Genomic DNA, 228,241 nt, shown 5'->3' with positions numbered 1-228,241 from the left:
ACTGGACAGCCCGTTCGCCGACATCGCCAACATCGGCGGTCCGAAAGCCGGCACCATCACCGCTGCCTGCTTCCTGTCGCGCTTCACCAAAAACCTGAACTGGGCGCACCTGGACATCGCGGGCACCGCCTGGACCAGCGGCGGCAAGGACAAGGGCGCCACCGGCCGTCCGGTTCCGCTGCTGACCCAGTACCTGCTGGACCGCGCCAAAGCCTGAAACCGATGACTGGGAGCGGCGCCTCTCTTGAGGGGCGCCTCTCGCAGCTCAGGAACCGCAATGACCAAAGTCGACTTTTATATTCTGCCCAGCGCCGATCCTTCGGCTCGCCTGGACTTTGCCTGCAAGCTCACCGATAAAGCCTGGCGCATGGGCCATAGCATCTATCTGCATTGCAGCGATGCCGCCCAGCGTGATGATCTCGATGCGCGACTGTGGGCGTTCAAGGGCGAAACCTTCGTGCCTCACGGCCCAGCTGAAAGCGAACCGGAAGGACTGATCGTGTTGGGACTGGGCGAGGACTGTGGCCAGCACACAGACTTGCTGGTCAACCTCGACCTGAAAGTCCCGGTTTTCGCCAACCAATTCGCCCGGGTGGCGGAGGTGGTGGTGGAAGATCCGGCGATCCGCACTGCGGCGCGGGAGAGTTTCCGTTTCTACCGCGAACAGGGCTATCCTCTGCAAGACCACCGTTTACAGCGACTCTGAGTACGCCGATGGACACTCCAAAACCGCTGCAAAAACCCGCGCACCTGCTGGATGACCTCGAGTCGATCCGCCAGTTGCTCGGCGATGACAACCTGCAACCGCCACTGCTGACCGACACGGTCGATGATGGCGAACAGGAACAGATTCCGATGTTGTTCGATTCGGTCGACAACGCACCGCAAGCCGTCGAAGCTGCACCCGCGCCGACGCCAGCCGCGCAGCCTGCCGCTGTGCCTGTGGATAAAGGCCCCGACGCCCTGCTGCACCTGGACAGCGAACTGCGTGCCGCCGCGCAACTGATCATGCAAGACGTGATCGACGATTTCGCGCCGCACATCGAAACCGAAATCAAACGTCGCCTCGAGGCGCGGATGGAACGGCTTCTCGGCCAGTACGAATAATTCCCCGATCTCCTGTGGGAGCTGGCCTGCCAGCGATAGCATCACCGCGCCTTTCCTGAAAAACCGCGGCGCCTGCATCGCTGGCAGGCCAGCTCCCACATTTAAGTCTCCACCCGGCCCGCCCCGCTCGCCCTGCGCCCCATGCCCCGCTATACTTCCCGGCTTTTCCTGAATAAATGCCAATAGGGTCCCGCCGCGCATGGATAAGACCTACCAGCCGCACGCCATTGAAACTTCCTGGTACAACACCTGGGAGTCCGAGAACTACTTCGCCCCGCAAGGCGCGGGCGACTCCTACACCATCATGATCCCGCCGCCGAACGTCACCGGCAGCCTGCACATGGGTCACGGTTTCAACAACGCGATCATGGATGCCCTGATCCGTTTCCGCCGCATGCAGGGTCGCAACACCCTGTGGCAGCCGGGCACCGACCACGCCGGTATCGCCACGCAGATGCTGGTGGAGCGTCAACTCGAAGCCCAGGGCCAGAACCGCCACGATCTGGGCCGCGAAAAATTCCTCGAGAAAGTCTGGGAGTGGAAGGATCAGTCCGGCGGCAACATCAGCCGTCAGATCCGTCGTCTCGGCTCGTCCGTGGACTGGAGCCGCGAGCGCTTCACCATGGATGACGGCCTCTCGGAAGCCGTTAAAGAAGCCTTCGTGCGCCTGCACGAAGACGGTCTGATCTATCGCGGCAAGCGTCTGGTCAACTGGGACACCAAGCTGCACACGGCGATTTCCGACCTCGAAGTGGAAAACCACGACGAGAAAGGTTTCCTGTGGAACCTGAAGTACCCGCTGGCCGACGGCGCGAAAACCGCTGAAGGCAACAATTTCCTGATCGTCGCGACCACCCGTCCGGAAACCATGCTCGGCGACTCCGCCGTCGCGGTGAACCCGAACGACGAGCGCTACAAAGCCCTGATCGGCAAGTTTGTCGAGCTGCCGCTGGTCGGCCGCCGCATCCCGATCATCGCCGACGATTACTGCGATCCTGAATTCGGCACCGGCTGCGTGAAAATCACCCCGGCCCACGATTTCAACGACTACGAAGTCGGCAAGCGCCACAACCTGCCGCTGCTGAACATCTTCGACAAGAACGCCAACGTGCTGCCGGCAGCGCAGGTGTTCAACCTCGACGGCACGCTGAACGACAGCATCGACGGCAAGATTCCGGCCGAGTACGCCGGTCTCGAGCGTTTCGAAGCGCGCAAGCAGATCGTGGCTGCGTTCGACGCCGCCGGCCTGCTGGTCAGCGTCGACGATCACAACCTGAAAGTGCCGAAAGGCGACCGCTCCGGCACCGTCATCGAGCCGTGGCTGACCGACCAGTGGTACGTGTCCACCAAGCCGCTGGCCGAGCCTGCGATTGCTGCCGTTGAAGACGGCCGCATCCAGTTCGTGCCGAAGCAGTACGAAAACATGTACTTCTCGTGGATGCGCGACATCCAGGACTGGTGCATCAGCCGTCAGCTGTGGTGGGGCCACCGGATTCCGGCCTGGTACGACGAGTCGGGCAAAGTCTACGTCGGCCGCGACGAAGCCGAAGTGCGCGCCAAGCACAACCTCGGTCCGGACGTTGCGCTGCAACAGGACAACGACGTTCTCGACACCTGGTTCAGTTCGGGCCTGTGGACGTTCTCCACCCTGGGCTGGCCGGAAAAGACCGAGTTCCTGAAGAAATTCCATTCCACCGACGTGCTGGTGACGGGCTTCGACATCATTTTCTTCTGGGTCGCCCGGATGATCATGCTGACCATGCACCTGATCAAGAACGAGGACGGCACGCCGCAGGTTCCGTTCAAGACCGTTTATGTGCACGGTCTGGTACGTGATGGTCAGGGCCAGAAGATGTCCAAGTCCAAGGGCAACGTCCTGGACCCGCTGGACATCATCGACGGTATCGAGCTCGAAACCCTGGTGCAGAAACGCACTTCCGGTCTGATGCAGCCGAAACTGGCGAAGAAGATCGAGAAGCAGACCCGCGACGAGTTCGCCGACGGCATCGCCAGCTACGGCACCGACGCCCTGCGCTTCACCTTCTGCTCGCTGGCGTCCACCGGTCGCGACATCAAGTTCGACATGGGCCGCGTCGAAGGCTATCGCAACTTCTGCAACAAGATCTGGAACGCCGCGCGTTATGTTCTGGACAAGGGCGAAGACTGCGGCCAGAACGGCGAAGCCTACGAGCTGTCGCTGGCGGATCGCTGGATCATCTCGCAACTGCAACGCACCGAAGCCGAAGTGACCCGTCAACTGGATCAGTTCCGTTTCGACCTGGCGGCGCAAGCGCTGTACGAGTTCATCTGGAACCAGTACTGCGACTGGTACCTGGAACTGTCCAAGCCTGTGCTGTGGGACGAAAACGCGCCGGTCGAGCGCCAGCGCGGCACTCGCCGCACACTGGTTCGCGTACTGGAAGTGGCGCTGCGTCTGGCGCATCCGTTCATGCCGTTCATCACTGAAGAAATCTGGCAGCGCATCGCGCCGCTGGCCGGCATTCAGGGCAAGACGATCATGCTGCAAGCGTGGCCGGTGGCCAACGAAGAGCGCATCGATCCGGCGGCCGAAGACGACATCGAATGGCTCAAGGGCCTGATGCTCGGCACGCGCAACATCCGTGGCGAAATGAACATCGGCCCGGGCAAACCGCTGCCGATCTACCTGAAAAACGTCACCGCTGAAGACCAGCGCCGCCTGACCGAGAACGAAGCACTGCTGAAGAAGCTGGCGCGTCTGGAATCGATCACCGTACTGGCCGCCGGCGAAGAAGCACCGCTGTCCGCCACCGCGCTGGTTGGCGAGATGGAAGTGCTGGTGCCGATGGCCGGCCTGATCGACAAGAACGCCGAGCTGGCGCGTCTGGACAAGGAAATCCTGCGTCTGCAGGGCGAAGTCCAGCGGGTTGGCGGCAAGCTGTCCAACGCCGGTTTCGTTGACAAGGCCCCGGCCGAAGTCATCGAGAAGGAACGCGCCAAACTGGCCGAAGCCGAACAGGCTCTGGCCAAGCTGGCCGAGCAGCACGCGCGGATTGCCAGCCTGTAACGGCAAATCGCACTGAAAAAGGGAGGCCCGCAACGGCCTCCCTTTTTTGTGCCCGGCACTTTTCCGGCCAACAACTCGGCTCCCTGTGGGACAATGGCCGCCACTTTCAGCCCTACCCGAATCGACCACGCCCATGAACGCCCCACGTACACCGAAACCTGCGCGCAAGAAGCCTGACTCCGCCACCCCGGCCAAGCCCGTGGAACCGCGTAAAGAAGCCAGCCTGCACCCGCGCAACCGCCATCAGGGTCGTTACGACTTCCCGGCGCTGATCAAGACCACGCCGGAACTGGCGAAGTTCGTGATCACCAACCCGTACGGCAAGGAAAGCATCGACTTCGCCAGTCCCGATGCGGTGCGTGTGTTCAACCGGGCGCTGCTCAAATCGTTCTACGGCATCCAGCATTGGGACATCCCGGCCGATTATCTGTGCCCGCCGGTGCCGGGCCGCGCCGACTACATCCACTTCCTGGCTGACCTGCTGGCCAGCAACAACGACGGTGTGGTTCCGCGCGGCGCCATCGTCAATGTGCTGGATATCGGCATGGGCGCCAACTGCGTGTATCCGCTGATCGGCAACAGCGAATATCGCTGGCACTTCCTCGGCTCGGAGATCGATCCGACCGCCGTGGCCGCGGCCAGGGCCATCGTCCAGTCCAACGACCTGAACAAGGTCATCCAGCTGCGCCAGCAGGAGAACCGCAAGCACATCCTGATCGGCCTGCTGGAGCCTGGCGAGCGCTTTGACCTGACCATGTGCAACCCGCCGTTCCACGCGTCGATGGAAGAAGCCACCAAGGGCAGCGAGCGTAAGTGGCGAGCCCTCGGCAAGGCCGATCCGAAACGCAAACTTCCGGTGCTGAATTTCGGCGGGCAATCGGCCGAACTGTGGTGTGAAGGCGGCGAAGCGCGTTTCGTGACGCAACTGATCGCCGAAAGTGCGAACTTTGCACACAAGGTGTTGTGGTTCAGCACCCTGGTCTCGAAAGCCTCGAACCTGCCTGCCATCGAAACCGCGCTGAAAAAGGCCGGTGCACTGGAAAGCCAGGTGGTGGAAATGTCCCAGGGGCAGAAGCAGAGCCGCTTCGTCGCCTGGACCTTCCAGACCAAGTCCGAACAGCAGATCTGGCGGCGCGAACGCTGGGTTCGCAAGTAATACACTTCAACCGGGGCGGCGCTTGATCGCAAGCAGCCGCCGCTACTGCTGAAACACAAACAGCAGGCACAAAAAAACCGTGCCCGGATCACTCCGGTGCACGGTTTTTTTTATCGCTGCGTCTTACTTGTTCACAGCGTCGGTCAGGCCTTTGGCCACAACCAGCTTGATCACTTTCTTGGCAGGGATTTCGATGGCAGCGCCAGTCGATGGGTTACGGCCAGTGCGGGCAGGACGCTCGGTCACTTTCAGCTTGCCGATACCTGGCAAAGTGATTTCGGCACCGTTTTCCAGCTGATCGGCAACGATTTGGCCCAGTTGGTCCAGAGCGGCACGCGCGGTGGTTTTCGGCGCGTCGATAGCTTCAGCGATGTCGGCGATCAGTTGGTCTTTAGTAAGAGCCATGTAGTGTTCCTTCCCTATCAAATTCATATGGATTGCAGAGTGCAGTGTCAGCCATCGAGCCCGATCTTCTGGATCTGGCACCCTCGGCGATAACCACGACGAGTCGGGGTTATAGATGCCGAAATCAAGGTTTGGTTCGACCTGACAAAAGCTGAATGCATGCTTGTCGCGGTGACTTCGCACAAGACCGGGCAAAACTAGCACAGAGACAAGGAAATATCCGCCTCTAGCTAGCCAAATGGTCAGGTTTATTGCGCTAAATCGGTAAATAAATGCATAAGGGCCGTCGGGTGACCCGGATTTGCCCTTCACCCCGCGCCAAATCCAGTGGTTGCGGTACACTGGGCGCTTTTTCGGGGGAGCCCGCCCTCCTCCCTTCCACCAGCCGAGAAGCCTATGCCGATCCGTCATTGCATCGTCCATTTGATCGACAAAAAACCCGACGGCACACCCGCAGTCCTGCACGCCCGTGACTCCGAACTGGCTGAGTCCGCAGCCATCGAGAACATGCTCGCCGATCTCAACGAGAGCTATAACGCCAAACAGGGCAAAGCCTGGGGGTTGTTCCATCCGGAGTCCGGCGCGTTCCCGTTCAGCGGCTGGCTGAAGGAATACATGGAAGGCGGCAAGGACTTCACCGCGTTCAGCAAGGTCGCGGTCGAGCACCTGCAGAAACTGATGGAAGAATCGAACCTGTCGGTCGGCGGCCACGTGTTGTTCGCCCACTATCAGCAAGGCATGACCGATTACCTGGCCATCGCCCTGCTGCACCACAGCGAAGGCGTGGCGGTGACCGATCAACTGGACGTGACGCCGTCGCGCCACCTCGACCTCGGTCAACTGCACCTGGCGGCGCGGATCAACGTTTCCGAGTGGCAGAACAACAAGCAGTCCAAGCAGTACATCTCGTTCATCAAAGGCAAGAACGGCAAGAAGGTCTCGGAGTACTTCCGCGACTTCATCGGCTGCCAGGAAGGGGTCGACGGCCCGGGCGAGACCCGCACCCTGCTCAAGGCCTTCAGCGACTTCGTCGAGAGCGAAGACCTGCCGGAAGATTCCGCCCGCGAGAAGACCAAGACCCTGGTCGACTACGCCAGCAGCCAGGCCAAGCTCGGCGAGCCCATGGGCCTGGAAGAACTGTCTGAGCTGATCGACGAAGAACGTCCGAAGGCCTTCTACGATCACATCCGCAACAAGGACTACGGCCTGTCGCCGGAGATTCCGGCGGATAAACGCACGCTCAACCAGTTCCGCCGCTTCACCGGTCGCGCCGAAGGCCTGTCGATCAGCTTCGAAGCGCACCTGCTGGGCTCGAAGATCGAATACGACGAAGAAGCCGGGACGCTGGTCATCAAAGGCCTGCCGACCTCGCTCACCGATCAGTTGAAGCGTCGCAACTGATGCTCGGCAATGTGCTGAAAAAGGTTCTGCTGGTTCTGCTGGTGGTCGTGGTCTATCAGAACTGGGGCAAGATCGAGCGGGTGTTCAACCCGTCGCAGATGGCGTCCGAGCAGGTCCGCGCCAACGCCAAGGTCGTGCTGTACGTCACGGACTGGTGCGGCTACTGCAAGCAGACCAAGCGCTTTCTCGATCAGAAAGGCATTCCGTTCAAGGAATTCGATATCGAGAAGGATGCCGAAGCACGCAAGGCGTACGAAGCGCTGGGCGGTCGCGGGATTCCGCTGATCGACGTCAATGGCACGTTGATTCGCGGGTTTGATCCGGACGAGATTCTCGCTGCACTGAAATGAACGAGGGAGCCAATCGGCTCCCTCAGTTGTTTCAGCGTTTCTCGATTCGGAAACCGAAACGCGGGAAGTGCACATGCACCAACCCGCCACGTTCGTCTTCACGGCGCAGGATCAGCTCCTCGCGACCGGCAAACACCAACTCACCTGCAACCGGATCAACGCCGTAGTCTGTCGCTGCGATCAGCACCTGCTGACCTGCCACGAACCCATTCGGATCAGTGAATTCCTCGTCCGGCAACGCCGCTGGGGTCGAACCGCGCGCGATCTCCAGTGCTTCCTCCGAACTCATCTCGCTGGCCGCGCCATGGCCAAAACCGAGCACACGCCCCAGCCACGCCGACACCGCCGGATAAGCATCTACCAAAGGCGCCGTCACGTGCGTGGCCTTGAGGAACCACAGCGGATGGGCCATGGCGAAGTCGGCAATCGACGGTTCACCGAACAGGAAGTCACCGTCTTCACGCTGCAGCTGTTGCTCCAGACGCGCCATGAGGGTCGGCCAATTGTGCTTGGCCTGCTCGGCTGACAGCCTGGTCGCGCTGCCACCGCTGAACAGTCCGGCCCGATCTGCGAGGAACGCCTTGATCGCTTCCGGCGGCAACTTGCCGAAACGCACTGCCACCGATTCCGGCTGGAACACCAGGCTCACCGCGTGCTGGAACACCACCGAATCGGCCCAGGCGGCGAAACTGGCGGCGATCATTTCCTGACCTTCCGGGAAAAACGAAGGCTGGGCTTTTTCCTGCTCGAGGCGACGGGCGATCAGCGCGGTGTCGCAATAGATGTCGGCACCGATCTGCAGCACCGGAGTCTTGCGATAGCCACCGGTCAGGGCGGTCAGATCCGGTTTAGGCATCACCGGCGAGATGTGCACCGAGCGCCAGGACAAGCCCTTGAAACCCAACAGCAACCGGGCCTTTTCGGCGAATGGAGAGGTCGGGTAATGATGCAGAATCAACTCGGACATGCTCGGCTCCGCCGCACAGAAAGTGAGCCAGCAGCTTAGCGCGCAATTCGTTCGCAGCCTACGGATCCGGCTGATGGGAACTGATCAGTCAGGTTGATAATGGGCGCAAAGCCGAATAATCTTCGTCCACGCTAGTGTGTCCATTGAGATGCAGTAAACCCGGCCGCAAACCGGCGTTTACAGAATAAACCGCCCCGCAAAGGCGGTTTTTTTTCGCCTGTCGTTTGCCTGAGGCAGCGCCTTCGACATGCAGGGACTTCTACCGCCTGCCCCCGATCAATCAGGCCGATAAGACGCCACCAGACATTCCTTCGCACTCTTCCTGAGCTTCTTGATCAACCGCTCCTGACGCAACGCATCACCCTTGTCGCGACAACGCTCGGTGTAGACCAGCGCCATCGCCGGGCTTGAGAGAAAGAATCGCGCCCCTTTGCCACTCTGATGCTTGGCGAAGCGGCGCACGGGATCATCGCTGATCCCGCAGTACAGCGAACCGTTGGCGGCGCGTACGAGGTAGACGAACCAGGACTTGCTCACTGGAACGTCGGCATCGAGAGGATTTTCGCTGAGGCTGGTCACGGGACAATTCAGGCGTAAGGAAAACAGGCCGCGATCTTATCAGCGACTCGCCTGAAATGCCTTCAGCCCTTTCAGCGCCTGGGCGCGGACGGCGTTGCGCACCAGCGGCGTCCAGCCAAGGAGCAGGCCCTTGAAGCCCAGCGCCTGCCGCGACCAGCGCCACAGGTCGAAGTGATCGTGGTGTTCGCAGATCTTGCCGTCACGGAAGACGAAACGTGCCTGGATGTCGTTGATCACGATGTTGCCGGTCTGGCTGAACAGGTACGTCGCTACCCAGTGGGCGCCGCCGCTGCGCTCGTCGGCGCGAACGTTGTCGAAAGTCAGGGAGAAGTCCTTGGCGCGAGTGGTGAGCATGCGCCACATGTCGCCGGCATCGCGGCCGCGCAGTTCGCCGAAGGCCGGGTCGCTGAACACCACGTCGTCGGTGTAGCAGGCGGCCATGGCCTCGGCGTCGAGGCGCTGGAAAGCCTGGTAGAAACGGGTGATCAGGGCGCTGTGGGCTTCTTCACTCATGGGCAATCTCCAGGAAAGGTACAGATTGCCAGCACGATAATCCGCAAACGCCCGAAACACTATCGGCATTCGCATTCCGAATACCGACAGTGTGTGCGTATCAGACCTTTTCGCTTGCCACCTGCACGTACAACGCACGTCCAGCACCGAGGCCGGCGAGGATTGCCCCGGCACCGACGATGCCGAAGATCCAGCCCACGGCGTTCCAGCCACCGGTCCAGTCATGCACTACGCCGACCGCGAACGGCCCCATGGACGCGAGGGTGTAGCCGAAGCCCTGGGACATGCTCGACAGGTTCGCCGCGACATGGGAATCCCGCGAGCGAAGCACGATCAGGGTCAGCGCCAGGCTGAACGTACCGCCCTGCCCCAGGCCCAGCAGGATCGCCCAGCCCCACAGGCCTTCGATCGGCGCGTAGAGGCAACCGAACAGGCCGCCGAGGGTCAGCGCCATCACCACCACGATCGCCAGCCGCTGATCCTTGCCGCGCGTGGCCAGCCACGGTGCCGCCAGGGAGCTGGCGAGCTGGATGATTACCGAACCGGACAGCACCAGGCCGGCCTGGGTCGGCGTCAGCCCGCGACCGATAAGGATCGACGGCAACCAGCCGAACACGATGTAAGCCAGCGACGATTGCAGGCCCATGTACAAGGTCACCTGCCAGGCCAGCGGATCACGCAGCAGACCGCGCACTCGATACGCGACATTGTGCGCGCCGTGCTTCTGGCCGATTTGCGGCAGCCAGAACACTGCCGCCACCAGCGCCGGAATCACCCAGAAACCCAGGCCCATGGCCCAGCTGTGATCGAAGTGCTCGCTCAACGGCACGCTGGAGCCCGCTGCCATCGCCGCGCCCAGGCACAGCGCCATGGTGTAGACGCCGGTCATGGTGCCGGCATGCTTGGCGAAGTCACGCTTGACGATGCCCGGCAGCAACACACCGATGATGCCGATGCTCGCGCCGCCCAGCACGCTGCCGGCGAACAGACCGATTTCACCGAAGTTGCTGCGCAGGATGATGCCGCCGGCCAGTGTCAGAAGAATCCCCAAGACCACCCGCTCGGCACCGAAACGCCGCGCGAGTATCGGGGCCAGCGGAGCGAACAGACCGAGGCAGAGCACCGGCAACGTCGTCAGCAAACCTGCCTGAGCAGCTGACAAACCAAGGCTTTTCGACACATCACTGAGCAGCGGCGCCATGCTCGACAGCGCCGGGCGCAAGTTCAACGCCACCAGAATCAGCCCCAGTAGCAACAGCCACGGGCGCCGTACCAGCGGATGGCTTTGCTGCACCTGCTCGTCATCGGCTTCGGCATCGATCAACAACTCTTCGAGCTCGGCCTTGCGAACGGGTGCTGTGGAGACTTCTGGGCGGGACATGGTTTTCTCGGTTTCAAGGTTCATTGATCAACTGCCTCGACAGGGCTTTGGCCCGCTCCGGATCGCGCTGCTCGACGGCCTCAAGCAAGGCGACGTGCAAATCGAAGACTTCCTGTCGACGGGGGACGATGTTCAGGGTCTGACGCAATTGCGCGCCGACGATGCTGGAAAAATAGCGATACAGCTCGCTGAGGGTCGGGTTGTGCGCGGCGTCCACCAGACGGCGGTGAAACACCAGGTCGCAACGGATGTAGCTGTCGAGGTCGCCGTGATAGTGGCTGCCGGCGACACCCAGCGCCTCGCGCAACGCGACGAGGTCTTCATCGGTCCGGCGCAACGCCGCCAGGCCGATGGCCTCGACTTCAAGGATGTGCCGGGTTTCCCGGGCCTGATCCAGCGAGCACTTGGACAGCGCCTTGAGCGTGTCCATCGGATCGACCACCGCCCGCAGGTAACTGCCGTCACCCTGGCGGATCTCGATCAATCCGGAAAACGCCAGCACCCGCATCGCCTCGCGCACGGTGTTGCGGCTGATGCCGAGCTCGGCACACAACTCGGGCTCGGTCGGCAAACGCTGCCCGACCTGCCACGTGCCGTCGGTGATGCGCTGGCGCAATTGATCCAGGGCCTGATCGACCAGGGATCGCTTAATGAGTGGAGAAATGTCTGACATAGGATTCGCCCTTTCATCCAATCATGGGATGAATTTTCTGACATGTTAGTCAGCTCCGTGTAGGACGGCAACCACTTGGGGTCAGAGAGGGGCAAATGGAGCGGGATTTTCGATTAGTCAAAATTACCCTTTAAGGGTAATTTCAGGGACAGTTTTTTGGTTTCTTATGGAAAAGAACACACCCCATTACGACTTGGCGGTGATCAAGGCGGATGTTAGGCGACTCGGTTGGAAAGCATTCACGCACACGGCGAGAAAGACTGGGACAGCACTTGAACTGAGTCTCGCAGAAATGCAGGAAATCGTTCTCAGACTGCAGCGCGGCATGTTGTACAAATCGATGACGACTTATGACGACCATCGTATCTGGCAAGACGTCTATCACATCCAATCACATGGTTTGGAGATTTACATCAAGGTGTCCTATCACTACGACAGGCGCCCACCCGTGATCTCCTTCAAGGAGAACAATTCATGAACACGCAGCAGTGTTTCAGTTGCGGCGCCCCGGAAGGCATGGTGCATTTCAAAGGTAGAGGCGAAACCTTGAGCGCCAAGGGAATGGAGCGTCGCATCGACGACTTGTCGGGCTGGGAGTGCCAGAAGTGCGGCGAGGTCGAATTGGATGACGAGTGCGGGCAGCGCTATTCGGATGCATGCGATGAACTCGTTCTCGCCTGTAGAAAAATGATAGGTAACGAAATGAAAAGGATCCGCCGCAAACTGCATCTGACGCAAAAGGAAACGGTGCAATTGCTTTCTGGAGGCGGTCACAACGCATTTTCACGATACGAACGCGGCGAGGTACTTCCGCCGAAAGCATTGATGCTGCTCATGCGTTTGCTGGATCGCTATCCACACTTGCTTGCCGACGCGAGAAACCTGGCCGAAGGGGCTGATTTGAGAGGGGCTTTCAAGTTCACCGAGCACAAAGAACAAGAAGCCCTCACCGCCTCCTGACCCACAAAAAACAAACCCGGCACAAGGCCGGGTTTATTTTATTCATCAGATCTCAATGCAGGATCTGACTCAGGAACAGCTTCGTACGATCATTCTGTGGATTGTCGAAGAAGTCGTTCGGTGCCGCCTGTTCAACGATTTCGCCTTTGTCCATGAAGATCACGCGGTTGGCCACGGTGCGGGCGAAGCCCATTTCGTGCGTCACGCAGAGCATGGTCATGCCGTCTTCGGCCAGGCCGATCATGGTGTCGAGTACTTCTTTCACCATCTCCGGGTCGAGTGCCGAGGTCGGTTCGTCGAACAGCATGATTTTCGGTTTCATGCACAACGCGCGGGCGATCGCCACACGCTGCTGCTGGCCGCCGGAAAGTTGCCCCGGGTACTTGTGCGCCTGCTCCGGAATGCGTACGCGTTCCAGGTAATGCATGGCGATTTCCTCGGCCTTGCGCTTGGGCATCTTGCGCACCCACATCGGCGCCAGGGTGCAGTTCTGCAGGATGGTCAGGTGCGGGAACAGGTTGAAGTGCTGGAACACCATGCCGACTTCACGGCGGATCGCTTCGATCTGCTTGAGGTCGTTGGTCAGCTCCACGCCATCGACCACGATACGGCCCTGCTGGTGCTCTTCCAGACGGTTGAGGCAGCGGATGGTGGTGGACTTGCCGGAACCCGACGGGCCGCACAGCACGATACGCTCGCCCTGACGCACGTTGAGGTTGATGTCTTTCAGCACGTGGAACTGGCCGTACCACTTGTTCACGCCCTGCATCTGAATGATGCCTTCAGGGCCCACTGGCTTTTTGATTGCTTCGCTCATCGAAAAAACTCCTAACGCTTGTGGCCAGTGTCGAGCTTGCGTTCCAGGTGCATGGAATAGCGCGACATACCAAAACAGAAAATCCAGAACACCAGGGCGGCGAACACGTAGCCTTCGGTGGCCATGCCCAGCCATTTCGGATCGGCAGCGGCTTGCTTGACGCTGTTGAGCAGGTCAAAGAGGCCGATGATGATCACAAGGCTGGTGTCCTTGAACAGCGCGATGAAGGTGTTGACGATGCCGGGAATCACCAGCTTCAGGGCTTGCGGCAGAATCACCAGGCCCATGGCGCGCCAGTAACCGAGGCCCATCGCGGCCGCGGCTTCGTACTGGCCCTTGGGGATCGCTTGCAGACCGCCGCGCACCACCTCGGCGACGTACGCCGACTGGAACAGGATCACGCCGATCAGCGCCCGCAGCAGCTTGTCGAAGTTCATGCCTTCAGGCAGGAACAGCGGCAGCATCACCGAGGACATGAACAGCACCGTGATCAACGGCACGCCGCGCCAGAACTCGATGAAGGTCACACAGACCACACGGATCGCCGGCATGTTCGAGCGTCGACCCAGCGCCAGGACAATCCCCAGCGGCAACGCACCGGCGATGCCGACAGTGGCGATCACCAGGGTCAGCATCAGACCGCCCCACTGGCTGGTCGCCACGGTGTCGAGGCCGAAGACGCCGCCATGCAGCAGGCACCAGGCAACGATCGGGTAGACCACCAGGAAGCTCAGGCCGTACACCGCCTTGTGCGCCACGCGCTTGATGAACAGCGGTGCCACGCCGATGACCGCCAGCCACACGGTCAGGTCCACGCGCCAGCGCAGTTCCGGCGGGTAGTAGCCGTACATGAACTGGCCGAAACGCTGCTGGATGAAGACCCAGCAGGCGCCGTCCTTGGTGCAGTCGGCGCGGGTGGTGCCGACCCAGTTGGCATCGATGATCGCCCAGCTGAGGATCGGCGGAATCACCAGGTAGATCAGATAGAACGCGAACAGGGTCAGCAGGGTGTTGAGCCAGCTGGAGAACATGTTCGCGCGGATCCACGCCATCGGGCCGAAGACCTTGGCCGGCGGTGGCATGTCGGGTTTGAAAGTATGAGTACTCATGCGCTATTCCTTACCGCTCGATCAGCGCGATGCGCTTGTTGTACCAGTTCATCAGCAGGGAAATGCTGATGCTGATCGCCAGGTACACGCTCATGGTGATGGCAATGACTTCGATCGCCTGACCGGTCTGGTTCAGCACGGTGCCGGCGAACAGCGAAACCATTTCCGGATAACCGATACCGGCCGCCAGCGAGGAGTTCTTCGCCAGGTTCAGGTATTGGCTGGTCAGCGGCGGGATGATGACCCGCAGCGCTTGCGGAATGATCACCTTGCGCAGGGTCGGGCCGTTGCGCAGGCCGAGCGAATGCGCCGCCTCGGTCTGGCCGTGGCTGACCGACTTGATGCCCGAACGCACGATCTCGGCGATGAACGCCGCGGTGTACACCGTCAGCGCCAGGGTCAAGGCCAGCAGTTCCGGAATCAGCACCCAGCCACCGACGAAGTTGAAGCCTTGCAGCTTCGGCATTTCCCAGTGCACGGGCGCACCGAAGATCAGCGCGCACACCGCCGGAATCACCAGGAACAGCGCCAGACCGGCCCAGAACTTGTGGAACGGCTCGCCAGTGGCTTCAAAGCGCTTGTTGGCCCAACGGCTCATCAGCACGATGGCGACGATGGCCACCACGATGCTGACCACGAATGCCCAGAAACCGTCGGCCATCAACGCAGCCGGCATGTTCAGGCCACGGCTGCTGACGAAGAAGGTATCGCCGAAGTTGTGGCTGTTGCGCGGCCCCGGCATGGTCAGGAACACCGCGAAGTACCAGAACAGGATCTGCAGCAGTGGCGGAATGTTACGGAAAACCTCCACGTACACCGTTGCCAGTTTGGCGATGATCCAGTTCTTCGACAGGCGCGCCACGCCGACGATGAAGCCGAGGATCGTGGCCAGGATCACACCGATGAAAGTCACCAGCAGCGTGTTGAGCAGGCCGATGACAAACACCCGGGCATAACTGTCCGCTTCGGTGTAGGAGATCAGGTGTTGAGCGATGCCGAACCCGGCACTGCGCTCGAGAAAGTCGAACCCCGAAGTGATACCCCGGTGTTGCAGGTTGGTCTGGGTGTTATCGAACAGATACCAGCCCAGGGAGACCACCGCCACGATGGTGATGATCTGAAATACCCACGCACGCACTCGTGGATCGCTGAGGCTGAGCCTCTGCTTTGGTGCGCCGATTGAATTTTGCATGAAGTGCCCCGGAAATAATGGAACAGAACGTCACCCGGCAGTTGGCCTGCCGGGTGACAGAACCATCAGCGCACTGGTGGTGCGTATTGAATGCCGCCGTTGTTCCACAGCGCGTTCAGGCCGCGGTCGATTTCCAGCGGAGTGCTCTTGCCGAGGTTTTTCTCGAAGATTTCGCCGTAGTTGCCGACTTGCTTGACGATCTGTACGACCCAGTCCTTCGGCAGTTTCAGGTCTTTGCCGTATTCGCCGTCTGCGCCGAGCATACGAGCGACATCCGGGTTCTTGGTCGCTTTGGCTTCAGCTTCGACGTTCTTCGAAGAGATGCCTGCTTCTTCGGTGTTCAGCAGCGCGTAGCCAACCCAACGCACGATGGCCAGCCACTCGTCGTCGCCGTTACGCACGACCGGGCCCAGAGGCTCCTTGGAAATGGTTTCCGGCAGAACCACGTAGTCCTTCGGCGAAGCCAGCTTGCTGCGCTGGGCGAACAGCTGGGACTTGTCGGAGGTCAGCACGTCGCAACGACCGGATTCCAGCGACTTGGCGCTCTCATCGGAGGTGTCGAAAGTGATCGGGGTGTATTTCAGACCGTTGCCGCGGAAGTAGTCGGAAACGTTCAGCTCGGTGGTGGTACCGGCCTGGATGCAGATGGTTGCACCGTCCAGCTCTTTGGCACTCTTCACGCCCAGCTTGTTGTTTACCAGGAAGCCGATGCCGTCGTAGTAGGTAATGAAGCCCGGGAATTTCAGACCCATGCCCGCGTCACGGGAGCTGGTCATGGTGGTGTTACGCGACAGGATGTCGATCTCGCCGGACTGCAGAGCGGTGAAACGCTCCTTGGCGTTCAACTGACTGAACTTGACCTTGGTCGCGTCGCCGAACACGGCAGCGGCCACGGCGCGGCAGACGTCAGCATCGATACCCACGATCTTGCCGGTGGAATCCGGAACCGAGAAGCCTGGCAAGCCATCGCTGACGCCGCACTGCACGAATCCTTTCTTCTTCACTGCATCCAGGGTTGCACCCGCCTGAGCGAACCCGCTGACACCCAGTACTGCAGCAGCAGTCACGATCGCCAGAGTGGATTTCAACATCTTCATTCAAACCTCCAGTTTTGCTCTTGTTGTGTCGGAGCTTGAGTCCAGTCGCACCCTTTTGAGGCGTTGTTGACCCGTGTTGGCTTTTTTTGGGGTCAACCGACGCAGGACCTTCGCTATGAGTCTAGTAGGAGACAATCCACATCATGGACAACTCACTTCTCACCAGTCGGCCGAACGGGCGGTAGCCCTTTCACGTTCGCTAAGCCCGTTGCGGCCATTGGCGAACATCCATCACCGGATTCTTTGCTATCCCGTCGCCAGGCGTTCACTGATAGTGTTACCGCCAGGCGCGAGATCGATTGCACGACTACCTCATAGCAAAGCCCGTACCACACCGGCAGCTGAAGCGATTGAGTGACAGGTCAATAGCAAAACTTGCAGCCTTGCGACATCTTCTTAACGGATCAACCGGGCGCGCACGCAAATCACGCACTCAATGAGAGCGCCCGCACATAATTGGAGCAGCCATGACCGAGCCCTTGATTCTTCAGCCTGTTAAGCCCGCAGACGCCTGCGTGATCTGGCTGCACGGCCTCGGCGCCGACCGCTACGACTTTCTGCCGGTGGCCGAAGCGCTTCAGGAAAGCCTGCTGAGCACGCGTTTCGTCCTGCCCCAGGCGCCGACCCGTCCGGTGACGATAAATGGCGGATATGCCATGCCGAGCTGGTACGACATCAAAGCCATGAGCCCGGCCCGGGCGATCGACCGCGACGAGCTGGAAGCGTCCGCCGACCGCATCATCGAATTGATAGAAGAACAGCGAAGCAGCGGAATAGACGCTTCGCGGATTTTCCTCGCCGGCTTTTCCCAAGGCGGCGCCGTGGTCTATCACACCGCGTTTCTGAAATGGCAGGGGCCGTTGGGCGGGGTGCTGGCATTATCGACATACGCGCCGACCTTCAGCGATGAACTGGAGTTGTCCGCCAGCCAGCAGCGGATTCCGGTGCTGTCGCTGCACGGCCAGTTCGACAACGTGGTGCAGAACTCGATGGGACGCACGGCTTATGAGTATCTCAAGGCCCATGGTGTCACCGTGACATGGCAGGAATACCCAATGGAGCACGAAGTGTTACCCGAAGAAATTCGCGACATCGGCACATGGTTGAGCGAACGCCTGCGCTGACAATTCCGACAAGGGTCGCCCTTTGATCATCCCACTACGCCGCGCCCGTTTCTTGCATTACACTGGCCGGCGTACATTCCTTAACCAATTGATGAGATGACCGTGCTCAAAGCACTCAAGAAAATGTTCGGTAAAAGCGAGGCTGAGCAGCTCGCGCCAGTCCCCACTGCGCCGTCGCACGCCCCCGGTCATCGCAGCGATGCCAGCCAGGCCGACCGCCAGACGCCCGCCACGACGTCGCAACGCGAACCAAAACCCGCTCCAGCTGCCGTGCCCGCCACCGAGCCGGCCCGCAGCGAAGCACCGAAACCGGCCAGACCACGTCGCGAACCCAAGCCCAAGGCGCCGGTGATTCCCTGGAAACTCGAAGACTTCGTCGTCGAGCCACAGGAAGGCAAGACCCGTTTCCACGATTTCAAACTCTCCCCGGAACTGATGCACGCCATTCAGGATCTGGGTTTCCCGTATTGCACGCCGATCCAGGCCCAGGTGCTGGGTTATACCCTCGCCGGCAAAGACGCCATCGGCCGCGCCCAGACCGGCACCGGCAAGACCGCCGCGTTCCTGATCTCGATCATCACCCAGCTGTTGCAGACCCCGCCGCCGAAAGAGCGCTACATGGGCGAGCCACGGGCGCTGATCATCGCGCCGACCCGCGAGCTGGTGGTGCAGATCGCCAAGGACGCCGCCGACCTGACCAAGTACACCGGCCTCAACGTCATGACGTTCGTCGGCGGCATGGACTTCGACAAGCAGCTCAAGCACCTCGAAGCGCGCCATTGCGACATCCTCGTCGCAACCCCGGGCCGCCTGCTCGACTTCAACCAGCGCGGTGACGTGCATCTGGACATGGTTGAAGTGATGGTGCTGGACGAAGCCGACCGCATGCTCGACATGGGCTTCATCCCTCAGGTCCGTCAGATCATTCGCCAGACCCCGCCGAAAAGCGAACGCCAGACCCTGCTGTTCTCCGCGACCTTCACCGATGACGTGATGAACCTCGCCAAGCAGTGGACCACCGATCCTGCGATCGTCGAAATCGAAGTCACCAACGTGGCCAACGAAAACGTCGAGCAGCACATCTACGCGGTGGCCGGTGCCGACAAATACAAACTGCTCTTCAACCTGGTCAACGACAACGGCTGGGAGCGTGTGATCGTGTTCGCCAACCGCAAGGACGAAGTTCGCCGCATCGAAGAACGCCTGGTGCGTGACGGCATCAACGCCGCGCAGTTGTCCGGCGACGTGCCGCAGCACAAGCGGATCAAGACGCTCGAAGGCTTCCGCGAAGGCAAGATCCGGGTGCTGGTCGCCACCGACGTGGCCGGTCGCGGTATCCACATCGACGGCATCAGCCACGTGATCAACTTCACCCTGCCGGAAGTCCCGGACGACTACGTGCACCGCATCGGCCGTACCGGTCGCGCTGGCGCCGACGGCGTGTCGATCAGCTTCGCCGGTGAAGACGACTCCTATCAGTTGCCGTCCATCGAAGAAAAACTCGGTCGCAAGATCAGCTGTGAAACACCGCCGACGCATCTATTGCGGGCGGTTGAGCGCAAGCGTCCACAGTAAGCGACGCCATAAAGAGAAGCGCAGCCGGCAACGGACTGCGCTTTTTTTTCGCCCGGATATTGTTCAACAAAACTAAAAGTCCATAATAGACAAATTAGTTTAAATAACAGTCTCCGGAGTCCGACATGTCCAGTACGCCTTACGTGATCGACCAAACCCAAGCCCGCGAGCTGTTGGCCCGGATCGATGTGCCGCAGATCCTGCGCAAGCTGTTCCGTGATCTGGCGGCCGGGCATGCAGTGCAACCGGCGCAGCAACTGGTGGAATTCCCTCAGGGTGCCGGGGACTTCATCAACTATCTGGGCGTGCTGGCGGAAGACGGCGTGTACGGGGTCAAGACCTCGCCGTACATCGTTCGCGAACAAGGCCCGCTGGTGACGGCGTGGACACTGCTGATGTCGATGCAGACCGGCCAGCCGTTGCTGCTCTGCGATGCCGGCGAACTGACCACCGCCCGCACCGCTGCGACCACCGCCGTGGCGGTCGATGCCCTCGCCCCGTTGAAGGCCGCGCGTCTGGCAATCGTCGGCAGCGGCAAGGTCGCCCAGGCGCACCTGCATTACGTCAAAACGTTGCGCGACTGGCAGAGCATCAGTGTGTACTCGCCCACCTTGAGCGAAGACCCGGCAACCGCCCGCCAACTGCAAGCCCTCGATCCACGGGTGAACATCGCCGACAGCCGCGAAACCGCCATCGCCGAAGCCGACGTGATCATGCTCTGCACCTCGTCCGCCGGCCCCGTGATCGACCCGGCAACCTTGAGCAAACCGGCGCTGATCACCTCGATCAGCACCAACGCACCGCGCGCCCACGAAGTGCCCCCACAAAGCCTCAACGACATGCAGGTGTTCTGCGACTATCGTCTGACCACCCCGGGCTCGGCCGGCGAGATGCTGATCGCCAGCGAACGACATGGCTGGGACAACAACGCGATCATCGGTGACCTGGCGGATCTGCTCAGCGAAAAAGTGCAGCGCCCCGATTACAACCGTCACGTGTTTTTCCGCTCCATCGGTCTGGGCCTGGAAGACATCGCCCTGGCCAACGCCGTCTATCAATTGCAGCGCTGACACCGGAGATTTTCATGAGTCATGCAGATTTCATCATCATCGGCGGCGGGATTGCCGGCGCGTCCACCGGTTTCTGGCTGTCGCAGCACGGCAAGGTCGTGGTGCTGGAGCGCGAGTCGCACCCGGCCTATCACTCCACCGGGCGTTCGGCTGCACTGTTCACCGCCGCTTACGGCACTCCGCAAGTCCGGGCGCTGACCCAGGCCAGCCGCGAATTCTTCGACCATCCGCCCAGCGGTTTCTGCGAACACCCGCTGCTCACCCCGCGTGGCGAAATGACCGTCGACTTCACCGGTGACGCCGCCGAGCTGAACAATCAATACCTCAGCGCCAAGGCCACGGTGCCGGAGATGCAACTGCTCAGCGCGGATGAAGCGTGCGCCCGATTGCCGATCCTGCGCCGGGAGAAAGTCCATGGCGCGATCTACGACCCCACCGCCAGCGACATCGATACAGATGCCCTGCATCAGGGCTATCTGCGCGGTATCCGTCGCAACAACGGCCAGGTGCAGACCGATTGCGAAGTGCTCGGACTGAGTCGCGACGCCGACGGCATCTGGCACGTGCAGACCAACGGCCAGACCTTCAGCGCGCCCATCGTGATCAACGCGGCAGGCGCCTGGGCCGACAGGATCGGGACCCTGGCCGGCGCCCGGCCGCTGGGCCTGCAACCGAAACGCCGTGCGGCGTTCATCTTCGCCGGCCCTGAAGGCGTCGACATCCACCACTGGCCGATGCTGGTCAGTCTCGACGAATCGTTCTATATGAAGCCCGACGCCGGGATGTTCCTCGGCTCACCGGCCAACGCCGACCCGGTCGAACCCCACGACGTGCAGCCGGAAGAACTGGACATCGCCATGGGTATTTACCAGATCGAGGAAGCGACGACCCTGACCATCCGCCGCCCGACCCGCACCTGGGCCGGCCTGCGCAGTTTCGTCGCCGACGGCGATTTGCTGTCCGGGTTCGATCCGCAGGTGCCGGGGCTGTTCTGGGTCGCGGCCCAGGGCGGCTACGGCATCCAGACTTCGCCGGCGATGGGCCAGGCCAGTGCCGCGCTGGTACGTGGCGAACCGTTGCCCGACCATCTCAAGCAATTCGGCCTGACCGCCGCCATGCTTGCCCCTGCCCGCCTGGCCTGACCGTCCGCCCGGATGACGCGCCCGACGGATTGCGGCACACTCGCAACGCCCCCGGATCACGGGGGCGTTGACGTTGCCTGGAGCTCCACAGCTATGACCGCCCCCGAACACACGCCCGAGCTGCATGACGCCGCGCTGGACAACTACCACGCCATCGCCGACGCCATTGCCACGCTGTTCTTTCCCCACGCCGAAGTGGTGTTGCATGACCTGCGCACGCAGAAGGTCGACTACATCGCCAACAACCTGTCGAAACGGGTGATCGGCGATGAATCGTCGCTGGAAGACATGCTCAGCGACGACGTCAGCGAACGGAACATCGGCCCGTACGAAAAGCTCAATTGGGACGGTCAGAAGATACGAAGCCTGAGCACCGTGCTGCGCGACAGCGAAGGTCATCCGCTGGCGGTGCTGTGCATCAATCTGAATATTTCGCTGTTCGAGAACGCCAAGGCTGCGCTGGACCTGTTCCTCTCGCCGAGCAAACTGATCCCGCAACCGGACTCGCTGTTCCGCGATGACTGGCAGGAGCGCATCAACACTTTCCTGCACGCCTGGCTACGCGAGCGGCAACTGAGCCTGAACCTGCTGACCCGCGATCACAAACGCGAACTGGTGCTGGCGCTGCACGCCGAAGGGGCGTTCAAGGGCAAGAGCGCCTCGAACTATGTGGCCAATGTGCTGAACATGGGACGGGCGACGGTGTACAAGCATTTGAAGGAATTGAAGGGCTGAAACCGTGCAGCCTGCAAAGGCTGCACGGTCTTCAGACTCAGTCGCCGTAGATGTCCGACTTGAAGTACTTCTCGGAAATCTTCTGATATTCGCCACTGGCGCGAATACCGTCGATAGCAGTGTTCAACTGACTGACCAGTTCGGCGTTGCCCTTGCGCACCGCGATCCCGGCGCCCTCGCCCACATACTTCGGATCCTTCAACTCAGGCCCGACGAAGGCGTAACCCTTGCCGCGCGGCATCGACAGGAAGTCGGTCAGCGGGATGGTGTCGGCGAAGATCGCATCGAGACGCCCGGCCGCCAGGTCCATGTAGATTTCTTCGTTGTTGCCGTAACGCTTGACGTTGATGCCCTTGGGCTCGAACACCTCGGTCGCGTAACGGTCGGTGGTGGTCGCACGCTGCACGCCGACGGTCTTGCCCTTGAGGCTGGCGTACTGGTCATCGACGCTCGCGCCGTCCTTCATCACCAGCCGCGAAGAGGTGAAATAGTACTTGTGGGTGAAGTCCACCGACTTCTTGCGGTCTTCGTTGATGGTCATGGACGACAGCGCCATGTCGATTTTCTTCACTTTCAGGGAAGGAATCAGACCGTCGAACTCGCCCTCGACCCACACGCACTTGACCTGCATCTGCGCGCACAGGGCATTGCCGATGTCGTAGTCGAAACCGACGATTTCACCTTTGTCGGTCTTCGAGGCGAAGGGCGGGTACGCTGCTTCGATACCGATGCGCAGGGTTTTCTCGGCGGCGAACGCACTGCTGCACGCCAACAGGCTCAGTGCCAGACCGGTGATGAGGGGGAATTTCTTCATGTTCGTTCTCTCGCGGGTTGTTGTTGGTTTGGCAAGACAGAAGAAAAAGCTGAAACGGGGAAAGACCTTTTTTGTACTTGTAAATCCATACTGGACTTTTACGTACAAACCGTCAATTGGGCGAGACCGATCATTTCTGGCCGATGGTCGGGGAGGTGAACTTGAGGGAATTGGTGATTCGGATGGCCTCTTCGCGAGCAAGCTCGCTCCCACAAGGATCATCAAAAACCTGTGGGAGCGAGTTTGCTCGCGAAGACTGACTTTAAGTCGACAGAGGAATTACTGCTTCCAGCGATCCGCCGCCGCATGATCGCTGTCACGGCCTTCGACCCAGCGCGGGCCGTCGCTGGTGTTTTCTTTCTTCCAGAAGGGTGCGCGGGTTTTCAGGTAATCCATGACGAAGGCGCAGGCGTCGAACGCTGCCTGGCGGTGTGCACTGGCGGCGGCGACGAACACGATCGGCTCGCCCGGTTCCAGCGCGCCGATTCGGTGCAGCACTTCCAGTTTCAACAGCGGCCAGCGCTCCTCGGCCTCCACGGCAATCTTGCCGAGGGCCTTTTCGGTCATTCCCGGATAGTGTTCGAGGAACATCCCGGCGACATCGAGGCCATCGTTGAAGTCACGCACGTAGCCGACAAAACTCACCACCGCGCCGACGCCGACATTGGCCGCGTGCATCGCGTTGACTTCAGCGCCCGGATCGAACGGTTCGCACTGCACCCGAATGCGCATGTCTCAGCCTCCGGTCACGGTAGGAAAAAACGCCACTTCGTCGCCATCGACCACCGGTTCGTCGAGCTGGCAGAGGTCTTCGTTGCGCGCGCACATCAGGTTTTGCTCGCTGAGCACATCGGCGCCCTCACGCTGCGCCAGCAACGCACGAACGTCATCGACGGTGGCGAAATCACCCTCGACCTTCACCGAGTCCACGCCCAGTGCCTCGCGGTAGCGGGCAAAAAACTTCACGGTCAGGTTCATGGCTGCTCCGCCTGGAAATGCCCGCTCTTGCCGCCAACCTTTTCCAGCAGACGCACGCTTTCGATGGTCATGCCACGGTCCACGGCCTTGCACATGTCGTAGATGGTCAGGGCGGCGACGCTGGCGGCGGTCAGCGCTTCCATCTCGACGCCGGTCTGCCCGGACAATTTGCAGCGAGCCACGATACGCACCGCGTCATCGCCTTCGGCACTGAGTTCGACCTTGACGCCGGTCAGCATCAGCGGATGACACAGGGGAATCAGGTCACTGGTTTTCTTCGCCGCCTGAATGCCGGCAATGCGCGCCACGGCGAACACATCGCCCTTGGGATGGCCACCGCTGACGATCATCTGCAGGGTGTCGGGAAGCATGCGCACCAGCGCTTGGGCCGTCGCTTCACGGAACGTCACGGCTTTTTCGGTGACGTCGACCATGTTGGCGCGACCTTGGGAATCGAGATGAGTCAGCACGGGATTACTCCTGATCAGGAGCGCCGATTGTAAACCTGGGGGTCAGAATTGCGCACATAAAAAACCGGGCGACTTTGCAGTCGCCCGGTTCGGTTTGACGGTTACAGATGCGATTCGGCGTATTCGGCCAGGATCGAGCGAGGCACCCCTTGCAGGGTGATGTGCACACCGTTGGGGAAATCCTTGAAGCGTTCGGTCAAGTAGGTCAGCCCGGAGCTGGTCGCGGACAGGTAAGGGGTGTCGATCTGTGCCAGGTTGCCCAGGCACACCACTTTGGAACCGGCGCCGGCCCGGGTGATGATGGTTTTCATCTGGTGCGGCGTGAGGTTCTGGCATTCGTCGATCAGGATCAGGCTCTGCTGGAAGCTGCGGCCGCGAATGTAGTTGAGCGATTTGAACTGCAACGGCACTTTGCTGAGGATGTAGTCGACGCTGCCATGGGTGTTTTCATCATCCATGTGCAAGGCTTCGAGGTTGTCGGTGATGGCGCCCAGCCAAGGCTCCATTTTTTCCGCTTCGGTACCTGGCAGGAAGCCGATTTCCTGGTCCAGGCCCTGCACGCTGCGGGTGGCGATGATGCGGCGATAACGCTTGCTGACCATGGTCTGCTCGATCGCAGCGGCCAGCGCCAGAATGGTTTTACCCGAACCGGCGGCGCCGGACAGGTTGACCAGGTGAATGTCCGGATCCAGCAGCGCATACAGCGCCAGGCTCTGGTAGATGTCCCGTGGCTTGAGGCCCCAGGCTTCCTGGTGCAGCAGCGGTTCCTGATGCAGGTCGAGGATCAGCAGCTTGTCCTCTTCGATCTCCTTGATCCAGCCGACGAAGCCCTGCTCATCAATGATGAACTCGTTGATGTGCACGGCGGGCAGGTTGTCGATCAGCTGTACCTGATGCCAGGTGCGGCCGTGGTCCTGACGGGTTTCGACCTTGCTCACGCGGTCCCAGAAGGAGCCGGTCATGTTGTGATAGCCGTTGGGCAGCAGGGACACGTCGTCGACCAGTTGGTCGGTGCTGTAGTCCTCGGCGTCGATCCCGCAGGCGCGCGCCTTGAGGCGCATGTTGATGTCTTTGGTGACCAGCACCACCGGTTTTTTCGGGTCGCGGGTGTGCAGATCGATCAGCTGGTTGATGATTTTGTTGTCGTTCAGATGCTCGGGCAGAATCAGGTTCGATTCGGCCTGCTTGCTCATCAGAATCGACAGCAAGCCCTTCGGGCCGCCCTTGCCGCGCTGGATCGGCACGCCCTGTTCGACGTCATCGGGTGAAGCATCGCCCAGGGTCTTGTCGATCAGCCGGATAGCCTGACGGCATTCGGCGGCCACGCTGTGATGCCCGCTCTTGAGCTTGTCCAGCTCTTCAAGCACGGTCATCGGGATCGCGACGTGGTGTTCTTCGAAATTCAGCAGGGCGTTTGGATCGTGAATCAGTACGTTGGTATCGAGTACATAAAGGATTGGCTGGTTGGAGGAAGGGCTACGTCCGTGATCATCCATACTCGGTCACCTTTGTGGGAGCCATTCGACGCAATACCTCGGCGGTGCTGCGCCTCGAAGTGACTGCCGAATCCACCTGCACAGCTTTTGTCGGGATAGCAGGTGAACCGCACACAAAATGGGTCTTGGAAGACGCCACCTGTGTTGCAGGTTTCGGCGGTCTGACTTCGTAATACTCCAAAACCCGTGACAGAAAAAAGCACTTTGACGCTTTTTTGAAGTTTATTTTGCAAAGTGACGAAAAGCCCTTGGCGGACTGCCCTGCCCCCGTTAGAGTCGGAAGTCCGCCTGCATCGAATTTTGCAAAAAATTCACCCCAAGCCCAATGTTTCCGGGCTCTTGCCGTTTTTCAGCGAAACGCGTCCTGACAGTCTTCCCAGCCGATGCCGCTTTGCGCGGTTTGCGTGATCAGCCACGGCAACGCGGTCTTCACCGCATCCTGCTTCATGTTGAAATTGATCACCCCGTGCCGCCACAGCAGCATCAGGGTCAGCACCCGCTGCGCGCTCGGAGCGCCCTTGAGCTTGCCGGCGCCGTCCTGGGCATCGATGTCCCACAGCGCCACTTGCAGGCCCTGACTGTTGAAGAAACCCCGGGCATCGCTGCGACGTTGGCCTTCCGGCGGACGGAACAGCGGCACGTAGTTTTCCGGCAGTTTGTTCTTGACCAGATCGGCACTGCGCCGCACCGAATCCTGCCAGTCCTGCCAGTGGCTGTGGGAGCGGAACTCCCAGCCCTGCACGCCGACGCACTGTTGCGAAAACGCCGCTTGCAGACTGCTGACGGAACGGTCGGCCAGCCGCGCCTGAACATCCTTGCCCAACATGAAGAAGGTACCGCTCAGGTTCGACTTGCGCAGGTACTCGGTAAGCCAGTCGGTGTTGTCCGGTTGCAGGTTGGCGGCGCTGTCGAAACTCAACAGAAACAAGCGGTCGTGCATGTCGTCGCCGTTGCGCTCGTAGTCTCCGAAATGATCGAGTTCGCTGGTGGTCTGCGGCGAGAGCGCAGCCTTGCGCATCAGCTCATCGAGGTATTGCAGGTGGAAGATCCGGCTCGGTTCGGCCCACTTGGTGTAATAGCTTTCGTCGCTGACCACGAATTTGGCGGCCTGCTCGCGCAGGGTCGGCAGGTCTTCGACGAGGAAGCAGAAGGAGGCGTCCTGATCGCAGCTTTGCTGGGCGAAGTTGTAATTGGCCAGCAGACGCTGCCACAGGCGCTCGCGCAGGCTGTTGATTGCATCCAGATTGACCGTACGCAGCCCCAGACGCTGGGCCAGCGCCGCTTCGTCCAGCGCTTCGGTGCCGAGCAGGCCTCGGGCGAACATCAGGATTTCCGCCCGCGAGGCGACGTCGAACAGGGTCGGATTGTCGAGTTTTTCCGGCCAGGTGCTGCGATCCAGCGTCGCGATATCGCCCGGCGCCGCAACGGCACCGACGCTCAACAGCCACGCGGTGAAAAAAAGAACAATGCGCAAAGGGTGTCTCCATAACAAAACCCGCGCCGCACTATAGCCGATCCGACTGGTAAACCGCCGATCACCTATGGACGTGATAGCTGGAGTCATCCGCCCCAACCCCCTAGAATCGCCCCCACGATTAAAGGAGACGACTTCATGCTGATGGTGATTTCCCCCGCCAAGACCCTCGATTACGAAACACCGCCGGCGACCCAGCGCTTCACCCAGCCGCAATACCTCGACCACTCCCAGGAACTGATCCAGCAACTGCGCGAGCTGAGCCCGGCGCAGATCAGCGAACTGATGCACGTGTCCGACAAGATCGGCGGCCTCAACGCCGCGCGTTTCGGCAGCTGGACACCAGCGTTCACGCCGGAAAACGCCAAGCAGGCACTGCTGGCTTTCAAGGGCGACGTCTACACCGGACTCGACGCCCAGAGCTTCAGCGAAGCCGATTTCGATTACGCGCAACAGCACTTGCGCATGCTCTCCGGCCTCTACGGCCTGCTGCGTCCGCTCGACCTGATGCAGCCGTATCGCCTGGAAATGGGCACCAAACTGGCCAACGCCCGAGGCAAGGACTTGTACGCCTTCTGGGGCACGCGCATCAGCGAATGGCTGAACGAAGCGCTGGCCGACCAGGGCGATGACGTGCTGCTGAACCTGGCGTCCAACGAATACTTCTCGGCGGTCAAACGCACGGCCCTGAACGCGCGGATCATCAATACCGAGTTCAAGGACCTGAAGAACGGCCAGTACAAGATCATCAGCTTCTACGCCAAGAAAGCCCGGGGCCTGATGAGCCGCTTCGTGATCCAGGAACGCATCAACGACCCGGCGACCCTCAAGCAGTTCGATGTGCAGGGTTATCGCTACAGCGCCGAGCAATCGAAACCGGATAATCTGGTGTTTCTACGCGATCACGCCCCCGAATAAAGCATGCCTAATGCACGACTCTTTATATGAAGAGTCGTGCAGCTCGCACGATGTCAAAAAACCCTCGCCATATTTCGCCATTTTACTGGCGCCAGAAAAACCTCCCTGTCTTTTCTAAGATTAGTTTCACTCGACACTGATCATTTTTTTCAGTAGTGGCACCTAAATTTTTTCACAGTAGTGGCACAAAACTATCTAACGTGATTTTTCGCCTGTTATTAAAGGTCGAAAACGAAATTGCTATCAAATTGATACTGGTGCCATCTCCGACAATATTTCAAGAAATTTCAGATTTCGCGATGAGCGGACAGGAACTTCGTCCGAATGCATAGCTCATACCACCGGTAACGATTCTCGCCGAGTTTGTACGAGATAACTTACGCGGAGCAGATAGCCATGTAACCAAGTTGTCACAGCAACTTGCCTAGATGACTAACTAGTCTCAAATCAGACGATGGACAGGAGATACGCACCATTAATATCCCCTACAAAGGCCATGGCCGCGCCCTTATAAACGTGCTCGCCTGAGCACCCAACCGCTTGATTTACGGGACTTTAATCCTGACATCGAGCGCGCAAGACGATTGCACAAGAGTCTTCTCCAAAGAAGATCGGCTGCATAACAGGGCACGTCATAACAACAAGGCCTGGTTACGCACATCTTGAGTGCACTTATTTAGACACTCGAAACTTAGTATGCCTGCACACGGCATTGTGGCGCCTGTATGCCGCACTTTCGAGTGCACTAATGAACGCTGAACACCATTAACTCCGGCCCTCTAAGGCCTGATATATACAGAGGTAATTGCGATGCGCATCAGCATATTTGGTTTGGGTTACGTTGGCGCAGTATGTGCCGGTTGCCTGTCTGCTCGGGGCCATGACGTGGTTGGCGTCGATGTTGCCAAAGACAAGATCGACATGATCAACGCTGGCAAATCTCCCATTGTCGAACCGGGCCTGGGCGAGTTGCTGGCACAAGGTATCCAGACCGGTCGTCTGCGCGGCACGACCAACTTCGCCGAAGCGATTCGCGACACCGACCTGTCGATGATCTGCGTCGGCACGCCGAGCAAGAAGAACGGCGACCTGGAACTGAACTACATCGAAGCGGTGTGCCGCGAGATCGGTTTTGTCCTGCGTGAAAAGTCCACCCGCCACACCATCGTCGTGCGCAGCACCGTTCTGCCGGGCACCGTGGCAAACGTTGTCATCCCGATCCTCGAAGACTGCTCCGGCAAAAAAGCCGGCGTTGATTTCGGTGTCGCCGTGAACCCTGAGTTCCTGCGTGAATCCACCGCGATCGCCGACTACGACCTGCCACCGATGACCGTCATCGGCGAGTTCGACAAGGCGTCGGGCGACGTTCTGCAATCGCTGTACGAAGAACTCGACGCACCGATCATCCGCAAGGACATCGCCGTCGCCGAGATGATCAAGTACACCTGCAACGTCTGGCACGCGACCAAAGTGACCTTCGCCAACGAGATCGGCAACATCGCCAAAGCGGTGGGCGTCGATGGCCGCGAAGTGATGGACGTGGTCTGCCAGGACAAAACCCTCAACCTGTCCCAGTACTACATGCGCCCAGGCTTCGCTTTCGGCGGCTCGTGCCTACCCAAAGATGTGCGCGCCCTGACCTACCGCGCCGGCTCCCTGGACGTCGAAGCGCCGCTGCTCAACTCGCTGATGCGCAGCAACGAATCGCAAGTGCAGAACGCCTTCGACATCGTTGAAAGCCACGACAAACGCAAAGTCGCCCTGCTCGGCCTGAGCTTCAAGGCCGGCACCGACGACCTGCGCGAGAGTCCGCTGGTGGAACTGGCCGAGATGCTGATCGGCAAGGGTTACGACCTGAGCATCTACGACAGCAACGTCCAGTACGCCCGTGTCCACGGCGCGAACAAGGACTACATCGAGTCGAAGATCCCGCACGTGTCGTCCCTGCTCAACGCGGACTTCGATTCGGTGATCGACAACTCCGACGTGATCATCCTCGGCAACCGCGACGAGAAGTTCCGCGCGCTGGCCCAGCAGGCCCCGCACGGCAAGCAGGTCATCGACCTGGTCGGCTTCATGGCCAAGGCCACCGATGCCGGCACCCGCACCGAAGGCATCTGCTGGTAACGCAGCAGCAAGCCCCGAGTTTCAAGCCGCACGCCGTGAATCGGCGGGCGGTTTGAAGCCCCCATCACCTTCGGATGACGGTCATGTCCAAGCTCAAACATTTTTTTCTGCAATCCGCCGGCTGGCTTTTGTTTCTGAGCCTGCTGATGGGCCTGGCCCTGATGCTGCCCACGTCCACGTTCGACTCCGAGTCGAAGGACTTCATTTTCCTGATTGGCGCCGTGGGTATCTGGCGCTACTCGATGGGTGCCACGCACTTCGTGCGCGGCATGATTTTTCTCTACATCGTTTACCCGCACCTGCGCCGCAAGGTTCGCAAGCTGGGTAAAGCGGCGGATCCGTCGCATGTGTTTCTGATGGTCACCAGTTTTCGCATCGACGCGTTGACCACCGCGCAGGTCTACAGCTCGGTGATCCGCGAAGCCATCGACTGCGAACTGCCGACCACCGTGGTCTGCTCCATCGTCGAAATGTCCGATGAGCTGCTGGTCAAGGCGCTGTGGGCGCGGATGAATCCGCCGGAACGCGTGAAGCTCGACTTCGTGCGTATTCCCGGCACCGGCAAGCGCGATGGCCTGGCGTTTGGTTTCCGCGCGATCTCCCGTCACCTGCCGGACGACCGCGCCGTGGTGGCCGTGATCGACGGCGACACCGTGCTCGGCGAAGGCACCGTGCGCAAGACCGTGCCGTGGTTCCAGCTGTTCGGCAACGTCGGCGGCCTGACCACCAACGAGTTCTGCGAAGTGCGCGGCGGCTACATCATGAGCGAATGGCACAAGCTGCGTTTCGCCCAGCGCCACATCAACATGTGTTCGATGGCCCTGTCCAAGCGCGTGCTGACCATGACCGGGCGCATGTCGGTGTTCCGCGCCACCGTGGTCACCAACCCGGAATTCATCGCCGACGTCGAAAGCGACTCGCTGCAACACTGGCGTCTGGGCCGTTTCAAGTTCCTGACCGGCGACGACAAGTCGAGCTGGTTCAGCCTGATGCGCCTGGGCTACGACACCTTCTACGTGCCGGACGCGGCGATCAACACCGTTGAGCACCCGCCGGAAAAGAGCTTCATCAAGGCCAGCCGCAAACTGATGTTCCGCTGGTACGGCAACAACCTGCGGCAGAACTCCCGGGCGCTGGGCCTGGGCGTGAAACGCCTCGGCGCCTTCACCTCGGTGGTGCTGTTCGACCAGCGCGTTTCGATGTGGACATCCTTGCTCGGCCTGACCGTGGCAATCATCGCCAGCTTCAAGTACGGCACCGCGTTCATCCTGGTTTACCTGCTGTGGATCGGCATCACCCGTCTGATTCTGACGCTGCTGCTGTCGTGCTCGGGCCACCGGATCGGACCGGCCTACCCTGCGATTCTCTATTACAACCAGATTGTCGGCGCGCTGGTGAAGATCTACGTGTTCTTCCGCCTCGACCAACAATCCTGGACCCGACAACCCACTTCCCTGACCCGTGATCTCGCCAGCTTTCAACGTTGGTTCAACACCTGGTCGTCTCGGACCATGACCTTCTCCGCCGGCAGCATTTTCGTCGCCGTGCTGCTGATGATGGTCTGACCCGCCCCCTCTTGAATTAACAAGGAAATCGCCCCTATGAATACCGCCGTCAACGTCAACGTAGTGCATGAATCCGAAGCCCAGCGTCAGCACGCCCGGGTCAAAATCCCGGCCAAGCTGCGGTTCTTCGGCCCAGACCGGACGCCAGTCGATGCGCGGGTCATCGACCTGTCTGCCGGTGGCCTGGCGTTCAATGCCGGTCAACTGCCGCTGACCGTCGGCGAGGTGTACAAGGCGCGTCTGCAATTCGTCATCGACAACCTCGGCCTGGCCATGGACGTGGAGCTGCAGGTGCGCTCCTTCGACCGCCAGACCGGCCGTGCCGGGTGCCAGTTCCAGAACCTCGAACCGCAGGACATTTCGACCCTGCGCCACCTGATCACTTCGCACCTGGCCGGTGACATCGTCAGCATCGGCGAAGTGCTGGCAACCCTGCAGCGCGACAACTTCACCAAGGCGCGCAAGGTCAAGGACGGCGGCCACGGCATGACCCCGTTCGGTCGCCTGAAAGCCGTGACCTTCAGCGCCGGTGTGTTCGCGGTCGGCCTGGTGGCGGCGGGGTTCATTTTCAAATCGGTGTACAGCATGTACTTCGTCAGCCATGCGCAGGCCGGTCTGGTCAGCGTGCCGGGCATGAACATCACCATGCCGCGCGACGGCACCGTGCAGAGCCTGGTGAAGTCCGACGGCGTTGCCGCCAAGGGCGCACCGCTGGCGACGTTCAGCACCAGCATGCTCGACGTACTCAAGGGCCATCTGGAAGAAGATCAACTGTCTCCGGCCAAGGTTGAAGAACTGTTCGGCAAGCAAATGACCGGCACCCTGACCTCGCCGTGCGACTGCACCGTGGCCCAGCAACTGGTGGCTGACGGTCAGTACGCGAGCAAAGGTGACGTGATCTTCTCGCTGGTACCGCGCAACACCCAGGCCACCGTCGATGCGCGCTTCTCCTATCGCCAGTTCGGCGACGTGCGTCCGGGCACTCCGGTGAGCTTCCAGATCGCCGGCGAAGACAAGACCCGCACCGGCAAGATCGTCAGCAGCACCAGCCTGAAAAGCGCCGACCTGTCCTCCGACATCCGCGTGCAGATCCAGCCTGACGAACCGCTGGACAGCCGCTTCGCCGGCCGCCCGGTGGAAGTGAACAGCGACCGTGGTCCGAACCTGAACTGGCTGATCGACAAAGCCATGGCTGCCGGTCTTTAAGTCGAGGACATGCCCGTGACGAGCCCTATCAGAATCCTGCCGGTCCCGCTGACGCTGGCCATGGCAATCGCCCTGGCCGGTTGCGCCGGCCTGCCCGACCAGCGTCTGGCCAACGAAGCGCTCAAGCGCGGTGACACCGCGACCGCCGCGCAGAACTACCGTGCGCTGGCCGACCTGGGTTACAGCGAAGCCCAGGTGGGCCTCGCCGATATCCAGGTCGACAGCCGCGACCCGGAACAAATGAAACAGGCCGAAGCCACCTACCGCGCAGCCGCCAGTGTTTCGCCGCGTGCCCAGGCCCGACTCGGTCGTCTGCTGGTGGCCAAGCCCGGCTCCACCGAGGCCGAGCATCAGGAAGCCGAAAGCCTGCTGAAGAAAGCCGCCGCCAGTGGCGAAGGCAACACGCTGATCCCGCTCGCGATGCTGTACCTGCAATACCCGCACAGCTTCCCGAACATCAACGCTCAGCAGCAGATCGATCAGTGGCGCAAATCCGGTTACCCGGAAGCCGGTCTCGCCCAGGTGCTGCTGTATCGCACCCAGGGCACTTACGACCAGCACCTGGATGACGTGGAAAAGATCTGCAAGGCCGCGCTCAACACCACCGACATCTGCTACGTCGAGCTGGCCACGGTCTATCAGAAACGGGGCGCGCCGGAGCAACAGGCGGAGCTGATCAAACAACTGCAGGCCGGTTACAGCCGCGGCACCGTCAGCGCTCAGCGCGTGGATTCGGTGGCCCGTGTGCTGGCCGATTCGACCTTGGGCAAGACCGACGAAAAAACCGCGCAGTCGCTGCTCGAACCGATCGCGCCGGGCTACCCGGCGTCGTGGGTCACCCTCGCGCAGCTGCTGTATGACTTCCCGGAACTGGGCGACACCGACCAGATGATGAAGTACCTGGACAACGGTCGCGCCGCCGACCAGCCGCGCGCCGAACTGTTGCTGGGCAAGCTCTACTACGAAGGCAAACTGGTTCCGGCCGACGCAAAAGTCGCCGAGGAACATTTCCAGAAAGCCGTCGGCCGCGAAGTCGCCGCCGATTACTACCTCGGCCAGATCTACCGCCGTGGCTACCTGGGCAAAGTCTATCCGCAGAAGGCCCTCGACCATCTGCTGACCGCTGCGCGCAACGGCCAGAACAGCGCCGACTTCGCCATCGCCCAGCTGTTTTCCCAAGGCAAGGGCACCAAGCCCGACCCGCTCAACGCCTACGTGTTCAGCCAGTTGGCAAAAGCCCAAAACACTCCGCAAGCCGATGAGCTGGCGACCACCCTCGCCGCGCAACTGCCGCCCGAGCGCCTGGCCGAAGCCCAGCGCCTGCTGCAACAGGAACAGGCGACCCGTGGCGCCCTGAGCCAGAACACGCTGCAACTGCACGCCCTGCAAGAAGAAGACGGCGAGGAAAAATTATGAAATTGAATCCCTTTGTGAAGGCCGGCATTGGCCTCACGTTCGCGCTGATCTGGTCTTGCCCGACCCTGGCCGCGATGACTGAATCGAAGAACTTCGGCCTCGAAGTGAAAATCACCGGCCAGTCCGAAGACGACCGCGACCTCGGCACCGCCAGCGGCGGCGACGTCAACGGCGTCGGCCTCGACCTGCGTCCGTGGGTCTATGGCGAAAGCGGCGCGTGGAGTGCCTACGCCATGGGCCAGGCCGTGACCTCGACCGACATCATCGAGACTGACACCCTGCAGCAGTCCGACAGCGAAGGCACCCAGACCACCGACAACGGCGACCGCAAGACCAAGAAAAACTACCTGGCGATGCGCGAGTTCTGGGTCGGCTACAGCGGCCTGACGCCCTACCCCGGCGAGATCCTCAAGTTCGGTCGCCAGCGCCTGCGCAACGACGACGGCCAGTGGCGCGACACCAACATCGAAGCCCTGAACTGGACCTTCGACACCACCCTGCTGCGGGCCAACGCCGGTGTCGCCGAACGCTTCAGCGAATACCGCACCGACCTCAAGGAGCTGGCGCCGAAAGACAAGGATCGCCTGCACGCCTACGCCGATGCCGCTTACCAGTGGACACCGGGCAACTGGGTCGGCATTCGCGGTCACCACACCCATGACGACGGCAAGCTCGACTATCCGGAGCCGGGCGTGGCCGGCGATTCGCTGGACAAGAAAGAAAACGGCGACATCAGCTGGCTCGGCCTGACCGCCGACAGCGACGCCTACAACTGGCGCAACACCAACACCGTCAACTACTGGGGCAGCATCACCGGCATGAGCGGCGACCGCGACACGGTCAACGCCCTCAACGCCGACGGCACCCGCCCGGCGCAGGCCAAGCGCAGCGACAACGTCGACGGCTGGGCCACCGACATCGGTGTGCGTCTGCGCCTCGACCCGCAATGGCAGGTCGGTGCGGCGTACGCCCGTGCCAGCGCCGATTACGAACAGAATGGCCTGGAAAGCAACCGCTCGAACTACACCGGTACTCGCTCCCGCGTTCACCGTTTCGGCGAAGCGTTCCGTGGCGAAATGAACAACATGCAGACCGCCACCCTGTTCGGTTCGTGGATGCTCAACGACCAGTACGACGCCAGCCTGATCTACCACAAGTTCTGGCGCGTGGACGGCAACAAGCCGGTGGGCAGCAACGGCATCAACGCCGTGGAAAACAACACCGACGACGTCACTGGCGCGATCCTCTCCAGCACCTCGCTGCCACTGCAGGACGGCAACAAGGATCTGGGCCAGGAAATGGATCTGGTGGTCACCAAGTACTTCAAGCAAGGCTTGCTGCCGGCGGCGCTGAGCCAGTCGATCGACGAGCCTTCGGCGCTGGTGCGTTTCCGTGGCGGCGTGTTCAAGCCGGGTGATGCCTATGGCAGCCAGGTCGATTCGTACATGCACCGCGCGTTCATCGACGTGATCTGGCGCTTCTGATGCTGACCGCCAAGGGAGTGCCCGACATGAACAGTGCCCGCAAAGGCTCACTCAGCCTGCTGGCCGGCGCGATGCTGCTGGCCTCGGCTGGCGCCTTCGCCAACGTGGAACCGGCCAAGCCTGTGACCACCGCGAAGGAGCTGCAACAGGCCAAGACCTACACCGTCAGCAGCGCGCCGACCGAAGCGCTGGAACTGGCCAAGCCGAAATTGCCCGACCTCTCCGGCTACACCGCCGAAGCCGCCGCCGCGAAAATCGTGCGCAGCAAACCGGGCAAGATCAGCGTACGCCGGATGATGCAGGAAGACGCCCTGAAGGACTTCATCGGCGGCGACAACAAGATGGCCGAATGGGTGGTGCGTCAGCACGGCATCCCGCAGGCGATCTTCGTCGACGACGGCTACATGAACCTGAAAGAGCTGGCGCAGAAACTGCCCAAGCAGTACTTCAGCGAAACCTCGCCGGGCGTGTATCTGGCCAAATTGCCGATCGTGGTCGGCCGTAAAGGCATACTCGAAATCGACGGTCAGACCCAGGAATTGCGTCTGTCCCAGGAGGCCGGTTCGTTCCTGGTCAACGACGGCCAGCTGTTCGTGCGTGACACCAAGGTCACTGGCTGGCGCGAGAAGGAAAACGGCCCGGCAACCTTCCGTTCGCCGAAGGAATTCCGCCCGTTCCTGCTGGCCTGGGGCGGGACCGAGACCTACATCGTCAACAGCAAGATGGCCAGCTTCGGCTACGCCAACAGTAAGTCCTACGGCGTGAGTATTTCCCAATACACGCCGAACATGGCCAAGGTGCTCAAGCGTCCCGAGCCGACTGGCTGGATCGTCGGCTCCGAGTTCTCGGACATGTGGTACGGCTTCTACTGCTACGAGACCCGCGACTTTGTGGTCAAGGGCAACACCTACAAGGACAACATCGTCTACGGCATCGACCCGCACGACCGTTCCCACGGTCTGATCATTGCCGAGAACACGGTGTACGGCACGAAGAAGAAGCACGGGATCATCATTTCCCGTGAGGTCAACGACAGCTTCATCTTCAACAACAAAAGCTACGACAACCACCTCTCGGGGCTGGTGATCGACCGTAACAGCGTCAACAACATCATTGCCTACAACGAGATCTACAAGAACCACACCGACGGCATCACCCTCTACGAGTCCGCCGACAACCTGCTGTGGGGCAACAAGGTCATCAGCAACAAGCGCCACGGCATCCGCATTCGTAACAGCGTGAACATCCGCCTCTACGAAAACGTCGCCATGGCCAACGGCCTGACCGGCGTCTACGGGCACATCAAGGACCTGACCGACACCGACCGTGACATCAAGCTCGACCCGTTCGACGCCCAGGTCTCGCTGATCGTGGTCGGCGGTGAACTGGCGGCCAACGGCAGCGGCCCGCTGTCGATCGATTCGCCACTGAGTGTCGAGCTGTATCGCGTGTCGATGCTGGCGCCGACCAAATCCAGCGGCATCAGCTTCAACGGCATCCTCGGCGAGCGCCAGGATGAAATTCTCGACCTGCTGGTGCGCCAGCAGAAAGCCGTGCTGATCGACCCTGTCGAACGCCAGACCGAAATGCGGGACTGAGGACAATTTTATGCACCCACACTTGATCAAGTTACTCAGCCTGTCGGCCCTGACCGTGGGCATTCTGGCGGCCAGCAACGGCGCTCGCGCGGACGAAGTCCAGCCGCCGAAATTCACCGCCGAGCCTTGCTGCAGCCTCTGCCCGGCCGCCCACGACGCGAAGAACTACACCACCCGCTATCAGCAGAACTTCACCACCCTGGTGCAGGCGCAGGGCGACTGGTTGTTCCGGACCCAGGAAGACTTGCGCACCGAGTTCAACACCACCCCGGCCGGCTACAAACGCCTGCAACAGCTGCACGACGCGTTCAAGGCCAAAGGCGTCGAACTGGTGATCGTCTACCAGCCGACCCGTGGTCTGGTGAACCGCAACAAGCTCAACCCGGCGGAAAAAGCCGCGTTCGATTACGAGAAAGCGCTGGGCAACTACAAGACCATGCTCGGCCGTTTCGCGAAGATGGGTTACGTGGTACCGGACCTGTCGCCGCTGACCAACGAATCGCTGCCGGACACCCTGCCCGCCCACGACTTCTACTTCCGTGGCGACCAGCACTGGACGCCTTACGGTGCGCAGCGCACGGCAAAAATCGTCGCCGAGAAGGTCAAGCAGATCCCGGCCTTCGCCGACATTCCCAAGCGTGAGTTCGAAACCAAACGCTCCGGGCGCATGGGCAAGACCGGCACCCTGCACAACATGGCCGGGCAACTGTGCGGCACCAGTTACGCGATCCAGTACATGGACCAGTTCACCACCGAGCCGAAAGGCGAGGCCGGTGACGGCGACCTGTTCGGTGATTCCGGCAATCCGCAAATCACCCTTGTGGGTACTTCGCACAGTGGCAAGAACTACAACTTCGCCGGCTTCCTTGAAGAAGCCATCGGCGCCGACATTCTCAACGTTGCCTTCCCGGGCGGCGGTCTGGAAGGTTCGATGTTGCAGTACCTGGGCAGCGACGAATTCCAGAAGACGCCACCGAAGATTCTCATCTGGGAATTCTCGCCGCTGTACCGCCTCGACCAGGAAACCATCTATCGCCAGATGATGTCCCTGCTCGACAACGGCTGCGAAGGCAAAGACGCGCAAATGTCCGCGAGCACCACGCTCAAGCCGGGCAGCAAACAAGAACTGCTGGTCAACAGCAAGAACCTGAACCTGCAGAACAGCAGCCATCAGGTCGACATCCGCTTCGCCGACACCTCGGTGAAAACCCTGCAAGCCACCCTCTGGTACATGAACGGTCGCCACGAGGACATCAAGATCGAGAAACCGGAAACCTCCGACACCGACGGTCGTTTCGCCTTTGAACTGCGCACGGACGAAGACTGGGCCTCGCAAAACCTGCTGGCGGTCGAAGTCCAGGGCCCGGAAGCGGGCACCGCGCCACAGAAAGTCGAAGCGAAAATCTGCAAACGCAACGTATTCCCGGGCGCTGGGCCACAAACCGCTCAGGTCGGGCAATGAGGTCTGCTATGCGAAATCCGAAACTGAAAACTCTTCTGGCGCCGACGCTGCTCGGGCTGGCGATCTTCGCCGGCACCGCGCAGGCCGCCGCGCCGCTGCGTCCTCCTCAGGGCTACTTTGCGCCTGTGGATAAATTCAAGACCGGAGACAAGAGCGAAGGCTGCGATGCGATGCCGACGCCCTACACCGGCCCGCTGCAATTTCGCAGCAAGTACGAAGGCTCGGACAAGGCCCGCGCGACGCTGAACGTGCAGTCGGAAAAAGCCTTTCGCGATACCACCAAAGACATCACCACCCTGGAGCGCGGCACCGCCAAGCGGGTGATGCAGTTCATGCGCGACGGTCGTCCGGAACAGCTCGACTGCACGCTGAATTGGTTGACCGCGTGGGCCAAGGCCGATGCGCTGATGTCGAAAGACTTCAACCACACCGGCAAGTCGATGCGCAAATGGGCGCTGGGCAGCATGGCCTCTTCGTACATTCGCCTGAAGTTCTCCGACTCCCATCCGCTGGCCCAGCACCAGCAGGAAGCGCAGTTGATCGAGGCCTGGTTCAGCAAGATGGCCGATCAGGTGGTCAGCGACTGGGACAACCTGCCGCTGGAAAAAACCAACAATCACTCGTACTGGGCAGCCTGGTCGGTGATGGCGACATCGGTCGCCACCAACCGTCGCGACCTGTTCGATTGGGCGGTCAAGGAATACAAGGTCGGGGTCAATCAGGTCGATGCCGACGGTTACCTGCCGAACGAACTCAAGCGCCAGCAACGCGCCCTCGCCTATCACAACTACGCCCTGCCGCCGCTGGCGATGATCGCCAGTTTCGCCCAGGTCAACGGTGTGGATCTGCGTCAGGAAAACAACGGTGCGCTGAAGCGTCTGGGTGACCGGGTGCTGGCCGGGGTGAAAGATCCCGAGGACTTCGAGAAGAAGAATGGCAAGGAACAGGACATGACCGATTTGAAAGAGGACATGAAATTCGCCTGGCTCGAACCGTTCTGCACCCTCTACACCTGTTCGCCGGATGTGATCGAGAAGAAGCACGGGATGCAGCCGTTCAAGACCTTCCGCCTGGGTGGCGACCTGACCAAGGTCTACGACCCGTCCCATGAAAAGGGCAACAAAGGTTCCTGACACTGACCGCTGATCGTTCCCACGCTCTGCGTGGGAATGCAGCCCGGGACGCTCCGCGTCCCATGCCGAAGCGGACGCAGAGCGTCCATTGAGGCATTCCCACGCAGACGGTTCGACGCCTCGACGTGGGAACGATCGTAGCTCTCCAGTTTTCAGCGGGGGGTTTGGGGGGGCTTTGGCCCTTGACTGTTGGTTCAAACATGGAGAGATCGGGATGGTATTTTCATCCAACGTGTTCCTGTTTCTGTTCTTGCCGATCTTTCTCGGCTTGTACTACCTGAGCGGGCAACGCTATCGCAACCTGCTGCTGCTGATCGCCAGCTACGTGTTCTACGCGTGGTGGCGGGTGGACTTCCTGGCGCTGTTCGCCGGCGTCACCCTGTGGAACTACTGGATCGGCCTGAAAGTCGGCGCCGCCGGCGTGCGCACCAAACCGGCCCAGCGCTGGCTGCTGCTCGGCGTGGCGGTGGATTTGTGCATCCTCGGCTACTTCAAGTACGCCAACTTCGGCGTCGACAGCATCAACGCGATGATGACGTCGGTCGGTCTGGAGCCGTTCATCCTGACCCACGTGCTGCTGCCGATCGGTATCTCGTTCTACATCTTCGAGTCGATCAGCTACATCATCGACGTCTACCGCGGCGACACCCCGGCCACCCGCAACCTGATCGACTTCGCAGCGTTCGTGGCGATCTTCCCGCACCTGATCGCCGGTCCCGTGCTGCGTTTCCGTGACCTGGCCGACCAGTTCAACAACCGCACACACACCCTCGACAAGTTCTCCGAGGGCTGCACGCGGTTCATGCAGGGTTTCATCAAGAAGGTCTTCATCGCCGACACCCTCGCCGTGGTCGCCGACCATTGCTTCGCCCTGCAAAACCCGACCACGGGCGATGCCTGGCTTGGCGCGCTGGCCTACACCGCGCAGCTGTATTTCGACTTCTCCGGTTACAGCGACATGGCCATCGGCCTGGGCCTGATGATGGGTTTCCGCTTCATGGAAAACTTCAAGCAGCCGTACATCAGCCAGTCGATCACCGAGTTCTGGCGCCGCTGGCACATCAGCCTGTCGACCTGGCTGCGTGACTACCTCTACATCACCCTCGGCGGCAACCGCAAAGGCACGCTGATGACCTATCGCAACCTGTTTCTGACCATGCTGCTCGGTGGTCTGTGGCACGGCGCGAACATCACCTACATCGTCTGGGGTGCATGGCACGGCATGTGGCTGGCGATTGAAAAAGCGCTGGGCCTCAACACTTCGCCGCGCAGCCTCAACCCGATCCGCTGGGCGCTGACCTTTCTGCTGGTGGTGATGGGCTGGGTAATCTTCCGCGCAGAAAACCTGCATGTCGCCGGCCGCATGTACGGCGCGATGTTCAGCTTCGGCGACTGGTCGCTGTCGGAACTCAATCAGGCCAGCCTCACCGGCCTGCAAGTCGCGACCCTCGTTGTGGCTTACGTGACCCTGGCGTTCTTCGGCCTGCGTGATCTGTACACCAATCAGCCGCCTGCCAAGAGCAAACCTGAAGTCAACGTTGAGGCCAACGGCCCTGCCACCGCGACCCCGGGAATGATCAAAGCTGCGCCCGGCGAAAACCCGGCGAGCATCCACGAGCCTGGCTACACCGTCGGCGTCGACGCCCAGGTGCAACCGGCGTACTGGACGGCGGACTGGTCGCGCTACGCAATGCGCGCCGTGATCCTGCTGCTGTTCATCGCCTCGATTCTCAAACTCTCGGCGCAAAGCTTCTCGCCGTTCCTTTACTTCCAGTTCTGAGGGATCTGACATGACCCGCTCATTACGCATCTTCTACATCGCGCTGTTTCTGGTGACCCTGCTGGTGCTCGGTCTGTGGTCGGTGCGCAGCTTCTTCGGCTTCAGCACCAACGCCGACGCGACGGTGCTCAACGGCCGCTGGACCAAAGCCGTGGAAACCCACTACGACGACGAATTCCCGATCAAGCGTCTGGGCACCAATCTCTGGGCCGCGCTGGATTTCAAACTGTTCAACGAAGGTCGTCCGGGCGTGGTGCTCGGTCGCGATCAGTGGTTGTACAGCGATGAGGAATTCAACCCGATCGTCAACGAAGAGCTGAACCTGCAAGGCAACTACGCGCTGGTCGAAGGCGTGCGCCAGACCCTGAAAGAGAAAGGCGTGAAACTGGTGATGGCGATCGTGCCGGCCAAGGTTCGCCTGTACCCGGAACACCTGGGTGAAGTGAAACCGGCGAGCATTCACGCCAACCTCTATCAGGACTTCCACGCTCGCGTCGCGGCGGACAAGATCCTTGCCCCCGACCTGCTCGGCCCACTGCAAGCCGCCAAGCAGAACGGTCAGCAAGTGTTCCTGCGCACCGACACCCACTGGACCCCGGAAGGCGCGGAAATCGCCGCCAACACCCTGGCCAAGACCATCGCTGACAAGTTCCCGCTCAGCGGCGAGCCGCAGCGTTTCGTCACCACGCCTGCCGAGAAGGTCACGCACAAGGGCGACCTGCGTCTGTTCCTGCCGCTGGATCCGCTGTTCGAAAACCTGATGCCGGCTCAAGAGCCGCTGCAAAAACGCAACACCGTGGCCGCCGCCGAGCAGCCTGCCGGTGACGACGCGCTGTTCGCCAACAGCGAAGTGCCGGTCGCGCTGATCGGCACCAGCTACAGCGCCAACCCCAACTGGAACTTCGTCGGTGCGCTCAAGCAAGCGCTGCACAGCGACGTCGTCAGCTACGCAGAAGACGGCCACGGCCCGATCCTGCCGATGCTCAGCTACCTGAAAAGCGACGACTTCAAGAACAGCCCGCCACAGGTGCTGATCTGGGAGTTTCCTGAACGATATCTGCCTGTGAACAACGAAATCGGCGACGCCGACCCGCAGTGGGTCGCAGAGCTTAAACAAGCCGGCGCGCGCCAACAAAACGTAGCAATCAACACTAAATCCGAGACGCCCGATCGGGCGCAAAACTGAAAGAGAGGTACACCATGACTTTCACTACTACTCCTCGTCGTCTCGCAAAACGCTTCGCACTCGTGGCTGGTCTGAGCGTGCTGTCGGTCCAGGCCTTCGCCGGTGGCGACGCTGCGCTGTACGGCCCGACTGCACCGAAAGGCTCGACCTTCGTGCGCGTCTACAACGCCAGCAACGCTGAAGTCAGCGCCACCGTCGGCAGCACCAATCTGAGCGACGTCGCGCCACTGGCCAGCAGCGACTTCAGCTTCATGCCGGGCGGCGACTACAGCGCCAAGGTCGGCAGCCAGACCCTGCCGGTAAAACTCGCTGGTGACCACTACTACACCCTGGTCAACAACGCTTCCGGCGCGCCGCAACTGATCGAAGAACCACCGTTCAAGAACAAGCAGAAATCCCTGGTGCGCGTGCAGAACCTCAGCGACAAACCGCTGACCCTGAAGACCGCCGACGGCAAGACCGACGTGGTGCCGAACGTGGCCGCCAAGGGCCGTGGCGAGCGTGAAATCAACCCGGTGAAAGTCAGCCTCGCGCTGTATGAAGGCGACAAGAAAGTCGGCGACGTGAAACCGGTCGCCCTGGAGCGCGGTGAGGCAGCAGTGCTGTACGTCACCGGCAATGGCAGCAACCTGTCGCCAGTCTGGGTGAAACGCCCGGTGTCGACTCGCTAAGCACATGAAACCGGGCAGCCGTCGCTGCCCGGCACGGAACAACAACAAGAGTGAAACGACACAACGTTCGTGGCTCTGACCCAATCGATTTTATGGAGTAAACAATATGATTCCGGTGATCTTGTCAGGTGGTAGCGGCTCACGTCTTTGGCCGCTTTCGCGCAAGCAGTTTCCCAAGCAGTTCCTCGCCCTGACCGGCGAACACACGCTGTTCCAGCAAACCCTCGAGCGTCTGGTGTTCGAAGGCATGGACACCCCGATCGTGGTCTGCAACAAGGATCACCGCTTCATCGTCAACGAACAGCTGAGCAACCGGAACCTCGAATGCCAGCGCATCCTGATGGAACCGTTCGGCCGCAACACCGCGCCGGCTGTGGCGCTGACCGCGATGATGCTGGTCAATGAAGGTCGTGACGAACTGATGCTGGTGCTGCCGGCGGACCACGTTCTCGAAGACCAGAAAGCCCTGCAACGTGCGCTGGCCCTGGCCACCGTCGCCGCCGAAAACGGCGAGATGGTGCTGTTCGGCGTGCCGGCCACCAAACCGGAAACCGGTTACGGCTACATCAAGTCCACCGGCGATTCGCTGCTGCCGGAAGGCGTCAGCCGTGTCTCGCACTTCGTCGAAAAACCCGACGTCAAACGCGCCACCGAATACGTCGAGTCCGGCGGTTACTACTGGAACAGCGGCATGTTCCTGTTCCGCGCCAGCCGCTTCCTCGAAGAGCTGAAAAAGCATGATCCGGACATCTACGACACCTGCCTGCTGACCCTCGAGCGCAGCGCTCAGGACAACGACACCATCACCTTCGACGAAGCCACCTTCGCCTGCTGCCCGGACAACTCCATCGACTACTCGGTGATGGAAAAAACCCAGCGCGCCTGCGTGGTGCCGCTGACTGCCGGCTGGAGCGATGTCGGTTGCTGGTCGTCGCTGTGGGAAGTCAACGAGAAGGACGCCAACGGCAACGTCAGCAAGGGCGATGTGGTGATCCAGGACAGCAAGAACTGCATGATCCACGGCAACGGCAAACTGGTTTCGGTGATCGGTCTGGAAAACATCGTGGTGGTCGAAACCAAGGACGCCATGATGATCGCCCACAAGGACAAGGTCCAAGGCGTCAAGCAGATGGTCAACACCCTCAACGAGCAGGGCCGCAGCGAAACCCAGAACCATCTTGAGGTCTACCGTCCGTGGGGCTCCTACGATTCGGTGGACATGGGCGGTCGCTTCCAGGTCAAGCACATCACGGTCAAGCCGGGCGCGTGCCTGTCGCTGCAGATGCACCACCACCGCGCCGAACACTGGATCGTGGTCAGCGGCACTGCCGAAGTGACCTGCGATGAAAACGTGTTCCTGCTCTGCGAGAACCAGTCGACCTACATCCCGATTGCCTCGGTGCATCGCCTGCGCAACCCGGGCAAGATCCCGCTGGAAATCATCGAAGTGCAATCGGGCTCGTACCTGGGCGAAGACGATATCGAGCGCTTCGAGGACATCTACGGTCGCTCCACCCCGATCGAACGCGGCGTGTCGGTGAAAACCATCGCGCAGTAAGCGTTCCGTAAAACAAGAAGCCCCCGTCCAGCCCGCTGCGTCCCCTATCCGCAGCGGGTTGGGCGGGGGCTTTTTTTTTCGCCAACCGCCTCCAGGCTTAGGTAGGATGAACCTTCCCTGCCCACGAGGTTTCGCGACATGTTCATCGGCGTCTTGCTGGTCATCACCTGGCTGATCCTGCTGTTGCGCTACCCGGCCAAGGCCTTGCCGGTGTCCATGGCCGCCGCCGTCGGCCTCGGGTTGGTGGCGATGTGGGTGGTGTGGCTGGACAACCGCGAGGTCAAGCAACTGGCGCGCCTGGAATTGCGCATCGTCTATGCCCCCGAACACTGCCCCGCCGACCGCCCGCTGCTGCTCAAGATGAACAACGGCAACGACGTGCCACTGACCGAACTGCGCTGGCGCATCGCGGCGTACGCACCGGGCGACACCGTGAATCTGGCCGACAATCAATACGCCGCCCCACGCTATCGCGGCCCCGGCGAATTGCAGCCCGGCGGCAACTGGGAAGACTGCCTGCCGATGCCGCCGTTGCGCCCCGGTTATCGCCCGCAAACCCTGGAGTTTCGCGCAGAGCGATTGCAGGGTAGTTTCTCCGACTGATCCCCTCTCCCACTCTTTTGCACAAGGAATGCGCCATGCCCGTTGCGTTGATTACCGGTTGTTCCAGCGGCATCGGCCGCGCCCTCGCCGATGCATTCAAAGGCGCCGGCTACGAGGTCTGGGCCAGTGCGCGCAAGGCTGAAGATGTCGCGGCACTCTCCGCGGCCGGGTTCACGGCGGTGCAGCTCGACGTCAATGACAATGCAGCGCTGGAACAACTCGCCGAGCGGATCAACCTGCAACACGGCGGCCTCGACGTGCTGATCAACAATGCCGGATATGGCGCCATGGGGCCGCTGCTCGACGGCGGTGTTCCGGCCATGCAGCGCCAGTTCGAAACCAACGTGTTTTCGATTGTCGGCGTGACCCGTGCGCTGTTCCCGGTGCTGCGTCGGGCCAAGGGAATAGTGGTGAATGTCGGCAGCGTCTCCGGGGTGCTGGTCACGCCATTTGCCGGCGCCTATTGCGCATCGAAAGCGGCGGTGCACGCGTTGAGCGATGCGTTGCGCATGGAACTGGCGCCGTTCGGGATTCGCGTGCTGGAAGTGCAGCCGGGGGCGATTCAGTCAAGCTTCGCCAAGAATGCCGGGCATGAGGCCGAGCAATTGATCAACGAACAATCACCGTGGTTTCCGTTGCGCGAAGGTATTCGGGCACGGGCCAAGGCTTCGCAGGACAAACCAACGCCGGCCAGCGAATTTGCCGCCGAGTTGCTCAAGGCTGTGCAGCAGAGCAAACCGCCACGGCTGATCCGCATCGGCAATGGCAGCCGGGCGTTGCCGTTGCTGGCGACGTTGTTGCCGAAAGGATTGCTGGAGTCGACGTTGATGAAGCGCTTCGGCTTGCGTGGAAAACTTTGATTACAAGCTGTGAAATTGCCAATTCGGTCGATCCACGTAGAATGCCCCGCACTTGAAGCGTCCGACGCTTCAAGTGAACCCGCTAGCGCATGGAGTCGCCGGGGCAAGCTTCCAAGCAAGGGATTTGCTGAACTTTTATTTCCCCTCTCTCGATTGTTCCCGCCCGGAGCGATCGCTGCTTTGTAGAACTGCCTGACGCGAGCCCTGCTCACACGCTTCAATTCAGATCAGGAAACACCTTTTGAAAGTCTTCAACGTACTGCCACTGGCACTGTTCACTTTGCTGGCAGGCTGCGCATCTCAAGCCCCTTCTCTAAATGACACGCTGCCCAAACTGACCTTGCAAAGCGTATTGCCGACCGTCACTGCCAACGAGCACTGCAACGCACAGATCGACAGCGACATTGTGTATGGCATCGGCTACCAGTTGTACGAGGAAGGAGAGTTCAAGGACGCCAAAACCTGCATGGTCATGGCAGCCCCGAAACACACGCGCGCATTTTGCTACCTGTCGATGATTGCCCGTTATGACGAAACCATGACCGTCGATCAACGTAACACCGAAGCCTTCAACTACATGGCTTACGCGGCGATGCAGAATGACTGGTGCGCGGAATACGGTATGTATGAAAGCTACAAATACGGCAAGGTCGGAGCCAAACAAGACACTGCACTCGCCACTCGCTGGCTGGAACGCTCCTCGCTGCACGGCTATGCCGAATCCCAGCAGATATTGATCGAACAATACACAGAGCAGGACAACCTGAGCGCCGCCTACGCCTGGACCAGAATCATGGCCAAGACCGAAGACGCCACGGCTGGCGATGACCTGAAAGCGAGGATGACCGCTGCACAAATCGCTGAGGGCGACAAGCTCTACAGCGAACTCCTCACACAGGTCACCAGCAAGAAAACTCTGCGAGATGAAGCGCGTGAAGAAGATGTCGGCCGTTATTCCGCCGATATCTATCAGCACTATCCGGATACCTTCAAAGGTCTGTCGTCAGCAGAGCGTTACGCCTACGTGAAGCAAACCATGCTTACCGCTATCGAGCAGCCGTTCACCCAAAGTCGTGGGGATGTGATGAGCTACATCGTGATCAATCGCGCCGCGCTGCTGAAAAAACCTGATGCGAATATCGCGAATGACCAGCGCATTGTCTCCCTCATGGAAGATGAAGAGTTATCGGTCGACGAAACCATCGAGTCCGGCCTGCTGGTGGTCAGCAAGTTCTACAAATAAAGCGTCACTTGCACTATGCGGTTAACAGCGCTGGGGCCTCTGGCGAAATAGACTGCGTCGATGCTTTCAATGACAGGCCTGCTCCCACAAGGATTCTTCGCAATGGCAGAGATTCTCTTTGGGAGTGGGCTTGTCCGCGAAGAGAGCAAAACGGCCAATACAAAATCTCAGCCCCAGCCCTTCATGAAATCAATGAACGCCCGCACCTTCAGCGGCAGGTGCCGGGTGTCCGGGTACAGCGCGTAAACCCCTTGCTGCGCGAAGCAGTAATCCGGCAGCAAACGCTGTAATCGTCCGGCGTCGAGATCTTCCTGAATCAGCCACTGCGGCAGAATCGCCACGCCTTGTCCGGTCAATGCAAAGGCACGCAGGGTCGCCGAGTTGTCGGCAACGATGGCGGTGGTTCCCGGTTTTGGCTGGTAGATATGCTCGGTGCCGGCGGGGTCGCTGACCGTCATTTCCGGCACTCGCCCATGCCCCAGCGTCGGCATCGACTCCAGCACCGCCAGCGTATCGACCGGCACAAATCGCTCGACCAGCCCCGGCGCCGCCACTGCAAACACCTCGAACGTCGACAGCTGCACCGCCCGCAGATTGGAGTCGTGCATTCGGCCCAAGCGGATCGCCATGTCAAAGCGTTCGGAGATCAGATCGGCATGGGTCGAGGACGTGGACAAGTGAATGTTCAGTTGCGGCTGCTGTTTTCGGAACACTTCCAGCGCTGGCACCACTTGAGCCAGCGCAAACTCCACGGTCGTTGTGATCCGCAGGGTACCCTTGAGCTGCGAGTGCTCCGAACGTGCTTCCTCGATGGCCAGCCGTGCTTCGTCCAGCGTGCGCAGGCAGCGCCGATAAAAACGTTCGCCGGCATCGGTCAGGGCCAGTTGCCGGGTGTTGCGGGTGAGCAAGGTGACGCCCAACTCTTCCTCAAGACGTTTGAGGTTGAAGCTCACCACCGCCCGCGTTTGTCCCAGCGTATCGGCGGCGGCGGTCAGCGAGCCGGCCTCGACCACGGCTTTGAAGGTATCGAATCGATCCAGGCTGACCATGTTCGCAGCGCTCCCTGTCAAAATAATTTTGACAAACTAGCAGCCAAACCAGCGTATTTCTATTGCGGCCAGCGCCCTACCCTGCACGCCTCATCACAGGGAAGCTGCCATGGCCTATCGCTCGAAAGTCGCGCTGGTGTATCTGTTGGGGTTCGCCCTCGACCTGCTGAACATGTTCGCCGCGAGCATTGCCTACCCGAACATTGCCGCGCAGTTGCAGGCCTCGGTGACGCAACTGGCGTGGATTACCAACGCCTACATGCTCGGGCTGACGCTGATCATTCCGATGAGCGTGTGGCTGGCTGCACGGGTGGGCGAGCGGCGGCTGATCCTCGGTTCGCTGCTGGTGTTCGGGATCGCCTCCGGGCTTATCGCTCAGGCGGCTTCGATTGAAAGCCTGATCGGCTGGCGACTGCTGCAAGGGCTGGGTGGCGGGTTACTGCTGCCGGTCGGTCAGGCCTTGGCCTATCGGGAGTTTCCGGCGACACAACGCGCGCACTTCACCGGTGTGGTTTTGCTGGTGGCGCTGATGGTGCCGGCCCTGTCGCCGGCGGCTGGAGGCTTGATCGTTGAGGCATTGTCGTGGCGCTGGATTTTCCTTCTGAACATGCCGGTGGCGCTTTTCGCTTTCGGCCTGGGCCTGCTCTGGTTGAAAGCGGATCAGGCAGCGAGTGAGCGCCCGACACTGGACGCCCGCGGCCTGCTGCTGGCGGTGGCAGCGCTGAGTCTGTTGCTGATGGCCGTCAGTCTGGCGAGTGCCCCCGCAACCCGACATCTCGCGGGCGGTGTCCTGCTGCTCAGCGTCATCACCTTGTGGATCTACCTGCGCGATGGCTGGAACAAACCGGGTGCAATCCTTGATCTTCAACTGATCAAGAACCCGTCATTGCGCCTGGCGATGCTGATCTATCTGTTCGTGCCCGGCATCTTTACCGGCACCAACATGATTGCCGTGTTGTACCTGCACGATCTCGGTTTCGGCGCAGCACAGACCGGGGCGCTGATGCTGGCCTGGGCGGCGGCCTCGGGCGTGGCGATCATGCTGGGTAAACGCAGCTTCAACCGGATCGGTCCCAAGCCGTTGCTGATTGTCGGCATGCTGCTGCAATGCCTCGGCATCGTCGTGCTGATGCAGATCGATCAACCCGCCAGCGGCCCGTTGATCCTCGCCTATGCCCTGATGGGACTGGGCGGCAGTCTGTGCAGTGTCACCGCGCAGACTCTGGCATTTGTCGGCATCACGCCGGAGAAAATGGGCCACTCCAGCGCTCTGTGGAATATCAACCGCCAGCTCGGCTTCTGCCTCGGCGCGGCACTGCTCAGTTCATTGCTTGGCGCCTTGGGAGCCAGCGGATTCAAATACTGCTTTCTCGCCGCTGCACTGCTCACGCTGTTGCCGATAGCCGCCGTGCTGCGTTTCGACTCGACAAAAGTGCTCGCCCTTCTGCGCTCACCTCACCTTCAGGAAAAATCCACATGACTGACTACACCGACTATTTTGACGAAGTGATCCGGGCCCATGAGGCCATCGAGCGATGGTTTGCCGTGGAGGAAGAAGAGACCGCACTGGAGCGATTGCTGACGCGGTTTTCGCCACGGTTTTCCATGGTAACGCCGCTGGGGCGCGTGCTGGATTTCGAGGCCTTGCGTGCGTTGTTTCAAATGGCGGGCGGGAAGAAGAAGGGATTCAGGATCGAGCTCGACGAGCTTCAAGGGATCGCATTGCATGAAGGCGGCGCGACGGTGAGTTACCGCGAACAGCAGACCGATGCGAGCGGATTGCACACGGATCGACGTTCAACCGTGGTGTTTGAAAAAAACGAATCCGGACGGGTGATCTGGCGGCATCTGCACGAGACGTTTTGCCAGGGCTGACACCGTCCGGTTTTGGCGAGGGAGCCTGCTCCCTCGCCAACGGATTACTCGACAGCGTCCTGCTTCACAACAACGGTGCAGGTAATCCCCGCTGCCAGCAATACACCTTCAGGCACTTCATCGATGTGTATCCGCACCGGCACTCGCTGGGCCAGCCGCACCCAGTTGAAGGTCGGGTTCACATCGGCAATCAGCTCGCGGCTTTCCGGGTTGTCGCGGTCGTAGATGCCGCGGGAAATGCTCTCCACGTGGCCCTTCAGAACTTCGCCGCTCATCAGTTGCATGTCGGCTTTATCGCCGACACGAACGTGGGGCAGTTTGGTTTCTTCGAAGAAGCCGTAGACCCAGAACGAGTTCATGTCGACCACGGCCATTTTCGCTTCGCCGATGCGCGCGTAATCGCCGCGATGGACGTTGAGGTTGGTCACGTAGCCGTCCACCGCCGCCCGCACTTCGGTACGTTTGAGGTTGAGTTCGGCGGCTTCCAGTTGCGCCTGGGCCTGTTGGTAATCGGCCAGTGCGGAGTCGGCGATGTTGCTGGCGTCGTCGCGGTTTTCCTTGGAGATCACCAATGCGTCCATGTCGGCGCGGCGATGGGCGTTGACCCTGCGCATCTCCCACGTGGCCTTGCGCGAAGCCACCAGCGACTGCGCCTGTTTCACCGCGAGGCGATAGTGCTCGGGGTCGATCTGCATCAGCAGATCACCTTTTTTTACCAACTGGTTGTCGCGCACCGGCACATCCACCACTTCACCGGTGACGTCGGCCGCAACGTTGATGATGTCGGCGCGCACCCGGCCGTCGCGGGTCCACGGGGTGTTCATGTAGTGCTCCCACAACGTGCGGCCGATCCACAACGCCAGGGCCAGCACCAGCAGGGTCGCGAGCAGGCTGAAAAACTTTTTCATCGGGACAATTCTCAGACTCAACGGTAGACGGTCAGCGCCATCGCGCCGAACAGACAGGTAAACAGGCTCAGGCGCAGCAGCGCCGGGTGCCAGAAGAAGCGGTACAGATCGAACCCTGAAAGGAACCGGTCCAGCGCCCAGGCCAGTGCCGCAGCGACGAAAAACATCAGGGTCATGGTCGGCATGTACACGCCGTGGAAGGCGATTTCACGAGGCATGGGCAAGTCCTTCGGGCTTGGCGATGGCGTAGGCAGCAAGGGGCGATTGCGGGTCGAGCAGCGAGGTGCGGATGAAGTGCAGGTAACTTTTCACCCGCCGCAGCGCCGAGGTATCGAAGTGCGGGGCGAACGGCTCGTCAGTGGCGGCGACACGGCTGATCGCGTGATCGACCGCGACCAGGGCGCGTTCCAGATTGCTCGAATTCGGTTGCAGGAACAGCCGCACCAGCGAGCGCCCCATGACCCGGATCGCCTGACGCCATGGCTGGGATTCGGCATACGCCGGATGCACCGGCAGGATCGCCTGCTCCTTGCGCAACTCGATGATCGCGTGGCCGACTTCCAGCACCACGAACATCCAGCGCAGCAGGTTTTTCTGCACCAGCGGCTGACCGGCCGCCAGACCGTATGCCTGGTGCATCAAGTCGCGGGTACGGCTTTCGAAGCTTGATGCCAGGCCCTTGAGCTTGCCGCTGATCGCGTACACCACTTGCCCGCGCAGGTCCTGCTCGAGGCGCTGCCACAACCAGCGACTGTTCGGCGGCAGAATGATCGCGCCCGCTGCCGCGCAGACCAGCATGCCCATGACCATGGCGATGTAGTCGTTGATGAAGGTGTAGGGGTTGTAGATCGTCAGGTTGTCCGGCACCGAACCGGTGCTGAAAAAGATCAGCAGACCGAGGCCGACACCGGCGTATTGCGGCCGCGAAGCGAGGAACGATCCAAGCACGATCACCGGCGCGAGCATCACGCACAGCAGCGGAAAACCGTCGATCCACGGGAAGATGAAAAACATTTCGACGAAGCCGATCAACGCCCCGAGGAACGTGCCGCAGGCCATCTGGAAGGCCATGCGTTTCGGGTTCGGTGTCGCCGCCGACAGGCCAACAGTGGCGGCAGCGATCAGGGTCATGGTGGCGCCGCTCGGCCACGCGGTGGCGACCCAATAACTGCCGAGCACGACCAGAATGAATGCGGCACGAATCCCCGAAGCTGCCGCCGCCCACCAACTGGTCTGCGGGGTGAACGGCTCGTCCCAGCGCTCGCGTTCGTGGCTGTGATCGGCCAGCGAAGCATGGGTCTGTGCATAACTGTGCAAGTCATCGACGAAGCGATAGAGCAACTCGTATGCGGTGTGGAAATCCAATTGTTCGGCGTCGCTCGGCTCGCTCTCCTGGAAGATCGCCCGCAGGCTGCGCACCCGCGCCGGCAAGCCTTCCTTGTACGCCGCGAGCGCCAGCACCAGACGCGCCGCATCCGGACTGGTCAGGGCGCGTCCGCTGAAACCGTCGAGCACTTCGGCCAGATCCTGCAGGCCCGGTTTGATTGCGGCTTCCACATGGTCGGCGCCGTTGCGACGCAGGCGTTCGAGCAACTGGTGCAAGGCGTTGAAACGGGTGGTGATGCCCATGAACTCGCTGTTCAGGCGACTGAGCCGACCGTTGCGCCGACGCATGTGTGGGTCTTCGAACACGGTCACACTGCGCAGCCCTTCCAGCCCCACCGCTTCGGCGATGAAGCGTACGTTGCTGGCCTCGAACGACTCCGGCTTGCTGCGCCCGCGCAGGCCATCGGTGACGAACAACGCGAACACACCGAAGCGCTGATACAAGGCGTTGCGCATCGCGGCGCTGGCGGTTTGCGGCAGGATCGCGGCGCTGACCAGGGTCGAGCAGAGAATCCCCAGCGAGATCTCCAGCACCCGCCACACCGCCGCCATGAACGCACCGTCAGGATGTGCGAGCGCCGGCAGGCCGACCATCGCGGCGGTGTACCCGGCCAGCACAAAACCGTAGGCGCGGAAGTTGCGGCAACGGGCGGCGCCGGCCGAGCAGATACCGACCCAGATCGCCAGCGAACCGAGGAACAGTTCGGTGTTCTGGGCGAACAATGAAATCAGCGTAACCATCATCGCCGACCCGGCCAGGGTGCCTAGGAAGCGATAGAAACTCTTGGCGAACACCTGGCCGCTCTGTGGCTGCATGACGATGAACACGGTGATCATCGCCGTGCGCGGTTGCGGCAGTTCCAGGCGCATTGCCAGCCACAGGGTCAGGAACGCGGCGATCAACACCTTGAAGATGTAGACCCAGGTCACGCCGTCGCTGCGCGCCCAGTCGAAGAAACCCCGGCGCCAATCCAGGGAGTAGAGCCAGCGCAAAGGTGCGGGCAAGGGAGTCATTAAGGCTTGCTCAGTGGTCGAGGGCTTGAAGAAGGGCCGGGGTTTTCGGTGCAGCGATCTGTTCGGCAGTCGGCACGTCTTTACCCGCACCAAGTCCGCCACCCAATGCCGTCACCAGTTCCGCATGGGCACTCAAGCGCGCCGCCTGCACCTGCTGCTCGACCTGCTGCTGCTTGAACAGCAGAGTCTGGGCGTTGAGCACGTTGAGGTAATCGGTGAGGCCGCGCTGGTAGGCAATCATCGCGATGTCATAAGTCTTCTGCGCGGTAGCCACCGACTCGGCGGCGAACGTCTGCTGCTTGTCCATCGACTCGCGGCGGATCAACTGATCCGAGATGTTCTTCAGCGCATTGACTAGGGTCTGGTTGTAATGCGCGACGGCGATGTCGTAACCCGCCGAGGCTTCACCGAGTTCGGCACGCAGCCGCCCGCCGTCGAAGATCGGCAGCGAGATCGCCGGCCCGACGTTGTAGTTGAGCTTCTTGCCGGTCAGAAACTCCAGCGCCCCGCCGCCGGTGGCCATGTAGCCGAGGCTGCCAACCAGATCGACGTTGGGGTAGAAACCGGCATGCGCGACCTCAATCCCGCGCGCCTGCGCCGCCACTTGCCAGCGACTGGCGACCACGTCCGGACGCTGGCCGAGCAGTTCGGCGGGCAATGCCGACGGCAGTTTGAGTGCCGCGCCGAGGGACAGGGTCGGTCGCTGCAATTGCGCACCAGCGCCCGGGCCTTTGCCGGCCAATGCAGCGATCTGGTTGCGGCTCAGGGCGATCTCTTCATCCAGCGCATCCAGTTGCCGATGGGTTTCCGGCAATGGAGTTTCAGCCTGGCTGACCTCGAAGTGCGTACCGATCCCGCCGTTCAGACGTTTCTGCGCCAGTTCGAGAATCTGCTGTTGCTGCTTGAGCGTCGCCGCGACGATGTCGCGCTGGGCGTAGTGCAGCGACAACTCGATGTAGGCGCGCACGATGTTGTTCTGCAATTCGAGCTGCGCCTGACGCGCCTCGGCAGCGCTCATGTGCGCCAGATCGACGGCCCGCTCGGTGCTGTTGCTTTCACGACCCCAGAGGTCGAGGGCGTAACTGAAACCCAGCGCGGCGTTGTTGTCCCAGGTGGTGCTGTTGGCCAGCTCACCGGGGCCGTAGAACTGGTCGGTCGGCCAGTTGTGGCGCTTGAGGGTCGACTCGCCATTGATCTGCAACGACTCGGCGGCTTCGGCGACACCGGCCATGGACCGGGCCTGACGCACTCGCGCGGCAGCCATGGCCATGGTCGGGCTGCCTTGCACGGCAAGGTCGATCCAATGATTGAGTTGCGGGTCGCCGTAGGCTTGCCACCATTGGGCGGTGGGCCAGTTTGCGTCACGGGCGGCGTGGGCGATGGCCTCGTCGGTGGCCAGTTCATTGGCCTCCAGAGCCTTGCCCTGCGGGGCAATCCCTCCGGTTCCGATGCAGCCGCCAAGACCTAACGAAAAAGCCAGAACACTGAGCGGCAAAAGCGCTCTGTTGATGCGACGCGGCACTGCTGCGAATTCCTGAGGTGGGAGATGTTTCGAGGTGGGCGCAATTCTAGGGGGGCGCCATTACGGCGATAAGCTGGGAATCCTGTGAATCTTTGTTACCGTTAACGAGATAATCCCTTGGTCGGGGGTCTCAGCCCCTGAAACTTCGTGTCACAATTTGCCATCTCCCTTGAGAGCACCCCATGGACACTTTGCAAAACATGCGCGCCTTCAGTTGTGTGGCCGAAGCCGGCAGCTTCACCGCCGCCGCCGTGCAGCTCGACACCACCACCGCCAACGTCTCGCGCGCGGTCTCCAACCTTGAGGCCCACCTGCAAACCCGCTTGCTCAACCGCACGACCCGGCGCATCGCCCTCACCGAAGCCGGCAAGCGCTACCTGCTGCGCTGCGAGCAGATCCTCGCCTACGTCGAAGAGGCCGAAGCCGAAGCCAGCGAGGCCCACGCCCGCCCGGCCGGACAGTTGAAAGTGCACACCATGACCGGCATCGGCCAGCACTTCGTGATCGACGCCATCGCCCGCTATCGCAAGACCCACCCGGACGTGACCTTCGACCTGACCATGGCCAATCGCGTGCCGGACCTGCTCGACGAAGGCTACGACGTGTCCATCGTCCTCGCCCGCGAACTGCCGGACTCGGGCTTCGTCTCGCAACGCCTGGGCATCACCTACAGCATCGTCTGCGCCTCCCCGGCCTACGTAAAAGCCAACGGCTGCGCACAAAAACCCAGCGACCTGCTGAACCACGCCTGCCTGCGCCTGGTGAGCCCGGTGATCCCCCTGGAAAAATGGGCCTTCGACGGCCCTGACGGCCAGGAAATGGTCACCATCAACAGCTCCCCCTTCCTGGTGAACTCCGCCGACGCGATGAAAAGCGCGATCACCAGCGGGATGGGTGTGGGCGTGTTGCCGGTGTACGCCGCGATTGAAGGCCTGCGCAACGGCTCGCTGGTACGGGTCATGCCCAACTACCGCTCGCAGGAACTGAACCTGTACGCGATCTACCCGTCGCGGCAGTATCTGGATGCGAAGATCAAGACCTGGGTTGAATACCTGCGTGGGTCGTTGCCGGAGATATTGGCGGGGCATCAGGCGGAACTGGCGGCTTATGAGATGAGTGGGAGCCTGGCGGGGGTGCGGGTGGCGAATTGAATTTGGCGTGAAGCGAGTGCTGGATTGCGTCGAAGTACAACGTCATCCAACACACGCCAAGCCGCTCTGACTGAACGGACTTGCCAGCGAATGCCATCGTCACTGGCAGCTCGAATTGGGACGCAGAGCGTCCCGGGCTGCATTCCCACGCAGAGCGTGGGAACGATCAAAAGCAGCCGTTTTTTTGCTGTTCGCTGTCCGCTCCCCACCACTCAACACAATGAGCGTTAGCTCGAGTACCGCTCTTGACGTGCCGGCCCCATCGGAAGGCTGAGTGGAGGGATTCATCCGGGGGTGGGAGCGCAGCGACCGTGCGGCGCAGCCGCATGCATCGAGAGGAGGTGCAGCGAAGCAAACCGTAGGCGATGCCCCCGGATGAATCCCGGAACGAAGGAACACCGAGCCAAAGCGAGGTGCCGAACGCCGGGGCCCAGCGTTTTGGTTACTTTTGGGCGTCTGCAAAAGTGACTCGCTGTAAGAGCGAAACCGCCAGCCGCAACACTCGAAAAAACGGATATACACCCAAACCCCAAAAGCCTGGTCGGCCCAGAGGCCGCCAAGACAACCCCAAACAGAAAATGTTAGCTTGCTTGGCATACACCAGCCGCCAAGCCCGAGCCAAATGCCAATGAAAAAAACAGTCCTGGCCTTCAGCCGCATCACCCCCCCCATGATCGAACGCCTGCAACAGGACTTCGACGTCATCGTCCCCAACCCGAAAAACGGCGACATCAACGCCCAGTTCAACGAAGCCCTGCCCCACGCCCACGGCCTGATCGGCGTCGGTCGCAAACTCGGCAAGGCCCAACTGGAAAACGCCGCAAAACTTGAAGTCGTCTCCAGCGTCTCCGTCGGCTACGACAACTACGACCTCGCCTACTTCAACGAACGCGGGATCATGCTCACCAACACCCCGGACGTCCTCACCGAAGGCACCGCTGACCTGGCCTTCGCCCTCATCATGAGCAGCGCCCGCCGCGTCGCCGAACTGGACGCCTGGACCAAGGCCGGCCAATGGCAGGCCAGCGTCGGCGCACCACTGTTCGGTTGCGACGTACACGGCAAGACCCTGGGCATCGTCGGCATGGGCAACATCGGCGCCGCCGTCGCCCGTCGCGGACGCTTGGGCTTCAACATGCCGATTATCTACAGCGGCAACAGCCGCAAGACCGCACTGGAACAGGAACTCGGCGCGCAATTTCGCAGCCTTGACCAACTGCTGGCCGAAGCCGACTTCGTCTGCCTGGTGGTACCGCTCAGCGAAAAGACCCGCCACTTGATCAGCCATCGCGAACTGGCGCTGATGAAGCCCGAAGCGATTCTGGTAAACATCTCCCGTGGCCCGGTGGTCGACGAACCGGCCTTGATCGAAGCGTTGCAGAACAACCGGATTCGCGGTGCCGGCCTCGACGTCTACGAAAAGGAGCCGCTGGCCGAATCGCCGCTGTTCCAGCTGAAAAACGCAGTGACCTTGCCGCACATCGGCTCGGCGACGAATGAAACCCGTGAAGCCATGGCCAACCGCGCACTGGCCAATTTGCGCAGCGCCCTGCTCGGCGATCGCCCGCAGGATCTGGTCAATCCACAAGTTTGGCGCGGATAAAAAATTACGGGCAAGTGCTGAAATGCACTTGCCCGTTAGTTACGCCATACACAAATTGAAATTGAACAGCAAACCCATTCAAACAACAGCATTATAAGCTCTCCCTGGCTGCCGAATTATCGACAAACGCTATGGAGAGCTTAAATCTTGAACATACTGACGACCGACAAAATCATACGTTACAGCAAAGTTATATTAATGGCTTACATCAGTTTCTTTGGCGTGCTGGTGATGATCCATAACTTCACCGACTATGACTCCAACTACACTTACGTTGCTCACATCCTGAGCATGGACACGACCACCAGCAGTGAAAGCATCAAGTATCGAGCCATTGATTCGCCAATGATTCACCACCGTATCTACTGGTTCATCATCACGATGGAAGTCACCTATACGGTGCTATGCCTGATAGGCACCTATCAGCTATATCGAAATATCAACGCCTCGGCAGAGTTATTTCACGAGGCAAAAAGTTTCTCGATCATGGGAATACTGGCAGCGATATTCATCTACTACGTCTGTCTGCAAACTGTAGGTGTGGAATGGTTTGACATGGACACCTCTCAATCCTGGAATGCCAAGGACTGGTCACGGCATATTGTTGACTTCATATTCCCGGTGATGATCTACATCACATTGAAAGTCGAGCGCTGAAGTTCAGCGCTCGTTTATCTCACGCCAACTTTCCTTGTACCGGCGGCACTAGCGCCTTCGGTTTACGAAACACCAGCACATTGCCCAGCATCACCAGCACCAGCCCCGCCAACGCCGGCGCTGTCCATTGATAGCCTTCGGCAAAGGCCGAAACGTTCAGCGCCACCACCGGGAACAGCACTGTGCAATAAGCCGCGCGCTCCGGCCCCATGCGGCCGACCAGCGTCAGGTACGCGGTGAAGCCGATCACCGACCCCGGAATCACCAGATACAGCAGCGCGCCGATGTAGCGTGACGTCCATTCCATCTCGAACGGAATACCTTTGACCAGACACCACACCGACAGCATCGCCGCACCGTAAGCCATGCCCCACGCATTGGTGGTCAGCGGCTTGAGGCCGGCCTTCTGTTGCAGGCTCGAGAGCATGTTGCCCGCCGAGAAACACAGGGTGCCGCAGAGTGCCAGGCCAAGGCCGAGCAGGGTTTGCGGAGTGGCGTGATGCCCGGCCAGCTCCGGCCAGAACAACAGGCCCAGGCCAGACAGCCCCAGCGCCCCGCCCATCAGCACATTGCGCGCGATGCGTTGGCCAAAGAACACCCGCGCATTCAGCGCGTTCCACAAGGTTGCGGTGGAAAACACCACCGCCACCAGACCGCTGGGAATCCATTGGCTGGCGGTCAGGAAACACATGAAGTTGACGCAAAACAGGCACAAACCCTGCGCCACGCAGATCAAATGCCCGCGCCGGTTCATCGGTTGCAGGCGACGGCTGAGCAGCAACAACGCAAACAACACCAGCGCGGCGAGACCGAAGCGATAGACGATCGACACCGGAATCGCCACCACACCCAATTGCCATTTAAGGGCGATCCAGGTGGTGCCCCAGATCAGCACGGTCAACAAATACAACGACAGGTTCATGGCAGACACTCCTCGATTGGTTTTCAGTGTCCGCCTGCGCCCTCGCCCCTCGCTTGCATAAACTTGCGCTTTTGTCGGCGCGCAGGCTGGCAGCACGAAATCTACGGAGTAGGATGCAAGGCGTTGAAGAGAACCGACCATGGCCGCCATCGATACCCTGCAAGTCTTTCAAGCCCTCAACAATTCGCCCAATGCACGCCTTGTGCACAGCGCCGAGTTGGGTGACGGCTTGTCTGCAGCTTTGTGGACCAATCACCACGACGCCCAGGAATACGAAGCGCCGAGCCATCACACCCTCTCCTGCTACATCGCCGGCGGCACCGGCACCTTCCGCCGTGGCGAACCCGGCCACAAGGGCGGCCCGGACAAGTTGTGCATCCTGCCGGCCGACCACGAATCAGGTTGGGTCATCAACGGTGATATTCGCCTGGCTCACTTGTATTTCAGCGCTGAACAATTTGCTCTGGGGTGCGTGACGCTGCTGGATCGCGAGCCCCGGGAAATGCAGCTGCGCGAGCAGACTTTTCTCGAAGATCCACAACAGGCCCGACGGTTTCGCCAGTTGCTGACCTTGAACTGGGACGAACCCGGTGAGCGTTTGCTGACCAGCAGCCTGGCTCACGAATTGATCAGTCATACCTTGCTGAGCCAGGTTGGCGTGCGACAGGGCCTGCGTCTCAAGGGTGGACTGGCGCCGCATCAACGCCGGCAACTGGTGGAATTCATCGACAGCCAACTGGCCGAGCCGATCAGCCTCGGGCAACTGGCCGGGTTGTGTGCGTTGTCGGAATACCACTTTGCGCGGATGTTTCGGGTGAGCTTCGGCTTGCCGCCACATCAGTACGTGCTGGCGCGGCGTTTGAGCCGGGCGCGGGAGTTGTTGCGCGGGACAGCGTTGCCGTTGGGCGAGATTGCCCTGGCGTGCGGTTTTGCCAGTGCCAGCCACTTCACCAACCGCTTTCGCCAGGTGCTGGGTGGAACGCCCGGCGAATATCGCCAGGCGTTTTTGCGCTGATCAGAACTCCAGCGTGCTCGACAGTGAAATTTGCCGCGAATCGCCCATCGACACGAAGAAGCGGCTCGCCGCCGAGGTGTAGTAAGTGCGGTCGAACAGGTTCTTCACGTTGAGCTGGAACTTGACCTTCTGCCCTTCAACCTTGGTGTCGTAAGTGGCAAACGCATCGGCCACGGTGTAGCTCGGCAGATCGAAATCATTCACCGCGTTGCCCGCTCGTTCGCCGACATACCGCGCGCCGGCGCCGACCCGAAGTTGATCGCCGCCGATCAAGCTGCCGAAATCGTAGACCGCCGACAGCGAGCCGGTGTTCTTCGCCACGTTTTGCAGTTTGTTGCCTTTGTAGTCCGGATCTTCCGTGACCTCGGCGTCGGTGTAGGCGTAGCTGCCGATCATGCTCCAGCGGTCGCTGAGCTGGCCGGTCAGATCGACTTCCAGACCACGGGAACGCACTTCGCCGGCGGCGCTGTAGATCGTGGTCGGGCCTTCGGCGTTGGCCACCAGCACGTTGCGTTTCTTGATGTCGAACAGGGCGATGTTGCCGGTAACACGCCCCGGAATGTCGAGGCGTGCGCCCAGCTCCCAGGACTTGGCTTCTTCCGGCGCGATGCTGCCGTCGAGCACGGTGCTGCTGCCGCTGAGCGGGGCGATGGTCGAGTTGGGTTTGAACGATTCGGTGTAGCTGCCGTAGAACGACAACGCGTCGGTGTAGCGATACACAAGACCTGCGCGCGGTACCCACTTCTGGCCGTTGCTGTCGGTGTTGGCCTTGAACGGCACGCCTTTGCCGGCGTACTGGTCGTACTCCTGGAAGCGCCCGCCGGCCACCAGAATCCACTGGTCATTGAGGTGGATCGAGTCCTGCAGGAACACCGAATCGCTGCGCAGTTCGTCGGTCTGCGCACTGTCCGCCGGGCTGACGGTGGTGCCTTCGACTTCGCGGCCGTAGACCGGGTTGACGTAGCTGAAGGTGCTCAGGCTTTTCTGGCGGATCAGGTCGGCGCGGTAGATCTTGCGGTACTCGTCGTCGACGCCGAACACCAGATCATGCTGCATGCCCAGCACGTTGACCTTGCCTTCGAGGCTGGCGGTGGTGAAACGGTCGGTGCTGATCGCGCCCTGGGTGCCGTCCATGCTGCGGGTCAGGGTGCCTTTTTTGGTGTCGATCGCGGTTACGCGGACCTGGCTGGCATCGTAGGTTTCGCGGTTCCAGCTGTAGCCGAAATGGGCTTTCCAGTCATCGTTGAGTTCGTGGTCGGCCTCGAAGTGATAGAGATCCGAGCGCCCTTCCATGTCGTTGAATTTCTCGTCGAGACGCTCGTTGCGCGAGATGTCCAGCGGATGGTTGGTGCGAGGATCGATCAGGGTTCCACGATCGAATGGGGTCAGGAATTCGCGGTGCTCGTAAGCGAACAGCAGCTTGGTGCGCTCGCCATACCAGGCCAGCGACGGCGCGATCAGGGTTTCGCGATGAGTGCCGAAATTGCGCCAGTAATCTTCGTCTTCATGGTCCAGCACCATGCGATACGCGAGGCCGGAATCCCCCAGCGCACCGGTGCTGTCGAACGAACCGCCGCTGCCATTCTTGCCGTCGCCGTAGGTCGAGCCGCGCAGGGTCAGCGCGTTGTACTGGGTCAGCTCAGGCTTCTTGCTGACCATGTTGACCACGCCGCCCGGGTCCTGAATCCCGTAGAGCAGCGAGGCCGGGCCCTTGAGCACTTCGACGCGATCCACGGTGGCGTTCATGCCACGGCCCTGCACTACCGGCATGCCGTCGCGCATGATCGAGCCGTTGCGGTTGTCGCCGAAGCCGCGGGTCATCACCGAATCCTGGGTGCTGCCCAAGGTGTTGCCCTGGGTGATACCGCTGACGTTGGCCAGCGCATCATCGAGATTACGCGGTGCCTGATCGCGAATGACCTGGGCCGGAATCACGTTGACGGTCTGGGGAATTTCCTGAAGTGAAGCGGAAGAGCGCATCACCGAACTGGTTTCCGGTGGCTGGTAACTCATCGGCTGGTTGACCACCGAAGTGATGGTGGTCGCGCCGAGGTTCAGAGCGCCTGCAGTCGGTTGCGGTTCTAGCGCCAGGGTGTGGCTGTCGGTGCGGCGGAAGGTCAGGCCGGAGCCGGTGAGCAGACGTTGCAGCGCTTGCTCGGCACTCATCTGGCCGTTGATCGCAGGTGCGGTCAGGCCGTAAGGCGCTTCATCGGTGTAGACCACGCTCTGCCCGGTGACGCGGCTGAAGTCGCTCAGGGCCTGAGGCAACGGCTTGGCGGCCAGGGAAAAACTGAACTGCTTTTGTGGCTGACTGCTGACGGATTCAGCGGCCAGCGCCACGCTCATCGGCAACAGGGCCAATGCCGAAAAACTCAAGGCCGAAACGCCTAACCACTGTTTGACCGAACCCGATTTTGCCCTGGACTTCATTGCTCATGACCTGTGTAGAACCGCAACGGATGCGAATGACTCGCAGTTTCAGTCACTACACGGATGGCGTCCGGGTTTACCTCACCACAAAGTTGAAAATATTTTCGTTGTCGCTGCCGACGCCTTCGCTAGCAAGCTCGCTCCCACCTTGGAATGCACTACCTGTGGGAGCGAGCTTGCTCGCGAAAGGGCCAGTGAGGTCAGCGAAGAATTATCAGATGTCCTAGCACCTGATGCTGCTCGAATCCCAACACCCCTTGCAGCGAATTCAGAACCGCTTGCGGATCCTTGCTCGGAAAGCTGCCGCTGACCTTGCGCGCACCCAGTTCGTCGTTGAGCAACACGATCCGTCCCGGGTAATAACGCCGCAGATCCTGCACCACATCGGCCAGTGTCGACTTGTAGTAAGTCAGCCAGCCCTGGCGCCACGCCAGTTGCGCTTCGCCGTCCACGGCGTGGAATTTTTCCGCAGTGCCTGCGCCGTACGCCACTTGCTGGCCGGCGGTGAGAATCTGCTGCTCGGCATCACGCGCCGCCGTCACACCAACGCGCCCTGACAGCACAGTGACTTGTGCGCCATAGGGTTGCAGGCGCACTTCGAACTGAGTGCCCAACACTCGCGCCTGGCCTTTCTCGGCCTCGACCACAAAGGGATCGCCCGTGTGAGTCACGCTGAAAAATCCTGCGCCGCGACGCAATTGCACATGCCGCTCGCCGTGACTGAAATCCACGGCGATGGCGCTGTCGGCGTCCAGCGTAACCTGAGATTGATCGGCGAGTGTCACGGTGCGGATCTCGCCCGGTGCCGACACGTAATCAGCGCCCAGATCATCGATCCAGCGCTGCGGCTGCCAACCGCTGCCGAGGCTGATCATCAACAGCAGAGAGGCCGCCATGGCCAGCGCGCCGGCACAACGCCGGATCTGTGGACGACGCGGCCGGTCCATCGCATTGAGCAATCCCTGCAACGCCAGCGCGTCTTCATCGGCCAGAGTACGCGCCGGCCCTTCGCTCAATTCCCACACCACTTGCGCCTGGGCGTAGGCCTCGGCGTGGGCCGGGTCAGCGTGCAGCCATTGACTGAACGTCAGTTGATCACCGGTGCTCGGGCGGTCGTGCAGCAGGCTCAGCCAGGCGAAAGCGGCCTGTTCCTGAGCGGGCGTCGGGATGACGCGGTCGGTGTTGTTCACGGTGCTTTCCCTGGCAGGCGTGGCGCGGGTTCGCGCAGGCTGGCCTTGCAGGCCTCGAGGGCGCGCATCATATGTTTTTCCACGGCGCTTTGGGACAGGCCCATGGCTTTGGCGATCTCGGCGTACTTGCGCCCGTGGATGCGATTGAGCAAAAAGATCTGCCGTGTTCGCTCGGGCAGCGCGCGCAACGCCGCTTCGACATGGCGCAAATCGTTGCCCGCTTCGAGCGCCGCCTGCGGTTCGCTGGCGCTGCTGTCCGGCTCGTCCGGTTGCCAGCCTTCGTTGACCCGCACCCGCGCGCCTTCGCTGCGCAAATGATCGATGGCGATATTGCCGGCACAGCGCAACAGATAAGTGCTGAGTTCTTCGACCTGCACCAGCGGCCGACGCCAGAATCGCAGAAACAGATCCTGCACCAGATCCGCCGCCGTCGCCCGGCAACCGACGCGCCGGCTCACCAGCGCTTCCATCTGCGAACGCTGGGACAGGAACACCTGGAGAAAATGCGCACGGGCGCCATGGGGTTCGCCGTCGCGATGCTCGGGAGGATGGCCGATCAACATGTCAGTTCAAGGCCCACGCAGCGACCGGACTGGCGAGCAGGCTCAGTCCGGCCAGGGTCAATGCCAGGCGTGGGCGATAGGGCAACAGCAGAACCAGAGTCAGCGCGCTGAGCATCAACACCGCGCACCAGTCGACCAGACCAAAACTCCAGCCCTTCATGGAAACCGCCGCCCAGAGCGACAGCCCCAGCAACAGCCAGCCTGCGAGTTTCAGACCTTGCCGACGGCGGGCCGAAGGTTTGTGGCCCAGCAGCTCTTCGTGATGCCGAGGCATCGCCAGGCACAGCGCGGTGAAAGAGGAATAGCAGAGCAATAGCGCCAAGAGCATTCAGTTCGCCCCTTGCTCAAGGGTGATCGGCCGGGCCTTTTCGCGGGCTGGTTTTTTCACGCTGACGGCGCGTCCGGCGCGCTGCATTTTCCGGGCGGCCCAGGCGAGGAAGAGGCCGCTGCCCAGACACGTCAAGTCGAAACCGGCCAGGGCCCAGTCACCTTCGGGCACTGTCACACCGAGGTGATACGGGGAGGTCAAACCGTTAAGAAGCGGCACTGCGACAAACAGTGCGGCGCCCAGCGACAGCTGTTCGACCCAGGCCTTGCGCCCCGGCCGCAACATCGCGTGCACCACGCTCAAGCCCCAGGTGATAAAGAACGCGTTCACTTCCCAGTCGTCACGCCCGGCCAGACTGACCGGCAGCAGACGATTGGCCCAGAAGAACACGGCGACCGCCGCCACCAGCCCGGCCATGCTGGCAATGTTCAACACTTCAACCAGCCGCAATTCGAAAGGCATCACACCGGTCTTGGCATGTTTGAGCTGACGTTTGCCGAGCCAGATCACCAGTCCGGTGCCGATCATCGCCGTGCCCGCCAGACCGCAGATGAAATACAGCCAACGCAACACCGGCCCGGCAAAGTGGCCCATGTGCAAACCGTAAAAACTACCGGCAACCGCCATCGCGATTGGCTGATCAGGCGTGGTGCCGATGACTTGTCCGCTGACACCGCTGAAGATCAGGGCGCTACCGGAATCATTCACCACACGGTCGGAGCCCGCGCGGGACATCACCACCGCAGCGTTGGCATCACCCGGATTGTTCACGCTGATACGCCCGACGCGCCCGCCCGACCATTGCTCGCTGGCCGCCAGCAACAGGGGCGCCAGCTGTGCCAGCGTCGCCGGTTGATTGGCCCGTTCAGGAATGCTGGTTTCGGGAAATACCTCGTCGTAAAACGCCCGGACGTTGTTGCCGTACGAAGCCAGAATGCTCGCCGGCATCACCATCGACATGAAAATCACCAGGCTGCTGTAGGTGATCATCAGATGAAACGGCAGCACCAGCACGCCCACCGCGTTGTGCCCGTCGAGCCACGAACGCTGGCCCTTGCGCGGGCGGAAGGTGAAGAAGTCCTTGAAGATTTTCTTGTGGGTGATGATCCCGGTGATCAGCGCGACGAACATCACCATCGCGGCGATGGTCGAGAGCCAGCGGCCCCATGGATAAGGCATTTGCAGCTGGAAGTGGAAACGGTAGAAGAACTCGCCGCCCATGCTTTCCCGGGGCTGCACTTCAGCGCCGGTCTGCGCGTCGAGGGTCTTGCGGGTGAATGCGCCGCGTTCGCCGGGCTTGGCTGGCGTCTGCTGCCAGCCCACGCTCAGACCGGGATCGCGGGCGTCGGGCAGGCCAATGATCCAGCGCGAAGCGTCGGGGGCATTTTGTTGCAGATACTGCTGGGCCAGCGTCAGGCTTTTTTCGGCATTCAATGGGTGCGCGTGGATTTCCGGCTGCATCCAGTGAGTGGTTTCATCCTTGAAATAGGCCAGGGTTCCGGTCAGAAAAATCGCGAACAACAGCCAGCCGAAAACCAGCCCGGTCCACGTATGCAGCCAGGCCATCGCCTGCCGGAAACCCTCTTTCATGCGAGCCCCAGACCGCGCGCAGCGCCGGAAACGGTCGCCAGGATCACGCTCGGCACCAGCAGACCGACCCACGCCGACCACGCCGTGCGACAGGCGAAACACCAGAGCACCGCCACCAGATAGACCAGAAACGAAACGGTCATGCCGGTCACCACCGCCTCGGCGCGGTTCAGCGGCAGCCACAGGGTCAGCGTGACACTGGCCAAAGCCGCGACCAGATAGCCACCAAACACCGCCGCGAGCACCCGCGAAGTGACGGCCAGACGATAGGACATGGGAAGAGCGGCGAGTTTGGCTTTCATGTTTCGACCCTGAAACGGTTAACGCCCGGCCAACACGCCGAACGACAGGCGAGCAATATTAATGATAAATATTCTCATACGCAAAAGAGTCTGATTGCCGGGCATCACTGACAGCCCTACAATGCGAACCATTCTTGTTCTCTAACGCATCCCGCATGCGCCCGGAGTGATGCCGTTGTCGTCCGCCCATCCTGTCGAATCGCTGTATCAGGCCCACCACAGCTGGCTCACCGGCTGGCTGCGGCGCAAACTCGGCTGCCCGGACAGCGCCGCCGATCTGGCTCAGGACACCTTCATCCGGGTGCTGACCGCCCGCGAGCCGCCGGTGATCATCGAGCCGCGCGCATTCCTCACCACCCTGGCCAAGCGTGTGCTGTTCAATCATTACCGCCGCCAGGATCTGGAGCGCGCCTACCTCGACACCCTCGCGCAGATGCCGGAAATGGTCGCGCCTTCGGAAGAAGAAAAAGCCATCATCCTGCAAACCCTGATGGAGCTGGATCAGTTGCTCGACGGACTGCCGCGCGCCGTCAAACGCGCCTTTCTGCTAGCGCAGGTCGATGGCCTGACCTATCCGCAGATCGCCGCCGAACTGGGCATTTCCGTGGCGACGGTCAAACGACATCTGAATAAAGCGGCGATGCGCTGCTACTTCGCCCTGTGAATCCGCCGATGGATTTTTCCGCGCAGGTCGCCGAACAGGCGGTGCACTGGTTGCTGGAAATGCAGCAAGGCCCGTTGAACCCGCGCCAGCAACAAGCCTGGCAACAATGGATCGACGCTCACAGCGAACACCGCCGCGCGTGGGAGCATATTCAGCGGGTCAATTCACGGTTGCGTGGTTTGTCGTCGCCACTGGCTCACGCCGCGTTGAATGCGCCGAAGTCCGGCAGCCGTCGTCAGGCACTGAAGCTGTTGCTGATTCTCGGCGCCGGCTCAGCGGTCACCTGGGGGATGCGCGAGCACAATCCATTGCCGTCGTTGCTGGCCGATTACCGCAGTCCGGTTGGTCAACGCCGCAAGATCTCGCTTGGCGCCGGCGGCCAGTTGCAGCTCAACACCGCGAGTGCGGCGGATGTCCGGGGCGACGGCTTGATCCGTCTGCTCGAAGGCGAAATGCTGCTCACCGCCACTCAATCTTTCGAAGTGCAAACCGCGCAAGGCCTGCTGAAAACCCAGGGCGCTCGAATAAACGTGCGTCAGTTTGCCGACCGCACGCAGATCGCACTGTTTGAGGGCCGGGTCGAATTGAACGCACAAGGTCGCGCGCCGATGCTGCTGCCGGTCGCCCGACAACTGAGTTTCAGCACCACCTCCATCATTGACGCCAAACCACTGGACGCCAACAGCGGCGCCTGGGCCGACGGCATGCTGGTTGCCGCGCACATGCGCCTGGGCGACTTCCTCGACGAACTCGGTCGCTACCGTAGCGGGCAGCTCAATTGCGATGCGAAAGTCGCTGACTTGCTGATCTCCGGGACTTACCCACTGGACGACAGCGAGCGGATTCTCGATCTGCTGGAGATCAGCCTGCCGGTGAAAGTGAAGCGTTTTACTCGCTACTGGGTGACGGTCGAAGCCAGAGCCTGATCGCTCCCACGCTCTGCGTGGGAACTCAACCCGGTCGCTCCGCGCCCCTGTAAAAAATAAATGAGCCGTTTTTCAGATCTGGCGTGACAGAGAAGGAAAGCCCCCTTGATTCAACCTTCTCAGGACCGTCCTCCATGCACCCCACCCGCCTCACGCCGCTGGCCCGAACCCTGCGCAACCTTGTCCTCGGCGCCAGCCTGAGCTTCAGCGCCCTGCCCCTTGCGCAGGCTGCCGACACCAAGGCTTATCACATCGCCCCGTCGTCGCTGGAAAACGCCCTCAACCAGTTCGGCCGCGAAGCCGGTGTGCTGATTTCGTTCGGCTCGCAGGTTACCAGTGGTGTGCAAAGCCGTGGCCTCGAAGGCAGCTACACGGCGGAACAAGGTTTGAATGCGCTGCTCGAAGGCACCGGTCTGCAAGCCCGCGCCGAGGGCGGCAATGCCTTCAGCCTGCAACCGTCGAACGACAGCGCACTGGAGCTGGACACCTCGAAAGTGGTCGGCGACTGGCTGGGTGAGGCCGCACAGGTCAACGTCTTCGAACATCCCGGTGCCCGTGACGTGATCCGCCGCGAAGAATTCGAACGCCAGGGCGCGACCCAGGCTCGCGATGTGCTCAATCGCATTCCCGGCGTCAACGCCCCGGAAAACAACGGCACCGGCAGCCACGACATGGCGCTGAACTTCGGTATTCGCGGTCTCAATCCGCGCCTGGCCGCACGTTCGACCGTGTTGATGGACGGCATTCCGGTGCCGTTCGCGCCATACGGTCAGCCGCAGTTGTCGTTCGCGCCGATCAGCATGGGCAACATGGATGCGGTGGACGTGGTGCGCGGTGGCGGCGCCGTGCGTTACGGCCCGCAGAACGTCGGCGGCGTGGTGAACTTCGTGACCCGGGCGATTCCGGACGAGCCGACCGTGAAAGGCGGTTTCCAGACCGAAACCAGTCCATCGTCGAGCCACGACGGCTTCAAGACCAGCGCCAACCTGCTGGCCGGCGGCACCAATGCCAATGGTCTGGGCGGCGCGTTGCTGTATTCCGGCACTCGCGGTGGCGACTGGCGCGAACACAGCGACACGGAAATCGACGACCTGATCCTCAAGGGCAAATACCAGCTCGACGACGCCAACAGCTTCAACGCCATGGCGCAATATTACGAAGGCAAGGCCGACATGCCTGGCGGTCTGAATGTCGCCGATTACGATGCCGATCCGTATCAGTCGACCCGGCCGAAAGACCAGTTCTGGGGCCGCCGCACGATGTTCAATTTCGGCTATCGCTATCAGGAAGATCGCCGCGAGTTCACCGCCAACACCTTTTTCACCAAGACCCTGCGCAGCGGCTATCTGGATCAGGGCACCTTCCTCTCGCTGTCGCCGCGCGAATACTGGGTTCGCGGTCTGGAAACCCGCTTCGCCCAGGGCTTTGACCTTGGCGCCACCAGCCATGAAGTCGGCGTCGGCTATCGCTACATCAACGAGGCCGGCCACGAACTGCGCTATCGCACGCCGATCAGCAGCAACGAGTACCCGACCACCAACAGCCGCAATGACCGTGACACGCGCGGCGGCACCGAAGCCAATGCGCTCTTCGTCGATGACCGCATCGACATCGGCAAGTGGACGATCACTCCGGGCGTGCGCTACGAAATGATCGAGTCGCAACAGACCAACAACCTGACCAACGTCAAATACAAGGGCGACTACAACACCGCGCTGCCGGCGTTGAACGTGCTGTATCACCTGACCGACAGCTGGAACCTGTACGCCAACACCGAAGGCTCCTTCGGCAGCGTGCAATACAGCCAAATGCCCAACCGCGTCAGCAGCGGCGAAGTGAAACCGGAGAAGGCCCGCACCTGGGAAGTCGGCACCCGTTACGACAACGGTGCGCTGCGAGCGGAGATCGGCGCGTTCCTGATCAACTTCGACAACCAGTATGAAAGCAACCAGACCAATGATTCGGTGATCGCCCGTGGCGAAACCCGCCATCAGGGCATCGAGACCAGCGTCAACTACGCCCTCGACGACTTGAGCCCGGCGCTGGCCGGCTTCGACGTCTACGCCACTTACGCTTATGTTGACGCGACCATCCGCGAAGACGGGCCGAACAAGGGCAATCGTGTGCCGTTCTCGTCGAAACACAAGGGCACGATCGGCGTCGGTTACACCGAAGGGCCGTGGAAATTGAATCTGGACAGCAGCTTCCAGAGCGACCAGTTCGCCGACAACGCCAACACCTCGAAAGAAAGCGCCGACGGCAGCACCGGCAAGATCCCCGGCTACATGCTGTTCAGCAGCCGCGCCGGTTATGACTTCGGCCCGCAACTGTCGGACCTGAACGTCGCGGTGGGCGTGAAGAACATCTTCAACACCCAGTACTTCACCCGTTCGTTCGATGACAACAACAAGGGCAAGTATGTCGGTGAGCCGCGCACGGTGTACGTGCAGACCTCCGTAGCTTTCTGATCCCTGCTGAAAACAGAAAGGGCCTGCAATTGCAGGCCCTTTCTCATTGGGTGGCTTGGAAAATCAGCGCATCAACTGTTGATCGCTGCCTGCTCGTTCTCGTCAAACTCTTCCGCCAATAGCTTGTCATTGGCTTTGCTTGTGAATGGCACCACAGCGGCTCGCGGTTTGCCGCGCAGTTTGCCAAACAGGTGCTCCAGCGCGTGCTCCAGTTTTTCGGCTGCACCATCGATCGCCTGTTCCAGCGAATCGGCTTTGTGGGTGACGGAAATCGGTTGATGGCCTTTCGGCCGCGCTTCCAGTTGGCAGCGCAAGTCATGGGGACCCGGCTTTTCACCGTTCTCGTCGCTCAGATGGACTTCGACACGGGTCAGGTCTTCCTCATAACGGTCGAGCGTGCTCTCAATTGTGGTGCGTACCCACTCCTCCAGTCGTTTGCTGCTTTGAATATGGTTGTCGCTGTTGACTTGGATTTGCATAGTTCATCCCTTATTTCAGCTAGCTCGCAAGAGGCCTGGAACAGGATTTCGTGACCTCTTGATTACAACAATCGGCCCGCCGGACGAACATTTCAACCCCTTAAAAAAGATAAATATTCATACGCAAAAAAAGCCGGACAACCGAGTAAAGCGCTGGTAAGGTCGGGAGTTGGGTCGCCCCGCCACCCCGAAAAATCTGCTCACAATTGGCCATCACCCAACGGGTGCAGGCTGCGGAAAATCCCCGCTTCTTCCACCAGCCAGTCATGCACCGCCCGCACACCCGGATGGCTCAACGCCCCCGGCGCGTAGAGCAATACATAGCGCTTGTGATTGGGCACCGAAATCCCGAACGGCACGATCAACGTCCCCCGCTCCAGCTCGTCGTTGAGCAACGTGCGCCGGGCAATCGCCACGCCCATGCCAGCAATCGCCGCTTCGATGGTCAGGTGGTTGCGATTGAACGTGTGCCCACGCCGGACATCGGCACCCTCGAAACCGATGGCATTCAGATAAAACTCCCACTCCGCGTATTCATAACTGCCGCGCCAGGCGGTGATGTCGTGCAACAGCGGGAAATGCACCAGATCCGCCGGCCCGTGCAGCGGTGGCCGTCCACGCAGTAGTCCCGGCGCGCACACCGGGAAAATCTGCTCGTCGAGCAAGGCTGTGGATAACAATCCCGGATAACTGCCGTCGTTCAGGTCGATGGCCAAGTCGAAATCCCCTTCATGCAACGGCACGCTGCTGTCCTCGGCCACCAGCCGCAGCTGGATGTCCGGGTAACGCTGTTGCAGGCGCGGCAGGCGCGGGGTCAGCCACTTGCTGAGGAACGACGGAATCGATCGCACCCGCAGAATCCCGCTGATCATCCCCGCATCCAGGCGACGCAGTTCCGCGTCGATGCTGCCGTAAGCCTCGTTGACGGTGATCGCCAGTCGCTGTCCTTCCGCACTCAGCTCCACACCCCGCGCGCGACGGTGAAACAGGCGAAACCCCAGCCGCTCTTCCAGTTGTCGGATTTGCTGACTCACCGCTCCCGGCGTGATGTGCAGTTCTTCGGCACAACGGGTGAATGACAGGTGCCGCGCGGCACAGGAAAACACCTGCAGCCAGACGTAAGTCTGGGCATGCAATTGACGACTCATGGTTTAGTCCTGCTAAAGGCTTACTTAGGAAGTTTCGTTAGTCACGTCGAAGCGAGCTAGGCAGTATCGCCGACATTGCGCTTGCCCTACAAAAAATGGCAGCGATTCCTACTCCATTGCTTGTAAGGGTTTAGCATGGCTATCAGTGTTTTCGATCTATTCAAAGTCGGCATCGGCCCGTCCAGTTCCCATACCGTCGGCCCGATGCGCGCCGCCGCGACCTTCGCCCAGGCCCTGATCGACCAGCATTTGCTGAACGATGTGCAGCGGGTAGAAATCCGTTTGTACGGCTCGCTTTCGGCCACCGGCGTGGGCCATGCCACTGACCGTGCGACGGTCATGGGCTTGATGGGCGAATGGCCGGACAGCATCGATCCGTCGACCATCGAGCCACGCATCCAGCAACTGCACGAGACCGGCCAACTGTCCTTGGCCGGTGAACGTTCGATTGCCTTCAACTGGCAGCACGATCTCCTGCTGCTGGACGAGAGCCTGCCCTACCACCCCAACGCCATGTCGCTGACAGCCTTCGGTGCATCCGGCCAACTGTTCGAGCAAACGTACTACTCCGTCGGCGGCGGTTTCATCATCGAAGCGGCCGAAGCCGAATCCGGCCTAGCGCCGGCCGGCGACGTCGAGTTGCATTACGAATTCTCCAGCGCCGTCGAACTGCTGGCGCTGTGCAAGCAGCACAACCTGCGGGTTTCCGAACTGATGATGGCCAACGAACGGGCCTGGCGCAGCGACGCCGAGATCCGCAAGGGCCTGCTGCACATCTGGTCGGTGATGCGCGAATGCGTCGAGCAAGGCCTGCGTCACGAAGGCATCCTGCCTGGCGGTCTGAATGTTCCGCGTCGTGCGGCGAAATTGCACCGCAGCCTGCTGGAAATCGGCAAGCCGAACGTCATCAGTTCGACCCTGTCGGCGATGGAATGGGTCAACCTGTTCGCCCTCGCCGTCAACGAAGAAAACGCCGCCGGCGGGCGCATGGTGACCGCGCCGACCAACGGTGCCGCCGGGATCATTCCGGCCGTCCTGCACTACTACATGAAATTCAATCCGGACGCGTCCGACGATGACGTTGTCGCGTTCTTCCTGGGTGCGGCAGCGGTCGGCATCCTGTGCAAGAAAAACGCATCGATCTCCGGTGCCGAAGTCGGCTGCCAGGGCGAAGTCGGTTCGGCCTGTGCGATGGCTGCTGCGGGTCTGGCCGATGTGCTGGGTGCCACCCCGGAGCAACTGGAAAACGCCGCCGAAATCGGCTTGGAACACAACCTCGGCCTGACCTGCGACCCGGTCGGCGGGCTCGTGCAGGTGCCGTGCATCGAGCGCAACGCCATCGCCGCCGTGAAGGCAATCAACGCCACGCAAATGGCCCTGCGCGGCGACGGCAAACACTTCATTTCCCTGGACCGGGTGATCCGCACCATGCGCGATACCGGCGCCGACATGCATGACAAATACAAAGAGACTTCACGGGGCGGCCTGGCCGTGAGCTGGGTGGAGTGCTGAGGAGCGCTCCCTGACCGCCCGTAACACGTGAGCCCGAGCAAGAATAATAACGAGGCAAAAACGATGACCGATGTACGCACACCTGCTGCCGAAAATCCCGCTGTAGACCGCACACGCAATAACGAAATCGCCCACAAGGGCTGGAGCAAATTCGACACCACCTGGATGCTCGGCCTGTATGGCACCGCCATCGGCGCCGGCACTTTGTTCCTGCCGATCAACGCCGGTGTCGGCGGCTTCTGGCCGTTGCTGATCCTGGCGTTGCTGGCGTTCCCGATGACCTTCTTCGCGCACCGGGGCCTGACCCGTTTCGTGCTGTCGGGCCGTTCCGGTGACATCACCGAAGTGGTGGAAGAACACTTCGGCATCGGCGCCGGCAAGCTGATCACGCTGCTGTATTTCTTCGCGATCTTCCCGATCCTGCTGGTTTACAGCGTGGCGCTGACCAACACCCTCAGCAGCTTCCTCGAACACCAGCTGCACATCGCCCCGCCGCCACGTGCGGTGCTGTCGCTGGCGCTGATCCTCGGCTTGATGGCCATCGTCCGCTGTGGTCAGAGCGTGATCGTCAAAGCCATGAGCGTGCTGGTGTATCCGTTCGTCGCCGCGCTGCTGTTGCTCGGCATCAGCCTGATTCCGAACTGGAACGGCGCATTCTTCGCCAGTGCTCAAGAACCGATGGAAATGTCGGTGTTCCTCAAGACCCTGTGGCTGGCGATCCCGGTGATGGTGTTCTCGTTCAACCATTCGCCGATCATTTCCGCCTTCGCGGTTGAGCAGAAACAGCGCTATGGCGAGCAGGCCGAACGCAAGAGCAGCGGCATCCTCGCCATGGCCCATGGAATGATGGTGGTGACGGTGATGTTCTTCTGCTTCAGCTGCGTGCTGGCGCTGTCGCCGGCAGATCTGGCAGCGGCGAAGGCGCAGAACATTTCGATCCTGTCGTACCTCGCCAACCACTTCCAGACCCCGGTCATCGCTTACGCCGCGCCGCTGATTGCGCTGGTGGCGATCACCAAATCCTTCCTCGGCCACTACATCGGCGCCAGCGAAGGCTTTCAGGGCATGATCGTCAAAAGCCTGCGCAGCCGTGGCCGAGTGATGTCGGCGAGCTGGCTGAACCGTGCGACCGCGCTGTTCATGATCCTCAGCTGCTGGGCCGTGGCGACCTTCAACCCGAGCATCCTCGGCATGATCGAAACCCTCGGCGGGCCGGTGATTGCCTGTCTTTTGTTCCTGATGCCAATGTACGCGATCCGCCGGGTGCCAGCCTTGCGCCAGTATTCAGGCCAAGTGTCGAACGTGTTCGTGGTACTGATCGGCCTGATTGCACTGTCAGCGATCATCTACTCGGTTCTGCCCTGAAACGGGCCGCAAACGAAGAAGGCGAGCCATGGGCTCGCCTTCTTTTTGGCCGGATTCATTGTTCGACAATATTCCCGGCATGTCCCTTGCTACATCGCTGAAGGAGACAGGACCACGGAAAGGCCGATGGTCAGGTTTGGCGAACCAACCCGATCAAGGCCGGTCAACAACTGCACGTTCAATCAGGCGGTGACGCATCATGGACAATCCTTTTCAGATCATTACCGATGCCTTCGCGCCGGACTATCAGATCAACCTGAGCATTCAGGGGCTCGACGGCAGCATCATGCTGACCCTCTCCAATGGCGGCCGGATCGTCGCCAAACGGATGATCAGCGCCGAACAGCGCAACGATCCCAAGCGCCTGAAGCGCCTGGTTCAGAGCATTCAATTTGGCATCGCCATCGAGCAGGGCCACAGCGCCATGGCGATCCTCGACGCCATGACCCGCGGCGACGGAATCACTCCGCCACCGCGTCAGGCCAAACATCAGCCACGGCCAACTGCCGGCCTTTAAAGTTCGCCCTTCTCCACTTCAGGATGTTCACTGGAACCCGTGCCGATCTTGCGGTGCGGGTTCTCGATTTTCACCGAAGGGAATTGCGACGAGGCGTAACGCACCACCAGGATCGAGAACGCCAGCAGCAGAATCCCGCCGCACAGGTAGATGATGCCCATGTCCGGTGGATTGTGGTGCGAGACGTTGGAGATCAGCAGGCGCGTCAGTGCCGTGATCGCCACGTAGATCAGGAAGCGTACCGGCATGTGGTTGGTCTTGAAATAAATCCCGACCATCGCCCCCAGTTCCAGATAGATGAACAGCAACAGAATGTCATCGATCTTGATGTGCCCTTCCTCGAGCATCCCGAGAAATTCCATCACCGCCGCCCACGCGGTCACCGCACCAATGGCGAACAGCGCCAGGTAGTGGAAGGTCTCGACGAACAGGTTGCCCAGGGACTCGGCCAGTTGATGCACGTTTTGCCGCAGTTTCTCGGCCCAGTTGATTTTCACGATGAAGGTTCCTTAGCCCGGTTCGAGCGGATGTTGCTTGCTGGACGTGACGGTTATTGCGCACGTACGCAGATGCATGCAGAAAAGAGGCCACGCCATCATGGCGAGTCGCCGCGAAACCCGCGCCGTGGCGTTTGGTCGCACCGGTGCGTAACCGTCAGGCTGACAAAATCCGAATCCGGTCTACATTGAAAAGCCACTACCCAAAGCGCAGGGATTCGCTTATCCTTTTCGCTGTATATAGATACAGTAGTCGCAAAGACAACTTAATGTGAAGGCATGTGAGGTGGTGAATGGCCGTCGAAGTGGTATACCGCAGCAGCCGAGATCTGGAGCGCTTGTTCATGGATAAAGCCGAAGCTGACCGTCATGACAAAATGCTCGAACTGGCCGAACTGTTGGCCGAGGTGCTGGAAAAAGCCGTTCCTTCGTTGAGCGAGCAGCAAGTGGAAGAAGTCGGGATCTTCATGGCGAAGAACCGCGATGTGTTCGCCCGGGCGTTCAAGAGCCAGCCTGACGCATTGTCGGAGCTGATCAACGCACCAGCGGCACCGGTTGTGGCAACCGAGCCAGCAGACTTGGCTGAACCGGTAGAAGCGCCAGCCAAACCTGCCAAAGCGGCGAAGGCTGCAAAGTAAGCGACACTTGAATTGAAGTCTCTGAATTGAATAGTCCCTGAGTTGAAAGACTCAGGGGCTTTTTCATGCCCGGACAAACTTCAGCGGTACAACACCTTCTCCGCCAGCTCATCCGCCACCCGCGCGGGTGATCGTTTTTCCGCCTGTGCGTGGGCGAAGACTTCTGTCAGGCGCGAACTGATCTTCGACAGGTGCGCAGTGATGGTCGTCAGTTCTTCGCCCCGATGCTTGAGGGAAACGTAGATCAGCCCGCCGGCATTGATCACGTAATCCGGCGCATACAGGATGCCGCGCCGTTCCAGTTGATCGGCGACGTCCAGGTGCGTCAGCTGATTGTTGGCCGAGCCCGCCACCGCCGAGCAGCGCAACTGGGTGACCGTGTGGCTGTTGAGCACACCGCCCAAACCGCACGGCGCGAGAATGTCGCACGGCGTGCTGAGCAATGCGTCGTTGGCGATCGGATGGGCGTTGAGTTGTTCCATCGCCAGTTGCACCTTGCCGTGGTCGATGTCGCTGACCAGCAGTTCGGCGCCGGCGGCGTGCAACTGTTCGGCCAAGGCATAACCAACATTGCCCAACCCCTGAATCGCCACGCGCAAGCCTTCGAGATTGTCGCTGCCCAGCCGCGCCATGGCCGTGGCGCGAATTCCGGTGAACACGCCCATCGCCGCATGCGGCGCCGGGTCGCCGGCGGAGGTGGTGCTGGTGACATGCTGGGTCTGCTGGGCGATGCAATCCATGTCCGCCACCGAAGTGCCGCTGTCGATGGCAGTGATGTAGCGCCCGTCGAGCTGATCGATGCAACGGCCGAAGGCTTCGAACAGCGCGCCACGATTTTCCACATGGGCCGGCCGCACGATCACGGCGACACCGCCGCCTTGGGCGAGGCCGGCCAGCGCGGCCTTGTAGCTCATGCCCTGGGCCAGGCGTATGGCGTCCTCGACTGCGGATTCGTCGTTCGGGTAGGCAAGATAACGACACCCGCCCAGGGCTGGCCCCAGGCGACTGTTATGGATGGCAATGACCGCCTTCAATCCGGACACCGGATCAACGCTAAGGTGCAGCGATTCCAGGCGAGTGCTTTGCATGAGAGCGAACATCGGCAGGCTCCCGAATCACTTCTGGTAGACGCCAGTATAGGCTTGCGCCTGAAAATTGCTGAAGCGCGCCGGAATAAGCGCCGCCACCGATCGGAGGGTTGTGGCATAACCCGGTGGCAGAGCGGCCCGGTACTGGACGAATGACAAAGACGGGGCTAAAACGAGGCATGCCCCGGAGATTTAGATGAGTCCGCGCCAACGTTTCTTCGATTGTCTGCACCGTTCACCGCCCGCGCTGTTCGAAGCCGCGTTGTGGATGGCCGCCGAACACGACAAACAAGCCGATCCCGAAGCGCTGTTGCAGGAATTCAAGGAACTGCAGCAGCGGGTCAGCTATGGCTTGCCGTTGCTGCCGGTCAGCGAGCTGGCGCAACCGCTGCTGCGGCGCATGACCGATCTGGGGTTTGCCCAGGATGATTTCGTACCGCTGCGCCCGCAGGCCGCGATGGTGCACAAAGTCATGCAGACCAAACGCGGTCAGCCGCTGGCGCTGGCACTGATCGCTCTGGAACTGGCCCGTGGCCTGGAGATTCCACTGGTGGGCGTGAACTTCCCCGGGCATTTCCTGCTGAAGGTTCCCGGGGCCGATCACCTGCTCGATCCGTGCGGCGGACGGCGTCTGTATCCGAACGATTGCCGCGAACTGCTGCATCGCCAGTACGGCCATCAGATGAAACTCAACGCCGACCATCTGCTGACTGCCGAACCGGTGCAGATGCTTCAGCGTCTGTCACGCAACCTGCGCCAGCTGCACCTGACCCACGACGACTTCATCGCGGCGCTGATCGATGCCGAGCGCGTGCTCGAACTGGGCAACGCCAGCGCCGCCGACTATCTGGCCCGGGCCAGTCTGTACCAGCGCCTCGATTGCCCGAACGCCGAGCGTTTCGACCTGGAGCACGCGCTACTGCTCAGTGACGACCCGATTCAGCGACTTCGCCTGACGGAACGGTTGGGGCATCTGCCGCCGAACTCGGTTGTCCACTGATCCCTTGTGGGAGCGAGCTTGCTCGCGAATCAGGCGACACGGTCGATCAGTCAAACCGCGTTATCGTTCTTCGCGAGCAAGCTCGCTCCCACAGGATTTTGCGCAAGCTGCGAAGGCGAACGCACCTGAATGATCAGCAACGCCGCAATCACCGCCGGAATCGCGCAGAAGAAGAAAATCTGCTCCACCGGAATGTGCATCGCCAGCAACAGGCTGCCGAACAGCGGCCCGAGAATCGAGCCGAACCGCCCTACTCCCAATGCCCAGCCGGTGCCGGTGGCGCGCACGTGGGCCGGATAGAAATTGCTGGCGAACGCATTGAGCGTCAGTTGCCCGCCGATGATGCAGAACCCCGCCGCAAACACACAGGCCACCAGATAGCGCGGGTTGTCGTGATTCAGGCCCAGCAGGATCGTGCATACCGCAGCACCAGCCAGCACGCCGGACAACAGTCGCACCTTGCTTTTCAACCGATCAGCGAACCACGCCATACAGATCGCCCCCAGCGTGCCGGCGAACAGGAACATCGACGTCACCAGGTTCGCTTCATTGAGTTTCAGGCCACTTTCCAGCAGCAGCGACGGCAGCCAGCTGATCATGAAATACAGCAGGATCAGGCTGACGAAAAACGTCGCCCAGATCAGCAAAGTCGGACGTGCGTAACCGTTGCGGAACAACTCCACCACGGTCAGTTTGCTGCCCTGCTCGCGCTCGTTCTGCTCGACCGATGCGGGCGGTGGCTGCCAGTCCGGCAGCATCCGCGCGGTGACTTTGCGCAGGCGTGCATAGGGCGGCGCGTCACGCAGCAGGCGTGGCAAGGATTCCGGAAGCATCCACCAGAGAAACGGAAACAGCAGCAACGGCGTGACACCGCCAGCGAGGAACACCGCTTGCCAGCCGAACCGATCGATAAAGCCGGCCGCCACAAAACCACCCGCCGCACCGCCGAACGAGAAGCCGCAGGCCGCCAGCGTCACCATCAGCGTGCGCAGGCGTGGCGGTGAATATTCCGACATCAACGCCATGGCACTGGGCATCGCGCCGCCCATGCCGATGCCGCAGATGAAGCGCGCGATCATCAGGGTATTCAGGGTATCGGCGAACACCATCAGCACGGTGAGGCTGGCGTAGATCAGCACGCAGGCGAGCAGAATCCGCCGTACGCCGAAACGGTCGGCCAGCGGCGTCACAGCGAGCGAGCCCAGCGTCAGCCCGAGCAGGTTGGCGCTGAACACCGGGCCGAACGCCGATTTCTCCAGGCCCCAGTCCTGCGCCAGCGCCGGCACCACGTATCCGAGCACCTGGGCGTCATAGCCGTCGGTGACCAGCAGCAAGGCGAGAAGAATCAGGAGCAACCACTGAAAGCGGGACACAGGACGGGCGTCGAGTGCCGCCCGAAAGCTGGCAATCTGGTTGTGCATCGCAAGGTACCTGTTTTGTTTTTATGATTTTTTGCGGGTAACCGGAACGGCTCCCGTGCGCTGCACGGAAGCCATCAAATGCTATTTCGGAGTGTCCGGCTGATTCGCCGGATGCGCCGCAATGAACGCCGGATGTTCAGCAGCCAACGCAGCCACCCGACGAATCCGTGGAAACGCCTCCAGCGAAACGTTGAACCGCTGGGCCGCGTACAACTGTGGAATCAGGTACACGTCCGCCACACACGGCCACTCGCCGAAACAGAAACCGCTGTCGCCGATCAACTGCTCCACCGTCGCCAGCCCCTGACTGATCCAGTGACCGATCCACTCGTTGACCTGCGGCTCGTCATGCCCCAACCCGCGCAAGCGATTGAGCACGCTGACGTTGTGCAACGGATGCACGTCGCAGCCGATCACCGCCGCCACGCCGCGCACCTGTGCACGGGCAACGAGGTCTTCGGGCAGCAACGGCACCTGTGGATAACGTTCCTCCAGGTACTCGATGATCGCCGGCGACTGAATCAGTAACTTGCCTTCGTCCGTACGCAGCGCCGGCACCCGGCCCTGAGGATTGATCGCCAGATACGCCGGTTGCCGATGCTCGCCGCCGGGCGGTGCGATCAGGTTGACCGGCAGCGCCTGATAGTCGAGACCCTTGAGTGCCAGCGCGATCCGCACCCGGTACGACGAGGTGGAGCGGTAATAGGTATAGAGATCCATGAGCCGCTCCTGTCAGCGCGCCGCCAGCACGGTGCCACGGCATTCGCCGAAGCCGATCGAGGCAAAACCTTCGCGGGCGCAGCGGGCGCGCAGGATGATTTCGTCGCCGTCTTCAAGGAATTTGCGCACTTCGCCGGACGCCAGTTCGATCGGCTTTTTGCCACCCTCGGTGATTTCCAGCAGGCTGCCGAACTGGCCGTTTTCAGGGCCGGACAAGGTGCCCGAACCGAACAGGTCACCGGCCTGCAACTGGCAGCCGTTGACGCTGTGGTGCGCAACCATTTGCGCAACGGTCCAGTACATGTAGCGGGTGTTGCTCAGGGTCAGACGATGGGCCGGCAGGTTCTGCTCGCGCATTTTCTCGGTGAGCAGCAGCACTTCGAGCTCGATGTCGAAACCACCGCCATCCTGATCCCGCTTGTCGAGCAGGTACGGCAGCGGCTGCGGATCACCTTGCGGACGCGCCGGTTGCGCAGTGCGGAATGGCGCCAGCGCTTCGGCAGTCACCACCCATGGCGAAACACTGGTGATGAAGCTCTTGGACAGGAACGGACCGAGCGGCTGGTATTCCCAGGCCTGGATGTCACGGGCCGACCAGTCGTTGAGCAGGCAGAAACCGGCGATGTGTTCAGCGGCGTCACCGATGGCGATCGGCTCTCCCATCTCGTTGCCCTGACCGATCCAGATCCCCAGTTCCAGCTCATAGTCCAGCCGTGCGCACGGGCCGAAGGTCGGCTCGGTCGCACCGGCTGGCAAGGTCTGGCCTTTCGGGCGGCGCACGTCGGTGCCGGAGGCGCGCACGGTGGAGGCACGACCGTGGTAGCCGATCGGCACGTGTTTGTAGTTCGGCAGCAGCGGGTTGTCCGGGCGGAACAGTTTGCCAACGTTCTGCGCGTGCTCGATGCCGACGTAGAAGTCGGTGTAATCGCTGATGCGCGCCGGCAGGTGCAGCTGGCAATCGGCGGCCAGTGGCAGCAGTTTCGCGCCTTGGGCTTCGATGTTGCCGCGGTGAGTACTGCCTTCGCTGAACAGTTCCAGCAGACGTTCACGCAAGGCAACGCGGGCGTCGCGGCCGAGTTCGAAGAACGCGTTCAACTGACCGCCGCGCATGGCTTCGACCGCACCGCGCGCAACGCCGTCGAACAGCCCGGCCTCCAGCGCCACTTGCAGATCGAAGATGTGCTCGCCAATCGCCACGCCTGCGCGTGGTGCCGAGCCTTCGACGCTGAACACGCCCAGTGGCAGGTTCTGCAGCGGGAATTCGGTGTGGCCGTTGGCCGAAGCGACCCAACTGCGGGTGATGGAATTCTGAGTCATGGATTATCTCCGGGTCGGGTCGAACGTGGCGGGCAGCGTGGCCCAGCAGGCGTCGTAAGTGGATTGCAGTTGCGGGCAGTCGAGGGCAAAGCGGCTTGGGCGCAGCACCTGGCTGGTCTCGAACATGAAGGCCATGGTGTTGTCGATCTTCGCCGGTTTGAGGTCCGCGTTGATGGCTTTGGTGCAGGTCTCGCCGTCCGGGCCGTGGGCGCTCATGCAGCTGTGCAGCGATGCACCGCCGGGCACGAAACCTTCAGCCTTGGCGTCGTATTCGCCCTGGATCAGGCCCATGAATTCGTTCATCAGGTTGCGGTGGAACCACGGCGGACGGAAGGTGTTCTCCGCCACCATCCAGCGCGGCGGGAAGATCACGAAGTCGAGGTTGGCCAGACCGTGGACGCTGGTCGGCGAGGTCAGCACGGTGAAGATCGACGGATCCGGGTGATCGAAACTGACGGTGCCGATGGTATTGAAGCGGCGCAGGTCATATTTGTACGGCACGTTGTTGCCGTGCCAGGCGACCACGTTCAGCGGCGAGTGATTGAGTTCGGTGCCCCACAACTGGCCGAGGAATTTCTGCACCAGGGTGGTCGGTTGTTGAAGGTTTTCGTAGGCGGCGACCGGGGTCAGGAAGTCCCGCGGATTGGCCAGACCGTTGCTGCCGATCGGCCCCAGATCCGGCAGACGCAATGGCGCGCCATGGTTCTCGGCGACGTAACCGCGCGCTTGCGGATCGAGCAGTTCGACACGGAATTTCAAACCCCGTGGCAACACGGCGATTTCCAGCGGCGCCACTTCCAGCACACCCAGTTCGGTGGCGATGCGCAGGCGCCCGAGTTGCGGCACCAACAGCAGCTCGCCGTCGGCGTTGAAGAAAACGCGCTCCATCGAACGGTTGGCGCAGTAGTGATAGATGCTGATGCCGGCCGGTTTTTCGGCGGCGGAGTTGGCCGCCATGCTCACCAGACCATCGATGAAATCGGTCGGTTCGGCCGGGATCTCCAGCGGGTTCCAGCGCAGGCGATTGGGGGTCACTTCACCCAACGGGCCGCCCGCCAGTTGCCGCTCCAGTTTGGCGAATGCCGGGTGATTGGCCGACGGCTGGATCCGGTACATCCACGTACGCCGCGCTTCACTGCGGGTCATGGTGAACGCGGTGCCGGAGAACAGTTCGGTGTACAGACCGTAAGGGGCTTTCTGCGGGGAGTTCTGGCCAACGGGCAGTGCGCCGGGCAGTGCTTCGGAGCTGAATTCGTTACCGAAACCGGACTGGTAAGCCAAGGCTGAATCGAGGTTCATGGAGCCTCCTGAACAGGGAGTCGGCATGGCCGGACGCTCTGGATCAGAGGTCTTGGCACGCCGGGGTTATTTTTATCGTAATTCAATTACGCATAACGTAATTTGCTCGCTATCCAGCGTCAAGCTATAAAGACGCCCATTCGTTCCGGGACACGGCAGCACCATGGAAAAAACCAGCGACAGCAACGGCAAACAGAAAGTCCGCTCCGCCGAAGTCGGCACCGACATCCTCAAGGCCCTGGCCGAGTTGTCGCCGTCCACTTCGCTGTCGCGTCTGGCCGAACATGTGCAGATGCCGGCGAGCAAGGTTCACCGTTATCTGCAGGCCTTGATCGCCAGCGGTTTTGCCGAACAGAACACCGCCACCAATCACTACGGTCTCGGCCGTGAAGCGCTGCGCGTGGGCCTGGCCGCTCTCAACAGTATGGACGTGCTGAAAGTCGCCGCCCTGCCGCTGGCCGAACTGCGCGACGAACTCAACGAAACCTGTTTCCTCGCGGTGTGGGGCAATCAGGGCGCAACCGTGGTGCACATCGAACCTGCGGTGCGCGCAGTGACGGTGGTGACGCAACTGGGTTCGGTATTGCCGCTGCTCAGTTCCTCCACCGGTCTGGTCTTCGGCGCGTACCTGCCGCATCGGGAAACCGACGAATTGCGCGAACAGGAAATCGCCGTCGGCGGCCATCCGCTGGCAGACGAAAAAGCCTATGCGGCGTTGTGCGAACAGATCCGCGAACGCGGTCTGCATCATGTTCACGGCTTGCTGATGCCCGGCGTCGATGCCTTGTCGGCACCGGTGTTCAACGCCCTCGGGCAGGTCGCGGCGGTGTTGACCATCGTCGGCCCGACCTCGCTGTTCCACGCCGACGAAAACGGCCCGGCGGCGCAGCGGTTATTGGCTGCGACGCGGGCCGTGAGTTGGCGGATGGGGTTTGACGCCCGCTAGTCAGATCACTTCAATCGGTTACACCAACAGAGTCTGGCTATCACTGGCCGACTCTTCCTTCAGTATCTCTTCGAGCAGCTCCTGAAAACGCTCGTAGCCAAGGGTCTGGCCCGTAGCCGAAGCGACCAGGCCGACGACGGTGTTGGCGTCACCCAGAAGCTGGATCAGGGTTTTCTGAGCCTTGGTCGCTTCTTTCCCTCCGGGAACCAGAGAGGCCAGGTCCAGCAACGCATCCTTGAAATGATTGAACGCTGTAGCCCGATCTCCGTACTTGTAAGCCTGGGCGCCCTCGAGAACATTCCTGGTGATCTGCACCGCCGAAAGCGCCAGCCCCACCGGTGGAATAACCATGCTGACCACCGTTGCAGCCAGAACTGCCGTGTCATAAACCAGTTTCCCGATGATTTCACCAAGGCTGGTCGTTTGTGCGTCCACATCGGAAATAATGCGTTCTACACGGGCGTTGTAACTCGCCCGCAACGACTGCACACGGCTGTTCATCTCAAGCACAGGCGGACTTTCGGAGATGTTCTTGAACTCGATGTTATTAACGAAAGTCCCGATGATCGGCTGCTCGATGTATTTGACCCGTTCATAGAAATACTGGCCGAGAGCGTTTTCCTTGATCGACGCAAAGAGCTGATTCATCGGGCGGTAATGGATACCATCGGGTGCGTTGGGCGTGTAGAGAATCTCGGTGATTTTTCCGCCCTCTACCAATCTGAAAACGTAGACGCCTTCAATCAGGCAACGCTTCAAATGCAGTTTGAACACCGCACTGTATTGCACGTTGGTTACGGTTTCTCCATAAGGAGGAAACGATGGATCCGAGGCCTTGTCCAGCCCTGCGATCAAACGATTCAACTGTTCAGCCAACCCAGGGGACATCTCGCCGGAAAACTGGCTGGACAATACCGCCCGGTACATCTCGGCTTGCTGCGCTCTGAAATGTATTTCCCGCTTAAGCTCATAGTCAGGATGTTTAGTGTTCAGATAAACCGAACGCAACATGGCAATGTACTTCTCCCCCGGGCGCAATGTCCGGGACCAGCTTGCCAATTGACGAATATCAAGATTGTGCAGCGTTGGATGACCTGCACTCACGCGAAAGCGCGGATAAATACCTGGCAGCTTGCCCTCCACTTCACGCACAGTGAACGGCGTCTCTTTGATAATGATCCGCGACAACGAAATTTCTTCACCCTGCTCCAGCTCGACAATAATCTCATCCGGATTGACTACGACGATTTCCCCGGATGCTTTCAGCAGGTCTTCTATTTTATTTTTTATGAGATCACGGCAAAAAGTCTCATAGGGAACGATGCCGGCTTCGCGAGCGTTGACGGTATAGAGGGCTTTCAACTCAGTGTTCAATCGAGCGTAACGCTGACGAAGATCGGCAGACGAGTTTCGATAGCCAACCGGCTGGACAAGACTCTCCTGGGCCAGGTCCCAGGACACTTGATAGAAAACCGCCTCTGCAAGAATCCCTTCGGGTGCCTCGGGCCACTCGTAGAAGTTTGCGCCTTTCCAGGCACTCGGAAGTTGCTGAAGCTGTTTCGCATACTTCGTCAATGCGCCCCTCTCTTGAGGATGCGCCTGGGACGTCAGATAGCTCACGCCCTCGTCAGTCCTGACCCAGCCGGCCACCTGAAACTCGAGCTCGCGAATATTGGGGAACGCGTACCAGTCCCGCCCGCCAGGCGAGCCCGGGGCGTACAAGGCGCAGAAGCCGTAGGGGTTGCTCTTTTGTCGGAAAGCGATCAGGTCCCGGAAACCATAACGGTACCCCGTCAATACGAACGCCGATGCCGAAATGCTGCGATCACCCTGCAGGAAGCGCTCGACCATCTGCATGCTCGACTGATTGAGGTGTCCCTGCAAAGTCGCCGAGAACGCGCTGAACGCGATGCGGGCTCCCAAGGCTCCCAACAATGCGATTTGCACGCCGTAATCATCAAAGGACTTTCGAAGCGATTCGAAGTAATCCGATCGGATATCGACCCCGGACAACCAGTTTTCCACGCGTGCTTGAGTCAAGCCTGAAGGAATCTGACCTTCGAACTTCATTTCAGACCGGTTGTTCTGATCATGCAGACCGAACAATGCCAGCTCCAGTAACGAACGCTTATCCTCTTGAACCAGCGTGCGACCAGCCATTTGAATGCTGAAGCGGGAAACGACGCTGATACTTTCCGGATCAATTCGAGCACCCAATGCGCTGTTCGTCCATTCCTGAACACGTGCGGATGCATAGGTCTTCAAGGATGCCGACTTGCCCAGCAGTTGCCTGAGCTCCGCTTCCTGGCCAGCCATTTGCTGCATCAGGTATTCATACTTCTGTTGATTGTACGAGCTGGTGCCAGCGAGCCATTGCGGACGAAAGCCGAGGGTATCTTTTAAATCGTTCATTGCGAGTTCCTTGCAGCATCAACAACTAAATGACACAACGCCATTTATTCAATGCAACAAAGCTAACGCTCAACAACCCCGACTAAAACAAGCGACCCGTTACTTCACATTTTGAATATTTAATAATTATCTCCGAGAAGAAACCGAACAAATAAATCATTGTCCCGCTGTAACGCCGCTATACATCCAGACCCAGTATCTTTGCACTGGCCACTGCTTGCGTTCTGCGCTCGACACCCAACTTTCCATGTATACGCCTGGCATGAGTCTTTACCGTATGTAAGGAAATAAACAGCTGATCTGCAATCTGTTGATTGGAATACCCTTTGGCAATCAGTCTCAAAACTTCCAGTTCTCGCTGACTGAGCAATGCGCCACCGCTCGAACTGACTGCACAAGGTGTCTCGGCAACCCCGTCAATCAGCTCGGGACGGCGCATTTTCAGTTCATGCAGTGCCTGATGCAGACCATGCAGGCTGGCCATTTCACAACCCGCCTGCAAATGAGATCTGGCCAACAATTCGTCACCCAGCGCGAACGCGACCTCGGCCAATGCCAGGTGGAGGTCGGTTTCCAGAGAAAGCATTCTGCAGTGCCGGGCAGTTTCCAGAAGCTGCTGGAGGCGCACGATCGGGTTGCGAGCCTTGTGTAATTCAACCTCGGCCAGGATCAGCAAGTACTCGACACGCGGAATCAGCTCCAGCGTCGCAGGTGGAGCCTGCAATGCACCGGGTCCCTGATAGTGTCGCAGCAGGCGGGTCATCGCCTCGCAAACCAGTTCGTTACGTCCTTGCTGCAGCCAGAAAAGGCTGCTGGCCTGCAACAAGGCACCGCGATAGACCGTGTCCGGAATCTGCCGCAGTTGCATCAGCCGCTCGGCATCACGCAGGCACACGAAAGCCTGTTCGTAGTCCGCCTGGTTGGCGGCCAATTGCGCCAGTCCGATGAAGCCATACAGCACGCGCTTGTCATGATTGCGTTTGCAGTCCTCCAGGCCGGCCTGGAAAAACCCTGCGGCGCGGGCGTCCAACCCCTGACTCAAAGCCAGCCGCCCTCGGCGTAACGCGATTCTTCCCATCAACGGTGTCGGCCGGTTCGATTGCTTGCCAAGCAAATCATGGACATTGGCCAGGAGGCTTTCAGCCCGGGACGCTGTGCCGCGCTGCTCCAGCAATTGCGCATGATCGAGCTCAAGCAGTGCCTCGAACACCAGCGAACCTTGCGCGCGTGCCAGACACAGCGCCTGGCGGTTACAGGCGTGCGCTACGTCGAGTTCGCCCCTTAAAAGTGCTTGCTGGGTCAAACCGGACAAACACATTGCCCGAGCGATCCAGCTGTCCGCATCCAGTACTTCCAATGCTTGAGAGAAGTGCACTTGGGCAGCCCCCATCCGCCCCTCGAGATGCGCGAGCCAACCGCTCAACGCCTGCCAGCGTGCAATCAGCTGACACTCACCCTGTGCAGAGGATTGCGGCAGGAAACACGAAAGACGCGCAATACATTGCGCCGCCTGTTCAAAGCGACCGGCAAACAGCAACGCCGCCGTCATCAGTCCGACCAGCTGTGGCGAACTCATTGTCAGCTCACCGCCGCGGATTTCATGCAGCCGTAACAACAGCACCACCGTTTGCTCTTCGAACAGATGCTCGAAGCTGAAGTGCTGCAACAGACTGATGGCCGCCTCATGTTCTTCGGCCAGGAGAGCCTGTTCAAAAGCCGAGCGCCAGTCATTCGCGGCAGCGAACCACTGGCATGCCCGACGATGCCAGGAACGCCCCGATGGCCACTGCTCTTCGCGAATGACGTGCGACAGTGACGGGCAAACCTGCAGCCAGTCGGCCGAATCGTTCCAGGGCTCGATAAAGCAGCCGAGTACTTGCAGCGTGCGCAAGTACTGGGCGCCCTCTCCGGCACCGAACAGGTGTTCACAGAGCTCGGCATTGAACCGCGGCAAATGCGCCAGCACACGCCAGGCCTCGGCGAGTTCCGGGCTAAGACCACTGAAGAGTTCGTGTTGCAGGTAGTCCAGCAAGGTGTCCATGCGTTGCTGCGGCAAGGTCTTTTGCGACCAGTCGCATTTTTGCATCAACAGCATCCGCACCCCGGCGCACCAGCCGCCGCTGCGCTGGAAGATGCGCCCCGCCACGCTGTCGGCCTGGGCGGGAGGCAAGTGTCGCAACGCTTGTGCGATTTCGTCCCGGGTCAGCGCCAACGCCGCCCCTTCACATTCGTACAGGGCATCATCCAGCAACAAGCGGGGCCAGTTGCAGGACGGGCGACGCCGCGTGCCGATCCACCACGTCAGGGTCGGACTGCTGACCGCCAGCATCCGGTCGAGAAAGGCATCCAGCGCTGGCTCCGGATATCGGCAGTAGTCATCAATCAGCACCCAGGTTGTCGAAGTACGCCGCGCCAGTTCATACAGCAGTGATGTCTCGTCTGCGCCTGTCAGTCCCATGGTGAGCGCGAGCCGTTCGCAAAATTCGCCAACACTCAAGGACGAGCCCGCCAGCGGCAACCAACACAGCGTGCAATTGACGGGCGCCTGAAGCAGGCATTCGGTGAGCAGCGCGGTCTTGCCGCTGCCGGCCGGTGCGCAGACCAGTTTGACCCGCGCCGCAGACTCGAGCAGAGCACCGCAAAGACGCGGACGCGCAAGGTGATGGGAAGACAGTCTCGGGAGAAAACCCGCTCGATCCGGAGCGTGGGTCATGGCGGTCATCGGGTACGCCTTTTTATCGTTGTACGCTCACCCTAGCCCTCTCCCCGGCGCTTGTTGACGAGTATTCAGTACGCTGATTGGCGCCCATAAAAAAGGCGACCGTACGGTCGCCTTTTGCCTTGCCCATGTATCGAAACCCTTACCTTACGCCCTCGGCGCGCAGGGCCGACGGGGTGTAGTCGGCGGCCTTGGCTTCGAAGCCGAATTCGAAGCTGTGCTTCTCTTCGTTCTTCATCCCAAGGGCAATGTAGCGGCCGGCGATGATGTCGTAGAGCGCTTCGAGGGTGTAGGCCTGGGCCTGGTGATCGTAGTAGTACTGCGCGTGCCCTTCGGCCACTCGCCACAGTTGCCCGCGACCGTCGTAATGATCGGCCAGCGCCACTTGCCAGCTGTCCTCGTCGATGTACATGTGGCGCTTGGCGTAGATGTGCCGCTCGTTCGGTTTCACCGTGCCGACCACTTCCCAGACCCGGTGCAGTTCATAGCGAGTCAGGTCCTGGTTGATGTGCCCGGCCTTGACGATGTCGTCGTACTTGAGGCTCGGCGAATCGAGTTTGTAGCTGTTGTACGGAATGTACATTTCCTTCTTGCCGATCAGTTTCCAGTCGTAGCGGTCCGGCGCGCCGGAGAACATATCGAAGTTGTCCGAGGTGCGCAGGCCGTCGGCAGCGGTGCCCGGCCCGTCATAGGCGACCTGCGGCGCACGACGTACCCGGCGCTGGCCGGCGTTGTAGATCCACGCCAGACGCGGTTCCTTCACCTGATCGAGGGTCTCGTGCACCAGCAGCACGTTACCGGCCAGACGTGCTGGGGCGGTCACCGACTGTTTGAAGAAGGTCAGGACGTTGGCGGCTTTTTCCGGATCGAGATCCTTCATCAGTTGCGGCACGGCGATCTCTTCTTCGAAGCGGATCGGCGTGTAGCTGCCGTTGGTTTGCGGCGTCACCTGCGTGATGATCCGCCGCAGGTTGCCGCCGTGATAACGGGTGATGTGGTTCCACAACACCTCGACCCCGTTCTTGGGAATCGGGAAGGCGTAGTAGCGATTGCCGGTGAAATTGGCCAAACCGTTACCATCGTTGATCGTGGTGACGTTGAGCGCACTGCGCTTGGCCGACTCGTAGATTTCCGGCGGCACGGCTACGGTGCGATGGGTCGGGTAGACCGGGATCTTGTAGGTCTCTGGGTAGCGCTTGAACATCGCGACCTGACCGTCGGACAACTTGTCCTTGTACTTGTCGACGTTGGCGGCGGTGATGGTGAACAGCGGTTTTTCGCTGGCGAACGGGTCAGCCAGGAAGCCCTTGCTGTCGACCGCACCGGCGTTCTTCGGGATACCGCCGGTCCAGGCCGGAATCGAGCCGTCGGCATTGCCGGCCTTCTCGGCGCCCAGCGGCGTCAGGCTGGTGCCGAGCTTGTTGGCTTCGTCCGGCGACACCGCCGCGATCACATTGGCGGCCAGCAGGCTCAGGGCCAGGACACCGCATTGCAGAATCATCTTGCGCATTGCATTCATCCTTCTCGGGCAGATCAGAAGTTCACACCGAAGCTCAGGGCCACGAAGTCACGGTCTTCGAGGGTGTTGTAGTCACCACCGAAAAAATCGGTGTAACTCAGGCTCGCGGTATAGGTGTTGCGGTAGTCGGCATCGACCCCGACGCTGACGGCCTTGGCGCCTTCGTTGAACAGACCGTTGGGGCCATAACCGGCGACGTCGTGGGACCAGGACAGGTTGGGCTTGAGGTTGATCCCGCCGATCACGTTGGCGTAATCGAGGATCGCCCGGGCGCGGTAACCCCAGGATGTGGAAGTGACGAAACCGTCGGTGTCACCGCCGAAACCATACTGGCCGTAGACCGAGTCACGGCCATAACGCAGTTTGCTGCGCGACTCCAGTCCGCCGACCCGAACCACCGCTGCTTCACCCACCAGAGTCAAACGTTGAGCGCCCCAGACCTGATCGAAAAAGTGCGTCAGCGTGCTCTGGATCTGCGTCACTTCCTTGCGCCGGTAGCCCTTGTTGTCAGCACCCGGCGAGGTGACCAGCGGCGACGCGGCACCGCCGGCAATCGGATTGAGCAGGGCCAGAGTCAAGTCGTTGGTGTTGACCTGCACCGGCGCGTTGGGCCGGTAGCTGATCTCGCCGGTCCACGCGGTGCCGGTCGGCAGTGTGGTGGAGAAACTCGCGCCATACAGGCGGATGTCTTCCGGGTATTCGAGGTAATACTGGCCGCGCCCGAGCATCACGCTTTGCGCCAGCCCCGAACCGCTGCCGGGCGCCAGCCGGTTGGCGATCCCGACCATGCCCGGCAGCGCCGCGAGGGTCGACAGGCCGGCGGTGCTGGTGCCGACGGTCGGCGTGCGGCTGTGGTAATTCATGAAGTAGAGGCCGTACTCGGTGTCATCGCCGAGCCAGCGCAACGCCGTGCCCCATTGCCCGGAATCCCGTGCATCACGGTCGCCGCCACGGGGCACGATCACGCCTTCGCGGGTCACCTGGATCGGCTGACCAAAGGCTGCCGTCAGCGGCGCCAACGGGGCGATCGCCGGGCTGCCGACGGTGTAGCCGTTGTTGCAACCGTCCGCCGCCACATCGACACCGAAGAAGGTGCCGCAGTTGTCGAGGACGGTCTGATCCCATTCCAGTTGATAGAAGCCCTCGACCGTCAGTTGGTCGGTGAGCCCCTGAGAGGCGAACAGCATGTTCACCGGAATCAGCCCTTCCTTGATCTCCGCACCTGGCCGGCGGAACGCCGAGACGTCGATCGGGTTGATGCTGTTGATCGAGTTACCGATGAAGGTGCTTTCGCCCCAGCTCACCACCTGCTTGCCGGCGCGCACGGTGCCCGGCAGATCGGCGATGGAATAGTTGTGGTAGACGAACGCATCGAGAATCTGCGCGCCGGAAGACTTCGCGCCCTCCTTGCGGCCCTTGTCGCTGATCTGTTTGAACTCGCGGTCTTCGTCCTTGAGTTCGAAGTCGTACCAGTACTTGCCGCGCACGAACACACCGGTGTCGCCGTACTTCAGTTCGAGGTCATGGATGCCCTTGAAGATCTTGGAAAAGGTCTCGCCCTTCTTGAAGTTCAAACGCCCGTCATCACCGGTGGAAGACTGGCCGGTCCCGCCGTTGACCGTACCCACCAGCGACTTGTCGGCATCGCGCATGCCCCAGCTCGCACCCACCGACAGCGACGAATCGAAGGTGCCTTCGATTTCCCCGATATTGAAAGCGACCGCGTGCGCCTGGGCACAGCAACCCAAGGCCACCGCAGCGGCGAGCGCCTGCGGCGTGAAGATGGCGCGCATTGTTGTTTTTGTCATGCGTCTTCCCCGGTGAGTGACAGAAGGCCCCACCCTACTGCCGCCACACGGGGACGATAAGCGCACCAAGGAGGTATTCACGCTGTCGCTCGAAAGGATGAATCCCCGCCTGCGACAAGGCTTTGCGCCTGCCATGAACAGGCTGGATGCACCACTATCAACACAACGGATAATGACGACCGCGGTGCGCGCAACTGTTACATGCCCCGTAACAGTGCATGTCCGGAATAGGTATTTTTCCCTGAGGCGCCAGCCCTTATTCTGAGCGGGCTTTCACGGCAGACCGCCAGCAAGCACGAAGTCCGCGACCGAGTCGTCGGCAATGATTTCTGATAGATCGAAGCGTTTTTCGATCCATCGCCCCGGTGTTCACTGACGTTGATTTGTAGCTCCTTGATCCAACGTCTTACCTTGGCCGCTGCGTTTGCAGCGGCCTTTTTTATGGGCGATGTTTTGGCTGGAAGTCAGCGGCAGAGGCTCTCGAGGTGAGCACTCAAAGGGGAAAGCAGGACTCGGACAAGTCCTGCCGAAGATGGAATCAGAGCGAATACTTCTGCAGATTCCCCATCATTTCCTTCAGCGCCTCTATGTTGTCCTTCGGATGCGCCGCGCCTTCGAAATCACAGATCTGCTGCCAGTGCGCCGCGACGTCTTCCGGGGAAAACCCGACGCGAGGATCGAACCCGGCGCCCAGGCTGCGCTCCCAGCGTACCTTGCCCATCCAGCCGCCGCCGACTTCGAACAGGCCCGAGGTTTCCTGGCATTGTTCGCTGGCCAGGTACACCACCAGCGGGCTGACCAGTTCCGGTTTGAGTTGTTCGAACACTTGCGGCGGGATCAGGCCTTCGGTCATGCGGGTGCCGCCGGTGGGGGCGATGGCGTTGACCAGGATGTTGTTCTTGCGACCTTCGATGGCCAGGGTGCGGGTCAGGCCGTAGAGACCGAGTTTGGCCATGCCGTAGTTGGACTGGCCGAAGTTGCCGTAGATGCCCGAGGTCGATGCGGTGAAGATCACTCGCCCGTAGTTTTGTTCACGCATGTGCGGCCACGCGGCGCGGGTCACCTTGTAGGCGCCTTCGACGTGGACGCGATAGACCAGATCCCAGTCGGCGTCTTCCATTTTGTGGAAGGTCTTGTCGCGCAGGATACCGGCGTTGTTGACCACCACATCGACGCGGCCGAACACATCGAGCGCGTTCTGCACCAGTTTGTCGCCGTCGGTGACGGAATCATGGTTGGCCTCGGCGATGCCGCCGGCCTCACGGATTTCCGCTACCACGCGATCAGCGGCCGAAGCGTTGGCGCCTTCGCCCTGGGTCGAGCCGCCGAGGTCGTTGACCAGCACTTTGGCGCCCTGTTTGGCGAACAGCAAAGCGTGAGCGCGTCCCAGGCCACCACCGGCTCCGGTGACGATCACGACTTTATCTTCGAAACGCACAGACTCATTCATCGGGGCAACTCCAGCAGGCCTGAGGGACAGTGTCCCTGAGTGTCAGGCACGACGCGTTCGGTCACAACGAACACGGCTGGGGCTGAATGGTGCGCGATAAGGCTGAGGGATGATGAAAACGTGCCGAGGCGCCAGGCGCCTGCGGCACGAATTCAGGAACACGCCACCTTGCGCGGCGGCAACACGAAGTGATCGCGAAATTCGAGGTAGTGCTTGAGCACCTGCACCGGCGCTTCGGTTTGCGGGTAGTGTCCGATGCCCGGCAACAGCACGGTGTCAGCGTCGGGAATCAGCTCGCGATAACGCTCGACCATGTGCGCGCCGGAAATCGGATCGACTTCGCCATCGATCACCCGCAGCGGCACCTCGCCGCGCTGCATCGCCGCGACCCAGCGATCACGCTGAACCCGGCGCTCGGGAATGTAGTGAATCAGCTTGTGCATGACCCGCGGCCCGCGATTGCATTCGATCAGGCTCCAGAAATCATCCATTTCGCTTTCACTGGGCCGGGTGTCCGGGCCGAAAATCTGATGGAAACTTTTCACCAGCGCATCGCGAGTAAACGCCCGGCCAATCATCCAGCCCAACGGGCTGAGCAGCAGTTTTTGCGTCAGCAGCGGCCGATGGGTTTCCGGGAACAGACCACCGTTGAGGAACACGCAACTGGCGACCTCGATCCGGTCTTCGTAATGCCGGGCCAGCAGTTCCTGGGCAACACTGTCGCCGTAGTCGTGGGCCAGAACGTGCACCGGTTGTTCGACCTGCAGATGCGCCAGCAAGGCTTGTTGCAGATCGGCCTGCTCCAGCAGGCTGTAGGTGTGATTCAGGGGTTTGGCCGAGTCGCCGAAGCCGAGCATGTCGCAGGCAATCACCCGGTAGCGCTGGGACAGCGGCTGCCACAGGTAATGCCAGTCCCAACTGGCCGTTGGGAAACCATGGATCAGCAGCAGCGGTTCGCCCTGCCCTGCCGTCCAGTAGCGGATCGGCTGACCACGGAAGACAAACGTCTGGCTGCGTTTGCGCCAGGCACTCAGAGGGATCTCGGCGAGAGGCATTAGAGTTTATACCCCGGGTCTTGTTTATCGAGTTTGCGCAGCAGCGCCGGCCAGGCCAGCGCGCCACCCATGCCTTGAGCACTTTTGGTGACGCCGGCGATCATCGCCTTGGCGCCTGCCAGAATCTGCGGTTCGATGGCGATCAGTTCGGCACCGCCGGTCTGCGCCATGACCTGGATGTCGCAGGCGCGCTGGAAGGTGAACATCATCAGGAACGTGTCGGCGATGGTGCCGCCACAGGTCAGCAGACCGTGGTTGTGCAGCATCAGGAAATTAGTGTCGCCCAGGTCTGCCTGCAATCGCGCTTTCTCTTCATGATTCAGGGCCACACCTTCATAAGCGTGAAAGGCCAGGCTCGACAGCACAAATAGCGATTGCTGACTGATCGGCAACACGCCCTGCTTCTGCGCCGATACCGCGACACCGGAAGCGGTGTGGGTGTGCAGCACGCAGGCCACGTCGTGCCGCACTTCGTGCACGGCGCTGTGGATGGTGTAGCCGGCGGGATTGATTTCGTATGGGCTGTCCATGAGTTTGTTGCCTGCCTGGTCGACCTTCACCAGGCTCGAGGCGGTGATCTCATGGAACATCAGGCCGAACGGGTTGATCAGGAAATCTTCGGTGCCGGGCACCTTGGCGGAAATGTGGGTGAAGATCAGATCGTCCCAGCCATGCAGCGCGACCAGACGATAACAGGCAGCCAGATCGACCCGGGTCTGCCATTCCGCGGCACTGACCTGGTCTTTGACGTTCACGGATGAAGGGACGGGGGCTACGCTCACTGTATGCACCTCTGCGTTCTTATTGTTTTTGCGTGTGTCAGCAGTCTAGTCAGCCCCGGACGGTCGCGTAGTTGCATTGGCAGCCAGCTTGATGACTGAACGAGTCAGCTACGCAAACAGCTTGGATCCATGTCAAAGCAACGACGCCAACAAAGGTGCGGCGAACAGATTGAGCAGCCCCGTCAGCACCATCACCAGCCCCGCGACCGAGCCTTCTTCACCGCCCACTTCATGGGCCCGGCTGACCCCGGCCCCGTGCGCACCGACGCCGAACAATGCACCGCGCGCCAGGGCGCTGCGCAACGGCAGCCACTTGAGCAGCACACCGCCGAGCATCGCGCCGAACACACCGGTGAACATCACGAACACCGCTGTCAGCTCAGGCACGCCACCGAGGTCCTGCGCCAGCGGCATGGCGAACGGCGTGGTGATCGAGCGCGGCACCAGCGACAGCGTCACCGAACTGTCCAGCGCCAGTGCTTTCGCGAGGCCGAACGAAGTGGCGATCGACGCGGCGCTGCCAGCCAGCATGCCCAGCAGCAACGCCGACCAATGCCGCACCAGCAATCGCCGCTGTTGCCAGATCGGCACCGCAAACGCCACGGTGACCGGCCCGAGCACCAGCATCAGCCAATGGGTGTTGCTGGAATATTCGGCGTAAGCGGTGTGCAGCGGCACGGCAAGCGCCAGCAGCAACGCGGGGACCAGAATCAGCGGCGACAACACGTAGCGCCCGGTCCGGCGATACAACCAGCGACTGAACAGATAGGCCAGCAGCGTGAACGCCAGCCAGAACATCGGCATCAGCTCAAGCTTCATGGGACCGCCTCAGGCGCACGGCCAGCTCCACAGTGAACGCGGTCACCAGCATCACCATCAGCGTACTGGCGGCGATCACCAACAAGATCCGCCAGCCGTCATCGCGCAGCAATGCGCCGTAATCCAGCAGGCTCATCAGCGCAGGAATGAAGAACAGCAGCATCTCGGCCATCAACAAGCCTGCGCCCATTTGCAGCGCCGCCGGTTTGACCCAGCCGAACGCAAAACCCAGCAGCAACAGCGCCATGCCGATCACGCCGCCGGGAATCGGCCAGGCCAGCCACGCTGCGATCTGGCAGCCGAGCAGGTAGAGAGCGAGCAGCACGGCCAGTTCGGCCAGCAGGCGGGAGAGGTATTTAAGGGTCGAGGCTTTCATCGGGGGCTCCTTTCAGGTGCCTATTTTACGAACCCGACTGCCATCTCCGAAGCGAATTGTTAGACTCAAAGCCATTCCAATCTGGAATCAGGCTATGGAATTCAAACAGCTCAAAAGCTTCGTCGAAGTCATGCATCAGGGCGGCTTCACCCAAGCGGCGAAAACCCTGCACATCAGTCAGTCCGCCGTGAGCAAGCAGATCGCCCAGCTCGAACAGAGCCTCGGCACGCCTTTGCTCGAACGGCTGGGTTCGCAGATACGCCTGACCGCCGCCGGCAGCGTGGTGCTGCAACGGGCCGAAGGCATGCTGCGGTTGCGCAATGAATTGCTCAGCGAACTGGATGACCTCAGCCATCTGGCACGCGGCGAGTTACGTCTCGGGCTGCCATTGCTCGGTAGCGATGCGTTGTTTGCCGGGCTGTTCGCCGAATACCGCCGGCGTTATCCGAACATCAGCGTGCAGTTGCTTGAAGGCGGCAGTCGCAATATCGAACAGGCGGTGCTCAGCGGGGAGCTGGAGTTGGGCGGCAGTCTGCTGCCGAAAGATCCGCAGTTCGACTTTCAGCCGTTCTGCGATGAACCACTCGATGCGCTGCTACCGGTGGATCATCCATTGGCGGCAAAATCTGAAATCGGTCTGGAAGAGTTGGCCGAGACACCGTTTCTTTTGTATCAGCGCAGTTTCGTGCTCAACGATCGTTTGCTTCAGGCCTGCCAGCAGATGGGTTTCACCCCGAAGGAAGGCGGGCGCAGCGGGCAGGCGGATTTTCTCGCGGCACTGGTCGCCGCCGGGCAAGGCGTGGTGTTGCTGCCCAGCGTGGTGGCGCGCGGACTGGTGCGGCCAGGCGTAGTACGCCTGGCCCTGAACGCGCCGGATTACTTGCGCTGGGATATCGCTTTCATCTGGCGCCGGGGTGCCTATCTGTCGAAGGCTGCACAGGCCTGGCTGGCGCTGCTGCGTGAGCGCGGGATCAGCCCTTGAGGATGGCGATCAACTGCTCCAGCCAAGGCTCGGCGTCGGTTTCCGGGGTAACGCTTTCGCTGGCGTCGATACGCAGCATGTCCTGCACTTCTTGCACACCCAGTTCGCCGAACAACTCGCGCAATTGCTCGCCGCCGCCGCAGAACGTGTCGCCGTAACTGGCGTCGCCCAAGGCGATCACAGCGCCAGGCAAACCACGCCAGGCCGCCGGCAATTGGTCGCGAATCGCCGAATACAACGGTTGCAGGTTGTCCGGCAGCTCGCCCATGCCAGTGGTCGAGGTCACGCCGAGCAAGGCTTCAGGGCCAAACGCCTGGAGATCGGCAAGGCTGGCGCGGGAGTTGTAGAAGGTTTCAAAACCGGCGGCGTTCAACAGGCTCTGAGCGTGGCGAGCGACTTCTTCGGCCGTGCCGTACACGGAGCCGGAGAGGATGGCGACTTTCATCAATCTGATCCTGAAACTGAAAAAAAGAGCGGCGATAGTAACAGCCAGCGGCGCTCTGTTGCGATTGGCTCTCGATAAGCGCTGATGGCCAGTAGACAGCGCCGGTCGATCTTCTAGAATGCCTGCGGTCGATAACACTGAAGGGATTCATAGATGATCAATGCCAGTCTGCTGCAGATGGTGATCAACGCGTCGAATGACGGGATTGTGGTAGCGGAAAAGGAAGGCGAGCAGGACAACATCCTGATCTACGTGAATCCGGCCTTCGAAAAACTGACTGGCTACACCCGTGAAGAAATTCTCTATCAGGACTGTCGTTTCCTGCAGGCCGGGGATCGCGACCAGGCCAGTCTGGATGTGATTCGCGATGTTTTGAGAGAAGGCGGCTCATGCCGGGAAATCCTGCGTAACTACCGCAAGGACGGCACGCCCTTCTGGAACGAGCTGTCCCTGTCGACGGTAAAAAATGCCGACGACGGACTGACCTATTTCGTCGGCGTGCAAAAGGACGTCACGGTTCAGGTCAAGGCGCAGCAGCGGGTTGTGCAACTGGAAGCTCAGGTTGCGGCACTGGAAGCAGAAATTGCTGCCTTGAAAGCGACGAACGGCGCAAACAAAACAGCGAACTAATTGTCATTAACTACAATCACCAATGACTTTGTAATTATTCATTTCGAGTTAGCCATGCAGCGTGACGCCCTCCTGACCCAGGATGAGCTGGATTTCATCCAGACCATGCAACACAACCCGCAACTGAATGTGCGGGATGCGACGTCGAGCCTGCTGGTCAATGGTGGTTCGCAGATCCGTGATCTGCTCACGCGTCTGGCGGCCCATGAGCAAGTCACCATCCAGGCCAACTTCGAAAATCAGCAGATGACTTTTCCGCTGCATCTGGTGGAAGACGAGTTCCACGCCCTGCACCTGCGCCTGGGCGTACCAAGCATCTATGAAGACGGGCCGATGGTGCGCCCATGGCGCCTGACCCTGGAAGAGCCCGTGGCACTGGAAAATGCCAAGGGCCAGCCGGGTACGCTGTGGGTGCATGAGGTTTCGCACAAGGGTGTACTGCTGGAAGTGCGCAACAAGACCAAACCGCCGAAGCATTTTGCCTTGTGGTTCAGCCCGTCGGGCTACGAGCGGATTTCCCTGCGCGGGACGTTCGAGCGGGAAACCGAAAGCGGCTTTTATGCTTACGAGCTAAGCCAGAGCGATGCCGACGAAACCGAGCGTCTGCGCCAGTTCATTCTGCAACAGCATCGTCTGACCCACCCTGCCCTGCACACCTGAGTCTCAGGTATCCAGCGTCCCCGCCAGGAACTGATTCATGCGCTGGCGCATGGTCGATCCTTCATTGCCCAGACAGCCAACCGATGATCCGGCCAGGCTGTCCTGCGCCAGATCGGCAGCATCGCCTGCCAGCATCAACTGACAATCCAGACTCAAGGCCAGACGATTCAGACGTCGTGGCAGCTCTGCGGTCGGCGCGTGATTGGAAAACAGCACCAGCGCCTGGGGCCGGGTCTTTTCGCACACCAGCGTCAGCTCGTCGAACGGCTGACCGGTGGTGAGCACACGAACCCCCGCGTCATTGCCACTGAGAAACAGCGCCGCCACCAGCAATTCAAGCTCACGACATTGACCGGCCAGCGCGCTGACTATCACCTTGCGCGGTTGCGAGCCGCGCAGCACGACGATGCGCTGCAGCACTTTCGCTCGCAGAAAACCATCAAAGAACAGCCACTCGCTGGTTTGCCCGAACGCGTCCTGACGCTGGAGCATTTGCAGCCACAGCGGCATCAGGATGTCCTGAAACACCACGGGCAAGGCATAGGAGGAGAAAATCTGCCCGTAGACCCGGTCGAGCAACTGATCGTCGAACGAGCTGACTGCCTGCCGGACCTGTTCCTGCCACTGGAGGTAGTCAGCCTGCACCAGATCATCGGGCATGAAGTGGGCCAGCACCTTCATCGGCTCGGTCTTGGCGAGGATCTTGCCGATCTTGCTCACGGCGACACCGCGATCGATCCAGTCGACGATGCTGCGAACGCGCTCGATATCAGTCATCGAATACAGCCGATGCCCACTTTCGGTGCGCGTCGGCTGGATCAAACCATAGCGGCGTTCCCATGCGCGCAATGTAACCGGGTTGACCCCGGTCAGGCGCGCCACTTCTCGTATCGGGAAAAGTTCTTCGCGCTCCAGCGCAACAGATGCCTGCGAAGCAGGGCGAACGTCTGTAATGACAGGCATTTGGGCGGACACGTCCTTGTTGGCGGAGTTTGTTGGCGTAGTTGGATCCCATTCTACTCCTGATGCCCCTTATCGGTTCAAGCAACGAAATGGGACGAAAGTCTCTGGTTCGTCACGAAAATGAGGAATAATCCTTGCTTGTCGAAAAACGCAGCCCTCTACCCCGGCGCTGCGTCAGGCGAAGCTCCTACCCGGAGCGACGCAAATGCAATACGGAGATACACAATGTCTACTTCCCCCGTCACGCTGATGGTCGCGCGTCGTGTCGCCAATGGTCGTTATCAGGATCTGATCGCCTGGTTGCGCGAAGGCGAACAACTGGCCACCGACTTCCCCGGTTACCTCGGCTCCGGCGTATTGGCCCCGCCCCCCGGCGACGATGAATTCCAGATCATTTTCCGCTTCGTCGACGAACAGACCCTGCACGCCTGGGAACACTCGGCATCGCGCACTGCATGGCTGGCTCGTGGCAGCGATCTGTTTGCTCACCCGACGGAACATCGGGTCAGCGGAATCGAAGGCTGGTTCGGTGCAGCCGGCGCGCGTCCTCCACGCTGGAAACAGGCCGTGGCGATCTGGCTGGCGTTCTTCCCCGTGTCGCTGCTGTTCAATTTCGTGTTGGGCCCGCTGCTCGCTGAAATGAGCCTGTTGCCGAGGGTCTTCATCAGCACGCTGTGCCTGACCCCGTTGATGGTCTATTTCTTCATTCCGCTGTCGACCCGCCTGCTGGCCGGCTGGCTCAACCCGGCGCCTGCGCGCCCACTGCCTGCCGCACCCTCCACGCAAAATCGCTGAAGCCGTCGCTCGCGTCGCTGTTATAGTTTTTGCTCTGACTTCGACGCGAGCCGTACATGACTTCTCCCACAGCTCCCATCCTCATCACCGGCGCCGGCCAGCGGGTCGGCCTGCATTGCGCGCAGCGTCTGCTGGAAGACGGTCATCGGGTGATCTTCACCTATCGCAGCGAACGACCAGGTGAGAAGGCATTGCGGGATCTGGGCGCCCTCGGGCTGCACGCGGACTTTTCCAGCGAAGCCTCGATCCTCGCGTTCATCACCGAACTGAAGACTCACACCGACAGCCTGCGCGCCATCGTCCACAACGCCTCGGAGTGGCTGGCGGAAACCGGTAACGGCGAAGCCGAAGCCTTCAGCCGGATGTTCAACATCCACATGCTGGCGCCGTACCTGATCAACCTGCATTGCGCCGAATTGCTGCAACGTTCGAGTCCTGCCGACATCATCCACATCAGCGATGACGTCACCCGCAAGGGCAGCAGCAAACACATCGGCTATTGCGCCAGCAAGGCCGGGCTCGACAGTCTCACGCTGTCCTTCGCCGCGCGCTATGCGCCGTCAATCAAGGTCAACGGCATCGCGCCAGCCCTGCTATTGTTCAATCCCGACGACGACGCGGCGTACCGCGCCAAGGCGCTGGCCAAGTCCGCGCTGGGCATCGAACCCGGCAGCGAAGTGATTTATCAGAGCCTGCGTTATCTGCTCGACAACCCGTATGTCACCGGCACGACCCTGACCGTCAACGGCGGGCGGCACGTCAAGTAATACGCCCCCGCGAGGATGCTCCATGACCCGTTCCCTGCCCGAGAATTACCGCGAGATCCTGATCGGTCTCGGTGAAAACCCCGACCGCGAAGGACTGCTCGACACGCCGGTGCGGGCGGCCAAGGCCATGCAGTATCTGTGTCACGGCTATGAACAGAGCGTCGACGAGATCGTCAATGGCGCGCTGTTTGCCTCCGACACCGACGAGATGATCATCGTCGCCGACATCGAGCTGTACTCGTTGTGCGAACATCACCTGCTGCCCTTCATCGGCAAGGCCCATGTGGCTTATATTCCGACGGGCAAGGTGCTGGGGTTGTCGAAGATCGCGCGACTGGTGGACATGTTCGCCCGCCGCCTGCAGATCCAGGAAAACCTCACCCGCCAGATCGCCGAGGCGGTCCAGCAAGTCACCGATGCCGCCGGCGTCGCGGTAGTCATCGAAGCCCGGCACATGTGCATGATGATGCGCGGTGTCGAGAAACAGAATTCGACCATGAACACCTCGGTCATGCTCGGCGCCTTCCGCGAGTCGAGCAACACCCGCCAGGAGTTCCTGCAATTGATTGGACGGAGCAAGTAAATGCCACAACTTCAACCGGGAATGGCGCGCATCCGGGTCAAGGATCTGCGCCTGCGCACCTTTATCGGGATCAACGAGGACGAAATCCTCAACAAGCAGGATGTGCTGATCAACCTGACCATCCTGTACGCCGCGCAGGAAGCGGTGCGTGACAACGACATCGACCACGCGCTGAACTACCGCACCATCACCAAGGCGATCATCGCCCACGTGGAAGGCAACCGCTTCGCGCTGCTCGAACGCCTGACCCAAGAGCTGCTGGATCTGGTGATGGCCAACGAATCGGTGCTGTACGCCGAAGTCGAAGTCGACAAGCCCCATGCCTTGCGTTTTGCCGAGTCGGTGTCGATCACCCTCGCCGCCAGCCGCTGAACGTGTCTGGCGCTCCGGGCGTCAGACTTTTATCATCCGCGCCACGATTTGACTGCACAGAGCCCATCATGACCGAGCAACAACGCCTCGAACTCGAAGCCGCCGCCTTCCGCCGGCTGGTCGCCCACCTGGACAGCCGCAAGGACGTGCAGAACATCGACCTGATGAACCTCGCCGGGTTCTGCCGCAACTGCCTGTCCAAGTGGTACAAGGCCGAGGCCGACGAGCGCCAGATCGAGGTCAGCCTCGACGATGCCCGTGAGGTGGTTTACGGCATGCCGTACGCCGACTGGAAAGCCCAATATCAGCAAGAAGCCAGCGCCGAACAACAAGCGGCGTTCGCCAAAGGAAAACCCAATGAGTGATCTGAACACCCTGCGCGCCAGCCTCAAGAGCGGCGAACACGTTTTTGCCGACACCCTGTCCTTCATCGCCGCCGGCTACGACTACCAGCCTCAGGCGTTCAACAACGGTGGCGTGGAAAACGCGGCCGGGCAGAACGAAGGTTCGTGCAAGACCCTGGGTTTGGCCCTGCTGGAAGGCTTGAGCGATGAAGAAGCGCTGCTAGCGTTCGGCGAACACTACCGCTCGGTTGTGGCGACTCCTGAAGGCAGCGATCACGGCAATATCCGTGCGCTGATCCAGCACGGTCTGGACGGCGTGAAGTTTGAAGCGCAACCGCTGACCCGCCGCTGATTCCCGACACAACACTATCCCTGTCAGATCGTTCCCACGCTCCGCGTGGGAATGCAGCCGGGGACGCTCCGCGTCCCAAGGACGCAGAGCGTCCAGATGAGGCATTCCCACGCAGAGCGTGGGAACGATCATTGTCGTGGTGCCTGTGAATAATGGGCATGAAAAAACCGGCCAATTGGCCGGTTTTTTTGTACCTGCGATCTTAGAACGAAACGTTCTGCAGATCGTCCAGGTAACGCTCGGTGTCCAGTGCCGCCATGCAACCGGCGCCGGCCGAGGTGATGGCCTGACGGTAAACGTGGTCGGCCACGTCGCCGGCAGCGAAGATGCCTTCGACGCTGGTCGCGGTGGCGTTGCCTTCACGGCCGCCCTGAACCACGAGGTAGCCGTCCTTCAGCTCCAGCTGACCTTCGAACAGCGAGGTGTTCGGGGTGTGGCCGATCGCGATGAACACGCCGTCGACCTTGATTTCGTCGAAGCTGCCATCGTTGTTCTTCAGACGCGCACCGGTCACGCCCATGTTGTCGCCCAGTACTTCGTCCAGGGTCGCGTTCAGTTTCAGCTCGATCTTGCCTTCGGCCACACGGGCGTTGAGCTTGTCGATCAGGATCTTCTCGGCGCGGAAGGTTTCGCGACGGTGGATCAGGGTGACCTTGCTGGCGATGTTGGCCAGGTACAGCGCTTCTTCGACAGCGGTGTTGCCGCCACCGACCACAGCCACCGGCTTGTTGCGATAGAAGAAACCGTCGCAGGTCGCGCAGGCCGAAACGCCTTTGCCCATGAACGCTTCTTCCGACGGCAGGCCCAGGTAACGAGCGCTGGCGCCGGTGGCGATGATCAGCGCGTCGCAGGTGTAGGTGCCGCTGTCGCCGGTCAGGCTGTATGGCTTGGAAGCGAAGTCCACGGCGTTGATGTGATCGAAGATGATCTCGGTTTCAAAACGCTCGGCGTGTTCGCGCATGCGCTCCATCAGTACCGGGCCGGTCAGGCCGTGGACGTCGCCCGGCCAGTTGTCGACTTCGGTGGTGGTGGTCAGTTGACCGCCGGCCTGCATGCCGGTGATCAGCAGCGGCTTGAGGTTGGCACGGGCAGCGTAGACGGCAGCGCTGTAACCGGCAGGGCCGGAACCGAGGATGATCACTCGCGAATGACGGACTTCAGACATGAACCTGCTCCTGTTGACCGGCCAAGACACCTGGCCGGACGCCGGACTGCCGGCGGGAATAAAAAAGGACTGTGGATAACCTTGGGGAAGGCGTGAGCTCGACAGTCCTGTAAAAAGTTGGGTGCAGCGTATCGAGGGGGGCAAGATTAAGGAAATACGGTTTAACAATCCAGCTCATAGGTGGTCTCTATACCGACACACTGACGAGATGGACGTCTTTGTTACAGTGAATGTCGATCCCGCTGCCGCGCTTTCACAGGTTCTGCAAAGTCGGTAAGGTCGGCGCGTTTTCCCTTGCTCGGAGCACCTTATGCCCGCCCCTGTTCTGTCCGGCCCGCAATACCTGCGCGAAGGCCTCAAACTGGTCTTGAGCCCGGGCCTGCGCCTGTTCGTGCTGCTGCCGCTGGCCATCAACCTGGTGCTGTTCGTCGGATTGATCTATCTGGCCGGCCACCAGTTCAGCCTGTGGGTCGACACACTGATGCCGTCGCTGCCCGAATGGCTGAGTTTCCTCAGTTACATCCTGTGGCCGCTGTTCGTGGTGCTGGTGGCGTTGATGGTGTTCTTCACCTTCACCATGCTGGCCAACGTGATCGCCGCACCGTTCAACGGCTTCCTCGCGGAAAAGGTTGAAGTGGTGGTGCGCGGCACCGACGACTTCCCGGCCTTCAGCTGGGGTGAACTGATCGCCATGATCCCGCGCACCCTCGCCCGGGAAATGCGCAAGCTCGGTTACTTCCTGCCCCGGGCGATCGGCCTGTTCATCCTCTCGTTCATCCCGGTGGTGAACATCGTCGCCGCACCGCTGTGGCTGTTGTTCGGGGTGTGGATGATGGCGATCCAGTACATCGACTACCCGGCGGACAACCACAAGCTGGGCTGGAACGAAATGCTCGCCTGGCTGCGTCAGAAACGCTGGCAAAGCATGAGCTTTGGCGGGATCGTTTATCTGGTGTTGCTGATTCCGGTGGTCAACATCCTGATGATGCCGGCCGCCGTGGCTGGCGCGACGCTGTTCTGGGTGCGTGAGCGCGGGGCCGAGAATCTGGTGACGCAGCGCTGAGTCACAAATCCATCATCCGAACGTCACAACCACGACATGGCCTCAGCCGACACTGAGGTCATGACGACAGCTCTACATATCACCCTCATCAGCGAAACCTTCCCACCGGAAATCAACGGCGTGGCCAATACCCTTGGCCGCTTGTGCGACGGTTTACGCGCACGCGGGCATCGGGTTGAACTGGTGCGACCGCGTCAGGCTGACGATCCGCAGCGCACTGAGGACGACTCGCTGCTGCTGTGCCGGGGCTGGCCGTTGCCGGGTTATCCGGGGTTGCAATGGGGTCAGTCGTCGATGCACAAGTTGCTGCGGCGCTGGACGCGCCAGCGCCCGGACGTGCTCTATATCGCCACGGAAGGTCCGCTCGGGCTGTCGGCACTGCGCGCAGCGCGCCGTCTGGGCATTGCGGTGGTCAGCGGCTTTCACACCAACTTCCAGCAATACACCCACCAGTACGGGCTTGGATTGCTGACGCGTTTGCTCACCCATTACCTGCGCTGGTTTCACAATCGTTCGGCCATGACCCTGGTGCCGAGCGTCAGCCAGCGCCTGGAGCTGGAGCGCCGGCATTTCGAACGCCTGGCGCTGCTGTCCCGGGGTGTCGACAGCCAGTTGTTTCATCCAGCCAAGCGCCTGAATGCCTTGCGTGAGCAATGGGGTCTTGGCGAGCGAGACATTGCTGTCATTCACGTAGGACGCCTGGCACCGGAGAAGAACCTCGGCCTGCTCAAGCGCAGTTTCGAAAAGCTCGCCGGTACTTATCCACAGCGCAATCTGAAGCTGATCGTGGTCGGCGACGGGCCGCAACGAATGGCACTGGAAAAGGAACTGCCCGAGGCGATTTTCTGCGGCTCGCAACGGGGCGAAGCGCTGGCGGCGCACTATGCGTCAGGGGATGTGTTCCTGTTTCCGAGCCTGACCGAAACCTTCGGCAACGTCGTGCTGGAAGCGCTGGCCTCGGGCCTTGGGGTGGTGGCCAACGATCAGGCCGCGGCGGCCCAGCATATTCGCCATGGCTACAACGGCGTGCTGGCGATGCCCGGGGATGAAGAGGCGTTCTGCGAGGCTGCGGCGTGGCTGCTGGAAGAGGATGAACGGTTGCGCTGCGTGCGCCTGAACGCACGCCAACACGCCAGCCGCCAGGGTTGGGCGGCCATCGTCGAACAGTTTGAAAACCATTTGCTGGGGGCTTGCCGCGACTTGCGCGACAAGCCGCCCACGGCGATCAAACCAGCGTCATCAACGCCTCACGGCTGAACGGCAGAATGTCCTGCTCGCGGCCTTCGCGCACTTTCTGCGCCCAGTCCGGATCGACCAGCAGCGCACGCCCCACCGCCACCAGATCGAACTCGTCGTTGTTCAGACGCTCCAGCAGTTTTTCCAGACTGGCCGGTTGCGCGACCTTGTCGGTGTTGACCATGAATTGCAGGAACTCGCCATCGAGGCCGACGCTGCCGACGGTGATGGTCGGTTTGCCGGTCAGTTTGCGTGTCCAGCCGGCCAGGTTCAGGTCGGAACCGTCGAATTCCGGCTCCCAGAAACGGCGCGTCGAGCAGTGGAAAATGTCCACGCCAGCGTCGGACAACGGCTTGAGGAATTCGCCCAGCGCTTCGGCGGTTTGCACCAGACGCGCGGTGTAGTCCTGCTGTTTCCACTGCGAGAAGCGGAAGATGATCGGGAAGCCTTCGCCAACAGCGGCGCGTACGGCCTGAATCAGCTCGATAGCGAAACGCGAACGGTTGGCCAGGCTGCCACCGTATTCGTCGGTGCGCTGGTTGCTGCCTTCCCAGAAGAACTGGTCGATCAGGTAACCGTGAGCGCCGTGGATTTCCACGCCGTCCATGCCGATGCTTTGGGCATCTTTGGCAGCTTGGGCGAAGGCGGCGATCACCTCCTGGATGTCCTGTTTGGTCATGCCGTGTACGACGACCTGACCGTCCTTGAGTTTTTCCGACGGGCCGTAACCCGGCACGCTCGCGTCCGGCTCGGTGCCCAGACGGCGTACATTGCCGACGTGCCACAGTTGCGGAACGATCTTGCCGCCTTCGGCGTGCACCGCGTCCACGACTTTCTTCCAGCCAGCGAGCGCAGCTTCACCGTAGAAGTGCGGCACGTTCGGGTAGCCGTTGGAAGCCTGGTGGCCGACGGTGGTGCCTTCGGTGATGATCAGGCCGACACCGGCCGCTGCGCGACGACGGTAGTATTCGATCACTTTGGAATTGGGTACGCCGCCCGGGGAAAACGAGCGGGTCATCGGCGCCATGACCACGCGGGTCGGCAGTTCGAGGGCACCGAGCTGGAACGGTTTGAACAGGGCTTGCACGGGCATGGGAGGCTCCACGAAAAATTGATCGACGGGCATGCGATTCATATGACGGCGATAATATGCGGAGTTCCAATCAACCGATAGCACTATTGATCTGAATGATTAAGGGTCAAAAGGCAGGCGAAAAAAATCGCAGCTCGAGGGCTGCGATTTTTGTGTTTCAGCTCAAGGCTTTTTCAATCGCCGTAATCACCGAAGGATCATCCGGCGCCGTGCGCGGCGAGAATCGGGCCAGTACCCGACCGTCCTTGCCGAGCAGGAATTTCTCGAAATTCCAGGTGATGTCACCGGGAAACTCCGCGCCCTCGCCCGCCAGCAGGCGGTAGAGCTGATGACGGTCGTGACCGTTGACTTCGAGCTTTTTCGACAACGGAAAACTCACGCCATAGTTGAGGCTGCAGAATTCCTGGATCTCCTGCTCACTGCCCGGTTCCTGACCGGCAAACTGGTTGCACGGCAGGCCCAGCACACTGAAGCCTTTGCCTTTGTATTGCTGATAGAGGTTTTCCAGCGCCGCGTACTGTGGGGTCAAGCCGCATTTGGAGGCGACGTTGACCACCAGCACGACTTGGCCCTTGAAGGGTGCCAGCGGTAGCTCCTGACCATCCAGGGCTGTCAACTTAAGGTCGTGAAAAGCACTCATGACGAACTCCAGATTCCCGTTTTCTACTCGAAACAGCCACTTGGCGAGGCCACCAAGGACAGCCGCGGACTAAAAAGGCGCCCTCGGGCGCCTCTCCAGTACTCGAAGCTTAGCGCAGAAAATCAGTGGTGATGGCCACCTTCGCCATGGACGTGACCATGAGCGATTTCTTCCTGGCTGGCGTCACGGATGGCAACGACCTTCACTTTGAAGTTCAGGCGCTGACCGGCCAGCGGGTGGTTGCCGTCGACAGTGACGTCGTCGCCGTCCAGGTCACGGATGGTGACGATCTGCATCTGGCCGTCCGGCGCCGAAGCGTGGAACTGCATGCCGACTTCCAGCTCGTCAACGCCTTCGAACATGCTGCGGCTCAGGGTGCTGACCAGTTCAGCGGCGTATTCGCCGTAGGCATCTTCCGGCTCGACGGAAACGTCCAGCTCGTTGCCGACTTCTTTACCTTCCAGGGCTTTTTCCAGGCCCGGGATGATGTTGCCTGCGCCATGCAGGTAGACCAGCGGAGCGCCGCCGGCGGAGCTGTCGATGACCTCACCAGCGTCGTTGGTCAGGGTATAGTCGATGGAGACAGCCTTATTGGCGGCGATCAGCATGGGGCGAGACCTTTTGCATAAGAATGAAGAACGGACAAGTCTAAACAAGGATTTGCCCGAAAGCGAACAGAACCCGGACAGACGGGATCGATTGGCGCCCGTGACCGTCACCGGATTCCATCAGGACGAGGACGGCCACTGGGTCGCCGAGCTGTCCTGCGGCCACACCCAGCACCTGCGCCACCTCCCGCCCTGGCAGTCCCGGGCCTGGGTCCTGGACGCTGCGCAACGTATTGAAAAAATAGGCCAACCCTTTGCTTGCGGTTGGTGCGCTCAAGGCTCGGTTAGCGATAACCTTGACGACTGAAATTCGGCAGATCGGCACACAGAGACGATCGCCATTGCCATGCACCCTTAGAGAATCCGCATGCAAACTTTTTTTATCGCGCCCACCGACTTTGGTGTGGGTCTGACCTCCATCAGCCTCGGGCTGGTGCGTACGCTGGAGCGGGCCGGGCTGAAAGTCGGCTTCTTCAAACCGATTGCCCAGCCGCATCCGGGCGACACCGGCCCTGAGCGCTCCACCGAACTGGTGGCCCGCACCCACGGCCTGAAACCGCCGCAACCACTGGGCCTGGCCCACGTCGAGCGGATGCTCGGCGACGGTCAGCTCGACGAGTTGCTCGAAGAAATCATCACCCTCTACCAGCAGGCCGCCATCGGCAAAGACGTGCTGGTCGTCGAAGGCATGGTGCCGACCCGCAGCGCCAGCTATGCCGCGCGGGTCAACCTGCACCTGGCCAAGAGCCTGGATGCCGAGGTGATTCTGGTCTCGGCCCCGGAAAACGAAGTGCTGACCGAACTGTCCGGCCGCGTCGAGTTGCAGGCGCAACTGTTCGGCGGGCCGAAAGACCCGAAAGTCCTCGGCGTGATCCTCAACAAGGTCAAGACCGACGAAAGCATGGACGCCTTCGCCGCGCGTCTGAAAGAGCATTCGCCCTTGCTGCGCACCGGTGATTTCCGTCTGCTCGGCTGCATTCCGTTCCAGCCCGAACTCAATGCCCCGCGCACCCGCGACGTCGCCGACCTGATGGGCGCCCAGGTGCTCAACGCCGGCGACTACGAAACCCGGCGCATGACCAAGACCATCATTTGCGCGCGCACCATGCGCAACACTGTGGACCTGCTCAAGCCCGGCGTGCTGGTGGTGACCCCCGGCGATCGCGACGACATCATCCTCGCCGTCAGCCTAGCCGCCATCAACGGCGTACCGCTGGCCGGCCTGCTACTGACCAGCGACACCCTGCCCGATCCGCGCATCATGGATCTGTGCCGTGGCGCGTTGCAGGCTGGCTTGCCGGTGCTGTCGGTGAGCACCGGCTCCTACGACACCGCCAACCTGCTCAACGGCCTGAACAAGGAAATCCCCGTCGATGACCGCGAGCGCGCCGAGATCATCACCGACTTCGTCGCCAGCCATCTGGATGCCAACTGGCTGCACCAGCGTTGTGGTACGCCACGGGAAATGCGCCTGTCGCCAGCCGTGTTCCGTTATCAATTGATTCAACGCGCCCAAGCCGCCAACAAACGCATCGTCCTGCCCGAAGGCAGCGAGCCGTTCACCGTGCAAGCGGCGGCGATCTGTCAGGAGCGCGGGATTGCCCGTTGCGTGTTGCTGGCCAAACCGGCAGACGTCGAAGCCGTCGCCCGTGCCCAGGGCATCGTGCTGCCGCCGGGGCTGGAAATTCTCGATCCGGACCTGATCCGCGAGCGCTACGTCGAACCGATGGTCGCCCTGCGCAAGAGCAAAAGCCTCAACGCGCCGATGGCCGAGCAGCAACTGGAAGACACTGTGGTGATCGGCACCATGATGCTGGCGCTGGATGAAGTCGACGGCCTGGTCTCCGGCATCATCAACACCACCGCCAACACCATCCGCCCGGCCTTGCAGCTGATCAAGACCGCGCCGGGCTGCACGCTGGTGTCGTCGGTATTCTTCATGCTGTTCCCCGAGGAAGTGCTGGTCTACGGCGACTGCGTGATGAACCCACACCCGAGCGCCAGCGAACTGGCCGAAATCGCCCTGCAAAGCGCCGACTCGGCCGCCGCATTCGGCATCACCCCACGCGTGGCGATGATCAGCTACTCCAGCGGCGAATCGGCCACCGGCGAAGAAGTCGAGAAGGTCCGCGAAGCCACCCTGCTCGCCCACGAACAACAGCACTCGCTGCTGATCGACGGCCCGTTGCAATACGACGCCGCCGCCAACGAAACCGTCGCCCGACAACTGGCGCCGAACAGCCAGGTGGCCGGTCGCGCCACAGTGTTCGTGTTCCCTGACCTGAACACCGGCAACACCACCCACAAAGCCGTGCAGCGCAGCGCCGATTGCGTGAGCCTCGGCCCGATGCTGCAAGGCCTGCGCAAACCGGTGAACGACCTGCCGCGCGGCGCGCAGGTCGACGACATCGTCTACACCATCGCCCTGACCGCGATTCAGGCTGCCAACCGACCTCTGGATATCTGACCCGATGCTGGCTTTTCTCCCTGCCACCCTGCGCGGCGTAATCGCCGCGCTGCTGCTGGCGCTGAATACGATTCTGCTGTGCTCGTTCCTGTTTCTCGTGGCACTGATCAAAGTGCTGCCGTTCGACCTCGCACGCCGCGCCTCGCGCTGGCTGATGAGCCACACCCACGAAGCCTGGATCAGCAACAACAAAGGCTGGATGAACCTGGTCCGCCGCACCCGCTGGCACCTCAGCGGCCTGCAAGGCCTGGACTATCAACACTCGTACCTGATCACCAGCAACCACCAGAGCTGGGTCGACATCCTGGTGCTGCAATACGTGCTCAACCGACGCATCCAGCCGCTGAAGTTCTTCCTCAAACAGGAACTGATCTGGGTGCCAATCATCGGCCTGGCGTGGTGGACCCTGGGCTTCCCGTTCATGAAACGCTATTCAAAAGCCTATCTGGAAAAACACCCGGAAAAGAAAGGCAAAGACCTCGAAACCACCCGCAAGACCTGCGCGAAATTCCGCGACAACCCGGTAGGCATCTTCAACTTCGTCGAAGGCACACGCTTCACCGAAGGCAAGCACGCACAGCAGCAATCACCGTTCAAATACCTGCTCAAACCCAAGGCCGGCGGCATCGCGTTCGTACTGGATGCGATGGGCGAACAACTGGAATCGATCGTCAACGTCACCATCCACTACCCGGGCGGCCGCCCTGGCTTCTGGGACCTGCTGTGCGGCAACGTCCGAGACGTAGTAGTGCACTTCGAAGAACTGAAAATCCCACCCCAGTTCATCGGCAAAAACTACGACCAGGACGGCGAATACCGCCTGCAATTCCAGGGCTGGATCAACCAGCTGTGGCAAGACAAGGATGCATTGCTCGAGCAGATGCACCGCGAATATCCCAACCGACGCTGATCCCCCCTGTGGGAACACCTGACAGAAATTGGTCGTCTGTCAGGCCGGCTCCCACAGAAAAACAGTTCGCTTCTCGCTTTCCGCTTCCCACCACTCAACACAATGAGCGTTAGCTCGAGTACCGCTGTTGACGTGCCGGCCCCATCGGCAGGCTGAGTGGAGGGATTCATCCGGGGGTGGGAGCGCAGCGACCGTGCGGCGCAGCCGCATGCATCGAGAGGAGGTGCAGCGAAGCAAACCGTAGGCGATGCCCCCCCGGATGAATCCCGGAACGAAGGAACCCCGAGCCCAAGCGAGGGGCCGAACGCCGGGGCCCAGACCTTTGGTTACTTTGGGGCGTTTGCCAAAGTGACCCGCCGTAAGGGCGGAACCATAATCCGCAACACCCGAAGAAACGGATATTCACACAACAAAAAAAGCCCACCGATAATCACTCATCGGCGGGCTTTTTCATTCGCAGCTAACGCTTAAATCGCGCCACGCTTACGCAACAGCTCCAACACCTGCTTCACACTTTCATCCAGCGACAACGACTGGGTATCAATCACCAGATCAGCATCCAGCGGCACGTCATACGGGAACGACTCACCCGGAATGTTATCGCCACCCGCAGCATACAACCCTTGCGGATCACGCTCAGCGCACACAGTCGGCGAAGCCTGAACATAAACCGTCAGCAGACGATCCTTGCCAATCAGATCCTTGGCCTTCTCGCGACCTTCCGCACTCGGCGCCACAAATGCCGCCAGCGTCAGCAGACCGGCTTCGTTGAACTGACGGGCTACATGCGCCGCACGGCTCCAGTTTTCAGTGCGACCCGCGCGATCCTGCGGCAGACCCTTGTTGAGGTCATGACGCAGGTTCTGGCCATCCAGCACAAACACCGCCCGACCCAGATCGAACAACTTGCGCTCGACTGCGTAAGCCAGCGTGCTCTTGCCCGCGCCGGACAGGCCGCTGAACAGCACGGTAGCCGGTTGCTGACCGAAACGCTGAGCACGTTCTTCGGTCGCTACATGGGCCAGTTTGCCGTGATGCGTCGCCGTGCCATGGGTCACCGGCTGAGCGACGATCATGCCGGCGCCGACGGTGCCGTTGGTCAAACGGTCAATGATGATGAAAGCGCCGGTGGTGCGGTTGCTGTCGTAACCGTCGAGGGCGATCGGCGCGTCGAGCGCGATCTTCACCTTGCCGATTTCGTTGAGCTGCAACGCGCTCGCCGGGCCTTCTTCGAGGGTGTTGACGTCGACCTTGTTGACGATGCTGGCGATGGAGCCCGGCACGTAACTGGTAGCGCGCTTGATGTCGTATTTCTTGCCCGGCAGCATCGGCTCTTCAGCCATCCACACCAGCATCGCTTCGAAGCTATCGGTGACCGGCGGAACGTTGTCGGCATGGACCAGCAGGTCGCCACGGGAAATGTCGATTTCGTCTTCCATGGTCAGCGTTACCGCCTGGCCAGGACCTGCGTGTTCCAGCTCACCTTCGAAGGTGACGATGGATTTCACGCGGCTGCTCTTGCCCGACGGCAGGACCACGACTTCGTCGCCCTTCTTGACGATGCCGCTGGCCAGGGTGCCGGCGAAACCGCGGAAGTTCAGGTTCGGACGGTTGACGTACTGCACCGGGAAACGCAGATCGGTGAAGTTGCGATCGCCCGCCACTTCCACGGTCTCGAGGATTTCCATCAACGACTGGCCGGTGTACCACGGCGAGCGCTCGGACTTGTTCACCACGTTGTCGCCCTTCAGAGCGGACATCGGCACGAAGTGCATGCTCGTCGGCTTCATCTTCAAGCCTTCGGCGAACTTCAGGTAGTCGGCCTTGATCGACTCGAACACGCCCTGATCGAAGCCCTTGAGGTCCATCTTGTTGATGGCGACAACGATGTGTTTGATGCCCAGCAACGAGGCGATAAAGCTGTGGCGACGGGTCTGGGTCTGCACGCCGTAACGGGCGTCGACCAGGATGATCGCCAGGTCACAGGTGGACGCACCGGTGGCCATGTTGCGGGTGTACTGCTCATGGCCGGGGGTGTCGGCGATGATGAATTTGCGCTTGGCAGTGGAGAAATAGCGGTAGGCGACATCGATGGTGATGCCCTGCTCACGCTCGGCCTGCAGGCCGTCGACCAGCAATGCCAGGTCGATGTCGTCACCGGTGGTGCCGACTTTCTTCGAATCGCGGGTGATGGCTTCGAGGTGATCTTCGTAGATCATCTTCGAGTCGTGCAGCAGGCGCCCGATCAGGGTGCTCTTGCCGTCATCGACGTTACCGCAGGTCAAAAAGCGCAGCAGCTCTTTACGTTCGTGCTGGCCCAGGTAGGCGAGGATGTCCTCGCTGATCAAATCAGATGCGTGCGACATGACAACCCCTTAGAAATAACCCTGACGTTTCTTGTCTTCCATCGAGCCTGCGCCATCGTGGTCGATGACCCGGCCCTGGCGCTCGGAAGTTCGCGTCAGGAGCATTTCCTGAATGATGTCCGTCAGGCTTTCGGCCTCGGACTCCACCGCGCCCGTCAACGGGTAGCAGCCAAGGGTACGGAAACGCACTTTCTTTTTGACGATGCGCGCCTTGTCCTCGTCAGACAGGTGCTCGAGGATGCGCTCGTCGTCGATCATGATCAGCGTGCCGTTCTTCTCGATCACTTCGCGTTCAGCCGCGAAGTACAGCGGTACGATCGGGATGCCTTCGAGGTAGATGTACTGCCAGATGTCCAGCTCGGTCCAGTTCGACAACGGGAACACACGAATGGATTCGCCCTTGTTGACCTTGCCGTTGTAGACGTTCCACAGCTCGGGACGCTGGTTCTTCGGGTCCCAGCGGTGTTTGCTGTCACGGAACGAGTAGACGCGCTCCTTGGCGCGGGACTTCTCTTCATCGCGACGGGCACCGCCGAAGGCTGCGTCGAAACCATGCTTGTCGAGCGCCTGCTTGAGGCCCTCGGTCTTCATGATGTCGGTGTGCTTGGCGCTGCCGTGGGTGAACGGGTTGATGTTCTGCGCCACGCCATCGGGGTTGATGTGGGTGATCAGGTCCAGGCCCAGTTCTTCGACCATCTTGTCGCGGAACTTGTACATTTCCTGGAATTTCCAGCGGGTGTCGACGTGCATCACCGGAAACGGCAGTTTGCCCGGGAAGAACGCCTTGCGTGCCAGATGCAGCATCACGGCGGAGTCTTTACCGATGGAGTACAGCATCACCGGGTTGTCGAACTCGGCGGCCACCTCGCGGATGATGTGGATGCTTTCCGCCTCCAGCTGTTTCAGATGCGTCAGTTTGTCGACCATGGCTACTCACGAAAGCTTTCTTATGAACGGCCAGCGGGCCGTGTTCGAGCGAGGAATCCTAGCACAGCGACCTCTTCTAATCAGGACGCCAACTAGATCGAAAGGGTATATGAATATGCCCGCCCGTTCGGGTGCTTTCAGGCAAAAGTCAGATCGGATTCGGGCAGTCGATGAAGATATGCTCGAGGGCAAAACGCTTCGCCAGATAGTCACCCAGCGCCTGCACGCCATAGCGTTCGGTGGCGTGGTGGCCGGCGGCAATGAAGCTGATGTCGTTTTCACGGGCGCTGTGGAATGTCTGCTCGGAGGCTTCGCCGCTGAGGAACAGATCGACGCCGGCCGCGATGGCGTTGTCGATGTAACCCTGCCCGCCACCGGTGCACCAGCCGACCCGACGGATCATCGCGCTGCCTTCGACCAGCAGTGGCTCGCGGCCCATGACTTCCTGCACTTTGCGGGCGAAGTCACGCGGGGTCATCGGCTCGCTCAGCGAACCAACCAGGCCGACAATCTTCAGGTTGTCCGGATCCAGCGGCCCTTCGACAGTGATGTCCAACTGACGGGCCAACTGCACGTTATTGCCGACGTCCGGATGCAGATCCAGCGGCAGGTGATAACCGAGCAGACTGATGTCGTGCTTGAGCAGCGTCTTCAGACGGCGCTGCTTCATGCCGGTAATGCACGGGTTCTCGCCCTTCCAGAAATAACCGTGATGCACCAGCACCAGATCGGCTTCGGCCTCGACGGCGGCATCGAGCAACGCCTGGCTGGCGGTGACGCCGCTAACGATGCGCATCACTTGCGGGCGACCCTCGACCTGCAGGCCGTTGGGGCAATAATCGGCAATTTTCGCACTGCCGAGGTAACGGTCGGCTTCTTCGACCAGGGTGCTCAGGGCGACGGCCATGAAAGACTCCTAAATATCCCGTTCAGAGGCACGCGCGGCCTCGTATAATGCGCGACATTATGGGCGGTCTGACCCCGCCTGCAACTTTTCCAGGACGTGCTTAATGCTCAAGGCGCTGCGTTTTTTTGGCTGGCCGCTGTTGGCCGGCGTGCTTATCGCTCTGTTGATTATTCAGCGTTACCCGCAGTGGGTCGGGCTTCCGAGCCTCGACGTCAACCTGCAACAGGCCCCGCAGACCACCAGCGTGCAGCAGGGGCCGGTGTCCTATGCCGACGCGGTGAGCATCGCCGCGCCGTCGGTGGTCAATCTCTACACCACCAAAGTCATCAACAAGCCAAGCCATCCGCTGTTCGAAGACCCGCAGTTCCGCCGTTTCTTCGGTGACAATTCGCCGAAGCAGAAGCGCATGGAATCCAGCCTCGGCTCCGGCGTGATCATGAGCCCGGAAGGCTACATCCTGACCAACAACCACGTCACCAGCGGCGCCGACCAGATCGTCGTGGCGCTCAAGGACGGTCGCGAAACCCTGGCCCGAGTGATCGGCAGCGACCCGGAAACCGACCTCGCGGTCCTGAAAATCGACCTGAAAACCCTGCCTTCGATCACCGTCGGCCGTTCCGACAACATCCGCATCGGCGACGTCGCGCTGGCCATCGGCAACCCGTTCGGCGTCGGCCAGACCGTGACCATGGGCATCATCAGCGCCACCGGCCGCAACCAGCTGGGCCTGAACAACTACGAAGACTTCATCCAGACCGACGCGGCGATCAACCCGGGCAACTCCGGTGGTGCGTTGGTCGACGCCAACGGCAACCTCACCGGCATCAACACCGCGATCTTCTCCAAGTCCGGCGGCTCGCAAGGCATCGGCTTCGCGATTCCGGTGAAGCTGGCGATGGAAGTAATGAAGTCGATCATCGAGCACGGTCAGGTCATTCGCGGCTGGCTGGGCATTGAAGTGCAACCACTGACCCAGGAACTGGCCGAGTCGTTTGGCCTGTCCGGGCGTCCGGGGATCGTGGTGGCGGGGATTTTCCGCGACGGCCCGGCCCAGAAGGCCGGCCTGCAACTGGGTGACGTAATCCTGAGCATCGACGGCGAACCGGCCGGTGATGGCCGCAAGTCGATGAACCAGGTGGCGCGGATCAAACCGACCGACAAAGTCACGATTCAGGTGATGCGCAATGGCAAGGAGTTGAAGCTGACCGCCGAGATCGGTCTGCGCCCGCCGCCGGCGCCGGTGAAGGAAAAAGAAGAGTAAGACTCGCCACAAATGACTCTGAGAGCGGCGACGTTCGCGCCGCTCCCTCACCCAGACATGCAATATGTCTGAATGTCGATTGATTGCGTTCGCGATAACTCTCCAAACCAATGAATCTAGCTCACCTGTCAGATATGACAGGTGAGCTCAGTTCGTCCGTCTATTAATGTTGAGCTTCCGCAACTCGGCCACAGAGCGTTGAGTTTGATCCAATCAAACTTCGTTTCTGAAAGGAAGAATCATGACAACTCAACAAGCTTACGATTTAGCAAATTTACCAGACAGCGAGTATCAAACTAGCTTCGACATTGGGGAGGCCAATATCGATTGGCAAGGCAAAATACTTACGTCGAAGATTGTTTTCTTTGATAAAGGCCAGATGATCGCAAACTACATAAAACCGGCTGACGGCTCACCTGGGGGTGGGACAGACAATGATGTCTTTGTCGTTAGCCTGCTTGCTAACACACAATACAACTTTCAACAGTTTTACGAACGCGGCGTTACAGCCCATCACTTTGGCTGGGCTTTAAAGTACAAAAATAAACTGCACTATCCTAGAACCGGCTCGACCACCGGAACATTCTCAACTGGTTACAGAAGTATTGACGCAACCATTGAAATGATTTTCGAGAGCGGCGATGTTGCAAAAATTACATTCAAAGCCCAAAAACGTCTCGAATAAGTCTGTTCAAGAACAAAGCTATCAACTGGGTGGCGTGATTCTGAGCATCGAAGGCGAACCGGCCGGTAATGGCCTCGAGTCGATGAACCAGGTGGCGCGGATCAAACCGACCGACAAGGTCACGATTCAAGTGATGCGCAATGGTAAGCAGTTGAAGCTGACCGCTGAAATCGGTCTGCGCCCGCCCCCGGCGCCGGTGCAGGAAAAAGAAGAGTAAGACTTTGTTCGCGCCATTGGCGCGAATAACAGATATTCTCAACAGGCATGTTATATTGTTTCAATTGGCACATTGGAACAACATAACATGTCATCTCGAAAAAAGGCCTCCCTCCTCGGCCTGACCCTTGGCCTGCTTGGCGATCCCGTGTTTGCCGATGAACCGCAAACGCTCGAACTCGACGCCATCAGTGTCACCTCCGATTACGAATCCACTAGCGGTCCGGTCAAAGGCTATCGAGCCACGCGCTCGTCCAGCGCCACCAAAACCGACACCGCGATCCGCGATATTCCGCAGGCCATCAGCGTGGTGCCCGCCAGCGTACTGAAGGATCTGGGCAGCACCAGCGTCGAACGTGCGTTGGATTTCGCCGGTGGCGTTTCAAAGCAAAACAGCTTCGGCGGTCTGACGCTTTACGAATACAGCGTGCGCGGCTTCACCACTTCCGAGTTTTACCAGGACGGCTTCAGCGCCAACCGTGGTTACCCGAGCACACCCGACGCCGCCAACATCGAGCGCATCGAAGTGCTCAAAGGACCGGCCGCCAGCCTGTACGGCCGAGGTGATCCGGGTGGCACGGTGAACATCGTCACCAAGAAACCGCAGCCCGAAGCGTTCACTACCCTGCAAACCAGTGCCGGCAGTTGGGATCGTTATCGCACCGCGCTGGACGTCAACACGCCGCTGGATGATCAGGGTGATGTGCTGTCGCGAATCAACCTCGCGGTCGAGGACAACAACAGTTTTAGCGACCACGTCGACAGTAAACGCGTATTCGTCGCCCCTTCCTTCAGTTGGCAGTTGAACCCGGACACCAGCCTGTTGGTGGAGAGCGAATTCGTGCGTCATAGCTCGACCTTCGACCGCGGCATCGTTGCGCCAAACAATAAATGGAGCGGCGTCTCGCGCTCGAAATTCCTGGGCGAACCGAACGACGGCAACATCGACAACCACAACAACAGACTGCAAGCCACGCTTGAGCACCACCTCAACGATGCCTGGAAACTGCGCCTGGCCAGCCATTACAAGGAAGGCAAACTCTGGGGTTTCGCCTCCGAAAACCGTCCTTTGAATGCCGATGGCCACACCGTCAACCGCCGCTATCGCGAACGCGATACCAATTGGCACGACAGCATCACCCAACTGGAACTGCGCGGTCTGTTCGACCTCGGCACCTGGCAGCACGAACTGCTGATCGGCAGCGAGTACGAGAACTTCCGCAAGAACGAGCGCGTCACTACCATCGCCGGCGGGCCTTACGCCATCGATATCTATAACCCGGTGTACGGCCAACCCAAGCCCAACGGTGCACGCTCCGGCACAGACTTCTTCGAACACGTCGAAAGCCATGCGCTGAACCTGCAGGATCAAATCGTCTTCAGCGAAAAACTGCGCGGGATGATCGGAGCGCGCTTCGAGCACTTTGAGCAAAACATCGATGACCACAGCCGCAACAGCACCAGTCGTCAGACCCACGATGCGCTCACTCAACGTGCCGGCCTGCTCTATCAACTGACCCCGGACACCGGCCTGTTCGCCAACGCCTCGACCTCATTCAAACCGAACAACGGCCTCGATGCGGCTGGCAAATCCTTCGATCCGGAAGAAGGCGTGGGTTACGAAATCGGCATCAAGAACGAGCTGTTCGACGAACGGTTAAGCAGCACCCTCGCCTTCTTCCATATCGACAAGGAAAACGTCCTCGCCCTCGACCCGGGCACCGACACCAGCCGCGCCATGGGCAAGGCCCGCAGCCGGGGTTTCGATCTGCAAGTCACCGGGCAAGTCACCGACGCCGTCAGGGTGATCGGAGCCTTCGCCTGGATCGACGCCGAAGTCACCAAGGGTGATGCCGCGATTCCTGCCGGTAGCCGCATCCTCGGAGTGGCCAAACGCAGCGGCAGCCTGCTGGGTGTCTACGAGTTTCAGGACGGCCGCTTGCGCGGCTCGGATATTGGCGCGGCATTCACCTACGTCGGCGACCGCTCAGGTGAGTCCGGCAGCGATTTCGAGCTGCCGGCCTATCACACGGTCGACCTGCTGGCCCATTACAAGGCCAGCGACAACATCACCGTCGGACTGAACCTGAACAACCTGTTCGACGAAAAGTATTACGAGCGCTCGTACAGCAACTATTGGGTCAACCCCGGCGAGCCGCGCAATTTCACGGTCAGCCTGACACTCAACCTGTAAAAGGACGTCACCATGCAATACGGCAAATCCCTGCTGCTCATCGCCGCGCTGTTCGCCACTCACGCCTCGGCCCATGGTTTGTGGACCGAACAACGACGCGGCAATATCGAAGTCGTCTACGGCCACGGTGCCGAGGACAATGCGTTCAAACCGCAGAAAGTCAGCGGGGCGTGGGCCTTTGACGCGAGCGGCAAGATGATTCCCGTCAGTGTGCAGCGCCTGGCGGATCACGCCCGCCTGCAACCGTTGAAACCGCCGGCGGTGATGGCCGTGGCCCTGAACAATGGCATGTGGTCGCAAACCGCCGACAAGAAATGGGTCAACGAGGGGCGTAGCAAAGTACCGGGCGCCATCGAGTCGACCGAGACCCTCAAGTACAGCCTGGCGATCTATCAGCCGGGAGCGAAGCTGCCCAAACTGGATCAGATCAAATTGCTGATTTTGCCGGAGGTCGATCCTCTGACCGTCGGGCCGGGAAAGTCATTGCCGGTGCGGGTGTTGCTGGATGGCAAACCGGCAGCGGGCGTGAAGTTGATCGGTGACTACCGCAGCGCGCCGAATACCTTGAGCACTGAAACCGACAAGGACGGCCGCGCTCAGGTGCTGGTGCGTAATGAGGGATTGAATGTGATTGCGGCGCAGGTGGAAGTGCCGGTGAAGGACAGTGCAGAGGTGAGCAGTCGGGGGTTGTTCAGTTCGTTGACGTTCCTTGGCGAACCGCATCACGAATAAACCAGCGCTGATCCCTGCGGGACAAAACCCACAGGGATCAGCGTCGTTTCAGAGTTCGCCCAGACCGTCGATCAACGCCTGATTCTGCTCCGGCGTGCCGATCGAGATCCGCAGGAACTGGGCAATCCGCTCCTGCTTGAAGTGGCGCACGATCACGCCCTGTTCACGCAGTTTGGCCGCCAGCCCCGCCGCATCGTGTTGCGGATGCCGGGCGAAGATGAAGTTCGCGGCCGACGGCAGCACTTCGAAGCCCTTGGCCTGCAACTGGGTGGCTTGATTCTGAGCATCGAAGGCGAACCGGCCGGTGATGGCCTCGAGTCGATGAACCAGGTGGCGCGGATCAACCCGACCGACAAGGTCACGATTCAAGTGATGCGCAATGGCAAGGAGTTGAAGCTGACCGCTGAAATCGGTCTGCGCCCGCCGCCGGCTCCGGTACAGGACAAAGAAGAATAATCGCCAAGAGAAGCAGGCTTGTTCTAGAACGCGCAGGTTCAGTGAGCTCCCGCGCCGAGTGATGACGCACGCTCAGAAGCTGCTTGCTCCTTCGGCTTCCAATGTATCAACAGATTCATTAGTAAATAACGAGATAACCATCATATCCAGAAGCTCTAAAGAACTGTCAGATATGACAGGTGTATTGATTGAAAACCATATTCTAGAATCGAGCCTCGACACTTAACCCAAAGAAAGAGGCAACTATTGTGAATAATCAAATAACCGCAAAGAATGCATCAACCGCTAAAAGCTTCGGCACAATGAGTTTCCAGCTGAACAATGACGCAAAAATCGAATGCACAATTATATTTTTTCATCACTCACCTATAAAGAGTACGATCTTAGGCAAGGCGCTTGACGGTAATCAGTTAATTAATATCTCATGTCCGACAACACTCAAGCCCGGCAGCCACACCCTCAAGTACATGGACGACTTCCCTGGTTCCTTCACGGCATGGCTCTATCAGGATGAAAGTGGCACCCAATATTTACCAGAAAAAGGAAACATGAACGTCACTCTCTCAGACGATAATAAAACCATTGAGGGAAACGCAAAATTTATTATCGAAGCACGAAATGATAAAATCACCATTGAGTTTAAAGCCAGCAAACCTTAAAACCAAACTTTATAGTTCCCACCCACGAAGTGGGAACTATATTCATTCATCGATCACAACTGCCCTAGGCCGTCGATCAAAGCCTGATTCTGTTCCGGCGTGCCGATCGAGATCCGCAGGAACTGGGCAATCCGCTCCTGCTTGAAGTGGCGCACGATCACGCCCTGTTCACGCAGTTTGGCTGCCAGCCCCGCCGCATCGTGTTGTGGATGCCGGGCGAAGATGAAGTTCGCGGCCGACGGCAGCACTTCAAAGCCCTTGGCCTGCAACTGCGCAACCACCCATTCGCGACTCTCGATCACCAGTGCGCAGGTCTTGTCGAAGTACTCGCGATCTTCGAACGCAGCCGCCGCGCCGACATTCGCCATGCGATCGATCGGGTAGGAGTTGAAGCTGTTCTTGATCCGCTCCAGCGCCTCGACCAGGTCCGGATGGCCGACCGCCAGACCGACCCGCAGGCCCGCCAGCGAACGGGACTTGGACAGGGTCTGGGTGACCAGCAGGTTCGGATAACGGTCCACCAGGCTGATCGCGGTCTCGCCGCCGAAGTCGATGTAGGCCTCGTCGACCACCACCACCGAATCCGGGCTGGCCTTGAGGATCTGCTCGACCGCTTCCAGTGCCAGCAGGCAACCGGTTGGTGCGTTCGGATTCGGGAAGATGATCCCGCCGTTCGGCTTGGCGTAGTCCGCCGGGTTGATCTGGAACTGCGCATCCAGCGGCACCGCATCGAAATCGATGCCGTAAAGGCCGCAGTAAACCGGATAGAAGCTGTAGCTGATGTCCGGGAACAGGATCGGCTGATCGTGTTGCAGCAGGCCATGGAAGATGTGCGCCAGCACTTCGTCCGAACCGTTGCCGAGGAACACTTGATTGCTCTGCACGCCGTAGTACTTGGCGACGGCGTTTTTCAGCAGATCGCTGTTCGGATCCGGGTACAGACGCAGGTTGTCGTTGAGTTCGGTCTGCATCGCCGCCAGGGCTTTTGGCGACGGACCGTACGGGTTTTCGTTGGTGTTGAGTTTGACCAGACGGGTCAGCTTCGGCTGCTCGCCCGGCACATACGGCACCAGATCCTTGACGAACGGGCTCCAGAATTTACTCATGTTCAGTTCCCCTTCACGTCGTCTTTGATACGGTATTCGGCGCTGCGCGCGTGGGCGCTCAGCGATTCGCCACGGGCCAGGATCGATGCAGTCTTGCCCAGCTCGGAAGCACCGGCCTCGGAGCAGAAGATGATCGACGAACGTTTCTGGAAGTCATACACGCCCAGCGGCGAAGAGAAACGCGCGGTGCCGGACGTCGGCAACACGTGGTTCGGACCTGCGCAGTAGTCGCCCAGCGCTTCGGAGGTGTGGCGACCCATGAAGATCGCGCCGGCGTGGCGGATCTGCGGCAGCCAGGCCTGCGGGTCGGCGACCGACAGTTCAAGGTGCTCCGGAGCAATGCGGTTGGCGACTTCGATGGCCTGCGCCATGTCGCGCACGTGAATCAGGGCACCACGGCCGTTGATCGAGGTTTCGATGATGGTTGCGCGATCCATGGTCGGCAGCAATTTGTCGATGCTCGCGGCGACCTTGTCGAGGAACTCGGCGTCCGGGCTGACCAGAATCGCCTGGGCGTCTTCGTCGTGCTCGGCCTGGGAGAACAGGTCCATGGCGATCCAGTCCGGATCAGTCTGGCCGTCGCACACCACGAGGATTTCCGACGGGCCGGCGATCATGTCGATGCCGACCTGACCGAACACGTGACGCTTGGCCGTGGCGACATAGATGTTGCCCGGGCCGACGACCTTGTCCACCTGCGGCACGCTTTCGGTGCCATAGGCCAACGCGGCAACGGCTTGAGCACCACCGATGGTGAACACCCGGTCGACGCCGGCGATGCACGCCGCCGCCAGCACCAGCTCGTTGACTTCACCGCGCGGGGTCGGCACCACCATGACCACTTCGGTCACGCCGGCGACCTTGGCCGGAATCGCGTTCATCAACACCGACGACGGGTACGACGCCTTGCCGCCCGGCACATACAGACCGGCGCGATCCAGTGGCGTGACTTTCTGGCCCAGCACCGTGCCGTCGGCTTCGGTGTAGCTCCAGGAATCCTGCTTCTGTTTTTCGTGATAGCTGCGCACGCGAGCGGCGGCTTTTTCCAGCGCTTCGCGTTGCGGGACAGTGATGCGGGTCAGGGCCAGCTCCAGACGCTCGCGCGGCAGGATCAGGTCCGCCATCGAAGCGACTTCGAGGCCATCGAATTTCTGGGTGAACTCGACCAGCGCCGCGTCACCGCGCTCGCGCACAGCCTTGATGATGTCCAGCACCCGCTGATTGACCGAGTCGTCAGACACACTTTCCCAGCTCAGCAGATGATCCAGATGATGCGCGAAATCCGGGTCAGCAGCGTTGAGTCGGCGAATTGCAGTCGGTGCGGTCATAGCGAGAGCCTCATAGGAATGGCAAAAACTCAGGCGCCCGAAACTACCATTCGATCCGCTTGGGCACCTGAGATTCTGGCTATGAGGCGGATAGACGGCGCAACCTGAAGGTCGCGCAGGTAAATCAGCCGCGGTGTCGCGACTCCACTGCTTGACGCAGGGTGTCGATCAACGCCTGGATTCGGGCGTGTTGCATTTTCATCGAAGCTTTATTGACCACCAGACGCGAGCTGATCGTGGCGATCAGTTCCTGGGGTTCCAGGCCGTTGGCACGCAGGGTGTTGCCGGTGTCGACCACGTCGATGATCTTGTCGGCCAGGCCGATCAGTGGCGCCAGTTCCATCGAGCCGTACAGCTTGATGATGTCGACCTGACGGCCCTGCTCGGCGTAGTAACGCTTGGCAACGTTGACGAATTTGGTGGCGACACGCAGGCGGCCCTTGGGCTCGACCGCGCCGACCTTGCCGGCGGTCATCAGCTTGCACTGGGCAATCTGCAGATCCAGCGGCTCGTACAGGCCCTGGCCGGTGTATTCCATCAGCACGTCTTTACCGGCAACGCCGAGGTCGGCCGCGCCATGCTCGACATAGGTCGGCACGTCGGTGGCCCGCACGATCAACAGGCGAACGTCTTCCTGGGTCGTGGGGATGATCAGCTTGCGGCTCTTGTCCGGATTCTCGGTCGGCACGATGCCCGCTTCGGCGAGAAGCGGCAGGGTGTCGTCAAGGATGCGGCCCTTGGACAGTGCGATGGTCAACATGGGAAACGTCAGTCCTTATCAAGGTACTCATGTCCGGTCGCAATCGGCGCCGGACATACTTCGAGGGCGTTGCCACCCCCGATCAAAACGAATTCAACGGACACTTCCCTGTGTCCAGATGCAGCGATCAGCCCGGAACGCGACGGATCTTGGCGCCCAGCATCTGCAGTTTTTCCTCGATGCACTCGTAACCACGGTCGATGTGGTAGATGCGGTCGATCAGGGTATCGCCCTGTGCCACCAGCGCCGAAATCACCAGGCTCGCCGAAGCACGCAGGTCGGTTGCCATCACTGGCGCGCCCTTGAGTGTTTCGATGCCGGTCACGATGGCGGTATTGCCTTCGACCTGGATGTGCGCGCCCATGCGGTGCAGTTCGTACACGTGCATGAAGCGGTTTTCGAAGATCGTCTCGATGACCGCGCCAGTACCTTCGGCAATGGCGTTGAGCGAAATGAACTGCGCCTGCATGTCGGTCGGGAACGCCGGGTACGGCGCAGTGCGCACGTTGACCGCTTTCGGGCGTTTGCCGTGCATGTTCAGCTCGATCCAGTCCTCACCACAGGTGATTTCTGCGCCGGCTTCACGGAGTTTTTCCAGAACGGCTTCGAGAATGGTCGGATCGGTGTCCTTGACCTTCACGCGGCCACCGGTGACCGCAGCGGCCACCAGGTAGGTGCCGGTTTCGATGCGGTCAGGCATGACTTTGTAGAAAGCCGAACCCAGACGCTCGACGCCATCGATGGTGATGGTGTCGGTGCCAGCACCGGACACCTTGGCGCCCATGGCGTTGAGGAAGTTCGCCAGGTCGACCACTTCAGGTTCACGGGCGGCGTTCTGCAACACGCTGCGGCCTTTGGCCAGAGCGGCGGCCATCATGATGTTCTCGGTACCGGTCACGCTGACGGTATCGAAGAAGAAGTGCGCGCCGCGCAGGCCGCCTTCAGGCGCCTTGGCCTTGATGTAGCCGCCTTCGACGTCGATGACCGCGCCCATGGCTTCCAGGCCACGGATGTGCAGGTCGACCGGACGCGAACCGATGGCGCAACCGCCAGGCAGTGCGACTTCGGCTTCACCGAAACGCGCGACCATCGGGCCCAGCACCAGGATCGAGGCACGCATGGTTTTCACCAGTTCGTACGGAGCGATCAGGGTCTTGATGGTGCGCGGGTCGATTTCGACGCTGAGCTTCTCGTCGATCACAGGCTCGATGCCCATGCGACCGAACAGCTCGATCATGGTGGTGATGTCGTGCAGGTGCGGCAGGTTGCCAACGGTAACCGGGCCATCGCACAGCAGAGTGGCAGCCAGGATCGGCAGGGCGGAGTTCTTCGCCCCGGAGATGCGGATCTCGCCATCAAGACGAGCGCCACCGGTAATAATCAATTTATCCATAAGAATCTCGACGCCCTAGGGCTCAGGTGCGCTCGGCCCAGGCCGCGCTGCTGAAAAATTTCATAGTGACCGCGTGGATGCTGCCATCGGCGATCCAAGGGTTCAAATGGGCATAGATGCTTTGCTGACGCTTGACCGGGCTCAACGCCGCCAGTTCATCACTAATCACGTTCAGCTGAAAGTTGCAGCCTTCGCCTTCAACTTCCACCAGCGTTCCTGGCAGCTTTCCTTCAAGGAAGCTCTTCACTTCTACGGCCTGCATGCTCAACCTCAATCGGCGCCCTGTGCGCACGGGTCGGACATCATACAAAAAAGCCCCGCGCCTGCGAACCCCGCTACGCAGGACTCTGACGGGGGGCTTCTCTATAGATGCGGGTTCAGGGTTGCGCCAACAGCTCGGTCAGTTCGCTGACCTGAGCAATTTCGCGCATGTCTTCGGGCATCCCGCGGATGCTGACCGCCTTACCGGCGGCCTTTGCATCGCGAATGAAGCACAGCAGCAGCGACAGACCGACGCTGCTGGACTTCTCCACCGCCGAGCAATCGATCACCAATGCCGGGGCATTGCACGACTTGATCAGCGCCCGGCCCTGCTCGCGCAGATCAGGTCCGGTGCGGTAATCCAGCACGCCACTGAGCTGCAGCTCACTGGCTTCGTCCAGACGAATGGCCGACTCGGTCATTGGGCAGGCTTCTCGTTCTGCTCGGCCGACTGCTTGGCCTTGGCGACTTCACCGGCCCAGCCGTTGATGGTCTTGTCCAGGTCGTTGCCATTGCGCTGCATGGCGTCGGCGAACTGGTCACGGAACAGCTTGCCGATGTTGATGCCGTTGATGATCACGTTACGCAGTTTCCACTCGCCGTTGATCTTCTCCAGGGTGTACGACACCGGATAGATCGCGCCGTTGTTGCCCTTGACGGTCATGCCGACGCTGGTGCGGTCGCCCGACTCATCCTTGGGCGCATCGACGGTGATGCCCTGGTTGTTGTACTCGAGCAGCGCATTGCCGTAGAACTGGAACAGGCCGCGCTTGAAGTTTTCCTCGAAGGTCTTCATCTGCGCCGGGGTTGCCTTGCGCGAATACTTGACCGTCATGATGCTCTTGGAAATGCCCTCGGCATCCACGACCGGCCCGACGATGGTGTTCAACGCGGTGTAGAAGTCCTGCGGATCCTGCTTGTACTTCTCTTTATTGGCCGACAGATCGGCGAGCATCCGGTTTGTGGTGTCCTGAACCAGATCGTGCGCCGATTGTGCCGCCACGGCGTTAGCCACCAGCGGCAGTGCCGCAAGCAACACCAACAGGCCACGTCGCAAGGTAGAGATCATTCAAAAGCTCCTCATTTGGCGTCTTTGCTAACGGTATTGAGCAGGAATTTACCGATCAGGTCTTCCAGTACCAGAGACGACTGCGTGTCGTGGATGGTTCCACCATCCTTCAGGCGGGTGTCTTCCCCGCCCACGCTGATACCGATGTATTTCTCGCCCAGCAGACCCGCTGTCAGGATAGATGCTGTGGAGTCGGTCGGCAGGTTGTCGACGCTTTTATCCACTTGCAGGGTCACCCGACCGGTGAAGCTGTCGCGGTCCAGATCGATCGCGGTGACCTTGCCGATGGTCACACCCGCCATGGTCACTTTGGCTCTGACCGTCAAACCGGCAATATTGTCGAAATAGGCGTAAAGCTTGTAGGTATCGGTGGTCGAAGTCGGAGACAGGCCACTGACCCGCAGGGCGAGCAGCAACAAGGCCAGGATCCCTGCCAGCAGGAACAGGCCGACACCGATTTCCAGGGTGCGGTTTTGCATCAGAAATCTCCAAACATCAAAGCGGTCAGAATAAAGTCCAGGCCGAGTACTGCCAGCGAGGCGTAAACCACGGTCTTGGTGGTGGCACGGCTGATCCCCTCGGAAGTGGGTTCGCAGTCATAGCCTTGAAATACGGCGATCCAGGTGACGACAAAAGCGAATACTGCACTTTTGATGATGCCGTTGAGCACATCGTCACCGAAGCTCACGCTGTTCTGCATGTTCGACCAGTAGGAGCCTTCGTAGACGCCAAGCCAGTCGACGGCGACCCACGAACCGCCCCAGATGCCGACCACGCTGAAGATCATCGCCAGCACCGGCAGGGAAATGAAGCCGGCCCACAGACGCGGGGCAATAATGTATTTGAGCGGGTCGACCCCGATCATTTCCAGGCTGGACAACTGTTCGGTGGATTTCATGTTGCCGATTTCCGCCGTCAGCGCCGAACCTGCACGCCCGGCGAACAACAGCGCAGTCACCACCGGCCCCAGCTCACGCAACAGGGTCAGTGCCACCATCTGGCCGACAGCCTGCTCCGAGCCATAGCTCGAAAGGATGTTGAAGCCCTGCAGCGCCAGCACCATGCCGATGAAGATCCCGGACACCACGATGATCACCAGCGACATCACGCCGACGGAATGCAGCTGCTTGACCAGCAGGCCAAAACCGCCGCCGATGCCGCCACGCCCGAGCAAGGCATGAAACAGGAACAGGGTCGAACGCCCGAACACTGCGACGCTGTCGATTCCGGCGAGGCCGAAACGACGCACACGCTCCATTAATGTAATTCTGCGCATCAGCGGCGCTTCCCCAGAAGATCGGCGCGGTAATCCGGCGCTGGAAAGTGATACGGCACCGGGCCGTCGGGTTCACCGGTCATGAACTGGCGGATACGCGGATCGTCCGAGCTCATCAGTTCGTCCGGCGTGCCCTGCCCCAATACCTGGCCATCACCGACCACATAGATGTAGTCGGCGATGCTCGCAGTTTCGGCGAGGTCATGGGACACCACGATGCTGGTAATCCCCAGGGCATCGTTGAGCAGACGGATCAGGCGAACCAGCACACCCATGGCGATCGGATCCTGGCCGACGAACGGTTCGTCGTACATGAGGATCTGCGGATCGAGGGCAATGGCCCGGGCCAGTGCGACACGGCGTTTCATGCCGCCGGACAGCTCGTCGGGCATCAGTTCGATCGCACCGCGCAGCCCCACCGCCTGCAATTTGAGCAGCACGATGTCGCGGATCATCTCGTCCGGCAGGTCGGTATGAACACGCAGCGGGAAGGCGACGTTCTCGAACACATCGAGATCGGTGAACAGCGCACCGCTCTGAAACAGTACGCCCATGTGCTTGCGCGCATCGAACAGATCGCTGCGCGACAGCTTCGGCAGGTTCTGGCCGTTGACCCAGACCTCGCCCTTGGATGGCCGCAACTGGGCGCCCATCAGGCGCAACAGCGTGGTCTTGCCACACCCGGAAGGCCCCATGATGCCGGTGACCTTGCCGCGCGGGATGCGGATATCGACGTTATTGAAAATGCTCCGCGCACCGCGCTTGAAGGAGACTCCCTTCAGCTCGACCGCGTAGGCGTTATCGGCACTCATCTAAACTCCTTGCGATGCAGCCTCTCACTCGGACGCCTGGCTTCCTGGAAGAAAGCCCCTACATCCCGGGCAGGCCGAACTGGCGGCGAACTATATCACTGCAAAGGGCAAGCGCCCAAGGCCTGCACCGGCCCGCATTCGGCGAGTTGAAGGGCTTGAAGCCTTATTTACAGAGTTTTGGTAACGAGGAATGACAAAGCACGACGAACTTGCGTGAGGCTTTTCAACATAACCGCTATAATCGCCGCCTTTTCATCGGGCTATACGATTTCTGACATGAGCCAAACCAGCGACCTGATTCAATCGGCACAACGCACCATCCGCCTCGAAGTGGAAGCCGTACAAGGCTTGTTGCCCCATATCGACGCCGATTTCGTACGCGCTTGCGAGATGATTCTGGCCAGCAAGGGCCGTGTTGTCGTGGTCGGCATGGGCAAGTCCGGGCACATCGGCAACAAGATTGCCGCGACCCTGGCGAGTACCGGTACCCCGGCGTTTTTCGTGCACCCGGCCGAGGCCAGCCACGGCGATATGGGCATGATCACCCGTGACGACGTGATTCTGGCCCTGTCGAACTCTGGCTCCACCAACGAAATCGTCACCCTGCTGCCACTGATCAAGCGCCTGGGCATCCAGCTGATCAGCGTCACCGGCAACCCGCAATCGCCGCTGGCCAAGGCCGCCGAGGTCAACCTGAACGTTCACGTCGAGCACGAAGCCTGCCCGCTGAACCTGGCACCGACCTCCTCGACCACCGCCGCGCTGGTCATGGGCGACGCCCTGGCCGTGGCGCTGCTGGAAGCGCGCGGCTTCACTGCCGAAGATTTCGCCTTTTCCCACCCGGGCGGCGCACTGGGCCGACGCCTGCTGCTGAAAGTGGAAAATGTCATGCACGCCGGCCAGGAACTGCCGCAAGTACAGCGCGGCACCCTGCTCAAGGACGCGTTGATGGAGATGACCCGCAAGGGTCTGGGCATGACCGTCATTCTTGAAGCCGACGGCAAACTGGCCGGGATCTTCACTGACGGCGACCTGCGCCGCACCCTGGATCGCAGCATCGATATCCACAGCGCCACCATCGACCAGGTGATGACCGTGCACGGCAAGACCGCCCGCGCCGAGATGCTCGCCGCCGAAGCCCTGAAAATCATGGAAGACCACCGAATCAACGCACTGGTTGTCGTGGATGAAGAAGATCGCCCGGTTGGCGCCTTCAACCTCTCCGACCTGCTGCGCGCAGGAGTGATGTAAATGAGCAACGATCTGCTGCAACGCGGCAAAGCCATCAAACTGGCGGTTTTCGACGTCGATGGCGTCCTCACCGACGGGCGCCTGTACTTTCTTGAAGACGGCAGCGAGTTCAAGACTTTCAATACACTCGATGGCCAGGGCATCAAGATGCTGATGAACGCCGGCGTCCAGACCGCCATCATCAGCGGTCGCAAGACCCCGGTGGTCGAGCGTCGGGCAAAAAACCTGGGGATCCCGCATCTGTTTCAGGGCCGCGAAGACAAACTGGTCGTTCTCGACGGTCTTCTGGAGCAACTGGGCCTAAGCTATGAACAAGTGGCCTATCTCGGTGACGACCTGCCGGATCTGCCGGTGATTCGCCGTGTGGGGCTGGGCATGGCCGTAGCCAACGCCGCCGCCTTTGTACGCGAACACGCTCACGGCGTGACCCAGGCCCGTGGCGGCGAAGGTGCCGCCCGCGAATTCTGCGAACTGATCCTGCGCGCCCAAGGCAGCCTCGACGCCGCCAACAACGCGTACCTGTGAGTCCAACCATGTTTAGCAAAAAGTTTCGCAACATCCTGCTGTTCGGTTGCATCGCAGCGATTTTCGGTGCGGTCGGCTACTGGAACATCAGCCCGGAACGCTTCCTCGACAAGCCGCCGGTCTCGGCAGAGGAAAGCCCGATCGACTGGTATGCGACCAATACCCACACGATCCAGTACCTCGAAGACGGCAAAGTGCAATACGAAATGACGTCCGACAAGGCTGAGCACGTCAAGGCGACCGACATTACACTGGTCACCAAGCCTGATCTGAACATGTTCCGTGGCACCGACTTCCCATGGCACGTGACCAGTGAGCGCGGTGAAGTGAACTCCGGTGGCACCGAGGTCGAGCTGATCGACTCGGTACGCGTCAAGCGCACCGACGAAAAGAACCGCGACACCCTGATCACCTCCACTCGCATGACGGTGTTCCCGCAGCAGCAATATGCGCAGACCCAGCAACCCGTTAGAATCGACGGCGCTGGCGGTGTATCGACTGGCGTAGGAATGAAAGCGTATTTGAAGGAAAGCAGGATACACCTGCTATCGAACGTAAGAGGACAGTATGAGGCTCGTTAAAACCCTCCCTATTTTGCTCAGTCTGGGCGCAGCACTGGGAAGCGTGAGCGCCTGGGCTCTGCCGAACGATCAAGAGCAGCCAATCCGCATTCAGGCCGACGATGCCCAGCTGGACGACAAGAACGGCGTTGCCACTTATAAAGGCGACGTGATCATCACCCAGGGTTCGATGATCGTCAAAGGCAACACCGTGACCATGACCCGCGCGCCCAACGGCGACATCGACGTCGTGACTTCGGTGGGCAACCTCGCCTACTTCGAACAGTTGCAGACTGCCGGTGACGCGAAACCTGTCCAGGGCTACGGCGTGACCATTCAGTACCACGCGCAGCAGAACCGCGTTGTGCTGATCGACAAGGCCAAGGTCGTCGACAAAGACAACAACGTCACTCAAGGCGAAAAAATCGTCTATGACACGGTGAAGAAACTGGCCAGCGCCGGTCGAGCCACTGGCAGCAAGGTCACCGAAGCGCGTCCGCGCATCGACATGGTGATCCAGCCGAAGAAGAAAACCGACGAGAAAACCCAGTAATGGCAACTCTGAAAGCTCAGCACCTGGCCAAGGCCTATAAAAGCCGCCAGGTCGTGCGCGACGTCAGCCTGTCGATCGACAGTGGTCAGATCGTCGGCCTGCTCGGCCCGAACGGCGCCGGCAAGACCACCTGCTTCTACATGATCGTCGGCCTGGTTCAGGCTGATCAGGGTCGCGTACTGATCGACGACCTCGACGTCAGCCACCAGCCGATGCACGGTCGCGCCAAGGCCGGTATCGGCTATCTGCCGCAAGAAGCGTCGATCTTCCGCAAACTGTCGGTGGCCGACAACATCATGGCCATCCTCGAGACCCGTCAGGAGCTCGACAAGGCCGGCCGTCGCAAGGAGCTGGAAAGCCTGCTGCAGGAATTCCACATCAGCCACATCCGCGACAACCTCGGCATGAGCCTGTCCGGTGGTGAGCGCCGCCGCGTGGAAATCGCCCGCGCACTGGCCACGGCACCGAAGTTCATCCTGCTCGACGAACCGTTCGCCGGTGTCGACCCAATCTCGGTCGGCGACATCAAGCAGATCATCCATCACCTCAAGGCCAAGGGCATCGGTGTACTGATCACCGACCACAACGTGCGTGAGACGTTGGATATCTGTGAAACCGCCTACATCGTCAACGACGGCCAGTTGATCGCCGAAGGCGACTCCGCGACCATCCTCGCCAACGATCTGGTGAAGGAAGTCTATCTGGGTCACGAGTTCCGCCTGTAAGCACGACGGCATTCGGCCAGCCGTCCGGGTGCTGTAACGTTGAAGCGCCTTTTTATACGCTTTTATTGTTACAGCGCTCTAGGCAAACACGACAGTTTCAGGCATATAATTTGCTTAAGTTTGGCGCTCCGGCGCCCTGTAGTGGATGGCGCATAGCGCCGGCGAATAAGGTGTTAAGCCCCTGCCATGAAACCATCGCTAGTCTTGAGAATGGGCCAGCAGCTGACGATGACACCGCAGCTGCAACAGGCCATCCGCCTGCTCCAATTGTCGACCCTGGATCTGCAACAGGAAATCCAGGAGGCTCTGGAATCCAATCCGATGCTCGAACGCCAGGAAGACGGCGACGACTTCGACAACTCCGATCCCATGGCCGACAACGCCGAACAGAAGCCCAACACCGAGATCCAGGAACCCTCCTATCAGGAGACCGCGCCGACAGTCGATAACCTCGAAGACGGCGAATGGAACGAGCGAATCCCCAACGAACTGCCCGTCGACACCGCCTGGGAAGACGTCTATCAGACCAGCGCCAGCAGCCTGCCGAGCAGCGACGATGACGAGTGGGACTTCACCACCCGCACCTCCGCCGGCGAGAGCCTGCAAAGCCACCTGCTGTGGCAGTTGAACCTGGCACCGATGTCAGACACCGATCGCCTGATCGCCGTCACCCTGATCGATTGCATCAACAATCAGGGCTACCTCGACGAAACCCTCGAAGAAATCCTCGACGCCTTTGATCCGGAACTCGACATCGAGCTGGACGAGATCGAAGCCGTCCTGCACCGCATCCAGCAGTTTGAACCGGCCGGCATCGGCGCACGCAATCTGGGCGAATGCCTGCTGCTGCAATTGCGCCAGCTGTCGGCCAAGACCCCTTGGCTGGCCGAGGCCAAGCGGCTGGTCACCGATTACATTGACCTGCTCGGCAGCCGCGACTACAGCCAGCTGATGCGCCGCATGAAGCTCAAGGAAGACGAGCTGCGCCAAGTCATCGAACTGGTGCAGAGCCTCAACCCGCGCCCCGGTTCGCAGATCGAATCCACCGAAGCCGAGTACGTGGTGCCTGACGTCATCGTGCGCAAGGACAACGAGCGCTGGCTGGTCGAGCTGAATCAGGAGTCGGTGCCGCGTCTGCGGGTCAACGCCCAGTACGCCGGTTTCGTGCGCCGCGCCGACACCAGTGCCGACAACACCTTCATGCGCAATCAGTTGCAGGAAGCCCGCTGGTTCATCAAGAGCCTGCAGAGCCGCAACGAAACCCTGATGAAAGTGGCCACCCAGATCGTCGAGCACCAGCGCGGCTTTCTGGAGTACGGCGACGAAGCCATGAAGCCGCTGGTGCTGCATGACATCGCTGAAGCCGTGGGCATGCACGAGTCGACGATTTCCCGCGTGACCACGCAAAAATTCATGCATACCCCACGGGGCATATATGAACTGAAATACTTTTTCTCCAGCCATGTGAGCACCTCCGAAGGCGGTGAATGCTCGTCCACGGCGATCCGCGCGATCATCAAAAAACTGGTTGCCGCGGAAAATCAGAAAAAGCCGTTGAGTGACAGCAAGATCGCTGGTTTACTGGAGGCACAAGGCATTCAGGTGGCTCGCCGCACCGTCGCCAAGTACCGCGAATCCCTCGGGATCGCGCCTTCGAGCGAACGCAAGCGGTTGATGTAAGCCACGTTACAGCGTTCCAGTGGCAGGCTCTTCGGCCTGCCGCTTTATGCACTGGCAACGAAGGAGAAGCTGTATGCAAGTCAACATCAGTGGACACCAACTGGAAGTTACCCAACCTCTCCGTGAGTACGTTGAGCAAAAGCTCAAGAGGCTTGAGGGACATTTCGACAAGATCACCAACGTGCAAGTCACGATGTGCGTCGAAAAGCTGAAGCAGAAAATCGAAGCCACGCTGCATATTCCCGGCAACGAGGTCGTCGCAAACGCGGAACATACCGATATGTACGCTGCGATCGACGCGCTGACCGACAAGCTTGATAAACAACTCAAAAAGCATAAGGAAAAGACCCAGAGCCTGCTTCAGGGCGCTACCGGTCGATAACCCCCACCCCCATGATCCGACTTGAAAGTATCCTGACCCCCGGCCGTTCCCTGGTGAACGTGCCGGGCGGCAGTAAAAAGAAAGCCCTCGAACAAATTGCCAACCTGATCGCCCGGGAAGTCCCGGATCTGGAGATGCAAGATGTCTTCGAGGCATTGATTGCCCGTGAAAAACTGGGTTCCACCGGTTTTGGCAACGGCATCGCCATTCCTCACTGCCGCCTCAAGGGCTGCGAAGCGCCGATCAGTGCGCTGATGCACCTTGATGCTCCTATCGATTTCGACGCTATCGACGGCGCGCCTGTGGACCTGCTGTTCGTCCTGCTGGTGCCGGAAGCCGCCACCGATGCGCACCTGGAGCTGTTACGCCAGATCGCCAGCATGCTCGACCGCAAGGACGTGCGCGACAGACTGCGCAGCGCGCCAAGCAACGAAGCCTTGTACCAGGTTGTACTGGAAGAACAGAACAGGCCGTAACCATGCGCTTGATCATTGTCAGTGGCCGTTCCGGCTCGGGTAAAAGTACCGCCCTGGATGTCCTTGAGGACAACGGTTACTACTGCATCGATAACCTGCCGGCCGGTCTACTGCCGGAGCTGGCCGAACGCGCCCTGATTCACACCGAGCTGGCGCAGCCACTGGTTGCGGTCTCGATCGATGCACGCAATCTGCCGAGCCATCTGACCCGATTTCCGGAATTGCTTGAGGACGCACGTGCCAAGCATATTCAATGCGATGTCCTGTACCTGGATGCCGACGAAGAAACGCTGCTCAAGCGTTTCTCTGAAACTCGTCGCCGCCACCCACTGAGCAACGCCAATCGTTCGCTGGCAGAGGCCATTCAGGATGAAAGCGCCCTGCTCGGCCCCATTGCCGATCTCGCCGACCTGAAAATCAACACCACCAATCTCAACCTGTACCAGCTACGCGACACCATCAAACTGCGACTGCTCAACCAGCCGGAGCCGGGCACGGCGTTTCTGGTGGAGTCGTTCGGTTTCAAACGCGGCATGCCGGTGGATGCGGATCTGGTGTTCGATGTACGCTGCCTGCCGAACCCGTACTGGAAACCGGAGCTGCGCGCGCAATCCGGTCTCGATCAACCGGTCGCCGAATATCTGGCGGCGCAGCCGGAGGTCGAGGAGATGTACCAGGACATTTACACGTATCTGTACAAATGGTTGCCGCGCTTTGCGGCGAGCAACCGCGCTTACGTCACCATTGCCATCGGCTGCACCGGCGGGCATCACCGTTCCGTTTACCTGACCGAACGTCTTGGCCAGGCGCTGCAGAAGACCCTGAAGAACGTCCAGGTTCGCCACCGCGACCTCAGCTAAAGGATTCACACCGCGATGCCTGCTCGTGAAATCGAAATCATCAACAAGCTGGGCCTGCACGCCCGCGCATCGGCAAAATTCGTCGGAGTGGCGGGCCAGTTTCCCGATTGCACGATCAGAGTGGGCCGCACCCCGGAAACCACGGTTGACGGTAAAAGCATCATGGCGATGATGATGCTCGCAGCCGGCAAGGGCACCAAGATCCACCTGAGTACCGATGGCCACCAGGAACAGGAAGCCATGGACGCGCTGGTGACCCTGATCAACAACTACTTCGACGAAGGTGGTTGAAAACGCTTGAAGCGAGGGAGCATGCTCCCTCCTCCCGGCTCATCCCAACGCCGTATCCATCACCATCATCAGACAGAAGCCGATCAGCAATCCCAGGCTTGCCAGCTTCTCGTGACCATTGCGCCGCGACTCCGGGATGACCTCGTGAGTCACCACCAGCAGCATGGCACCCGCCGCCAACGCCAAGCCCAAGGGCAGCAATAACTCGGCAAGACTGACCAACCACGCACAGAGCAGCGCGAACACCGGCTCGACCAAGCCTGAAGCCGCGCCAATCAAAAACGCCTTGACCCGCGACATCCCGGCGCCAGCCAGCACCAGTGCAATCACCAGCCCTTCCGGCACATCCTGCAAGGCGATGCCCATCGCCAGACTGTCTGCGTCCGGCATACCACCGCCAGCCGAGACGCCGACCGCCATACCTTCCGGGATGTTATGGGCAATGATGGCGAACACGAATAACCAGATCCGTGGCGGAATCACCGGATGCTCGACAGTGCCGATGAGCATTTCCGGCGAGGCACCCGACACCCGGCGATCAACCAGATACAGGCCGAACGCGCCGAGCATGATGCCGAAACAGATCAGGCCACTGGCGCCCCATGGGCTCAGGCCCAGACTTTCGGCAGCGGCAATCCCGGGCACGATCAGCGAAAACGCGGTCGCGGCCAGCATCACTCCGGCACCAAAACCCAGCAGCGTATCGCCCAGTGCCTGAGGCATGTTGCGGATCACCAGCACCGGCACCGCTCCGAGCGCGGTGCCGAGGGCGCAAATCGCGCCGCCCTGCAATGCCCGCGACAATCTCGGCTCCAGATTCAGCCATTCCAGTCCGTGGGCGACCAGCAAAGTCATGCCCGCCAACAGCAATAGCGATCCAATTGCGTAACGAAACATACGCCCACTTCCGATCGCCAGTGTTTCAGTGCCCATAGTCAGCCTTGGATTGTTTTTATAGGAGACTTAAACCAGCGCGGCCTGATAGCGCGCAGCGACTTCCGGCCAGTTGATCACGTTGTAAAACGCGCTGATGTATTCCGGCCGACGGTTCTGATACCGCAGGTAGTAAGCGTGCTCCCACACGTCGAGGCCGAGAATCGGCGTGTTGCCGTTCATCAGCGGGCTGTCCTGATTGCCGCTGCTTTCCACCACCAGTTTCTTGTCCGGCGTCACGCTGAGCCAGGCCCAGCCACTGCCGAAGCGGGTCAGCGCGGCTTTGGTGAAGGCGTCCTTGAAGCTGTCGAGGCCACCCAGTTGCTCATCGATCGCCTTGGCCAGCGCGCCGTCCGGCTTACCGCCACCGCCGGGCACCATCACTTCCCAGAACAGCGAATGGTTGGCGTGACCGCCGCCCTGGTTGATGACCGCCGCGCGGAGTTTTTCCGGCAGTTGCTGGACACTGGCAACCAGTTTCTCCACCGGCCATTCCGCGAACTCGGTGCCCTCGACCGCAGCGTTCAGGTTATTGATGTAGGTCTGATGATGCTTGGTGTAGTGGATCTCCATGGTTTGCGCATCAATGTGCGGCTCCAGTGCGTCATAGGCGTAAGGCAAGGCTGGCAGGGTAAAAGCCATTTCAATGGACTCCATGGTGATGTGGGGCAGGCGCGTGGCGCGCATTGCCGGTATCCGGGTGCAGCAAACGCTGGGTGCGCGGGTATTCGCCGTGTTCGCTGATGAAATTGAGCAGCTCGACGTAGGTCTTGCTGCTCTGGCGAAGGGCTGCTTCACGCAGCGCCGGGCGCAGGCGCTCGTCCTGCATGGTCTGCAACAGGCGCTGGTGGATCGCGCAGAGGTATTCGGCGCTCTCCTCCGGTTGATTCAGGCGCAGATGCAGATCCGCCAGGTTGTGGTGGGAGATGACGCAGGCCGCCACCGCTTCGTCGGCATCGGCCCAGCGCTCGAACAACACCTGCGCCAGGGCCAATGCTTGCAGGTAAGCCTCGCGGGCATCGATCAGCTCGCCCAGCATGAAGCAGCGATTGGCCCGTTCGATCGTGCGTTTCCAGTGCTCCATGGTGAACCTCCAAAGCGGTTGCGGTGCTTACACGCCGCCGGCGGTGAGCTTCTCGGGATTGAGCAACTCTTCCAGCTGGCTGCGCGACAGGTCGGTGTGTTCTAGCGCAACGTCGATCACCGGGCGACCCTGTTTGTAGGCCTGCTTGGCGATTTCGGCAGCTTTCTGGTAACCGATGATCGGGTTGAGCGCTGTGACCAGAATCGGATTGCGCGACAGCGCTTCCTTGAGGCGCGACTCGTTGACTTTGAAGCTGGCAATCGCCTTGTCGCCCAGCAGACGGCTGGAGTTGGCTAGCAACTCGATACTGCTCAGCAAATTCTGGGCGATGATCGGCAGCATCACGTTCAGTTCGAAATTGCCCGACTGACCGGCGATGGTGATCACCGAATCGTTGCCGATCACTTGCGCAGCCACCATGGCCGTGGCTTCCGGAATCACCGGATTGACCTTGCCCGGCATGATCGACGAGCCCGGTTGCAGGCCTTCCAGTTCGATTTCACCGAGACCTGCAAGCGGGCCGGAGTTCATCCAGCGCAGGTCGTTGGCGATTTTCATCAGCGACACGGCCGTGGCCTTGAGCTGACCCGATACGGCCACAGCGTTGTCTTGCGAGCCGATCAGGGCGAATAGGTCCTTGCCCGGCGTGAACTGGACGTTGGTCAACTGGCTGAGCTGGCGGCTGAAACGCGCAGCGAATTCCGGATGCGCGTTGATCCCGGTGCCGACCGCCGTACCGCCTTGGGCCAGGGATTGCAGGCTTGGCAGCAAATCCTGCAGGTGACCGATATTGGCTTTGAGCTGCTGCGCCCAACCGTTGAGCACCTGGCTCATGCGCACCGGCATGGCGTCCATCAAGTGGGTGCGGCCGGTCTTGACGTGGTGATGGACTTGTTCTGACTTGCGTTCGATCACTTGCACCAGATGCAGCAGCGCTGGCAGCAGTTGTTCATGCAAGGCCAGCGCGGCGCTGACGTGGATGGTGGTCGGAATGATGTCGTTGCTGCTCTGCCCGCAGTTGACGTGATCGTTGGCGTTCACCGGCGCTTCGAGCAGACGGCTGGCCAGGGTGGCGATCACTTCGTTGGCGTTCATGTTGGAGCTGGTGCCGGAGCCGGTCTGGAAGATATCCACCGGAAAATGCTGCATGAAGTCGCCTTCCAGCAGACCTTGTGCGGCATCGCTGATGGCTTTGCCTTGCGCGGCGCTGAGCTGGTTGAGTTCGACGTTGGCGCGGGCGGCCGCCGCTTTCGCCAGAATCAGGGCGCGGATGAACTGGGTCGGCATCGGTTTGCCGCTGATCGGGAAGTTATCCACTGCGCGCTGGGTCTGCGCGCCGTAGAGAGCGTCCACCGGCACCTGCAGTTCGCCCATGCTGTCGCGCTCAATACGTGTCTTGGTCATCGGTAAATCCTTGGACTAATTCAATGAGAGGAATCGAGGGTTGCAACTCGCAGGTGGCGAGCTGCCAGGTGTAGCTTTGCCAGCGTTTGAGCCGGCATTTGCACAGTGACAGGCGCTCCATTTCACGCAGCGGGCGCCAGGCTTGATCGAGGCAGAGGCTGCGCCAGTGCCACGGCAACGCGATGTCGGTGGCCGTGTCGAGCAGCAGACGGAAAGAGGTTTCGGCGACCGTCCAGGGCGAGGTCGCCGTGCAGCAGGCCAGGTATCGACCTTCGGCCAGGTAGTGTTCGATCAGGCGCGGTTCGTCGGGATCCATCGCGCAACGGATCTGGCGGCTCATCCAGCGCCAGCTTTCGAGGTACGGCTGCTCGTGCAAGGCAGAACTCATGATCCTGGGCTCATCCGATAATGAGATTTATTATTAGATGATAATGAGAACCAAAACAAGAGTGGCTTTTTAGCTGGCCTGATCGGCCCAAAAGATTTGCAGACACAAAAAAAGGCGCGCCACCCAATCGGGTGGCGCGCCTTTTTTGTACCTGCCTGCGGCTTAGCTGCCCGCGACCGTCATCTTCTCGATCAACACCGAACCGGTGCGAATGTTGCTGCGCAGTTCCAGATCGTTACCGACCGCGACGATCTGCTTGAACATGTCGCGCATGTTGCCGGCGATGGTCACTTCCTGCACTGCGAACTGGATCTCACCGTTCTCGACCCAGAAACCCGCCGCACCGCGCGAGTAATCACCGGTCACCATGTTCAGGCCATGGCCCATCAGTTCGGTGACCAACAGGCCACGCCCCATGCGCCGCAGCAAGGCAGCCTGGTCTTCATCGCCATGGGTGACGAACAGGTTATGCACGCCGCCCGCGTTGGCGGTGCTTGGCATGCCGAGCTTGCGACCGGAATAAGTGCCAAGGATGTACGAAACCAGCTCGCCTTTCTCGACGAACGGTTTGGCATAGGTCGCCAGGCCGTCACCATCGTAGGAAGCACTGCCCATGGCACGCATCAGGTGCGGGCGCTCGTCGATGGTCAGCCATTCCGGGAACAGCTTCTGCCCCAGGGTGCCTTCGAGGAACGACGATTTGCGGTACAGGCTTCCGCCGGAGATCGCCGACAGGAAGCTGCCGAACAACCCACCTGCCAGTTCCGCCGAAAACAAAACCGGCACTTCGCAGGTCGGCACCGGGCGCGCACCCAGACGGCTTGCTGCCCGCTGTGCCGCGCGCTGGCCGATGCTCACCGGATCCGCCAGCAAGCTGCCCTGACGGTTCACGTCATACCAGTAATCGCGCTGCATCTGGCCATCGGCCTCGGCGATCATCACGCAGCTCAGGCTGTGTCGGGTCGACGCATAACCGCCGATAAAACCGTGGCTGTTGCCGTACACGCGGCAGCCCTGATGGGTGCTCAACGTGGTGCCATCGGCATTCTTGATGCGTGCATCGGCGTCGAACGCGGCGGCTTCGCAGAGCAACGCCTTCTCGATGGCCTGCTCCGGAGTGATGTCCCATTGGTGGAACAGGTCGAAATCCTGAATATCCCTGGCCATCAGGGCGGCATCGGCCAGCCCCGATGCTTCGTCTTCGGAGGTGTGCTTGGCAATCGCCAGCGCCGCAGCAACGGTCTCGCGAATCGCATCCGGACCGGTGGCGGAGGTGCTGGCCGAGCCCTTGCGCTGGCCGACATACAACGTGATGCCAAAACCCTGATCGCGGTTGAACTCGACGGTTTCGACTTCACGTTGACGCACCGACGTCGACAGTCCCTGCTCCAGCGACACCGCTACTTCGCAGGCACTGGCACCCTGACGCTTGGCTTCGGCGATGATCTGCTCGACCTGTTCCTGCAGTGCCGGCAATGCCTGTGGGCCGACGCTTTCAACTGCACTCATGCTCATCTCCACTCAAATTCTGCTTTCGGCTGGGGCCTTCGAGCGACCGGGCCGGACAAGCGGCCCCCGACTGGTTATCATGGCGGCGTTTCTTTGCGGACTGCCACCATGGTTGATTCTTACGACGACTCCCTCGATACGGGAGAAAAAAGCAAATCCCAGGTCAAACGCGAGCTGCATGCTCTGGTTGACCTTGGCGAGCGCCTTACAACGCTCAAGCCCGACTTGCAGGCAAAACTGCCATTGACCGACGCATTGCGCCGGGCCCTGGCCGATGCGCCCAAGCACACCGCGAACATCGCGCGTAAACGGCACTTGCAGTTCATCGGCAAACTGATGCGCGATCAGGACACTGACGCGATTCTCACCCTGCTCGATCAACTCGATGCCTCTACCCGTCAGTACAACGAGCGTTTCCACAACCTCGAACGCTGGCGTGACCGCCTGATCGCCGGTGACGATGCCGTGCTGGAGAAATTCGTCGTCGATTACCCGGACGCCGACCGCCAGCAACTGCGTTCCCTGATCCGTCAGGCCCAGCACGAGGTTGCGCAAAACAAACCTCCTGCCTCGAGCCGCAAGATCTTCAAGTACATCCGTGAGCTGGACGAGACTCAACGCGGTCTGCGTTGATATTCGCCACCGGGTGGCCGCACCGCGCGCCACCCGAAGCTCCATCCCTTCTTACGCGCCCGTGCCACCCACGGTGATCGCATCGATTTTCAGGGTCGGCTGACCGACACCCACCGGCACCGACTGCCCATCCTTGCCGCAAGTCCCCACACCGCTGTCCAGCGCCAGATCGTTACCGACCATCGACACCCGGCTCATCGCTTCCGGACCGTTGCCGATCAACGTTGCGCCTTTGACCGGCGCGGTGATCTTGCCGTCTTCGATCAGGTAAGCCTCGCTGGTGGAGAACACGAACTTGCCGCTGGTGATGTCGACCTGACCGCCGCCGAGGTTGGCGCAGTAGATGCCCTTCTTCACCGAGGCGATGATTTCCGCCGGATCACTCTGGCCGCCGAGCATGTAAGTGTTGGTCATCCGAGGCATCGGCAAGTGTGCGTAGGATTCGCGACGACCGTTGCCTGTGCGGGCCACGCCCATCAGCCGCGCATTGAGCTTGTCCTGCATGTAACCCTTGAGCACGCCGTTTTCGATCAGCGTAGTGCACTCGGTCGGGGTGCCTTCGTCGTCGACGCTCAGGGAACCGCGACGACCGCTCAGGGTGCCGTCATCGACGATAGTGCAAAGCTTGGATGCAACCATTTCGCCCATGCGACCGCTGTAGGCGGAACTGCCCTTGCGATTGAAATCGCCTTCCAGACCGTGGCCGACCGCTTCGTGCAGCAGCACGCCGGACCAGCCCGAACCCAGAACAACCGGCAAGGTGCCGGCCGGTGCCGGAATCGCTTCCAGATTCACCAGTGCCTGACGCAGCGCTTCACGGGCATAACCCATGGCGCGGTCTTCGGCGAGGAAATAACGGTAGTCGGTACGCCCGCCGCCGCCATGTCCGCCGCGCTCGCGACGGCCGTTCTGCTCGACGATTACGCTGACGTTGAAGCGCACCAGCGGACGCACATCGGCAGCCAGGCCACCGTCGGTCGAAGCCACCAGAATCCGTTCCCAGACCCCGGCCATGCTCACGCTGACCTGCTGGATTCGCGGATCGAGGGCGCGGGTCGCTACGTCGATTCGCTTGAGCAGTTCGACTTTTTCAGCGCGGCTCAGGACTTCCAGCGGATTATCCGGCGCGTACAACTGGGCGACGTCCTGGGTGCTGAACGCCTGTACCGTGCCGTTCTGCCCGGTGCGGGAAATCGAACGGGCCGCACGGGCCGCTGCGCCGAGGGCTTCGAGGGTGATCGCGTTGCTGTAGGCGAAACCGGTTTTCTCACCGGACTGCGCACGCACGCCGACACCCTGGTCGAGGTTGAAACTGCCTTCCTTGACGATGCCGTCTTCCAGCGACCAGGACTCGGAAATCTGCCCCTGGAAATACAGGTCGGCCGCATCGATGCCTGGACCCGCCAGATCACCGAGCACGCCTTGCAGGCTCTCGATCGTCACGCCGCCGGGCGCCAACAGGTGATCACTGACTGAGGACAACAACTCGCTCATAGGTTTTACGCCTTAAATTCGTGTTCTGAAGCAGGTCGCTGTGCGCCCTGCGAAAAAAACCGCCGATGACCCGTCACCGGCATTCGCGCCCGGATGGACGCTTGTTCATTGCTATCGCGTTCGGCCAGCAACACGGCTTCGCCTTGTTCCTGCTGCGCCAGCACGCGGCCCCACGGGTCGACAATCGCCCCGTGGCCAAAGGTTTCCCGCGGCCCCGGATGCGTCCCGCCCTGAGCGGCCGCCAGCACATAACACTGGGTTTCAATGGCCCGCGCGCGGATCAGTACATCCCAGTGCGCCGCTCCCGTCACCGCAGTGAAGGCCGACGGTGCGGTAATCAGTTCAGCCCCGGCTGCGCGCAATTCGCTGTACAGCTCCGGGAAGCGCAGGTCGTAACACACCGTCAGGCCCAATCGCCCGACCGGCGTGTCCGCGACCACCACGCCGCTGCCATAAGCATAGTCATCGGATTCGCGGTAACGGCCGCGATTGTCTGCTACGTCGACATCGAACAGGTGCAACTTGTCATAGCGTGCAACGATTTCGCCCTGATCGTTCACCAGCAACGAGCAGGCATGGGACTTCGCCTCGGGCTGCCCCACCGGCGGTAACGGTAAGGTGCCGGCCACAATCCATAACCTGAGGTCGCGGGCGGTCTGTTTCAACCACGGCAGGATCGGGCCTTCGCCGAGCGCTTCGGCGCGGCCGATATCGGCGATGTCGCGACGGCCCATGGCCGCGAAGTTTTCCGGCAGCACGGCCAGCTTCGCACCGGCGCTGGCTGCTTGTTCGAGCAAACGTCGGGCATCGCGCAGATTGGCCAGCACATCGCTCTGGCTGACCATTTGAATCACCGCTAAAGACATGGCGCACTCCGCAAGAGGTATGCGGTCATGCTACTCCATCGGTTCAGGGGCTGGCTGTTCAAAAAGGCTTGTCGAAGGTGATTTTCGGCTCTTTCCATGGGCCTTTGACGGTGTATTTGACGCTGGCGAACCGGGCCACACGATCGCCGATCAGCTTGTCGATCAGGAACAAAGCGCCGCCGACCGCCGGCGCGCCGACAATCAGCGCGGCAATCGGAAGGTTGTTGGTCACCGGCAAAGTCACCAGCAATTTGGCATCCACCTTGTCGCCCACCAGATCCAGCGTGCCGTCCAGTTCCAGGTTGCTCGAAGGACCGGTCAACTTGATCGGTTCTTTCGTCACATAAACGCCGTTGGTCGCCTCCAGCAATCCCTTGACCCGGTCATAGCTGAGGCCCTTGCCGAACAGGTCGGAGAAGTCGAGGCGCAAACGCCGGCCAATCGAGTTGAAGTTGAGCAGACCAAACACGCGCAAGGCCTGAGCGCCGCCCTCCACTTCAACAAACTGGCCTTTGTTGAGGGACGCATCGAGGGTACCGGAGAAGCGCTTGGTCGCCAGCCACGCCGGCGAGCCCGGCCAGCGGCCATCGACATCCATGTGGAATTCTTCGCTGGTCACACTCGGCGCAAAACCCCATCCCTTGAGGACATCGGCGAGGTTCTTGCCGCCGATCCGCCCCTTGTACCAACTGGTCGTGGCACCGGGCGTGCCTTCCCAACCGCCGCTGCCCTGCAAGAGGATGCCCTTGAGGCCTAGATCGAGGTTGTTCAGAGCGATGCCCTTGGCTGTAGGCCGAATCTTGAGCGACCAGCCGCCGACCAGATCCTGGCCCTGGAACAATTGATTGATGGTGATATCCAGCGCCGGAATCTTGCTCGGATCCACCGAGGCCAGTGGATCCGGCGCGTTCTCGTCGGCCTGCACCGTCGGGTCCGGTGCAGGCAACCGCACGTATTGCAGGTTCACCGCAATCGGCGCGCCCTTGGCGTCGGGAATGCCGGCCGTGCCTTTGGCCTGCTGACTGTCGAGGGCCAGAGCCCAGGCGCCGGGCTTGCGATTCACCTGCACTGCAGCTTGATCCAGCGTGGTGCCGAAGGCCGTGAGTTTACCGATCTTGAAATCCGCGCTGCTGAGCAATTGCTTGGCGTTGCCACCCGGGTCCTGGCCGGCGTACTTGTCCAGCAGATCCTGCCAGGGTTTGACGTCCAGCTCGGACAACACGCCGCGTACCCGCAAGCCTTTGTTACCCGGCAACACCGCTTCACCGGCGCCGAGGAACAACTCGCCCCGGCCATCGGCGAAATTGCCGGGTGGCGCGGCGAAGGTGAAGTTGGCCAGTTGATCGTAATTGACCCAGTAACGCCGCTCCTGCCCCTGCAACGTCATGCGGAACACCGTGTCACGCCCGACATCGGCCGCCATGCCGAACGGCGCCGGCAGATCCACCGCCACGCCCTTCAGACTGGAGCTGACCATCAATTGGCTGTCGGCGCCGTCCAGATTCACTTGCAACTGGTAAGGGATGGTTCCGGACACCGGCAACGGTTGAGTCACGCCCAGCCAGTCAGTGAGTTTCTTGACTTCGACCTGCCCCGACGCTGCCACTCTTGTCTTGAGCTTGCCGGGGCCGCCGTCGGCGAAGATCTGCGCAGTGACCGGTTTGTCGAAGGCCCGGGCACTGATGTTCTGCCCGCTCAGGCCCTTGGCGCTGTCGAAGCGGAAATCGCCCTTGAGCTGGCTCAGTTCGAGCTTCGGCTCCGCCAGCTTCAATCGCGCATTGGCGGTTTTGAAGTCGACGAGGATTTTTGGCTGATCGCCCTTGGCCAACGGCACATCGAGTTTGAGCTTGCCTTGCAGATCACCCTCGCCCTCCCAGCCGGCAAAAGTGTCGGCGGTGCCGATCGGCGCCTCCTGAAGAATCTTCAGGCCATCGCCCAACCCACCCGCGAAGGTGCCGTCGAGGAACATATGGCTGTGCTCGCCGCTCGGCACATGGGGAATATTGACGAAGACATCGCTGACCTGCGTGTCGAGCAACTGGCCCTTGCTGGCGAGAATCCGCACGCCGCTGTCTTCGATGAACACGTCACCGCTGACCTTGCTCACGTGCGGCCAGCCCGGCTGGAACGCCAGTTCGGCGTCGTGCACCTTGAAGAACAGACTGATGCTGCGATCTGCTTCCCCGGCGTTCTTGTTCAGCGAGCCCTGATACTGGAAGAAGCCTTGATCCACCGCGCCCTTGAGAATCGCCGTGCGCAGCCATTCGTCGAGGGCCGGGCTCAGGACTTCCGGAAGGTACTTGGCGGTGTAACGACCGTCGCCGTCCACCAGGCCGACCCGCAGGTCCATGTAGTCTTCCTGGCTGTGATCGAAATGCAGGCGGATCAGGAAGTCGCCGGCGATCTTGCCTTCCTCGCCGAGCACCTTCAGGTACGGCGCGATCAGGGTGAAACCTTCTTTATCGAGCTTCCAGGTCAACCGCGCGTTGGCCTGAATGTATTGCCACGGCTTGGCGAAAATCGGATCGAGGTGCAGGACGAAATCCTTGCTGTCCATGCGTAGCTCGCCGCCGCCGAGGTTGCCGGTAAGACTGCCGCTGACATTCCGCGCGGCCGGCGCGCCGTGATAGGCGTCGAAGCCGACTTGATCAAGGTTGGCGGCAAAACCGAATTTGCTGTCGTCGGTGGCGTTCGGCCGGAAATCCAGCAGCACGTTACGCAGCCCGCCTGTCACTTTCAGACGCTCGACCACGGTGGCGAAGCCTTGGGGCAACGGGCCGAGAGCATTGAGCAAGGGCGTGATCGGGGTCAGGTCGAGCCGATCGGCCTGCAGATGCCAGAGTTCTTCGTTCTTGTCGGTGGCGGCAGTCTGTTTGATCTGCACATGCGATTCCCAGCGGGTTTCGCCGAAATTCATTGCCAGCGAATCAAGCGTGACAGTGGCCCCCTCGGGACCGCGCTGGAAGTAGCCGTTGAGCGCCAGATTGTTGATCTGGATCGGCTTGCGCTCGGCGTAGGCACCGGTCAGTTGCGGCGCGTTGAGACGGATCGCAGCACTCTGCAACGCCCCCTCGCGCCAGTTGACCCACAGCTCGCCACCGGCCTTGATCTCGGAGAAATTCCATTGCTGAGTCACGCGCTCGGGCAGCCATTTCGACCAGTCGCTCTGCGGCAGGCTGACATAACCTTCCACTTCGCTGCTCTGCCACTGACTCGGACGAATCCGCGTGCGCAGGCTCAGCGCCACGGGCTGGCCGTCGGGCAGGGTCAATCGTGCATCTAGACGCTGACGGCTGGTACCGGTCTTGAGATTGAGGCCGACATAGGTGAGGGTCAGCGGTGCCTGCTCCCGCGGCTGCAAGGTCACCTGACTGTCGAGCACCGACAGTTGCTGAATCATTTGCATGCGGTTGAACAGTTGCTCGGGATCCATGGGCTGATCCTGCTGCACCGGCAAGCCTTCCAGCGCCCACTGTCCGTCTTCGCCTTCCTTGAGGCTGATCTTCAAACCGTTGAGTTCAAGGTGGGCGATGCGCACCTCGCGGGCCATCAGGCTGGCCCACAGATCCGGCACTGCACGCACCCGATCCAGGCGCAAGGCATTGGCGCCGCTGCCGACCATCACGTCGTGGGCCAGCAGGATCGGTGCAAACCCGCTCCAGTTGCCTTCCAGCTCGCCGATCTGCAGCGGCATGCCCAGGGCGGCACTGGCCTTGTCTTCGATATCGGTGCGGTATTCGGCCACCAGTGGCGTGAGTTCCCGGCCGAGACTGACGTACAACGCCATCAATACCAGAACCAACGCGCACAGGCCCAGACCCCAGCGGGTCAGTGCGGCCAAAATGCGTGTCAGACGTTCCATGTCAGTTGGCTCCCATGGCAAAAATACTGCAAAAAGCTGAGGCCAGCCGTTTCAGGAAAAGGGTGACGCAGGGGTTCAGAGCAGCACCACGTCATATTGTTCCTGGGAATACATGGTTTCTACCTGGAAGCGTATGGTGCGCCCGATGAAACCTTCAAGTTCGGCCACGTTACCGGACTCTTCATCGAGCAGGCGATCCACCACTTTCTGGTTCGCCAGCACCCGATAACCCTCGGCCTGATAGGCCCGGGCTTCACGCAGGATCTCGCGGAAAATCTCGTAGCAAATGGTTTCCGGGGTTTTCAGCTTGCCCCGGCCCTGACAACTGCTGCACGGTTCGCACAGCACCTGCTCGAGGCTTTCGCGGGTGCGCTTGCGCGTCATCTGCACCAGGCCCAACTCGGTGATACCGATGATGTTGGTCTTGGCGTGATCGCGCTCCAGCTGCTTCTCCAGGGTACGCAGCACCTGACGCTGGTGCTCTTCGTCTTCCATGTCGATGAAGTCGATGATGATGATCCCGCCCAGGTTGCGCAGGCGCATCTGCCGGGCAATTGCGGTCGCGGCTTCGAGGTTGGTCTTGAAGATGGTTTCTTCGAGGTTGCGATGACCGACGAACGCCCCGGTGTTCACGTCAATGGTGGTCATGGCTTCTGCCGGATCGATCACCAGATAGCCGCCGGACTTCAGCGGCACCTTGCGCTCCAGGGCTTTCTGGATTTCGTCTTCGACGCCGTACAGATCGAAAATTGGTCGTTCACCCGGGTAGTGTTCCAGACGATCGGCGATTTCCGGCATCAGTTCGGCGACGAACTGCGTGGTCTTCTGGAAGGTTTCCCGTGAGTCGATGCGGATCTTCTCGATCTTCGGGCTGACCAGATCGCGCAGGGTGCGCAGCGCCAGGCCGAGGTCTTCGTAGATCACGCTCGGTGCACCGATAGTTTTGATCTGTTCGTTGATCTGATCCCACAGGCGGCGCAGGTAGCGGATGTCCATCAGGATCTCATCGGCCCCGGCACCTTCGGCAGCGGTGCGCAAAATGAAGCCGCCGGCTTCCTTGATGCCTTCTTTGGCCACGCAATCGCTGACCACCTGCTTGAGGCGTTCGCGCTCGGCTTCGTCTTCGATCTTCAGGGAAATGCCGACGTGGGCGGTGCGCGGCATGTACACCAGATAGCGCGACGGAATCGACAGTTGCGTGGTCAGGCGCGCGCCTTTGGAACCGATCGGATCCTTGGTGACCTGCACCACCAGGCTCTGGCCTTCGTGCACCAGAGCGCTGATGCTTTCTACCGCCGGGCCTTCGCGCAGGGAAATTTCCGAGGCGTGAATGAAGGCCGCGCGATCCAGGCCGATGTCGACGAAGGCCGCCTGCATGCCCGGCAGGACCCGCACCACCTTGCCTTTATAGATGTTGCCGACGATCCCGCGTTTTTGCGTACGCTCGACGTGCACTTCTTGCAGCACACCGTTTTCGACCACCGCCACGCGCGATTCCATCGGCGTGATGTTGATCAGAATCTCTTCACTCATGGCAGGGTCTCGTTCAGGCATGTTCACGATAATGGCCGCATCTTGTCCGTTCGACGCTTATTGCGCGTTCAGGGTTTGCCAACAGGGTATGCCGAAATGGCCGAGCAGTTCTGCGCTTTCGCACACCGGCAAGCCGACGACCGCCGAGTAACTGCCATTGAGGCCGGCAACGAACACCGCGCCGAGCCCCTGAATGCCATAGCCACCCGCCTTGTCCCGGGGCTCGCCGCTGGCCCAGTAGGCGGCGGCTTCTTCACGGCTGATCGACCGGAACCGCACCAGACTGCGCACCACCCGCGACTCGCAGCGCTCGCCGTCGAGCACGGCAATTGCTGTCAGCACTTCATGTTCCTTGCCGGACAACATCATCAGCATGGCGCATGCGTCGGCTTCGTCCACCGGTTTGCCAAGAATTTTGCCGTCCAGCACCACAGCGGTGTCGGCGCCCAGTACGCAAAACGCTACGTCGCAAACGACGGTGCGCCGCCCGGCCTCGGCCTTGCCGCGCGCCAGGCGCTCGACGTAGGCCGATGGGGATTCATTGGCGAGAGGGGTTTCATCGATATCCGCGCTGATGGCGGTAAACGGGATGCCGATCTGCGTGAGCAACTCACGCCGACGCGGCGATCCTGAGGCGAGGTAAAGCGGCTTCATCAAGACATCTCCCTGTCGAGGTACGGGCAAATGCCTGACCGAATCAGTTGATTTTGTAGCGCCGGCGCAGTCCACGCAAAGCGAAGCTGACCCATGGCCAGAGCAAGGCACTGACCAGTGCCGGCAGGACCAGCGCGAGGGTCGGCTGACGGTTGCCGGTCAAGGCACTGAGCCAAAGCTGTACGAGCTGGGCGAGGCCGAAGATCACAAGGATCACCAGGCTCTGCTGCCACATCGGGAACATTCGCAGGCGCTGCTGCAATGACAGCACCAGGAACGTGATCAGGGTCAGGATCAAGGCATTCTGACCGAGCAGATCGCCCTGCAGCACGTCTTCGGCCAGTCCCAGACAGAAGGCCGTGACCATGCCGACCGTATGCGGCAAATACAACGCCCAGAAAGTCAGGAGCAAGGCCAGCCACAGCGGGCGCAGGATTTCCATGAAAATGGGCAATGGCGACACGCTGAGCAGAATGCCGACAATAAACGTCAGCCATACAATCCAGCCGTTACGCGATGCGGTAGCCCCGACCATTACTCTTGCCTCCCGGTGGTCGCCGGCGCAGTGACAGGCGGTTTGGCTGCTGGTCGAGCCGCCGGCTGATTCGCCGGTGGTTTGCTGGCCGCTGGTGTGGCTGCAGGTGGTTTGCTTGCAGCGGGTTTGGCCGGCGTGGTGCTGGCGGCAGGCGCAGCCGGCGGCGTCGCCGTGGCTGGAGTTGCAGCTGCGGCAGGCGGGGTAACGATTTTCGGTACCGTGGACGGAATCACCGGACCACCACCAAAGGCATCAAGGTTTTCCTGAGCCTGCGCGGCATCATTGGCACGTTCTTCGGCGGTGCGGTTGTCACTGAATACCAGCAGCAGGTAGCGGCTGCGGTTCAGTGCGGCGGTCGGCACGGCGCGGACGATGGCGAATGGCTGGCCGGAATCGTGGATCACTTCCTTGACCGTCGCCACCGGATAACCGGCCGGGAAACGCTGACCGAGTCCGGAGCTGACCAGCAGATCGCCTTCCTTGACGTCGGCAGTGTCCGCCACGTGGCGCAGTTCCAGACGCTCAGGGTTACCGGTGCCGCTGGCAATCGCCCGCAGACCGTTACGGTTCACCTGCACAGGAATGCTGTGGGTCGAGTCGGTCAGCAGCAACACACGCGAGGTGTACGGCATCAGTTCGACCACCTGCCCCATCAGGCCGCGAGCATCGAGCACCGGCTGACCGAGCACCACGCCATCACGCTCACCTTTATTGATGATGATGCGATGGGTGAAGGGGTTGGGGTCCATGCCGATCAGCTCGGCCACTTCGACCTTCTCGTTGACCAGCGCGGAGGAATTGAGCAACTCGCGCAGACGGACGTTCTGCTCGGTGAGGGCGGCAAGCTTCTGCATGCGACCCTGCAACAGCAGGTTCTCCGACTTGAGTTTTTCATTTTCGGCGACGAGCTCGGTGCGACTGCCGAACTGGCTGGCGATACCTTCCCACAACCGTCCGGGCAGGTCAGTGATCCAGTAGGCGTCCATCAGCACCAGCGAGGCCTGGCTGCGTACGGGTTTAAGCAGGCTGAAGCGCGCGTCAACGACCATCAGCGCGACCGACAGTACGGCCAGCACCAACAAGCGCACGCCCAGTGAGGGACCCTTGGCGAAAAGCGGTTTAATAAGCCGCTCCTCCCAGGCAAATGTTCTGTTTATTCATACGGCATCAAACCGGCCTGGATGAAGACTGACAGAAGATAAACGCCAACAGGCAGCACTGCAAAGTGCTGCCTGTGCGCTCACCCACGTATTGCACCCGGCGATTATTCGCTGGAGAGCAGGTCCATGGTGTGCTTGTCCATCATTTCCAATGCACGGCCACCGCCGCGAGCGACGCAGGTCAGCGGATCTTCGGCAACGATCACCGGCAGACCGGTTTCCTGGGCCAGCAGCTTGTCGAGGTCACGCAGCAGCGCGCCACCACCGGTCAGCACCAGGCCACGCTCGGCGATGTCGGAAGCCAGTTCCGGCGGCGATTGCTCCAGAGCACTTTTCACGGCCTGAACGATGGTTGCCAGGGACTCTTGCAGAGCTTCCAGCACTTCGTTGGAGTTCAGGGTGAATGCGCGTGGAACGCCTTCGGCCAGGTTGCGACCGCGAACGTCGACTTCGCGAACTTCGCCGCCCGGGTAGGCCGTACCGATTTCCTGCTTGATGCGCTCGGCGGTGGATTCACCGATCAGGCTGCCGTAGTTGCGACGCACGTAGGTGATGATCGCTTCGTCGAAGCGGTCGCCGCCAACGCGTACGGATTCGGCATAGACCACACCGTTCAGGGAGATCAGCGCGATTTCGGTGGTACCACCACCGATATCCACGACCATCGAACCGCGTGCTTCTTCAACCGGCAGGCCGGCACCGATCGCAGCGGCCATCGGCTCTTCGATCAGGAACACTTCACGGGCACCGGCGCCAAGGGCCGATTCACGGATGGCACGACGCTCAACCTGGGTGGACTTGCATGGAACGCAGATCAGCACACGAGGGCTGGGCTGCAGAAAGCTGTTTTCGTGAACCTTGTTAATAAAGTATTGCAGCATCTTTTCGCAGACGCTGAAGTCGGCGATCACGCCGTCCTTCATCGGACGAATGGCAGCAATGTTGCCCGGCGTACGGCCGAGCATGCGCTTGGCCTCGGTGCCGACAGCGACGACACTTTTCTGGTTACCGTGTGTCCGAATGGCCACAACCGATGGCTCATTCAGGACGATACCGCGCTCGCGCACGTAAATAAGGGTGTTGGCAGTGCCCAGGTCAATGGAAAGATCGCTGGAAAACATGCCACGCAGTTTCTTGAACATGGGAAAGGGACCCTAGGCAACGCGTGGGTAAAAAAGTGCGGCAAACTCTAACAACGACAGGGATTTTGGGCAAGGCGCCAATATGTTAAATTGGCCGCTTTTCTGTGCACCAAGCCCCACAATCGCGGCCTTATGACCGTAGAAGTGCGGTAGTGTTCCGACAATCTAACACACGGACGCCGTCCGTCCTGTTTTCCACTGGAGAAACCCGATGGCGCTAGAACGCTCCGACGTGGAAAAAATCGCTCATCTGGCCAGCCTTGGCCTGAATGACGCCGATCTTCCACACATCACTTCGGCCCTCAACAGCATTCTCGGGCTGGTCGACGAAATGCAGGCGGTCAATACCGACGGTATCGAGCCGCTGGCCCACCCGCTGGAAGCCAGTCAGCGCCTGCGCGCCGACGTCGTGACCGAAAGCAATAACCGCGAGGCTTATCAGTCCATCGCACCAGCGGTCGAAAACGGCCTGTACCTGGTTCCGAAAGTCATCGACTAAAGGGAAAGAGCCTGCAATGCATCAATTGACTCTGGCCGAGATCGCCCGCGGTCTCGCCGATAAAAAGTTTTCTTCCGAAGAGCTGACCAAAGTCCTGCTGGCGCGCATTACCCAGCTCGATCCGCAGCTCAACAGCTTCATCAGCCTCACCGAAGAGCTGGCCCTCGAGCAGGCGAAAGCTGCCGACGTGCGCCGGGCCAATGGTGAGAGCGGCGCGCTGCTGGGTGCGCCGATCGCCCACAAAGACCTGTTCTGCACCCAGGGCATCCGCACCAGCTGCGGCTCGAAGATGCTCGACAACTTCAAGGCCCCATACGACGCCACCGTGGTGTCGAAGCTGGCCGCCGCCGGCACCGTGACCCTTGGCAAGACCAACATGGACGAATTCGCCATGGGTTCGGCCAACGAGTCGAGCTGGTACGGCGCGGTGAAAAACCCGTGGAACCTGGAACACGTACCGGGCGGTTCGTCCGGTGGTTCGGCGGCGGCAGTTGCCGCTCGTCTGTTGCCTGCCGCAACGGCCACCGACACCGGCGGTTCGATCCGTCAGCCGGCCGCGTTCACCAACCTCACCGGCCTGAAACCGACCTACGGTCGCGTGTCGCGCTGGGGCATGATCGCTTACGCCTCCAGCCTCGATCAGGGCGGCCCTCTGGCTCGCACCGCCGAAGACTGCGCGATTTTGTTGCAAGGTATGGCCGGCTTCGACCCGAACGACTCCACCAGCATCGATGAACCGGTGCCGGACTACGCCGCCGGTCTGAATGGCTCGCTGCAAGGCCTGCGCATCGGCGTGCCGAAGGAATACTTCGGCGCCGGTCTTGACCCGCGCATCGCCGACCTGATCCAGAACAGCATCAAAGAGCTGCAGAAGCTCGGTGCCGTGATCAAGGAAATCAGCCTGCCGAACATGCAGCACGCGATTCCTGCGTACTACGTGATCGCCCCGGCAGAGGCCTCCTCCAACCTGTCGCGTTTCGACGGCGTGCGCTTCGGCCACCGCTGCGAAGATCCGAAGAACCTGGAAGACCTGTACAAGCGCTCCCGTGGCGAAGGCTTTGGTGCCGAAGTGCAGCGCCGGATCATGGTCGGTGCCTACGCACTGTCCGCCGGTTACTACGACGCCTACTACCTGAAAGCGCAGAAGATCCGTCGCCTGGTGAAGAACGACTTCATGACCGCATTTAATGAAGTCGACATCATCCTCGGCCCGACCACGCCAAACCCGGCCTGGAAACTCGGCGCCAAGAACAGCGACCCGGTCGCTGCCTACCTGGAAGACGTCTACACCATCACCGCCAACCTCGCGGGCCTGCCGGGCCTGTCGATGCCGGCCGGTTTTGTCGACGGTCTGCCGGTTGGTGTGCAACTGCTCGCGCCGTATTTCCAGGAAGGTCGCCTGTTGAACGTTGCCCACCAGTATCAGTTGAACACTGACTGGCACACCCGCACCCCAACCGGCTTCTGAGGAGACACACATGCAATGGGAAGTCGTGATCGGGCTGGAGATTCACACCCAGCTCACCACCCGGTCGAAAATCTTTTCCGGTAGTTCCACCACGTTCGGCTCCGAGCCGAACACCCAGGCCAGCCTGATCGACCTGGGCATGCCCGGCGTGTTGCCGGTGCTGAACCAGGAAGCGGTGCGCATGGCGGTGATGTTCGGTCTGGCGATTGACGCCGAGATCGGTCAGCACAACGTGTTCGCGCGTAAAAACTATTTCTACCCGGATCTGCCGAAGGGCTACCAGATCAGCCAGATGGAATTGCCGATCGTCGGCAAGGGCCACCTGGACATCGCCCTGGAAGACGGCACGGTCAAACGCGTCGGCATCACCCGCGCGCACCTGGAAGAAGACGCCGGCAAGAGCCTGCACGAAGAATTCAGCGGTGCCACCGGCATCGACCTGAACCGTGCCGGTACGCCGCTGCTGGAAATCGTGTCCGAGCCGGACATGCGCAGCGCCAAGGAAGCCGTGGCCTATGTCAAGGCGATCCACGCGCTGGTACGTTACCTGGGCATCTGCGACGGCAACATGGCCGAAGGCTCGCTGCGTTGCGACTGCAACGTGTCGATCCGTCCGAAAGGCCAGGTTGAATTCGGCACCCGCTGCGAGATCAAGAACGTCAACTCGTTCCGCTTCATCGAGAAGGCGATCAACTCCGAGATCCAGCGTCAGATCGACCTGATCGAAGACGGCGGCAAAGTGATCCAGCAGACCCGTCTGTACGATCCGAACAAGGACGAAACCCGTCCGATGCGCAGCAAAGAGGAAGCCAACGACTACCGTTACTTCCCCGATCCGGACCTGCTGCCAGTGGTCATCGAGGATTCGTTCCTCAATGACGTGCGCGCCACCCTGCCGGAACTGCCACCGCAGAAACGCGAGCGCTTCCAGAGTGCTTTCGGTCTGTCGGCCTACGACGCCAACGTGCTGGCCACCAGCCGTGAGCAGGCGGACTACTTCGAGAAAGTCGCAGCCATCGGCGGCGACGCCAAACTGGCGGCGAACTGGGTGATGGTCGAGTTGGGCAGCCTGCTCAACAAGCAGAACCTGGACATCGAGGATTCGCCGGTTTCGGCCGAGCAACTGGGCGGCATGCTGCAGCGCATCAAGGACAACACCATCTCCGGCAAGATCGCCAAGGTGGTGTTCGAAGCGATGGCCAACGGCGAAGGCAGCGCAGACGAGATCATCGAGAAGCGCGGCCTGAAGCAAGTTACCGACAGCGGTGCGATTTCGGCGGTGCTGGACGAAATGCTCGCGGCCAACGCCGAGCAGGTCGAGCAATACCGTGCGGCAGACGAAGCCAAGCGCGGCAAGATGTTCGGCTTCTTCGTCGGTCAGGCCATGAAAGCCTCCAAGGGCAAGGCCAACCCGCAGCAAGTGAACGAACTGCTGAAAAGCAAGCTCGAAGGCTGACGATGGCCCCGCGCCCGAGGATCGTTCCCACGCTCTGCGTGGGAATGCCGCCTCGGACGCTCCGCGTCCATTGCGGTGTGACGCAGAGCGTCACGGGGTGCATTCCCACGCCGGAGCGTGGGAACGATCACTTGGGAGCTTTTGAATGAAACATCTGCTCGGCGCCTGCGCCCTGCTCTCTTTGCTGGCCGGTTGCGCCAGCACCGACACCATCGACCCGCACGGTTACGACCAGACCGGCGTCGCCTCCTATTACGGTGCCAAGCACCACGGTAAACGCACCGCCAGCGGCGAAGCGTTCAACCAGAATTCCCTGACCGCCGCCCACCGCCAGTTGCCGTTCGGCACGCGGGTGAAGGTCACCAACCTGAAAAACGATGAATCCGTCGTGGTCCGCATCAACGACCGTGGCCCGCACACCCGTGGCCGTCTGATCGATGTTTCACGTGCGGCGGCCGAACAGCTCGGTATGCTGCGCAGTGGAACCGCACGGGTCAGGATCCAGGCCCTCGACGACTGATGGAGCGTCCACCATTTTCGGACTGACCGACTTACCCCTGATCAGCGTGATCGAATTGCTCAGCGGGCTGTTCCTGCTGATCGCCGGCGCCGAGCTGATGGTGCGCGCCGCCGTGCGCCTGGCCGCGCGCCTGCATGTACGACCGCTGATCATCGGCCTGACCATCGTCGCCCTCGGCAGCAGCGCTCCGCAAATGGCCGTCAGCCTGCAAGCCGTGCAGGCGCACACGCCGGACATCGCCGTCAGCAGCGTGATCGGCAGCAGCATTTTCAACATTCTTGTCACCCTCGGCCTGTCGGCGCTGATCATTCCGCTGCGGGTATCGCGGCAACTGGTGCGTCTCGACATCCCGTTGATGATCGGTGCCAGCCTGCTGGTGTTCGTGCTGGCGTGGAATGAAGAACTCGGGCGCTTCGACGGTATTCTGCTGCTCGGCGCTCTCGCCCTATATCTCGGATTACTGCTGCGCCAGTCGCGGCACTCGACCCGCCCGCACTCCGATCAACCGCATGATCCGCAGGCACCGTGGTTCACCAGCCTGCTGATGATCGTCGGCGGTCTGGGCATGCTGGTGTTCGCCGGGCACTTGCTGCTGGGTGCAGCCGTGGTCGTCGCCACTGACCTGGGATTCTCCGAGCGGGTGATTGGCCTGACCGTGGTCGCGGTCGGCACCTCGCTGCCGGAACTCGCCACCTCGCTGATCGCCGCGCTGCGCGGTCAACGCGATATCGCCGTGGGCAACGTGATCGGTGCCAACCTGTTCAACCTGCTCGGGGTGCTGGGCCTCACCGCGCTGATCGCGCCGACGCCGCTGTCGGTCTCACCCAATGCGCTGGATTTCGACCTGCCGGTAATGCTCGGCGTCGCGTTGCTGTGCCTGCCGGTGTTCTATTCCGGCTACCGCGTGACCCGCGCCGAAGGTCTGCTGCTGCTGGGTTTGTATCTGGCGTACGGGCTGCACGTAGTGTCGTTCACCACCGGCATGCCACTGGCCGGCAAGCTTGAACGGTTGATGCTGTTTTATGTACTGCCGACGCTGCTGACGTTTCTGTTTTTCACGTCCGTACGCGCCTGGCGCCGCCAACACCACAAGAAGGATGTGCCATGACCGAATCGAAGAAATCCGGGGTTGAAGTCCGCCGTCAGGTAATGGGCGACGCGTTTGTCGACCGCGCGCTGGGCAACGCCACCGAGTTCACCCAACCGTTGCAGGATTTCGTCAACGAACACGCCTGGGGCGGCGTGTGGAATCGCGAAGGTTTGCCGCTGAAAACCCGCAGCCTGATCACCCTCGCTGCACTGACTGCGTTGAAGTGCCCGCAGGAATTGAAGGGCCACGTGCGCGGTGCGTTGAACAATGGCTGCACGATCGATGAGATCCGCGAAGCGCTGCTGCATTGCGCGGTGTATGCCGGCGTGCCGGCGGCGATCGATGCGTTCCGCGCGGCGCAGGAAGTGATCGACAGTTACCAGAAGCCCGAGTAACCGCCGGCCCTAGATCCACCCGCCCCACTGCAAGAAAAAGATCCCGATGTTGGTGGTGATCGCCGCCATCAACGTGGTCAGCACGATGATCGCCGCCGCCAGTTCATGATTGCCCTGGGCCGCACGGGCCATGACAAAACTGGCGGCGGCGGTCGGGCTGCCGAAGTACAGAAACAGAATCCCCAGCTCTGCCCCGCGAAAACCCCACAGCCATGCGCCCAGTGTGGCGATCACCGGCAGGCCGATCATCTTCACCAGACTCGAACTGAGCGCCATGTTGCCGCTCTTGCGCAGTGCCGCCAGCGACAGCGTGCCGCCAATGCAAATCAGGGCCAGCGGCAACGTGGTCTGCGCCAAGTACTGACCGGAGGTTTCCAGCCAGCCCGGCAGACCGATCTTGAAATAAGCGAACGGCGCCGCCGAGATCACGCTGATGATCAACGGATTGCTGACCACGCTTTTGCAGATGCTCCACGGGTCCGACTTGATCACCGGGCTGTAGACCGCCAACACGATGGTCGACAGGGTGTTGTAGAACAGGATCACCAGCGCCGCGAGAATCGCCCCGAGGGAAATCCCGTAGTCGCCGTACATGCTCGCCGCCAGCGCCAGGCCGATCACCCCGTTGTTGCCGCGAAACGCACCTTGCGTGTAGATGCCGCGATCTTCACGCGGACAACGGAAAATCGCCCAGCCCCATGCGACGGCAAAACTGACCAGCGTGGCCAGTGCGAAATAGATCAGCAGCGCCGGTTGCAGCGCGGCGTGCAGGTCAGCGTGCAGGATGCCGAGAAACAGCAACGCCGGCATGGTGACATTGAACACCAGCGACGAGGCCGTGTGGATGAAGTTGTCGTTGATCCAGTCGATGCGCTTGAGCAGCACACCGAGAAACAGCATGGCAAACACCGGCGCGGTGATGTTCAGGGTTTCGAGGAAAATTGCCAGCATGCCGGGGAGCCTTGGAGGTGAGCGTCGTTAGGGGGCTAATGATAAGCCACTTTCACCCTGATCGTTCCCACGTCGAAGCGTCGAACCGTCTGCGTGGGAATGCAGTCCGGGACGCTCCGCGTCCAAAGTCGTGACGCGGAGCGTCACAGGAGGCGTTCCCACGCAGAGCGTGGGAACGATCAAACACTCAACGATCAAGTAATCGGCGCCGGATTGAACAACGTAATGTCGTTATGCAGCTTGTGCTTCTCCGCCCACGTCTGCTGCTTGCCGCTCGCCACATCCAGGTAGTAGTGGAACAACTCCCAGCCCAACTCCTCGATGGACGCGCGCCCGGTAGCAATCCGCCCGGCATCGATGTCGATCAGATCCGGCCAGCGCTGCGCCAGCTCCGTACGGGTCGAAACCTTCACCACCGGCGCCATAGCCAGACCATAAGGCGTACCACGACCGGTAGTGAACACATGCAGGTTCATCCCCGCCGCCAGTTGCAACGTACCGCAGACAAAATCACTCGCCGGCGTCGCACAGAAAATCAAACCCTTCTGCTTGAAGCGTTCTCCAGGGCCGAGCACACCGCTGATCGCGCTGCTGCCGGATTTGACGATAGAGCCCAACGACTTCTCGACGATGTTCGACAACCCGCCCTTCTTGTTGCCCGGCGTGGTGTTGGCGCTGCGATCCGCTTCACCCTTGGCCAGGTAACGGTCGTACCAGTCCATCTCGCGCACCAGTTCCTCGGCAACGGTTTTGGTCTGGGCCCGTGAGGTCAGCAGGTAGATCGCATCGCGCACTTCGGTGACTTCGGAAAACATCACCGTCGCCCCCGCCCGCAGCAGCAAGTCCGAGGCATAACCGAGCGCCGGGTTGGCGGTGATCCCGGAAAACGCATCGCTGCCGCCGCACTGCATGCCGAGAATCAGCTCGGACGCCGGCACGGTTTCCCGGCGGCGTTGGTCGAGTTTCTTCAGGCGGACTTCGGCCAGCTCCATGATCTGCTCGATCATCTCGGTGAAACCGTGACTGGAATCCTGCAAGCGATACAGCCACGGCTCGCTCAGATCTACAGAAGCATCGTCCTCGTGCATCACCTGCCCCGCCTGCAACTTCTCGCAGCCCAGACTGATCACCAGAGCCTCGCCACCCAGGTTCGGGTTGCGCGCCAGATTGCGCACGGTGCGGATCGGGATGTAAGCGTCGGTGGCCGTGATGGCCACGCCGCAACCGTAACTGTGGGTCAGCGCCACCACGTCATCGACGTGCGGGTACTTCGGCAACAGCTCATCCTTGATCCGCTTCACCGCGTGATCCAGCACCCCGGTGACGCACTGCACGGTGGTGGTGATCCCGAGGATGTTGCGCGTGCCGACGGTGCCGTCGGCATTGCGATAACCCTCGAACGTGAAGCCTTCCAGCGGTGCCTGCGCGGCCGGCACATCGGTGGACAGCGGCAGGCTGTCCAGCGGCGGCGCGGTCGGCATGCGCAGTTGATCTTCCCTGACCCAACTGCCACGGGGAATCGGCTGCAACGCGTAGCCGATGATCTGGCCGTAGCGAATCACCGTGCCGCCCTCGGGGATATCCACGAGGCTGACCTTGTGACTCTGCGGTACGAAATCCACCGTCACCAGGCCATCGGCAAATGCGGTGCCGGCCGGCACGCCCTGGTCGTTCACCACTACCACTACGTTGTCCCGCTCGTGCAGGCGGATGTAGCGCGGCGAGTCGGAATGTTCAATCAACTGCATGACGCCGCTCCTCAGGAATGCGCTTGAGACAATTTACCAGCTGCTTCGGAACCACCGTTGGTTGGCGGCTCTTTCAGCACGACACGTTTGATCGGGCCGACGATCACCAGATAGCTGAACACCGCCACCAGCGCGTTGGCGCCGACGAACACCAGGGCCCATTTGAACGAACCGGTGGAGCTGATGATGTAGCCGATGACGATCGGGGTGGTGATCGAGGCGATGTTGCCGAAGGTGTTGAACAGGCCGCCACTCAGACCGGCGATCTGTTTCGGCGAGGTGTCGGACACCACCGCCCAGCCCAGCGCGCCCACGCCCTTGCCGAAGAACGCCAGGGCCATGAAGCCGACCACCATCCATTCAACGTCGACATAGTTGCAGGCCACGATGCTGCTCGAAACCAGCAGACCGGCAATGATCGGTGCCTTGCGGGCGAAGGTCAGCGAATGGCCCTTGCGCAGCAGGTAATCGGAAATCACCCCGCCGAGGACGCCGCCGATAAAGCCGCAGATCGCCGGCAACGAGGCAATGAAACCGGCCTTGAGGATGGTCATGCCGCGCTCCTGCACCAGGTACACCGGGAACCAGGTCAGGAAGAAATAGGTGATGCCGTTGATGCAGTACTGGCCCAGGTACACGCCGAGCATCATGCGGTTGGTCAGCAGCTGGCGGATGTAATCCCATTTCGGACCATCAGCCTTTTTGCCTTGTTTCTGGTCCATGTCGACCATACCGCCGTTGTCGGCGATGAACTTCACTTCCGCTTCGTTGGCCATCGGGTGTTGGCGCGGGCTGTGGATAACCTTCAGCCAGACCAGCGAGAACACGATGCCGAGCAGGCCCATGACGATGAACACGTGCTCCCACCCGAAGGTGTAAACGATCCAGCCCATCAGCGGTGCGAACAGTACGGTCGCGAAGTATTGCGCCGAGTTGAAGATCGCCGAAGCAGTGCCGCGTTCAGCCGTCGGGAACCAGGCCGCAACAATGCGGGCGTTGCCGGGGAACGATGGCGCTTCAGCCAGGCCCACCAGAAAGCGCAGCATGAACAGCGCGACGATGGCCGTGGACATGCCGAACTCACCGACGAAGCCTTGCAGCACGGTGAACAGCGACCAGGTGAAGATGCTCAGGGCGTAAACTTTTTTCGAGCCGAAGCGATCGAGCAGCCAGCCGCCGGGAATTTGCCCGGCCACGTAGGCCCAACCGAATGCAGAGAAGATGTAGCCGAGGGTGACCGCGTCGATGCCGAGGTCTTTTTGCAAACTGGAACCGGCGATCGCGATGGTGGCGCGGTCGGCGTAGTTGATCGTGGTCACCAGGAACAGCATGAGCAGGATCAAATAGCGGACGTGAGTCGGCTTGGACGATTGCATGTAGATGTACTCCCACTGATTATTTTTATGCGGGTAAAACATTCTTTGGTCTTGTGCCGCGCAGGGCCTCAGGCGAAGGCCCGGCGCGGGTGCAGCGATTTACGAACCGATGTAGCTGGTCTTCACGACCGTGTAGAACTCTTGCGCATAGCGGCCTTGCTCACGTGAGCCATAGGATGAACCCTTACGGCCACCGAACGGAACGTGGTAATCGACACCGGCGGTCGGCAGGTTGACCATCACCATCCCGGCCTGGGAATGACGCTTGAAGTGGTTGGCGTACTTCAGCGACGTGGTGGCGATACCCGCCGACAGACCGAATTCGGTGTCGTTGGCCATGGCCAGTGCAGCCTCGTAATCGGCCACGCGGACGATGTTGGCAACAGGGCCGAAGATCTCTTCGCGGCTGATGCGCATCGAGGCTTCGCTATCGGCAAACAGGGTCGGCGCGAGGAAGTAGCCTTCGGTGTCGCAGGTCACCAGACCACCGCCGCTGACTACGCGAGCACCTTCGGACTGACCGATGTCGATGTACTTCAGATCCTGCTCAAGCTGCGCTTGCGAGACCACCGGACCGATGTCGGTACCGGCCTTCAACGCGTGGCCGACCTTGATCGACTTCATGCGCTCGGCCATGGCTTCGACGAACTTGTCGTGAATCCCGGCAGTGACAATCAAGCGGCTCGACGCAGTGCAACGCTGGCCGGTGGAGTAGAACGCGCTCTGCACCGACAACTCGACCGCCTGCTTGAGGTCGGCGTCGTCGAGAATGATCTGCGGGTTCTTGCCGCCCATTTCCAGCTGAACCTTGGCCTGGCGCGACACGCAGTTGACCGCGATCTGACGGCCCACACCGACGGAGCCGGTGAAGCTGATGCCATCGACTTTCGGGCTGTTGACCAGCGCTTCACCGACCACGCGACCGCTGCCCATCACCAGGTTGAACACGCCAGCCGGGAAGCCTGCGCGGGAGATGATTTCGGCCAGCGCCCAGGCGCAACCCGGCACCAGATCCGCCGGCTTCAACACCACGCAGTTGCCGTAGGCCAGGGCCGGGGCGATTTTCCACGACGGGATGGCAATCGGGAAGTTCCACGGGGTGATCAGGCCGACCACGCCGAGGGCTTCGCGGGTGACTTCGACGTTGACGCCCGGGCGCACCGACGGCACGTAGTCGCCGGACAGGCGCAGGCACTCGCCAGCGAAGAACTTGAAGATGTTGCCGGCGCGGGTCACTTCGCCGATGGCTTCGGGCAGGGTCTTGCCCTCTTCCCGGGCCAGCAGGGTGCCGAGCTCTTCGCGACGGGCGAGGATTTCGGTGCCGACTTTGTCCAGCGAGTCGTGGCGGGCCTGAATGCCCGAAGTCGACCACGCCGGGAACGCGGCGCGCGCGGCGTCGATGGCGGCGTTGACCTGAGCCAGGTCAGCCTTGGCGTAGTCGCCGATGGTGTCGCTCAACTCGGACGGGTTGATGTTGACCGAGTAATCGTTGCCGGCGACCCATTCACCGTTGATGTAGTTGTCATAGCGCTTGGTCACGAATCATTCTCCTGACGCAAAAGGCCGCTGATTGCTCAGCGGCCTTGTTTATAGAGGTGTGTTACTGCGCACCTTGCTTGTCGATCAGCGCGGCGAGCATTTCGTACTCTTCGCGGGTCAGGTCGGTCAGCGGCGCCCGCACCGGGCCTGCGTCATAGCCGGCGATTTTGGCGCCTGCCTTGACGATGCTCACGGCGTAACCGGCCTTGCGGTTGCGGATGTCCAGGTACGGCAGGAAGAAGTCGTCGATGATTTTGCCGACGGTGGCGTGATCTTCGCGGGCAATCGCGTGGTAGAAGTCCATCGCGGTTTTCGGGATGAAGTTGAACACCGCCGACGAGTAGACCGGCACGCCCAGGGCCTTGTAGGCAGCGGCGTAGACTTCGGCGGTCGGCAGACCACCGAGGTAGCTGAAGCGATCGCCGAGGCGACGACGGATCGACACCATCAGCTCGATATCACCCAGACCGTCCTTGTAACCGATCAGGTTCGGGCAGCGCTCGGCCAGACGTTCCAGCAGCGGCGCGGTCAGGCGGCAGACGTTGCGGTTGTAGACCACCACGCCGATGTTGACCGATTTGCACACGGCTTCAACGTGGTCGGCAACGCCGTCCTGGCTGGCTTCGGTCAGGTAGTGCGGCAGCAGCAACAGACCTTTGGCGCCCAGACGCTCGGCTTCCTGAGCGTATTCGATGGCCTGGCGGGTCGAACCACCGACACCGGCGAGGATCGGCACGCTGCTGGCGCAGGTGTCGACGGCAGTCTTGATGATTTCCGAGTATTCGCTGGCAGCCAGGGAGAAGAATTCACCGGTGCCACCGGCGGCGAACAGGGCTGAAGCACCGTACGGGGCCAGCCATTCCAGGCGTTTGATGTAGCCAGCGCGGTTGAAATCGCCCTGAGCATTGAAATCGGTCACCGGGAACGACAGCAGGCCGGCGGAGAGGATGGACTTCAGTTCTTGTGGATTCATTATTCGAACACCCTGGTAGCAACGTTTTTTTGTGAGTGGACCGTTCAGCCTTCGCCGAAGTTGTAGGTCATCGTACAACTTAAAAGATAACCGTCAACTGCATTTCATCGCTGGAGGGCATTTTTTGTCGGACAAGATTTCTTTTTGACGTAGGAGATTTCTCGACTAGGCTCGATTTAACTGTATATGTATACAGTTAAATAAGAATCCACCGACGACATATCAAGGAGAAAGAAATGTCCGGTCTACAAACAAAATGCCCTGAAAAAACCACACCGGTTATCGCCCGATTCGATGATCTTTTCACCCCTGGCGGCATCGCCTTCAGTGCTGAAAATCCGAATTTGTTGCTACACATCGCAGACTCGCACAGCGACGTCGAACCCGTTGTTGCCCTGCCCGCTCAAGCCTTGAAAGGCAAACCGCAATTACGCTTCGAAGGCGCGGAACACACGGCTATCGGCGATAACACCCGGCTGCGTTTCGTTGAAAATGCCGAGCCGGTGCTCTCGCAAAATGTGCCGCTGCATCTGCCGAACGGGTTGGCGCTGACCTACGGCCAGGTACTGGCGCTGGGTGGTGATTTCTACGGAATCGTTGACCGCCCGATCAACGAAGGGTCGACCCCGGCTGATCGCCTTCAGCGCTTCACGGCGGCCTTCGACACTCTCGCCACGCTGTCGGCCTCGAAGATCGAGGCGACGCAAATTCTCGCGATCATGCAAAAGGAGATCGACGCGGTTAAACAGGCGATCAAGGACGGCAAACAACCCCATGAGGCTTATGACGCTTTGGGAGATACGTTGTCGGAAGAGTGGAACAAGATCACCGGCGGCGGCAGTTTTGTCTCGGCGCTGTTCCCGCTCGGTCGCTATCTGAAACTGGCGGCGAACAATGCCGACCACTTCGGCGAATGGGCCCGACAGGCCTACATCGCCGGGCACACCGCCGCCCTGCAAACCGCCGCTGCCGCCCACGCCAGTCAGAACGAGCTGCAACTGGAGCGGGCCTACGCGATGAACGCATTCGCCGACCACTACCTCACCGACCTGTTCTCCTCCGGGCATTTGCGAGTGCCGCGCAAGGCAATGGCCGCCGCCGTGACGCCGAGTGACCTGGGCTCGCTCATCACACGTTTCATGCATGACGAAGACAGCAAGTTCGGCCTCAAAGTGCGCAACAGCCATGGCGAGCAATGGCGGGCGTTCGGTGACAAGCGCTACTTCGACGACACGGACGCCGACAACCGTAATCAGGTAACTCTCGCGGTGCAGGATTCGGCAGACGAGGTGTATGCCGCGTATTCAAGCGGCAATGTGCCGACCACCTTCAACGCGCTGCAACGGCTGCCGGATCTGACGGCCGTGCTGGATCCGGCCAACAACTTCTCGCCACTGTTCCGCCTTCAAGGCAACAAAGTTCTGCGGCGCAAGGACGTCAACAACCTCAACGACACCGCCACCGTCGACGACTGGTGGGGCTGGAGCACTTACCTGCTGCTCAAGGACTATCACCCGACCGGCAACACGAATTAAGGAGCGATTCGATGACGATTAAATTGAAACTGGACCTGGCCTCGGGCCAATCATTGAAAGGTGCGCCGCTGCAATTGCTGCGCGACGGCGTGGCTATCGCCCGGGCGTCGGTGGATGCTCAGGGCCAGGCAACGTTCGACGTCAGGCCCGGCCCGGGCAAACTGGCGGTCAGGGTGGATCGATCGATTCTGCCCCGCAGCTGAAATGCCCGGACAAGATTGCCCCGGCGCGCCTCTGCGATTCGCCGGGTAAAGTGCGACGACTGCCGCGAAGGATCGCGGCAGATCTTTCAAGGAGAACGAAGCATGACGTTTGCCGCTGCACACCTTCCGCAATTCCCCGACCACGCCAGCGACTCGATCATCCTGCGGCTGTCGACGCTGGATGACGACCTGATCGTTCAGATACCCGATGGCCAGAACACCCCGCCGAACTGGGATGTGTACCCGATCCTCGGTGATGATCCTGAAGAGCCTGAATGGCTGGGTTTGTCGGAACCGACCGGCGTCTGGGATGACGCACTCGATGACATGGTCGGCCTGACCGGGATCGAACTGAGCATCCCCCGGTTTGAGCTGGAAAAGTACCTGAACAGCACCGTTGAACTTCGCTACAAGTTTGCCGACGAGTCCAGTCTGGAGCCCTGTTCGGAACCGCTGAAACTCTACATCGAAGCCTGATTTCTCAGCCCTGCGCCTGCGCCTCTTCATGCGCCTGACGCAGCCGTTCGCGGCTATTGGTCAGGTGCAGGCGCATGGCCGCGCGGGCGGCATCGGAATCCTGGCGGGCGATGGCCTCGTAGATTTCCTCGTGCTCGCGGCTCAGGCGATTCATGTAGTGCTGCTGATCGTCATGGGCCAGACGCGCCGAGTTCAGGCGCGTGCGCGGAATGATGCTGGTGCCCAGGTGGGTCATGATGTCGGTGAAGTAGCGGTTGCCGGTGGACAGCGCGATTTGCAGGTGGAACTGGAAGTCCGACGCCACCGCATCACTGGCGTGGGCCACGCTTTCGTTCAGCGCATCGAGGGCAGCACGCATGGCGGCCAGTTGTTCGGCACTGCGACGCTGCGCGGCGAGGCCGGCGGATTCGGTTTCGAGGCTGATGCGGAGTTCGAGAATCGCCAGCACGTCACGCAGGGTGACCACGGTGGCGGGGTCGATCCGGAAGCCGCTCGGGCTCGGTGTATCGAGCACGAAAGTGCCGATGCCGTGACGGGTTTCGACCTGGCCTGCGGCCTGTAGCCGGGAGATTGCCTCGCGCACCACAGTGCGGCTGACGCCATGGGCTTCCATGATTGCCGACTCGGTCGGCAACTTGTCGCCGCGCTTGAGCAGACCGTCGCGGATCTGCTCGGTCAGCACCGTCACCAGTTCCTGAGCCAGGCTGCGGCGCTTGCGAGGGAGTCGCGGGGTGTCGATCAGGTTTTCCATGGTCTGCATCTTGTCTCGAAAATTCGGCTTGTGGGCATCATAGCTCAAGCGGGTTGTACGATCACTTTCCGTTTCCACACAAATCCTGGGAGCTGGCAAGCGCCCACAGGGGAAGTGTGGATATATCAGGCGGTCACGTTCTGCTCAACCAGGTGACCACTGTCGATCCGCACATGCCGAGGATGGAAGCGCTTGAGGCTGCTGCGATGGCCGACGCTGACGATGCTAAGGCCCGGCAACTGGTCGATCAGCGCCTGATAAAGCGTGGCTTCGTCTTCTTCATCCATCGCCGACGTCGCTTCGTCCATGTACAGCCATTGCGGTGCATAGAGCAGCGCGCGGGCGAAGGCCAGACGTTGCTGTTCTCCCGGCGAGAGCATGCGCTGCCAGTGGTTGGCCTCGTCCAGTCGAGCCACCAGATGCGGCAAGCGGCAAGTCTCCAGCACTTGTGCATAACGCTCGGGCGCGTAGGTGTCGCCCGGTTGTGGATAACTCAAGGCGTCGCGCAGCGTGCCGATCGGCAGATACGGTTTTTGCGGCAGGAACAGATAACGCGAGGCCGGCAAGCGAATACTGCCGTGCCCGGCCGGCCACAAATGGCCCATCGCCCGCAGCAGCGTGGATTTACCGCTGCCGGAGCGGCCACTGAGCATCACGCGGTCGCCCTGCTCCACGGTCATGTCGGCGCTGGTCAGCAGATGACGACCATCGGCCAGATCCAGGCCCAGGTTATGAACCTTCAACTCATCGCCCTGATTCTGCACGTCGATGGCCGGTGCACGCTCTTCGTTGTCGGTCATGGCCTGGCGGAAGCTCAGCAGACGATCACACGTGGCGCGCCACGCAGCGAGATCCGAATAGGCGTTGATGAACCAGCTGAAGTTCTCCTGCACGTTGCCGAATGCCGAGTTGATCTGCATCAGCTCACCCAGTTCGATCTTGCCGGTCAGGTAACGCGGGGCCGCGACGATGAAGGGGAAGATGATTGCGATCTGGCCGTAACCCGAGGTGAAGAACGTCAGGCGCTTGGACACGCGCATGATGTCCCAGAAGTTGTGCCAGACCAGACCGAAGCGGTTGCTCAGGCGACGATTCTCGTTCGGCTCGCCGTTGTACAGCGCAATGCTCTCGGCGTTTTCACGCACCCGCACCATGGAGAAACGCAGGTCCGCTTCGAAACGTTGTTGTTGGTTGTTCAGGCCGATCAGGCGTCGACCGATCAGGTGCGTCAGCCAGCTGCCGACCGCCGCATACAGCAGCGCACACCAGAACATGTAGCCGGGAATCTCGATACCAAACACCTCGATGCTGCCGGAGACGCCCCACAAAATGATCGAGAACGACACCAGGCTGACCACCGTGCGAATCAGGCCCAACGCAAGACTCAAGGTGTTGCTGGTGAAGGTATTGAGGTCTTCGGAAATCCGCTGGTCAGGGTTGTCGGTGTAGCCGCCCTGCTCCAGCTGGTAATAGTTTTTGTGCCCGAGCCAGCGCTTGAAATGGTTCTCGGTGAGCCATGCCCGCCAGCGGATGGTCAGCATCTGCGTCAGGTACAGGCGATAAACCGCGCCGAGGATCGCCACCGCCGCAATGCCGCAGAAATACAGGATCAACTGCCAGAACGCCGCCTCGTCTTTCTTTTGCAGGGCGTTATAGAAATCCTTGTACCAACTGTTGATCCACACCGAGATCGCCACGCTGAACAACGTCAGCGCGATCACGGCGATCAGCAACGTCCAGGCCTTGCCCTTCTCTTCGCTGCGCCAGTAAGGCGTGGTCATGGCCCACACCTTGCGAAAAAACTGCCCGCGCACAGTATCGTTGACCGCGGAATATTCAGCGTTCTGATTCATGGAAAAGGCTCGATAAAGAAAAGAACAGACACGCACCGATCATAGATGATCGGTGCGCTTTATCGCGAGGGCTGGCGATGGTCGTTCAGCGCAGGTTCAGCGACGAACCGGGCGCTTCTGCAGTTTGCGCTGCAGGGTGCGACGGTGCATGCCCAGGGCGCGGGCAGTGGCGGAGATGTTGCCTTCGTGCTCGGTCAGCACACGCTGGATGTGCTCCCACTGCAGGCGATCCACCGACATCGGGTTTTCCGGCACCAGGCTGTCGAGGTCGGCGTGTTCGGACAGCAGGGCTGCCAGCACGTCGTCAGCGTCGGCCGGTTTGCACAGATAGTTGCAGGCGCCGCGCTTGATAGCTTCGACTGCGGTAGCAATGCTCGAGTAACCGGTGAGGATCACCACACGCATTTCCGGGTCCAGCTCCAGCAACTTCGGCAGCAGGACCAGACCGGAATCGCCGTCCATTTTCAGGTCCAGCGCGGCGTAGTCCGGCAGATCGGCCTGGGCAATGGTCAGACCTTCTTCGGCGGAACCGGCGGTGCTGACGCGGAAACCACGGCGAGCCATGGCGCGGGCCATCACCCGGGTGAAGGTCGCGTCGTCATCAACCAGCAGCAAATGCGGCAGTTCTTCGCCTTCGACTTGGATTTCGTCACTCATGTTGCTCTCCTCGGGCGCCGTGGGGCAGGCGCAGCTCGGTGAGCGTGCCGCCTTCCTCATGACTATAGAGTTTCACTGAGCCGCCGGCGCGTGTCACGCTGGCCTTGCTCAAAAACAGGCCCAGGCCGAAACCTTTGCCCTTGGTGGTAAAAAACGGTTTGCCGATCTGCTCGGCGATGGCCAGCGGCACACCGGCGCCATGATCGCGAATGCTGATGGTCAGGTCTTCGGCGGTCCAGTCCAGGGTCACCTGAAGATTTTCCGGGCAGGCATCGGCGGCGTTGTTCAACAGATTCAACAGTGCCTGAGTCAGATCCGGCGGCGGCGCCACACGCGGCAACGGGCCCTGGCCCAGACGCTGGAAGCGATAACTGGCTTCCGGACGCATCAGATGCCAGCGGTTGAGCGCCTCGTCGAGCCACTCGGTGACGTCCTGCATCTCCACCGCCATCCGGCGATTGGCTTCGGCGGCGCGCACCAGTTGTTGCAGGGTCTCCTTGCAGAGCTTCACCTGATCCTTCAGTACCTTCAGGTCTTCCTGAAGCATTGGATCGTGATGATCCTGCTGCATTTCGTTGAGCAACACGCTCATGGTCGCCAGCGGCGTACCCAGTTCATGGGCGGCACCGGCGGCCTGAGTCGCTACAGCCAACAATTGCTGATCGCGCAGGCCTTCTTCACGACGGATCGCGCGCAATTCTTCCTGCCGGCGCAGCTCTTCAGCCATGCGCGCGGCGAAGAAGGTGATCACCGCTGCCGCGAGGGCAAAACTCAGCCACATGCCGTAAATCTGCAGGTTCTCCCGGGCGACCGGCAGGGTTTCCAGCGGATAGAAATGCGTCAGCATCAGCGTGTACAAGGCCAGCGCAATGCCCGACAGCACCACCGAATAACGCCATGGCAGCGTCACCGCAGCGATGGTCAGCGGCACCAGATAATACGAAACGAACGGGTTGGTCGAACCACCGGAGAAATACAGCAAGGCACTGTGGATAACCAGATCGCAGGCCAGTTGGAGCGCGTATTCGAGCTCGGTGACCGGCCACGAAGTACGCAGGCGCACGGCGGTGAACACACAGAGCAGAATCGAACAGCCGAGGGTCATCACCAGTTGCACCCACGGCAACGGCAACAGATCCAGCCAGTAGGCCAGCCCCACGGAACCGGCCTGCGCGGCGAGCACCAGGGTGCGGATGAAAGTCAGCCGCCAGAGGTTCTGGCGAGTGGCGGAAGTCAGTTGTACGGGGGCGAGCATGAGCTCTCCTGATGAGCGCTCCAGGCGGATCGCACGGAGTATAACCAAGGCGCGGGCTTGAGAGGCGAAAGTGCGGCAAACGACCACATGGCAAAAAGCTTCGCGGCGGCTATAAGACCCATCTGTATAGAAGTTGTAACTGGGCGAACCGGATCATAAAAGCTAGAGTCTGATGGTTTCACGCAGGCCCCCGAACCATCACCTGCGCCCTCATCAAGGAGCTTTCATGCACACATTTCGCCGCAGCGCCGCCCTTCTCGCCCTGACCGTCGGCAGCATCGCCAGCCTTCCGGCCCTGGCCGCCGACGAGCTGCACTACAACCAGATTTCCCTGCGCGCCGAAGTCAGCCAGGAAGTGGCCCGCGACCTGATGATCGTGACCCTCTACACCGAAGAACAAAACACCGACCCTGCCAAACTCGCCGCCGACGTCAGCACCACCATGAACAAGGCCCTGGCCCAGGCCAAGCAAGTCAAAGACATCACCCTGCGCCAGGGCAGCCGCAACAGCTACCCGATCTACGACACCAAGGGCCAGAAAATCACCGGCTGGCGCGAACGCGCCGAACTGCGCCTGGAAAGCGCCGACTTCGCCGCCCTGTCCAAACTCACCGGCGAGCTGCTGACCGACCTGAAAATGGGCGGCATGGACTTCGCCATCGCCGACCCGACCCGCAAGGCCAGCGAAGACAAACTGCTGAAAGAAGCCGTCACCGCCTTCAAGGCCCGCGCCCAACTGGCCACCGACGCCCTGGGCGGCAAGGGTTACAAAATCGTCAACCTGAACCTCAACAGCAACGGCTTCCCACAACCGTACATGCGCGCCCCGATGATGATGAAAGCCGCCGGCATGGACGCAGCACCGGTCACGCCTGAAGTCGAAGCCGGCACCAGCCAGGTCAGCCTGACGGCCGATGGCTCGATTGAAGTGTTGATGCAGTGATTGAGTGACGGCTGAATGAAAAACCGGCGATCAGTGATGAGCGCCGGTTTTTTTATGCCCGGGATTTGGGTTATCAGGTTTGCGGATCAACCCGATCCAGCGCGCGGTTCACTGCGAGCTCGGCCAGCATGATGATCTGCTGGATACCGAGCGCCGTACTGCGCTGCGGGCCGCTGAGTTCGTTGGCGAAATTGCTGGCGATGGTACTGGCCGACGCCAGGGACTCGCAGGCGTTGGCCAGCAGGCTTTCGGTGTCGACGTTGGGCGTGACCATGTACATCGTGCTCGGGCGCGGTTTGGAAGGGTTGGGGCAGAGATAAAAATCGAGGGCGCGTTTGATGGCTTCGCGGTTGCGAGCGAGGTCTTCGGCGCGCATGGCTTCTTCGAGGGGCGTGGGTGATTCGAGGGGTGGGTCGGGTATCAGCTTATCCATGTAGCAATTTCTCCAGGTTATGGAGCCACTTTTTCCCGATCTCACTCGAAGAAGAGGTGGCAGCTATGTACGGGGTGAGATCACCGGTATGGACACCCGGCAGGACATTCGTCCACCCGCACACAGCCGCCATAAAGAATCGCTGACAGTCTAAGCTGGCGGCGATTATGAAGGGGCTCGCACAAGTATCCAAATGAATAGCCGGGATCTCACTCCCGGTCGCTGAATTGGCAGCGACAACCAAAGACTAGAGACCGTGCTTCCGACGGACAACCTGAAAACATTGTGGGAAGGTTCGGTGAATCCCACACATCTTTAAACATCCGAAAATGGAACGCGGAGCGTCCCGGGCTGCATTCCCACGCGGAGCGTGGGAACGATCAAACAGTCCGTAGTTGCCTTCAGCTTTCTGCTTTCCGCTTCTCGCTTCTCGCTTCTCGCTTCTCGCTTCTCGCTTCCCACCACTCAACACGATGAGCGTTAGCTCGAGTACCGCTTTTGACGTGCCGGCCCCATCGGAAGGCTGAGTGGAGGGATTCATCCGGGGGTGGGAGCGCAGCGACCGTGCGGCGAAGCCGCATGCATCGAGAGGAGGTGCAGCGAAGCAAACCGTAGGCGATGCCCCCGGATGAATACCTGAACGAAGGAACCCCGAGCCCCAGCGAGGGGCCGAACGCCGGGGCCCAAGACCTTTGGTTACTTTGGGGCGTTTGCCAAAGTGACCCGCCGTAAGGGCGGAACCATAAGAAGCCGTTACCGCAGCAACGGATATGCCCCCAACCACCCCAGATATACCGAGACAGACACCTCACCTAGAAAAACGATATTTCCGCGTCCCCCAGCACCCCAGCTACCCTCCCCCACCACAACCACCTCAAAACCCACGGGCCAGACATGCAAAGACTCACCCTGAAACCACTCCTGATCACCCTCGCCCTGGCAACTACCGCACCCTTCGCAAACGCCGCAACAACCCTGGTCTACTGCTCCGAAGCCAGCCCCGCAGGCTTCGACCCAAGCCAATACACCAGCGGCACCGACTTCGACGCCTCCGCCGAAACCGTCTTCAACCGCCTGACCCAATTCAAACGCGGCGCCACCGAAATCGAACCCGGCCTGGCGACGAATTGGGACGTAACCCCGGACGGCCTCCAATACACCTTCCACCTGCGCCAAAACGTAAAATTCCACACCACCGACTACTTCACCCCGACCCGAACCTTCAACGCCGACGACGTCCTCTTCACCTTCCAGCGCCTGCTCGACCCGGAGAACGCCTTCCGCAAGGCCTACCCCGCCGAATCCCCGTACTTCACCGACATGGGCCTCAACACCACGATCAAATCCGTGGAAAAGCTCGACGAAAACACCGTGCGCTTCAACCTGAACAACGTCGATGCAGCCTTCGTGCAAAACCTCGCCATGAGCTTCGCCTCGGTGCAATCGGCCGAATACGCCGCCCAACTGTTGAAGGAAGGCCACGCCGCCGACCTCAACCAAAAACCGATCGGCACCGGCCCGTTCGTGTTCAAGCGCTATCAGAAGGACGCGCAGATCCGCTACGCAGCGAACAAGGACTACTGGAAACCCGAGGACGTGAAACTCGATAACCTGGTGTTCTCGATCACCCCGGACGCCGCCGTACGCCTGCAAAAGCTCAAGACCGGCGAATGCCAGGTCAGCGGCTACCCGCGCCCGGCCGACATCGAAGTGATGGAAAAGGACCCGAATCTGCGGGTGTTGAAGCAGGCCGGTTTCAACCTCGGCTTCCTCGCCTACAACACCACCCACCCGCCGCTGGATCAGCTCAAAGTGCGCCAGGCACTCGACATGGCGATCGACAAACCGGCGATCATCAAGGCGGTTTACCAGAGTGCCGGGCAGCTGGCGCAAAACGCCTTGCCGCCAGCGCAATGGTCGTTCGATCCGAACATTAAAGACGCGCCGCACGACCCGGTAAAAGCCAAGGCGCTACTCAAGGAAGCCGGGGTTGCACCCGGTACAACCATCAACCTCTGGGCCATGACCGTGCAGCGCGCTTCGAACCCGAATGCGCGGATGTCGGCACAGATGATCCAGCAGGATTGGGAGAAGATCGGTATCAATGCCAACATCGTCAGCTATGAATGGGGCGAGTACATCAAGCGCGCCAAGAACGGCGAACACGACGCGATGATCTACGGCTGGACCGGCGACAACGGCGACCCCGACAACTGGCTGGGCGTGCTTTACAGCTGCGCGGCGGTGAAGGGAAGCAACTACGCCAAATGGTGCGATCCGGCCTACGACAAGCTGGTGCAGCAGGCCAAGGTGTCCACCGATAAATCGCAACGGGTAAAACTGTATCAACAGGCGCAACTGATCCTTAAACAGCAGGTGCCGATCACGCCGATCGCCAACTCCACGGTGTTCCAGCCGCTGCGCAAGGAAGTCACCGACTTCAAGATCAGCCCGTTCGGTCTAACCCCCTTCTATGGCGTGGGTATAAATAAGTAACACCCGGCCCCAATCCGGCGCGCACAACGTGACCAATGCACCGTTTTGGGGCTTCGTTTGCACCGTAAAAACCGTCCGCAAACGGTCAAATGCGTCAGAAGTTATACGGATGCGACATTAAGGTACGTTCGTGCCACGCTTTGACGCCGCCGAGCGCTCTGGATCTTGCATTGGGTATGGGCCCTGCATAAGTATCCGCAGGCACGACTCACGAGGTCGTACCTCACAACTAAAAAATGACAACAAATCATGAGGCCAACATGCTTAAACACGCGGTCATTCCGTTTTTAGTCGGCGCAGGCTTGTTAGCCTCCGCACCTTTCGCCACCGCTGCGACTAACCTGGTGTTCTGCTCCGAAGGCAGCCCGGCCGGTTTCGATCCAGGCCAATACACCACCGGAACCGACTTCGACGCCTCAGCCGAAACCATGTTCAACCGTCTGACCCAGTTCGAGCGTGGCGGTACCGCCGTGATTCCTGGTCTGGCGACCAAGTGGGACATCTCGGATGACGGCCTGACTTACACCTTCCACCTGCGTGAAGGCGTCAAGTTCCACACCACCCCGTATTTCAAGCCGACTCGTGAGTTCAACGCCGACGACGTGCTGTTCACCTTTAATCGCATGATTAACAAGGATGACCCGTTCCGTAAGGCGTACCCGACCGAATTCCCGTACTTCACCGACATGGGGATGGATACCAACATCACCAAGATCGATAAAGTCGACGACCACACCGTCAAGTTCACCCTGAAAGAAGTCGACGCCGCGTTCATCCAGAACATGGCCATGAGCTTCGCTTCGGTACAGTCCGCCGAGTACGCAGCCCAGCTGCTGAAGCAAGGCAAGGCTGCCGACATCAACCAGAAGCCGATCGGCACTGGTCCGTTCGTGTTCAAGAGCTACCAGAAAGACTCCAACATCCGCTACACCGGGAACAAGGACTACTGGAAGCCTGAAGACGTGAAGATCGACAACCTGATCTTCGCCATCACCACCGACCCGTCGGTACGTATCCAGAAGCTGAAAAAGAACGAGTGCCAGGTCACCCTGTTCCCTCGTCCGGCCGACCTCGCGGCACTGAAAGCCGATCCTACGCTGAAGATGCCTGACCAGGCTGGTTTCAACCTGGGCTACATCGCCTACAACGTGATGGACAAGGTCAAGGGCAGCAACGAGCCTAACCCGTTGGCCGACCTGCGCGTTCGCCAGGCGCTGGACATGGCTGTGAACAAACCACAGATCATCGACTCGGTTTACCAGGGCGCAGGCCAACTGGCTGTCAACGCCATGCCGCCGACCCAGTGGTCCTACGACACCACCATCAAGGACGCCAAGTACGATCCTGAGAAAGCCAAGCAGCTGCTCAAGGAAGCCGGCGTCAAGGAAGGTACCGAGATCGTCCTGTGGGCGATGCCGGTTCAACGTCCGTACAACCCGAACGCCAAACTGATGGCTGAAATGCTTCAGTCCGACTGGGCGAAGATCGGCCTGAAAGTGAAGATTCAAAGCTACGAATGGGGCGAGTACATCAAGCGCTCCAAAGGTGGCGAGAACCAGGGCATGCTGATTGGCTGGAGCGGTGACAATGGTGATCCGGACAACTGGCTCAACGTGTTGTTTGGTTGCGACTCCCTGAGTGGCAACAACTTCTCCAAATGGTGCGACAAGAAATTCGACGGCCTCGTGAAAGAAGCCAAGCGCACCACTGACCAGGCCAAGCGCACCGAACTCTACAAAGAGGCGCAACACGTCCTCAAAGATGCAGTCCCTATGACACCTATCGCTCACTCGACGGTGTATCAACCCATGCGCGCCAACGTGCAGGACTTCAAGATCAGCCCATTCGGCTTGAACTCCTTCTACGGCGTCAGCGTCAGCAAATAAAGAAGCAGCGGCGACGTTTTCAGCGTCGCCGCTGTTTTTTTTGCCGAGAAGTCAGGAATTTGCCTACAGCCTTTTCCAACCGGTCTTACCAGGTTGGTTTAGGACGTGTTGCCTTTTCCTACGAGTCTTTAGGACTCAGCGCATTTACTGCCAGACCCACGGCCCCTACCGTCGGGTTCTGACCAGTGACTGCGTGGGCTATCGGTTTTGCTGCCGTATTGGTTTGAGCTCAATGTCGCCACAACTTCCCTGGACGGGATCGCGGCGCATTGAAAAACACTAAGAAAAGAGGGAGCGTCATGCGCCATACCTTGGTTTTTTCCGCATTGCTGGGCGCCGGCCTGTTGGCCGCCACGTCCGCCAGTTACGCCGCCAGCAACAGCCTGGTGTTCTGCTCCGAAGGCAGTCCGGCCGGTTTCGATACCGCGCAGTACACGACGGCGACCGATAACGACGCCGCCGAGCCGCTGTACAACCGACTGGCCGAGTTCGAAAAAGGCGCGACCAATGTCGTACCGGGCCTGGCAACCAGCTGGGATATTTCCGAGGATGGTCTCAAGTACACCTTTCACCTGCGTGAAGGTGTGAAGTTTCATACAACGCCGTACTTCAAACCTACGCGCGATCTCAACGCCGACGACGTGCTGTTCACGTTTAACCGCATGCTCGATCCGCAACAGCCTTTCCGTAAGGCTTATCCGACCGAGTTTCCGTATTTCAACGGGATGAGCCTCAACAAGAACATCGCCAAGGTCGAAAAGACCGGGCCGCTGACCGTGCAGTTCACGCTCAACAGCGTCGACGCCGCGTTCATCCAGAACATCGCCATGAGCTTCGCCGCCATCCTGTCTGCCGAATACGCCGACAAGCTGCTGGCCGAAGGCAAGCCGAGCGACATCAACCAGAAGCCGATCGGCACTGGTCCGTTCGTGTTCAAGAGCTACCAGAAAGACTCGAACATCCGTTACACCGGCAACCCGCACTACTGGGATCAGAGCCGGGTGAAGCTGAAGAACCTGATTTTCGCGATCAATACCGACGCTTCGGTACGTGTGCAGAAGCTCAAGGCCGGCGAATGCCAGATCACCCTGCACCCGCGCCCTGCCGATGTGCCGGCACTGAAGAACGATCCGACACTGCAATTGATCGAGAAGCCGGGCTTCAACCTCGGCTACATCGCCTACAACGTGCGCCACAAGCCGTTCGATCAGCTCGAAGTGCGTCAGGCGCTGGACATGGCAGTGAATAAACAGGGGATTCTCAACGCTGTTTATCAAGGCGCCGGCCAACTGGCCGTCAACGCCATGCCGCCAACCCAATGGTCCTACGACGACACCATCAAGGACGCCGCCTACAACCCGGAAAAAGCCAAAGAGTTGCTCAAGGCTGCCGGCGTCAAGGAAGGCACCGAGATCACCCTGTGGGCGATGCCGGTACAACGGCCGTACAACCCGAACGCCAAACTGATGGCCGAGATGCTCCAGGCCGACTGGGCCAAGATCGGTCTGAAAGTGAAGATCGTCAGCTACGAATGGGGCGAGTACATCAAGCGCACCAAGAATGGCGAGCACGACGTCAGCCTGATCGGCTGGACCGGTGACAACGGGGACCCGGACAACTGGCTCGGCACGCTGTACAGCTGCGACGCCATCGGCGGCAACAACTACTCCATGTGGTGCGATCCGGCTTACGACAAGCTGATCAAGCAGGCCAAGGTCGTCACCGACCGCGATCAGCGCACCGTGCTCTACAAACAGGCCCAGCAACTGCTCAAGCAGCAAGTGCCGATCACGCCTGTCGCTCACTCGACGGTCAACCAGCCACTGAGCACCAAAGTCGAAGGGTTCAAGGTGAGCCCGTTTGGTCGCAACGTGTTTTCGGGTGTCAGCATCGATTAAACACAAAACCGATTAGCCGCAATGCTGAGGGGGCCGTCTACCCCCTCACGCAAGCGCTTTGCCGAAATTCGCCAATCAGGCCTTTTGCAAACGTTTGCGATGTGTGAATGAGTTCTAAACCAATAACCGGCCAACCCAAAAAAGCCGGCATAAAAAGAAAGTAAAGGAGCTTCACCCATGAAACTGAGCAATACCGCGATATTGGCCTTGGCCATCAGCAGCATCACCGCCACGGCTTACGCGGAAACCCAAAGCCAGGCGTTCACCCCGGTGACCGTCAACGAGAAGAGCGCCCAGGCTGAAGCCACCGGCTTCCTCGAAGGTCAGTCGATCAGCGGCTCGACCCGTAACTGGTACGCCAACGAACAACTGAAACGCGGCGGCAAGTTCACCTATCGCAAGGATGGCGTGGCCACCCCGACCGATCGTCGTATCAACTGGGTGCAAGGCACCATCGTCAAGTACAACTCGGGCTTCACCGAAGGCACCGTCGGTTTCAGCACCGAAGTGGCGGCGTACAACGCCATCGCGCTGGAGCGTGACCGCGAGAACCTGGCGTCCAACAACGGTGGCGCACCGGGCACCCGTCCAGGCGCGGGCAACAACCGTACCCTGACCCGTGAAGGCGGCGAAGCCCAGGGCCAGTGGAGCAAAGTCGGCCTAGCCAACGTCAAGGCGCGCATCTCCAACACCACCCTGACCGCCGGCCGCATGAACTTCAGCAGCCCGCAGGTCGACGTGATCGGCAACCGTCCGCTGCCATCGAGCTTCGAAGGTATCGCGATCCACAGCGAAGAGCTGAACAACCTGTCCTTCGACCTGGCCTCGTTCGACCGCGTTTCGCCGCGTACCGAAGAAAGCCTGAGCAAGTTCCGCTCCGAATACGGCGCGATCGATGCCGAAGCCGACCACGTTCACACCGGCGGCATCTCGTACCAGCCGTTCGCCAGCCTGACCACCAGCCTGTGGGGCACCCAGGCCGAAGACCTGTGGAACCAGTACTACTTCGGCGCCACCCACGTGCTGGGTGACAGCTCGGTTCTGGCTCTGACCACCGGTCTGAACTACTACAAGACCGTGGACGAAGGTAAGAAGAAACTGGGTGAAATCGACAACGACACCTACTCCCTGTCGTTCGGTCTGACTCACCAGGCGCATACCCTGACCTTCTCCTACCAGGAAGTGAACGGTAACGAGTACTTCGACTACCTGCACGAAACCAACGGCATCTACCTGGCCAACTCCCTGCTGTCGGACTTCAACGGCCCGAACGAGAAATCCTTCCAGGTGGCCTACGGTCTGAACATGGCCGAATACGGCGTGCCAGGCCTGAAGTTCAACATCTACCAGGCCCGCGGCTGGGGCATCGACGGCACTCACTACAAGGGTGGCGGCTACGATGGCGTGCAGTCGATGGACGGCGAGCACCACTATGAATACGGCATCGGTGCCGCTTATGCGGTACAGAGCGGTCCTCTGAAAGCCACCACCGTTCGTGCGACCTACACCGCGCACCGCGCGAGCGAGAATCAGGCTGACGGCAGCATCAATGAGTTCCGTCTGGTGACCACCGTTCCATTCAACATCCTGTAAAACGCCAGCCGACGGCTGACTCAGTGACGAGTCGGCCGTTCGGCTTTTTGTCTTCAACCGATTGCAGAGGGTTCTTGATGAAAATGCTTCCCCTACGTGCGGCCATCGCGGCTGCGTTGCTGAGTGTCGCTGTCGGCGTCTCGGCCAAACCCTTGGTGGTCTGCACCGAAGCCAGCCCGGAAGGCTTCGATATGGTCCAGTACACGACTGCAGTCACTGCCGACGCGGTGGCCGAAACCATCTTCAACCGTCTGGCGGACTTCAAGCCCGGCACCACCGAAGTGATTCCGGCGCTGGCCGAATCCTGGGACATCAGCGAAGACGGCCTGACCTACACGTTCCACCTGCGCAAAGGCGTCAAGTTTCACACCACCGAATATTTCAAGCCGACCCGCGACCTGAACGCCGACGATGTGGTCTGGAGTTTCCAGCGTCAGCTGGACCCGAATCACCCGTGGCACAAGCTGTCGAGCGTGGGCTTCCCGTACTTTGAAAGCATGGGCTTCAAGGAACTGCTGAAAAGCGTCGAGAAAGTCGACGACAACACCGTCAAGTTCACCCTGACCCGTCGCGAAGCGCCGTTCCTGGCCGACATCGCCATGGCGTTCTCCTCGATCTACCCGGCCGAATACGCCGACCAGTTGCTCAAGGCCAACAAGACTGGCGACCTGAACAACAAACCGGTCGGCACCGGCCCGTTCATCTTCCAGCGTTACGCCAAGGACGCCCAGGTACGCTTCAAGGCCAACCCGGACTACTTCCGCGGCAAGGCGCCGGCTGACGCGCTGATCCTGGCGATTGCCACCGACAACAACGTGCGTTTGCAGAAGCTCAAGGCCAATGAGTGCCAGATCGCGCTGTATCCGAAACCGGATGACATCCCGAGCATCAAGAAAGACAGCAACCTGAAAGTCGATGAAATGGACGCGATGACCGTCTCGTACATCGCCATGAACACCACACACAAGTACATCAGCGACGTGCGGGTGCGCAAAGCGATCGACATCGCCTTCGACAAGGAAGCCTACGTCAACGCCCTGTTCGGCAAAGGCAACGCGTCGGTCGCGGTCAACCCGTACCCGCCGACCCTGCTGGGCTACAACCACGACCTGAAGAACCCGCCACGCGACCTCGACGCCGCCCGCAAGCTGCTCAAGGAAGCCGGCGTACCGGAAGGCACCGTGTTTACTCTGTTTACCCGCAACGGCGGCGGCCCGACCAACCCGAACCCGATGCTCGGCGCACAAATGATGCAGGCTGACCTGGCGAAAGTCGGGATCAAGATCGACATCCGCGTGATGGAATGGGGCGAGATGCTCAAACGCGCCAAGGCTGGCGAGCACGACATGGTTTCGGCCGGATGGGCGGGCGACAACGGCGACCCGGATAACTTCCTGACGCCTATGCTCAGTTGCGAAGCGGCCAAGAACGGCGAAAACTACGCTCGCTGGTGCAACGAGAAATTCCAGGCCCTGCTCGACGAAGCACGGGCTAAAGTAGATCCGGCCGAACGCGCCAAACTGTATGAAGAAGCGCAAGTCATCTTCAATCAGGACCAACCGTGGATCAGCATGGCCCACACCCGCATGTTCACCGCAATGCGCAACAACGTAGAGGGTTATCACATCAGCCCTCTGACAACCAATAACTTCGCCACCACCCAGGTGAAGTAGATAAGAAACTCCCGGCGCCCCTGACCCCAGGGTCGCCGGGCACGCCTAACCGGCTGATGAGGTACCACACACGATGTTTAGTTTTATTGCCCGCCGACTGGGGTTGTTGATCCCCACGTTTTTCGGCATCACCTTGCTGACTTTCGCGTTGATTCGCATGATTCCCGGCGACCCCGTGGAAGTGATGATGGGCGAACGTCGGGTCGACCCCGAAATGCACGCTCAGGCAATGGAACGCCTCGGTCTGAACAAACCGCTGTACGCCCAGTACCTGGACTACATTGGCAAACTGGCCCAAGGCGACCTCGGCGAATCCCTGCGCACCCGTGAGAGCGTATGGACCGAGTTCACCTCCCTCTTCCCGGCGACCCTGGAACTGTCCATGGCCGCCCTGCTGTTCGCCGGTATCCTGGGCCTGCTGGCCGGGGTGATCGCGGCCCTCAAGCGAGGATCCCTGTTCGACCACGGGGTGATGGGCATCTCCCTCGCGGGTTATTCGATGCCGATCTTCTGGTGGGGCCTGATCCTCATCATGTTCTTCTCGGTGAGCCTGGGCTGGACCCCGGTGTCCGGGCGGATCGACCTGCTTTACGACATCGAGCCGCGCACCGGCTTCATGCTGATCGACACCCTGCTGGCCGATGACATGGGCGCGTTCCTCGATGCCCTGCACCACCTGATCCTGCCGGCCATCGTGCTCGGCACCATTCCGCTGGCGGTGATCGCGCGGATGACCCGTTCGTCGATGCTCGAAGTACTGCGTGAAGACTACATCCGCACCGCCAAGGCCAAAGGCCTGTCGCCGTCGCGCGTGGTGTTCGTGCACGGCCTGCGCAACGCGCTGATCCCGGTACTGACCGTGGTCGGCCTGCAAGTCGGCACCCTGCTGGCCGGTGCGGTCCTGACCGAAACCATCTTCTCCTGGCCCGGCATCGGTAAATGGCTGATCGAAGCCATCGGCGCCCGGGACTACCCGGTTGTGCAAAACGGCATCCTGTTAATCGCCTGCCTGGTGATTCTGGTCAACTTCGTGGTGGACATCCTCTACGGCTTTGCCAACCCACGCATCCGTCATCAGCGCTGAGGTCAATACCCATGAGCACTCCAACTTCCTCAGTAGCCACCGCTGCCACCGCCGTGGATCAAAGTCTGCTGTACCCGTCACCGTACAAAGAGTTCTGGCAAGCCTTCGCCAAGAACAAGGGCGCCGTCGCCGGCCTGCTGTTCATGCTGCTGGTGATTTTCTGCGCGATCTTCGCGCCGTGGGTCGCCCCGCATAACCCGAGCGAGCAATACCGCGACTTCCTGCTGACGCCGCCGGCGTGGCTCGAAGGCGGGCAGATGCAGTTCCTGCTCGGCACCGATGAACTGGGTCGCGACCTGCTGTCGCGTCTGATCCAGGGTTCGCGCCTGTCGCTGCTGATCGGTCTGTCGTCGGTGGTGATGTCGCTGATCCCGGGGATCCTGCTGGGTCTGTTTGCCGGTTTCTTCCCGAAAATGGTCGGCCCGACCATCATGCGTCTGATGGACATCATGCTGGCCCTGCCATCGCTGCTGCTGGCCGTGGCGATCGTCGCCATCCTCGGCCCTGGCCTGATCAACACCGTGATCGCGATTGCCGTGGTTTCGCTGCCGTCCTACGTGCGTCTGACCCGTGCCGCCGTGATGGGTGAGCTGAACCGCGACTACGTGACCGCCGCGCGCCTGGCCGGTGCCGGTCTGCCGCGCCTGATGTTCATCACCGTGCTGCCGAACTGCATGGCACCGCTGATCGTTCAGGCGACCCTGAGCTTCTCCTCGGCGATCCTCGATGCCGCCGCCCTGGGCTTCCTCGGCCTCGGCGTCCAGCCGCCAACCCCTGAGTGGGGCACCATGCTGGCTTCGGCCCGCGACTACATCGAACGCGCCTGGTGGGTGGTGAGTCTGCCTGGTTTGACCATTTTGCTCAGCGTGCTGGCAATCAACTTGATGGGCGACGGCCTGCGCGATGCGCTGGACCCGAAACTCAAGAACGCCGCCTGAGGAGATTCCCATGTCACTGTTAGAAATCAAGAATCTCAACGTTCGCTTCGGCGACAAGAACGCCACCCCGGTCGTCGACGGCCTCGACCTGAAAGTCGACAAGGGCGAAGTTCTGGCGATCGTGGGCGAGTCGGGTTCCGGCAAGTCCGTGACCATGATGGCGCTGATGGGCCTGATCGAGCACCCGGGGATCGTCACCGCCGACTCGCTGAGCTTCGACGGCAAGAACATGCTCAAGCTGAACAACCGCCAGCGTCGGCAGATCGTCGGCAAAGACCTGGCGATGGTGTTCCAGGACCCGATGACCGCGCTGAACCCGAGCTACACCGTCGGTTTCCAGATCGAAGAAGTGCTGCGCCTGCACCTGAAAATGTCCGGCAAGCAAGCGCGCAAGCGTGCGATCGAGCTGCTGGAAAAAGTCGAAATCCCGGGCGCCGCCAGCCGTATGGACGCCTACCCGCACCAACTGTCCGGCGGTATGAGCCAGCGTGTGGCAATTGCCATGGCGATTGCCGGCGAGCCGAAACTGCTGATCGCGGACGAGCCGACCACTGCACTCGACGTGACGATTCAGGCACAGATCATGGATCTGCTGCTGGCGTTGCAGAAAGAGCAGAACATGGGCCTGGTGCTGATCACCCACGACCTCGCCGTCGTGGCCGAAACCGCCCAGCGCGTGTGCGTGATGTACGCCGGTCAAGCCGTTGAAGTCGGTCAGGTGCCGCAACTGTTCGACATCCCGGCCCACCCGTACAGCGAAGCGCTGCTCAAGGCGATTCCGGAACACAGCCAGGGTGCCGAGCGTCTGGCCACCCTGCCAGGCATCGTTCCCGGCCGTTACGACCGCCCGCAAGGCTGCCTGCTGTCGCCGCGCTGCCCGTACGTGCAGGACAGCTGCCGCGCGCAGCGTCCGACCCTTGACCCGAAAAGCAACAGCCTCGCCCGCTGCTTCTATCCGTTGAACCAGGAGGTGGCGTAATGGCCGTCGTACTTACCGCCCGCGACCTGACCCGTCACTACGAAGTCTCCCGTGGCCTGTTCAAGGGCCATGCGACCGTACGCGCCCTGAACGGCGTGTCGTTCGAGCTGGAAGCCGGCAAGACCCTCGCCGTCGTCGGTGAATCGGGCTGCGGCAAATCCACCCTTGCCCGCGCCCTGACCCTGATCGAAGAGCCGTCGTCCGGCTCGCTGAAAATCGCCGGGCAGGAAGTGGCCGGCGCCGACAAGGCTCAGCGCAAACAACTGCGCAAAGACGTGCAGATGGTGTTCCAGAGCCCATACGCGTCGTTGAACCCACGGCAGAAAATCGGCGATCAACTGGCCGAACCGCTGTTGATCAACACCAACCTGTCGGCCGCCGAGCGTCGCGAGAAAGTCCAGGCGATGATGAAGCAGGTCGGCTTGCGTCCCGAGCACTACCAGCGTTATCCGCACATGTTCTCCGGTGGTCAGCGTCAGCGTATCGCGCTGGCCCGCGCCATGATGCTACAACCGAAAGTGCTGGTGGCGGACGAACCGACCTCGGCGCTGGACGTGTCGATCCAGGCGCAGGTGCTGAACCTGTTCATGGACATGCAGCAGGAGTTCAACACCGGTTACGTGTTCATCTCGCACAACCTGGCGGTGGTGCAGCACGTGGCGGATGACGTGATGGTGATGTACCTCGGTCGCCCGGTGGAAATCGGTCCGAAGCACGACATCTATGCCCGTCCTCTGCACCCGTACACCCAGGCGCTGCTGTCGGCAACTCCGACCATCCACCCGGATCCGGACAAGCCGAAAATCAAGATCGTCGGCGAGCTGCCCAACCCGCTGAACCCGCCGCCTGGCTGCGCGTTCCACAAGCGCTGCCCGTACGCCACCGCGCGTTGCAGCAGCGAGGAGCCGGCCCTGCGCCAGCTCGATACGCGTCAGGTCGCGTGCCACTACGCCGAGCAGTTCCTCGACGGCGCGGCATAAAAAACCCGCCCCGTTTCCCGGGGCGGGTTGTTGATGAGTTGACCAAACCCCTTCTGCCCCGATTGCGCATCGATCGGGAAAGAAGGGGTTTTCTTTTGCGCGGAATCTACGTCTGGCTGTCGCCTTCGTCCGCATCGTCGGTGTCCGGCTCATCGGTGGTCGAGTCGTCATCGTCGGCGCTGCCACCCTGGCCCTGATCGCCCGGCTCGGATTCGGACTTGGCCAGCATCAGCGCGCTGTGCCCCACCTGCCCGCTGGAAGCCTGGGTATCGTGATCCTCGCACTCGGCCCAGGCCGTCGCGGTGCCGAGGGACAGCATCACCATCACTTTCAACAGCAGCAAAACGCGTAGCAACCTGTTTTTCATAGCCGAGTCCATCCTGTTCCAGGTGAGAAATTCATGCTGACCTGACGCTGATTGAAATCTAGTTCCGATCCGCCGGGTTCACCAGATAGGACGCTAACCAATGCCCGGAAATGCCATGCGTGGACAGACCGCTTTCGAATAACGCTCATAACCGGATCGGCTAAGCGAGGTCGTCTATCTGGAGCGCTTGATGAGCAGCCACTAAAAAGCCCCCGAGGCTTACGCAACGGGGGCTTTGGAGGGAACAGCTCAATGCTTAGTGATGCTCACGGGTCGCACGGAATTTCACGTCCGGCCAGCGCTCTTCCATCAGGGCCAGGTTGACGCGGGTCGGTGCGAGGTAGGTCAGGTGACCGCCGCCGTCCAGTGCCAGGTTTTCCACCGCCTTGTTGGAGAACTCCTCCAGCTTCTTCTTGTCGCTGCATTCGATCCAGCGCGCGGAGTACACGGTGATCGGCTCGTAGGAGCACTCGACCTTGTATTCCTCTTTCAGGCGGCTGGCGACCACATCGAACTGCAGCACACCGACGGCGCCGAGGATGATGTCGTTGCTGCGCTCCGGGAAGAACACCTGGGTCGCGCCTTCTTCGGCCAGCTGTTGCAGGCCCTGGCGCAATTGCTTGGATTTCAGCGGATCGCGCAGGCGTACGCGGCGGAACAGTTCCGGGGCGAAGTGCGGGATACCGGTGAAGCCCAGGGTTTCGCCTTCGCTGAAGGTGTCGCCGATCTGGATCGTGCCGTGGTTGTGCAGACCGATGATGTCACCGGCATACGCCTCTTCCAGTTGCTCACGCTCGGAAGAGAAGAACGTCAGGGCGTCGCCGATGCGCACGTCCTTGCCGGTCCGCACGTGGCGCATCTTCATGCCTTTCTCGTACTTGCCGGAGCAGATACGCATGAAGGCGATGCGGTCGCGGTGTTTCGGGTCCATGTTCGCCTGGATCTTGAAGATGAAGCCCGAGAATTTCTCTTCCACCGGCTCCACGGTGCGCTCGTTGGCTACGCGTGGCAGCGGGCGCGGGGCCCAGTCGACCACGGCGTCGAGCACGTGGTCGACACCGAAGTTGCCCAGTGCAGTACCGAAGAACACCGGGGTCAGTTGACCGTCGATGAACTCCTGCTGGTTGAACTCGTGGCAGGCGCCCTGCACCAGTTCCAGCTGCTCGAGGAAACGATCGTACTCGTCGCCCAGGTGAGCGCGGGCTTCGTCGGAGTCGAGCTTCTCGATGATCTTGGTTTCGGTGCGTTCGTGACCGTGACCGGCGGTGTAGACAATGATGTAGTCGTCGGCCAGGTGGTACACGCCCTTGAAGTCGCGGTAGCAACCGATCGGCCAGGTGATCGGCGCAGCCTTGATCTTCAGGACGGCTTCGATTTCGTCGAGCAGTTCGATCGGGTCGCGGATGTCACGGTCGAGTTTGTTGATGAAGCTGACGATCGGCGTGTCACGCAGACGGCAGACGTCCATCAGGGCGATGGTCCGTGGCTCAACACCTTTACCGCCGTCGAGAACCATCAGGGCCGAGTCCACCGCCGTCAGGGTGCGGTAGGTGTCTTCGGAGAAGTCTTCGTGGCCCGGGGTGTCGAGCAGGTTGATCATGTGTTCGCGATATGGGAACTGCATGACCGACGTGGTGATCGAGATGCCCCGCTGCTTTTCCATCTCCATCCAGTCGGATGTCGCGTGGCGGTCGGATTTACGGGATTTCACCGTACCGGCCACAGCAATCGCCTTGCCCATCAGCAAGAGCTTTTCGGTGATGGTGGTTTTACCGGCATCGGGGTGGGAAATAATGGCGAAAGTGCGGCGTTTCGCGACTTCGGCGGCCTGTCTGGTCATGGGAAATCGCCTGGCGGTGATTCAAAAAAGGGCGGCGATTATAGCCCAACTCGATTCAATAACCGAACCGTTGAGCACATTAAGGGTGGCCAAATGCTGCCTCAGATGGGAACCTTTTAAAGCACGGAGACGTCCATCCCCTGTTACGACAATTCGTCAGGGGCTGAAAAATCAGCAAGTTAGCCTGACGAGGCTGCGCTCATGGCTCGCTTTCAGACCGCTTTTGCCGGACTGAAAAAAAGCTGCTTCTCGCGAACGCTGACTTCGGCAGCCAGGCATGGCATGCCACACGGAGCAGCGCTCGCCGACTACAAAAAAAGGAGTCCGCCTGTGGCTATCCGCTATGGCAAAGGGCTGATGGGAGGTGCGGTGGTAATCGCGCTCCTGGCCCTGCTGGTCCGCTGGATCGGCATCAACACGATCGAACACTACCGCGACGATTTGTTGTTTTACCTGCAAGCTCATCTGATTCTCGTCCTCGCTTCAATGCTGGCCGCCCTGGTCGTGGGCATTCCCGCCGGTATTTTCCTGAGCCGCCCGACCATGGTCGGCCGCGCCGAACGCTTCATGCAGATCTTCAACATCGGCAACACCGTGCCACCGCTGGCCGTGCTGGCCATTGCCCTGGGGATTCTCGGCATCGGCAGCGGTCCGGCGATCTTCGCTTTGTTCCTCGCCTCGCTGTTGCCGATTGTGCGCAACACCTATGAAGGCCTGAAAAACGTCCAGGGTTCGCTGAAAGAAGCCGCCGTCGGCATCGGCATGACCCCGCGTCAGGTGCTGTGGAAAGTCGAATTGCCCAACGCCGTGCCGATCATCGTCGGCGGTGTGCGGGTAGCGCTGGCGATCAACGTCGGTACGGCGCCGCTGGCGTTCCTGATCGGCGCCAACAGCCTCGGCAGCCTGATCTTCCCCGGCATCGCCCTGAACAATCAGCCGCAACTGCTGCTCGGCGCCGCGTGCACCGCGCTGCTGGCCCTGCTGCTCGATGGCGTGGTCACCCTCGCCAGCCGTCTCTGGCTGGAACGCGGTTTGCGTCCGTCTTAAGGCCTCGCGAAGGAATATTTATGAAAAGACTTAGTTTGATTCTGGGCTGCTTGCTGCTATTCGCAGGTATCGCCCAAGCCGCCGACAAACCGGTGATTCGCCTTGGCGCCCGGGTGTTCACCGAGCAGACCCTGCTCGCGGAAATCACCGCGCAATACCTGCGCAGCAAAGGCTACGACGCGCAGATCACCGGCGGCCTGGGCAGCAACCTGGCCCGCAGCGCCCACGAAAGCGGGCAGCTGGACATGCTCTGGGAATACACCGGTGTGTCGCTGGTGGCCTACAACCATGTCACTGAAAAACTCGACAGCGAACAGTCCTACGCCCGGGTGAAAGAACTCGACGCGAAAAAGGGCCTGGTCTGGCTCACACCGTCGAAATTCAGCAACACCTACGCCCTCGCCCTGCCGAAAAAAGTGGCCGAGGAATATCCGCAGATCAGCAACATCAGCCAGTTGAACGACGTGCTGAAGGCTGAAGCCAAGACCAATCACCTGGTGGCGCTGGACACCGAGTTCGCCAACCGCTCCGACGGCCTGGACGGCATGGTCAAGCTCTACGACATGAATCTGACCCGCAAGAACATCCGGCAGATGGACGCAGGTTTGGTCTACACCGCCCTGCGCAACGGTCAGGTGTTTGCCGGTCTGGTCTACACCACCGACGGTCGCCTCAACGCGTTCGGTCTGAAGCTGCTGGAAGACGACAAGCATTACTTCCCGGACTACACCGCCGCGCCGGTGGTGCGTCAGGCCTATCTCGACGCGCACCCGAAACTGGCGGAGCAACTCAAGCCACTGGCCGAACTGTTCGACGACGAAACCATGCGCCAGCTCAACGCGCGGGTCGACGTCGATCACGAGAGCCCGTCGAAAGTCGCTGCCGATTTCCTGCGCCAGCATCCACTGAACTAAAGGAGGAAAAGTCATGGAATTTTTGAACGCCTTTTCCCACCTCGACTGGCAGCAGGTGATGCACCTGACCTGGCAGCACATCACGCTGGTCGGCATCGCCGTCAGCCTGGCGATCCTCATCGGCGTTCCACTGGGCATCCTGATGACGCGCTTCCCGAGCCTCGCCGGTCCCTTGCAGGCCAGCGCCACGGTGCTGCTGACCGTGCCGTCGATTGCCCTGTTCGGCCTGTTGCTGCCGTTCTACTCGAAATTCGGCCAGGGCCTCGGCCCGATGCCGGCGATCACCGCCGTGTTCCTTTATTCACTGCTGCCGATCATGCGCAACACCTACCTCGCCCTGACCGGCGTCGAACCGGGCATCCGTGAAGCCGCTCGCGGCATCGGCATGACCTTCGGCCAGCGCCTGCGCATGGTCGAGTTGCCGATCGCAGTGCCGGTGATCCTCGCCGGTGTGCGTACCGCCGTGGTGATGAACATCGGCGTGATGACCATCGCCGCGACCATCGGCGCCGGTGGCCTCGGTGTGCTGATCCTCGCCTCCATCAGCCGCAGTGACATGTCGATGCTCATCGTCGGCGCGCTGCTGGTCAGTCTTCTGGCGATCTTCGCCGATCTCATTTTGCAGTGGCTGCAACGTTCGCTGACTCCAAAAGGACTCCTCAAATGATCGAACTTCAAAACCTCAGCAAGACCTTCCAAAGCAACGGCAAAGATGTGAAAGCCGTGGACTCGGTAAGCCTGACCGTCAATGAAGGCGAAATCTGCGTGTTCCTCGGGCCATCGGGTTGCGGCAAAAGCACCACGCTGAAAATGATCAATCGCCTGATCAAGCCGACCTCGGGCAAGATCCTGATCAACGGCGAAGACACCACCGACCTCGACGAAGTAACCCTGCGCCGCAACATCGGTTACGTGATCCAGCAGATCGGTCTGTTCCCAAACATGACCATCGAAGAAAACATCGTGGTGGTGCCGAAACTGCTCGGCTGGGACAAACAGAAATGCCACGACCGCGCCCGCGAACTGATGAGCATGATCAAGCTTGAACCCAAGCAGTATCTGCATCGTTATCCGCGCGAACTGTCCGGCGGCCAGCAGCAACGGATCGGCGTGATCCGCGCACTGGCGGCGGATGCACCGCTGTTGCTGATGGACGAGCCGTTCGGCGCGGTCGACCCGATCAACCGCGAGATGATCCAGAACGAATTCTTCGAGATGCAGCGAGCGCTGAACAAGACCGTGATCATGGTCAGCCACGACATCGACGAAGCGATCAAGCTCGGTGACAAGATCGCGATTTTCCGCGCCGGCAAACTGTTGCAGATCGACCATCCGGACACCCTGCTCGCCCATCCGGCGGACGATTTTGTCAGCAACTTCGTCGGCCAGGACAGCACCCTCAAACGCCTGCTGCTGGTGAAAGCCGAAGACGCCGCGGACAACGCGCCGTCGGTGAGCCCGGAAACCCCGGTGGCCGATGCGCTGGAGTTGATGGACGAGCATGACCGCCGTTATGTCGTCGTGACTGACGCGGAGAACAAGGCGCTGGGTTATGTGCGCCGTCGTGACCTGCATCGTCAGACCGGCACCTGTGCGCAATTCCTGCGCGAGTTCAACGCCACGGCAGCATACGACGAGCATTTGCGCATCCTGTTGTCGCGCATGTACGAGTTCAATCGGGCATGGTTGCCGGTGATGGATGCCGAGCGAGTGTTCCTCGGCGAGGTCACGCAAGAGTCGATTGCGGCATACCTGAGTTCGGGTCGTTCACGCGGAATGAAGACCAATATTGTGTCGCCAGCCGAGGCGGTGGCCTGATCAAAAGCAAAAGGGCTGTTCGACAGCCCTTTTTTTCGACCGCCGGAACCTGAAAGCCGTGATTCTTTTGCCGACGATGAGCCGGCAAGAAATATCAACACATCAGAAGGCTGAATCCGTCCGAAGATATCAGCCCTGACCGGCAACTCCCCCCTCACCTCCCCTTCTCGCCGCCAACGTCGCCGATGTTGAAGTGATCGTACTTATCCATGACTTGGCGCGCATCAGCTTCGAACGTGCAGGTATTTTTAACACCTGAAAATTATTGCGGAACATCTGACCGTCATCTCGGTCGGCTACAAAGAGTGATATCCGCGACGCACGTCAGAAGCGTGCAAAAACGCGACATTTTTAGTTGATCTCAGGCCCCTCACGCCCTAAAGTTCGCGCCGAACGTCCATGCTGGAAACGATCCATCCGGCTCAAGTACTGACGACGAGACAGCAAGGCCAAGGGAAAGAAAGACTACATTTCCCATGGCCTTTTTGCTTTCGGCGACATGCCTTGGGAAGTAGGCGAACCAAAGTGGGGATACGGAGGGCGTTCATTTGCACCCATTGTTTTTACGAGTTTGCCCATAGGAGCTCCCAGCATGTCGATCCAGGTCGAAGACTATTTCGCGCGCGAAACCTTTCAGAAAATGAAGGCGTTCGCCGACAAACAGGAAACCCCGTTCGTGGTGATCGACACCGCGATGATCGCCCAGGCCTACGATGACCTGCGCGCCGGTTTCGAATTCGCCAAGGTCTACTACGCGGTCAAGGCCAACCCGGCCGTCGAGATCATCGACCTGCTCAAAGAGAAAGGTTCGAGCTTCGACATCGCCTCGATCTATGAGCTGGACAAAGTGCTGAGCCGTGGCGTCAGCGCGGACCAGATCAGCTACGGCAACACCATCAAGAAATCCAAGGACATTCGCTACTTCTACGAGAAGGGCGTGCGTCTGTTTGCCACCGACTCGGAAGCCGACCTGCGCAACATCGCCAAGGCCGCACCGGGCGCCAAAGTCTATGTGCGCATCCTGACCGAAGGCTCGACCACGGCCGACTGGCCACTGTCGCGCAAGTTCGGCTGCCAGACCGACATGGCCATGGACCTGCTGATCCTCGCCCGCGACCTGGGCCTGGTGCCTTACGGCATCTCGTTCCACGTCGGTTCGCAACAGCGCGACATCAGCGTCTGGGACGCGGCGATCGCCAAGGTCAAAGTGATCTTCGAACGCCTGAAGGAAGAAGACGGCATCCACCTCAAGCTGATCAACATGGGCGGTGGCTTCCCGGCCAACTACATCACCCGTACCAACAGCCTGGAAACCTACGCCGAAGAAATCATCCGCTTCCTGAAGGAAGACTTCGGTGATGACCTGCCGGAAATCATTCTGGAGCCGGGCCGTTCGCTGATCGCCAACGCCGGCATCCTGGTCAGCGAAGTGGTGCTGGTCGCGCGTAAATCCCGCACCGCCGTCGAGCGTTGGGTTTATACCGATGTGGGCAAATTCTCGGGCCTGATCGAAACCATGGACGAAGCGATCAAGTTCCCGATCTGGACCGAGAAGAAAGGCGAGATGGAAGAAGTCGTGATCGCCGGCCCGACCTGCGACAGCGCCGACATCATGTACGAAAACTACAAGTACGGCCTGCCGCTGAACCTGGCGATCGGTGATCGTCTGTACTGGCTGTCGACCGGTGCGTACACCACCAGTTACAGCGCCGTAGAGTTCAACGGCTTCCCGCCGCTGAAATCGTTCTACGTGTAAGCGACGCTTCAACTGAAAAGGCCCATGCATGCATGGGCCTTTTTTATTTGCGCAGCCAGATCTCAAGATGATTGAGCATCGTCATGAACTCATCGGCGCCCTCTTGCGCGGCGACCAGGTGAAAATTCAACTCGCCGAGTTTCGACGCACGCTCTGCCTTCAATAAGTCATTGAACAGCACGTCGATGCGCAAGCCGGTTTCTTCGAGAAACACGCTGATGGACGAACTCACGGAAGCCAATCCGCTAAACAACCCGGCAATATCAACTTTGTATTCTGCGGCTCTGACGAGCGGATCCGCTGACGAATAAGCCACGTCCCAAACCGGCGTCGTGCGCACTTCACGAAACAACTCCTCGACCACCGTCGGCTGGGTATGACACTGGCACGAGCGATGATCCATTGCTCTGCCAAATACCGACTTGAGACCGAACGACTCGTCATGCACCTCGGCGATGGTGTATTTCAATTGGCGAATCACCGCCCTCAGCGAGGAAAAACGAAGCGCCAGTTCGTGAACTAGGTCCGGGACATCGGTTGGGGGAAACAACTTCCAGCTCGGCGACCTGGATAAGCTGTACAACTTGAAATCCACCTGACTGAGAGGCTCGTTCCTTGAAGTATTGCGGGTGATTTCCAGCGTTTCGGCGGTGAACGTAGCGAGATCCGCGACGTAAGTACTGCACAGGCGCCGAGCCTCTTCGGTGCGCTGCCAGAACGCCTGCAAGTAGCGTGCATTGAAACTGGCGTTGTTCAAACGCGAATCGCTGGCCAGTACCGCCAGTTGATGACCGCTGGCTCTGCGACGCTCAAACACCAAAGGAATATTGTTGAAGGTGGGGTGAAGAGAACCGAGAAAACTTGTGTATCGATCCAGCACGCGTCGTTGCGCTGTGGAGAATTCATAGGCAAGTGTTTTCATGAGTGGCAGGGAAGCGGTGGACATGTCGCCCACCGCCTCGACTCCTTACTGCTGAACAGTTTTCAGGTACTGCCTGACGTCGGCAATTCGGGGGATTGCTTCAGCCGTCCGCAGCTCGACCGGCTGCGACTTGTCTTGCTTGAAGTCCCGGGCGAGAGACTCAATCCGGGTTACCAGATTCGAGAACTCATTCGCGTATCCCCAGCGCTCTTCGTCCAGTTGGTCGAGGACTCGCACCAGCTGAATCTTTCCATCGATCTGTTCAATCTCGTTGATGAGCTTCTTCAACTGCGCCCTTAGGTCAGCCGCTTTTTCCTTGAGCTTGTTGTAAGCCGCCAGCATGTTCAGATAGGAAATGGCCTCACCGATGCCCGAGATCATTTTTTTCAAGGTATCAATGGCGAACAGTGCAATCTGGACCTGCGGTGGCGCCAGCCCCAGGGCTTTCAGGTTATCCAGGGTCAATCGGGCCTCCTGACCGATTTTCTCTACCCCGGCTTTCGCGATCAGCTCGAGCGCTTCAGACACCGATTTCATCTGCTTCTCGAAATCGACGACTTTTTCTTCAGACTTGACCTTCAGTGCCTCCGTGAAAGCCCGATCCTGTTGCAGGGTTACGATCCATTGCGCCGAAGCCGACCGGTCATAGGCGGTACTCAAGCCGTTGTGGGTCATCTTCAAATCGGCCGCGTATTCGGCGACTTTCATCGAAACATTCTTGAGGTCGCTTTCCATTTCCTCGTGGATTTCATTCGCGTCTTCCGGGTAATCGATCAGTTCGATTTGAGCTGTCTTCAGTTTGTTCTGCGTACGCTCCAGATTGATCCCTGTCGTCTGGGCCTTATTACGAATTTCAAATGTGGCTTTCTGGATAGCGACTGTCAGCCCATTCATTGTGCGGACGGTACCCGGCAGATAATTGAACTGTTCGCCCAGCATTTGAGCAGTGACATTACTTGTTTGAACAGCCGCAGCGTGAGCGCGTAAGGCAGCGCCATCAAAACCCGAAACGGCTGGATTATTATTTAGCGAGAACATCACTACTTTACTCCTGAACATCGTGAAACTGCTTCCATACTCTTTATCTGCCGCCGCGAACACGCCCAGCAGTTGATCGGAACTCGCCTTGATCTGTTCCCACGGATCAATAATGCCGAGAATCTGGTTCTTGAACTTCCTCAGGGACGTTGCCTCCTGAAGCAGATCAACTTCTTTGACGGAGGCATATATATAGGTGCTCAGCGCATTCCATACCAGCATCAGGTTTTGCGTAGCGACTTCAGCCTCGATCGCTACATAGCTGAGATTCTGCAAATCATCGCGCACTTTGTTCAGGGAACTCAGCGTCTGGTTTTTGCTGGCCATTACCTGGTTGGAGGTCTGTTGTTCCGCCTTCAACCGGTTTCGCTCCTTACGGATCTTTTCAGCCTTGACGCCTTGATAGATACCGAGAATCAAACCACCGATATTCAGGGTCGCTGCCGACCTGATCGCTTCTTGAACCAACTGATCATATTGCTTGTTCAGTTCATCGATTTCTTTCGAGCGCTGATCGATTTCGCCCTGCAGGGCCTGGATGTCTGCCTGATAGGTATTGCGCGACACGAACTCCAGTCGCAGCTTGATTTCCGGCAACACGATCTCGCGCATGTCAGCCCCGAAACTGTCGAGCTCTGACCTGACATCCTCGGCCTTCGCGTGGCACTTCATGACTTTGTCCAGCATGTCATTGAGGTAGGCCTTGATTTCCGGTACATCGCCGGACGGCAAGCCCAGGTCGGGAAGCCCCGGAATCGTGCGCTTCAGCTGCAGATACTCTTCCGGCGTATTGATATCGAATTCTTCCAGGTATCTGGAGGCTTTCAGGTCATCGTAGATTTCTACGATGCCCTTACCCGTACGAATGATGTTGCCGGCAAAAATCTTCAGATCGGTACCCGTGAGCATGATTTTTTCACGCAGCGGGGACCAGCGCTTCGCGTGGTCGTAGGTGTAGGTGAATGTCCGCAGGAAGTCTGTTGCCTTGAGACCAACGCCCCCAGCATCCCCGGCGCCATAGTTCAGATAAGCAACGACGTCCGCCAGCCGAACCGGAAGCGACAGCCCCAGGACTTCATACTTTCGCAGGCTGATAATCTGCTCTTTGGTTAATTGAATACCGGTTTCCCGATTGTATTCTTCACCCTCGCCGAGCGAAGCACTTACAAACATCCGAGGCGCTTTTGCGGCGGCCTCGACAATCTTGCTGTCCATCTTGAATTCCATAAGAGCTCCTTGTCTTCTTCGGATATTTAATAAAAGTCATTTTAGATACGACATCATCGTTCGACTCATTTCAACTTGAGCGCCGACATCGCAAAACAACCTTAGGACAGCAAGACAACAACCAACAAGCATTCAAATATTAGCAATCAAGACAAATAAGCCACTCAACCGAATACTTATCCGAGAACAGCCATATAAACTTGATAAAACCAAATAACCGCAGAATAAATATTTACAAAGCAACTAACTCTGCCAGCCGCAACTTATAAGCGTCGGCCATGGCGCGGATTTGCGGATGTTGTGCATTCAACAAAGACATACTGGCGACTCGCAGGAAATTCACTTTGCCCGCGTCCAGTGCCTTGCGTAGCCAGCCAAGTGCGTCATCGATGCGGCCCTCATCGGCAAGCACCGCGGCGTGACTGAACTGCCCTCGAAAATCGCCGCCCTCGGCCGAGCGACGATACCAGTCACGTGCCGTTGGCAGATCTTGTGGGCAGTGACGCCCCTCTTCCAGATACCGGCCCAACAGGTTCATCGACTTGGCATGTCCCGACTCAGCAGCGCGGCGGTACAGGGCGAGGGCCTGCGCCTGGTTCTCGGGTATTCCACGCCCGGTGGCGTGCAGGTTCGCCAGGTTGTACATCGCCCAATCCAGCCCCGCGTCGGCGGCCGTCTGGTAATGGCGCACAGCAAGTTCGGCGCTGGCCACACAACCCCATCCGTGTTCATGGCAGCGGCCGAGCATGTTGCGCGCCATCAGATGACCTTGCCCTGCGGCAATTTCAAACCAGCGCATTGCCAGCGGCTGATCCTGAGCGATCCCGTGACCATCGAGCAGGATCTGCCCGAGCAGCGCCTGTGCTTCCAGCACCCCCTCACCCGCCGCCAGCAGAATTGCCTGAGCCGCGCGAGCCGGGCTTTCTTCGAGCATGGCGGTGAGGCGTTCACCGTCGAGGACTTCTTCGCGACGTAACCGAAAGTCCGCCACTTACACCTCGACCCAGCGACGCAACAAGTTGTGATAGGTGCCGGTGAGGCGGATCAGCGAAGGGTGATCGGGCATGTCCTGAGTCAGTTGCTGGATCGCGCCGTCCATCTCGAACAGCAAGGCACGCTGGCTGTCTTCGCGCACCAGACTTTGGGTCCAGAAGAACGAGGCATAACGCGCGCCACGAGTGACAGCGTTGACCTTGTGCAGGCTGGTGCCGGGGTACAGCACCATGTCGCCGGCGGGCAGTTTCACCCGTTGGGTGCCGAAGGTGTCCTGGATTTCCAGCTCGCCGCCGTCGTAGTCCTCGGGCTCGCTGAAAAACAGCGTGGCCGACAGATCCGTACGTACGCGCTCGATGCTGCCCTTTGGCTGACGCACCGCGTTGTCGATGTGGAAATCGAAACTGCCGCCCGCCGTGTAGCAGTTGAGTAACGGCGGAAATACTTTGTGCGGCAGTGCAGCCGACATGAACAGCGGGGTTTTCCACAGGCGTTCAAGCATCGCGGCGCCGATCTCCTTGGCCAGCGGATGGCCTTCCGGCAGCTGCAGATTGTGCTTGGCCTTGGCCGATTGGTAGCCGGCGGTGATCTTGCCATCGGCCCAGTCGGCCTGTTCCAGAGCCTCGCGGATGCGCCGCACTTCGTCTTTCTCGAACAGAGCGGGGATGTGCAGCAGCATGGCAATGTCACCTGATGGCAAAGAGGCGGCAATGGTATTGATTCTTATTGGCTGTGTAAAACCCGCTAGACGAATGAACTGGCAAAAACCGTAAGGTTAAATTGTAAAGAATGTAAATTCAGTGCGAATAACAATGTTTCGCAATTGATACGAATACCTGTTTACCCTATATTCCGCCGCCTCAAATCCTTGGGGAGGGGAATAAAAATGGCACGTCAACAAGCACAATTACCGGTCAGCTCACCACGTCTGCTCGCTTCCGCCATCGGCGTGGCAATCACCGCCGGCTCCGCAGGCCACATGGTGTTCGCCGCCGAAAAAACCGACAGCAAAGCCACCGGCAATGCCATCGCCCTGGACGCCACCGCCATCACCGGCGAAGCCCAGGACTCGACGTCCTACCAGGTCGAGAAAGCCTCCTCGCCCAAGTACACCGCGCCGCTGGTCGATACGCCCCGCTCGGTCACCGTTATCCCGCAACAAGTTCTGAAAGACACCGGCGCCCTGAACATGCAGGACGCGCTGCGCACCGTACCGGGCATCACCTTCGGTGCCGGTGAAGGCGGCAACCCGCAGGGCGACCGTCCGTTCATCCGTGGTTTCGACGCCCAGGGCGACACCTACCTCGACGGCGTGCGCGACACCGGTTCGCAGAGCCGCGAAATCTTCGCTGTGGAAAACATCGAAGTCAGCAAGGGCCCGAACTCCGCCATCGGTGGTCGCGGCGCGGCGGGCGGCAGCATCAACCTGGTGAGCAAGAAAGCGCACCTGGGCAACTCGTTCGACGGTGGCTTCACCTGGGGCTCCGACCAGACCCAGCGCTACACGATGGATGGCAACTACCAGTTCAGCGACACCGCTGCCGGCCGTCTGAACCTGATGAGCCACGAGAGCAACGTCGCCGGTCGCGACAAGGTCGACTATGACCGTTGGGGCATCGCGCCGTCCCTGGCCTTCGGCCTGGGCACCGACACCCGCGTCAACCTCGATTACTACCATCTCGAAAGCAACGACACGCCGGATTCGGGCATCCCATACACCATTCCGGCGGGCGGCTCGGCGGCGCGCACCAAGTCCAACCCGGACAAGCCGTACGCCGGCGGCGATCACAGCAACTTCTACGGTCTGGACCGCGATTTCCGCAAGGGCCGCACCGACACCGCGACCTTCGCCATCGAGCATGACCTGAGCGACTCGCTGACGATCAAGAACACCCTGCGTCACGGCACCAGCATGCAGGATTACATCCTGACCCAGCCGGACGACAGCAAGGGCAACGTCAACAACGGCAGCGTCTGGCGTCGTGCGAACACTCGCGTGAGCAACACCGAGACCACCACCAACCAGACCGATCTGTTCGGCAATTTCTACGTCGCAGGCTTCAAGAACAGCTTCTCCACCGGTGTCGAATACACCCGTGAGGAAAGCAGCAAATCCTCGTACAACGTCAACACCGACACCACGCCGCGCACCTCGGCCGTGACCACCAACTGCAACCCGGGCCTGATCGGCGCCGCCAGCGGCTACAACTGCACCTCGCTGTCGAACCCGACCCCGAACGATCCGTGGAACGGCGCGATTTCGCGCAACTACGCCGGCACCGACACCCAGTCCGATACCTACGCGCTGTATGCGTTCGACACCCTGGAGCTGTCCGAGCAATGGCTGGTGAACATGGGTCTGCGTTACGACCACTTCGAAACCGGCTACAAGACGTACACCAACGCTGGCCGCACCACCTCCAAGGGTTCGGACACCAGCGAGTTCGTCACCGGCCAGTTCGGCGTCGTCTACAAACCGGCAGAGAACGGCAGCATCTATGCGTCCTACGCCACCTCCGCCACACCGCCGGGCAACACCCTGGGTGAAGGTCAGGAAGGCAACCCGCTGGGCGGCACGCCGGATCGCAACGGCAACCTGCTCAAGAGCGACATGGAGCCGGAAACCACCAAGAACTACGAAATCGGTACCAAGTGGGATCTGCTGAACGATCGCCTGTCGCTGACCGCCGACATCTTCCGCACCGAGAAAGAAAACGCTCGTGTCCAGGTTGATACCACCTCGTACGAAAACGCCGGCAAGACTCGTGTACAAGGTATCGAGTTGTCCGCCAGCGGCAAGATCACCGACAAGTGGCAAGTGTTCGCCGGTTACGCCTACATGGACAGCGAACAGGTTGACGGTGGTGACCTGCCGGCCAACAAGGCCAACAACGGTAACGAGCTGCCTAACACGCCGAAAAACAGCGCCAGCCTGTGGACCACTTACCAGGTCACGCCGAAGCTGACCATCGGTGGCGGTGCGTTCTACGTGGATGACGTGTTCGGCAGCGTGGCCAACACCACCATGGTCGATTCCTACGTTCGCTATGACGCGATGGCGGCTTACAAGCTGAGCAAGAACGTCGACCTGCAACTGAACGTGCAGAACCTGACCAACGAGACCTACTACGACAAGGCCTTCTCGACTCACTTCGCCAACCAGGCGGCGGGCCGTACGGCATTGCTGAGCACCAACTTCCACTTCTGACAGAAGCCGGAAGCACCGGGCCCCGTTCATTCATTTGAGCGGGGCTTTTGTGCGTAATAAAGAACGTTTCTCGATAAGCCACGGCATAATGCACGCCGTGAACACAATTTCCGAACGGACAAGGCAAGCGACGTGTTGAAGAAAACCCTGTTCCAGTTGCACTGGTTTTTTGGCATCACTGCCGGGCTGGTGCTGGCCCTGATGGGCATCACCGGCGCTGCCTATTCGTTTCAGGACGAAATTCTCAAAGCCCTCAACCCCTCCGTGTTGCAGGTGGAGAAACAGGTCGCCGGCGTCCTCCCGCCCGCCGATCTGGTGGCGCAGATCGAAGCAGCCTCGGGCAAGAAAGTCTCGATGCTCTCGGTCGAGACCGAAAGCGGCAGCGCCGGGCGCGTCTGGTTCACCCCGCCCAAAGGCGAGCGCCGGGGCGAGATGCGTTACTTCGATCCCTACACCGCCGAGTTCAAGGGCGACGCCACCGGCCAGGACTTCTTTGGCCTGATGCTGCAACTGCACCGGTTCCTCGCCATGGGCGATACCGGCCGCAACATCACCGGCGCCTGCACCCTCATGCTGCTGTTCTTCTGCCTGTCCGGCCTGTACCTGCGCTGGCCGCGCCAGTGGAACAGCTGGCGCGTGTGGCTGACCCTCGACTGGAAGAAAAAGGGCCGCAGCTTCAACTGGGATCTGCACTCGGTGTTCGGCACCTGGTGCATGTTGGTTTACCTGCTGCTGGCACTGACCGGACTGTCCTGGTCCTACGAGTGGTACAACAAGGGCCTGACCAAATTGCTTTCCGATGCGCCGCAAAACGAACGCGTGCGCGGCGGCCGTGGCCCGGCGCCCGAAGGTCCGGCGCCGACTGCCGATTACGCCGCGATGTGGGTCAGCATCTACAGCGCCGCAGGCCCGGGCCTCGCCTCCTACAACATCCGCATGCCGCCAGTGGCCGGCCAACCGGCGACCGTGTTCTATCTGCTCGACAGCTCGCCCCATGACCGCGCGCTGAACCAGATCACCCTCGACCCAGTCACCGGCGTCGTCAAACGTGTCGACCGCTATGCCGACAAAAGCTTCAAGGCGCAGTTGCTGACCAGCATTTATGCGTTGCACGTAGGCAGCTATTTCGGTCTGGTCGGGCGGATCATCGTCACCGTCGCGGCGGTGTTGATGCCGCTGTTTTTCATCACCGGATGGTTGCTGTACCTGGATCGCCGACGCAAGAAAAAGCAGATCAAGGATGCCCGCAAAGGCCTCGACCAACCGGCCGGCGATACGCCGGCGTGGCTGATCGGTTTCGCCAGCCAGAGCGGTTTTGCCGAGCAACTGGCGTGGCAGACCGCCGGCCAGTTGCAGGCCGCCGGATTGCCGGTGAAGGTGCAACCGCTGGCGAGTGTCAGCGAGCAGGATCTGCGCGAATCGAACAACGCGCTGTTCGTGGTCAGCACCTTCGGCGACGGCGAAGCGCCGGACAGCGCTCGCGGTTTCGAGCGCAAGGTATTGAAGAACGCCTCGACCCTCGACAGCCTCAACTACGCGGTGCTCGGCCTCGGCGATCGTCAGTATCAACACTTCTGCGGTTTCGCCCGGCGCCTGCATCAATGGCTCGGCGAACACGGCGGCAAGACCCTGTTTGCCCCGGTGGAAGTCGACAGCGGCGATCCTTACGCCCTGCGTCACTGGCAAACCCAGCTCGGCCTGATCACCGGGCAAGCGCCGGTCGACACCTGGCAGGCGCCTAGCTACGAGAACTGGACACTGGTGCGCCGCGAGCTGATGAACCCGGACAGCAGCGGCTCCCCCGTCTTCCTGCTCGGCCTGACCGCGCCGACCTCCCGCAGCTGGCTGGCCGGCGATCTGGTGGAAGTACTGCCGCGCAACTGCCCGTGGGCGATCGAGCATTTCCTCGACGGCCTCGGTATCCGTGGCGAAACCAGCGTCAAGGTCAACGGCCTGGAAGAGTCGCTGGAAGTCGCCCTCGCCACCCGCCAGTTGCCCGAGCACCGCGCCCATCTGGTGGGCCTGCACGCCCAGGCGCTGGTCGATGCAATGGTGCCGCTGGCGATGCGCGAATACTCGATCGCCTCGATTGCCGCCGACGGCGTGCTGGAGCTGATCGTGCGTCAGGAACAGCATGCCGACGGTAGCCTCGGCATCGGTTCCGGCTGGCTGACCGAGCATGCTCCGGTCGGCGGCAGCATCAGCCTGCGGGTACGCCGCAACAGCGGTTTCCATTTGCCGAACGCTCCGGCGCCGATGATCCTGCTGGGCAACGGCACCGGCCTCGCCGGGCTGCGCAGCTTGCTCAAGGCACGGATCGCCGACAATCAACAGCGTCACTGGCTGCTGTTCGGCGAGCGCAATCGCGAGCACGATTTCCTCTGTCGTGCAGAGCTGGAAGAGTGGTTGATCAATGGCGATCTGGAACGCCTCGATCTGGCGTTCTCACGGGATCAGGCCGAGAAGATTTACGTGCAGGATCGCCTGCGCGAATCGGCCGGCGAGTTGAAAAAATGGCTGGCGGACGGTGCGGTGATCTACATCTGCGGCAGCCTTCAAGGCATGGCGTCGGGCGTGGATCAGGTGCTCAATGAAGTGCTGGGCGCCGCTGAAGTCGAACGCCTGATCGAACAGGGTCGCTATCGCCGCGACGTTTACTGACCACACATAACCACTGTGAGCGAGCTTGCTCGCGATGACGGTTTTACATTCAACACATTCGTTGTCTGTTACACCGCTATCGCGAGCAAGCTCGCTCCCACAAATTGTTTGCGGTGAACTCAAGTCGGTTGCAGTTTTTGCTCAAACACCGCAACACCCTCCAGATCCCGCAACACCACGCTCATCTCCCCGCTCTGCCCCTCGATATTCACCTCACCGAAAAACTGAAATCCGGCAAACGGCGAGGCGTTCTGTACCGCCGGCGCCTTCTCGAATACCACTTGCGGGCCAAAGGTCTTGTCCAGCGGATTGGGTCCGAAACTGCCGGCGTTCAACGGTCCTGCGACAAACTCCCAGAACGGTTCGAAATCCTGGAACGCCGCGCGATCCGGGTGGTAGTGATGCGCGGCGCAGTAATGCACGTCCGCCGTCAGGAACACGAAATTGCGCACCTGCTGCGCGCGCAAAAAGCCCAGCAGTTCGGCGATTTCCAGCTCACGTCCCTGCGCCGGACCTGGGTCGCCGTTGGCCACCGCTTCCCAGCGCACAACACCGGGGCTGACCTCGCCATCCGGCACGCCGAGACCGATCGGCATGTCGGCAGCGATGACTTTCCACTGGGCTTTCGAGGCCTTCAGTCCACGCTTGAGCCAGTTCAGTTGCTCACGCCCGAGGAACGGTTTTTCCGCCCCGAGGTTGTCGTCGTTGGCGCCGCGATAACTGCGCATGTCGAGGACGAACACGTCGAGCATCGGCCCGTAACTCAGCTTGCGATAGATGCGCCCGCCGCCATCGGCCGCCTGCAAACGCATCGGCGAATATTCGAGCCAGGCCTGACGCGCACGGCCGACCAGGGTGTGGATATTTTTTTCCTGATAACGCTCGTCGAGCTGCTTGCCCGGCGACCAGTTGTTGACCACTTCATGGTCGTCCCACTGCCAGATCTGCGGCACTTCGGCGTTGAAGCGGCGGACGTTTTCGTCCATCAGGTTGTAGCGGTAATTGCCGCGATAATCGTCGAGGGTCTGGGCGACCTTGCTCTTGGCTTCGGTGGTGAGGTTGCGCCAGATCCGGCCACCCTCGGTGGTCAGTTGCGCCGGCACCGGGCCGTCGGCGTAGATGGTGTCGCCGCTGTGGATAAAGAAGTCCGGCAGGCGCATGCGCATGGCTTCATAGATGCGCATGCCGCCAATATCGGGGTTGATGCCGAAGCCCTGGCCGACGGTGTCGCCGCTCCACACGAAGCGGATATTGCGCCGCGCCGTCGGTGCGCTGCGCAAATGGCCAAGCCACGGTTCGCTGGCGACGCCGGTACGGGCGTCCTTGAAATACACGCGGTAGAAAATCGCCTGATCGGCCGGCAACCCGGTGAGTTCGACGCGGGCGGTGAAATCGCTGCGGGCATCGGCCAGCGCCGAGACGACCCGGCGCGGATGGCGGAACTGACTGCGGGTGTCCCACTCCACCACCATTTGCGCCGGGCGGTCGGCGCGGCTCCAGATCATCGCGCGGTCGCCCTGCAAGTCGCCGGATTGCACGCCGTCAGTGAGTTGCGGTCGATCCTTGACCGAGGCGATGACGGCCGGGGCCAGCCCCGGCATCAGCAGTCCGGCGCCGACGGCTTGCATCACGCGCCGGCGACCGGGATTGAAATCGCTCATGGTGTTCTCCCTGAAAAAAGGAAAACTTAAGCACCGCTAGATGAAAGGGGTGTGACACCTCACGCCTTCGCGGGCTCCAACGCCAGTTCCACGGCTTCCGGCCGCTTGACCAGCGCATACACCACCGCCGTCAGCAGGCTGCCCGCGACAATCGCCAGCAGATACAGCAGCGCATGGTTGATCGCGTTCGGGATCGCCAGCACGAACAGGCCACCGTGGGGCGCCATCAGCTTGCAGCCGAAGTACATCGACAACGCACCGGTCAGCGCACCGCCGGCAATGCTTGCCGGGATCACCCGCAACGGGTCTTTCGCAGCAAACGGAATCGCCCCTTCAGAGATGAAGCACAACCCGAGCACCAGCGCCGCTTTACCGGCTTCGCGTTCAGTCTGGGCGAACTTGCGTCGGGCGATGAAAGTGGCGATGCCCAGACCAATCGGCGGCACCATGCCGGCGGCCATGGTCGCGGCCATCGGTGCATAACTCTGCGAGGCCAGCAGCCCCACCGAGAACGCATAGGCAGCCTTGTTGATCGGCCCGCCGAGGTCGACGCACATCATGCCGCCCAGCAGCACGCCGAGCAGAATTGCGTTGGTGGTGCCCATGCTGTCGAGGAAATGCGTGAGCGCCGCGAGCATCCCGGCCACCGGTTTGCCGACCACGTAAATCATCACCAGCCCGGTGAACAGGCTGGCGAACAACGGAATGATCAGAATCGGTTTCAGCGCTTCCAGACTTTGCGGCAGCGCCACATAACGACTGATCGCCTTGGCCGCGTAGCCTGCGATAAACCCGGCGACAATCCCGCCGATGAAACCGGCGCCCAGGGTGCTCGCCAGCAAACCGCCGATCATGCCCGGCGCAAGTCCGGGGCGGTCGGCAATCGACCAGGCGATGTAACCGGCCAGCAGCGGCACCATCAATTTGAACGCGGTCTCGCCACCGATCTGCATCAGCGCCGCCGCCAGCGTGCCTTCTTCCTTGAACGCGGTGATGCCGAACACGAACGACAAGGCGATCATCAGACCGCCCGCCACCACCATCGGCAGCATGAAAGAAACGCCAGTCAGCAGGTGTTTGTAGACGCCGCTTTTCTCCTGCTTGGCCGACGCTTTGCCGTCGCCCGCAGCACTTTCCTGCTTGCCTTCGGCCAGGGCTTTTTTCAGCGTGGCTTCGGACTGCTTCAAGGCAATGCCGGTGCCGCAGCGATAGATTTTCTTGCCGGCGAAACGCTCGGTGGCGACTTCAATGTCAGCCGCCAGCAGCACCACGTCAGCCTCGGCGATGGCTGCCGCACTCAGCGGATTTCGCGCGCCGACGGAGCCCTGGGTTTCGACTTGCAGGTCGTAGCCCAGACGCTTGGCGGCTTGCTGCAAGGCTTCGGCGGCCATGAAGGTATGAGCGACGCCGGTCGGGCACGCAGTGACAGCGACCAGACGTGGTGCTTGAGCACTGGCAACCAAGGGCGGCGTTTCGGCAGCGACGTAAACCGCGGCCTCGACGGCGCCACGCCGCAGTACTTCTTCCACATCCTGCAAGGCTTGCGCCGGCGCGATCCGAAAGACTTTCTTGCCGATGAACCGGGTCATGTCCACAGGTCCCGTGGCGACCAGCAACACCCACTCGGCGGCCTCGATGGTGGCCGCCGACAACTCGCGCTCCGGGTGCGCCGCATCCACCACTTCGACGCTGGTGCTCCAGCCCTGACGCTGGGCCGCGGCGTCGAGCAACCGGGCGCACAGCACACTGGTGACCATGCCGTTCGGGCAGGCCGTGACAATGGCTAACTTCATGACAAACCCTCTTATTGTTCTGACAGGGGACGCACGCGCACGCCCTGTTCGAGTTGCGCCAGTTGCGCGGCATCGTGAATACCGAATCCGATCTGGGTCACCGCCTGCGCCGCAATCGCGGTGGCCGTGCGCAGGGTCTGTTCCGGCGTGTCGGCGCTGAGCAGACCGTGCAGCATGCCGGCCAGCAACGAATCGCCGGCACCGACCGTGCTGGCGACGCTGACCTTCGGCGGCGTCGCATGCAGCGCCGAGCCGACGCTGAACCAGTTCACACCGTCGGCACCGTGGGAGATCACCACATGCTCGATGCCCTGAGCGTGCAGCCGATTGGCTGCCTCGGCCTGAGACGCGTGGAACACCACTTCACAGCCCAGCGCATCGGCCAGCTCTTCGGTATTCGGCTTGATCAGCCACGGACCGGCCTTGAGCGCCGCGCGCAAGGCGTCGCCGCTGGTGTCCAGGGCGACTTTCAGACCCAACGCTTTCAAGCGCTCGACCAGTTCGCGCAACCACTGTGCAGTGACTCCGCGCGGCAAACTGCCGGCGACCACCACCGCGTCATGCCCCGGCGCGATCTGCACCAGACGCTCCAGCAACGCCTGTTGCGCCACTACGCCGACCACCGGCCCCGGACCGTTGATGTCGGTGATGCGTCCGTCCTGTTCCGCGACCTTGATGTTGCTGCGGGTCTCGCCGGGCACCCGGATAAACGCATCGGTGAAGCCACGTTTGGCGAACAGGGTTTCGAAGGCTTGCAGATTGTCTTCGCCGAGGAAGCCGCTGACCGTCAGTTGATGACCGAGGTCGGCCAACACTTGCGCGACGTTGACGCCCTTGCCGGCGGCGTGGGTGTGCATCTCGTCGCTGCGGTTGACCTGACCGGCCTCAAGACGTGGCAACTGCACCGTGAGGTCCAGCGCCGGGTTGAGGGTCAGGGTGAGAATCTTGGCCATTACAGGGCCTCCACTAATGCGCGCACTTCGTTGGCGCTGCCCACGGCCAGGGCTTGTTGAGCAAGGTTTTGCGTTTGCGTCAGGCTGAGTTCGCGGATGCGCGCCTTGACCTCGGCGATGCTGCGCCCGGAGACGCTCAGTTCATCCACACCAAGGCCAACCAGCACCGGCACCGCCAGCGGATCCGCCGCCAGTTCGCCGCACACACCAACCCATTTGCCATGGGCATGGGCCGCGCGCACGGTGATGTCGATCAGTTGCAGCACCGCCGGGTGCAGGCCGTCAGCCTGGGCGGACAGGGTCGGATGACCACGGTCGATCGCCAGCGTGTACTGGGTCAGGTCGTTGGTGCCGACACTGAAGAAGTCCACCTCTTTGGCCAGCACCGGCGCCAGCAGTGCGGCGGACGGCACTTCGATCATGATCCCCAGTTGCAGATCGGCCACCGGGATTTCCAGGCGCAGGCGTTCGGTCATTTCGCGGGCCTGACGCCACTCTTCGACGCTGCCGACCATCGGGAACATGATCCGCAATGGACGGTTGTCCGCCGAGCGAAGCAAGGCGCGCAACTGCGCTTCCATGATCTGCGGACGCTGCAAGGTCAGGCGAATCCCGCGTACGCCGAGGAACGGGTTTTCTTCCTTGGCGATCGGCCAATACGGCAGCGGTTTGTCGCCGCCGACATCGAGGGTGCGCACCACCAGCGGCCGACCGGCGAGGCCGTCGAGGACGCGGCGGTATTCGGCTTCCTGAGTCGCCTCGTCCGGTGCCTGTGGATGAGCCATGAAAATCAGTTCGGTGCGCAGCAGGCCGATGCCTTCGGCGCCCTGCTCCACCGCGCTGATCACACCGGCGCTTTCGCCGATGTTGGCGAACACTTCCACGGCGTGGCCGTCGGTGGTGTGCGCCGGTTGATGGCGTTGTTCGGCGGCGGCTTTCAGGCGTTGTTCGCGGGTGTCGCGTTCTTCGCTGGCGCGTTGCAGGGTCGCGGCATCCGCGTCCACATGCAGGCGACCGCGCTGGCCGTCGAGCAGCAACGGCGTGCCCGGTTTCAGCAGCAACACTGCAGCGCCCGCGCCGACCAGCGCCGGAATCCCCAGCGCGCGGGCCACGATGGCGCTGTGCGCGGTAGCGCCGCCACGGGCGGTGAGAATCCCCGCGACCCGTGCCGGATCCAGACGTGCAACGTCGGACGGGCCGACCTCATCCATCACCAGAATGTACGGTTGCTCGGGCTCGGCGGGCGTCTGCACACCACACAGTTGCGCCAACACCCGGCGACCAATGTCGCGCAGATCGGCGGCACGTTCGGCGAGCAACGCGTCCTGCAACGCTTCCTGTTGTTTCGCGGCGGCCTCGATCACGGCCATCCAGGCTGCTTCGGCGCTTTCGCCCTGCTTGAGGCGAGTGTCGACTTCGTCGGTGAGTTCCGGGTCGTCGAGCATTTCCTGGTGGGTGATGAAAATCTCGCGGATCGCCTTGGCCTTGCTGCGTTCGATCAGGCCTTGAATGTCCTGACGCACGTCGGCCAGCGCTTGCTTGAGACGCTCGCGCTCGATGGCGGCAGACTCGCCGCGCAACGGGTAATCGATGGCTTGCTGGACCTGAATGTGCGCCGGGCCGATAGCGATGCCAGGGGCGGCAGGGATCGCTTGCAGCAGACTGCCGGAGGCCGGGGCGGTCAGCACTTCTGCAATGTCCGTAATCACTTCGCGCTGTTGACTGACTGCGGGCAACGGTTCGACTTCTTCGCCGAGGCCTTCTTCGATGGCGGCCAGCAACGCCGGCAAGGCGTCGGCGGCGATGCTCGGTTCGGCGATGATTTCCAGCACCTGGCCGCGACGCGCGCCGAGGCTCAGCAGTTTGCTCAGGCTCTTCACCGATACGGCGCTGTCCTGACCGTCGACGATGCGCACACGGATTTCGCCGTCAAAACTCTTCGCCAGTTGCGCGAGGATCTTCGCCGGCCGTGCGTGCAGACCATGGGCGTTGGCCAGTGCGATACGTGCGCTCGGCCAATCGGCCGGCAACTCGCCGCCAAGCACTTCGAGGACTTTGCGGCTGCTGGTGGCGCGGCCCAGTTCATGGCCGCGACCTTCGATCAGCAACGCGCACAAACGCTCGAGCAACGCCTGATGGGCTTCACCGAGGCTGGCCAGACAGAACAGACCGCTGAGCGGCTGGCCGAGATAGCGCATCGGTTTGTCCGGGGTGACGAAGGCCAGGCCCGGACGCTTCACGGTCTGCTCGCTGTGCAGCCACCACAGGCCATCGCCCAGCGGCAGCGCTTCGACCTGCTGCAATACACCGGCGAAGCCGTTGCTCACGCAATCGGCCTGACGCAGCAGCCGCGCACCACGCCAGACCAGTTCTTCGAAATCGTCGGCGGAGACCCCGAGGCCGATCATCTGCGCATCCAGCGCCAATTCCTGCGGCGCACCTTGCAGCAGTTTCAGCAGCGCTTCCGGCGAACTGGCACGACGCAGGGCCTGGCCCAGATCGGTCTCGCCGAGGGCGCGGGTCAGCAGTTGCAGCAGGCGCAGGTGTTCGTCGGATTTGGCGGCGATGCCGATGGCCAGATAAACGATCTGGCCATCGCCCCAGTCCACGCCGTCGGGAAACTGCATCAGGCGCACGCCGGTGGCGAACACCTGATCGCGGGTTTCGGGCGTGCCGTGGGGGATCGCAATGCCTTGGCCGAGGAAGGTCGAGCCCTGAGCCTCCCGGGCCTGCAGGCCGGCGAGGTATCCGTCGGCGACCAGACCATCGGCGACCAGATGACTGGCCAGCAATTGCAAAGCGGCGGGTTTATCCACAGCCGACTGGCCCATGGATATCTGCTCTACAGTGAGCTCGAGCATGCGATCTCCTTTTTGGCGCCAATTAACGCCAGGTATTGTTTTGAATGGTTGCAGCTTAGGCGCTGTGAGCCATCCTTTTCAGGAGGCAGTTTTGGCGGTTTCACGGCAGAACCGGCCAAAGGCGTCTAAAACGTAGAAAATACGCTTGCTGAAACGTTTAATCTAGATTGATCGGCACGTTACTCGATAATGTCCCATCCTTGAAGTCCAACTTGTCGGATGCGCTGAGACAATGGTCGCCTGCCTGAATCGGGTAGGATTGGCGAAAATGTCGCGGCAAGCTCGAAAAAACAAGGAAATCCCGGGTTGAAACTCAGTGATATCGCGCGGTTGGCCGGAGTGTCCGTGACCACCGCCAGCTACGTCATCAACGGCAAGGCCGAACAGCAACGCATCAGCACCGCCACCGTCGAGCGGGTCCGGGCGGTGGTCGATCTGCACGGCTTTACCCCCAATCCACAGGCGGCCGGGCTGCGCAGTCGGCACACCCGGACCCTGGGTTTTATCCTGCCGGATCTGGAAAACCCCAGTTACGCGCGGATCGCCAAACTGCTGGAACAAGGCGCCCGTGCGCGGGGTTATCAGCTGCTGATCGCCAGCTCCGACGATGCACCGGACAGCGAGCGGCAACTGCTGCAACTGTTCCGCGCCCGACGCTGCGATGCGTTGATCGTCGCCAGTTGTCTGCCGGCCGGTGACGACAGTTATCGCCAGTTGCAGGCAAAGGGTTTGCCGATCATTGCCATCGACCGGGTGATGGATGCCGAACACTTCTGCTCGGTGGTCAGCGATGACCGCGAAGCCAGCCTGCACCTGACCGAAAGCCTGCTCGCCCCGCAGCCGAAACAGATCGTGCTGCTGGGCGCCCGCCCGGAACTGAGCATCAGCCAGGAACGTGCGGCCGGTTTCAAGCAAGCCTTGGCCGGGTTCAAGGGCGAAGTGCTGATCGAGCACGCCGAATCCTTCAGCCGCGAGTGCGGCAAGCAGTTGATGGAAGAACTCCTGCAACGCCTCGGACATTTGCCGGATGCGCTGGTGACCACGTCCTACGTGCTGTTGCAGGGCGTTTTTGACGCGCTGCATGACTTCCCGCTCAAAAACCGCCCGTTGCGCCTCGGCACATTCGGCGACACCCAGTTGCTCGACTTCCTGCCGCTGCCGGTCAACGCCATGGCCCAGCAGCACCAGTTGATCGCCGACAAGGCGCTGGAATTGGCACTCGCAGCGGTCGAGCAATCGGACTATCAGCCTGGCGTGCAAGCCATTGCCCGTACCTTCAAGCAGCGTATTCACCGGGATTGAGCCGTGGAGCTGATCGACAGCCACACCCATCTGGACTTCCCCGACTTCGACGCCGACCGCGCGGCGCTGCTCACCGAAAGCCGCGCCCTCGGCGTGCGGCGGATGGTGGTACTCGGGGTCTACGAGGGTAACTGGCAACGGGTGTGGGATCTGGTGCAAAGTGATGCCGATTTGTACGCGGCGTTCGGATTGCACCCGGTCTATCTCGATCAGCATCGGCCTGAAGACCTGAATGCACTGGGCGATTGGCTGACACGGCTAAAGGGTCATCGGCAGCTGTGCGCGGTCGGCGAAATCGGCCTGGATTACTTCATCGAAACCCTCGACCGTGAACGCCAGCAAGCGCTGTTCGAGGCACAACTGCAACTGGCGGCGGATTTCGAACTGCCGGCGCTGATCCATGTACGGCGCAGCCATGCGGCGGTGATTGCCACGCTCAAGCGCTTCAAGCTCAAGCGCGCCGGCATCATTCACGCCTTCGCCGGCAGCCGTGAAGAGGCGCGGGAATACATCAAGCTCGGTTTCAAACTCGGCCTCGGTGGTGCACCGACCTGGCCGCAGGCGTTGCGCATGCATCGGGTGCTGGCCGACTTGCCGCTGGATTCGGTGGTGCTGGAAACCGACTCACCGGACATGGCGCCCGCCATGTACCCCGGCATTCGCAATACGCCGGCGCATCTGCCGGCGATCTGCGCCTCACTCGCCGCCTTGATGAACATCGATCCGGAACAACTGGCCGCCGCCAGTACGGCTAACGCTTGCCAACTGTTTCACTGGTAAACAGTCGGCAGAACACGTCAGACCCGAAAAGCGCTGATCAGCTGTTTCAACTCAACAACCTGCGCCGACAACGCACGGCTGGCGTCTTCGGTCTGATGCGCACCTTCTGCAGTGCGCTCGCCGGCACGGTTAATCTCGACGATGTTCTGGTCGATATCGTGGGCGACGGCGGTCTGCTGCTCGACGGCGGCGGCGATCTGCTGGTTCTGGTCAACGATCATGCCGACAGCGCCGAGGATGTTTTCCAGCGCCTGCTGGACTTTTTCCGACTGCCCCACCGTGCCGTTGGCCATCTGATGGCTGACGCCCATGGCCTTCACCGCCGCGCCGACGCCACCGTGGAGCTTGGCGATCATCTGCTCGATTTCTTCGGTCGATTGCTGAGTGCGTTTGGCTAGCGTGCGGACTTCGTCAGCGACCACGGCAAAACCACGCCCCTGCTCACCGGCCCGCGCGGCCTCGATCGCGGCGTTGAGCGCCAGCAGATTGGTCTGCTCGGCGATGCTCTTGATCACTTCCAGAACGCGACTGATCGACTGACTGTCGCTGGCCAACTGGTTGATCACCAGCACCGACTGATCGATTTCGCTCGCCAGTGCCGCGATGCTGCCCTGCTGCGATTCCACCAACCCGCGACCGCTGATGGTTTCGTCATTAACGCTGTGGGCGCTGCTGACCGCTGCCGCGGCACTGCGTGCCACCTCCAGTGAGGTCGCCGACATCTGGTTCATCGCGGTGGCCACTTGCTCGATCTGCGTGCGTTGCCCGGCGACCGCCTGATTGCTTTGCGCCGAGACGTTTTCCACTTGCCCCGCCTGTCGCTCGACCTCGCCAACGGTGTGGCCGACCCGTTCGATCAGGTCGTGGATTTTCCTCACCGTACCGTTGAACACTTCGCCCAACTCGCCGAGTTCATCACGGCTGTTGGCGCGGAAATTCACCGTCATGTCGCCTGCCGCGACTTTATCCATCATGGCGCCGAGGTTTTTCAGGGTGGCGCGGGTCGACGCGTAGAAGCCGCCGTAGAGATAGAAAATCAGCACAAACACCACCGACAACGCCACGGCTTGCAGCACCATGTGCGTACGGTTTTGCCCCAGACGCTGCTGCAACTGGGTGTCGAGGAATTTCAGGGTGGCGTCGTTGAGCTGATAGGTCTGGTCCATCAGCCCGGTGACCTGGTCATAAAACGCCTGCCACGGGGCGTCGAGCGTTTCGGCCATCACCACTTGCTCTTCGATCAGGGTGCTGGCCTGTTTCAGCGTCGCCTTGCTGGCATCCGCCGGGGTGCTCAGGGAGTCACGGGCAGCTTTGCTGGAGCCCAGCGCATCCTGCAATTTCAGGCCATATTCGGCCTGAAGTTTTTCGATCTGCACCAAAAACTCGTCGAAGCGGGTGCTCGACGAACTGTTGAGAAAGCCCTGGCCCAATGAATACGAGCCCATCGCCCGACCTTCGCCCAAGGCCTGGGTGACGGCCGGCGTGATCGCGGTGATCAGCTCGCTGAGCTGGCGTATGTCGCCCTGATTGTCGCGACTCAATCCGGCCTGACTGGCCACGATCTGGCTGAAAATCTGCGCATTGCCCAGCAGTTTGCCGATCAGCGCACTTTTGCTTTGCAGGGAATTTTCCGCTTGCTGGTTCTTGAACGCAGCGATCATTTCATCGCGCTTGGTCTCAAAGAACTTGATCTGCTCAGGATCCTCGGTCATGGGCGTCAGCCCTTGCAGGCGGGCCAGGACGTTTTGCTCAAGGCTGGTGATCTGCGCCTCGACATTGCCGGCCTTGCCGGATTGGCCGAGGGTGACGTTGATCTGCACCAGATTGTTCAGGGTTTCCAGATCCCGGCGCAGGGTCAGGCTGCTGCCCAGCAGGTCGAGGCTCTGCAGCTCCACCCGGGTGCCCTGGAATTCGCGGTAGGAATCGCGCACCAGATAGAAATTGGTCACCAGCATCGGCACCAGGAACAGCACGCTGATCAGGCTGAACTTCATGCCGAAGCTCAAGCGGTTCATCAGCGAGACGGCGGGATAGAGCAAGCTCTTCACTGGAAGTCTCCCTTGGTTTTTTCTTGTTTTTATTGGCAGGCGCGGGGCGACAGCAGATAGCCACTATCGGGCGCTATCTCTGTATAGCTCAAATCGAAGGGAGGTTTTGTAACTTAAGGTTAACGAGGGGGATTGCCCCCTCGTCACGGGAACGGCCTACGCCAGCACTGTCCACAGGGCAAAGCCGGCATACCACAGCACCGCCGCTCGCAGCAGCAATTCCCAGAGGCAGTCGAGGGTGTTGATGCCTTCGGAACCGACGGCGGCCGGCGGGATTTCCCCGGCAGCCAGCCCGACCTTGTTGATCAGTTGTGCAGCGCTGATGTTCCAGTTCAGCAGCTCGTGCAGCATCACCCGGCTGACCGCGACGAAATTGCCGACCAGGGCAAGGCTCGCCGCCAGCAGGCGCACCGGCACCCAGTCGAAGGCATGACGCAGTTGCCCGGCCCGTTCGGCCACTGCCGGGTTCTGGGCGTGTTCTTCCGCCAGCGCCAGCAAGCGATAGCTCAGCGCCGCGACCGGGCCGAGCAGGAAGTACCAGAAAATCACCGCAAAGAAACTCTGGTAGGCCTGCCACAACAGATGACGTTGCACTTGCTCCAGCAATTGTTCGCCGCTTTCGGCGCAGATGTTCAGATCACGCTTGGCCACATGGGCGGCGGCCTGTAGATCCTCACGGCGCCAGGCGTCGCGAAACGGCCCGAGTTCGCCGAGCAGATCACCGCGCCCCAGGCTGTAAATCACCACCAGCAAATGCACCGGCAACGCCAGCAGACCGTAGGCCACCGGGTCCAGCACCACCAGCAGCAATCCCAGCAGCGCCACCGGCAACAGCACCAGGACGGTCAGCACCAGCCACGGCTGTTTGGCCAGCCCGCCGGCTTCCAGCTTGTGCAGTTCGCGGATCCATCCGCCATCGCGTTGAACCCGTTGGCGCAGGGCCGAGAACTTCTCGATCCATACCGCCAGCAGTAACACCAGAAAACTCATTGTCCTTCCTCTTGTGCCAGGGCGGCGCGGTAGCGTGCCCAGTCGAATGCGGGTCCGGGGTCGGTCTTGCGTCCGGGGGCGATGTCGCTGTGCCCGCAGATGCGCTCGACGGTGATCGCCGGGAACGCCGCCTGTATCTGCCGGGTCAGCACGGTCAACGCCTGATACTGCGCATCGGTGAACGGCAGATCATCGGTGCCTTCCAGCTCGATGCCCACCGAAAAATCGTTACAGGTTTCCCGTCCCTCGAACACCGAAACACCGGCATGCCAGGCACGCTCAAGACAGGAGACAAACTGGGTGACCTTGCCGTCACGTTCGATCAGAAAATGCGCAGACACGCGCAGGTCGGCGATCCCGGCAAAGTAGGGATGTTCCGTGACATCCAGACGATTCTGGAAAAATTCCTGCACCTTGCCGGTGGCGAACTGCGCCGGTGGCAGGCTGATGTTGTGGATGACCAACAGGGAGACTTCGCCCGCCGGGCGTTCATTGAAGTTGGGCGAAGGGCAGACCTGCACCCCGTGACACCACCCGCTTGCGGGATCCAACTGCATACCGATTCCTTCAACGCCGACTGTGTTGGCGACCAGTATGCCGTGATCGGCCCCCGGCGCGCGATCACTTGCCGCGATTGAGCCGCCGCAGATTGCCGATTACCGACTCCAGCGCACGGTCGAACAACAAGGTGTCGTCCAGCGTCCGCACCGCGCCGCGACGGAACGCCAGGGCCAGTTCCGTGCGGTCGCGCTCCAGCACTTTCATCCCGGTGCGGTCGACGAACACGTACTTGTTGGTGGCCTCGATGATCGCCGCCAGTTTGCAGCGCAGGGTGTGCTCTTCGTCTTCTTCGAACGCCACCCAACTGCCCAGGCGCAACTGATCGACCTGACGCAAACCTGCGTCATCGGCCGGCAAACGCGCCGGCGTGCGTGGCTGGAGGCCGTCGTCGGCCATCTGCAAGACAATCGCCTGCGACACCTCAATCATTTCCGGCAACGCGGTCTGATCCGGCTCGCTGGACGGTTCGAGCAGGCGCACATGCAGCGCTTCCAGCTCACTGAAAAAGCCGCTGGTGGCAAACGGGTCGAAAGCCGAACTGCTCAGGCCGTCGCGCAATGACTTGAGCAACCCCGGCACCAGCGCCAGCAGACGCAGGCCGGCTTCGGCGTCGTCGTGGCGCTGCACGCTCCAGATCAATTGCTCCATGGTCTGCACGTCGGCCTGCCATTCGGCAGACTGATCGCCGTGCTTGAGGCAAGTCAGCAGCAACACCTTGCTCCAGGCCTCCTGCACGAACGTCACCACCGACGGTGGCAGGACTTTGCCCAGCAACGCCTGATTCAACGCCTGCTCGACCCGCTGGCGGGCCAGTTCGGTTTTCGCCCGGCCCTCTTCGGCATCGCGCAAACGCTGTTCAAGCAATTCGCTGCGGCGGCGTTCGTCACTGGTGAACGCGAGGAAGTCCGCCAGCAACTCGGAAAAAATCGCCGGGTCGTCGACGAAATCCGTCAGCAGGCGCTGCACCACTTGCTCGATGCGCAGGTACAGGCTGTCGCGTGCATTGCCGTCGCACTCGCCCCAACCCATCGCCGCTTCGGCGATTTCATTGAGCAGGCGACGCGCCGGGTGGCTGCTGCGGCTGAAGAAGCTTTTGTCGATCACCGCGACCTTCAACATCGGAATCTGCAACCGGGCGATCAGCGCCTTGAGCGAATCCGGCAAGTTGCGATCATCAAGGATGCAGTCGAAGACCATCGCCACCAGATTGATCACGTCCTCGTCCGCCCCGCCGACGATTCGTGACTTGCCGCTGCGTACGCTGACCCGGGTCAGCAACTGTTCAAGCTGATGGCGCAGATCGAAATCGTCCTGCACCGCCAGCGCCGGCACGTATTGCTGCAGATGCGAAAGCAGGCGCAGCAAGTCGCGGGTGGAAATCGGCTGCGCCGGGGCGCTGGGTTCAAGGGTCGGCGCAACCGTGCCGCGCACGTGCAGCAGCAACTCCTGCAACGCGGCGAAGACCTCCTGCACGCCGGCATCGGTCTGGGTTTTGTCGACGCCCTCGAATTCGCTCTGCACGCTGGCCACGGCCTGATCGATGGCGCGACGGGCCGGCGCCGGTTTGAGCTCGGGCAACACGCCCGTGGCGATCAGCAGTTGATTGGCTTCGGCGTAAAGTTGATCGGTATCGGCCAGCACATAGCGCTCGAACAGTTTGAGCAGGATCAGTTTGACCTTGATCTCCACCCCCAGATTGCGTCCCGCCTGCAGGAAGTATTCGCAAAGCATCGCCGGGCCCAGCGGGTTGTATTGATCGTCCAGGGTCTTGCCCAACAGCGCATTGAATCGCGCGGTCAGTTGGTCGAGGGCGAACCCGTCGCGATTCAGCACGCGGCCGACCATGGTTTCGACCGCGACATTGCGCTCCATGTCATCGGTTCGCGCGGTTGTGTCCTCATGCTGCAAGGCGTGAGAAAGCACGGTGGGGACGGGATCGAATTGAGTGAGGCCGACAAAGGCTTCGAAGAATTGCTCGAGAAACCCGCGCTCGATGTTCTTGCGCTTGAGGCGCAGGTCGCGCATGGCTTCGAAAAAGATGTTCTGCTCGACGTCGTTACGCGCCCGGTCGGCCATTTCGAACAGGGTGTCGTCGGCGTTATCGAACAGCTCCTGCAAACCGTTGCGCAGGCGCTGGGCAGCCTTGTCGCGAACCTGAAGCAGAATCACAGGCAGGCGGGCGAGCGGCGAGTGAGTCGCCTGATCGGTAGTGGCCTTGTGCAGAGGCACTACATTCCCGTCGTTGTGCATCCAAGCCTCCTGAAACGGTGATTTGCCGACGTCAAACTCATGGCGTCAAATGCAAGGCGGATTATCTTGCAAAAGATGTCCCCGGCGCCAGAGCCGTCAGGGTTTCCCCTATGCGCCGACACCTTGCAGTGACCACGACTGAAACGGGTTTGCTCAAAGAAAATCGACCGGATGCAGCGCTGCGTGGCTGTTCTCGCCTTGGGTTGGCCGACGCCATGCCCCTATAATCGGGCCACTTAGTTTGTGGAGCCCGTTATGCCGAATCTACGTCTCGCCGATTTGACCGCCGAAATCGAAGCCAACGTGCGCCGTGCGTTGCTCGAAGACATCGGCAGCGGCGACATCACCGCGCAACTGATCCCGGCCGAACGTCTGGCCAAAGCCACCATCATCACCCGCGACGCTGCCGTCATCAGTGGCACGGCGTGGGTCGATGCGGTGTTTCGCCAGCTCGATCCACGGGTGGCGGTGCATTGGCAGGTGCGCGATGGCGAACGGGTTTCGCCCAATCAGCCGCTGTTTCATCTGGAAGGCCCCGCCCGTTCGCTGCTGACCGGTGAACGTAGCGCGCTGAACTTCCTGCAATTGCTGTCGGGCGTGGCGACCCGCGCGCAGTACCTGGCGGACTTCGTTGCCGAGACTTCGGTGAAACTGCTCGACACCCGCAAGACCCTGCCGGGCCTGCGTCTGGCGCAGAAATATGCGGTGACCTGCGGCGGTTGCCATAACCATCGCATCGGCCTGTACGACGCGTTCCTGATCAAGGAAAACCACATCGCCGCCAGCGGTGGCATCCCGCAGGCGATTGCCGCTGCACACAAGATCGCCCCGGGCAAGCCGGTGGAAATCGAAGTGGAAAGTCTGGAGGAGCTGAAGGAGGCGCTGGCCGCCGGTGCCGACATCATCATGCTCGACGAACTGAGCCTCGATGACATGCGCGAAGCCGTGCGCCTGAACGGCGGCAAGGCGAAACTGGAAGCCAGTGGCGGCATCAACGAAAGCACGCTGCTGCCGATTGCACAGACCGGGGTGGATTACATTTCGATCGGCGCGATGACCAAGGATGTGAAGGCCGTGGACCTGTCGATGCGCCTGAGCATCTGAGCCGACCACGCAATAAAAAACGCCAGCCCTTTCGAGGCTGGCGTTTTTTTTTCAGACCACCAGATTGTTCATCTCGCAGTATTCATCCCACTCGACGCCCAATACTTCGGCCGCTTCCTTGTGCAGTTCCAGGCGCTTGGCCTCGAACTCCTCCGGTGTGCTGGTGTACTTGAGGGTCAACTCCCAAGGTTGCAGGCCCTGGGCTTCGGCTTCGTCTTCGAACGCCCACTGGATCTGGTCTTTCTGATCATCGGGACTCAGGTCCTTGATCTCTTCCTTCAGATCCGGAACATCCAGGATGTATTTTCTAAGCGCTTCTTCGTGACGTTGCTCTTGAGTTAATTCGGTCATGGCATTCTCGCTGATCATAGGAATGGAGGATGGATCTGGATCATCAAGGATCTCTCTGACGCGGACTGTCCGGCCTTCGGAACCATTCGGGATCATCTGAAAACTGCTGGGCGATGCTCATGCAGACAACGAATATAGGACGTTTGGCGAGCGAATTACACGGGACTTTACATCTCTCCCACAAAAAGTTGACCGGGGGAACATAAAAGCGGATTTCGAGGGGAGGAGCAGGAAGAAAGGAAAAGCGAAGTGGTGCCCGAGACAGGAATCGAACCTGCGACCTTCGCGTTACGAGTGCGCTGCTCTACCGGCTGAGCTACACGGGCGGTGGGCTAAACCTAGCACTGGTCTTGCAGGTCGGCAACTTCGTCGAATGACTCGATATTTCACGGACAAAAAAATGCCCCGCCGTTTTCACGGCGGGGCATTTTCATTGCGCTAGGGCTGCGGGGTGATTAAACGCCCGAAGCCTTGGCCGCTGCCACGTCTTTGATGGACAGCTTGATACGGCCGCGGTTGTCCACGTCCAGTACCAGCACTTCCACTTCCTGGCCTTCTTTCAGGATGTCGGTCACTTTCTCTACGCGAGCGTCGCTCAGCATCGAGATGTGAACCAGACCGTCCTTGCCCGGCAGGATGTTGACGAATGCGCCGAAGTCGACGATGCGCTCAACCTTGCCGACGTAGATCTTGCCGATCTCGGCTTCTGCGGTGATACCCAGAACGCGCTGACGTGCAGCTTCAGCCGCTTCCTTGGTTTCGCCGAAGATCTTGATCGAACCGTCGTCTTCGATGTCGATCGAAGCCTTGGTCTCTTCGCAGATCGCACGGATGGTCGCGCCACCTTTACCGATAACGTCACGGATCTTGTCGGTGTCGATCTTCATCGCGATCATGGTCGGAGCGTTGGCCGACAGTTCGGTACGCGACTGGCCGATGATCTGGTTCATCTGGCCGAGGATGTTCAGGCGCGCTTCCAGGGCTTGGCCCAGAGCGATTTCCATGATCTCTTCGGTGATGCCCTTGATCTTGATGTCCATCTGCAGCGCGGTCACACCTTTGGCGGTACCGGCTACTTTGAAGTCCATGTCGCCCAGGTGGTCTTCGTCGCCCAGGATGTCGGTCAGGACGGCGAACTTCTCGCCTTCTTTAACCAGACCCATGGCGATACCGGCAACCGGTGCCTTCATCGGAACACCAGCGTCCATCAGGGCCAGGGAAGCGCCGCAAACGGAAGCCATCGAGCTCGAACCGTTGGATTCGGTGATTTCCGATACCACACGGATGGTGTAAGGGAACACGTCAGCGGCTGGCAGCATGGCCGAAACCGAACGACGGGCCAGACGGCCGTGACCGATTTCGCGACGGCCGGCGCCACCCATGCGACCACACTCGCCCACCGAGAACGGAGGGAAGTTGTAGTGCAGCATGAACGGGTCTTTTTTCTCGCCTTCCAGAGTGTCCAGCAGTTGTGCGTCACGGGCGGTGCCCAGAGTCGCGACTACCAGAGCCTGGGTTTCGCCACGGGTGAACAGTGCCGAACCGTGGGTCTTCGGCAGAACGCCGACTTCGATGTTCAGCGGACGTACGGTGCGGGTATCGCGACCGTCGATACGTGGCTTGCCGTTAACGATGTTTTCGCGAACGGTGCGGTATTCGATTTCGCCGAAAGCAGCTTTGACGTCGGAAGCCGAAGGTTGGCCTTCTTCACCGGACAGCTTGGCAACAACCTGGTCACGCAGCTCGCCCAGACGCGCATAACGGTCGGCCTTGATGGTGATGGTGTAAGCCTGGGAGATCGCTTCGCCGAACTCGGAACGGATAGCAGCCAGCAGCTCGGTGGCTTCTGGAGCAGGTGCCCAGGTCCAGGTTGGCTTGGCCGCTTCGGCAGCCAGTTCTTTAACGGCGTTGATCACAACCTGGAACTCGTCGTGAGCAAACAGTACCGCGCCCAGCATCTGGTCTTCGGTCAGCTCTTTGGCTTCCGATTCAACCATCAGCACGGCGTCCGAAGTACCGGCAACAACCATGTCCAGGCTCGAGGCAGCTTGCTGCTCGTAGGTCGGGTTCAGCAGGTAGCCGGTGCTTTCGTGGAAAGCAACGCGAGCGGCGCCGATCGGGCCGTCGAAAGGAATGCCGGAGATCGCCAGGGCAGCCGAGGTACCGATCATCGCAGCGATGTCCGGATCGGTCTTCTTGCTGGTGGAAACGACGGTGCAGACAACCTGCACTTCGTTCATGAAACCTTCCGGGAACAGCGGACGGATCGGACG

208 protein-coding genes, 1 tRNA gene and 3 pseudogenes (2 of these 212 only partly in view) are annotated in these 228,241 nt (G+C 60.7%); 106 read left to right on the top strand and 106 right to left on the bottom strand.

Annotated elements, in window-relative coordinates; translation table 11 throughout:
• From AC0R79_RS06190 to rlmF, 5 genes are all read left to right on the top strand, one after another.
• Positions 1–217, top strand: partial view of a leucyl aminopeptidase gene (locus AC0R79_RS06190; RefSeq protein WP_474733703.1) — the 3' end only. It extends 1,274 nt beyond the left edge of the window; the window shows 217 of its 1,491 coding nt (coding positions 1,275–1,491); its start codon lies off the left edge, out of view; its stop codon occupies positions 215–217.
• A 60-nt stretch (positions 218–277) separates the two neighbouring features.
• Entirely contained in the window at positions 278–706 is a 429-nt protein-coding gene (locus AC0R79_RS06185; protein WP_474733702.1) for a DNA polymerase III subunit chi, read from the top strand.
• Positions 707–714: 8 nt separating this feature from the next.
• Positions 715–1,107, top strand: a complete 393-nt coding sequence (locus AC0R79_RS06180; RefSeq protein WP_474733699.1) for a DNA polymerase III subunit chi — start codon at positions 715–717, stop codon at positions 1,105–1,107.
• 199 nt (positions 1,108–1,306) lie between these two features.
• Positions 1,307–4,153 carry a valine--tRNA ligase gene (locus AC0R79_RS06175; protein ID WP_127796998.1) on the top strand — a complete coding sequence of 949 codons (2,847 nt, stop codon included), beginning with the start codon at positions 1,307–1,309 and terminating at the stop codon, positions 4,151–4,153.
• A 133-nt stretch (positions 4,154–4,286) separates the two neighbouring features.
• Positions 4,287–5,309, top strand: coding sequence for a 23S rRNA (adenine(1618)-N(6))-methyltransferase RlmF (gene rlmF, locus AC0R79_RS06170; RefSeq protein ID WP_011332580.1), 1,023 nt, complete (start codon positions 4,287–4,289; stop codon positions 5,307–5,309).
• A 123-nt stretch (positions 5,310–5,432) separates the two neighbouring features.
• Here the strand turns inward: rlmF and AC0R79_RS06165 are convergent, their stop codons facing one another.
• Positions 5,433–5,714, bottom strand: coding sequence for an HU family DNA-binding protein (locus AC0R79_RS06165; RefSeq protein ID WP_007957357.1), 282 nt, complete (start codon positions 5,712–5,714; stop codon positions 5,433–5,435).
• Positions 5,715–6,110: 396 nt separating this feature from the next.
• On the opposite strand from AC0R79_RS06165, the gene yejK reads away from it, so the two are divergent.
• Both yejK and AC0R79_RS06155 read left to right on the top strand, forming a co-directional pair.
• On the top strand, positions 6,111–7,115 hold the full coding sequence (gene yejK / locus AC0R79_RS06160; protein ID WP_007957356.1) for a nucleoid-associated protein YejK: 1,005 nt from the start codon (positions 6,111–6,113) through the stop codon (positions 7,113–7,115).
• Complete coding sequence (locus AC0R79_RS06155; RefSeq protein WP_474733695.1) at positions 7,115–7,465, top strand: glutaredoxin family protein; 351 nt, start codon at positions 7,115–7,117, stop codon at positions 7,463–7,465. Before yejK ends, AC0R79_RS06155 begins: the two co-directional genes overlap by 1 nt.
• Positions 7,466–7,496: 31 nt before the next feature.
• Here AC0R79_RS06155 and AC0R79_RS06150 read toward each other — a convergent pair whose 3' ends face one another.
• The 5 genes from AC0R79_RS06150 to AC0R79_RS06130 form a co-directional block, all read right to left on the bottom strand.
• The gene (locus AC0R79_RS06150; protein ID WP_474733692.1) at positions 7,497–8,432 is read right to left on the bottom strand and encodes a glutathione S-transferase family protein; all 936 of its coding nucleotides are present in this window, start codon (positions 8,430–8,432) and stop codon (positions 7,497–7,499) included.
• Positions 8,433–8,708: 276 nt separating this feature from the next.
• The gene (locus tag AC0R79_RS06145) at positions 8,709–9,011 is read right to left on the bottom strand and encodes a GIY-YIG nuclease family protein (protein ID WP_064593561.1); all 303 of its coding nucleotides are present in this window, start codon (positions 9,009–9,011) and stop codon (positions 8,709–8,711) included.
• 39 nt (positions 9,012–9,050) lie between these two features.
• Complete coding sequence (locus AC0R79_RS06140; RefSeq protein ID WP_085608154.1) at positions 9,051–9,524, bottom strand: nuclear transport factor 2 family protein; 474 nt, start codon at positions 9,522–9,524, stop codon at positions 9,051–9,053.
• 100 nt (positions 9,525–9,624) lie between these two features.
• Positions 9,625–10,929, bottom strand: a complete 1,305-nt coding sequence (locus AC0R79_RS06135; protein WP_007957345.1) for a CynX/NimT family MFS transporter — start codon at positions 10,927–10,929, stop codon at positions 9,625–9,627.
• On the bottom strand, positions 10,919–11,578 hold the full coding sequence (locus AC0R79_RS06130) for a FadR/GntR family transcriptional regulator (protein ID WP_007957343.1): 660 nt from the start codon (positions 11,576–11,578) through the stop codon (positions 10,919–10,921). The genes AC0R79_RS06135 and AC0R79_RS06130 overlap by 11 nt, the downstream gene beginning before the upstream one ends.
• Positions 11,579–11,744: 166 nt before the next feature.
• Between AC0R79_RS06130 and AC0R79_RS06125 the strand changes: the two genes are divergently transcribed.
• Positions 11,745–12,056: a type II toxin-antitoxin system MqsR family toxin gene (locus tag AC0R79_RS06125; RefSeq protein WP_201819108.1), complete on the top strand. Its 312-nt coding sequence runs from the start codon at positions 11,745–11,747 to the stop codon at positions 12,054–12,056.
• Complete coding sequence (locus AC0R79_RS06120; protein WP_127796992.1) at positions 12,053–12,538, top strand: type II TA system antitoxin MqsA family protein; 486 nt, start codon at positions 12,053–12,055, stop codon at positions 12,536–12,538. Before AC0R79_RS06125 ends, AC0R79_RS06120 begins: the two co-directional genes overlap by 4 nt.
• 52 nt (positions 12,539–12,590) lie before the next feature.
• On the opposite strand, the gene AC0R79_RS06115 is transcribed toward AC0R79_RS06120, so the two are convergent.
• The 4 genes from AC0R79_RS06115 to AC0R79_RS06100 form a co-directional block, all read right to left on the bottom strand.
• Entirely contained in the window at positions 12,591–13,355 is a 765-nt protein-coding gene (locus AC0R79_RS06115) for an amino acid ABC transporter ATP-binding protein (RefSeq protein ID WP_007957337.1), read from the bottom strand.
• 11 nt (positions 13,356–13,366) lie between these two features.
• Positions 13,367–14,464, bottom strand: a complete 1,098-nt coding sequence (locus AC0R79_RS06110) for an amino acid ABC transporter permease (protein ID WP_007957335.1) — start codon at positions 14,462–14,464, stop codon at positions 13,367–13,369.
• A 10-nt stretch (positions 14,465–14,474) separates the two neighbouring features.
• A complete protein-coding gene (locus AC0R79_RS06105; protein ID WP_127796991.1) occupies positions 14,475–15,656 on the bottom strand; it encodes an amino acid ABC transporter permease in 1,182 nt (393 codons plus the stop codon).
• Positions 15,657–15,721: 65 nt separating this feature from the next.
• Positions 15,722–16,753, bottom strand: a complete 1,032-nt coding sequence (locus AC0R79_RS06100; RefSeq protein WP_007957332.1) for an amino acid ABC transporter substrate-binding protein — start codon at positions 16,751–16,753, stop codon at positions 15,722–15,724.
• A gap of 467 nt (positions 16,754–17,220) precedes the next feature.
• Here AC0R79_RS06100 and AC0R79_RS06095 point away from each other — a divergent pair, with 467 nt between their 5' ends.
• The 5 genes from AC0R79_RS06095 to AC0R79_RS06075 all read left to right on the top strand — a co-directional run bounded on the left by AC0R79_RS06095 (position 17,221) and on the right by AC0R79_RS06075 (position 22,399).
• Positions 17,221–17,877 (top strand): alpha/beta hydrolase, encoded by a 657-nt coding sequence (locus AC0R79_RS06095; RefSeq protein ID WP_085690612.1) that lies wholly within the window; start codon positions 17,221–17,223, stop codon positions 17,875–17,877.
• A gap of 96 nt (positions 17,878–17,973) precedes the next feature.
• The gene (gene rhlB, locus AC0R79_RS06090) at positions 17,974–19,452 is read left to right on the top strand and encodes an ATP-dependent RNA helicase RhlB (RefSeq protein ID WP_474733686.1); all 1,479 of its coding nucleotides are present in this window, start codon (positions 17,974–17,976) and stop codon (positions 19,450–19,452) included.
• A 125-nt stretch (positions 19,453–19,577) separates the two neighbouring features.
• On the top strand, positions 19,578–20,522 hold the full coding sequence (locus AC0R79_RS06085) for an ornithine cyclodeaminase family protein (protein ID WP_127796989.1): 945 nt from the start codon (positions 19,578–19,580) through the stop codon (positions 20,520–20,522).
• Positions 20,523–20,536: 14 nt separating this feature from the next.
• Positions 20,537–21,664, top strand: coding sequence for an NAD(P)/FAD-dependent oxidoreductase (locus AC0R79_RS06080; RefSeq protein ID WP_474733684.1), 1,128 nt, complete (start codon positions 20,537–20,539; stop codon positions 21,662–21,664).
• A gap of 93 nt (positions 21,665–21,757) precedes the next feature.
• Complete coding sequence (locus AC0R79_RS06075) at positions 21,758–22,399, top strand: helix-turn-helix transcriptional regulator (protein ID WP_007957327.1); 642 nt, start codon at positions 21,758–21,760, stop codon at positions 22,397–22,399.
• 37 nt (positions 22,400–22,436) lie between these two features.
• Here AC0R79_RS06075 and AC0R79_RS06070 read toward each other — a convergent pair whose 3' ends face one another.
• The 6 genes from AC0R79_RS06070 to AC0R79_RS06045 all read right to left on the bottom strand — a co-directional run bounded on the left by AC0R79_RS06070 (position 22,437) and on the right by AC0R79_RS06045 (position 27,631).
• Entirely contained in the window at positions 22,437–23,213 is a 777-nt protein-coding gene (locus tag AC0R79_RS06070) for an ABC transporter substrate-binding protein (protein ID WP_127796987.1), read from the bottom strand.
• A 279-nt stretch (positions 23,214–23,492) separates the two neighbouring features.
• Entirely contained in the window at positions 23,493–23,945 is a 453-nt protein-coding gene (gene moaE / locus AC0R79_RS06065) for a molybdopterin synthase catalytic subunit MoaE (protein ID WP_474733681.1), read from the bottom strand.
• 3 nt (positions 23,946–23,948) lie between these two features.
• Entirely contained in the window at positions 23,949–24,191 is a 243-nt protein-coding gene (locus AC0R79_RS06060) for a MoaD/ThiS family protein (protein ID WP_064382453.1), read from the bottom strand.
• Positions 24,188–24,661 (bottom strand): cyclic pyranopterin monophosphate synthase MoaC, encoded by a 474-nt coding sequence (moaC, locus tag AC0R79_RS06055; protein ID WP_007957321.1) that lies wholly within the window; start codon positions 24,659–24,661, stop codon positions 24,188–24,190. The genes AC0R79_RS06060 and moaC overlap by 4 nt, the downstream gene beginning before the upstream one ends.
• A 101-nt stretch (positions 24,662–24,762) precedes the next feature.
• Complete coding sequence (locus tag AC0R79_RS06050; RefSeq protein ID WP_007957320.1) at positions 24,763–26,157, bottom strand: PhoH family protein; 1,395 nt, start codon at positions 26,155–26,157, stop codon at positions 24,763–24,765.
• Positions 26,158–26,506: 349 nt separating this feature from the next.
• Complete coding sequence (locus tag AC0R79_RS06045) at positions 26,507–27,631, bottom strand: polysaccharide deacetylase family protein (RefSeq protein WP_474733678.1); 1,125 nt, start codon at positions 27,629–27,631, stop codon at positions 26,507–26,509.
• Between the two features lie 138 nt (positions 27,632–27,769).
• Between AC0R79_RS06045 and yaaA the strand changes: the two genes are divergently transcribed.
• From yaaA to AC0R79_RS05965, 16 genes are all read left to right on the top strand, one after another.
• A complete protein-coding gene (yaaA, locus tag AC0R79_RS06040; protein WP_375745561.1) occupies positions 27,770–28,549 on the top strand; it encodes a peroxide stress protein YaaA in 780 nt (259 codons plus the stop codon).
• Between the two features lie 810 nt (positions 28,550–29,359).
• Positions 29,360–30,676: a nucleotide sugar dehydrogenase gene (locus AC0R79_RS06035; RefSeq protein WP_192563603.1), complete on the top strand. Its 1,317-nt coding sequence runs from the start codon at positions 29,360–29,362 to the stop codon at positions 30,674–30,676.
• Between the two features lie 83 nt (positions 30,677–30,759).
• Positions 30,760–32,241, top strand: coding sequence for a mannuronan synthase (alg8, locus tag AC0R79_RS06030; protein WP_007957312.1), 1,482 nt, complete (start codon positions 30,760–30,762; stop codon positions 32,239–32,241).
• Between the two features lie 36 nt (positions 32,242–32,277).
• On the top strand, positions 32,278–33,447 hold the full coding sequence (locus AC0R79_RS06025) for an alginate biosynthesis protein Alg44 (protein WP_127796984.1): 1,170 nt from the start codon (positions 32,278–32,280) through the stop codon (positions 33,445–33,447).
• A 9-nt stretch (positions 33,448–33,456) separates the two neighbouring features.
• Entirely contained in the window at positions 33,457–34,863 is a 1,407-nt protein-coding gene (gene algK, locus AC0R79_RS06020; RefSeq protein ID WP_207985095.1) for an alginate biosynthesis TPR repeat lipoprotein AlgK, read from the top strand.
• Positions 34,860–36,347 carry an alginate export family protein gene (locus AC0R79_RS06015; protein WP_085608137.1) on the top strand — a complete coding sequence of 496 codons (1,488 nt, stop codon included), beginning with the start codon at positions 34,860–34,862 and terminating at the stop codon, positions 36,345–36,347. Before algK ends, AC0R79_RS06015 begins: the two co-directional genes overlap by 4 nt.
• Positions 36,348–36,373: 26 nt before the next feature.
• Complete coding sequence (gene algG, locus AC0R79_RS06010) at positions 36,374–37,945, top strand: mannuronan 5-epimerase AlgG (protein WP_085608181.1); 1,572 nt, start codon at positions 36,374–36,376, stop codon at positions 37,943–37,945.
• Between the two features lie 10 nt (positions 37,946–37,955).
• Positions 37,956–39,407: an alginate O-acetyltransferase gene (locus tag AC0R79_RS06005; RefSeq protein ID WP_127796980.1), complete on the top strand. Its 1,452-nt coding sequence runs from the start codon at positions 37,956–37,958 to the stop codon at positions 39,405–39,407.
• Between the two features lie 8 nt (positions 39,408–39,415).
• Complete coding sequence (locus tag AC0R79_RS06000; RefSeq protein WP_085690595.1) at positions 39,416–40,540, top strand: mannuronate-specific alginate lyase; 1,125 nt, start codon at positions 39,416–39,418, stop codon at positions 40,538–40,540.
• A gap of 214 nt (positions 40,541–40,754) precedes the next feature.
• Positions 40,755–42,320 (top strand): MBOAT family O-acyltransferase, encoded by a 1,566-nt coding sequence (locus tag AC0R79_RS05995; protein ID WP_127796979.1) that lies wholly within the window; start codon positions 40,755–40,757, stop codon positions 42,318–42,320.
• A 10-nt stretch (positions 42,321–42,330) separates the two neighbouring features.
• The gene (locus AC0R79_RS05990) at positions 42,331–43,506 is read left to right on the top strand and encodes an alginate O-acetyltransferase (protein ID WP_474733673.1); all 1,176 of its coding nucleotides are present in this window, start codon (positions 42,331–42,333) and stop codon (positions 43,504–43,506) included.
• Positions 43,507–43,520: 14 nt separating this feature from the next.
• Positions 43,521–44,177 carry an alginate O-acetyltransferase AlgF gene (locus AC0R79_RS05985; protein ID WP_085608134.1) on the top strand — a complete coding sequence of 219 codons (657 nt, stop codon included), beginning with the start codon at positions 43,521–43,523 and terminating at the stop codon, positions 44,175–44,177.
• Between the two features lie 106 nt (positions 44,178–44,283).
• Positions 44,284–45,735, top strand: coding sequence for a mannose-1-phosphate guanylyltransferase/mannose-6-phosphate isomerase (locus AC0R79_RS05980; RefSeq protein ID WP_007957301.1), 1,452 nt, complete (start codon positions 44,284–44,286; stop codon positions 45,733–45,735).
• Between the two features lie 138 nt (positions 45,736–45,873).
• The gene (locus AC0R79_RS05975) at positions 45,874–46,338 is read left to right on the top strand and encodes a hypothetical protein (RefSeq protein WP_007957299.1); all 465 of its coding nucleotides are present in this window, start codon (positions 45,874–45,876) and stop codon (positions 46,336–46,338) included.
• A gap of 35 nt (positions 46,339–46,373) precedes the next feature.
• Positions 46,374–47,198: an SDR family oxidoreductase gene (locus AC0R79_RS05970; protein WP_474733670.1), complete on the top strand. Its 825-nt coding sequence runs from the start codon at positions 46,374–46,376 to the stop codon at positions 47,196–47,198.
• A gap of 241 nt (positions 47,199–47,439) precedes the next feature.
• Positions 47,440–48,441 (top strand): SEL1-like repeat protein, encoded by a 1,002-nt coding sequence (locus AC0R79_RS05965; RefSeq protein WP_127796974.1) that lies wholly within the window; start codon positions 47,440–47,442, stop codon positions 48,439–48,441.
• A 167-nt stretch (positions 48,442–48,608) separates the two neighbouring features.
• Here AC0R79_RS05965 and AC0R79_RS05960 read toward each other — a convergent pair whose 3' ends face one another.
• Positions 48,609–49,490, bottom strand: coding sequence for a LysR family transcriptional regulator (locus AC0R79_RS05960; protein WP_474733666.1), 882 nt, complete (start codon positions 49,488–49,490; stop codon positions 48,609–48,611).
• A gap of 109 nt (positions 49,491–49,599) precedes the next feature.
• Between AC0R79_RS05960 and AC0R79_RS05955 the strand changes: the two genes are divergently transcribed.
• Positions 49,600–50,970, top strand: a complete 1,371-nt coding sequence (locus AC0R79_RS05955; RefSeq protein ID WP_474733665.1) for an MFS transporter — start codon at positions 49,600–49,602, stop codon at positions 50,968–50,970.
• Entirely contained in the window at positions 50,967–51,365 is a 399-nt protein-coding gene (locus AC0R79_RS05950; protein ID WP_474733663.1) for a DUF4440 domain-containing protein, read from the top strand. Before AC0R79_RS05955 ends, AC0R79_RS05950 begins: the two co-directional genes overlap by 4 nt.
• A gap of 44 nt (positions 51,366–51,409) precedes the next feature.
• Here the strand turns inward: AC0R79_RS05950 and AC0R79_RS05945 are convergent, their stop codons facing one another.
• Genes AC0R79_RS05945 through AC0R79_RS05930 form a run of 4 tightly spaced genes read right to left on the bottom strand, consistent with a single transcriptional unit; the run spans position 51,410 to position 56,195 of the window.
• Positions 51,410–52,273, bottom strand: a complete 864-nt coding sequence (locus AC0R79_RS05945; RefSeq protein ID WP_096819130.1) for an efflux RND transporter periplasmic adaptor subunit — start codon at positions 52,271–52,273, stop codon at positions 51,410–51,412.
• Positions 52,274–52,290: 17 nt separating this feature from the next.
• Entirely contained in the window at positions 52,291–52,491 is a 201-nt protein-coding gene (locus AC0R79_RS05940) for a DUF1656 domain-containing protein (RefSeq protein WP_003221811.1), read from the bottom strand.
• The gene (locus AC0R79_RS05935; RefSeq protein WP_474733660.1) at positions 52,481–54,673 is read right to left on the bottom strand and encodes an FUSC family protein; all 2,193 of its coding nucleotides are present in this window, start codon (positions 54,671–54,673) and stop codon (positions 52,481–52,483) included. The genes AC0R79_RS05940 and AC0R79_RS05935 overlap by 11 nt, the downstream gene beginning before the upstream one ends.
• A 10-nt stretch (positions 54,674–54,683) precedes the next feature.
• Positions 54,684–56,195 carry an efflux transporter outer membrane subunit gene (locus AC0R79_RS05930; protein ID WP_474733658.1) on the bottom strand — a complete coding sequence of 504 codons (1,512 nt, stop codon included), beginning with the start codon at positions 56,193–56,195 and terminating at the stop codon, positions 54,684–54,686.
• A gap of 182 nt (positions 56,196–56,377) precedes the next feature.
• Between AC0R79_RS05930 and AC0R79_RS05925 the strand changes: the two genes are divergently transcribed.
• The 3 genes from AC0R79_RS05925 to AC0R79_RS05915 all read left to right on the top strand — a co-directional run bounded on the left by AC0R79_RS05925 (position 56,378) and on the right by AC0R79_RS05915 (position 59,606).
• Positions 56,378–57,346, top strand: a complete 969-nt coding sequence (locus AC0R79_RS05925; RefSeq protein ID WP_085608127.1) for a LysR family transcriptional regulator — start codon at positions 56,378–56,380, stop codon at positions 57,344–57,346.
• A 628-nt stretch (positions 57,347–57,974) separates the two neighbouring features.
• Positions 57,975–58,949, top strand: a complete 975-nt coding sequence (locus tag AC0R79_RS05920; RefSeq protein ID WP_474733655.1) for a 2-hydroxyacid dehydrogenase — start codon at positions 57,975–57,977, stop codon at positions 58,947–58,949.
• Positions 58,950–59,096: 147 nt separating this feature from the next.
• The gene (locus tag AC0R79_RS05915; protein ID WP_127796969.1) at positions 59,097–59,606 is read left to right on the top strand and encodes a DUF2165 family protein; all 510 of its coding nucleotides are present in this window, start codon (positions 59,097–59,099) and stop codon (positions 59,604–59,606) included.
• Between the two features lie 19 nt (positions 59,607–59,625).
• On the opposite strand, the gene AC0R79_RS05910 is transcribed toward AC0R79_RS05915, so the two are convergent.
• Positions 59,626–60,528 (bottom strand): DMT family transporter, encoded by a 903-nt coding sequence (locus AC0R79_RS05910; protein ID WP_474733653.1) that lies wholly within the window; start codon positions 60,526–60,528, stop codon positions 59,626–59,628.
• Positions 60,529–60,667: 139 nt separating this feature from the next.
• On the opposite strand from AC0R79_RS05910, the gene AC0R79_RS05905 reads away from it, so the two are divergent.
• On the top strand, positions 60,668–61,543 hold the full coding sequence (locus AC0R79_RS05905) for an AraC family transcriptional regulator (protein ID WP_127796967.1): 876 nt from the start codon (positions 60,668–60,670) through the stop codon (positions 61,541–61,543).
• Here the strand turns inward: AC0R79_RS05905 and AC0R79_RS05900 are convergent, their stop codons facing one another.
• The 6 genes from AC0R79_RS05900 to AC0R79_RS05875 all read right to left on the bottom strand — a co-directional run bounded on the left by AC0R79_RS05900 (position 61,544) and on the right by AC0R79_RS05875 (position 67,946).
• Complete coding sequence (locus tag AC0R79_RS05900) at positions 61,544–63,973, bottom strand: TonB-dependent siderophore receptor (protein WP_474733651.1); 2,430 nt, start codon at positions 63,971–63,973, stop codon at positions 61,544–61,546.
• Between the two features lie 200 nt (positions 63,974–64,173).
• Positions 64,174–65,163 carry a FecR family protein gene (locus AC0R79_RS05895; RefSeq protein WP_474733650.1) on the bottom strand — a complete coding sequence of 330 codons (990 nt, stop codon included), beginning with the start codon at positions 65,161–65,163 and terminating at the stop codon, positions 64,174–64,176.
• On the bottom strand, positions 65,160–65,726 hold the full coding sequence (locus tag AC0R79_RS05890) for an RNA polymerase sigma factor (protein WP_007957274.1): 567 nt from the start codon (positions 65,724–65,726) through the stop codon (positions 65,160–65,162). Before AC0R79_RS05890 ends, AC0R79_RS05895 begins: the two co-directional genes overlap by 4 nt.
• 1 nt (position 65,727) lies before the next feature.
• Complete coding sequence (locus AC0R79_RS05885; RefSeq protein WP_433899064.1) at positions 65,728–66,054, bottom strand: DUF3325 domain-containing protein; 327 nt, start codon at positions 66,052–66,054, stop codon at positions 65,728–65,730.
• The gene (locus AC0R79_RS05880; protein WP_474733648.1) at positions 66,055–67,644 is read right to left on the bottom strand and encodes a PepSY-associated TM helix domain-containing protein; all 1,590 of its coding nucleotides are present in this window, start codon (positions 67,642–67,644) and stop codon (positions 66,055–66,057) included.
• Positions 67,641–67,946: a DUF3649 domain-containing protein gene (locus AC0R79_RS05875; protein WP_007957267.1), complete on the bottom strand. Its 306-nt coding sequence runs from the start codon at positions 67,944–67,946 to the stop codon at positions 67,641–67,643. The genes AC0R79_RS05880 and AC0R79_RS05875 overlap by 4 nt, the downstream gene beginning before the upstream one ends.
• A gap of 175 nt (positions 67,947–68,121) precedes the next feature.
• Here AC0R79_RS05875 and AC0R79_RS05870 point away from each other — a divergent pair, with 175 nt between their 5' ends.
• The 3 genes from AC0R79_RS05870 (at position 68,122) to fecA (ending at position 72,004) form a co-directional block, all read left to right on the top strand.
• Positions 68,122–68,610: a sigma-70 family RNA polymerase sigma factor gene (locus tag AC0R79_RS05870; RefSeq protein ID WP_007957265.1), complete on the top strand. Its 489-nt coding sequence runs from the start codon at positions 68,122–68,124 to the stop codon at positions 68,608–68,610.
• Positions 68,607–69,536: a DUF4880 domain-containing protein gene (locus tag AC0R79_RS05865; protein ID WP_375745524.1), complete on the top strand. Its 930-nt coding sequence runs from the start codon at positions 68,607–68,609 to the stop codon at positions 69,534–69,536. Before AC0R79_RS05870 ends, AC0R79_RS05865 begins: the two co-directional genes overlap by 4 nt.
• Positions 69,537–69,670: 134 nt before the next feature.
• On the top strand, positions 69,671–72,004 hold the full coding sequence (fecA, locus tag AC0R79_RS05860) for a TonB-dependent Fe(3+) dicitrate receptor FecA (protein WP_375745522.1): 2,334 nt from the start codon (positions 69,671–69,673) through the stop codon (positions 72,002–72,004).
• Between the two features lie 71 nt (positions 72,005–72,075).
• Here fecA and AC0R79_RS05855 read toward each other — a convergent pair whose 3' ends face one another.
• Both AC0R79_RS05855 and AC0R79_RS05850 read right to left on the bottom strand, forming a co-directional pair.
• Entirely contained in the window at positions 72,076–72,483 is a 408-nt protein-coding gene (locus AC0R79_RS05855) for an HPF/RaiA family ribosome-associated protein (protein WP_007957262.1), read from the bottom strand.
• 200 nt (positions 72,484–72,683) lie between these two features.
• Complete coding sequence (locus tag AC0R79_RS05850) at positions 72,684–73,631, bottom strand: LysR substrate-binding domain-containing protein (RefSeq protein WP_011332523.1); 948 nt, start codon at positions 73,629–73,631, stop codon at positions 72,684–72,686.
• 135 nt (positions 73,632–73,766) lie between these two features.
• Here AC0R79_RS05850 and AC0R79_RS05845 point away from each other — a divergent pair, with 135 nt between their 5' ends.
• The 3 genes from AC0R79_RS05845 to AC0R79_RS05835 all read left to right on the top strand — a co-directional run bounded on the left by AC0R79_RS05845 (position 73,767) and on the right by AC0R79_RS05835 (position 77,025).
• Positions 73,767–75,143 carry an L-serine ammonia-lyase gene (locus tag AC0R79_RS05845; protein WP_474733646.1) on the top strand — a complete coding sequence of 459 codons (1,377 nt, stop codon included), beginning with the start codon at positions 73,767–73,769 and terminating at the stop codon, positions 75,141–75,143.
• Positions 75,144–75,206: 63 nt separating this feature from the next.
• The gene (locus AC0R79_RS05840; protein WP_127796959.1) at positions 75,207–76,508 is read left to right on the top strand and encodes an HAAAP family serine/threonine permease; all 1,302 of its coding nucleotides are present in this window, start codon (positions 75,207–75,209) and stop codon (positions 76,506–76,508) included.
• Between the two features lie 199 nt (positions 76,509–76,707).
• Positions 76,708–77,025: a DUF3509 domain-containing protein gene (locus AC0R79_RS05835; protein WP_474733644.1), complete on the top strand. Its 318-nt coding sequence runs from the start codon at positions 76,708–76,710 to the stop codon at positions 77,023–77,025.
• Here AC0R79_RS05835 and AC0R79_RS05830 read toward each other — a convergent pair.
• The gene (locus AC0R79_RS05830; protein ID WP_007957255.1) at positions 77,022–77,522 is read right to left on the bottom strand and encodes a phosphate-starvation-inducible protein PsiE; all 501 of its coding nucleotides are present in this window, start codon (positions 77,520–77,522) and stop codon (positions 77,022–77,024) included. The genes AC0R79_RS05835 and AC0R79_RS05830 overlap by 4 nt on opposite strands.
• Positions 77,523–77,815: 293 nt before the next feature.
• Between AC0R79_RS05830 and AC0R79_RS05825 the strand changes: the two are divergent.
• Positions 77,816–78,073: pseudogene (locus tag AC0R79_RS05825) on the top strand (YebG family protein); the annotation flags it as partial.
• 167 nt (positions 78,074–78,240) lie between these two features.
• Here AC0R79_RS05825 and AC0R79_RS05820 read toward each other — a convergent pair.
• A complete protein-coding gene (locus AC0R79_RS05820; RefSeq protein WP_085608113.1) occupies positions 78,241–79,260 on the bottom strand; it encodes a Glu/Leu/Phe/Val dehydrogenase family protein in 1,020 nt (339 codons plus the stop codon).
• Between the two features lie 184 nt (positions 79,261–79,444).
• Between AC0R79_RS05820 and AC0R79_RS05815 the strand changes: the two genes are divergently transcribed.
• Positions 79,445–80,248 carry a SirB1 family protein gene (locus tag AC0R79_RS05815; protein ID WP_007957252.1) on the top strand — a complete coding sequence of 268 codons (804 nt, stop codon included), beginning with the start codon at positions 79,445–79,447 and terminating at the stop codon, positions 80,246–80,248.
• A 50-nt stretch (positions 80,249–80,298) separates the two neighbouring features.
• On the opposite strand, the gene AC0R79_RS05810 is transcribed toward AC0R79_RS05815, so the two are convergent.
• From AC0R79_RS05810 to hmgA, 4 genes are all read right to left on the bottom strand, one after another.
• Positions 80,299–81,669 (bottom strand): MFS transporter, encoded by a 1,371-nt coding sequence (locus tag AC0R79_RS05810; RefSeq protein ID WP_474733641.1) that lies wholly within the window; start codon positions 81,667–81,669, stop codon positions 80,299–80,301.
• Between the two features lie 81 nt (positions 81,670–81,750).
• On the bottom strand, positions 81,751–82,389 hold the full coding sequence (gene maiA, locus AC0R79_RS05805; protein ID WP_474733640.1) for a maleylacetoacetate isomerase: 639 nt from the start codon (positions 82,387–82,389) through the stop codon (positions 81,751–81,753).
• Between the two features lie 12 nt (positions 82,390–82,401).
• A complete protein-coding gene (gene fahA / locus AC0R79_RS05800; RefSeq protein ID WP_127796954.1) occupies positions 82,402–83,706 on the bottom strand; it encodes a fumarylacetoacetase in 1,305 nt (434 codons plus the stop codon).
• Between the two features lie 3 nt (positions 83,707–83,709).
• Positions 83,710–85,005, bottom strand: coding sequence for a homogentisate 1,2-dioxygenase (gene hmgA / locus AC0R79_RS05795; RefSeq protein ID WP_474733638.1), 1,296 nt, complete (start codon positions 85,003–85,005; stop codon positions 83,710–83,712).
• Positions 85,006–85,168: 163 nt separating this feature from the next.
• Between hmgA and AC0R79_RS05790 the strand changes: the two genes are divergently transcribed.
• Positions 85,169–85,951 (top strand): IclR family transcriptional regulator, encoded by a 783-nt coding sequence (locus tag AC0R79_RS05790; protein WP_474733636.1) that lies wholly within the window; start codon positions 85,169–85,171, stop codon positions 85,949–85,951.
• A gap of 18 nt (positions 85,952–85,969) precedes the next feature.
• Here the strand turns inward: AC0R79_RS05790 and AC0R79_RS05785 are convergent, their stop codons facing one another.
• The 9 genes from AC0R79_RS05785 to AC0R79_RS05745 form a co-directional block, all read right to left on the bottom strand.
• Positions 85,970–88,363 (bottom strand): dermonecrotic toxin domain-containing protein, encoded by a 2,394-nt coding sequence (locus AC0R79_RS05785; protein WP_474733634.1) that lies wholly within the window; start codon positions 88,361–88,363, stop codon positions 85,970–85,972.
• Between the two features lie 178 nt (positions 88,364–88,541).
• Positions 88,542–91,085 carry a LuxR C-terminal-related transcriptional regulator gene (locus AC0R79_RS05780; RefSeq protein ID WP_474733631.1) on the bottom strand — a complete coding sequence of 848 codons (2,544 nt, stop codon included), beginning with the start codon at positions 91,083–91,085 and terminating at the stop codon, positions 88,542–88,544.
• A 139-nt stretch (positions 91,086–91,224) separates the two neighbouring features.
• Entirely contained in the window at positions 91,225–92,592 is a 1,368-nt protein-coding gene (locus AC0R79_RS05775; protein ID WP_011332510.1) for a DUF1329 domain-containing protein, read from the bottom strand.
• Positions 92,593–92,615: 23 nt separating this feature from the next.
• Positions 92,616–94,409, bottom strand: a complete 1,794-nt coding sequence (locus AC0R79_RS05770) for a DUF1302 domain-containing protein (RefSeq protein ID WP_474733628.1) — start codon at positions 94,407–94,409, stop codon at positions 92,616–92,618.
• Positions 94,410–94,947: 538 nt separating this feature from the next.
• Complete coding sequence (locus AC0R79_RS05765; protein ID WP_007957229.1) at positions 94,948–95,859, bottom strand: SDR family oxidoreductase; 912 nt, start codon at positions 95,857–95,859, stop codon at positions 94,948–94,950.
• A gap of 152 nt (positions 95,860–96,011) precedes the next feature.
• Positions 96,012–96,914 (bottom strand): alpha/beta fold hydrolase, encoded by a 903-nt coding sequence (locus tag AC0R79_RS05760; protein WP_474733625.1) that lies wholly within the window; start codon positions 96,912–96,914, stop codon positions 96,012–96,014.
• Entirely contained in the window at positions 96,914–97,696 is a 783-nt protein-coding gene (locus tag AC0R79_RS05755; RefSeq protein WP_474733623.1) for a class II aldolase/adducin family protein, read from the bottom strand. Before AC0R79_RS05755 ends, AC0R79_RS05760 begins: the two co-directional genes overlap by 1 nt.
• Before the next feature lie 132 nt (positions 97,697–97,828).
• On the bottom strand, positions 97,829–98,515 hold the full coding sequence (locus AC0R79_RS05750; RefSeq protein ID WP_007957226.1) for an LrgB family protein: 687 nt from the start codon (positions 98,513–98,515) through the stop codon (positions 97,829–97,831).
• Entirely contained in the window at positions 98,505–98,891 is a 387-nt protein-coding gene (locus AC0R79_RS05745) for a CidA/LrgA family protein (protein WP_074691777.1), read from the bottom strand. The genes AC0R79_RS05750 and AC0R79_RS05745 overlap by 11 nt, the downstream gene beginning before the upstream one ends.
• A gap of 94 nt (positions 98,892–98,985) precedes the next feature.
• Between AC0R79_RS05745 and AC0R79_RS05740 the strand changes: the two genes are divergently transcribed.
• Complete coding sequence (locus AC0R79_RS05740; RefSeq protein ID WP_474733618.1) at positions 98,986–99,873, top strand: LysR family transcriptional regulator; 888 nt, start codon at positions 98,986–98,988, stop codon at positions 99,871–99,873.
• On the opposite strand, the gene AC0R79_RS05735 is transcribed toward AC0R79_RS05740, so the two are convergent.
• Complete coding sequence (locus tag AC0R79_RS05735) at positions 99,863–100,318, bottom strand: flavodoxin (protein WP_474733615.1); 456 nt, start codon at positions 100,316–100,318, stop codon at positions 99,863–99,865. The two genes, AC0R79_RS05740 and AC0R79_RS05735, sit on opposite strands and share 11 nt — an antisense overlap.
• Before the next feature lie 153 nt (positions 100,319–100,471).
• On the opposite strand from AC0R79_RS05735, the gene AC0R79_RS05730 reads away from it, so the two are divergent.
• Complete coding sequence (locus tag AC0R79_RS05730) at positions 100,472–100,948, top strand: PAS domain-containing protein (RefSeq protein ID WP_474733613.1); 477 nt, start codon at positions 100,472–100,474, stop codon at positions 100,946–100,948.
• A 54-nt stretch (positions 100,949–101,002) separates the two neighbouring features.
• Positions 101,003–101,608 carry a hypothetical protein gene (locus AC0R79_RS05725; RefSeq protein ID WP_007957217.1) on the top strand — a complete coding sequence of 202 codons (606 nt, stop codon included), beginning with the start codon at positions 101,003–101,005 and terminating at the stop codon, positions 101,606–101,608.
• 3 nt (positions 101,609–101,611) lie between these two features.
• On the opposite strand, the gene AC0R79_RS05720 is transcribed toward AC0R79_RS05725, so the two are convergent.
• Complete coding sequence (locus AC0R79_RS05720) at positions 101,612–102,571, bottom strand: MerR family transcriptional regulator (RefSeq protein ID WP_474733611.1); 960 nt, start codon at positions 102,569–102,571, stop codon at positions 101,612–101,614.
• A 225-nt stretch (positions 102,572–102,796) separates the two neighbouring features.
• Between AC0R79_RS05720 and AC0R79_RS05715 the strand changes: the two genes are divergently transcribed.
• The 6 genes from AC0R79_RS05715 (at position 102,797) to AC0R79_RS05690 (ending at position 105,784) form a co-directional block, all read left to right on the top strand.
• Positions 102,797–103,366, top strand: a complete 570-nt coding sequence (locus AC0R79_RS05715; protein ID WP_007957213.1) for an antibiotic biosynthesis monooxygenase — start codon at positions 102,797–102,799, stop codon at positions 103,364–103,366.
• A 56-nt stretch (positions 103,367–103,422) separates the two neighbouring features.
• A complete protein-coding gene (folM, locus tag AC0R79_RS05710) occupies positions 103,423–104,133 on the top strand; it encodes a dihydromonapterin reductase (protein ID WP_474733609.1) in 711 nt (236 codons plus the stop codon).
• 22 nt (positions 104,134–104,155) lie between these two features.
• Positions 104,156–104,716 (top strand): GTP cyclohydrolase I FolE, encoded by a 561-nt coding sequence (gene folE / locus AC0R79_RS05705; protein ID WP_007957209.1) that lies wholly within the window; start codon positions 104,156–104,158, stop codon positions 104,714–104,716.
• Complete coding sequence (gene folX / locus AC0R79_RS05700; protein ID WP_007957207.1) at positions 104,717–105,088, top strand: dihydroneopterin triphosphate 2'-epimerase; 372 nt, start codon at positions 104,717–104,719, stop codon at positions 105,086–105,088.
• Between the two features lie 68 nt (positions 105,089–105,156).
• Positions 105,157–105,453: a DUF1244 domain-containing protein gene (locus AC0R79_RS05695; RefSeq protein WP_085608092.1), complete on the top strand. Its 297-nt coding sequence runs from the start codon at positions 105,157–105,159 to the stop codon at positions 105,451–105,453.
• Positions 105,446–105,784 carry a HopJ type III effector protein gene (locus tag AC0R79_RS05690; protein WP_127796943.1) on the top strand — a complete coding sequence of 113 codons (339 nt, stop codon included), beginning with the start codon at positions 105,446–105,448 and terminating at the stop codon, positions 105,782–105,784. Before AC0R79_RS05695 ends, AC0R79_RS05690 begins: the two co-directional genes overlap by 8 nt.
• 202 nt (positions 105,785–105,986) lie before the next feature.
• Here the strand turns inward: AC0R79_RS05690 and trxB are convergent, their stop codons facing one another.
• On the bottom strand, positions 105,987–106,949 hold the full coding sequence (trxB, locus tag AC0R79_RS05685; RefSeq protein WP_474733605.1) for a thioredoxin-disulfide reductase: 963 nt from the start codon (positions 106,947–106,949) through the stop codon (positions 105,987–105,989).
• Positions 106,950–107,259: 310 nt separating this feature from the next.
• Between trxB and cysZ the strand changes: the two genes are divergently transcribed.
• Both cysZ and AC0R79_RS05675 read left to right on the top strand, forming a co-directional pair.
• Positions 107,260–108,012, top strand: coding sequence for a sulfate transporter CysZ (cysZ, locus tag AC0R79_RS05680; RefSeq protein WP_011332493.1), 753 nt, complete (start codon positions 107,260–107,262; stop codon positions 108,010–108,012).
• Positions 108,013–108,048: 36 nt separating this feature from the next.
• Entirely contained in the window at positions 108,049–109,269 is a 1,221-nt protein-coding gene (locus tag AC0R79_RS05675; RefSeq protein ID WP_474733603.1) for a glycosyltransferase family 4 protein, read from the top strand.
• Here the strand turns inward: AC0R79_RS05675 and AC0R79_RS05670 are convergent.
• From AC0R79_RS05670 to AC0R79_RS05660, 3 genes are all read right to left on the bottom strand, one after another.
• Positions 109,238–110,341 (bottom strand): NADH:flavin oxidoreductase, encoded by a 1,104-nt coding sequence (locus AC0R79_RS05670; RefSeq protein WP_127796942.1) that lies wholly within the window; start codon positions 110,339–110,341, stop codon positions 109,238–109,240. The genes AC0R79_RS05675 and AC0R79_RS05670 overlap by 32 nt on opposite strands.
• Positions 110,342–110,498: 157 nt before the next feature.
• Complete coding sequence (locus tag AC0R79_RS05665) at positions 110,499–110,981, bottom strand: glutathione peroxidase (protein ID WP_007959082.1); 483 nt, start codon at positions 110,979–110,981, stop codon at positions 110,499–110,501.
• 122 nt (positions 110,982–111,103) lie between these two features.
• Entirely contained in the window at positions 111,104–111,589 is a 486-nt protein-coding gene (locus tag AC0R79_RS05660) for an FKBP-type peptidyl-prolyl cis-trans isomerase (RefSeq protein ID WP_007959084.1), read from the bottom strand.
• On the opposite strand from AC0R79_RS05660, the gene AC0R79_RS05655 reads away from it, so the two are divergent.
• The 3 genes from AC0R79_RS05655 to AC0R79_RS05645 are packed head-to-tail and all read left to right on the top strand — an operon-like array spanning position 111,588 to position 114,966.
• Positions 111,588–111,896, top strand: coding sequence for a DUF3565 domain-containing protein (locus AC0R79_RS05655; protein ID WP_085608179.1), 309 nt, complete (start codon positions 111,588–111,590; stop codon positions 111,894–111,896). The two genes, AC0R79_RS05660 and AC0R79_RS05655, sit on opposite strands and share 2 nt — an antisense overlap.
• 60 nt (positions 111,897–111,956) lie before the next feature.
• On the top strand, positions 111,957–114,056 hold the full coding sequence (pta, locus tag AC0R79_RS05650; RefSeq protein WP_007959085.1) for a phosphate acetyltransferase: 2,100 nt from the start codon (positions 111,957–111,959) through the stop codon (positions 114,054–114,056).
• Between the two features lie 4 nt (positions 114,057–114,060).
• Positions 114,061–114,966 carry an acyltransferase gene (locus AC0R79_RS05645; protein ID WP_474733599.1) on the top strand — a complete coding sequence of 302 codons (906 nt, stop codon included), beginning with the start codon at positions 114,061–114,063 and terminating at the stop codon, positions 114,964–114,966.
• Between the two features lie 467 nt (positions 114,967–115,433).
• On the opposite strand, the gene cysN is transcribed toward AC0R79_RS05645, so the two are convergent.
• From cysN to AC0R79_RS05630, 3 genes are all read right to left on the bottom strand, one after another.
• Positions 115,434–117,332 carry a sulfate adenylyltransferase subunit CysN gene (cysN, locus tag AC0R79_RS05640; RefSeq protein WP_474733598.1) on the bottom strand — a complete coding sequence of 633 codons (1,899 nt, stop codon included), beginning with the start codon at positions 117,330–117,332 and terminating at the stop codon, positions 115,434–115,436.
• A 9-nt stretch (positions 117,333–117,341) separates the two neighbouring features.
• Positions 117,342–118,259 (bottom strand): sulfate adenylyltransferase subunit CysD, encoded by a 918-nt coding sequence (gene cysD, locus AC0R79_RS05635; protein ID WP_007912374.1) that lies wholly within the window; start codon positions 118,257–118,259, stop codon positions 117,342–117,344.
• A gap of 148 nt (positions 118,260–118,407) precedes the next feature.
• Complete coding sequence (locus AC0R79_RS05630; protein WP_011332485.1) at positions 118,408–119,166, bottom strand: Nif3-like dinuclear metal center hexameric protein; 759 nt, start codon at positions 119,164–119,166, stop codon at positions 118,408–118,410.
• A 103-nt stretch (positions 119,167–119,269) separates the two neighbouring features.
• Here AC0R79_RS05630 and algW point away from each other — a divergent pair, with 103 nt between their 5' ends.
• The 5 genes and pseudogenes from algW to AC0R79_RS05605 all read left to right on the top strand — a co-directional run bounded on the left by algW (position 119,270) and on the right by AC0R79_RS05605 (position 124,254).
• Positions 119,270–120,427, top strand: coding sequence for a Do family serine endopeptidase AlgW (gene algW, locus AC0R79_RS05625; protein ID WP_085608084.1), 1,158 nt, complete (start codon positions 119,270–119,272; stop codon positions 120,425–120,427).
• Between the two features lie 241 nt (positions 120,428–120,668).
• A complete protein-coding gene (locus tag AC0R79_RS05620; protein WP_127796940.1) occupies positions 120,669–121,112 on the top strand; it encodes a hypothetical protein in 444 nt (147 codons plus the stop codon).
• A gap of 7 nt (positions 121,113–121,119) precedes the next feature.
• Positions 121,120–121,329: pseudogene (locus tag AC0R79_RS05615) on the top strand (PDZ domain-containing protein); the annotation flags it as partial.
• 87 nt (positions 121,330–121,416) lie between these two features.
• Positions 121,417–123,522, top strand: a complete 2,106-nt coding sequence (locus AC0R79_RS05610) for a TonB-dependent siderophore receptor (protein WP_127796939.1) — start codon at positions 121,417–121,419, stop codon at positions 123,520–123,522.
• A 12-nt stretch (positions 123,523–123,534) separates the two neighbouring features.
• On the top strand, positions 123,535–124,254 hold the full coding sequence (locus AC0R79_RS05605; RefSeq protein ID WP_474733594.1) for a DUF4198 domain-containing protein: 720 nt from the start codon (positions 123,535–123,537) through the stop codon (positions 124,252–124,254).
• Between the two features lie 48 nt (positions 124,255–124,302).
• On the opposite strand, the gene AC0R79_RS05600 is transcribed toward AC0R79_RS05605, so the two are convergent.
• Positions 124,303–124,623: an aminotransferase class I/II-fold pyridoxal phosphate-dependent enzyme gene (locus AC0R79_RS05600; RefSeq protein WP_240664979.1), complete on the bottom strand. Its 321-nt coding sequence runs from the start codon at positions 124,621–124,623 to the stop codon at positions 124,303–124,305.
• Here AC0R79_RS05600 and AC0R79_RS05595 point away from each other — a divergent pair.
• Positions 124,564–124,710 (top strand): annotated as a pseudogene (locus AC0R79_RS05595) (2-alkenal reductase); the annotation flags it as partial. The gene AC0R79_RS05600 and the pseudogene AC0R79_RS05595 overlap by 60 nt on opposite strands.
• 248 nt (positions 124,711–124,958) lie before the next feature.
• A complete protein-coding gene (locus AC0R79_RS05590) occupies positions 124,959–125,369 on the top strand; it encodes a hypothetical protein (protein ID WP_474733593.1) in 411 nt (136 codons plus the stop codon).
• A gap of 53 nt (positions 125,370–125,422) precedes the next feature.
• Here AC0R79_RS05590 and hisC read toward each other — a convergent pair whose 3' ends face one another.
• From hisC to AC0R79_RS05540, 10 genes are all read right to left on the bottom strand, one after another.
• Positions 125,423–126,475, bottom strand: coding sequence for a histidinol-phosphate transaminase (gene hisC, locus AC0R79_RS05585; protein ID WP_474733591.1), 1,053 nt, complete (start codon positions 126,473–126,475; stop codon positions 125,423–125,425).
• Positions 126,476–126,477: 2 nt separating this feature from the next.
• On the bottom strand, positions 126,478–127,803 hold the full coding sequence (gene hisD / locus AC0R79_RS05580; RefSeq protein ID WP_108559608.1) for a histidinol dehydrogenase: 1,326 nt from the start codon (positions 127,801–127,803) through the stop codon (positions 126,478–126,480).
• Between the two features lie 124 nt (positions 127,804–127,927).
• Positions 127,928–128,563 (bottom strand): ATP phosphoribosyltransferase, encoded by a 636-nt coding sequence (gene hisG, locus AC0R79_RS05575; RefSeq protein ID WP_474733588.1) that lies wholly within the window; start codon positions 128,561–128,563, stop codon positions 127,928–127,930.
• 127 nt (positions 128,564–128,690) lie between these two features.
• Complete coding sequence (murA, locus tag AC0R79_RS05570; RefSeq protein WP_007953555.1) at positions 128,691–129,956, bottom strand: UDP-N-acetylglucosamine 1-carboxyvinyltransferase; 1,266 nt, start codon at positions 129,954–129,956, stop codon at positions 128,691–128,693.
• A 22-nt stretch (positions 129,957–129,978) separates the two neighbouring features.
• Positions 129,979–130,218 carry a BolA family protein gene (locus AC0R79_RS05565; RefSeq protein WP_039769303.1) on the bottom strand — a complete coding sequence of 80 codons (240 nt, stop codon included), beginning with the start codon at positions 130,216–130,218 and terminating at the stop codon, positions 129,979–129,981.
• A gap of 115 nt (positions 130,219–130,333) precedes the next feature.
• Positions 130,334–130,639 (bottom strand): STAS domain-containing protein, encoded by a 306-nt coding sequence (locus tag AC0R79_RS05560; RefSeq protein ID WP_007953557.1) that lies wholly within the window; start codon positions 130,637–130,639, stop codon positions 130,334–130,336.
• A complete protein-coding gene (locus AC0R79_RS05555; RefSeq protein WP_085608079.1) occupies positions 130,636–131,286 on the bottom strand; it encodes an MlaC/ttg2D family ABC transporter substrate-binding protein in 651 nt (216 codons plus the stop codon). Before AC0R79_RS05555 ends, AC0R79_RS05560 begins: the two co-directional genes overlap by 4 nt.
• 11 nt (positions 131,287–131,297) lie before the next feature.
• A complete protein-coding gene (mlaD, locus tag AC0R79_RS05550; protein ID WP_007953559.1) occupies positions 131,298–131,765 on the bottom strand; it encodes an outer membrane lipid asymmetry maintenance protein MlaD in 468 nt (155 codons plus the stop codon).
• Positions 131,765–132,562: a lipid asymmetry maintenance ABC transporter permease subunit MlaE gene (gene mlaE / locus AC0R79_RS05545; protein ID WP_007953561.1), complete on the bottom strand. Its 798-nt coding sequence runs from the start codon at positions 132,560–132,562 to the stop codon at positions 131,765–131,767. Before mlaE ends, mlaD begins: the two co-directional genes overlap by 1 nt.
• A complete protein-coding gene (locus AC0R79_RS05540) occupies positions 132,562–133,374 on the bottom strand; it encodes an ATP-binding cassette domain-containing protein (RefSeq protein ID WP_007953564.1) in 813 nt (270 codons plus the stop codon). The genes mlaE and AC0R79_RS05540 overlap by 1 nt, the downstream gene beginning before the upstream one ends.
• Before the next feature lie 276 nt (positions 133,375–133,650).
• Here AC0R79_RS05540 and AC0R79_RS05535 point away from each other — a divergent pair, with 276 nt between their 5' ends.
• The 10 genes from AC0R79_RS05535 (at position 133,651) to AC0R79_RS05490 (ending at position 140,677) form a co-directional block, all read left to right on the top strand.
• On the top strand, positions 133,651–134,625 hold the full coding sequence (locus AC0R79_RS05535) for a KpsF/GutQ family sugar-phosphate isomerase (RefSeq protein ID WP_007953565.1): 975 nt from the start codon (positions 133,651–133,653) through the stop codon (positions 134,623–134,625).
• Positions 134,626–135,150 carry a KdsC family phosphatase gene (locus AC0R79_RS05530; protein WP_007953567.1) on the top strand — a complete coding sequence of 175 codons (525 nt, stop codon included), beginning with the start codon at positions 134,626–134,628 and terminating at the stop codon, positions 135,148–135,150.
• 8 nt (positions 135,151–135,158) lie between these two features.
• Positions 135,159–135,731: an LPS export ABC transporter periplasmic protein LptC gene (gene lptC / locus AC0R79_RS05525; protein WP_007953568.1), complete on the top strand. Its 573-nt coding sequence runs from the start codon at positions 135,159–135,161 to the stop codon at positions 135,729–135,731.
• Entirely contained in the window at positions 135,718–136,263 is a 546-nt protein-coding gene (lptA, locus tag AC0R79_RS05520) for a lipopolysaccharide transport periplasmic protein LptA (RefSeq protein WP_127796934.1), read from the top strand. Before lptC ends, lptA begins: the two co-directional genes overlap by 14 nt.
• Positions 136,263–136,988: an LPS export ABC transporter ATP-binding protein gene (gene lptB / locus AC0R79_RS05515; RefSeq protein ID WP_007953572.1), complete on the top strand. Its 726-nt coding sequence runs from the start codon at positions 136,263–136,265 to the stop codon at positions 136,986–136,988. The genes lptA and lptB overlap by 1 nt, the downstream gene beginning before the upstream one ends.
• Before the next feature lie 186 nt (positions 136,989–137,174).
• On the top strand, positions 137,175–138,668 hold the full coding sequence (locus AC0R79_RS05510; protein WP_011332472.1) for an RNA polymerase factor sigma-54: 1,494 nt from the start codon (positions 137,175–137,177) through the stop codon (positions 138,666–138,668).
• Between the two features lie 73 nt (positions 138,669–138,741).
• Entirely contained in the window at positions 138,742–139,050 is a 309-nt protein-coding gene (gene hpf, locus AC0R79_RS05505; protein WP_007953578.1) for a ribosome hibernation-promoting factor, HPF/YfiA family, read from the top strand.
• A gap of 11 nt (positions 139,051–139,061) precedes the next feature.
• A complete protein-coding gene (gene ptsN / locus AC0R79_RS05500; RefSeq protein WP_007953580.1) occupies positions 139,062–139,526 on the top strand; it encodes a PTS IIA-like nitrogen regulatory protein PtsN in 465 nt (154 codons plus the stop codon).
• Positions 139,527–139,528: 2 nt separating this feature from the next.
• Complete coding sequence (rapZ, locus tag AC0R79_RS05495) at positions 139,529–140,386, top strand: RNase adapter RapZ (protein WP_127796932.1); 858 nt, start codon at positions 139,529–139,531, stop codon at positions 140,384–140,386.
• 15 nt (positions 140,387–140,401) lie between these two features.
• Positions 140,402–140,677 carry an HPr family phosphocarrier protein gene (locus AC0R79_RS05490; protein ID WP_007953585.1) on the top strand — a complete coding sequence of 92 codons (276 nt, stop codon included), beginning with the start codon at positions 140,402–140,404 and terminating at the stop codon, positions 140,675–140,677.
• Positions 140,678–140,716: 39 nt separating this feature from the next.
• Here the strand turns inward: AC0R79_RS05490 and AC0R79_RS05485 are convergent, their stop codons facing one another.
• The 6 genes from AC0R79_RS05485 to pmbA form a co-directional block, all read right to left on the bottom strand.
• Complete coding sequence (locus tag AC0R79_RS05485) at positions 140,717–141,610, bottom strand: ZIP family metal transporter (protein ID WP_085608078.1); 894 nt, start codon at positions 141,608–141,610, stop codon at positions 140,717–140,719.
• Positions 141,611–141,640: 30 nt separating this feature from the next.
• Positions 141,641–142,252 (bottom strand): superoxide dismutase, encoded by a 612-nt coding sequence (locus AC0R79_RS05480; RefSeq protein ID WP_375745466.1) that lies wholly within the window; start codon positions 142,250–142,252, stop codon positions 141,641–141,643.
• 1 nt (position 142,253) lies between these two features.
• Positions 142,254–142,694, bottom strand: a complete 441-nt coding sequence (locus tag AC0R79_RS05475; protein ID WP_474733579.1) for a hypothetical protein — start codon at positions 142,692–142,694, stop codon at positions 142,254–142,256.
• Between the two features lie 27 nt (positions 142,695–142,721).
• Positions 142,722–144,098, bottom strand: coding sequence for a class II fumarate hydratase (locus AC0R79_RS05470; protein WP_474733577.1), 1,377 nt, complete (start codon positions 144,096–144,098; stop codon positions 142,722–142,724).
• A complete protein-coding gene (locus AC0R79_RS05465) occupies positions 144,079–144,486 on the bottom strand; it encodes a FagA protein (RefSeq protein ID WP_085608076.1) in 408 nt (135 codons plus the stop codon). Before AC0R79_RS05465 ends, AC0R79_RS05470 begins: the two co-directional genes overlap by 20 nt.
• A 162-nt stretch (positions 144,487–144,648) precedes the next feature.
• Positions 144,649–145,995 carry a metalloprotease PmbA gene (gene pmbA / locus AC0R79_RS05460; protein WP_039769277.1) on the bottom strand — a complete coding sequence of 449 codons (1,347 nt, stop codon included), beginning with the start codon at positions 145,993–145,995 and terminating at the stop codon, positions 144,649–144,651.
• A 108-nt stretch (positions 145,996–146,103) separates the two neighbouring features.
• On the opposite strand from pmbA, the gene yjgA reads away from it, so the two are divergent.
• On the top strand, positions 146,104–146,628 hold the full coding sequence (gene yjgA, locus AC0R79_RS05455) for a ribosome biogenesis factor YjgA (protein WP_007953598.1): 525 nt from the start codon (positions 146,104–146,106) through the stop codon (positions 146,626–146,628).
• A gap of 51 nt (positions 146,629–146,679) precedes the next feature.
• Here the strand turns inward: yjgA and tldD are convergent, their stop codons facing one another.
• The 8 genes from tldD to mreB all read right to left on the bottom strand — a co-directional run bounded on the left by tldD (position 146,680) and on the right by mreB (position 157,874).
• Positions 146,680–148,122, bottom strand: a complete 1,443-nt coding sequence (tldD, locus tag AC0R79_RS05450; protein ID WP_474733573.1) for a metalloprotease TldD — start codon at positions 148,120–148,122, stop codon at positions 146,680–146,682.
• A gap of 5 nt (positions 148,123–148,127) precedes the next feature.
• Complete coding sequence (locus AC0R79_RS05445) at positions 148,128–148,988, bottom strand: carbon-nitrogen hydrolase family protein (protein WP_007953603.1); 861 nt, start codon at positions 148,986–148,988, stop codon at positions 148,128–148,130.
• Positions 148,989–149,046: 58 nt separating this feature from the next.
• A complete protein-coding gene (locus AC0R79_RS05440; protein WP_474733571.1) occupies positions 149,047–152,850 on the bottom strand; it encodes a YhdP family protein in 3,804 nt (1,267 codons plus the stop codon).
• A gap of 75 nt (positions 152,851–152,925) precedes the next feature.
• A complete protein-coding gene (gene rng / locus AC0R79_RS05435; protein WP_007953605.1) occupies positions 152,926–154,383 on the bottom strand; it encodes a ribonuclease G in 1,458 nt (485 codons plus the stop codon).
• A 57-nt stretch (positions 154,384–154,440) separates the two neighbouring features.
• The gene (locus AC0R79_RS05430) at positions 154,441–155,037 is read right to left on the bottom strand and encodes a Maf family protein (RefSeq protein WP_127796928.1); all 597 of its coding nucleotides are present in this window, start codon (positions 155,035–155,037) and stop codon (positions 154,441–154,443) included.
• 43 nt (positions 155,038–155,080) lie between these two features.
• Entirely contained in the window at positions 155,081–155,572 is a 492-nt protein-coding gene (gene mreD, locus AC0R79_RS05425) for a rod shape-determining protein MreD (RefSeq protein WP_064593386.1), read from the bottom strand.
• Positions 155,572–156,696, bottom strand: coding sequence for a rod shape-determining protein MreC (gene mreC, locus AC0R79_RS05420; protein ID WP_127796927.1), 1,125 nt, complete (start codon positions 156,694–156,696; stop codon positions 155,572–155,574). The genes mreD and mreC overlap by 1 nt, the downstream gene beginning before the upstream one ends.
• 140 nt (positions 156,697–156,836) lie before the next feature.
• A complete protein-coding gene (mreB, locus tag AC0R79_RS05415) occupies positions 156,837–157,874 on the bottom strand; it encodes a rod shape-determining protein MreB (protein WP_002555108.1) in 1,038 nt (345 codons plus the stop codon).
• Positions 157,875–158,085: 211 nt separating this feature from the next.
• On the opposite strand from mreB, the gene gatC reads away from it, so the two are divergent.
• The 6 genes from gatC to AC0R79_RS05385 all read left to right on the top strand — a co-directional run bounded on the left by gatC (position 158,086) and on the right by AC0R79_RS05385 (position 163,302).
• Complete coding sequence (gene gatC, locus AC0R79_RS05410) at positions 158,086–158,373, top strand: Asp-tRNA(Asn)/Glu-tRNA(Gln) amidotransferase subunit GatC (RefSeq protein WP_007953612.1); 288 nt, start codon at positions 158,086–158,088, stop codon at positions 158,371–158,373.
• Between the two features lie 16 nt (positions 158,374–158,389).
• A complete protein-coding gene (gene gatA / locus AC0R79_RS05405; protein WP_273899652.1) occupies positions 158,390–159,841 on the top strand; it encodes an Asp-tRNA(Asn)/Glu-tRNA(Gln) amidotransferase subunit GatA in 1,452 nt (483 codons plus the stop codon).
• 10 nt (positions 159,842–159,851) lie between these two features.
• The gene (gatB, locus tag AC0R79_RS05400; RefSeq protein WP_127796925.1) at positions 159,852–161,297 is read left to right on the top strand and encodes an Asp-tRNA(Asn)/Glu-tRNA(Gln) amidotransferase subunit GatB; all 1,446 of its coding nucleotides are present in this window, start codon (positions 159,852–159,854) and stop codon (positions 161,295–161,297) included.
• A gap of 145 nt (positions 161,298–161,442) precedes the next feature.
• Positions 161,443–161,817 carry a septal ring lytic transglycosylase RlpA family protein gene (locus AC0R79_RS05395; protein ID WP_375745452.1) on the top strand — a complete coding sequence of 125 codons (375 nt, stop codon included), beginning with the start codon at positions 161,443–161,445 and terminating at the stop codon, positions 161,815–161,817.
• A 46-nt stretch (positions 161,818–161,863) separates the two neighbouring features.
• Entirely contained in the window at positions 161,864–162,925 is a 1,062-nt protein-coding gene (locus AC0R79_RS05390) for a calcium/sodium antiporter (protein ID WP_127796923.1), read from the top strand.
• Positions 162,922–163,302, top strand: a complete 381-nt coding sequence (locus AC0R79_RS05385; protein WP_007953619.1) for a carboxymuconolactone decarboxylase family protein — start codon at positions 162,922–162,924, stop codon at positions 163,300–163,302. The genes AC0R79_RS05390 and AC0R79_RS05385 overlap by 4 nt, the downstream gene beginning before the upstream one ends.
• 9 nt (positions 163,303–163,311) lie before the next feature.
• On the opposite strand, the gene AC0R79_RS05380 is transcribed toward AC0R79_RS05385, so the two are convergent.
• From AC0R79_RS05380 to kdgD, 5 genes are all read right to left on the bottom strand, one after another.
• Positions 163,312–164,253, bottom strand: coding sequence for an AEC family transporter (locus tag AC0R79_RS05380; RefSeq protein WP_474733566.1), 942 nt, complete (start codon positions 164,251–164,253; stop codon positions 163,312–163,314).
• A gap of 194 nt (positions 164,254–164,447) precedes the next feature.
• Positions 164,448–166,001 carry a galactarate dehydratase gene (garD, locus tag AC0R79_RS05375; RefSeq protein ID WP_210711022.1) on the bottom strand — a complete coding sequence of 518 codons (1,554 nt, stop codon included), beginning with the start codon at positions 165,999–166,001 and terminating at the stop codon, positions 164,448–164,450.
• A gap of 11 nt (positions 166,002–166,012) precedes the next feature.
• Positions 166,013–167,377 carry an MFS transporter gene (locus AC0R79_RS05370; protein ID WP_127796921.1) on the bottom strand — a complete coding sequence of 455 codons (1,365 nt, stop codon included), beginning with the start codon at positions 167,375–167,377 and terminating at the stop codon, positions 166,013–166,015.
• A gap of 99 nt (positions 167,378–167,476) precedes the next feature.
• The gene (locus AC0R79_RS05365; RefSeq protein ID WP_007953623.1) at positions 167,477–168,916 is read right to left on the bottom strand and encodes an aldehyde dehydrogenase family protein; all 1,440 of its coding nucleotides are present in this window, start codon (positions 168,914–168,916) and stop codon (positions 167,477–167,479) included.
• A gap of 61 nt (positions 168,917–168,977) precedes the next feature.
• Complete coding sequence (gene kdgD / locus AC0R79_RS05360) at positions 168,978–169,889, bottom strand: 5-dehydro-4-deoxyglucarate dehydratase (RefSeq protein WP_192563517.1); 912 nt, start codon at positions 169,887–169,889, stop codon at positions 168,978–168,980.
• Between the two features lie 236 nt (positions 169,890–170,125).
• On the opposite strand from kdgD, the gene AC0R79_RS05355 reads away from it, so the two are divergent.
• The 3 genes from AC0R79_RS05355 to AC0R79_RS05345 all read left to right on the top strand — a co-directional run bounded on the left by AC0R79_RS05355 (position 170,126) and on the right by AC0R79_RS05345 (position 172,104).
• The gene (locus AC0R79_RS05355) at positions 170,126–171,424 is read left to right on the top strand and encodes a phospholipase (RefSeq protein ID WP_474733559.1); all 1,299 of its coding nucleotides are present in this window, start codon (positions 170,126–170,128) and stop codon (positions 171,422–171,424) included.
• Positions 171,425–171,435: 11 nt separating this feature from the next.
• Positions 171,436–171,627 carry an early set domain-containing protein gene (locus tag AC0R79_RS05350; RefSeq protein ID WP_127796919.1) on the top strand — a complete coding sequence of 64 codons (192 nt, stop codon included), beginning with the start codon at positions 171,436–171,438 and terminating at the stop codon, positions 171,625–171,627.
• Between the two features lie 102 nt (positions 171,628–171,729).
• On the top strand, positions 171,730–172,104 hold the full coding sequence (locus tag AC0R79_RS05345; protein WP_474733556.1) for a hypothetical protein: 375 nt from the start codon (positions 171,730–171,732) through the stop codon (positions 172,102–172,104).
• Positions 172,105–172,108: 4 nt separating this feature from the next.
• Here the strand turns inward: AC0R79_RS05345 and AC0R79_RS05340 are convergent, their stop codons facing one another.
• The 4 genes from AC0R79_RS05340 to AC0R79_RS05325 form a co-directional block, all read right to left on the bottom strand.
• A complete protein-coding gene (locus AC0R79_RS05340) occupies positions 172,109–172,855 on the bottom strand; it encodes a FadR/GntR family transcriptional regulator (protein WP_474733554.1) in 747 nt (248 codons plus the stop codon).
• A 125-nt stretch (positions 172,856–172,980) separates the two neighbouring features.
• Entirely contained in the window at positions 172,981–174,708 is a 1,728-nt protein-coding gene (locus tag AC0R79_RS05335) for an ABC transporter ATP-binding protein/permease (RefSeq protein ID WP_474733552.1), read from the bottom strand.
• 96 nt (positions 174,709–174,804) lie between these two features.
• A complete protein-coding gene (locus tag AC0R79_RS05330) occupies positions 174,805–175,365 on the bottom strand; it encodes a response regulator transcription factor (RefSeq protein ID WP_003221630.1) in 561 nt (186 codons plus the stop codon).
• Entirely contained in the window at positions 175,358–176,620 is a 1,263-nt protein-coding gene (locus tag AC0R79_RS05325; RefSeq protein WP_011332442.1) for an ATP-binding protein, read from the bottom strand. The genes AC0R79_RS05330 and AC0R79_RS05325 overlap by 8 nt, the downstream gene beginning before the upstream one ends.
• Positions 176,621–176,846: 226 nt before the next feature.
• On the opposite strand from AC0R79_RS05325, the gene AC0R79_RS05320 reads away from it, so the two are divergent.
• Positions 176,847–177,563 carry an SIMPL domain-containing protein gene (locus AC0R79_RS05320; RefSeq protein WP_085608062.1) on the top strand — a complete coding sequence of 239 codons (717 nt, stop codon included), beginning with the start codon at positions 176,847–176,849 and terminating at the stop codon, positions 177,561–177,563.
• A 73-nt stretch (positions 177,564–177,636) separates the two neighbouring features.
• Here AC0R79_RS05320 and AC0R79_RS05315 read toward each other — a convergent pair whose 3' ends face one another.
• Positions 177,637–177,996: a DUF6124 family protein gene (locus AC0R79_RS05315; RefSeq protein WP_474733549.1), complete on the bottom strand. Its 360-nt coding sequence runs from the start codon at positions 177,994–177,996 to the stop codon at positions 177,637–177,639.
• 894 nt (positions 177,997–178,890) lie between these two features.
• Between AC0R79_RS05315 and AC0R79_RS05310 the strand changes: the two genes are divergently transcribed.
• From AC0R79_RS05310 to AC0R79_RS05270, 9 genes are all read left to right on the top strand, one after another.
• Positions 178,891–180,492, top strand: coding sequence for an ABC transporter substrate-binding protein (locus AC0R79_RS05310; RefSeq protein ID WP_474733547.1), 1,602 nt, complete (start codon positions 178,891–178,893; stop codon positions 180,490–180,492).
• A gap of 260 nt (positions 180,493–180,752) precedes the next feature.
• A complete protein-coding gene (locus tag AC0R79_RS05305) occupies positions 180,753–182,378 on the top strand; it encodes an ABC transporter substrate-binding protein (RefSeq protein WP_085608059.1) in 1,626 nt (541 codons plus the stop codon).
• Between the two features lie 299 nt (positions 182,379–182,677).
• A complete protein-coding gene (locus AC0R79_RS05300; RefSeq protein WP_474733545.1) occupies positions 182,678–184,276 on the top strand; it encodes an ABC transporter substrate-binding protein in 1,599 nt (532 codons plus the stop codon).
• Positions 184,277–184,453: 177 nt separating this feature from the next.
• Positions 184,454–185,869, top strand: coding sequence for an OprD family porin (locus tag AC0R79_RS05295; protein ID WP_127796912.1), 1,416 nt, complete (start codon positions 184,454–184,456; stop codon positions 185,867–185,869).
• A 77-nt stretch (positions 185,870–185,946) separates the two neighbouring features.
• A complete protein-coding gene (locus AC0R79_RS05290) occupies positions 185,947–187,542 on the top strand; it encodes an ABC transporter substrate-binding protein (RefSeq protein ID WP_474733543.1) in 1,596 nt (531 codons plus the stop codon).
• A gap of 73 nt (positions 187,543–187,615) precedes the next feature.
• Positions 187,616–188,626: an ABC transporter permease subunit gene (locus tag AC0R79_RS05285; RefSeq protein WP_042557626.1), complete on the top strand. Its 1,011-nt coding sequence runs from the start codon at positions 187,616–187,618 to the stop codon at positions 188,624–188,626.
• An 11-nt stretch (positions 188,627–188,637) separates the two neighbouring features.
• On the top strand, positions 188,638–189,564 hold the full coding sequence (locus tag AC0R79_RS05280) for an ABC transporter permease subunit (RefSeq protein WP_273898360.1): 927 nt from the start codon (positions 188,638–188,640) through the stop codon (positions 189,562–189,564).
• Between the two features lie 10 nt (positions 189,565–189,574).
• A complete protein-coding gene (locus AC0R79_RS05275) occupies positions 189,575–190,543 on the top strand; it encodes an ABC transporter ATP-binding protein (protein WP_007953667.1) in 969 nt (322 codons plus the stop codon).
• Entirely contained in the window at positions 190,543–191,523 is a 981-nt protein-coding gene (locus AC0R79_RS05270) for a peptide ABC transporter ATP-binding protein (RefSeq protein ID WP_007953682.1), read from the top strand. The genes AC0R79_RS05275 and AC0R79_RS05270 overlap by 1 nt, the downstream gene beginning before the upstream one ends.
• Before the next feature lie 106 nt (positions 191,524–191,629).
• Here AC0R79_RS05270 and AC0R79_RS05265 read toward each other — a convergent pair whose 3' ends face one another.
• Entirely contained in the window at positions 191,630–191,890 is a 261-nt protein-coding gene (locus AC0R79_RS05265) for a hypothetical protein (RefSeq protein WP_127796911.1), read from the bottom strand.
• Between the two features lie 256 nt (positions 191,891–192,146).
• Complete coding sequence (locus AC0R79_RS05260) at positions 192,147–193,730, bottom strand: peptide chain release factor 3 (RefSeq protein WP_085608055.1); 1,584 nt, start codon at positions 193,728–193,730, stop codon at positions 192,147–192,149.
• Between the two features lie 357 nt (positions 193,731–194,087).
• Here AC0R79_RS05260 and AC0R79_RS05255 point away from each other — a divergent pair, with 357 nt between their 5' ends.
• The 5 genes from AC0R79_RS05255 to AC0R79_RS05235 all read left to right on the top strand — a co-directional run bounded on the left by AC0R79_RS05255 (position 194,088) and on the right by AC0R79_RS05235 (position 199,265).
• Positions 194,088–194,777 carry an ABC transporter permease gene (locus tag AC0R79_RS05255; protein WP_474735068.1) on the top strand — a complete coding sequence of 230 codons (690 nt, stop codon included), beginning with the start codon at positions 194,088–194,090 and terminating at the stop codon, positions 194,775–194,777.
• 20 nt (positions 194,778–194,797) lie between these two features.
• Positions 194,798–195,691 (top strand): glycine betaine ABC transporter substrate-binding protein, encoded by an 894-nt coding sequence (locus tag AC0R79_RS05250; protein WP_474733540.1) that lies wholly within the window; start codon positions 194,798–194,800, stop codon positions 195,689–195,691.
• Between the two features lie 13 nt (positions 195,692–195,704).
• Entirely contained in the window at positions 195,705–196,358 is a 654-nt protein-coding gene (locus AC0R79_RS05245) for an ABC transporter permease (RefSeq protein ID WP_007953690.1), read from the top strand.
• Positions 196,355–197,509 carry an osmoprotectant ABC transporter ATP-binding protein OsmV gene (locus AC0R79_RS05240; RefSeq protein WP_007953692.1) on the top strand — a complete coding sequence of 385 codons (1,155 nt, stop codon included), beginning with the start codon at positions 196,355–196,357 and terminating at the stop codon, positions 197,507–197,509. Before AC0R79_RS05245 ends, AC0R79_RS05240 begins: the two co-directional genes overlap by 4 nt.
• Before the next feature lie 592 nt (positions 197,510–198,101).
• Complete coding sequence (locus AC0R79_RS05235; RefSeq protein ID WP_007953693.1) at positions 198,102–199,265, top strand: type III PLP-dependent enzyme; 1,164 nt, start codon at positions 198,102–198,104, stop codon at positions 199,263–199,265.
• A gap of 43 nt (positions 199,266–199,308) precedes the next feature.
• Here the strand turns inward: AC0R79_RS05235 and AC0R79_RS05230 are convergent, their stop codons facing one another.
• From AC0R79_RS05230 to AC0R79_RS05215, 4 genes are all read right to left on the bottom strand, one after another.
• Positions 199,309–200,211: a hypothetical protein gene (locus AC0R79_RS05230; protein WP_240664977.1), complete on the bottom strand. Its 903-nt coding sequence runs from the start codon at positions 200,209–200,211 to the stop codon at positions 199,309–199,311.
• A gap of 21 nt (positions 200,212–200,232) precedes the next feature.
• Positions 200,233–202,452 (bottom strand): alpha-xenorhabdolysin family binary toxin subunit A, encoded by a 2,220-nt coding sequence (locus AC0R79_RS05225; RefSeq protein WP_474733539.1) that lies wholly within the window; start codon positions 202,450–202,452, stop codon positions 200,233–200,235.
• Between the two features lie 232 nt (positions 202,453–202,684).
• A complete protein-coding gene (locus AC0R79_RS05220; protein ID WP_474733538.1) occupies positions 202,685–203,443 on the bottom strand; it encodes a tetratricopeptide repeat protein in 759 nt (252 codons plus the stop codon).
• Positions 203,444–204,124 carry a Fe2+-dependent dioxygenase gene (locus AC0R79_RS05215; RefSeq protein ID WP_127796906.1) on the bottom strand — a complete coding sequence of 227 codons (681 nt, stop codon included), beginning with the start codon at positions 204,122–204,124 and terminating at the stop codon, positions 203,444–203,446.
• Between the two features lie 207 nt (positions 204,125–204,331).
• Here AC0R79_RS05215 and AC0R79_RS05210 point away from each other — a divergent pair, with 207 nt between their 5' ends.
• The gene (locus tag AC0R79_RS05210) at positions 204,332–206,653 is read left to right on the top strand and encodes a TonB-dependent receptor (RefSeq protein ID WP_085608048.1); all 2,322 of its coding nucleotides are present in this window, start codon (positions 204,332–204,334) and stop codon (positions 206,651–206,653) included.
• Between the two features lie 132 nt (positions 206,654–206,785).
• Positions 206,786–209,314, top strand: a complete 2,529-nt coding sequence (locus AC0R79_RS05205) for a PepSY domain-containing protein (RefSeq protein ID WP_474733536.1) — start codon at positions 206,786–206,788, stop codon at positions 209,312–209,314.
• Positions 209,315–209,433: 119 nt separating this feature from the next.
• Here AC0R79_RS05205 and AC0R79_RS05200 read toward each other — a convergent pair whose 3' ends face one another.
• From AC0R79_RS05200 to ptsP, 4 genes are read right to left on the bottom strand one after another with little or no spacing between them, the layout of a single operon-like run.
• On the bottom strand, positions 209,434–210,975 hold the full coding sequence (locus AC0R79_RS05200) for an alkaline phosphatase D family protein (protein WP_474733535.1): 1,542 nt from the start codon (positions 210,973–210,975) through the stop codon (positions 209,434–209,436).
• A 59-nt stretch (positions 210,976–211,034) separates the two neighbouring features.
• Positions 211,035–212,768 (bottom strand): PTS fructose-like transporter subunit IIB, encoded by a 1,734-nt coding sequence (locus AC0R79_RS05195; RefSeq protein WP_474733534.1) that lies wholly within the window; start codon positions 212,766–212,768, stop codon positions 211,035–211,037.
• A gap of 11 nt (positions 212,769–212,779) precedes the next feature.
• On the bottom strand, positions 212,780–213,721 hold the full coding sequence (pfkB, locus tag AC0R79_RS05190; RefSeq protein ID WP_474733533.1) for a 1-phosphofructokinase: 942 nt from the start codon (positions 213,719–213,721) through the stop codon (positions 212,780–212,782).
• Positions 213,721–216,582 (bottom strand): phosphoenolpyruvate--protein phosphotransferase, encoded by a 2,862-nt coding sequence (ptsP, locus tag AC0R79_RS05185; RefSeq protein WP_474733530.1) that lies wholly within the window; start codon positions 216,580–216,582, stop codon positions 213,721–213,723. The genes pfkB and ptsP overlap by 1 nt, the downstream gene beginning before the upstream one ends.
• Before the next feature lie 306 nt (positions 216,583–216,888).
• Between ptsP and cra the strand changes: the two genes are divergently transcribed.
• Together cra and AC0R79_RS05175 are read left to right on the top strand one after the other, a co-directional pair.
• A complete protein-coding gene (gene cra / locus AC0R79_RS05180; protein ID WP_474733528.1) occupies positions 216,889–217,884 on the top strand; it encodes a catabolite repressor/activator in 996 nt (331 codons plus the stop codon).
• 3 nt (positions 217,885–217,887) lie between these two features.
• Positions 217,888–218,664, top strand: a complete 777-nt coding sequence (locus AC0R79_RS05175) for a TatD family hydrolase (protein ID WP_474733527.1) — start codon at positions 217,888–217,890, stop codon at positions 218,662–218,664.
• 17 nt (positions 218,665–218,681) lie between these two features.
• Here AC0R79_RS05175 and AC0R79_RS05170 read toward each other — a convergent pair whose 3' ends face one another.
• The 4 genes from AC0R79_RS05170 to AC0R79_RS05155 all read right to left on the bottom strand — a co-directional run bounded on the left by AC0R79_RS05170 (position 218,682) and on the right by AC0R79_RS05155 (position 224,513).
• Entirely contained in the window at positions 218,682–220,712 is a 2,031-nt protein-coding gene (locus tag AC0R79_RS05170) for a methyl-accepting chemotaxis protein (protein WP_474733524.1), read from the bottom strand.
• A gap of 156 nt (positions 220,713–220,868) precedes the next feature.
• Positions 220,869–221,702 (bottom strand): regulatory signaling modulator protein AmpE, encoded by an 834-nt coding sequence (gene ampE / locus AC0R79_RS05165; protein WP_375745397.1) that lies wholly within the window; start codon positions 221,700–221,702, stop codon positions 220,869–220,871.
• Positions 221,699–222,259 (bottom strand): 1,6-anhydro-N-acetylmuramyl-L-alanine amidase AmpD, encoded by a 561-nt coding sequence (ampD, locus tag AC0R79_RS05160; RefSeq protein WP_011332414.1) that lies wholly within the window; start codon positions 222,257–222,259, stop codon positions 221,699–221,701. Before ampD ends, ampE begins: the two co-directional genes overlap by 4 nt.
• A gap of 64 nt (positions 222,260–222,323) precedes the next feature.
• Complete coding sequence (locus AC0R79_RS05155) at positions 222,324–224,513, bottom strand: DUF1631 domain-containing protein (protein WP_375745395.1); 2,190 nt, start codon at positions 224,511–224,513, stop codon at positions 222,324–222,326.
• A 255-nt stretch (positions 224,514–224,768) separates the two neighbouring features.
• Between AC0R79_RS05155 and nadC the strand changes: the two genes are divergently transcribed.
• Positions 224,769–225,617 (top strand): carboxylating nicotinate-nucleotide diphosphorylase, encoded by an 849-nt coding sequence (gene nadC, locus AC0R79_RS05150; RefSeq protein WP_007953729.1) that lies wholly within the window; start codon positions 224,769–224,771, stop codon positions 225,615–225,617.
• A 51-nt stretch (positions 225,618–225,668) separates the two neighbouring features.
• On the opposite strand, the gene AC0R79_RS05145 is transcribed toward nadC, so the two are convergent.
• From AC0R79_RS05145 to pnp, 3 genes are all read right to left on the bottom strand, one after another.
• On the bottom strand, positions 225,669–225,968 hold the full coding sequence (locus AC0R79_RS05145; RefSeq protein ID WP_127796895.1) for a DUF6388 family protein: 300 nt from the start codon (positions 225,966–225,968) through the stop codon (positions 225,669–225,671).
• A 250-nt stretch (positions 225,969–226,218) separates the two neighbouring features.
• A tRNA-Thr gene (locus AC0R79_RS05140) sits at positions 226,219–226,294 on the bottom strand.
• 129 nt (positions 226,295–226,423) lie between these two features.
• Positions 226,424–228,241 carry the 3' portion of a polyribonucleotide nucleotidyltransferase gene (gene pnp, locus AC0R79_RS05135; RefSeq protein WP_007953735.1) on the bottom strand. It continues 288 nt past the right edge of the window, so only the last 1,818 of its 2,106 coding nucleotides appear in the window; its start codon lies off the right edge, out of view — the gene reads right to left on this strand; it ends in the stop codon at positions 226,424–226,426.

It is taken from the genome of Pseudomonas sp. HD57-3, from assembly GCF_056113135.1.
This window is presented reverse-complemented; position numbering and strand designations above follow the sequence as displayed.

What these genes read in the sequence shown, in the direction of transcription:
- AC0R79_RS05295 (WP_127796912.1), top strand. Translation starts at nt 184,454, where the DNA reads ATGAAACTGAGCAATACCGCGATATTGGCCTTGGCCATCAGCAGCATC.
- AC0R79_RS06075 (WP_007957327.1), top strand. Translation starts at nt 21,758, where the DNA reads ATGACCGCCCCCGAACACACGCCCGAGCTGCATGACGCCGCGCTGGAC.
- hpf (WP_007953578.1), top strand. Translation starts at nt 138,742, where the DNA reads ATGCAAGTCAACATCAGTGGACACCAACTGGAAGTTACCCAACCTCTC.
- AC0R79_RS05645 (WP_474733599.1), top strand. Translation starts at nt 114,061, where the DNA reads ATGCTGGCTTTTCTCCCTGCCACCCTGCGCGGCGTAATCGCCGCGCTG.
- AC0R79_RS05785 (WP_474733634.1), bottom strand. Translation starts at nt 88,363, where the DNA reads ATGAACGATTTAAAAGATACCCTCGGCTTTCGTCCGCAATGGCTCGCT.
- AC0R79_RS05290 (WP_474733543.1), top strand. Translation starts at nt 185,947, where the DNA reads ATGAAAATGCTTCCCCTACGTGCGGCCATCGCGGCTGCGTTGCTGAGT.
- AC0R79_RS05765 (WP_007957229.1), bottom strand. Translation starts at nt 95,859, where the DNA reads ATGAATGAGTCTGTGCGTTTCGAAGATAAAGTCGTGATCGTCACCGGA.
- AC0R79_RS05440 (WP_474733571.1), bottom strand. Translation starts at nt 152,850, where the DNA reads ATGGAACGTCTGACACGCATTTTGGCCGCACTGACCCGCTGGGGTCTG.
- AC0R79_RS05725 (WP_007957217.1), top strand. Translation starts at nt 101,003, where the DNA reads ATGCAGCGTGACGCCCTCCTGACCCAGGATGAGCTGGATTTCATCCAG.
- AC0R79_RS05780 (WP_474733631.1), bottom strand. Translation starts at nt 91,085, where the DNA reads ATGACCGCCATGACCCACGCTCCGGATCGAGCGGGTTTTCTCCCGAGA.
- AC0R79_RS05260 (WP_085608055.1), bottom strand. Translation starts at nt 193,730, where the DNA reads ATGACCAGACAGGCCGCCGAAGTCGCGAAACGCCGCACTTTCGCCATT.
- AC0R79_RS06080 (WP_474733684.1), top strand. Translation starts at nt 20,537, where the DNA reads ATGAGTCATGCAGATTTCATCATCATCGGCGGCGGGATTGCCGGCGCG.
- AC0R79_RS05215 (WP_127796906.1), bottom strand. Translation starts at nt 204,124, where the DNA reads ATGCTGCTGCACATCCCCGCTCTGTTCGAGAAAGACGAAGTGCGGCGC.
- AC0R79_RS05955 (WP_474733665.1), top strand. Translation starts at nt 49,600, where the DNA reads ATGGCCTATCGCTCGAAAGTCGCGCTGGTGTATCTGTTGGGGTTCGCC.
- AC0R79_RS05810 (WP_474733641.1), bottom strand. Translation starts at nt 81,669, where the DNA reads ATGCACAACCAGATTGCCAGCTTTCGGGCGGCACTCGACGCCCGTCCT.
- AC0R79_RS05890 (WP_007957274.1), bottom strand. Translation starts at nt 65,726, where the DNA reads ATGTTGATCGGCCATCCTCCCGAGCATCGCGACGGCGAACCCCATGGC.
- AC0R79_RS05475 (WP_474733579.1), bottom strand. Translation starts at nt 142,694, where the DNA reads ATGGAGCACTGGAAACGCACGATCGAACGGGCCAATCGCTGCTTCATG.
- AC0R79_RS05610 (WP_127796939.1), top strand. Translation starts at nt 121,417, where the DNA reads ATGTCATCTCGAAAAAAGGCCTCCCTCCTCGGCCTGACCCTTGGCCTG.
- AC0R79_RS05845 (WP_474733646.1), top strand. Translation starts at nt 73,767, where the DNA reads ATGGCTATCAGTGTTTTCGATCTATTCAAAGTCGGCATCGGCCCGTCC.
- AC0R79_RS06095 (WP_085690612.1), top strand. Translation starts at nt 17,221, where the DNA reads ATGACCGAGCCCTTGATTCTTCAGCCTGTTAAGCCCGCAGACGCCTGC.
- AC0R79_RS05790 (WP_474733636.1), top strand. Translation starts at nt 85,169, where the DNA reads ATGGAAAAAACCAGCGACAGCAACGGCAAACAGAAAGTCCGCTCCGCC.
- garD (WP_210711022.1), bottom strand. Translation starts at nt 166,001, where the DNA reads ATGCAGTTGATTGAACATTCCGACTCGCCGCGCTACATCCGCCTGCAC.
- AC0R79_RS05875 (WP_007957267.1), bottom strand. Translation starts at nt 67,946, where the DNA reads ATGAAAGCCAAACTCGCCGCTCTTCCCATGTCCTATCGTCTGGCCGTC.
- yejK (WP_007957356.1), top strand. Translation starts at nt 6,111, where the DNA reads ATGCCGATCCGTCATTGCATCGTCCATTTGATCGACAAAAAACCCGAC.
- AC0R79_RS06180 (WP_474733699.1), top strand. Translation starts at nt 715, where the DNA reads ATGGACACTCCAAAACCGCTGCAAAAACCCGCGCACCTGCTGGATGAC.
- AC0R79_RS05225 (WP_474733539.1), bottom strand. Translation starts at nt 202,452, where the DNA reads ATGGAATTCAAGATGGACAGCAAGATTGTCGAGGCCGCCGCAAAAGCG.
- mlaD (WP_007953559.1), bottom strand. Translation starts at nt 131,765, where the DNA reads ATGCAAAACCGCACCCTGGAAATCGGTGTCGGCCTGTTCCTGCTGGCA.
- folE (WP_007957209.1), top strand. Translation starts at nt 104,156, where the DNA reads ATGACCCGTTCCCTGCCCGAGAATTACCGCGAGATCCTGATCGGTCTC.
- hmgA (WP_474733638.1), bottom strand. Translation starts at nt 85,005, where the DNA reads ATGAACCTCGATTCAGCCTTGGCTTACCAGTCCGGTTTCGGTAACGAA.
- AC0R79_RS05605 (WP_474733594.1), top strand. Translation starts at nt 123,535, where the DNA reads ATGCAATACGGCAAATCCCTGCTGCTCATCGCCGCGCTGTTCGCCACT.
- cysD (WP_007912374.1), bottom strand. Translation starts at nt 118,259, where the DNA reads ATGGTCGACAAACTGACGCATCTGAAACAGCTGGAGGCGGAAAGCATC.
- AC0R79_RS06175 (WP_127796998.1), top strand. Translation starts at nt 1,307, where the DNA reads ATGGATAAGACCTACCAGCCGCACGCCATTGAAACTTCCTGGTACAAC.
- AC0R79_RS05335 (WP_474733552.1), bottom strand. Translation starts at nt 174,708, where the DNA reads ATGAATCAGAACGCTGAATATTCCGCGGTCAACGATACTGTGCGCGGG.
- AC0R79_RS05355 (WP_474733559.1), top strand. Translation starts at nt 170,126, where the DNA reads ATGTCCGGTCTACAAACAAAATGCCCTGAAAAAACCACACCGGTTATC.
- alg8 (WP_007957312.1), top strand. Translation starts at nt 30,760, where the DNA reads ATGTCCAAGCTCAAACATTTTTTTCTGCAATCCGCCGGCTGGCTTTTG.
- AC0R79_RS05380 (WP_474733566.1), bottom strand. Translation starts at nt 164,253, where the DNA reads ATGCTGGCAATTTTCCTCGAAACCCTGAACATCACCGCGCCGGTGTTT.
- AC0R79_RS05935 (WP_474733660.1), bottom strand. Translation starts at nt 54,673, where the DNA reads ATGACTCCCTTGCCCGCACCTTTGCGCTGGCTCTACTCCCTGGATTGG.
- AC0R79_RS05980 (WP_007957301.1), top strand. Translation starts at nt 44,284, where the DNA reads ATGATTCCGGTGATCTTGTCAGGTGGTAGCGGCTCACGTCTTTGGCCG.
- moaE (WP_474733681.1), bottom strand. Translation starts at nt 23,945, where the DNA reads ATGCGCATTCGGGTGCAGTGCGAACCGTTCGATCCGGGCGCTGAAGTC.
- AC0R79_RS06185 (WP_474733702.1), top strand. Translation starts at nt 278, where the DNA reads ATGACCAAAGTCGACTTTTATATTCTGCCCAGCGCCGATCCTTCGGCT.
- hisC (WP_474733591.1), bottom strand. Translation starts at nt 126,475, where the DNA reads ATGAGTAAATTCTGGAGCCCGTTCGTCAAGGATCTGGTGCCGTATGTG.
- cysN (WP_474733598.1), bottom strand. Translation starts at nt 117,332, where the DNA reads ATGTCGCACGCATCTGATTTGATCAGCGAGGACATCCTCGCCTACCTG.
- algK (WP_207985095.1), top strand. Translation starts at nt 33,457, where the DNA reads ATGCCCGTGACGAGCCCTATCAGAATCCTGCCGGTCCCGCTGACGCTG.
- AC0R79_RS05925 (WP_085608127.1), top strand. Translation starts at nt 56,378, where the DNA reads ATGGACACTTTGCAAAACATGCGCGCCTTCAGTTGTGTGGCCGAAGCC.
- AC0R79_RS05620 (WP_127796940.1), top strand. Translation starts at nt 120,669, where the DNA reads ATGACAACTCAACAAGCTTACGATTTAGCAAATTTACCAGACAGCGAG.
- ampE (WP_375745397.1), bottom strand. Translation starts at nt 221,702, where the DNA reads ATGAGTTTTCTGGTGTTACTGCTGGCGGTATGGATCGAGAAGTTCTCG.
- AC0R79_RS05735 (WP_474733615.1), bottom strand. Translation starts at nt 100,318, where the DNA reads ATGAAAGTCGCCATCCTCTCCGGCTCCGTGTACGGCACGGCCGAAGAA.
- AC0R79_RS05325 (WP_011332442.1), bottom strand. Translation starts at nt 176,620, where the DNA reads ATGCTCGCCCCCGTACAACTGACTTCCGCCACTCGCCAGAACCTCTGG.
- AC0R79_RS06125 (WP_201819108.1), top strand. Translation starts at nt 11,745, where the DNA reads ATGGAAAAGAACACACCCCATTACGACTTGGCGGTGATCAAGGCGGAT.
- AC0R79_RS06140 (WP_085608154.1), bottom strand. Translation starts at nt 9,524, where the DNA reads ATGAGTGAAGAAGCCCACAGCGCCCTGATCACCCGTTTCTACCAGGCT.
- kdgD (WP_192563517.1), bottom strand. Translation starts at nt 169,889, where the DNA reads ATGAATCCACAAGAACTGAAGTCCATCCTCTCCGCCGGCCTGCTGTCG.
- AC0R79_RS05715 (WP_007957213.1), top strand. Translation starts at nt 102,797, where the DNA reads ATGTCTACTTCCCCCGTCACGCTGATGGTCGCGCGTCGTGTCGCCAAT.
- AC0R79_RS06150 (WP_474733692.1), bottom strand. Translation starts at nt 8,432, where the DNA reads ATGTCCGAGTTGATTCTGCATCATTACCCGACCTCTCCATTCGCCGAA.
- AC0R79_RS06120 (WP_127796992.1), top strand. Translation starts at nt 12,053, where the DNA reads ATGAACACGCAGCAGTGTTTCAGTTGCGGCGCCCCGGAAGGCATGGTG.
- AC0R79_RS05990 (WP_474733673.1), top strand. Translation starts at nt 42,331, where the DNA reads ATGACCCGCTCATTACGCATCTTCTACATCGCGCTGTTTCTGGTGACC.
- AC0R79_RS06135 (WP_007957345.1), bottom strand. Translation starts at nt 10,929, where the DNA reads ATGAACCTTGAAACCGAGAAAACCATGTCCCGCCCAGAAGTCTCCACA.
- AC0R79_RS05660 (WP_007959084.1), bottom strand. Translation starts at nt 111,589, where the DNA reads ATGCTGATCGCCGCCAATAAGGCTGTCTCCATCGACTATACCCTGACC.
- AC0R79_RS05770 (WP_474733628.1), bottom strand. Translation starts at nt 94,409, where the DNA reads ATGACAAAAACAACAATGCGCGCCATCTTCACGCCGCAGGCGCTCGCC.
- AC0R79_RS05840 (WP_127796959.1), top strand. Translation starts at nt 75,207, where the DNA reads ATGACCGATGTACGCACACCTGCTGCCGAAAATCCCGCTGTAGACCGC.
- ampD (WP_011332414.1), bottom strand. Translation starts at nt 222,259, where the DNA reads ATGCAGTTGGATCCCGCAAGCGGGTGGTGTCACGGGGTGCAGGTCTGC.
- AC0R79_RS05305 (WP_085608059.1), top strand. Translation starts at nt 180,753, where the DNA reads ATGCTTAAACACGCGGTCATTCCGTTTTTAGTCGGCGCAGGCTTGTTA.
- AC0R79_RS05330 (WP_003221630.1), bottom strand. Translation starts at nt 175,365, where the DNA reads ATGAGTGACGAAATCCAAGTCGAAGGCGAAGAACTGCCGCATTTGCTG.
- AC0R79_RS05945 (WP_096819130.1), bottom strand. Translation starts at nt 52,273, where the DNA reads ATGAAAAAGTTTTTCAGCCTGCTCGCGACCCTGCTGGTGCTGGCCCTG.
- nadC (WP_007953729.1), top strand. Translation starts at nt 224,769, where the DNA reads ATGCCGAATCTACGTCTCGCCGATTTGACCGCCGAAATCGAAGCCAAC.
- AC0R79_RS05835 (WP_474733644.1), top strand. Translation starts at nt 76,708, where the DNA reads ATGGACAATCCTTTTCAGATCATTACCGATGCCTTCGCGCCGGACTAT.
- AC0R79_RS05885 (WP_433899064.1), bottom strand. Translation starts at nt 66,054, where the DNA reads ATGCTCTTGGCGCTATTGCTCTGCTATTCCTCTTTCACCGCGCTGTGC.
- AC0R79_RS05300 (WP_474733545.1), top strand. Translation starts at nt 182,678, where the DNA reads ATGCGCCATACCTTGGTTTTTTCCGCATTGCTGGGCGCCGGCCTGTTG.
- lptA (WP_127796934.1), top strand. Translation starts at nt 135,718, where the DNA reads ATGAGGCTCGTTAAAACCCTCCCTATTTTGCTCAGTCTGGGCGCAGCA.
- hisD (WP_108559608.1), bottom strand. Translation starts at nt 127,803, where the DNA reads ATGACCGCACCGACTGCAATTCGCCGACTCAACGCTGCTGACCCGGAT.
- AC0R79_RS05155 (WP_375745395.1), bottom strand. Translation starts at nt 224,513, where the DNA reads ATGCACAACGACGGGAATGTAGTGCCTCTGCACAAGGCCACTACCGAT.
- AC0R79_RS06015 (WP_085608137.1), top strand. Translation starts at nt 34,860, where the DNA reads ATGAAATTGAATCCCTTTGTGAAGGCCGGCATTGGCCTCACGTTCGCG.
- pfkB (WP_474733533.1), bottom strand. Translation starts at nt 213,721, where the DNA reads ATGGCCAAGATTCTCACCCTGACCCTCAACCCGGCGCTGGACCTCACG.
- AC0R79_RS05195 (WP_474733534.1), bottom strand. Translation starts at nt 212,768, where the DNA reads ATGAAGTTAGCCATTGTCACGGCCTGCCCGAACGGCATGGTCACCAGT.
- AC0R79_RS05960 (WP_474733666.1), bottom strand. Translation starts at nt 49,490, where the DNA reads ATGGTCAGCCTGGATCGATTCGATACCTTCAAAGCCGTGGTCGAGGCC.
- AC0R79_RS05430 (WP_127796928.1), bottom strand. Translation starts at nt 155,037, where the DNA reads ATGAAGCCGCTTTACCTCGCCTCAGGATCGCCGCGTCGGCGTGAGTTG.
- AC0R79_RS05485 (WP_085608078.1), bottom strand. Translation starts at nt 141,610, where the DNA reads ATGGGCACTGAAACACTGGCGATCGGAAGTGGGCGTATGTTTCGTTAC.
- AC0R79_RS05340 (WP_474733554.1), bottom strand. Translation starts at nt 172,855, where the DNA reads ATGGAAAACCTGATCGACACCCCGCGACTCCCTCGCAAGCGCCGCAGC.
- gatC (WP_007953612.1), top strand. Translation starts at nt 158,086, where the DNA reads ATGGCGCTAGAACGCTCCGACGTGGAAAAAATCGCTCATCTGGCCAGC.
- AC0R79_RS05470 (WP_474733577.1), bottom strand. Translation starts at nt 144,098, where the DNA reads ATGACCAAGACACGTATTGAGCGCGACAGCATGGGCGAACTGCAGGTG.
- AC0R79_RS05245 (WP_007953690.1), top strand. Translation starts at nt 195,705, where the DNA reads ATGGAATTTTTGAACGCCTTTTCCCACCTCGACTGGCAGCAGGTGATG.
- murA (WP_007953555.1), bottom strand. Translation starts at nt 129,956, where the DNA reads ATGGATAAATTGATTATTACCGGTGGCGCTCGTCTTGATGGCGAGATC.
- pta (WP_007959085.1), top strand. Translation starts at nt 111,957, where the DNA reads ATGCAAACTTTTTTTATCGCGCCCACCGACTTTGGTGTGGGTCTGACC.
- AC0R79_RS05530 (WP_007953567.1), top strand. Translation starts at nt 134,626, where the DNA reads ATGAGCAACGATCTGCTGCAACGCGGCAAAGCCATCAAACTGGCGGTT.
- AC0R79_RS05720 (WP_474733611.1), bottom strand. Translation starts at nt 102,571, where the DNA reads ATGCCTGTCATTACAGACGTTCGCCCTGCTTCGCAGGCATCTGTTGCG.
- AC0R79_RS05565 (WP_039769303.1), bottom strand. Translation starts at nt 130,218, where the DNA reads ATGCAGGCCGTAGAAGTGAAGAGCTTCCTTGAAGGAAAGCTGCCAGGA.
- AC0R79_RS05775 (WP_011332510.1), bottom strand. Translation starts at nt 92,592, where the DNA reads ATGCGCAAGATGATTCTGCAATGCGGTGTCCTGGCCCTGAGCCTGCTG.
- yjgA (WP_007953598.1), top strand. Translation starts at nt 146,104, where the DNA reads ATGGTTGATTCTTACGACGACTCCCTCGATACGGGAGAAAAAAGCAAA.
- AC0R79_RS05275 (WP_007953667.1), top strand. Translation starts at nt 189,575, where the DNA reads ATGTCACTGTTAGAAATCAAGAATCTCAACGTTCGCTTCGGCGACAAG.
- AC0R79_RS05690 (WP_127796943.1), top strand. Translation starts at nt 105,446, where the DNA reads ATGAGTGATCTGAACACCCTGCGCGCCAGCCTCAAGAGCGGCGAACAC.
- AC0R79_RS06165 (WP_007957357.1), bottom strand. Translation starts at nt 5,714, where the DNA reads ATGGCTCTTACTAAAGACCAACTGATCGCCGACATCGCTGAAGCTATC.
- AC0R79_RS05750 (WP_007957226.1), bottom strand. Translation starts at nt 98,515, where the DNA reads ATGAAGCTTGAGCTGATGCCGATGTTCTGGCTGGCGTTCACGCTGCTG.
- AC0R79_RS06110 (WP_007957335.1), bottom strand. Translation starts at nt 14,464, where the DNA reads ATGAGTACTCATACTTTCAAACCCGACATGCCACCGCCGGCCAAGGTC.
- rhlB (WP_474733686.1), top strand. Translation starts at nt 17,974, where the DNA reads ATGACCGTGCTCAAAGCACTCAAGAAAATGTTCGGTAAAAGCGAGGCT.
- AC0R79_RS05880 (WP_474733648.1), bottom strand. Translation starts at nt 67,644, where the DNA reads ATGAAAGAGGGTTTCCGGCAGGCGATGGCCTGGCTGCATACGTGGACC.
- AC0R79_RS05510 (WP_011332472.1), top strand. Translation starts at nt 137,175, where the DNA reads ATGAAACCATCGCTAGTCTTGAGAATGGGCCAGCAGCTGACGATGACA.
- AC0R79_RS05445 (WP_007953603.1), bottom strand. Translation starts at nt 148,988, where the DNA reads ATGTCTTTAGCGGTGATTCAAATGGTCAGCCAGAGCGATGTGCTGGCC.
- AC0R79_RS05310 (WP_474733547.1), top strand. Translation starts at nt 178,891, where the DNA reads ATGCAAAGACTCACCCTGAAACCACTCCTGATCACCCTCGCCCTGGCA.
- AC0R79_RS05665 (WP_007959082.1), bottom strand. Translation starts at nt 110,981, where the DNA reads ATGAGTGCTTTTCACGACCTTAAGTTGACAGCCCTGGATGGTCAGGAG.
- AC0R79_RS05465 (WP_085608076.1), bottom strand. Translation starts at nt 144,486, where the DNA reads ATGAGTTCTGCCTTGCACGAGCAGCCGTACCTCGAAAGCTGGCGCTGG.
- fecA (WP_375745522.1), top strand. Translation starts at nt 69,671, where the DNA reads ATGCACCCCACCCGCCTCACGCCGCTGGCCCGAACCCTGCGCAACCTT.
- gatA (WP_273899652.1), top strand. Translation starts at nt 158,390, where the DNA reads ATGCATCAATTGACTCTGGCCGAGATCGCCCGCGGTCTCGCCGATAAA.
- AC0R79_RS06035 (WP_192563603.1), top strand. Translation starts at nt 29,360, where the DNA reads ATGCGCATCAGCATATTTGGTTTGGGTTACGTTGGCGCAGTATGTGCC.
- AC0R79_RS05630 (WP_011332485.1), bottom strand. Translation starts at nt 119,166, where the DNA reads ATGGCCGTCGCCCTGAGCACCCTGGTCGAAGAAGCCGACCGTTACCTC.
- AC0R79_RS05145 (WP_127796895.1), bottom strand. Translation starts at nt 225,968, where the DNA reads ATGACCGAATTAACTCAAGAGCAACGTCACGAAGAAGCGCTTAGAAAA.
- AC0R79_RS05905 (WP_127796967.1), top strand. Translation starts at nt 60,668, where the DNA reads ATGGCCGCCATCGATACCCTGCAAGTCTTTCAAGCCCTCAACAATTCG.
- AC0R79_RS05855 (WP_007957262.1), bottom strand. Translation starts at nt 72,483, where the DNA reads ATGCAAATCCAAGTCAACAGCGACAACCATATTCAAAGCAGCAAACGA.
- rlmF (WP_011332580.1), top strand. Translation starts at nt 4,287, where the DNA reads ATGAACGCCCCACGTACACCGAAACCTGCGCGCAAGAAGCCTGACTCC.
- AC0R79_RS06060 (WP_064382453.1), bottom strand. Translation starts at nt 24,191, where the DNA reads ATGAACCTGACCGTGAAGTTTTTTGCCCGCTACCGCGAGGCACTGGGC.
- AC0R79_RS05395 (WP_375745452.1), top strand. Translation starts at nt 161,443, where the DNA reads ATGAAACATCTGCTCGGCGCCTGCGCCCTGCTCTCTTTGCTGGCCGGT.
- yaaA (WP_375745561.1), top strand. Translation starts at nt 27,770, where the DNA reads ATGCTGATGGTGATTTCCCCCGCCAAGACCCTCGATTACGAAACACCG.
- AC0R79_RS06115 (WP_007957337.1), bottom strand. Translation starts at nt 13,355, where the DNA reads ATGAGCGAAGCAATCAAAAAGCCAGTGGGCCCTGAAGGCATCATTCAG.
- ptsP (WP_474733530.1), bottom strand. Translation starts at nt 216,582, where the DNA reads ATGCTCGAGCTCACTGTAGAGCAGATATCCATGGGCCAGTCGGCTGTG.
- AC0R79_RS06130 (WP_007957343.1), bottom strand. Translation starts at nt 11,578, where the DNA reads ATGTCAGACATTTCTCCACTCATTAAGCGATCCCTGGTCGATCAGGCC.
- AC0R79_RS05675 (WP_474733603.1), top strand. Translation starts at nt 108,049, where the DNA reads ATGGCCTCAGCCGACACTGAGGTCATGACGACAGCTCTACATATCACC.
- AC0R79_RS06105 (WP_127796991.1), bottom strand. Translation starts at nt 15,656, where the DNA reads ATGCAAAATTCAATCGGCGCACCAAAGCAGAGGCTCAGCCTCAGCGAT.
- tldD (WP_474733573.1), bottom strand. Translation starts at nt 148,122, where the DNA reads ATGAGCGAGTTGTTGTCCTCAGTCAGTGATCACCTGTTGGCGCCCGGC.
- rapZ (WP_127796932.1), top strand. Translation starts at nt 139,529, where the DNA reads ATGCGCTTGATCATTGTCAGTGGCCGTTCCGGCTCGGGTAAAAGTACC.
- AC0R79_RS05670 (WP_127796942.1), bottom strand. Translation starts at nt 110,341, where the DNA reads ATGCCCGTGCAAGCCCTGTTCAAACCGTTCCAGCTCGGTGCCCTCGAA.
- mreD (WP_064593386.1), bottom strand. Translation starts at nt 155,572, where the DNA reads ATGGTCGGGGCTACCGCATCGCGTAACGGCTGGATTGTATGGCTGACG.
- AC0R79_RS05315 (WP_474733549.1), bottom strand. Translation starts at nt 177,996, where the DNA reads ATGGATAAGCTGATACCCGACCCACCCCTCGAATCACCCACGCCCCTC.
- mlaE (WP_007953561.1), bottom strand. Translation starts at nt 132,562, where the DNA reads ATGCGCAGAATTACATTAATGGAGCGTGTGCGTCGTTTCGGCCTCGCC.
- AC0R79_RS05815 (WP_007957252.1), top strand. Translation starts at nt 79,445, where the DNA reads ATGAGTCCGCGCCAACGTTTCTTCGATTGTCTGCACCGTTCACCGCCC.
- algG (WP_085608181.1), top strand. Translation starts at nt 36,374, where the DNA reads ATGAACAGTGCCCGCAAAGGCTCACTCAGCCTGCTGGCCGGCGCGATG.
- AC0R79_RS05740 (WP_474733618.1), top strand. Translation starts at nt 98,986, where the DNA reads ATGGAATTCAAACAGCTCAAAAGCTTCGTCGAAGTCATGCATCAGGGC.
- AC0R79_RS05655 (WP_085608179.1), top strand. Translation starts at nt 111,588, where the DNA reads ATGGGGCGAGACCTTTTGCATAAGAATGAAGAACGGACAAGTCTAAAC.
- AC0R79_RS05370 (WP_127796921.1), bottom strand. Translation starts at nt 167,377, where the DNA reads ATGCAATCGTCCAAGCCGACTCACGTCCGCTATTTGATCCTGCTCATG.
- AC0R79_RS06070 (WP_127796987.1), bottom strand. Translation starts at nt 23,213, where the DNA reads ATGAAGAAATTCCCCCTCATCACCGGTCTGGCACTGAGCCTGTTGGCG.
- AC0R79_RS05250 (WP_474733540.1), top strand. Translation starts at nt 194,798, where the DNA reads ATGAAAAGACTTAGTTTGATTCTGGGCTGCTTGCTGCTATTCGCAGGT.
- AC0R79_RS05385 (WP_007953619.1), top strand. Translation starts at nt 162,922, where the DNA reads ATGACCGAATCGAAGAAATCCGGGGTTGAAGTCCGCCGTCAGGTAATG.
- AC0R79_RS05900 (WP_474733651.1), bottom strand. Translation starts at nt 63,973, where the DNA reads ATGAAGTCCAGGGCAAAATCGGGTTCGGTCAAACAGTGGTTAGGCGTT.
- AC0R79_RS05970 (WP_474733670.1), top strand. Translation starts at nt 46,374, where the DNA reads ATGCCCGTTGCGTTGATTACCGGTTGTTCCAGCGGCATCGGCCGCGCC.
- AC0R79_RS05240 (WP_007953692.1), top strand. Translation starts at nt 196,355, where the DNA reads ATGATCGAACTTCAAAACCTCAGCAAGACCTTCCAAAGCAACGGCAAA.
- AC0R79_RS05950 (WP_474733663.1), top strand. Translation starts at nt 50,967, where the DNA reads ATGACTGACTACACCGACTATTTTGACGAAGTGATCCGGGCCCATGAG.
- folM (WP_474733609.1), top strand. Translation starts at nt 103,423, where the DNA reads ATGACTTCTCCCACAGCTCCCATCCTCATCACCGGCGCCGGCCAGCGG.
- AC0R79_RS05535 (WP_007953565.1), top strand. Translation starts at nt 133,651, where the DNA reads ATGAGCCAAACCAGCGACCTGATTCAATCGGCACAACGCACCATCCGC.
- AC0R79_RS05490 (WP_007953585.1), top strand. Translation starts at nt 140,402, where the DNA reads ATGCCTGCTCGTGAAATCGAAATCATCAACAAGCTGGGCCTGCACGCC.
- AC0R79_RS05345 (WP_474733556.1), top strand. Translation starts at nt 171,730, where the DNA reads ATGACGTTTGCCGCTGCACACCTTCCGCAATTCCCCGACCACGCCAGC.
- AC0R79_RS06050 (WP_007957320.1), bottom strand. Translation starts at nt 26,157, where the DNA reads ATGGATGATCACGGACGTAGCCCTTCCTCCAACCAGCCAATCCTTTAT.
- AC0R79_RS05255 (WP_474735068.1), top strand. Translation starts at nt 194,088, where the DNA reads ATGGGAGGTGCGGTGGTAATCGCGCTCCTGGCCCTGCTGGTCCGCTGG.
- AC0R79_RS05745 (WP_074691777.1), bottom strand. Translation starts at nt 98,891, where the DNA reads ATGAAAGCCTCGACCCTTAAATACCTCTCCCGCCTGCTGGCCGAACTG.
- ptsN (WP_007953580.1), top strand. Translation starts at nt 139,062, where the DNA reads ATGATCCGACTTGAAAGTATCCTGACCCCCGGCCGTTCCCTGGTGAAC.
- AC0R79_RS05540 (WP_007953564.1), bottom strand. Translation starts at nt 133,374, where the DNA reads ATGAGTGCCGATAACGCCTACGCGGTCGAGCTGAAGGGAGTCTCCTTC.
- AC0R79_RS06155 (WP_474733695.1), top strand. Translation starts at nt 7,115, where the DNA reads ATGCTCGGCAATGTGCTGAAAAAGGTTCTGCTGGTTCTGCTGGTGGTC.
- AC0R79_RS05985 (WP_085608134.1), top strand. Translation starts at nt 43,521, where the DNA reads ATGACTTTCACTACTACTCCTCGTCGTCTCGCAAAACGCTTCGCACTC.
- AC0R79_RS05210 (WP_085608048.1), top strand. Translation starts at nt 204,332, where the DNA reads ATGGCACGTCAACAAGCACAATTACCGGTCAGCTCACCACGTCTGCTC.
- algW (WP_085608084.1), top strand. Translation starts at nt 119,270, where the DNA reads ATGCTCAAGGCGCTGCGTTTTTTTGGCTGGCCGCTGTTGGCCGGCGTG.
- hisG (WP_474733588.1), bottom strand. Translation starts at nt 128,563, where the DNA reads ATGTTGACCATCGCACTGTCCAAGGGCCGCATCCTTGACGACACCCTG.
- AC0R79_RS05265 (WP_127796911.1), bottom strand. Translation starts at nt 191,890, where the DNA reads ATGAAAAACAGGTTGCTACGCGTTTTGCTGCTGTTGAAAGTGATGGTG.
- rng (WP_007953605.1), bottom strand. Translation starts at nt 154,383, where the DNA reads ATGAGTGAAGAGATTCTGATCAACATCACGCCGATGGAATCGCGCGTG.
- AC0R79_RS05820 (WP_085608113.1), bottom strand. Translation starts at nt 79,260, where the DNA reads ATGTTCGCTCTCATGCAAAGCACTCGCCTGGAATCGCTGCACCTTAGC.
- AC0R79_RS06085 (WP_127796989.1), top strand. Translation starts at nt 19,578, where the DNA reads ATGTCCAGTACGCCTTACGTGATCGACCAAACCCAAGCCCGCGAGCTG.
- AC0R79_RS05920 (WP_474733655.1), top strand. Translation starts at nt 57,975, where the DNA reads ATGAAAAAAACAGTCCTGGCCTTCAGCCGCATCACCCCCCCCATGATC.
- AC0R79_RS05560 (WP_007953557.1), bottom strand. Translation starts at nt 130,639, where the DNA reads ATGACCGAGTCGGCCATTCGTCTGGACGAAGCCAGTGAGCTGCAGCTC.
- AC0R79_RS05320 (WP_085608062.1), top strand. Translation starts at nt 176,847, where the DNA reads ATGCACACATTTCGCCGCAGCGCCGCCCTTCTCGCCCTGACCGTCGGC.
- cysZ (WP_011332493.1), top strand. Translation starts at nt 107,260, where the DNA reads ATGCCCGCCCCTGTTCTGTCCGGCCCGCAATACCTGCGCGAAGGCCTC.
- gatB (WP_127796925.1), top strand. Translation starts at nt 159,852, where the DNA reads ATGCAATGGGAAGTCGTGATCGGGCTGGAGATTCACACCCAGCTCACC.
- AC0R79_RS05280 (WP_273898360.1), top strand. Translation starts at nt 188,638, where the DNA reads ATGAGCACTCCAACTTCCTCAGTAGCCACCGCTGCCACCGCCGTGGAT.
- pmbA (WP_039769277.1), bottom strand. Translation starts at nt 145,995, where the DNA reads ATGAGTGCAGTTGAAAGCGTCGGCCCACAGGCATTGCCGGCACTGCAG.
- folX (WP_007957207.1), top strand. Translation starts at nt 104,717, where the DNA reads ATGCCACAACTTCAACCGGGAATGGCGCGCATCCGGGTCAAGGATCTG.
- AC0R79_RS06000 (WP_085690595.1), top strand. Translation starts at nt 39,416, where the DNA reads ATGCGAAATCCGAAACTGAAAACTCTTCTGGCGCCGACGCTGCTCGGG.
- AC0R79_RS06005 (WP_127796980.1), top strand. Translation starts at nt 37,956, where the DNA reads ATGCACCCACACTTGATCAAGTTACTCAGCCTGTCGGCCCTGACCGTG.
- AC0R79_RS05235 (WP_007953693.1), top strand. Translation starts at nt 198,102, where the DNA reads ATGTCGATCCAGGTCGAAGACTATTTCGCGCGCGAAACCTTTCAGAAA.
- AC0R79_RS05480 (WP_375745466.1), bottom strand. Translation starts at nt 142,252, where the DNA reads ATGGCTTTTACCCTGCCAGCCTTGCCTTACGCCTATGACGCACTGGAG.
- AC0R79_RS05760 (WP_474733625.1), bottom strand. Translation starts at nt 96,914, where the DNA reads ATGCCTCTCGCCGAGATCCCTCTGAGTGCCTGGCGCAAACGCAGCCAG.
- AC0R79_RS05555 (WP_085608079.1), bottom strand. Translation starts at nt 131,286, where the DNA reads ATGATCTCTACCTTGCGACGTGGCCTGTTGGTGTTGCTTGCGGCACTG.
- trxB (WP_474733605.1), bottom strand. Translation starts at nt 106,949, where the DNA reads ATGTCTGAAGTCCGTCATTCGCGAGTGATCATCCTCGGTTCCGGCCCT.
- AC0R79_RS05350 (WP_127796919.1), top strand. Translation starts at nt 171,436, where the DNA reads ATGACGATTAAATTGAAACTGGACCTGGCCTCGGGCCAATCATTGAAA.
- AC0R79_RS05695 (WP_085608092.1), top strand. Translation starts at nt 105,157, where the DNA reads ATGACCGAGCAACAACGCCTCGAACTCGAAGCCGCCGCCTTCCGCCGG.
- AC0R79_RS05730 (WP_474733613.1), top strand. Translation starts at nt 100,472, where the DNA reads ATGATCAATGCCAGTCTGCTGCAGATGGTGATCAACGCGTCGAATGAC.
- AC0R79_RS06025 (WP_127796984.1), top strand. Translation starts at nt 32,278, where the DNA reads ATGAATACCGCCGTCAACGTCAACGTAGTGCATGAATCCGAAGCCCAG.
- AC0R79_RS05995 (WP_127796979.1), top strand. Translation starts at nt 40,755, where the DNA reads ATGGTATTTTCATCCAACGTGTTCCTGTTTCTGTTCTTGCCGATCTTT.
- AC0R79_RS05975 (WP_007957299.1), top strand. Translation starts at nt 45,874, where the DNA reads ATGTTCATCGGCGTCTTGCTGGTCATCACCTGGCTGATCCTGCTGTTG.
- AC0R79_RS05940 (WP_003221811.1), bottom strand. Translation starts at nt 52,491, where the DNA reads ATGCCTCGTGAAATCGCCTTCCACGGCGTGTACATGCCGACCATGACC.
- lptC (WP_007953568.1), top strand. Translation starts at nt 135,159, where the DNA reads ATGTTTAGCAAAAAGTTTCGCAACATCCTGCTGTTCGGTTGCATCGCA.
- fahA (WP_127796954.1), bottom strand. Translation starts at nt 83,706, where the DNA reads ATGACTCAGAATTCCATCACCCGCAGTTGGGTCGCTTCGGCCAACGGC.
- AC0R79_RS05910 (WP_474733653.1), bottom strand. Translation starts at nt 60,528, where the DNA reads ATGAACCTGTCGTTGTATTTGTTGACCGTGCTGATCTGGGGCACCACC.
- AC0R79_RS05270 (WP_007953682.1), top strand. Translation starts at nt 190,543, where the DNA reads ATGGCCGTCGTACTTACCGCCCGCGACCTGACCCGTCACTACGAAGTC.
- maiA (WP_474733640.1), bottom strand. Translation starts at nt 82,389, where the DNA reads ATGGATCTCTATACCTATTACCGCTCCACCTCGTCGTACCGGGTGCGG.
- AC0R79_RS05285 (WP_042557626.1), top strand. Translation starts at nt 187,616, where the DNA reads ATGTTTAGTTTTATTGCCCGCCGACTGGGGTTGTTGATCCCCACGTTT.
- lptB (WP_007953572.1), top strand. Translation starts at nt 136,263, where the DNA reads ATGGCAACTCTGAAAGCTCAGCACCTGGCCAAGGCCTATAAAAGCCGC.
- AC0R79_RS05200 (WP_474733535.1), bottom strand. Translation starts at nt 210,975, where the DNA reads ATGAGCGATTTCAATCCCGGTCGCCGGCGCGTGATGCAAGCCGTCGGC.
- AC0R79_RS06100 (WP_007957332.1), bottom strand. Translation starts at nt 16,753, where the DNA reads ATGAAGATGTTGAAATCCACTCTGGCGATCGTGACTGCTGCTGCAGTA.
- AC0R79_RS05850 (WP_011332523.1), bottom strand. Translation starts at nt 73,631, where the DNA reads ATGAGTCGTCAATTGCATGCCCAGACTTACGTCTGGCTGCAGGTGTTT.
- mreB (WP_002555108.1), bottom strand. Translation starts at nt 157,874, where the DNA reads ATGTTCAAGAAACTGCGTGGCATGTTTTCCAGCGATCTTTCCATTGAC.
- AC0R79_RS05230 (WP_240664977.1), bottom strand. Translation starts at nt 200,211, where the DNA reads ATGTCCACCGCTTCCCTGCCACTCATGAAAACACTTGCCTATGAATTC.